Source organism: Brevibacillus sp. NPDC058079 (assembly GCF_042885155.1).
Classification (GTDB): domain Bacteria; phylum Bacillota; class Bacilli; order Brevibacillales; family Brevibacillaceae; genus Brevibacillus.
The window spans coordinates 110876-341561 of the sequence record NZ_JBHVSO010000006.1 but is presented as its reverse complement, the minus strand read 5'-3'; the positions used below and the strand labels follow the sequence as shown (position 1 = coordinate 341561).

Sequence of the window (230686 nt, the reverse complement as noted above, 5' to 3'; positions counted from 1 at the left end):
ATAGGTGGAGAACAATCATTCGATTTAGATCGCAAGCTGAATGATGTTTTTTCGGGCAGAGTCGTTCGAAAAGACCTGACAAAGCTGATGAAAGAAGGAGCAAATGTCCCTGTTTATGTTCTTGAATATCTGCTTGGGATGTATGCGGCAACAGACGATGAGGATAACATCCGTGAAGGGATCGAACGTGTAAAGAAGATCCTATCCGAGAACTTTGTAAGACCTGATGAAGCAGAGAAGGTCAAGTCGAGAATTCGGGAACTGGGTCAGTATTCCGTTATCGATAAGATTTCTGTAACACTCAATGAAAAAATAGACTCCTATGTGTCAGAGTTCTCGAATTTGGGTCTAAAAGGAGTTCCTATTTCTCCAACCTATGTTAAAGAGTACGACAAGCTCTTGGCAGGTGGTATCTGGTGTATGCTCAAGATGGACTATTTCTTCGATGAAGAGGTGAAGAACAGTAATCCGTTTAGTATCAGTAGCCTAAAGCCTATTCAAATGCCGAATATGGATCTTAACGAGGTATTCGAAGGCAGAAGAAGCTTTACGAAAGAGGAATGGATCGATGTACTCATTCGCTCGACAGGTATGGAACCGACACAGCTTGAGAATAGAGTAAAATGGCATCTACTTCTCAGGCTCGTACCACTTGTCGAGAATAACTATAACATGTGTGAATTGGGTCCAAGAGGAACAGGAAAATCCCATGTATATAAAGAGATCTCACCTAACTCTATCCTGGTGTCAGGCGGACAATCGACTGTAGCCAATCTGTTCTATAATATGTCCACGAAAAAGGTCGGGCTTGTAGGGTTATGGGACACAGTGGCCTTCGATGAGGTGGCTGGAATAACGTTTAAGGATAAAGATGGCGTGCAGATCATGAAGGATTACATGGCATCAGGGTCTTTTGCGAGGGGAAGGGAAGAGAAGGCGGCTTCCGCGTCCATGGTTTTCGTTGGTAACATAAATCAAAGCCTCGATTCGTTGATTAAGACTTCCCACCTGTTTGCACCATTCCCTGAAGCAATGGCGAACGATTCGGCATTCTTTGATCGGATGCACTACTACCTACCAGGCTGGGAAGTACCGAAAATGCGTCCAGACTTCTTTACCGATAAGTATGGCTTCATTGTGGATTACATGGCCGAATACTTCAGGGAGATGAGGAAGCGTTCGTTTGCTGATGCTCTTGATCGGTATTTTAAACTGGGTAATAATTTGAATCAGCGTGACGTGATATCTGTACGCAAAACGGTGTCAGGGTTGGTAAAGCTCCTGTATCCAAATGGTGAGTATACTCGAGAAGATATTGAGGAAATTCTGAAATACGCTCTTGAGGGAAGAAGACGGGTAAAAGAGCAACTCAAGAAAATCGGGGGCATGGAATTTTACGATGTTCATTTCTCATACATCGACAAAGAAACGTTGAATGAAGAATATGTACCTGTTCCAGAGCAGGGCGGCGGCAAACTAATCCCAGAAGGACTTGGAAAGCCAGGGCATGTGTATACGGTAGGTCATGGTGACTCTGGTATGATCGGAGTATACAAGCTGGAAAACCAAGTTGTATCGGGAACGGGTAAGTTTGAGAAGTCGGGCGTTGGATCTCATCGAGGAGCAAAGGAGAGCTTAGACACGGCATTCCGATACTTTACTTCGAACAGTAAAAGCATCAGTGGCTCGATTAGCACCAAAACGAAGGACTATCTCATGCATATTAGTGATTTGCAGGGGATAGGATTGACAAACGAACTTGCCATTGCAGAGTTGATAGGATTATGTTCTGGAGCATTGGAAAGACCTGTACAAGAGAGCATGGTGGTACTTGGAAGTATGACTGTTGGCGGGACGATTGCCAAGATAGAGGAGTTCGCCAATACGCTCCAGGTTTGTGTGGACGCAGGGGCGAAGAAAGTGCTAATACCTGCAGCTTCCGTAGTAGACTTTCAGACAGTTCCTGCCGATTTGCTTATTAAGGTTCAGCCTGTATTTTATTCGGATCCGACTGATGCGGTATTTAAGGCATTGGGTGTCGGTTAATAAACGAAGTAACATAAATGAAACTCCGCCGCTGAACACAATTTGTTCAAATCAGGCGGAGTTGTTTTGGTTTGCTTTATTCGCATAGAACAGCTTTTTTATCAACTCCGCTCCTCCTGAGATATTTGCTCAGCTTGCGAGAATAAGGACGTACTTTTAACAAGAGAAAGATCTCCTTGACCCTACTTGATCTCCATCGCCATTTCCATTATTCGTCTATATTGAAATGTCTGGTTTTCCGCCACTTCTATATGTAGCGATAGCTTTAGCGAAGTAGTCGCTTTTGTTTGGCATGCCTTGTAAAATGCTCGTAAACATAATTGATTGAGCATGAAATCTCTGAGTAGGATGCTTTCGCCGCGAGCAAAAACAACTATTGCGTTGTTGGAAGTAAGCTTTCTGCTATTAAGCGAAGATGAATATCTCTTTCACATGACTTTGAATAACTTCCTCGATGATCTCCTTGTTTTCTTTTTGCTTTACTCCGTCTATGATCAAGTATTTGTCAGTCAAATGTCATTTAGTATTGCTAGTGTGACAGAGATGTTGTATTTGGTGGTTAGACTGTCAGCAATTTTTGAGCGAAAAATATAGGTACCAAGATCGGAGGTCAACATTTTGATTGACACTCACACGGCCATTCGGCACTCACTACGAAACGGCCGCCGATTTTCTCTTCGAGGGCTCGACAAAGTGCATGTTGAGTTTGGGATTGTGGCATTAGTACATAACCTGTTGAAAGTGGCGGGTATCCGTCTACCCACTTTCCTCAAAACCAAAAAGGAAGGTGAGGAAAACGAAACGCTTTTCCCCACCTTCTTTACTTTTTTAGGGACTTTTTAGACAGCCCCTTTTTTTCTTACTCTTCCTCCTCAATAGGTCGATCCCAAAACTCAATTCCCTCATGCTCAATAAGTTGTTCCAGCAACTCTGTGAACGTGAGGTCTATGTCGATAGTATCGTCTGGTAGTATCGATCCAACCCATGTGAGGTAACCTTTGCCACTATGTATTCTGTCTTGATCCACACATATACAGCTATTTGAGATATCACTCCAAACGATAGGATAGTAAGGATGGTCGATGCTGTAGCCTTTCCAGTACCCAATGACGAGTTCGGTACTTAGCACATCATAACCCCCAGAGTTATGCTTGGCGCTCTTAAATAGTGTTGCACTTTTGTAGTGGCTTAAAAAACTGACGTAATCCTTTGGTAACTCAAACGATTTTAATTTCTCCTTTGTGCCTGTGATAGACTCGTTCGAGAAATAGAATGTAAATTGATATTCCTCGTTTTTGATATGCACGTTCCCGTCTACACTTGTCTTACTTCCCCTGATCTTACTAATGAGGGCTTCAAAAGGATTACTCACAGGATCACATCCTTCAATGAGAATAGGCACTTTCAATTGAATGACAGCCCAATTTTACATTAATTTCTTCGATAACTTCTCCACCAGTCAGTGACATCATCATGATACAAGGTGTACTCTATATGGACAAATCATGCAGGACAATAGCTCTTCCTTCCAAATATTTACATACAAGCACTCCTTCTGTAAAATATAGGAAGCTTGATGTTTCTTTTGTTATTGCTAAGGAGGAGTAGGTTTAATATGCAGGAAGGCAAAATAGTTCAACGATCATTACGTTCGGAAATTGAACATCACCTAAAAGAACGTGGTTACACACTGACTAAACTTGGCGAGATAACGGGTATTAATCAGGGAGTACTGAGCGACATCTTGAATCGAACTCCTTCTCGGGCTATGACGATTGGTCATCTAGACGCGCTTGCGGTAGCTTTTAAACAGGCTCTTGGATGGTTGTATGAGCTGTATGTAACGGAATGCTTCGTCGAGGGAAGAGTGTCTCGTTCACGAGTTATTCCCTATCTGGTTCGATGCGCAGAAATTGGCAGACAAGATTGCATCGAGTTAATTGTCCCTAACCTCTTGGAAAATCAGAAAAACCTGTCCATTCTGTTTTCGGTGGCAGAGAAGCTTTTTACAACTGGGAAACGAGAGGAGTCAATCCCGTTTTACCAGCTTGTAATTGAAGCTGAAAAAGACAGCCATGGTGATCGTTTTGTAATGTCTCAGTATCGACTTTTTCGTGCGGCACAGGGAGGAACTGATTCAGAGAAAAAATGGGAAGCAGTCATCCGTTTTAATCCTTATCGAAAGAGGCTGCCAGAAAATCATCAATTAGACGCGCTGCTACAGTTAGCAAACGTCTGCTTTACACTCCACAATTGGAAGGAGGTAGAACGATATGCAGATGAGTTAAGAGAGTTAGCAACTATAATCTACAATGAGGAAGTACAAAGATGGGAAATTGATGGTGTGGGCGGAATACTTGAAACAGAACGCCATCTCGTTGTTTATTATGGACAAGGATTCTTACTAAAAGGACTCGCATTACAATTACAAGAGCGATATGAAGAAGCGATCAGTTGTGTTCAAGAATATGCGGAACTGGGATGGTTTAAATTCCGTGATGAACTTGCTGAAATGGAAATTGAAAAGTTTCGAGGGTGGGCAAAAGCGAATCACTACACGTTGAATCTATTAATGGGGCGTACAGAACTACTTTCTGAGTATGTAAATCATCTAGCCAATAACCCACCAGAAATTTTGGCGGGTATGTTTACCATTATGGAGACGGCCAATAGATTCGGACTATCTGTAGATGACGTTGTGGAGCGTTTTTCTAAGGATATCGCTTGCTTTCAAGACTATGAAGATCCTTTTAGTCTTACCCGTCATCTTCATTTTCGGTATCATATAGCGATATATCAGCTTCATAAGGGGCGAATTGCTGAAGGTATTGCAGAAACACTACGCTGCCTTGCTTTAGCGAGCAGGATGAAGGAGCAAGAAAAGTTCCAAAGCTGTGTTGCTATGTTCTGGAAATATCGACATAGTGCTTCTGATCAGCAGATAAATGATTTTCAAAACATTTTGGAAGGGAGAAAAAAGTAATGCGAAATATGTTACTGCTACTTACTGTCCTATTCGGACTATCTCACGGAATGGTTGTACCAGATCATCAAGAGGTACGAAACGGTCATCACGTAATTATTAAGTATACCCATGGTGCAGGAGGCTAAGCTGTAGAAAAACACCCGAAAGGGTGTTTTTTATCATTCAAAATTTTTCAAAGGTCCGTTTACTGAATGTTGGTATATAGTTATAAATGTACATAAATTAATGTGCAAAAATGTCAAAAAAGGAGGTGAATCCCATAGGAGCTACTGCATATGAAAAGGGCGTTCCTCCCCATTACCAGGTTAAAGGAACGCCCGCAGGAGGAGCAGTTAAAGCTCCTATAAGTAAATGTACCACGCTACTCTTAGATCGGGAAGGAGGAACTTATCAGGAAATAGATCATTTAAAGAACATTGTGGAACAATTGCGGGAACAACTTGTGCAAATGTTTTTAGCAAAGAATGATTTGTTGGATGATGAAGTCGTGGAATTAAGTCAGCAATTGGATCAATACATTCTAGCAATTCAATCAAAAATGATGCTAAAAATTAGAAACTAAGGTGTTACAGAAGAAACTACAAATCTATCTACGATCAATATATACAAAATAGGTATATTCTACCCATTTTGAAATTTGGTAAAATTAGTATAATATAGAAATGTATTTGGAGGTTAGTATGAAAAAAGCACTTGCTCGCATTACAGCTCTTTCAACAGCCCTATTCACTCTCGCTTTATCGACTTCAATAAGTTTTGCTGCGAATGGTGACAGTAACACTACATTAAGCGGCGATGACTACGGGATTGCTCTGTACAAATCCAATATTCATGATGTGACCGACACTTCTGCTTATTTATGGGCTTATACTGAGGGAGAAGGAAGTGACCTCGCTAAAGTAAGAGTCTACTCTTATTTCTACGTGAATGGAAATCTCAAGCATCAAGACTACGATAATGGTACAGATTATGCATCAATTGATTACGAAGCTAATGTTAAAGCATTAATGAAAGCCAAAATCACATCGTCCCATTATGCCTACAACAAGATAGGTGATAAAGTGACGGAAACGTCTGAGAGAGAATATCCAAATTAAAGCATGTAGGAGGTATTTGAGGTTATGAAAAAACGCAGTATAGCAATTTCGGGTCTTGTTTTAGCTGGTGCAATTTTCGCAGGGAGCAGTCTATACGCAAGTGAAGATGTTGAGCAGTACGAAAAAGGAAATCAAATGAAAACGCTTAATTCCTTAGGGATCGAAGCAAAGTCCGATGATTTGGTAGCCATGAAAACTTTGACTGACGAAAATGGAAAAGAGTGGATTTATAACGAATTCACCAAAAGAGCGCCGCTAATGGATAAAATAGAAAATGAACGTTCTGTAGACGTGAAGGATGCCTTCATTGAAGTTCAGGACGAGATCATGCAGAAGCACGCAAAAGTAGGGGATACCATTCCAGTTATTCTTCTGGATGAAGAGTTAAAAGAAGGTTCTTTTTCGTTTAACAGAGAAGACGGTGAGGCTCTGATCTTCAAACTAAAATATAATGAAAAGAATGGAAAATGGGATTACGAGCAGGAAAGATAATCTCGAATTTGATTCAGTATGAACGTTGTACTACATGAAGCGAAGGAAAAGGCGACTCTAAAATTGATCGCATAACGTAAAAAAGCCCTCCTCGAGTTATTCCGAAGGAGGGCGTCGCCTTTTAGAATGCAGTTAAGATTAACTCAAAAGCCTTTTGGAGCGTTTGGACTTGTTCATCTGACAGTAGCCCGTACCCTGCTCCTACAATTGCAAGAGCTCCCCCGACGATCATGAAAACTCCCTGTTTCTTCTTGTTTGTTTTATCCATGTATTGTTTGAATTCGAGTGAATAGCGTTTTTGGTGCATAAAAAATCCCCCTCTGTTCTTCTGATACTAGCTTAACAAGATAAGGGGTACTAACTAAGAGCCAAAAGCGGCGCTGGGATTACCCCCAACTTACAGAAAAAAAGCTGAGAGCTTAGTCCCAGCTTTTTGGCAGTCATGCATTAGTCGTCCGATTAATCCTGAGGACGCACTATAAAAGGCGTCCTTTTTTCTTACTCTTCCTCCTCATGGAACGGAATCCAGAATTCCTTGCCCTCGTGTTCGATGAGTTGATCTAACCACTCAGTAAACGTCAGGTCTATGTCTATCGAGTTGTCGGGGTCAATCGTTTGAATCCATGTGAGGTATCCGCGCCCGCTGTGGAGTCTGTCCTGATCAACGCATACACAGCCTACTGAGTGGCTGCTCCAAACGATAGGATAGTACGGATGGTCGATACTATATCCTTTCCAGTATTCAATGACGAGTTTGGTACTTAATACATCGTAGCCCCCAGCGTTGTACTTTGCATCTTTAAATAGGGCTGCACTGCTGTAGCAGCTTAAAAAGCTGATGTAATCCTCTGGCAGCTCAAACGATTTTAGTTGCGACTTTATGTCCGTGATAGATTCGTTCGATGGGTAAAGCACAAATTTATGTTCTTCGTTTGTAATGTGCACGTTTCCTTCTATAGATGTCCTACTCCCCTTGATCTTACTAATGAGGGCTTCAAAAGGATTACTCACACGATCACATCCTTCAATGAGAGTAAGGACTGTCAATTGACATGCAGCTATCTAACAAATGGAAGAAAGGCTTCATCCCCGAAGAGGATTGACTCCTTCTACACGAACGAGTCAAGGGGGGCGCTTCGCCTCACGCCCCTGACTCGATTGGTTGCCAATAAGAGGTCCTAAGTAGGGAATGAAACTTTTTCATATATATAATTGTTTGAGTTTACTCGAAAATTTTGACAGACCCTCTACATGCTACCCGATGAACCCTTCGCCCATCCTGCGACTCTTTCATATCGTCTCTTCCTTAATAGTACCATCCTCGAAAACATGTTTCACATTAATAACGTTACCCTCTCCTTTATAATAATAACTAAATGTACTAACCTTTTCGTTATTATCAAATTCTACAAATAGCTGACCATCGAGCATCCCATTTTTCAAACCCTCTAGATCAACAATGTCAACATTCATTTTTTGTAGTGTCGTACCTCTCGGAATGAATTTATATTCTGTATTATTAGTGAAATCAAACCTCCATATTACTATATTCCTTTCAGGACTATTTACTTGCTCGTATTTTTCTCCAAACACCTCTTTTACTTGATTAGCATCTTGCCCAATAGCTAGCTTTGTGTTTATTGAATCGATTTTTGGGGGGGTATCATTACTCTGTTTAACAGGGACATTAGTCTCTTCTTCTGGTTTTTCTTGCTCTTTAATTTGAACTGCTTTCTCTTCATAACTATTGTTATCTTGGGTCCTAGAATCGGTTTGAACACAACCAACGTTTAACAAGAACACACAAACTAGTAGAAGCATTAACAATAGGAATTCTCTGGATTTTAACACCATTATCCCTCCTTGCGTAATTTGTAAATAGTTTTTTTCTCATTCTCTAATTAATTCTTTAGTTTTTCATTCAACGTAAAATGAAGACATCCTTCTCCTTTAGTATATTATTTGAGCTTCTTTACCCAATAGCCCGACAAACAATTCCCCTTTTGAATCATGCCCAAAAGCACATCACAACCCGCATAAATCCGAAGTAATTTTCCTCAGAAAAAATGCCCAACGGGCGGAGGAAAATGTCTCTGATCTCTTCTAATGGCAGTATCCTTCGTTTTGTGATAAACAAATTGAAAATCTATAGTTTCAACGAAGTGAAAACTATAGAATTAGATCTATTGTATAAGAAATATGACAAAATATCCTTTTTTTCCTAAAACAATCGTTTATTTTCCAAAATATAGTGTATTATGAAAATGGTGTAGAATATTGGAAGTATTATACACTAATATTATTTCAAGGAGAGTAAACATGTTAAATCACAAAAAAACAGTAGTATCTCTTGTTGCCACTGCCGTATTAGCTATATCTATACCTCTGAGTGCATCAGCAGCATGGTCAAATGTGAAAGCGGTCCCAAAAATTGGATGGCAGGGATCTAAAACATATTATAAAGCAGTTGCAACTACAACTGCTAAAATTAAAGGAAGCAAAGGCAGTAACGAACAATTATACTTAGCTGCTGAGCTTGCCAAGGATGCACAGTGGTATGATAGTAATACTGGATTGTATGAATCAAGTAGTGGTGAAGTAGAAGTGAAAAGTTCAAGAGAAGTCGATGCAGCTGAATGGAGAAATATAGGATCAGCGGCAATTTGGGACAAGAAAAAACTGGATTACATTGAATTTCATGAAATGGTAGATTTGGTAGACCACCCAGGAATCAAAAATGACAATATGAAACATTTAGCTGCCTATCAAGAATATAAAGATAAGGAAATTTCCAACCATTTAACAACCATTTACGAAGAGATACAAAATTCATTAAATATAAATACGGACGAGTATGATCTCTTTCAACGTTTTGATTTTACAATGGAAAATTCCACATTATCAATGAATGAGTACGGTAAGTTTATCAAGGCATTGCATGAATCAATTTACCAACCTAAAAAAATCGAAAGTGGTGATTCTATTCCGGGCATTTACTTACACCATGATAAATCTGAGATTTTTGTAGTATTTAAGTCTCAAGATGGTAACAATCATATTTATCAGTTCTTAAAAGACTCAGAAGGTAATTGGGACTTAGCAGAGAGCGAGGAAAGCCAAGGGAAGAAATTAAAGCAACTTGAACTTAAATCACAAGAAGAATTTATAAATGAGATATCTGAAAATTAATAATAAAACTTAAAATACCATAATTACGTATTTGGAGACTGAAAATAGCCAGTCTACAAGCAGACGCCTCTTGAAAAAGAGGCGTCTGCTGTTTTGAGTGCGCCCAGCATGGGCGATAGCTCTAGGGTGTAAGTCCCGAACGGGGGTTGGCTGTACCAAGAAAGAGATGGATTATTTCGTAATAAACGATATCCAAAAAAATATATAATCAGCTTATAATATCCAGATAACTAGGAGGGGAAAGTGATGAACAGGCTTCTCTTGCATATATTTATGACGGTGTTCTTAGTTGCTGTGCCTCTAACTATTCAAGCAAATGAGGTACAAAACATTCTAAACCATTCTCAAGTAGTTTCCTATGGCACTGACCCAGGGTGGTAAAATCAGATGTTTTGTTCTTGTGTAACAAAAGCACTTTGACAACTATTGCCAAGGTGCTTTTATTCATCTTCTCTGCACAAATATCCACAATACCTACTGAGACGAAAAGGATGCATCTGTCGAGAGCTAATCTAGGATATTACTTAGCGAATACTGCCACATCGGAAGCTTGTCTATTTTGCTCACACCACACATGTGGAGTACTGTACACTGTTAGTACGGAAAAATTAAAGCAAGATGCATTGGTGTCTAGACCCTTCCTAAATGTGGAAGGGTTATTTCGTAATAAATTGGATTCATAATGGAAGCGATAAGACTCTTAAGATATAAAGGGTGGAGTAATGTGGGAGATTGGAAAAGCATTAAAATAAACGGAATCGCAAAAATAGAAAAATTGGTGGCAGATGAAAGCTACCATCGTAACACTGAAGGTGGGCAGTACTTAACACACAAGCAGTTTTCTGAGATAAGTATGCCCACAGTTAAGAATTTGAAAAAAGGATCTTTCAATGTTTAAGTAATATTGATACCAAAAAAAGAGATCTAATTATTGATGAAAACAAAATAGAATACTTCTCTAACCGTATTGAAGAGGGATTTGACTTATATTTTACTAACGAAATATTAAAAACTGTGTTGTTTTATATGGGGTGGGTGACGAATGAAATGATTTGTTTTTCTTAATCGGATATAACCCTCGTTTGCTCGGTGAGAAATTTTCTAGAGTCCTTTTTGCGACAAAATTTGCTTGAAAAATATAACCTAATTCCCCTACGCTCGCCTCGTAACAAAGGTTAAACATCCCCAGTTACCATAATTTTTAATCCTAATTTACCTACCCTAGTTTTCTTTTGTTTTTCCAAATATATTTTATTTTCAAAAAAATCAAAAGATTATTGACAGTCAGAAAATTACAAGCTATCATTACCAGTATATACCATACATTCGCGAATATGGTATAAATAACAATTTATCGGAGGCATTATTATGAAAAAAATTACTGTGCAAAAAACCGAGCCTGTAAAATTGACTTCAGTAGCTAACACAATGTACGACTGCACATGTGAGCAGGCATAAAGATTTGTCAGTAACATGGAAAAGTGGGGCATTTGCCCCTCTTTTTCAATTATGAAGATAGCATGACACATCCGGGAGGAAAGTCATGAACGAAAATCGCATGATCCAATTACACCCGTTAACATTTCTGGAGGATAAGCAAGGAGTCCTGATTGGGCGGTTTGGGACGGATACGTTTGCTGTTTTTCCTGAGGATGGAGCAGCACTTGTACGAAAACTGCAAGAGGGCATGGGGGTTGCCGAAGCGCATTCCTGGTATCAAGATACCTATCACGATGAAGTGGACATGGATGATTTTTTGCAGACATTACGTGACCTGACATTTATTTGTGATATTGAGGAAAAAGAAACGAAAGCGCAGAAAGTATCGGGGCAATGGTTGGGTAAGCTAGCTTTTTCTCCACTTGGTTGGCTGATTTATGGTGCCATCATAACCTGTGCCTTGTGGTTGTTATACCAATATCCACAGATTCGTCCGGGTCGATTAAGCATCTTATTTTCCGAATACGCCATGGTGGTTTTTCTTGGCATGACGATCGGTCAGATTCCAGGGATCTTGTTTCATGAATGGATGCACATGCTTGCCGGACGAAGACTGGGTATCCCGTCAGAACTAAGTATAGGCAGAAGAATGTACTTTTTGGTCTTCACTTCTTCCATGCCAGGTATTTGGGGATTCCCAAAACGAAAGCGTGTTCTTCCATTTTTAGTTGGAATGTTCGGTGATATTTTGTGGTATTCCTTATTAGTGATCGTTGCTGGTGCAATTTGGATAAATACAGGTGAGAAGACAATCATAGCTGCATATTGTATGGGACTAGCATTTACAACACTGTTGCGTTTCTTCTGGCAATTTTATTTTCATCTTCAAACAGATATCTATTATTTAATGATTACGATGTTGGGGTGTGTAAATCTCCAGGAGGCTACACGTTCCCATTTGAAAAATATATGGTATGGACTAATTGGAAAAAAGAACAAGATGGTCGATATGTCCAAGTATACGGAACGGGATCATCAGGTAGCGAGATGGTACAGTTTTTTTTACGCAACTGGCTGGATGATGATGACAGGAATGATGCTCTATATGATTCCGGTCGCTATTCAACTTTTAACGAATATTTTTCTCTCCATATTTACAGGAGAAGATATGAAATTCTGGGATTCCGTTGTTTTCTTGTCTATAACGGGAGTCCAGTATGGAATTGTATTTTATCTATACCTAAAAGAGCGTAGAAACAAAAGGGAAATTCGGAATTTATCAATGGAACAGAGGGGATGAGTCGAAATGAAACAATCGATTACACACCAATGGCTGATTGGATCTCGACGCAGCGACCGAGAAAAGAAGTACTTCGAAGAGCAATACTCCACATGTTATGTCAGCAATTGTCATTGCAATCTTAGAGGACCCTATACAGGTACTGGTGACCTTCTGCGCCAGATTATTCCAGAAGCTTATTCGAAATGGCCAGACCTAATTTTATCACACTGCATCGAGATCTTATCCATAGCACCAGAACTGAAAGCAGTCATTCCTGTTAGTGTAGAAACACTTACCTCTCTTGCTATTCCGAAAGAGAGAACACGCTATTATTCGAAATTGCGTACACTTCGCATGTCGAATGGTTTGATCGATCTTTTATTGGCATTAGCGAATCGGGAACGAATGGGAAAATTGACCCTGGTTTTTGAAAATGTGCAGGCCTGTGATCAACTTGATGCAGAATTTATAAGTACACTTCTGCGTCGTGCGAAGTCTGACCTGATTCAGGTGATCGTAAGTTCAAGTGAAATAGCGGAAAATGAAGCCCTGAAAAAGTCGTTACAAACGTATACGGAGCCTACTACTATTCTTTCTGACATCGAACAAGAAATGGGGATAGTAAATCTATCTGACGAACAGCGACTTGAGCTAACGAAACGATACATATTTTCTGACTGCACATCAGATTGTGAGCAGGAATTGCTGGCCTATGAAGCAACTCCTATTGAAATTCGTCAGAGCCTTCACGAAGAGCGGGCCGAATCTCTTATAAAAGAAGAGCAGTGGTCACTGCACTTAGGCGCCATTCCGTTTCATCTGGAGCGCGGTACTTCTGAGAAATCAGCAAGCGAAGCGTTGTTTAAAGCAGTTAGTTATAGCATTAACATGGGTTTTTACGATGCGACTATCGATATGAGCCTACGTGGCCGGAAACTGACGAATTGGAGCAGCGAATTTGATAATAGCCGGTATTTTACAATGAAAATGGCTACGTCTCTGGCTGCATTGGGTGAAACTGATGATATACCGACGCTTTTAGGAGAAGTGTACGCAAACACTGATGATTTTAGAGTTCATATGCAAATTTCATATGGATTTTCGATGTACTATACGAGGCATCACCGAGAACGAGAACACGAGAAGGCGAGAGAATGGATACAAAAAGCCATTGATTTGGCAGAATTGATTGAAGATGAAAAAGAACGTGCATTTCAACAAGTATTTAACCAAAATGGATTGGCTTTAGTAGAGTTACATATGGATAATCCTGAAGAAGCGCTTCGATTGGTTACGGAAGGATGGCAAAGGTTAAATCAGGCTCTTGCTCCTGATGAACATATGTTGCATCGCTCGGTGTTGCTTCATAATAAAGGGCTGATTTACGTAGCTTTAAAAAGGTTTGAAGAAGCAGCTGAAACATTTAGCCAAGTGATACAGATTGATTCCAATTATCCAGAATATTACTTTGATCGTGGAAACCTTTATAGCCGAATGGGGCGACTGGATGAAGCCATTGAAGATTATAACCAAGCGATAAAGCTTAGTCCTCCGTTTCCAGAGGTTTATTTCAATCGAGCTACTGCCTTCAATCGTCTTGGAGATGTGGAGAAAGCAATGGCGGACTATGACTACTTGCTTGATATAGACCCAGAAAATCTTGATGGATTACTTAACAGAGCTACATTATTGTATCAAGTGGAGAAATTCGAAATGGCCCGAAAAGATGCTGAATTCGGTTTAGAAATAGAGCCTGATCATGCGCGGCTCCTGTGTACACTAGGTTTAATTGAAATGTCGGATGGCAATAATGATCAAGCACTAAAAACGTTTACCGCTGCCCTAAACAAGGATAGGGAAATGATGGCCGCTTGGACAAATAGGGCTGTCCTGTACTATGAGATGGGGGAGTATGACAGGGCCATAGCTGATCTAACTGAAGCTATTGCACTAGAGAAAAATGCAACCGTCCTTTACAACCGTGCATGGGTCTATGAAGCACAGGAGGAGTGGCAATTATCCATTTCCGATTATACAGAGGCCTTAGCGTTTTCTGATGCAGACGAACAAGATATTTACTATCGGAGAGGTTTGTGTTTTATCAAAATGGGTGATAGGGAACTTGGCAGGGAAGATTGGAACAAGCATCTCATGTTTGGAGAATCACCGCATGTGAATGAAATGATGCAACTGTTACCCTCCCTGTTCGTTTCGAAATAATGAAATATTTTGTGGATAAGGGACTTCTTTTTAGGAGGAGTAGTGGGGGAAAAGGGCAGTAGCGCATATTGCCCCCCTCTCAAATTTTACTTCTTCTTGGCGGGTGACCATTTGAAGCCGCAATTCATACAGCCGTTTACGATTTCATTTCTACCGACAAAGCCAACAAGGATGCCGACAGGTATAGATAAACTGATTGAAATTTGACAAATTATCATAATAATAGCAAGAAGAATTTCAGTCAAATCATATGGTGATTTATTCATGAGTAATACCCATCCTATTAATGCCACTATTATAAGCAATAAGATAGGGAGCAACGCCATCCACCCAAGAGTTTTAAACAGGTTCACAAAGCTGTAGCCTTTCTTGTTGGCTACAATTTGCGGTGACTTACATTTGCGGCACAAAACAGTGTTAGGACTGTTCGTGCCGTTGTTTTGACTCCCAGCCGCTCCTTGGCTTGTTGCCCTATTTACCTGAGAGACAGCCGGCCTTGTTTGACCACCTACCGTCCTATTCGCTTGGTTGGTGGCTGACTTGTTGGGTTGATTAAGTGTTGTCCTAGAGGTACGTTGTTGCATTCTACGAACTCCTTTCTGACTGCAAATGCATGCAGGAATAAAGAACTATGACTAATTTCGACAAAGTTTTCCAAATCTCCTGTTTTTTAGCCGTATTTTGGAAAGAGAAACGGCTGAAGTCCTTGAAAAAAGGATTTCAGCCGTTTATTTTCCCAACTAATTAAATGTAATACCACCTGTTGGGTTTAATGTCGTTCCGCCAATTTCAACTTTAATTTCACTAGATAATGGAACATTGTATTCATCAATAACGGTTCTCCACCACTCCCAAGCAAGGCCGGTACATTCTTTCGCAAAAATCCTTATATTTTTTGCATTAGGTGGCAGAGGAATGACTGTATTGAAAGGAGCTGTTCTGTCTTGGTTGCTGCCTTCCCACGTTTTATGTGTTAGTATTTCTTCACCATTTTCATCATAGGAAACTTCATCCCAGGATACATCAAATTGAGCGACATACCAGCCATAGTGACCAAGCGATATTTTACCTTTCGAATATTCTGTAGCTGTAGTCTCAATATAATCTGTATTGTTATGAACGGCAGCAATTGCATTATCTTTTAAGAAAACACTTGTATAGGAGATTGGATAGGCTGGGTTCTTTAGGCTAAATTCCGCATTATCTTTAATGATATTACGGATTTCACTAAAGTCTTTTGTAACGACCTTGTTATGCTCTTGTGAATCTCCGCCTAATACTACAGCAGTAAAGGAACTGTCTTCATAGATATCCTTGTACTCGGCACTCGTTTCTACATTGGCAGTATTCTGAAGCAAGGCTTTAAATGCTGCTTTTACGTCTTTGCTCTTAGAGGTTGTTTCTAATTTCACATAAATGGTTCTACCATAAGCTACATTTGATACCATAACAGGTGGGGATTGATCATTTACCCCTTTGCGTTTTAAATCTTTAAAAGTAACACTATCATCAAAAAGATCTGATGGATCGTTAGGCAGTTCCGCACTTACCGTATAAAATATTTGTTTATATGCCGCCACCATCACTTTTTTCTCTCCACTAGAAATCGCATTAAAGTCAATTCCTAATGTAGAATCAAGATATTTAGCGTTAACATTCAGAGCACTTCCGATTTGAGATTTGCTATAAACCATTGATTCTGCATACTGCAATCGCGCAGGTAAAGTATGTGTTGCTGAATACTCATCGCTCCATTTAGATACAAGCTCATCTACTGCTCCAGACACATTACCGTATGTTGGATTATCCACAGTAATTGAATTTTCCTTTTTCAAACCTGGTAAATCAATACTAATAGTCAAAGGTTTTCTTGGTACCAGTAATACACTAGGTTTATTTTCTGTAAAAGCTTGATTGGCAAGTTGTAATGCTCCTGGGTAAGTGCGATTAGTCATAGAATCAATAATGGAAATATCGACTGGAGAAGTTGCAAGTGACTTCTTTTTACGTTCGATGACAATAAACTTACCTTTTGGATTGATTCCTTCTTTTGGAACAAAACTATCTATCTCATCACCACTTACTGCTAAAACTTCGTCATTATCATAGTCTAAGTCTGCTATACCGGTATTAATGTCATCGGCGTTGCTTGTTTCACTGACTAAACTAGAATCATCTGTTTCGGCAAAAGAGATAACTGGATAATTTACAGTAGCGAAAATAACAGATAGACTAGCGATTAATTTGAAAATTCTAGTATGATTTCGAATCTTCATAAGGTATCCTCCTTTGAGATGTAAGCATAACTTCAATCAGATATGCTCACAGTAAATATTTTCCGGAATACTAACTATATCGGTAGTTTCGGAAATAATCTTTAGATTTAACCAGAAAAAGTATATGGTGGGGCATATCTTACAGCTTGTTCATACGGTCTACTCCACACATGTGGACAGCGTTGCATGATTGGAAAATAAGGGTTTTTGATTAGATAGAAAGTGGATTGTTGACGAAAAAAGGAGTCGGCGAAAATGCCGACTCCTTACGTTTTCTTATCCCGTATCAAATTATGTACAAAGAAAAATAGCCGTTCGATTAGAACGGTAGATATCAATTACTGTACGCAGCTTAAATAGGCTGCACGTTAACGACAAAGATCGTGCAGCCCATGAAACCGCGCGACAAGTTGAATACATTCGGGGCCTGTGTTGCCAAATTCGAATCGTTGTAAAAGGGAAGGAAGCTGTGGCTTACAAGCATGTAAATGCAATAATTAACCGTAAATCAAATCCAGTTTGTCTCCAAGACCTACCCGTCCATCTAAAACCTGCAACTGACCTAGAACCTATAAAAACGGGGAAAAACCAGAATTGCTCTCCATTTACAAGCCAAAGATACGTAAAACGAAACAAACAACCTTCCATTGCTCTTGGATCAATTCTAAAGGGAGCGGGTTGTGGGGGGATGAACGATGGGGGAGGAGTTAACGGCTCTGGTACTTGCTGTGCTCCTGGCGGCTGACCCGGAGGTGGCCCTAGAGGTGGTCTAAATGCCATTAAAAATCTCTCCTTTTACAATGAATTCTCAACAGTGTATGTTCAATCGAAAAACAATGATTGGGCAGGCCACACCTATGGATGAGACTCGCGTATTACACTTAGCGAATCATGCATGATTACATTCCCGCGCGAGCTTATAAAAAAACTGCCCCTTCTTTTCGCTTGGGGCAGCCCATAAATTTAAAAAGTATTATATACATTTTCACATTCTTTCGCGGTCGGCTCATAAAAACAATGAAGCTTGTATCGTCCTACGTGCGGCTGATTATACCAGGTCGGCGGACAAGGCAGGGGATTTTGCGCCGTTCCCGGACGAAAATACCAAAGGGAGAATTTGCCCGGCCAATGCCGCTCCCCATTCACAGCCCGTCGTGCCAGACGGCGTTCTTTCTCTCTAGACCTTTGGTAGTACATACCATGTTGCAGAGCTTCAAACGCATGCGGCTGGTTGATCATTTGGGGAATGGTCCGTATTCCTTTAAAATCGGAGCAATTCGCTCTTATTCGGTTAATGCCAACGTTTCCAACAAGGAGCATGCCCATTTCGCCTTCACCCACAGCTTCGGCTCGAAGCAACCTTGCCAACATGTCAATATCACTACTCCTGGCTTTTACGACTGCCATCGGCTCACCTCTTTAGATTGTTCTAGGCACATCATATTGTAGACGGAACGGATATGTTACGCTTCAAGCTTGTTTTCAACCAATAGAAAAAGCCGCCCCCACGCAGATCAGCGAAAAGAGCGGCTACCAAACTAAGAACGTTCCTTAAAAATCCCAAACGGACGACCGACAGGAAGGAATACTTTGCCGAAGTGATTATTTAGCACCGCTGCCCCTGCACCGTAGAAGGAGAGAAGAGCGATACCCATCTCAGCATAAGCAGCAATTGGTTTGAATACGCCAGAAGCAATCCCGAAAGCATCAAAAGTCAGACCCACGAACAGGACGTCGATCAGTACGAAGATAAAGAACAATACTTTATGAGTCTCCATCGATCCAATCGTCATCAAAATGGAGAAGATGAGATATCCCGCGAAGGCAAAGCCGAGTTGTGCGCCGTCAGCATTTGTAGCGAGTGTCTCACCGAATACGCCGAGCTTGACAAGCCAGCTACTTGCGGTCGCGAACCAGAAGAACGCATATGCTCCAAAAGCGGTCGTCCCGAATGTGTTGTTGTGCTTCGCATCGAGGATAGATGCGTAGAGTTGGGCAAATGCACCGAGGAAGATTGCCCAAGGGATCACGAGTCCAAGACCCTCTGTCAGTCCAAGCTTTTGCGAAGAAGCTACGAACGTAACGATAGCCAGTCCGAACAAACCGATCGCGCTAGGATCGGCTGTGACGATTTTGACGTTAGTATGTTGTTGATTGTTCATGATAGTAGTAATAGCCTCCAATGAGATCAGGATATACCTGTAAAAGAATTTGACATTCTGCCGATAGCAGAACAGCACTGATATATTCTAATCGAAAATATACTCGACGCATAGATGGAGAATGAGCAAAAGTAAGAGGACTGTCTTAAGTAGAAATTGATCTTCTACCTAAGACAGTCCTCCTTGATTGCTTCAAAGTCATCAGTCCTTATTTCCAAATGAGCCATACGGCGTCAAGCGCAGGAGATCTTCCTGTCTTTTTGGCAATATCGATAACGGGATCCGGTATGCCATTTCGATAATTTTGCTTGCGACCTCAGCGCCGTTGGTAGGGATAAGACGAAAGCTTTTTTGAATAACCTCTTTATTTGCTAAAGCATGCTCAATCTTTGGTACAATCTCTTCTGGTTCCTGGATCGATACCGTATCACTGTTAGCTATTTCTCGCAGCATATCTATTTTTTGCTCGCGTTCCGCATCATCCGGCGGAAGGAAAAGCAAGGGGGTTCCTGTTGAGATGCAATCTCCTAAAATGCCCATGCCCGGTTTGCTAATGACCAGACTGGCCGCCTGTACAAGATTTTTGCCATTCGGGATGAGAGGGGCTTTGATGATCCTTTCATTGAATGGGTAATCTTCATCTGCCAATTGCCCAGCTACAACAAATCGATAACGGTCGGCAAGCGAGTTTATTTGATCATACCACTTCACGATCTGTTCATAACGGTTAGCGAGTCCTCCCCCCATGTGAACCAGAATAAACGACTCGTTCTGCTGAAGCCCTAATATGCGTCGCACCTCTTCCGGGGACTGGCTGATTTCCCTGGTGATTAAAGGAATAGGGATATAGATGCAGTTCATTTGCTGATGGGTCTCCTTAGGCGGAATTAGATTCATGTGCAGAAAGATATCGGATTGATTAGCGATTTCTACAATGCGATTTTTATATTCCTGCATCGGAGCTGAATCATTATTATCGATGATAAAGTCACTGTGATAGAGGGTCACGACCTTTGTGTTTCCACCGACTTTCCCCTCACTGCGAAATCGAGGCACATCGGAGCGCCAATCATTTATTAATAGTGTGGTTTGCTGACCATCCTCGAATTTTTTGGATTTAAAGGCTTTCAATTGGACGTCATTGTGCAGGTTTTTCGATAAATAGTCATGTGTTTCCCGAAAGGCAAACACGTGAATGGGAAGATGGTGTTGCTGCAATTTTTCCGTTATGCTAATGCATCTACCGAGATGGCCCATACCTCTGCCAACCACAAAGGAGATCATATTTCATCACCCTTTTAAATAGGTACTTTCTTGTTCCCTGTCTGGAGCTTGGACAAATTACCCCCATAGCGCTACTTGTGTGTTAAGGTCATTGCCGAATTCGAGTCGTTCTCTCAGCTTATATATTTTATGGGGATGGATGGAACATGCTCTAGTCGTATAACGGTTTTCTTACCGATCACAGAAAAAAGCGGCATCAGCGGAAGTCTGCAACTGTGAATTGTGCTCCCATCTAGAAATAATTAGGTATTTTCATCACACAAACCAACGCTGTCCATGAATAGTGTGTATATATAGCTCAATAAGGATATGGGGTGGGAGAATAGTGGGCACGATTCATATTGTAACAGCCGTTAATGATGGTTTTGCTATACATCTCGCAGTCATGTTATATTCCCTTTTTGAAAATAAGGTTTCTAAAAACCCAGTCATCGTTCACGTTATTGACAGTCAAGTCTCTGGGGAAAATAAATCCATCTTAACGAAAACTGTGAAACGATTCCATGCTCAAATCAAATATGTAACGATTGATCCGACCCTATATGATGGATTCCTCGTCCGTGATCATCTTACGCAGGAAACCTATCATCGAATTTCGATTCCAGACCTCTTGGACAAAGAGGTTGAAAAAGTGATTTATTTGGACAGTGATATCGTTATGAAAGAAGACATCACTCCATTATGGAACACCAATATTGATCATTACTTACTTGCAGCTGTGAAGGATTCTTGGCAAGGGGTAAACAAATTAAGACATGTCGACCTGTCTATTCCGGATGACTGTGATTACTTTAATGCGGGAGTATTAGTCATGAATTTGAAAAAATGGAGAGAGCATAACATCACGAATAAGATTTTGGATTACATGAAAAAGAACCAGAGTCTTATTCGTTATCCCAGTCAAGATCCGATGAATGCGATTCTTCATGATAATTGGCTTCAACTCGATACTAAGTGGAATTATCAGTCCAAGCATCTTTATAAAAGCAACCTGCGAATAGATCCGGCCATTATTCACTACACAGGGGAAGATAGTAAACCGTGGTTGAGTAAAAAGCATCCGCTTCGAGAGGAATATTTTAAATATCTCAAAAAAGTACAGAAGTTGAACTCCTTGTAGGCATCCGGCCTTCGGGGCTTCCAAATTAAATAAAACGGATGGAAATCCCTTCACATGGAGAAATGATGGCTGGAGGGATTTTTGTGTTTTTGAAACCCTTGGAATATAAGGGTTTACCCACAATGCTAAACATCTTTATATAAAATATTGAACAAATTATGAAATATTTGGATTTTAACTATTTTTACCAACCAACTAGCCTATAATGAAATGGAAACATTTTCTAATTGGATATTCTTTTGGAGGTGGAGGTAGTGGCACGCGTACTGTATGTTACGATTCCAGCAGATGGTCACGTCAATCCTACATTGGGATTAGTGAAGCAGCTAGTCGACAACGGAGAAGAAGTCGTCTATATGTGCTCAGAAGAATATCGGGATAGGCTTGCCCAGACTGGGGCGCAATTCCGCGCGTATCAATTGGATGAACAAGTATCTCGTGATTTAGGTTTTAACCCAACAGAATTCAAACACCCGCTTCATTTCACTGATTTTATGCTGCGAGGCATTATTGAACCCCGCATTCCCGAGATTCTCACGCAGATAGAAAACGAATCATTTGATTACCTGATTTTTGACTCCTTGTTTGGTTGGGGAGGGGCGATTTTAGGGGAGAAGTTAGGAATCCCGACGATCTGCTCCGTAACCAACCTGGCATTTGCTGAACCGCTCAGCCATATTGTTGAAGTGTTTGATGCAAGCGATACTGTAGATGTGGATGCACTTTATGAACGAGTGACGCAGACTGCACAGAGCATCGCTCGTGTATGCAACGTAGCCGTGCCTGCCATTGAAGATATTACCCGCCAGTATGGGGACATGAAGATTGTCTTTACCAGCCGTGAATTCCAACCAGATGCTGACAAACTGGACGATAGCTACATTTTTACAGGACCGTCGATTACTTCGCGCCCTGATTCTCCTTCGTTTCCGTTTAAAAAGCTTCGTACTCTATACGATAAGGTCGTATACATTTCCATGGGCAGTATTTTGACCAAGGATGTGGAATTGTACAAACTGTGCTTTGCAGCCTTTCAAGATATTCCGGCTCAATTCGTACTATCTTGCGGAAAAGATACGGAGCTGGAGTCGCTCGGAGACCATATTCCACCCAACTTCATCGTTGAGCCGTACGTTCCGCAACTGGAAGTGCTCCAGCAAGCCGATGCTTTTATTACGCATGCTGGCATGAACAGTACGAGTGAGGCTCTCTATTTTCATGTGCCACTCGTCATGATTCCATTAAGCTCCGATCAACCGATTGTGGCGAAGCGGGTGGAGGAGCTAGGAGCGGGTATTATGTTAGATAGAGGCCTGCTTACACCGACAGCTTTGAAGGATGCTTTGTTGCAAGTGTTGAACGAATCCACCTATAAAGAGCGTGCGATACAGGTAGGGGACTCCTTGCGTAACGCTGGCGGATACCAAGAAGCTGCAAGACGTATCATGTCTTTGTATTCCGTGCCGAAATAAAAATGAAAAGCTTCTTGCCTCATCATGAGCGGCAAGAAGCTTTTTTGACTATAATTTCTTCCAAATGTTGAAGTTGAGCCATTCCTCTTGAAACACGTCCTGCCCTTTCAGGTTGAGCAACGGACCAAACCACAGCTTGAAATCCTTGTTCTTCTCAAAATGCTCCGCTGGAACCAAAATGACCAGCATGCTCTCCACACTTTCACCTGCTTTTAACTCGTCCTTGACTGTGGGGGTCAATCCGTTCGCGGCTTTTACAGTAGCTTTGGAATCGGGCAAATCAAGCGTCGCTTGCAAGCTGCTGACTTTAACCGTTTGCGCCGAGGTATTATCGACTCGGTACTTGGCTGTCAGGGCGACAATTCCTTTATCGCTGAACCCTTGAAAAGACTTAACGTAAGCAGGCTCAATCGTCAGCTTTGCCCATTGATACCCTTGCAGTGTAATTTTGATGTTGTCATACTGATCGCTCTTGTTTGGCTTAAAGGTAAAGAGTACTTGTTTTTTTGCGATTTTTTTGGTGGTGAGAAAATCAGTATAAGGCGGTTCAGGAGGCAGAGGTTTAGCGGCGTTACCATCCGCGAGCAAAAAGTCGCGTCCGCCGATACGCAGCATCTTGGGACTTGGCTGTTCAGGTAGGAAAAATAGGAGCTTTTTTGTTTTGCCATCCTTATAAGTTAGAGAGAGAGTATAGTTTACGATCTGATAGGTTCCGGATGCTTTGGACTCCGATCCGACGCTAGTAGAAGCACCAGAATTATCTCCTGTACTGGAACCATCTGTGGTGACGCCCACGAAGCTACTGTCCACAAAGGTACCGTCTTTATTGAATACATAGGTGATCGAGCTTGCATAGCCAGTACCAAGAACGTTGGAGGAATAGCTGAAGGACTCGTACTTGCCCTGAAGCTTTAGCCCAGTGGAGGGTGTATACTTTATAAATTTTCCACCGTTGATCTCCAGCTCGGTTGCTGATTTGATTTTGAACGTATACGATTTTCCGTTACTGAGCGTGAGTTTGTTTCCTTTGATTTGATACGTTAGACATTTATCTTTACTGCAATTGAGTGCATCAATTCCGCCATCTGGGAATGTTGTTGCCACCTGCTTATCGTTGATGAAGTAAAAATACTCCCAGCACAACGAGGAGCATCCTCTTGCTCCGCCCACATCCATTTCCCATTTTGCATAAAAGCCTTTGGGGGCAATTTTGGCTGCGGCTACAACATTTGTGTTTGTGGATGCTTCAGTTCCCTTGCCCTGTGCCCCTTCTAGGGATGGCACAAAGAGCAACAGTATGGCAGAGAGCATCATTACGCTGATCACCCAAAGGAATATTTTCTTCTTCCTGACTGCTAACAATAGGCAACCCTCCATTTTCCTCTCGATGGATAGAAGACAGGTGAACTGGCGAAATTCCGTTCATTTTATTCATGGGATAACGGGAACAGACCTAGTTTCGAGGAATTTATATGTGATCAGGTGGTGTTATTCGTGTGACGTAGTGTCATAATAGAAGGATGATAGTCAGAAGGAGATAGATTCGATTGAATAATACTGAAATCAAAAACGAGTTTCCCCAAAACTTTGAGGAATTAAAGAAAGCTGCTAATCGAACATCGAATTGGAGAGAACGCTTAGAGGCTGTTGAAGAATTAGGGCAGTGGAAGCATGAGCAAACGATTCAATTACTGAAGCGTATCGTGGAAAATGATACGGTGTACAAAGTGCAAGAGACTGCTTTTCATAAACTGAAAGCCTTTGGGGAAGGGGTTCGATTACCTGCTCAGAAAAAAGGCGACTTGATCAAAGGAGCAACGAAAGCCTTGGTAAGAATTAAGAAAAGCTTGCCAAAAGGCCATACGATTGAGGAGTTCAAAGAGAAACTGCAAAAAATGAGAAGCGATATCTATGATACGTATGAGGGAGAAAAAGGTGCTGATTTTGAGCAGTGGCTGGAAAGCACTTGGGTCTCGTTATAGAAGAAGCAATAGAAGTAACATAGGGTTGAAATGGGCTGTTCCACTGTAGTGGGACAGCCTTTTTACGAGGTTAGCGGGCGTACAGAACAGCTTCAAGGTTAGATGTAACCCATAAATGTATGTCGCATAGATTATTTTCATAAAAAGGTACTGGAGTGTTCTCCTATGATAACGAGTATCCCGCAAAATTGTATGAATACGTGGGCAATAGCAACGACAACGTACGGAGTGAAACATAGTATCAAAATTACCGATGCGACACATTTAGGACAAAAAAAATTGTACGTATATATTAAAGCGAGTGAAATAAGATCTACCGAGTATGCGAAAACCGGTGAAACTCGGTTAACTACTTGCGGACCACAACTTTTTCCAACGCAATGTACCAATAGAGAGGTTTCTGTGACGTTTAAAAATGGTGGGGCCATCTGGTTTTGGCCAACAAGCATTTGACTATGTAGAATGTCCAAAACCATTAACCGGTACATGGAAAACAGATTTTGGCACACTGACCTTATCTCAGTCAGGGTACCTTGTTACAGGGACCTATACTTATCACAACGGCACACTCAAGGGCGTTCTTAGCCATAACACATTGATTGGAAGATGGAATGATTCTTCCGTGGAAGGAAAGTTTATATTTGAGTTTTCCCTTGATAGAAATTCATTTCAAGGAAGATACGGTAGAGGTGAAAGCGAACCAAGCAATAGCAATCCATGGAATGGTACTCGTATTAGTTAGTACAAATGCAGAGAATGTTGCCCTGTTGATGCGCATGACATCAGAATAGTAAGGAATAATAACAAGGATCAACCCTACGCATGTGGCAAGAGAAGTAGCCAGAGCTGAACACAGATCGAAATGGGGCAATAGAAGAAAATGAAATTAGTAGGATATAGTAACTTGATTCTTTATAGCCTTGCTGTGGGAGGCGTTACAGGGTTTCTAACATGGAGTTTTTTAGCGATTGTTTCGTTAACGACTCACTTTTTATGGATTGATTTACCCAATGTGATTGCTGCTGAAAATTGGACCTTAATCGTGTGTATGGTTGGCGGTGTTTTGGTAGGCATATGTCAAAAGTACTTTGGTAATTACCCACGTAAAATGGATGATGTCGTGGCAGAATTCAAGGAAACGAAAAGAATTGACTATCATTCAGGATATAAGAGCGCTATAACGGCAATTTGTGTTCTGTCCTTTGGTGCTAGTCTTGGTCCCGAGGCGGCTTTGGTTGGCATTGTGGGAGGGCTTGCCACATGGGCAGGAGATGTCATTAAATCCCTCGTCAAGAAAAAAACAGTCTTTAATGAACATGGCGATATTATGATTGAGTATAGTGTAGAGGCTACCATTGGCATGATCTTTAGGACACCGCTATATGGAGCGTCTACATTCTTTGAAGATAGAGAAGATTCCAGACGTATTAAGCTCATAAAGACACTGGTTTATTCAGTAACAACTGTTGCAGGGTTTTTCGTATTTATTCTTTTATCCAAAATCGATGACAGACAATTTTCGTTAGCGGATTTTGGTTCAGCAGAATTAGGCGGACATGAAATCATAGCTATCATTCCATTGATCCTTTTAGGAGTCTTGCTCGGAAAGGTATATGAGTTTTTTGGATATATTCTCCCTACGATACTTCAACCACTTGAAAAATATAAGATAATAAAAGCTGTTATCGGTGGGGGAGTACTCGGGGGAATCGGAACTGTTCTTCCGATTACTTTATTTTCGGGGGAGCATCAGCTGACAGATTTAGTTGCAGAGTGGACCGATATGTCCATTTATTTGTTAGTGGCAATCGGAATTGTTAAGCTGTTCTTAACAGAGGTTTGTTTAGCCACTGGCTGGCGTGGGGGGCATATCTTTCCTGTTATTTTTGCAGGAGTAAGTATCGGATACGCCATGTCATTGCTATTTCCAATCGATCCAGTAACATCGGTCGCTATCGTCACGACTTCCCTCACAAGTGCAGTACTCCAAAAGCCACTAGCCGTATTATTGATTTTAATCATGATCTTCCAGGTCAAGCTTTTTCTACCGATGATACTGGCAGCCTATTTGCCCATGTATTTACGAAAGATGATACGAAGATTGCTTCCAGTCACAAAAACAGATCCATAAAGTTTTGGATCTGTTTTTTATATTTATTGATTTAACTCAGGAACAACAGGTGTTTCAGCTGGTGTTTCAGCTAACATAATGGTCCTTGCCAGTGCGTTCGTCTCTAGCTGTAAGTCTACTTGGAGTCCTTCTAACTCTTCGCGTAATGTTCTGATTTGAGTGATGAGACTATTGAGGGCGAACGTGATGGCGATGAGATCATCTTCTTTTTCGCTTTGCGCTTTATTTGGATCAGTCAGTACATTGATTAGCGCAGCAAAACCGAATGTAGCTTGCGTTTCTAAATTGATAATCGCTCTTTGAGTGGCCCGAATGCTTGTTGCTGTAGCAAAAATGTCTACAAAAGGCTACTTTGAAAGTCAGTCAGTATGCAAATTTTCCTCCCTTCATGTCAGCAGCTGTCTAATGACGGCTAGTGTTTGTCGTAATTGATCGTTAATATCCTCGAAATCATAAGTATCAAGCTAGGTAGTCCAATTTTTGAGAGTCCTAGATTTGCGCCAAAAAGAAGCCCTGCCACTTTTTGAAAGTGCAGGACTTCTTCTTTTGCTTCTTATTTCAAATCCTTACCGACTTTAATCACATACATCTGCGTCGGATTGCTATTGATTTTAATCTTACCCTTCTCGTCATAGCCATCTACACCGAAATCATTATCATTCACAATGGCAATCGTGTTTTTATCCACAATCGCTAATCCTTCTAGCTTTTCATGCGGATAATTCAATTTGGCTACATCCACCAGCAATTCCTTGGAAACAGGCACAATTCCCTTCTCTTTCACTTGGGCAACGGTGAGTTTTTCGAAGTCCTGCTCACTTGTTGACGTACCGAGCAAATTGGTTGCTTTCGAAAAATCTGCTTTGTAAATACGCTTAAGCTGTGCGTTTGCACCGGCATTTTTGTCTCGCTCGTCAATGAGTAAAACATCCTGACTGAGTGCAGCCAAGTCGCTGATAACGACGTCTTTCTGTTTCACTTTCACGAAATCTTTCGCGTTCTCTGCGATGTACATGTACTCGCCTACGACTTTTTTGGTGGCGAGATCCATTTTTAAAATGCGCAAATTACGGGAAGCTTCGCCTGTCTTTTTATCAGGGAGTGCCATCGGACTTTGAATCGAAGTATACAAGAACTTACCATCTGGCGAGATCGTGACACCTTCGAAGCCACGGTTTGCAATGCGTTTGGAATAGACGGCTGGCAGCGTATCAAAAATCTCCATCTTTGCACCTGCGGCAACCAGGGCTTCTTTGGCGCCCTTTGGTACATAGCGGCCCAGGATTGTGCCGTCACGCTTTACTTGAATGATGGATGGACGGTATTCGTCGGATAACCAAAAAGTATCGTCGGTCGGATTGTAAGCGATACCTTCCAAATCCAAACCATCTGGATCGTAACTAATCTTCTTTGTTCCCGTTACATCGTAGGGAACTTCATCAGGGCCAGCGAGGTTCGGCAATCCACTAATATAGTTCGTTTTCGTAAAAGCGTTGATCTTGCCCTGTGGCAAATGCAGCTTGATGGTTTCCAAAACGTGAATGTTTCCATTCTCCACTTTTATTTTGTACAAGCGTGGTGTGTAGTTTTGGTCAGGGAAGGTACGCAGCTCGTCCTTGCCATATTGCCCATTTGGTCCACGGTCAGCCAATGTATAAAAAATAGAAGGAGGATCGTTAGGGAGATGCACCAGACCGGAGAAGCCGCCTTCTTTAATACCTTCAGTGAGCGCAGGAGGATTTTTCCATTCGTGAATTTCGGCTACAACGGGTGCTCCCGTTACATTTTGAGTGGCACCTGCTCCTTGTGTTCCGATCAAGGATAGAGCCGCAATTGTTGCGATCAGCAAGCTTTTCTTTTGAAAGTGAATCTTCATGATATCCCTCCGAATAAAAAGACGACGTAATGAACCGCTTTTGTTAGACTACCCGATCTATATTGGGAAAATATGAAGCTGAAATGTTGGTTTTGTAAAAAATGACAACAAACTAATAAATTCTGAATAATCGTAAAACTAAATTGACACACGCTCTTTTGATCTTATAAAATGCAAGGAAGGATTGAGGACTAGCTATAGCTGAGGAGAGATGAGCATGTCAATGACAGAACAGACAAAAAAGGGATATTTCGGTGAGTTCGGAGGAAGCTTTGTACCTCCACAATTACAGGAAGTATTGGATTATTTGGCCGAACAATTTGAAAGATATAAAGATGATGAGGAATTTATCGAAGAGTACAAGTATTATCTGAAAGAATATATAGGTCGGGAAAATCCGTTGACGTTTGCTCGTCATTTAACTGCAAAACTCGGCGGTGCCAAAATTTATCTAAAGCGAGAAGATTTAAACCATACTGGTGCCCATAAGATCAATAATGTCATCGGTCAAATCCTTCTGGCAAAGCGAATGGGTGCACAGCGTATTATTGCTGAGACGGGTGCAGGACAGCATGGAGTTGCTACTGCGACGGTTTGCGCGATGTTTGACATGGAATGCGTGATCTATATGGGCGCGGAGGATACGAAAAGACAAGCATTAAATGTATTTCGCATGGAGCTTTTAGGGGCAAAAGTGGTAGCGGTGTCCAAAGGGCAAGGAAGGCTGAAGGATGCGGTTGATGAAGCGCTGAATGATTTGGTTCAAAACTACCAGAACACGTTCTATCTATTAGGATCTGCGGTTGGTCCGCATCCGTTCCCTACGATGGTAAAGTATTTTCAATCGATTATCAGTGAAGAATCCAAGCGACAAATCTTAGAAAAAGAAGGTCGCTTGCCAGATGCGGTCATCGCTGCAGTTGGTGGGGGCAGTAACGCGATTGGAGCTTTTGCCCATTATATAGAGGAGCCATCCGTACGTCTGATTGGTGTTGAGCCTGATCAGGCACCTACCTTGACCAAAGGGGTTCCAGCCGTCATTCATGGTTTTAAATGCCTCGTATTGCTGGACGAAAATGGAGAACCTCAAAAAACGTATTCGATTGCTGCCGGGTTGGACTATCCTGGAATTGGCCCAGAGCATAGCCAGCTAAAAGTCAGTGGACGAGCGGAATATTACACGGTGACGAATGACGAAGTGTTGGCGGCTTTTCAAGAACTATCGAGAACAGAAGGGATCATTCCCGCCTTGGAAAGCGCACATGCCATTGCGTATGCCTTGCAGGTGGCTCCCACTCTTTCACCGGAACAGATCCTGATTGTTAATCTTTCAGGACGAGGTGACAAAGACGTAGAGCAAGTTTTCCATCTGTTAAACAAATAAAGTGATAGAGAGGCTATCGCCAAAGTAGATTTTCTACTGGAGGATAGTCTCTCTTTTTTGTCCTTCAGCTGTGTTGTTCATAATGGTTATATATTTTTTAGTGAAACTTTAGTATTATTTTTTGAAGGGTTCCAAATAATAGTGGTTTACTTGTACTTCTTACAAGTTCATGTATGAGATTGGAGATAATAATGATGAAGAAAAACATTTACTTTAACCATGATGGCGGCGTTGATGATTTAATTTCTTTATTCTTGCTGCTCCAAATGGACAATGTGAATCTGACGGGGGTATCCGTCATTCCAGCCGATTGCTACTTGGAACCAGCGATGTTTGCCAGCCGGAAAATCATTGATCGTTTCGGTAAAGGCGGTTTGGATGTAGCAGAGTCCAATTCCCGCGGGAAAAACCCTTTTCCAAAGGACTGGCGCATGCATGCATTTTATGTAGATGCACTGCCCTTGCTCAATGAATCAGGAGAAGTGATTACGCCAGTAGCGGACAAGCCTGCGCATCTTCACATTATTGAAACGCTGCGTGCAACAGAAGGAAAAACGACCTTGCTGTTTACGGGTCCTTTGACTGACCTTGCGCGTGCATTGGATATCGATCCAACTATCGAAGAAAAAGTAGAGCGCCTGGTGTGGATGGGCGGAACATTCCGTGAAGAAGGAAACGTGCATGAGCCTGAGCACGATGGAACAGCAGAGTGGAACGTATTCTGGGACCCGGAAGCAGCTGCTCGCGTATGGGAAAGCGGAATGGAGATTGATTTGGTCGCACTGGAGAGCACGAACCAAGTCCCACTGACACTGGATGTTCGTGAGCGCTGGGCAAAAGAGCGCAAGCATATCGGTGTAGATTTCTTGGGTCAATGCTATGCAATGGTGCCGCCACTCGTACACTTCTCGACCAACTCGACTTACTACCTGTGGGATGTATTAACCACAGCATTTGTTGGCAATAGTGATCTTGTAAAGGTGCAAACGGTTAACAGCATCGTCATTACAGAAGGGGCAAGCCAAGGCCGAACTGTTGAGACGGCTGACGGACGCCCTGTACAAGTGGTTTATGATGTAGATCGTGATGCATTCTTTGATTACATGACAGAATTAGCGAAAAAAGCGATCTAGAACAAAGCAAGTCATCTGAGATATCGACACAGCTGGCGATACAGAAAGGATACGTTCATGCAATACATTTGGGGAGTTCTCGGCATCCTGGGAATTTTTATAATAGCCATTGCGTTTTCGAAAAATCGGAGAGCGATTCATCCGAGGACGGTCATTGGTGCGTTTGCGATTCAGTTTATTTTTGCTTTGGTCGTACTGAAATGGGATTTTGGGAAAAAGCTTCTGGAGTACTTAGCGTCGATCGTTCAAAGCATCATTGATTCGACGAATGCCGGAATTCAGTTCTTGTTTGGTGGGATACTCGGTGCACAGAATGCAGGCTTTACATTTGCCCTGCAAGTATTGCCGATCATTATCTTCTTCTCTTCCTTAATTTCGGTCCTGTATTATCTCGGAATCATGCAGTGGGCTACGAAAATTATTGGTGGATTTTTGTCTCGGGTGCTCAAAACGAGCGAAACCGAATCCATGTCAGCCTCTGCAAATATTTTCTTGGGTCCGATTGAAGCGCCACTTGTCGTAAAGCCTTATATTGAGAAAATGACCAAGTCCGAGCTGTTTGCTGTAATGACAGGCGGACTGGCGTGCGTTTCGGGTTCGGTTATCGGTGGGTATGCGATGCTTGGTGTTCCGATTGAATATTTGCTGGCGGCAGCATTCATGGGAGCGCCGGGTGGTTTGTTGCTTGCGAAAATTATAATGCCGGAGACAGAACAGCCACACAGAGTGGAACATGTGGAAGTCATGAAAGATACGGAGTCCAGAAACGTCATCGATGCGGCTGCTCGGGGAGCTTCGGACGGCCTAAAAGTGGCTGCTGGTGTCGGTGCGCTGTTGCTCGCGTTTATCTCGTTGATTTTCTTGCTGAACTCGATTATTGGCTGGCTTGGCGGGTTAGTGGGAATAGAAGCGTTGACGCTTGAGCACATTTTAGGCTACCTGTTCGCACCGATTGCCTTTATGATCGGGGTTCCATGGGAGGAAGCGCTAAAAGCCGGTTCTTTCATCGGGCAAAAGATTGTCCTCAACGAATTTGTCGCGTACACGGCTTTTGCACCTGAGATTGCGAATTTGTCGCAAAAAAGCGTTGTGATCATCAGCTTCGCCCTTTGTGGCTTTGCCAATCTAGCTGCGCTGGCTATGGTCATTGGTGGCTTGGGCGGCTTTGCTCCGTCAAGAAGATCAGACCTTGCGGAGATGGGCTTGCGTGCAGTAGTTGCGGCAACCTTGGCGAATCTGTTGAGCGCAGCGATTGCGGGGATGCTCATTTAGATGAATTAGTAGAAATAAGTACGAGGGCTGGAGTGATCCATGCCCTCGTTTTTTGGTACTACGCGAAGTTAGTACTACTCGCTTTTTGATGCTGGTATGGAGGCAAGCTTCCATACCATTTTTCTATGGGGTGAATAAGGAGGAAAAAGAGTCATGTTGGAAAAATTAAGAAGTTAAATAATCTCAAAAGATGGAGCTGAAATCATGAACGTTGGCGTCCTTTTTAACCAGTTTCCCAATTTAAAATCAGAGCGTGTCACCTTGAAGAAAATCGAAGAGCAGCATGTGGATGAAGTATTTGAAATCTACAGCAATGACCATGTATTTGCATACTGCGGGATTATCCCCAAGCATAATAAAGCGACAGTGAAAAGTATGATCGGGCATTTTGAGAGAGACTATTTGAAAAAATCCAAGATCAAATGGGGGATATTCGCCAATGATAACCCCGATCACTTGCTTGGCATTATCGAAGCTTTCGACTTTCATCAAAAGGTAAACATGGTGACGATTGGCTACTTCTTGTCCGAAGCGCATTGGGGAAAAGGGATTGCGACGGAAGCGGTAAACATATTGCTCCACTTTTTGTTCATGGATGTCAACGTCAACAGAATACAGGCGGAAGTGATGCCTCCGAATGAGACCTCTAAGAAAGTATTGTTGAAGAATGGCTTCATGAAGGAAGGAACGCTTAGACAAGCAACGCTTTGGTCGGGCAAAGGAATCGTGGATGTAGAGATTTACGGAATGCTAAAAGAGGACTATGAAAAAAGCTAGGGGATGAATATAGCTCCTTCACCAGAATACACCGTTACCTGTAAAAGCCCTCCTATGTTACTATGATGGGTATGATCAATCATAGGCATCTGGAATGGGGAAAACATCTTGAAAACATTTAAGAAAGTCTATATAGAAATCACCAGCGTTTGCAATCTCGCCTGTACCTTTTGTCCGCCAACGGAGCGCAGTAAAAGTTTTATTAAAGTAGAAGACTTTGCGAAAAGGCTGGATGAGATCAAACCGCACACCGATTACATTTATTTGCACGTCAAAGGGGAACCGCTTCTCCATCCCAAAATCGATGAGCTGCTCGATATCAGTCATGAGAAAGGCTTCAAGGTCAATATCACCACAAATGGTACGCTGATTGCGAAAAATCGGCATAAATTGCTAGGCAAGCCTGCGCTCCGACAAATGAACTTCTCGCTTCACAGCTTTGACGGACATACCGGCTCAACCAACCGCGAAGGTTATTTGCGGGAGATTCTTTCATTTGTTCGGGAAGCTCAGGAGCATCAAGTGATTTTTTCTTTCCGTCTGTGGAATTTGACACAGGATAACGCCACGAACATTCAAAAGAGTAGAAACCGCCAGACGCTTGAAGTGATTGAGAAAGAATTTGGGCTGGACTATCGAATTGAAGAAAAAGTAGTGCCGGGCAGTGGGGTAAAAATCAATGATCGCGTCTATTTGAACCAAGATTACGAATTCCAGTGGCCGAGTCTAACAGCACCTGAGGATGATGGAAAAGGCTTTTGCCATGGATTGCGCACGCAGGCGGCGATTCTCGAAAATGGAACGGTTGTGCCGTGCTGTCTCGACGGGGAAGGGGTTATTAATCTAGGGAATATCAATCAGACCTCTTTCACTGATATTGTGGATGGCGAGCGGGCGAATAACCTGATAGATGGATTTTCTCGCAGGGAGGCTGTCGAGGAATTATGCAGAAGATGTGGGTACCGCCAGAGGTTTGGAGCATAGCAAAAGCAAAACGTCCGAGTCAAATGATTCGGACGTTTCTTCATTATTAGAAGGACACTACTATCAACGGCGGTGACGTCGACAGCGGAGGAAACAGAAACGACAGCGGCGACGACGGCGACGGAAGAAGGAACAAAAACGGCAGCGACGACGACGACGGCGGCGGCGACAACCACAACCACAACGATCATGATCGCGGTCAAAATCTTCGTCGAAGTCTCTATCGAAATCCCTTTCTATGTCTGTGTCACAATCTTTTTCAATCTCGTGTTTTTTTTCTCGATCATTACAACCACAAGACATACATCCACCTCCTTAGCGTTCATACAATATTTTATGAATGCCGCTTGGACATGACTGGACGAACTATAGGGGAAATAAGCTTGTTTTCAGACGCGGAAAAATGGCGAAAGCCGCTATCCTCCCACAATGTCATGGGCAAAAGTGATGGTAAAAACAAAAAAATAGCGGATCTCATAGCTAAAAGGAGCTAATGAGAACCACTATCTTTTTTTCTATGCCATATGAGCCAAGGTAGCCTGTATTACTTTGCAGATGTATCGTCGGAGTCTGTATCTTGGGCGGATTCGTTAGAGGCTTGAATGTCGTCAATGATAACGATTTTGCCTTCTTCTTGCCATTTTACTTCCGCGTTCAGTTGTTCACTGATGAAGCGCAGAGGCAGGAATACACGTCCATTTTTCAGTACAGGTGCAGTGTCCAGAGAAATGGTTTTCCCGTCTACAGTTGCTTCTTTTTTATCGAGGTACAGCGTGATAGATTTTTCGCCACGCGAAATTTCGACGGTACGAGTCTCTGGCTTCCAGTTTACTTCCGCTTTCAATGCGGAGCTGATAGCACGTACAGGCACCAAAGCTCTTCCACCTTGTACAAACGGTGCCACATCCGCTTTTACCTGATTTCCATCTACGAATGCTTTCACTTCTGTAGAGCCAGTATCCTCAAGGAGTTCTCCAAGCTTTTTGAATGGTGTGTAATCTCCTTTTTGGTACGTGCGCTGAAGAAGCTCAAGCTGTACATCCAAAGCTCCCTGTTTGTCAGTGGTTTTTTCCAGTTCAGCTACCAGCTGCTCGTATTTCGCTTTTTGATCTTCCGTGATTTCAGCAGCATGCTTGAGCTCTTGGCGAAGCTCGATCAGCTGTTTTTTCAATTTTACGTCTTTGATGTTGGTTTCTGTGCTTGCTTCGGTTGAGTCCTCATCGTCGCTATCAGTATCGGTATCAGATTCTTTGACAGAAGTTTCTTTCGATTTATCTTTTGCTTCTGCCTTTACTTCGGGCTTGCCGTTCCCATTTCCTTTGCTCTCCAGGTCAGCCGCCAGAGCAGCAGGTACACTTGTTGCGAGTAGAATAGCAACCAACGAAGTAGATATCGCTTTTTTCATTTGAATCTTCCTCCTTCTAGGTGTAAGTCTCATGAACTCGACATTCCAGACGGAGGAAAATATGAATATGTTGCATAGGTTTTGAGAAAATATTTTTATTTGTACGAGTGGATACCTTTCAGTGTCATTCCTTCCAAATCCCGTATCTTCCTTACACGTCCGATTACGATTCCCAGTAGCGCCACAAGTACGCCAGAGAGAACAAACAGAAAGCCAATTCCTCTGCCAGGCCCCGTTCCGATGATCTGCCCGACAGTTTGCCCAAGCAATTGATCTGGATAAAAAAGCGGGTTAAATACATGATCCGCTAAAAATCCTGCCGATCCAAATGCCAGTACGAACCCGATTTGCGAAATAGCCGTGATCATTGACCATACTCTGCCTTGCCGTTCATTCTCGACGTTCGTTCGGATGAGAACCTCAAGGCTCGTGTTCACAAAGGGAAGCGTGATGAAAAAGAGGAAGCCAAAAACCATAATCAGCCAAACGGAGGTGAACACACCCATCAGGGCATAAAATAAGCCAGCAACTACGAGAGAGAAGGACAGCATAAACACCTTTCTCTTTCCCATCCCGAAGAGTCCAATCAAAAGGCTGCTGACGAGCATGCCCGATGCAGATGCAGAGAGGGCAATACCGAGCGTCTTGGAATCAGTTAATGTCAGCATCATAGGCCCAAAAAGCGATTGCAGCAGCCCGATGTAAAAGCACACAACAGACATTAACAGAACTAACGAGAAAACCCCTTTCTTTGAAAGGAGATAGCGGAAGGCTTCAGACATTTCGCGAAAAAAGCTTTGTCTTTCATGTTTCTGGGGAGTGGCATCGTGTTTCATAATCATCAGCACGGCGCCGACAGCTAGAAGGAAGGTCATCATATCGATGAGTAAGACGAGCTGGATATTAAATGCACTGAGAAGAAACCCTGCAACGAGTGGAGAAATTAGATATTGAGCTGAACTTGCCAGTTGGATGAGCCCGCTTGCCTGTGAGTACATCTCTTCCGAAACCAGATCGGAGACGGCTGCTTTAAAGGCTGGGTTTAGAATAGCGGCAGAGATCGAGCTGATGCCGACCCCCAAATAGATGTGCCATAATTCCATACGTCCGGACAGCATGACAAGCCAGATGAACAAGATACCAGCTATGGAACCGAGATCGCCAATGATCATCATTTTCTTGCGGTCAAATCTGTCTGCCAGCACCCCGCTAAAGGGAAGTAAAAGGAAGGAGGGGAGAAAAGAAAAGAGAATGATTAACGAATAGCTCATGGTAGATTGGGTCTGTTGAAAAACAAAGACACCCAAGGCAAAAGCGGTAAGTCCACTTCCGATAGCTGAAAACAGCTGCCCTGACCAAATGATGAGGAATCTGCGAAAGGCTTTATCATGAGCGATCATTGTCTTTCCTCCTTTTCATCCATTATAGAAACGAGAAGGACCCCGGCGCAGCTCCTAGTGACCTTTCAATAATCACCTGCATGGCTTCTAATCGTTTTGTCTGCTCCTCGTGCTCCCAATGAAAAATGCCTGATTCCAACAAAAATTGTGAGCCAGCGAGGAGAAACTGAACAGTCTCCAAGGCATTCTCCACATGAAAGACGCCTTCTTGATTTCCTTGTTCAATGACTTGTGCAAGGGCAGGGGCAATTTTCAAGATAATGGCGATGTTCAGACGCTCGTGAAGCTCTCTGTTTTCAGGGCGATGCAAGCTTTCCATCCATTCTGCTTGCTTGTCGATGGGGTGGCTTTGGCTGCGCAGCATCTGGCGAACCTTCTCCATGACAGGTAAGGTAGCGTCATCTGCGATTTTTTTATATTCTTCGCAAAGTGTATCGACCATGGACTGGACAAATGCTTCGAGGATCTCTTCCTTCGATTTGAAGTAGTAATAAAAGGTTCCTTTCGCTACGCCCACCTTTTGAATGATCGCGTCCACGGTTGTATGGACATAACCCTGATTTCGAAATAGCTCCCCGGCAGCTTCCAATATTTCTGCTCGCCGTGTTGTGGGGTCTTTCACGATTCTTTTCATCGGCGCCTCCTTTGATTGTCAGTAAGTGGTTGGATACAGATTACCATATGACTGACCGTCAGTCTATAAGTACGTGAAAGAAAAGAGGAGCGAAAATCTCCTCTGTTCGGTATTAGGAATTTAGTAAGATGATGGCAAATATTCGTTATAATTTCTCGGCGATAATCGTGAAGGTTTTCGGGATCCCTTTATCAAAAACTTCCGAGGAAAGATTCGGGAGCTCTTCTAGCATTTTTAGGCACAGCCCTTTGCTTGCAATGGCCGTAACGATTTCCCCTAAGGTCCAATTGCGTAACATTACTTTTGATTCAGTGTCATTCATCCCGTTCGAAAGGAATTTGGAGAAAGCAATGTCCTTTTCCTCAAGTGAGGAGTCGAAATAATCGCCTGTTACTTTATGTTTGCGGATAGTAGCAGTCGTTCCGCGTGAGGAGATGAGTTTTGTGGATACCGGATGGAAATCTTGGAGGACGAGCACGCCGCCTTTTCGCAGGAGCGAGTTGACCACCTGGAATAATTCGGTTAAGTCCAAAAAGTAATGAAGAATACCGAATTCCATAAAAACGAGATCATACTCACCAGACAATGCATCTGGAGGTAGCTGCAATACATCCGAAACGATGTAAGTCAGGTCAACTTCGGCAGCTGCAGCCAGTTCTTTGGCGTACTGTTCATTCTCATAAGAGAAATCGGCGATGGTCACGTCGGCACCTAGCAAGGCAAGCGCAATGGCTTTGTTTCCATTTGAACCGAGTAAATTGATAATCTTCTTGCCGCGAATATCCCCCATGTGCTCATATACTTTACCGATTCGCTTTTGAGGGTCTTCTTTAATTTTGACCGCTGCCTCAACAGGTGTTCCAAAGCGTTTCAGCCACGCTTGATATGCCCCAGTGTTCCAAGCCGTTTTATTTAGTTGTGCTGTTTCCACAAATTCCCCTCCATAGAGTATTCCATTCAAAAATTGGCCCCGTATGTTGGTTACGAGGGCTTAGGTTATTTATCATACTGACACAGTGGATTCGTGTCTATATATTTTCGAAGTGTTAATTTTTCCATGTGTGATGTGAAAGTGAGAACAATTCGGGGCGAGATTCTACAATTGTGAAGCAAAGCAGGACAGTGGTAATATTGGGAAAAATATATACGTCCGCTTTTTATGCGGCCGAGGGTTTGTTCGACAGGAGGCAAGCTTCTTTGAAAATCAAAGTGTTGATCGCAGACGACAATTCGTTTATACGGGAAGGCATGAAAATCATCCTGACGAGCTTCGAGGAGTTTGAAGTAGTCGGGATTGTGGAGGATGGGTTCGAGGCGGTGACGTTTTGCAAACAGAACGAGGTAGACGTCGCGCTTTTGGACGTTCGGATGCCGAACATGAACGGAGTGGAAGCGACTCGTGTGCTGACTGCCGAGACTACGGTCAAACCGCTCATTTTGACCACATTCGACGATGACGAATTTGTCCTCGAAGCCATTCAAGCAGGGGCACGCGGCTATTTATTGAAAAACAATGATCCCAACCGCATTCGAGATGCCATCAAGAGTGTCTATAACAACCATCATGTGCTGCAGGATGTCGTCCTGGATAAGATCAAAATGAACCTGAATACAGGGAAGAACGCGACGGATACCGTGTCCACTACCGCTCCTCCCAAAGTGACAGGAGCCATCCCTACCGAAAGCAAAATCGATCAAAGCTTATTTACGGAACGGGAGCTCGATGTCATGAAGCAGATCGCCAAGGGACTATCGAACAAAGAAATCGCAAAGAAGCTGTATATTTCCGAGGGAACCGTTGCGAATTACATTACTTCCATCTTGAATAAAACAGCACTTGAACATCGTACGCAGATCGCCATCTATTATTTGACGGGCGAAACGAACATGTCTGATTGAAAGGAGGTCACAACCGATGGCGTTATGGACAATGGCGAATAAGACAGCGGTGCTTGGTTTTATCATCGTGACTTCTTTTCTTGCTCATCCCACTTCTGAAGTTGACCCGTGGCAAATTCTCGTGTACTTGTTGTATCTGGCTATCAATCTTACTATTCTCATTTTGAAACAGATGAATCATAAGCAATGGTTTGTTTGGCTATCCATCATGTTTGTGTTGGCGAGTGAATTCGTACTGGATCCGTTGTTTATGCTGCTCTTGCCAATCAACGTTTTAGAGCTAGCTTTTTTGGCAGGTAAGCACCGGGTGGTCGTATTTCTCTGTATGTTGTTGCCTTTGTTCATAGTGCCACCTGAATGGGTGCCCTTGTATTTATTAACGACCTTTCTTAGCTTTTTGCTGTATAGGAGTGGTAGCAGGCTAACTGACAAGCTCGGCAGGTTAGAAGCTGAACGGGAGAAGATGCGAGAGGATTTACAAAGCTTGACCCGCTCCTTAAACGAAAGCAGTGAATACTTCCGCCAGTCGACTTACACGATTCAACTGGAGGAGCGCAATCGCCTTTCTCAACAAATTCACGACGATGTGGGGCATGCGGTTGCAGGTGCGCTGATACAAATGGAAGCGTCGCGACTGCTGATGGCGACTGATCAAGACAAGGCATCCGAGCTGCTCCGCAATGCGATCACGATATCGAAGGAAGGACTGGAGCGAATCAGAGTGACTCTCAAGGAAGTAAAGCCTCGGTCGGAGGAGCTGGGAATCAATCGACTCCGGTCGTTTGTCGATGAGCTGTCTGCCAGAGAGACAGTGACAGCCACGCTTACTTTTGACGGAGACATTGACGTCATCTCACCGATTCAGTGGAAAATCATTCAGCAAAATGCGACGGAAGCGGTCACGAATGCACTCAAATATGCAAAGGCGACAGTGATTTCCCTAGAGGTACGGGTGCTGAATACATTCATAAAAGCAGTGGTCACAGACAATGGGGCCGGCGCAGAAAAGGTTGTAAAAGGGCTTGGCATTCTCGGGATGGAGGAGAGAGCTGCTTCCGCTGGTGGAACAGTGATTGTAGACGGTACGCGAGGCTTTAGCGTGACCACACTGCTGCCTTATCGCAACGAATGAAAAAGATCATGAGCAACAACATGAGAATTCTCATGTGCCGAGGGATGAACTTATGCACTGACATAGGGGCATCCTTTTTTATTACAATGCAGACATAACCACGAAGGGAGTGAGTTACGTGAGTCATGTATTGGAAATTCGTCAGTTAACGAAAAAATTCGGTGACTTCGTCGCCGTCGACAATATGTCTCTGAACGTACGTGAAGGAGAAATCTTTGGTTTCCTGGGGGCCAACGGAGCGGGAAAGAGCACGACCATCAACATGATCGCCTCCCTGTTGCGCGTAACAAAGGGTGAGATTACCCTGCTGGGAAAAAACATTGAGAAGCACAGCAAATTCGCCAAAATGAACATCGGTATCGTACCACAAGATATCGCCATCTACGAGGATATGACTGCCTATGAAAACGTGAGGTTTTTTGCTGGCTTGTACGGACTGCGTGGATCACTGCTTCGCGAACGGACGGAAGAGGCGCTTGAATTCGTAGGTCTCGGCGACAAAGCTAAAAGCTTTCCCAAAAACTTCTCTGGCGGGATGAAGCGTCGGTTAAACATCGCTTGCGCCATTGCCCATCGGCCGAAGCTGATCATCATGGACGAACCTACTGTCGGGATTGACCCTCATTCGCGCAATTATATCTTGAATTCGGTACGCAAGCTCAACGACATGGGCTGCACGATCATTTATACGAGCCATTACATGGAGGAAGTCGAAGAAATCTGCACCCGTATTGCCATCGTTGACCATGGAAAAGTCATCGCGGAAGGATCGAAGGAGGAGCTAAAAGCGATTATTACCGACGCGAAGGAAATTTGGATTGGCGTTCGGGCAGATGAACCGTTAAACCTCGAAGCTATTAAGGCGATTCCTGGTGTGAATGCGGTGCTTCAAGAAGAGAATACGATCAAAATCGTATCGAAAACGGAGATCAACAACCTGAACCGGATCATTCAACAATTCATTAAGGATCAGGTAGAAATCCGCTCCGTTGAAGAGCAAGCGCCGAATCTGGAGACTGTGTTCTTGACCTTAACTGGTCGAAACTTGCGAGACTAGAGGAGGGGCTTTGCCATGAATATATGGAGTATCGCTGTAAAAGAAATCAAGTCCAGCCTTCGCGAAAAGAGAACGTTCATGTTTATGCTAGCACTTCCCATCATCCTGATGCTGATATTAGGTTCCGCCCTTTCCAATGCATTCGACGATACGAGGACCGTAGGAGACATGCGCTTGCTGTATAAAAGCAACGGGACGGATGTGCAAATGTCTACGGCGTGGAACTTGTTTATAAAAGTATTGGGAGATAAAGGAGTGGAGGTCGCTCCAGTAAGTTCAGGCATGGACGGGCAGGAGGAAGTTCGCTCGGATCGCTATACGGGGTACGCAGTCGTCAGTGATGCGGGGATTGAGTTTTATGGAAGCAGTAAGAATGCGATAGGAAGCAATATCCTTGCGGGGATGCTAACCGTTTTTGCAGATCGGTACTCGCTCGCATCCGCAGCTTATCAGATAGATCCCGAATCTGCTTCGGCAATAGTCAAGGGTACTGGACAGCGTGATGATTTTATTCATGAAACGACCATGAATCCAAATAAAAAACCGGGGGCAATCGACTATTACGCGATTGCGATGACGACCATGATTGGGCTCTACTCGATGTTCTCTGCGAGTTATTTGTTCACCGGGGAGCGAACGAACAAAACGTCCACACGATTAATGGCAGCACCTGTCAGCAAAGGTGCCATTTTTACCGGAAAAATGATCGCCAGTACGTTCGTCAATTTGTTTTTCGTACTCGTCGTGTTCTTAGTCAGCAAGTTCGTGTTCCAAGCAGATTGGGGCAACCACTACGGAATGATTATCCTCGTACTTTTGACAGAGGTGTTGCTTGCAGTCAGCCTGGGTCTGGGGATTGGCTTTCTTTTCAAAGGGGAAGGAGTACGGGCAATCAACAATATTGTTACGCAAGTCGCCTCCTTTGTAGGCGGTGCCTATTTTCCCGTTGATCAATCAGCTGGTCTCTTCAGCCTCTTGTCCAAAGTCTCTCCCCTTCACTGGGCGAATACAGGTCTGATGCAAATCATCTACACAGACAATCCGAGAGGCGCATGGTTTGCGATTGCGATGAACGTGAGCATTGCCACGGCGTTCATCATCTTTTCTGTTATCACGATGCGCAGACGGGAGGGTGCTTTTGTATGAGTGAAATGCTATGGCTAATTCGGAAAACGCTGATGGAGACGTTTCGCAGTAAAAAAAGCTGGTTTACTTACTTGGGTTTGCCGATCTTAGGTGTTCTGCTGTCTCTTACCCTCTACAGCAATGCAGACAGCGGCACGATCCATGTCGGAATCATCAATCAAGATGGGGTCCAGACGATCACGCAGGACACGATTCGGTTTATCGAGAGATTGAATCATATTAAGGTCACAATCATCGACGAACAAACGATGCGTGAACAAATCGTTTCTGGTGAGCTGGATAGCGGAATTGTTTTCGAGTCAGGGTATGCTGCCAGTGTTCGGAAAGGGTCGCCAGCGCACTTGAATATGGTATCCGTAAAAGGTGAACAGGTTACTGCCTACGTGAAGGCCATGCTGCACAGTTATATCGGCAATCTTGCCGCGATTGGAAAAGCGGCACAAGCGGATGAGGCTAAGTTCACGAAGCTGTATACGGCATACCACGAGCAAAGCTACAAGCTCAATACGGTAACGCTGCAAGACACCTCGAACGTGACGCGTATGACGAATCAATCGATTGGGTTCCTCATTATGTTCATGATGTTTTCAGCGGTGAACATGTCGGAGATCATTTTAAAAGAAAAAGAGAATCGCACCTTTTTGCGACTCCTTTCTTCGCCGATGTCGGCTAGATCCTATGTATTTTCGAATATTATCGTCAGCATGTTTATTTTACTGCTGCAAATCATCGTGACCTTGCTCGTCATGAAAAACGTCTTCGGCATAGATGCAGGCGTCTCGTATGGTCAAATGATTCTGCCGTTGTTCGTGTTCGCGCTGGGGGCAATCGCACTTTCTCTGATGACCGTTGCCTTTGCGAAGAGTAGAGCAGGTGCCGGAGCGATTTCCAACCTGATCATTGTACCGACGTGCCTCCTGGCTGGCTGCTTCTTTCCAATGGAAATCATGCCGGACACCGTGCGCAAAATTTCAACATTCTTGCCCCAGCATTGGTTGCTCGATACGGTAAATAAGCTTCAACAAGGATACAGTCTGGGGAGCTTGTATTTGAACATGGCCATTTTGCTCGCATTCGCTACAGTTTTTGCCTTGATCGCCATCTATCGGTTTGGGCGGAATAACGATAGCAGACAGTTTGTGTGAGAAAAATAGGACTAAGTGAACTGTAATTTGACAAGGGATAATTCGAATCGTGTCGAAAGATGATCTTACTATGATAAAGCTAAGTACCCATAATCAGCGCAATTCAAAAGCACTCATAAGTAAGCATCTTGTCATTCTTCTCTTGTTTTTAGCATTTCTCCTAGGTCTTCGAACATTCTGGTTTTCGTTTCATGCGTTTCCAGAGCATCCGCGTGCGGTTCAAGGGGTTCTTGATATGCGCGGGTGGGACTTTGAAAATTCCCCGTCCATTTCACTGGATGGGGAATGGGAGTTTTTCCCTGAATCTTTGATCACGCATGAAGATTTCAAGCAATCATCGAATGACGAACGACAATTCCTTCAAGTGCCTGGCAATTGGAGCAGCGCTTTTTCCAGGGACTCTCCATCATCGTATGGTTATGGAACATACCGTTTACGGATCTTGGTCGATCAACCGCTAAATCAGCCATACACCTTATGGGTTCCGCAAGTGGAAGCATCTTCTACCGTAGAGGTTAACGGAGAGATATTAGCCAGAGGCGGAGTGCCTGCGACAACAGCGGAAGAGTACACGCCGCGGAAGTCATCCTTCACGGTTACGTACATTGCAGGTGATGCAAAGGTCATTGAAGTGCTTGTCCGAACGGCCAACTTTCATAATCCACTCGAAGGGGGCATCGTCAGATCGATTTACTTCGGGTCGCAGGCCGCTGTTGACACCGAACGTTGGTATTCTATCGGCTTCCAGATGACAACCTTCCTCATCTTGTTGCTACATGGCTTGTATGCCGGCATCCTGTACATATTGAATGCCCGTCACAAAGAGTTTCTGGTGTTTTTGCTGTTGCTTTCCTGTGTGGGGATAAAGACTGTGTCTGATTATGACAATCTGCTGTTACTTTGGCTCCCGATCGATTATACATGGGCGCTAAAGGTGGAAGTGCTCGCCTACATATGGCAGCCTTTGCTGATGATATTATTGATCAGAAGTCTATCTGCTCAGGGGGAGAAAGAAAACGCCAAACCGTTCAGGGCGTATTTTTCCGTGCTCAGTCTTTTTTCGGCAGTCATCATACTGGGAACGGCACAATGGGTGTATATTTTAGCTGGAACGCCATTTTTGGTCATTATTTATTTCGGCCCGTTGTTGCTGTTTATTTTCAGAATCAGCCGCATGCTCATGCAAAACAAGCATGACGCTGTGTTTTTGCTCATTGCTGCAATGAGTATTTTTTCCAATGTCATGTGGTCCGCAATGATGGAATATAAAATCATCGATATCAAGTATGTGTATTATCCGCTCGACCTGATTGCTGCACTTGTTAGTTTTTCTGCTTACTGGTTCAAGCGATTTTTTCGCAATTCAGAGGAAAAGGCAAAGCTAACGGAGCAATTGAAAGAAGCTGACAAGCTCAAAGACCAGTTTCTCGCCCATACCTCTCACGAACTGAGGACGCCATTGCACGGCATCATGAATATCGCTCAGACTGTCGTCAACAATGAAAAGCATGTCATGAGTAGTCGCAGCACGCAGGACATGGAGCTCTTAGTCACGATCAGCCGCAGAATGTCGCATTTACTAGACGATTTGCTAGATGTCGTACGATTGCAGGACAAGCATATCGTGTTGCAGAAGAAGCCGTTGCATATTCAATCGGTTGTTTCCGGAATCATCAGCATGCTCACCTACATGGTAGAAGGCAAGCCTGTTCAACTGAATATGGACATACCAGAGTCCATCCCGCCAATCTTGGCAGATGAGAAGCGGCTAGTCCAGATTCTGTTCAATCTTGTTCACAATGCACTCAAATTCACGGAAAAAGGATCTGTCGTCGTTTCTGCTGAGATCGTGGACGGACAGGTGGTGATCTATGTATCCGATACAGGAATCGGGATGGATGAGTATACCAAGGCACGTATATTTTTGCCGTATGAGCAGGGAGCTCAAGCAACGAACGATGGAGGAGGAATCGGCCTCGGTCTTGCTATTTGTACACAGCTGGTAGACCTGCATGATAGCGAGCTGAGAGTCGAGTCTGAACCGGGCAAAGGTTCCGTATTTAGCTTCTGGCTGCCTGTGGTTAGTACAGATGAGATGAGAGCAGCAGAGACCCAATATGTGGAGCAGATAGATAACAACAATCAAGTGACGGCTATCAACCAGATAAGGCATAGTGAAGCTCCAGATATCTTGGCTTTTCAGGAAACAGCTGCACATGCGTTTGTTGAAAGAAAGGCGAACATTTTGGCGATCGATGACGACCCGGTTAACCTAAGGGTGCTGGATCGAATGCTCTCATCCTCGCAATACCAAATCACTACTTGCACATCGCCAAGAGACGCGCTCGATCTGCTTTTTACAGAGCAGTGGGACTTGCTTATCATCGATGTCATGATGCCGCATATGTCGGGCTATGAGTTGACGCAAAAGGTCAGGGAGCATTTCTCTGTTTCCGAGCTTCCGATTTTGCTCTTAACTGCGCGAAGCCAGTCTGAGGATGTATACACCGGGTATTTGTCTGGTGCGAATGACTATGTTTGCAAACCAGTCGATGGCATGGAGCTGAAATATCGCGTCTGGTCGTTGACGACGCTCAAGCAAACAGTCGATGAACGATTGCGCATGGAGGCTGCCTACTTGCAGGCGCAGATTCACCCGCACTTCTTGTTCAACACACTTAGCTCGATTATGGCGTTGAGTGACATTGATACGGAGAAGATGCGTAAACTCGGGGATGCGTTTACCGCCTTCTTGCATATCAGCTTCGACTTTTTGAATACAGGAAAACAAGTTACACTCTCCCATGAGCTGGAGCTCGTCCAAGCCTATCTTTACATTGAAAAGGAACGATTTGGCGAGCGGATACAGATCGTGTGGGAGGTTGAGCCTGACATCGATCTGCTCATCCCGCCACTCACCATTCAGCCGTTGGTTGAGAATGCAATCAACCATGGTCTTTTTACCAGAATAGAGGGGGGAACTCTCCATATCCGCATCGTCCGGCAAAAGAACGCCACTCTTTTTGAGGTGAAGGATGATGGTATCGGGATGGAGGAAGCGACTGTGCGGCAAATTCTCGACTTGTCGAAGAAGGAAAGAGGCGGAATCGGAGTGTCCAACACGAATCGGAGACTGACGCAAATGTACGGGAAGGGCCTGCGCATCACGAGTAAGCCGGGTGAAGGAACAACGGTGTCGTTTGTCATACCGGATCGGACGCAATAGAGCAAGTTTTGCTATTTTAGCACCCTGGATCACTGTTACTGGTGACGCAGGGTGCTTTTTTCGCGTTTTTATACCTCAGAATGCCGTTTACCCGCCTCTACAATCAAAGGTATTACAAACGTGACAGTCATGGTCACCATAGAGATTACTGTAGATGCCACATTTAGTACAATGGTAACAACAAATAGCCCCAGTCGGATCATTTGGATTCAACTGCTTACATTCCTCTCTAAGACGATTGTCTAGGTCTCGGCGATAATCCTGATAAGTGCCATAGTGTACCAAGCGTCCGCTGACTTTCTTGAACCCCTTCGATTTTTTTCTTTTCAAGAATGTCCCATCCTTTCCTGACAATCTAACACAAGATATGCCATGGATTTTTCATTGATTGGATATGTGGCTATTCTCGTTGAAAGAAATCGTAAGAGGTTGAAAAACGACATTGGTGTCGTTTATAATGGTCTCACCAACAAAAACGACATCTGTGTATATTTTGTTTAAAGGAGGTAGGCCCAATCCTCATGGCGCCAAAAGTAAGCGACGAATACAAAACAAAAAAGAAAATCGAACTGCTACAAGCGGCAAAACGCGTGTTCATCACAAAAGGCTATACACGGGCCACTATGCAAGACGTCATGGACGAGGCTGGTGTATCGCGGGGAGCCTTGTACGCCTACTTTGATAACCTGGAGCACTTATATTTGGAGCTGCTGCAATTCGAGGATCAACAGGATGTACAGTTTTTCACACCAATTGCTGGCGAAACGTCTTGGAATCAAATCACCAAATGGGTCTACAAGCAGCAGGTCGAGATCGAGAAAATCGAACAAACACTTTCCCAAGCCAACTCAGAGTTTTTCCTGTCACTGAAAGATCAGCAAAAGCAACAGAGCTATCCATACATCACGACTCGCTATGAAAAAATGGTGGATGTGTTGACAGCTTTCTTCGCGCATGGGACAGCGACAGGTGAGTTCAAGCCACAGCTTCCACCCGAGGCGATCGCTCACTATCTCATCTCGGTTATCGATGGACTGATGCTGGATACCGCGCATTTGGGCGCAGAGAAAACGAAGGTGTCCGTGCAAATGGAAGCACTGTTGTTTTCATTGAGAGCGATGCTGGGACCGGTTCAATAAGGAGGGGGAAGAATGTTGTTTCAATCAGAGAGAATCTATCTGAGAAAAATGACGGGGGAGGATGTGGACATCTACCACACGTGGAGAAATGACGTGGAAGTCATGCGGACAACGAGTCCGTCCATGGACGTCTTTACCTGGGACGATACGAACGGGTTTGTGAATCAGGTCATCCTGCATGCAAGCTCCTCGAAGAGCTACATGATCGTAGACAGCCAAACCAATCGACCGATCGGGATTACCTCCCTCATTCAAATCGACCTGAAAAACCGCAATGCGGAGTGCATCATCGATATTGGGGAGAAGGAGTATTGGGGAAAGGGGTATGGACGAGAAGCGCTGAAACTGCTGCTGGATTATGCATTCCTGGAAATGAATCTGCATCGGGTATCGCTGCGTGTTTTTTCTTTTAACGAAAAAGCCATAAAGCTGTATGAGAGGCTCGGATTCAAGCAAGAAGGGATTTCGCGGCAGTTTTTGTTTCGCGAGGGAAAATGGCATGATCTCGTGCACATGGGGATTTTGCAGCAGGAATATATCACTTGAAAAAGAGGCTGGCGGTACGAAGGGTACCACCAGCCTTTTGCGTATGAAGGGCTCTTATTTTCCGGCGTAAATCGGTACTTCCCACTCTACATTTTTGTGTTCAACCATTCGTTTCTCGGTAGTAATGATCAATTGCTTTGGAAGGGTTGTGAGGTTTTTTAAGAAGATCGTTCCTTCAAAAATCGCCCGATCATTTTTATACTCAGTCTTATTGATTAAGTAGTCGATGTCTTCGTACTTTTTCCCTGTCTCGTCTGTAATGGTCCAGTATTGGTAGGGACCCATAGCGGCAGTATCTGGAGAGAGAGTTGCCTCGAATGCCAGATCGTAGCCTTCCAATTTTGTGGTAGTCCCATCGTCGTTCACGCGGTGATGGCCGTCATAGCCTTCAAAATCAACGACTGCGTTTGGATCCTTTTGATATTTTTTGAAAGTAAACTGATCTCCCTGGTCTTCCGCCGAGATGACTTCTTTCTTTTCGAGGAGATTGGCGTCCAACTTCGCGTTAAGCTTAGCGGATTCCTCTGTATATACAGACCCGAGCTTGAAGGTGAGATTTTGGCTTTCGTCAATTGGATAGAAGTAATGGAAGTCTCTTGCTCCACTTTCGGTGGATTGGGTATGGTCCCATTTCACATCACTGATCACATTGTTTCGTTTGCTGACTTCACGAATAACCGAAGTCGAATCCCAAGCAGCGACCACTTTGTCTTTCGCGTCTACCAGCTCATAGCTGTATGCGTTTTTCTCGTTAGCAGCAAGGGTTCGATCAATGACCATCTCCACTCCGCTTGGCGCAAACGTAATCTGTTTGACGTTCAGCTTGAGTCCTTGTGGGGTCGTGTAGGCTTTGTTAATTTCATGCGTCTTCATTGCTGCTTTTGCTTTTTTCATATCTACAGGTACGGACAACTTCCAGTTCCCCTTGATGTCTTCCAGTTGCTTGATGTTAAACTCTACGATCAGCTCGTCGGGCACCTTGCTTAGATCATCAAAATAGCTTCGCAGCTCGCGATCCAAGGTCATAACACTATGAGTGACATTCATGGAAACATCCCATGGTTTATTGGGGTAGCGAGCATCTTTTTCCTCAGAGGGTGCAAGGACGTTCCCTTGTTTGTCTTTAATGGTGATAAGTGGCTCTCTAATGGATCTGTCGATCATTTCCGACATGAAGCTATCTATTGCCTTGCCGTTCTTGTCTTTTAAAGAAGCTGCTATGCTAATACGCAGCGGGTCAGCCACCACTTCATGCACGGCAAAAGTGAGGCCTTGATCGGTCGCACTTACATTCACGGACTGAGCAAATCCATTCTTGGCCGCTTGTACAATTCCTTTGTCCGCTAGTTTTTCCAGGAGGCTATTGGTCACAGGCGCTACGGGATCAGCTTTGCCAATCGGGTTGTTCGTAAAAGCAGCATTGACATAACTAGCAAAGGTTGGAGAGACTAGCATTCCTCCCGATACGACGACGGTTAATGCAGCGGTGGCAAGTGCCATTCTTTTCATGATTGTGATACTCCTTTGTTTCCACGCAGGTGGTTGGTGTGAAGGGGTAACAGGGTTCAATACTCTCACGGGATGAGGGGAGAGCATCTGAATAATCTTTTGATCCATATTTGTTGAGAGGGAGTCTTCCCACATCGTTTCTTCCGTTTGGTGCAGTCCATCGATCCATTGCTCCAGTTGGTGTTGGCAGTGTGTACAATGATCGAGATGACTTTCGACATTTCGTTTGGTTACTGGCGATAAACGATCTTCCATGTAGGCGATCAGCTGTCTTTGCGTAAGGCAATTCAAAGCGGGGTACCCCCTTTTTTCTCCGGCTTGCTTAGCTGGTCTCGCAGCTTTTTCCTGGCATAGGAAAGGCGCATTCTCACGGTATCTACGGACAAAGATAGTTTGTTGCCGATCTCCCTGTAGCTTAAATGCTGGAGATAATGCAAATCGAGAATCGTCCTGTGGTTCTTGTCCAGTGCCATCATCTGCTGTCGCAAAGCATGACGCTGTTCCTTTTCCAGATAATCTTCCTCCGGGATCGGACATTCGTCTTTGACTTCGATATCCATCTCCGTTACGGAAGGCATCCGCTTTCGCTTTCTCAGCTCGTCAATCCCGCGATTGATCGCGATTCGATACAGCCAGGCAGAAAAGGAGTAGTTGGGTTTATAATCTGGCAGACTGTAGTACGCCTTGATAAAAACCTCCTGCACCATGTCTTCAGCATCATGAGAATGGTGGAGCGTGCGTCCAAGAATCGAAGCGATTTTTCCCTTGTATTTATTGACGATCAGAGCATAAGCCTCTTTATTTCCTTGAAGAACCTCCGCAATGACCTCTCGATCGTCCTGCATGTTTGTTACCTCCTTGCAAAAAGGTGCTGCGCAGCTTTCCTTTTTGTGAAAAACGTCTCGGCGTTTTTCATGAAATGTAATCTGACCGCTTGCGGTCAAACAAAACGGACGAAACCATTTTGTTGTTCACTACTATAGACGATGAGGAGAGGAAACCCCTCTCAAACTTTTTTCATGAAATTTGAAAATGGCATAGGAAGAGGATGCCTCTCTTCGTTTGATAGAAGGGCATCCTCTTGATCTGTCACGTATGCCGCCATCACTTAAATGGAGCAGGAAATCTACATAATTTTGCAGTAATACTATAAGCATAGATGCTTCGAATTTCGTAAAGGAGTATATGACCTTGAGCCAATCCAACCATTCCATCGCGGTGATCTCTGACATACACAGCAACGCCTATGCATTGGAAGCTGTGCTGCACGACATTGATTCCCGCGGTATTCAAACCATTGTGAACCTGGGCGATACGTTGTTTGGCCCGCTTGATCCGATCAAAACGGCAGAGCTCTTAATGGAGCGATCTACTATCACCCACATCATGGGTAATTGTGACAGATACTTACTGGAAGAGCAAATGGAGTCCATCACGTTCGAATACGTGAAGCCACTGCTGACACAAGAAATGCTCAGCTGGATCGGATCATTCCAAAAGCAGTGGACGTATGGCGATCTCTTGTTTTGCCACGGCACACCTTTTGCCGATGATGTGTATTTATTGGAGAATGTCGCTCCATATGGGATAGAAGACAAAAGCGCAAATGCCTTAATGATCGAGCTGACCGGCATTCAGCAGCAGGTCATTTTTTGCGGACACTCTCATGTGCCCAAATCCGTATGGCTGCCAGATGGCAAGCTCGTGGTAAACCCGGGGAGCGTTGGGTTGCCAGCGTATTTTGAGGAAGCGCCGTACCCGCATTCGATGGAATCGAAGACGCCCCATGCCAAGTACGTCACGGTAAAACAACAAGGCGGCTCGTGGCTGGTCGAGCACGTATTGGTTCCTTATGATTTCGAGCAGGCAGCTAGAAAAGCTGAGGAAAACGGTCGTAGAGACTATGCCCATGCGATCCGAACGGGAAGAGCGGAGCTGTAAGGACAAAGTGACGTTAGAGATCGTATCTGGCGTCATTTTTTTCGTTTCTACGAAGATTTGTCATACTGGTGTAACACACGACCTCTACGATATTCATGTCAGTCACATGAATGCTTCGGAGGTACAGCAGATGAAAAACAAAACCATTTTAATAACGGGTGGTACAGGTTCTTGGGGTTGGGAGCTCGTGAAGCAACTCCTGCCGCAGCAGCCAAAAGAAATCCGTATTTTTTCACGCAATGAAGCACTACAAGTAGAAATGAGCCATCATTTTCAAGATAAACGACTGCGTTTTATGAATGGAGACATTCGGGATCAGGAGGAATTGATGCAGGCGTGCCAGCAGGTCGATTATGTGTATCATCTTGCGGCATTGAAGCATGTCCCGATTTGCGAAAACCAACCGTATATTGCCTTCAAAACAAACGTGATCGGCACGCAAAATGTCATCGAGGCTGCCATTGCCAATCGTGTGCAAAAGGTCATCTACGTCTCCACAGACAAGGCTTCCAATCCTTCCAGTACGTATGGGATGACCAAGGCGATTGGGGAGCGGCTGATCATTCAGGCCAACACGCGGGATGTTAGTACCCGGTTTGTTTGTGTGCGAAGCGGCAATGTTTTGGGATCGACAGGCAGTGTGATTCCCCTTTTCAAAAGCCAATTGCAACAAGGTTTGGATCTTGGGGTGACAGATGGGCAAATGACGAGATTTTTCTTGAGTCTGGAAGAGGCGATCCACCTGCTCTTTACGGCTACGCATAACAGCCTGGGCGGGGAAACCTTTGTACTGAAGATGCCCTCTTGCCGGATCATGGATATAGCAGAGGTCCTCAGAGAAGAGGCAGGAGCACAGGGCAGCCGTATTGTCACCATCGGGATGCGCCCGGGTGAAAAGCGATATGAAATGCTGGTGTCCGAGATGGAAAGCGACAGAGCGATTGACTTAAACGACCAATACTTTGTCATCCTGCCTACTTTTCCACAAGAAGAGCTGCAAGCGTATTACGCTGCCTATCAGAGTGTCGACTTTTCCAGCTTCCATTCCGAGTCGATGGTCATGACCAAGGAAGAGACGAGAGCAATGCTGCGGGCAGGAGGTTTCCTGTCATGAAGACCACTTTGTTTACAGGCGGCGGTTCTGCCGGGCACGTAACAGGCAATCTCGTCATGATCCCTAAATGCTTACAAGAAGGCTGGAGCGTTCACTATATCGGCTCTGAGACAGGAATAGAAAAACAGCTTGTAGAAGCACAGAAAGCAGTACAGTATCACAGTATCTCGACTGGAAAGTTGCGGAGGTACTTCTCATGGAAAAACGTAACGGATGTTCTCCAGGTGCTCCGCGGTATCTTTCAAGCCTATTTCTTGATACGAAAAATAAAGCCGGATGTCGTGTACTCGCTGGGGGGCTTCGTCTCGGTTCCCGTCGTGCTCGGTGCCCGCATGAACAAGATCAGGACCATCATTCATGAACCAGATGTGCATATGGGGCTTGCCAATCGGCTTTGCCTACCTTTTGCAGATACAGTATGCACGACCTTTGCGGAAACAAAGAGAAAGCTAAACACCGAAAAAGCGATCCATGTCGGGCCGCTCATCAAGGAGTCGCTCAAGGCTGGCCAGCGTCTGCGCGGAATCACCGCCTGCGGGTTTCATGAAAAGCAGCCCGTGCTGTTGATCATGGGAGGAAGTCAAGGGGCCGAGACGATCAACCGTGTCGTTCGCGAGGCGCTGCCGAATCTGCTGTCCCAATTCCAAGTCATTCACATATGTGGGCAAGGAAAGGTCGATTACTCTGTTCATTACCCGGGCTATAAGCAGTACGATTTCGTAGGAGAGGAATTGGCTGATTTATTGGCAGCTGCCGATGTGGTTGTGTCTCGGTCTGGTTCCAATGCGATTTCTGAATTACTCGCCTTGCAAAAGCCGATGCTTCTCCTCCCGCATACGAACGGGGGAGCACGTACAGGTCAACTCGTGAACGCCCAAAACTTTCAAGCTGCGGGTTACGCAGATGTACTTTTGCATGAACAGATGACAGCACAGATGTTTGTGGCGAGAATCCTTGCCCTGTACAAAAATCGCGAGACTTATCTGGCGAAAATGAGGAAAAATAAGGATGAAAGAGCAGTCGACAAGGTGTGGGCATTGATAAAAGGAGCTGCGCATGAACATTTTGATCGCGGATGATGAAGAATACATGGTCAAAATCGTGAAAGCCTACTTCGAAAAAGAAGGCTTCACTACATATACCGCCAAAGATGGGCAAGAAGCGCTCAATATGGTGTACAACGAACAAATCGACCTGGCGATCCTGGACTGGATGATGCCTCAAGTAAGTGGCATCGAGGTATGCAAGGAAATCAAGGCAAACAGTACCGTAAAAGTCTTGATGCTGACTGCCAAAGGGGAAATCGATGACGAGCTTCACGCCTTGCAAGCGGGAGCCGACGATTACGTACGAAAGCCGTTTGACCCGAGAATCTTGTTAGTGCGTGCCAAAAAGATGCTGCATCTGGATGGGCAGTACACGTTTGGACAGATCAAGGTGGATTTGGAGGCGCAAAAAATATACCATGCTGGACGAGACCTACATGTGACCAACAAGGAATTCCAGCTCATGAAGTACTTTGTGCAGCATGAAGGGAAAGTATTGACGCGAAAAGCCTTACTCGATCATGTGTGGGGATTCGACTATTTCGGTGAGGAAAGAACCGTGGATACTCATATTCGCCGTTTGCGAGAGAAGATCGGCGATAACTGGATAAAAACACATCGAGGGATGGGGTACAGTTTTGAAAATCCGGATAAATAAGATGGGGCGGCGGCTGTTTGTGCAGATTGCCATTGTGGTCGCTGTCGTGTACGTCTTGTCTTTTCTCATTAACACGTTCTTTTTGCCGAAGTATTTTTTGTATGAGAAGAAAAATACGTTGTCCGCGATTAGTTCCCAGATAGAAGAATTCACAGCAGATGCTCTGCAAAAAGAGATCGAACGGCTTGAAAATGAATACCGCGTCACGATAGTGTATGCTTCGTATACGGGAAGCAACGATGATTTGAACGAAGCTCTGCGCGCTCTTTTTGCCCAAAAAGGATTGCCGCTCAGCAAGTTCTGGGTCACCGAGGAGAGTGTCGCTTCCTTACAGGATGGAGAATACGTAAACAAGCTGTATATGCAAGAAAAATTGAAATCGAATGTACTCGTCCGGTTCATGATGAAGGAGCAAGTGGTTTTCGCGATCAGTGAATCGGTTGCGTATTCCAGTGATACGATTCGCATTGTGAATCAGTTCAATACGTATATTTTTCTGGGGGCGTTGCTCTTGACCGTTGTCGTGGGCGGGATGTTTGCCAAACGGATGATTGACCCACTTGCACAACTGAAGGATACGGCGGAGGAGATTTCGAATCTGCGTTTTCAAAAGGCAGACATTCGGACGGGCGATGAGATGGAGGAATTGGCGCAGAGCATTAACCGGATGAGTGACAAGCTCCAACGCGCTCACGAAGAGCTGGAAGCGAGAAACCGGAATCTGCGTACGTTTATTTCGGATATTTCCCATGAGTTAAAAACACCACTAGCTCTAATTAAGGCGTATACAGCGGGTATCAAGGATGGCCTGGATGACGGGACCTTCCTGACCGTCATTGAAAAACAGACATACGGTATCGCGGAGTTGGTCAATAAGCTGTTGGAATTGTCCCGCTATCAAACGGATCAATATTCGTTTACGGCCGTCTCTCTTCATGCTGTGCTGGAACAAACCTTGGAGAAATATCAGTTGCTTATCCAACAGGAAGCAATCCAGCTGACGATCCAGAAGGAATCGGATGCGGATGATTGTGTGTGGGCTGATCGTGACAAGCTGGAAATGGTGCTCGGTAATCTGCTTGGCAATGCTGTCACGTACACGACAAATGGACGCATTGATATCTCGATCAGACAGGCAGGGGATACGGTCGTTTTTTCGATCAAAAATGGGGTCGGACGTATAGACGCCGCGCAATTGAAGCAAATCTGGGAGCCATTTTATGTGATCGAGCAGTCTCGCAGCAAACAGCTTAGCGGAACGGGACTAGGACTATCCATCGTCAAAGCCGTGCTGGACAAACATCAGGCTCAGTATGATGTGCAGATAGAAGGGGAGGAGATTGTGTTTGCTTTTACCTTACAGGGGTGTTCCGTGGGGGGAGAGAAGTAATTCGCGAGCAAATCGATACACCATGAAAAAAGGAAGAGGACAAGTGCCCTCTTCCTTTTCCTATTAAGCCTTTCCTGCTTCGCCCTCCTGCTTCTGTCCCATCTTCCCACTACGCAGTGGAACTTCCTTCAGGAACAGCGCGATAATGACAGCGATACCCGCTACGATCGCTCCAGTCAAAAACGTAGTCGTAATCCCATAACTCATCGCTTCCCGGATCATATCCAGCATGTGAGTAAACAGCGGTTGCAAATCCGGTGGAAGACTAGCCAACGTGGCTTCAATTTTCGGCTGATCCAACAAATTTTGCGGATTCGTAAAGAGCGCCAGCTTCTCTGCCAGAGCAGGGTCAGCTGCTGCGGGATTGTTCCCTTGACCCATGGCTCCCGACAGTTGCGTCATTTTCGCTGACATGCTGGCACTCATGACGGTTCCCATAACAGCAATTCCAATGGTCCCACCGAGGTTACGGAAGAGCTGCGACGTTGCCGTAGCGACACCCAGTTGCTGCGGTGCGACTGCATTTTGCACGGTTAAGGAGAAGACCGGCATAGCAATCCCGATCCCCAAACCGAGAATGATCATGTAGATCACGAGCAAGTAAATCGGTGTGGTTGGCGACATGAAATACATCAGCACCATGCCCAAGGTCATGACGAGAAGTCCACCCAGCGCCATCTTTTTATATTTTCCTGTCTTGGTCATGATTTGTCCGGCGATTGCGGAGGTTGCAAGCATGGCAATAGACATTGGCATCGCCACATAACCAGCCATAGTCGGAGAGATGCCTTTGACCCCTTGGACAAAGAACGGCACATAAATGATTGCGCCCATCATCCCCGCGTTGAGGAAGAATCCGACCAGATTGGAGACAGTAAAAATACTGTTTTTGAACAAGCCCAGCGGAAGTACAGGCGTTTTTATTTTCATTTCAATCATAATAAACACGATCAACGCAATGATTGTGGCGGCAAACAAACCAATAATTTGCCACGAGCCCCAAGCGTATTTGCCCGGACCATTTCCTGCCCATGAGAAGGCAAGCAACATTGGTACGATGGTAAGCGTCAGGAACAGCGAGCCGAAGTAGTCGACAGACTCTCCTTCTTGCTTCGGTACCTTCGGGAAATGAATCATGATCAATAGGAAGGCAATTACGCCAATCGGCAAGAAGATCCAGAACACCCAGTGCCAGTCGAGATGATCGACGATATAGCCGCCCATCAGAGGACCAAGCACACTGGACACGCCGAAGACGGCACTCATGACACCGCCCCATTTTGCACGCTCGCGAGGTTCGTACAGATCACCCATGGCGGTAAAAGCAGTGGACATGATGATCCCGGCACCCGCCCCTTGAATGCCACGATACGTAATCAGTTGAAAAATATCGGTGGAAAACCCGGATAACAAGGCTCCGATACTAAACAATCCGATACCCGTTAAAATAAATGGTTTTCTTCCATATATATCGGAGAGCTTCCCAACCAGCACAGAAGCGACAGTTGAGGTCAGCAAATAAATCGTAATCGCCCACGAATAGTAATCCATGCCACCCAGCTTCGAAATAATACGCGGCATGGCAACCCCGATAATGGTCTGGTTGATCGCGGCGAAAAACATGGCCGTAATAATCGCGATCATAATCGTCACTTTCTTTTTGTCTGTTAGCTGTTGCAATCTTGATGCTCCTCTCTTTGTTGCTCTATATTCTTCAGAACCTGATGATAGATGCGGACTAAGTGCTGCTTGTCTTCATCTGATACGCCTGCAAAAAACTGTTCAATGGTATTTCTCACGATGGTTTTATATTGCCGTAGGATTTCTCTTCCTTGATCGGTTATGTCCAGTTGCACGACGCGACGATCCGTACTGTCGCGATTTCTCGTGGCATAGCGGCAAGCAATCAATTTATCAGCGAGACTCGTAACGGCTCCGGGGGTAATATTCATACGTTCTGCAATAGAAGATGCCTTCTGCGGACCGTTCATATCTAGAATTCGCAAAAGCATGGCTTGTGATCCTGACACGAGTGGGTCCAGACGCTTGTGTGACTCAGCCGAAACTTTTCGTTGGAGTTGTATATAAAGTTCTTCAAAATTGACCTGGCTTTGCATGGTACCCTCTCCTGTTTTTACTATTTAATTATATATGGCGTTAAATGTTTACCCCCTAAAACATTTACGAGTATACAATGACTCATCTATCGTAGTCAAATTAACCTTTTACCAATTTGACCAATTCAGGTGGTCATTATGTGACTGATTTCGGCATAAATCGGGGAAAAATACTAATTTTCGACCGGATTTCATGGAATTTTCAGAGTTGCGATGCTACAATCGGTTTTGGCATTCTTTTCATCTTAGATAAATAGATAGGTGGGATTTTAACGTGTTTGGGAAAAAATTAACCTGCGCATTGCTCGCCACAGCGCTGATGAGCCCGATGTCGGCTTTTGCAGCGCAAGAGACAAAACAGCCAGCAGATGTCGTGCTAACCAACGGCGCGGTCTACACAGTGGACACGAAGAACAGCTGGGCAGAGGCCGTGGCCATTCGCGGTGACGAAATCGTCTTTGTCGGCGCAGATGAATATGCAAAAGCACACATCGGCAAGGATACGAAAGTAATCGATCTGAAAGGCCAAATGGTGCTGCCTGGCTTTATCGACAGTCATACGCATGCGAGCAAAACGACGGGACTCATTTTCTCCATCGATTTGTTTGACGGAGGCTCTGTCGAGGAATACGTTGCAACCATCGAGAAATTCGTAAAAGAGCGTCCAAACGAACCAACATTGCAAGGACGCGGCTGGAGCAATCCGGTAGTGCCTGGTATCGGTCCGCGCAAGGAAGTATTGGATAAGATCGTTCCAACGACTCCAATCGCGCTGACCTCGGATGATGGACATTCTTTGTGGGTGAACTCGGCGGCAATGAAGCTGGCCGGAATCAAGAAAGACACGCCAAATCCTGAGGGCGGCATTATCGAGCGCGATCCGAAAACAGGAGAACCATCTGGAACGTTGCGTGAAAGCGCAATGGATCTGGTACTGTCAAAAATGGGCGGATACACCGTACAACAATACAAGTCCGGAATTGAAGCTTACCAAGAAAAAGCGGTTGAACGCGGTGTAACGACCGTGCGCGACCCGGATATGCTGCGCTATCCGAACGTACTGGAAGCATACGAGGAGCTCGCGAAAGAGGACAAGCTGACCATCCGCTTCCGCAATGCTTTGACAGCGAATCCGGAAAAAGGACCTGAGCAGGTCGCAGAATTCGTGAAAATCCGTGAGCGCAATCAAAACCCGCTATTCCAAGTCAACGCCGTTAAGATCTTCTTGGATGGTGTCGTAGAAGGTGCTACAGCTTACTTAGAAAAACCATATGTCCATAAAGAAACAAACGGAGAATTAATCTGGAAGCAAGAGGTTTACAATCAAACAGCTGCCGCAGTAGACAAGGCAGGCTTCCAATTGCACGTCCATTCCATCGGGGACGCTTCTACCCGCATTGCACTGGACGGTATGGAGCTCGCTGAAAAACAAAATGGCAAGCACGATGCTCGCCACTCGCTCGTTCACTTGCAACTGGTCAATGATAAAGACATTGAGCGCTTCAAAAAGCTGGGTGCAGTCGGAATCGTGCAGCCGTTCTGGTTTATGCAGGAAGAGGGCTACTACGATGAGATCGAAGTACCGTACTTGGGTCGCGAACGCGCAGAAAAAGAATACCCGATGAAGAGCTTCCTGAATAAAGGGGTGCATGTAGCTTCTTCGTCTGACTACATTGTAACGCCAGAATTCAATCCACTGCACGGCATTCAACAAGGCATTACGCGGATCGAGGACGGTGTAACCGATCCGAGCAAAATTGCCAACCCAGACGAGCGTGCGACGCTTGCGGAAATGATCGCCAGCTTCACGATTGATGGTGCTTACGCCAACCACGTGGATGACATCACAGGCTCGATCGAAGTCGGCAAGAAGGCAGATCTCATCGTGCTCGATAAAAACTTGTTTAAAATTCCGGTCACTCAAATCAAGGATGCGAAAGTTGTGCTGACCTTGGTTGAAGGGAAGGAAGTCTATCGTCAAAAGGAAGCAAAGTAAGAGGGGAAAATGGTCGTCCGTTGCGATGACCATTTTTTTGTGCGTGAGGGCGGGAAGGATTCTTTTTGTACGTGAAGAATCAGGTAAACGCTAGGTGGTTTACAAATATTGTATATAAACGGGAGGGTCAAGATGAACATCCGCAGAGCAAAAGGATATGAAGCAAGCGAACTGAGCGAACTAGCCTATCGCTCCAAAGCTTATTGGGGATACAGCGATGAATTCATGGAGGCCTGTCGCGACGACCTGACGCTATCACCTGTCTATATCGAGAAACACGAAGTATATGTGCTAGAGGATGAGGGCAGCATCAAGGGCTTCATGAGTCTGGAAAAGGATGCAGAGCAAGAGCAGTGGCTATTAGGCTTTTTGTTCATGGAACCGGAGGCAGTAGGAAAAGGTTACGGAAAGGCTCTGTGGCAGCATATGGTGGAGGTGGCACAAAAGCTGGATATCCCAGTCATCACCATCCACAGTGACCCGTACGCAGAACCGTTTTACTTGTCGAGGGGAGCAAAGCGAGTAGGAGAAATCGCGTCTACCGTGTTCTCAGGAAGAGTATTGCCGTTGTTGGAAGTGGAGATCGGATAGGCACGGAGTATGGACTAGCTGCCGTCTATTTCAATCAGCATCAACGCTCAAGCATGGTTTATGTGCTTGGGTTTTTTTGCGTTTCCTTCCTTATTTCACGATTTTATACCGGATCGCCTTCGCAACTGCCTGTGTACGATCTTCTACGCCCATTTTCTGCAAAATCCGATGGATATGCGTCTTGACGGTTCCCTCGGCGATGAGCAAGTGCTGCGCAATTTGATCGTTCCGTTTGCCGTAGGATAGCTGCTCTAATACGTCCTGCTCTCGATCGGTCAACTGATCTAACATGACAAGAGGGGGAAGCACAGAGTCAGCAGCAGAGTCAAAATGAGGGGAAGACTTGTGATTATTTTGTTGAAACTGTAGAACCTCCGCTAGAGCCTTGGCAGCAGTAGCCGTGTAGAAAAGTGCCTCTCCCTGATGGGCTCTGCGAATGAGGTCCAACATATCCTGTGAATCGGAATCCTTTAGCATATAGCCGACAGCACCTGCGCGAATACCGTCTACGATGTAATCGTACGTGTCAAAGGTTGTGAGGATTAATACTTTTATCGAAGGATGGAGGCGAGTGATTTCTCGGGTTGCATCGATTCCTGACATGTTCGGCATCTGTACATCCATTAAGACTACATCAGGAATGATTTCTCCTACGAGCTTCACGGCTTCTTCTCCATTGGAAGCCTCCCCGCTTACTTCCATATCCTTCTGCATTTTTATGACATACCCCAATCCTTGACGGATCATCGTTTGGTCATCGACCAGGACCACACGAATGGTCTCTTTTTTGTTTTGATTTACCATGCTGGCATTCCTCCGTATATATCGCTATTTGCTTATCAAAGCGGAAAGCTGATGTCAATTTGAAAGCCGTGGGGCGCTCGAATGGAATAGGAAAGGTCTCCATTTAATTGCTTGGTTTGTTCTGCGATACCTGTTAAACCAGAGCCCAGTTTGATTTGATGATGATTCGTAATATTCCCATTGTCCCAAATAGCCAGGAATAGGAAGTTTTGCTTTTTTTCAATCGTGATGAAAATCTCTGTTGCATCCGAATGTCGAATGGAATTGGTAATCGCTTCTTGGAGAATCCGGTAAAGCGTAATGGTCATCTGCTGTGAGAGCGGAATATCTGGATTGGGACTGATCAACTGCATTTTGATGTCGGTATGCTGTTGGGCTCGTGATAAGAGTATACGCAGCGGTGTGATTCCCAGAGAGGATTTGTCTGCGGCTAATGTATGTACAGACGAGCGTATATCATCGAGGCTTTGCTTGGATACCGAAAGCATGTCTCGCACAGCCTCCTGTGCGTCACTGGGGCCGCCTTGTAGCATGTATTTCAAGGCATTCAATTGAACGATTAACGATGTGAGACTGTGTCCCAAGGCGTCGTGAACATCGCGGGCGATTCTGGTCCTCTCCTCCAGGACAGCGGCACGGAGTGTATTCACAGAGGCTGCTTGAAGTTCAGAATGAGCTTCCTGAAGTTCAACATGCGCCTCTTGCAATTGTTTAAGATGCTGCTGACTCGATTCCTTTGCTTGATTTTGAAGAGATAATCCTCGTGCACCTATATACCATCCGATATAGGCCACGACATAACCGATTACCTCCTCAAAAATATAGTCTTTATAAAAGAACATGTATGAAAAGGAGCATGTGCCAAAAAAAATCGCATAGTACAATCCGCGGCGTTCAAGAATGTGAAATCCAATAAAAGCTACCAATGGCAAGGATAGACCGATCTCTTGCCCTACATATAGAACCTTTATAAATGACACGGTACCAAGAACGATAATGGCGATGTCTTTTTGAAAAGGTCTCCAATTTTTTTTGGGTCTGAGAAACACCAGCAGGAAGCAGAAGATGATGATCAGAGAGATGATAAAGGGAATGGTGGGTTCATGCATGTAAGCAGTTGGAATGAGAAAAAATGAGATCAATACAAAAAAACAAATGAGCAGGAAACGGGAGCGTATAGATGCAGTTGAAGCGTTCAAGAAGACAACCTCCTTTCTTGGAATACGTAACCATTATAGTTTCATTTTAGCATGCACTGTCGTCTATCTCCGGGTGTACGGTCTTCTATCTCTGGATAGATAAAATCAAATTCCACAATTTGACTACTCGATAGACTTCGGGGACGAATCGTATAAGTACAATTTGATCTGTGGAGGGGAACACCCCAAACGATAGTCCGAAAAATAGAGAATGGGTAGGAGGCTTTTATGAACGAACTGTTTCAGTTAGCGAAGATTCTACGGGAAACGAGCACCGTGTTTTCCACGCTTTCCATGCAAGCATTGGATTCAAGTGATATTACCTGGCAACAAGTTCTCATTCTGGAGCAAATCGCGATCAGCCCGAAAACAATGGGAGAAATCAGCAAGGCGATTGATCTTTCGTATAGTACGACCTCAGGTTTAATCAATCGGTTGGAACAGATGAACTTGGTGCGCAGATTTCGTGATAAATCGGATCGGAGAATTGTGTGGGCAGCATTGACGGAGCGTGTGCCAGCGAATTGGACGGGACAAGAAGGGAGTGCTAGCACACCTGCATCGCTGCATTCCTTGCGCGCGCTTATTTTGGAGAAAGAAATACTGAGCTGAGATGCTGAGTTCCCTACAAATAAAGAGGTGAGAAAATTTTGAATATATCCGAACTGTCCATTAAACGTCCGGTCACGATGATTATGATATCCGTAGCCATCTTCATTTTTGGTTTGGTTACCTTTCCTCGATTAGCTATTGAATTGATGCCGTCGTTAAATGCTCCGGTCGCCGTAGTTGTTACCTCTGTTGAGGGGGCGGCTCCAGCTGAGGTAGAAAAGCTGGTTACCAAACCGATCGAAAATGCATTAGGTACGGTTCCGAATTTAGACAAGGTTACATCAACGTCAGTGAACGGCTCCTCCTCGGTCATCCTCCATTTCAAGTGGGGAACAGACATGGATCAAGCCACGCTGAATATGCGAGATAAAGTAGATTTGGTCCGAGGGAGCTTGCCTGAATCAGCTGGTTCACCAAGGGTGTTGAAATTTGATCCGACAAGCCAACCGATCATTGATCTGGCTGTAACTGGAGAACAAGATGTCAACAAACTGAAAAAAATCGCGGATGATGTAATTAAGACTCGCTTGGAACGAATTAACGGTGTTGCTTCGGTCACTGTCACTGGTGGGCAAGAGCGAATTGTCGACATCATCGTGGACCCAGCCAAACTCGCCGCCTACGGACTGACTTTGGATCAAATAAAGGCAGCATTAGAAAACAGCAATGTATCGGGATCAGCAGGTGCGATACGGGAAGGTGACGCAAAGACCAGTATTCGCGTGCAAGGTGAATTCACCAATGTGGACACCATTGCACTCACTCCGATCTCTGTCGGTGGGAGCTTCATCCGATTGAGTGATATTGCCGACGTAACAGACACCATCAAAGAAGTGACTAATTTGAGCTACATTGATGGAAAACCCAGCTTGGGAATTGCCGTGATGAAAGGCACCGGCGGCAATACGATCAAAATCGCAAAAGACGTAAAGGCTGAGCTGGAGCAGATTAATAGCACGCTTCCAGCAAATGTAGAAACACGTATCGTTCTCGATACCTCCACATACATTCAGAGCTCCGTTGACAACACGGTGGTACACGCTCTGGCAGGTGGTGCAATTGGTGTACTTATGCTGTTCTTCTTCTTGGGCAGCCTGTCGTCTATGCTCATTGCGGTCATTGTCTTGCCTGTATCGATCATATCAACTTTCCTCTTGATGTACATGACAGGTCAAACAATCAACCTGATTTCCCTAGCAGGTCTCACACTCGGATTGGGATCATTAGTAGACTTTGCTGTCGTTATGCTGGAGAACATTTTCCGTCAACGGGAGCAGGGCAAGAGCATGATGGAAGCGGCATTGATCGGTTCCAAAGAAGTAGGAACGGCAGTAATGGCTTCCGCATTGGCACAAATTTGCGTATTCTTACCGATTGCGCTTACAGAGGGTATTGTTGCTGAGCTTTTCGCACCGTTAGCATTGACGGTTGTTTTCTCGCACATCGCAGCACTCGTTTTCACCTTCTTGTTGGTTCCGATGATGAGTGCGCGCATGTTAAAAACAGTACCAGAGCATACGAATCACGAAAACTATCGCGGCTTCAATCCACTGATCTGGTTTAATATCGGGTTCCATAAAGTAGAAAAAGGCTATCAAAGAGTGCTCAAATGGGCATTGGGTCATCGGAAAACGGTGATTGGATCTGCTTTTGCCATGTTGATTGGCTCATTGTTGCTAGTTCCATCTCTCGGGGCAGGATTTTTCCCAGATATGGACCAAGGATTAATCCAGGTAGAGATCAAGCTGCCAAAGGGTACCATCTTGACGGAAACTGAAAAAGTAATGAAGCAGGTAGAAGAAGTGGTCAATCAAGTGCCAGAAACGAAATTGGTCAAGTCCTCGGTCGGGGGTGGCGACGGTATTTCAGAGAGCGGTGCATCTACTTCTCATAACGCAACGATCGAACTGCATGTAGGAGAGATTTCTACGAGACAGCGATCGACAGAGGAAATTGCTGTGGGCCTGCAAGAGCAAGTCAAGCATATTGCAGGAGCAGATATCAAGGTGAAATCCCTTTCCGGTGGTATGGGGGGCGGAGCAGCCATCTCGATTGAAATTCGCGGAGATGATCTGGACGTCTTAACAGAACTGAGCGAGATTGTGAAAGGGGAAATAGCCAAGGTACCGGGAACGATGAACGTATCTACCAGTGTTCAGGAAATGAGTCAGGAATTCGATGTGAAGGTCAATACAGAGAAGGCGAGCTTGTATGGATTGACAACAAATGAAATCCTTTCTGCTGTGCGAACTTCTTTCCAAGGTCAAACGGTTACCCAGTATCGTACAGGCGAAGATGAAATTGATATCAATCTCAAGCTGCCAGAAGACTATAAGGAAGATATCAATTACTTGAAGAACCTGCGTATTTCCACGCCGACGGGCGCTCAAATCAGCCTCACTTCCGTAGCGACTATCAGCAAAGTCGATGTACCGCCATCGATTGAGCGTAAAAACATGACACGTGAAGTGACGGTCACAAGCGATTTGATCGGGGATAACCTGCAAGCGGCCTCGACGGAAATTACGAGTCTCATCAATAAGCTGAATGTTCCGGACGGATACACCATCGAAATGGGTGGGCAAAGCGAGGATATGGGAAATTCTTTTGTGAATCTGGGTATTGCGATTGTCTTGTCCGTCGTGCTTGTGTACATGGTCATGGCTGCTCAGTTTGAATCCCTTTTCAGTCCATTTATCATCATGTTCTCGGTTCCCCCGAGCCTTACTGGGGTCATATTGGGGCTTTTGTTTACAGGCACGCCTATTACCGTATCTGTTTTGATCGGGTACATTTTGCTGATCGGTCTGGTCGTGAACAATGCGATTGTGTTAATCGATTTGATCAATCAGTTGCGTGAAAAGGGTTGGGAGTTACATGAAGCGATTTTACATGCAGGACCTGCTCGTCTGCGCCCGATTTTGATGACAACCCTCACGACGATTATGGCTATTGCTCCGCTCTCGGTTGCTGCTGGGTCTGGTTTAGAACTGCAAGCGCCAATGGCTACTACTGTCATGTATGGTCTGATCTTCTCCACCATGATCACACTGATACTCGTACCTGTGGTTACCGTATGGTTTGACGAGATGGGACAAAAGAGACGTAACAAACGCAAGCAAAAGCAGGAAAAGAAAAGCCTTACCACTTTGGAATCGACAAATGCATGAGAAAAGAGGAGGAACCATTCATGATCATAAATAAAAGAATCGCGATTGTGGCGCTACTTTCCCTTACTTTGATCACAGGCTGCGCAAGCCAGGAGGATGCGACGACGACTGCTGCCCAACCAGCAGAAACGGTTACCCCTGTACAGGTTGCAACAGTGGCACAAGGTGTGGTCACATCTGAGTCTGGACTGACAGCAAAATTGGCACCGAGTGAGGAAGTCCAAATGTCACCAAAAACTGGCGGGAAAATTGCATCACTCCCAGTAAAGCTGGGTCAGGCCGTAACAAAAGGACAATTATTGTTTACACTCGATACGAATGAGTTGTCTAACAGTGTAAGAGAACAAGAAGCATCTCTCCGTGTGGCAAAAGCGAACTTAAACCAAGCAGGCAGCACCTCTAACCAAGGCTTGGTCGAAGCACAAAATGATTTGACGGAAGCAGAACGAGGGCTTGCAGACGCAAAACTGAATCAACAACGTAATCAGCAGCTGTTTGCACAGGGAGCGATTGCTGCTGAGAAAATGGATGAGGCAAATACAACGCTCACAAAAGCACAGATTTCCTATGACAATGCAAAGCAGAAGCTGCAAGGCGCAAAACAAAAAACAGGTGTGCAAGTATCGGCAGCGAGTGTAACGGAGTCCGAGGTCAGACTGCAAAATGCTCGTGAGCAATTGGCGAATGCAACGGTTGTCTCCCCAATCGACGGATTTGTCGCAAGCGTGACCGGAGCAGTAGGGCAGATGGCAGGCCAGCAACCGATTGTGACCGTCGTCAAAACGAATCCACTTGTGGTCAAAGCGAATTTGTCCGAAGCAGATGTGACGAAAGTAAAGGTAGGAACAGTCGTCAAAGTAAACGTGCAATCTACAGGCAAAACGATTGATGCAAAAGTAACGGCGATTAGTCCGGTCATGGATTCGCAGCTCAAGGCCTATCCAGTAGAAATCACGATCCCGAATCCTTCCAATGAATTGAAGTCCGATATGGTCGTGAATGTTACCTTCCCGCAAGGCTCAGAAGGAGCGAAGTCACTGGTCATTCCTCGCAAGGCAGTATTTGATCGTGAAGGCAGACAATATGTGTTCAAGCTGGAAGGGGAAACAGCCAAGCAAGTAGAAGTGTCGACGGGTAACTCGACAAGCGAGCTGATTGAAGTAGTATCCGGCCTAGCGAACGGAGATAAAGTCGTGGTAAAAGGACAGACGCTGCTTACGGATGGCGGCAAGGTGAGTATTCAGGAGTAAGCAGAAATGGAACAAACATCCATACGATTGAGGCACTCCCGATTGTACTGGAAAGTCTGAAAAGCAAAGGCTTCACCTTTGTAAAGATGGACGATATGATCAAACAAAGCCGCTCCGGCAACTAATCCCTTTCTGAGAAAGGGATTTTTTTGCCTCTTTTCGCAAAGCTCGAGCGATTGACAGTAAAAATACTCTTTGTTATAGTTTTGACGATAATGATAATCAATATCGATAAAGGTATTTCTTACATCTATCTTACAAACGTACATAAGGGAGGCCCATCATGCTTACGAACAAAACAGTAAAAGCTGCCCTTGCTGTCATTTTTGTGTTCTCGCTTTTTTTGACAGCATGTGGTGGAGCAAATACGGCAACGCCAGCACCCGCGACGGATTCTGCTCCCAAGCCAGCTGACAAGTCAACAGAAGCCCCTACTGAGAACAAAATGCGCAGCATCGAAACACCAAAAGGAACGATTCAAATTCCTGACAAGCCACAACGTATTGTGACAGACTACTACGCAGGCGAGTTGATTGCAGTAGGCGGAAATGTAATCGGTGCAGAGACGGAAGCTTTCAAAAGCCCATTTACCGTGGAACAATTAAAAAATGCGCAGGACGTAGGTAGCCCGCGGATCAATGTGGAGAAAACGTTAGAACTCGCTCCTGACCTCATTGTCGTCATGTATGATGACAATTATGAAGCTTTGTCCAAAATCGCTCCAACCGTTTATCTCCCGTACGGTACGGCGACTAACATTTACGATACGGTCAAATTGTTCGGAGAAGTGGTTGGCGATAAAGAAAAGGCAGACAAGTTCATTGCAGACTTTGACAAGAAGGCTGCCGAGGGTCGAGAAAAATTAAAAGGCATCGTGGATGAGAATGCGACTGTCGGTCTCTACGAGCTGACCAACAAAGGAGATTTGTGGATCTTTGGCGACAACGCAGGGCGCGGTGGCCAAACAGTGTACAATGCATTGAAGCTGAAAATGCCGCACGCAGACAAATCCAAAGAGCAAACCGTGCAGCTGTCGATGGAAATCTTGCCAGAGTACGCTGCGGATTACATGTTCGTGACTTTCTACAATCCGGAAAAAAATAGCGAAGCCTTGAAAACCTTACAGGAGTCCGCTGTCTGGAAAGCGACCCCTGCCGCCAAAAACAATCAGATTTTCTACAACGACTACGATACATTCTATCGCTATGACCCAATCGCGATCACAGCACATATTGATATGATCGTAGATATGCTGATCAAAAGACACGAAGAGAACAAAAGTAAAAAATAGCTTACAACGGAAGCCATCCCTCGTCGGATGGCTTTTGTTCGTCTCACGTAATAAACCTTACAAAATGTAAAGGTAACTGTAAGGAACATCAATAGCTCCTATTCTGGAATTTGGTTACAGTTAATAGCGACGGAAACAACGAACGCTAGCCAATAGATAGAATGGAGGAACGTAGAATGAGTACTGCTGTACTAGAAGTGAAAGACGTTCAAAAAATATATGGGACAAAAGGTGAAAGCCAGTCGCATGCCTTAAAAGGCGTATCGCTGACCATAGATAAAGGAGAGTTCGTGGGAATCATGGGGCCATCTGGTTCGGGAAAGACGACTCTGCTTAACGTGATTTCCACACTGGATCGTCCAACGGAAGGCTTTATTGAAATTGCGGGAACGAACATTACACAGATGAAGCGTGACCAGCTCGCAGATTTTCGCTCGCAAAAGCTCGGCTTTATCTTTCAAGATTTCAATCTGCTAGAGAATTTGTCCGTGTATGAGAACATTGCACTGCCGCTGTCTCTGCAAGGTGTCCCTTCCAAAGAGATCAGCACCAAAGTAAGTAAAGTAGCACAAACACTCGGGATCGAAGAGATTTTGCAAAAATATCCGGTTCAAATTTCTGGAGGACAAAAACAACGCGCCGCAGCAGCACGCGCACTTGTGCATGATCCTGCGATTTTGCTGGCGGACGAACCGACAGGCGCCCTCGACTCGAAGAATGCGAAAAGCTTGCTGGAAACGATGACAGATTTGAACGAGAACCACCAAGTATCCATCATGATGGTTACGCATGATGCGTTTTCTGCGAGTTATTGCAAACGTATCTTGTTCATTCAGGACGGCAAGCTGTACACCGAGATTCAACGTACGGGGGATCGTCAGCAATTTTTCAAACAAATTCTGGATGTACTGGCCGAGCTAGGTGCATCACATGATGTACGCTAGGAGGTAACGTTTCATGCTTTTAAAGCTATCCTTGTCCAGTATGCGGAAGATGATGAAGGACTATCTGGTTCTGCTTGTGGGTCTGGTCATCTCCATTTCGATTTTTTACATGTTCCAGACGCTTGCCCTCAATTCTGATTACACGAAGAACAACTCGATGATCTCTTCGATTCAGATCGTTTTCAATGTAGGGGCGTTCCTGCTGGCGTTTATCACGATTTTCTATATCTTCTATGCCAACTCATTCCTACTCTCGCTGCGGCGCAAAGAGCTCGGAATGTACATGGTTTTAGGGGCGAAGAAGGGGAAAATCAGCCAGATTTTGTTCTTGGAGACTTTGACGATGGGAATCATTTCCTTAGTGATTGGAAGCCTGGTTGGTATTGCGCTTGCAAGCGGTATCGGCGTCTTGCTCATGAATGTGCTGGAGATTTCGACAGAGGGGTACTATCCTTTATATCTGCCAGCGGTTTGGGTGACATGGGGATTCTTCCTCATCCTGTTTATCATCACATCCACGATTAATGCGACTCGTTTGGCTCGTGCAACTGAGCTCGCTCTCATCCGTGCTGAGCAACAAAATGACAAAATCAAGTCAAAAGGAATCGGAGCGGTTTTAGTCGCTATCCTTGGAGTTATCCTGTTGGCTTTGGGCTACACATGCTTGCACTTGCTTATGTACCTGCAGGCACTCGGCTTTGTCGTAGGGGCAATTTCATGCACAATCGGGACGTATTTGATTTTCATCTCGTTGTTGCCAGTTCTTGTACAGGCTTTGAAGAAAAATAAAAAGCTGAATGATAGCAAGTTGAACGCATTTACCTTTGCCCAGCTGCGCTTTCGGGTGAACAACCTGACCAAAATCCTTGGTACAGTAGCAATGTTGATCGGGCTTGGTGTCGGGGCTATGGCAGGGGGCTTGGCCTTCCAGCAAAACGTCAATTTGTTTACTACGGTGTTCCATGTGTATGACATGAATCTGCATGATCCGGTTGAAGCGGATTATCAGGCATTGAAAAAAATGAACGTCCTGGAGCAAAATACGTATCGATACAAAGTCGACGACAAGGCGTATTACTACTTGAAGGAAGACTTGCTGGCAAATCCGCTGATGATTTCTACGAACAGCATGCAAAATTACTCTGCTGACAACAAGCCAAAACTTGTGGCAGATCCGCTTCCGAAAGAAACGTATATCGTAAGTGCGTCAAAAGAAGACAAAGGTAAATACGATGCCATTCCTGAGGATTGGGACAAAGCGTTATTCACCAATTTTATCAACTACCAGATGATTGAGAGCAAATCTGTTCTGGTTGTGGATCAGGCGACGTATGAGCAAACCACTGGAAGTGAACACAAGGTTCTCCTTGCTAAGGTAGACGACTATTTGAAATACACGCAGGAATTAAAAGCAATGGATGAACGTCAAAAGCAATTGATTGGGTCTATCACAAATGTGGAAGCGAAAGACGTATACACTTCTTCCAAATACAGCACGTATGCGAGCATGTATATTTTCACAAGCGGGACGATGTTCATGGGCTTCTTCCTCGGAATTGCCTTCCTGGCGATGATGGCGAGCTGCTTGATGTTCAAAATCTTGTCCGGTGCTTCTCGTGACAAAGACCGTTACAGCATGCTGCGAAAAATCGGCGTACGTCAATCGTTGCTCGTAGGTTCGATCTATAAAGAGCTGTTCATGGTATTCATTTTCCCGGCGATCATCGGTCTGATGCACGTATTGATCGGTATGGAGATGTTCTCGTTCATCCTCTTGGATCCGTATCTGAACATCTGGATTCCAACGCTGATTTTCGTTGTGATCTATGCGATTTACTATTACATCACGGTTCAGCTTTATCGTGGAATTGTGTTGCCAAAAGAAGCGTAATTTTAATAGAATCAATCCTCCTCATTTGAGGGGGATTTTTTCTTTTTTTAAGGGGAGTTGTGGGGGAAGAAGCGCAATTCCAGTCTGCGCTTCGGCCTACGTCCCTTGTTCCCGAGCTGGGTTGGGCTCCAGAGGCGCTTGGACTATAAATGGGCTTCTTCTGTTCTTTGGAAATAAAGTCTTAGACTACTGCTGTTGTTAAGGCACTCCTTAGCTCTTTATAGACACATCTTTTTCCAATGTTAATTCATGAAATGATTTCACACGTAGTTGTAAAAATGGGGTGAACAATAATGTACAAGCCGAAGCTAGCAATCCAATGCCACCCGCAAATAAAGCGAACCGTAAACCCATTGCCCCCCCTATCATCCCTCCAATTAACGAACCAAGCGGTAAAGAACCCCACGAGATAAATCGAAATGTAGCATTCACGCGACCTTGCAGGGCATCGGGTACAATTACTTGACGTAAACTGATGGTACTAATGCTAAACATTGAGACACCCATTCCGAAAAGAAGCTGTCCGAGCATCATAATCAACGCAATACTTATTTCTGATCCTACTGCTAATGGAGCAAGCAAGCCGCCACTTGCTGCGATCGTAGCGGAACCCACAATTGTTGGACCTACTCCAAAACGACGTACAGCCCTTTGGGCAAGCAGAGAGCCAAATAGGTACCCTACTCCTAACGTTCCATAAATGATGCCAATAATGCTCGCACTGATTTTGAGTTCTTGCGATGCATATAGAACATAAACACTAAAAATAACATTCCAGGAAAGGTTAAATACTGTTGAGCAGCGCACCACTCCCCACAGCAACGGTTTTGTGTAAACCGTATGCAGCCCTTCTTTAATTTCCAGCCACATGTTTTTTTGTTTTTTCGCATCTGTCACGACTGACTCCAACTTGCGAATCCGGGCTATGTACACAGCGGATACAAAAAAGGATACCGCCGTGAACAATATGGCAAAAGGAGCGGTGATTAACTGTTCCAGTCCACCTGATAAACCCGGCCCAGCAATTTGTGCGGTAGATTTACTTGTCTCTAGTTTGCTATTCCCATCAACAAGCTGCTCCTTGCTCACAATGGAAGGCAAAAAGGATGTATAGGCAACATCAAAAAAGACAGTACAGATACCCACTATGAAGGCTACCAAATATAGAACTGTCATATTCAGGAATCCAGTTAAGGCTGTCAGCGGCACAATGAGTAGTAATGCACCCCTTAAAAAGTTAGCGGCGACAAGAATTGGTCGCCGGGGAAATCTGTCTATCCATACACCAGCGAGCAAACCGAAAATGATAAATGGCGCATACTCGGCAAAACCAAGCAACCCCATTTGCATGGGACTGGCCCCTAAATAGAGAGCTGCCACTAATGGCATTCCTAATAATGCAACCTGAGTCCCAAACTGTGATGCAGTTTGCCCAATCCAGAGCCTGCGAAATTCTGTGTTAGTTAACAATCCTTCCACCTTGTTACTCATGCTCGTTCCCCCATTTTTCGCAACAACTAAGTGCTATTCAAATTTGCATTTTTAGTATAGGGGAATTTACGTTTCAAGATCTTGCGCTTTCATTATCGCAAATGCACAGATGCACATCCCACCGTTGACAAAGATAATGATAATCATTATCATATTCAATGATTGATTGGAAATCATGTCCATCATGCAACATCCTTTATCATTCGAAGTATCACCTAGAAAAGTAAGGGGGAAATTTTTCATGCGTCTTATGAAATTACCAGTGATTCTTGTATTTTTGTCTGCGATGCTGCTACTTGCTGCTTGCGGTAATGCAGGGTCAACTGCACAATCTGGTTCCAACCAAGCTACTACAGCTCAGCCTGACGCGGCGAAGCCGGCTGAAGAGCAAGTGCGCACAGTGAAGCACATGATGGGAGAGGCGACTATCAAAGGCACTCCTAAGCGTATCGTTGCATTGGAATGGAGCTCAGCAGAGCATTTGTTGGCTCTTGGTATTCAGCCTGTAGGGATTGCAGATATCCCTAATATGAAAAAATGGGTGAAGCTCCCTGTGGAGATTGCTCCTGAAGTAGTGGATGTAGGGAGTCGTACTTCACCAAACCTGGAATCGATCATGATGTTGAAGCCAGATTTGATTATCGGTATTAAACGAAATGTAGAAGCGAATTACGACGAAATGAGTAAAATTGCTCCAACGATTGCTTTTGATACGAATCCGGCTGAAGGTCAGGGATCACAGTATGATCGAATGATCGAGATCTTCAAGCAAATTGCGGATATCACGGGTAAAAATGCAGAAGCCGAAGTCGCTTTGAAAGACCTCGACAAGACTTATGCGGAAGCAAAAGAAAAGTTGACCAAAGCTGGTGCAGATAAAGTTCCATTCGTCCTCGCGATGGGCTACAGCAGTCAAAATGCGGTAGAATTCCGTTTGTCTACGGATAACTCTACAGCAGCAAGCATCTTGATTAATATTGGTCTGACAAATAAGTATAAGCCTAAGAAATTTGAGCAAACAGGAATGACACTGGCAGATGTGGAGGCACTTCCAGCGTTGCAGGATGCGAATTTCCTCCATATCATTCAAAATGATGACAACGTGATTGAGAATCAATTGAAGAACAACCCAGTTTGGAACGGTCTTACTTTTGTGAAAGAAAATCGCGTCTATGCTCTGGGCGGAGATCTGTGGCCGTATGGTGGTACCATGTCTGCAAAGATTCTCGCGAATAAAGCTGTAGATCTGTTGGTAAAATAATGAGTTTAGCCAAAAATAAAAAGTTTACACGAACTGACATCACTCCAGCCACTTCCTCACAAAGAGGGGGCTGGAGATTGTTCTTGATGTTAGGGGGTGGACTTGTCGCTCTGTTAGTGCTTACATTTGTCAGTTTGACACAGGGGATGGCAGACATTTCTCTGCGTTCTGTCGTACAGGCCATTATTGCTCCGCAAGACATTTCCGATCACCATATGATACAAGGTGTCAGGCTTCCAAGAACGGTCATGGGGCTTTTGTCTGGTGCAGCATTGGCTATTGCCGGAGCATTGATGCAGACGGTGACACGAAACCCACTCGCTTCGGAAACGACACTGGGCGTAAATGCGGGTGCCTATTTCTTCGTGGTGTTCGGGATGGTTTTTTGGCCATCATTCTTGCATGAACACCCGCTTCCCTTTGCGATGGCGGGCGGAATACTCGCAGCCGTTACCGTATATTTCATGTCTGGCGGGCGAAAAGGTTCGCCAGTGCGTGTGGCATTGTCCGGGATGATTGTCACCTTGGTGTACTCCTCCTTGACGAGTGCCATCATCTTGTTTAACGAAGAAACGACAAATGGCATTTTCCTCTGGGGCTCAGGCTCCTTGAAACAAAATGACTGGTCGGGTGTAGAATTTAGTTGGCCTTGGATTGTAGTTGGGATTTTGGTCAGCTTTTTCATGGCTAGGCAGCTGGATGTACTTAGCTTTAATGAAGAAACGGCGAAATCATTGGGGCAAAAGGTGGCAAAAACACGGCTTTTCACCATGTTTATTGCGATCTTGGTTACGTGCGTCAGTGTCAGTGTGGTCGGGCCAATCGGTTTCATCGGACTTGTGGCGCCGCATCTGGTACGATTGTCCGGCATCACGCAGCATAGATGGCTGTTACCGCTCTGTGCCATCTGGGGGGCAGCGCTGCTTGTAGCTTCTGATACGATTGCACGTATGTTCATCAATCATTATGGTGAACTTCCGGCAGGAGCCATCACGGCAGCTATTGGTGGACCATGGTTGATCTGGCTGGCTTTGCGTGTCTCGCGCAGTATGAGTGCTGGGACTGGTGGCTCGATGAGCGTCGGAGGAGCACAACGCAAAGTTTCGTATCCGTTGATTGTGTGTACGCTTGCTGTGCTGCTTGTGGTCGTTTGGATGCTCAGCTTGTCTAGCGGAAACTTGTACTTGCCGTGGACAGAGATCATCGCCATTTTTATGGGACAAGGAAACGAGATGTACAGTCAATTGGTACTTGAGCTTCGAATGCCGCGACTGTTAACAGCAATGTTGGCAGGTGTGGCACTCGCGATCAGCGGAAGTCTCATGCAGAGTGCAGTGCGTAATCCGCTGGCTGATCCGCAGATTGTCGGTGTCACGAGCGGTGCGGGTGTAGGGGCGATTATCGTGCTCCTTGTGTTTCCTCAACTCTCGGCTTGGATGCCGCTTGGGGCCGTTGTAGGGGGAATCATCTCTGCCGCGATTGTGTACGCGGTCTCTTGGAGAAGGGGACTCAATCCAATCATCTTGACGCTAGTAGGTATTGCGGTTTCTGCAGCAGGTGCCGCCTTTATCAATATCTTGATCGTACATTCCATGATCTTGGCAGCCCCTGCACTCACTTGGCTGGCAGGAAGTACATATGGGCGGGGATGGATGGAAGTAGGTCGCCTGTTGCCTGCGATCCTCGTCTTAGCACCGATCGCGTGGTGGTTAGGACGTCGGGTGGACCTCTTGTCATTTAACGACGAGAGCTCGACTGGATTGGGGTTAAAGGTGCGGATGACGAGATTGTCTGTGGCAGTCATTGCAGTGCTGCTCGCTTCAGCGGCAGTTGCCAGTGTCGGAGCCGTAGGATTTATCGGTCTTCTCGCTCCGCATGCGGCACGTATGCTGGTTGGACCTCATCATCGCCGTGCAGTTGTCGTCTCAGCCATGCTTGGAGCTGTATTGCTGGCTGCTTCTGATTTGCTGGGAAGGATCGTCATGATCCCGAAAGATATTCCGGCGGGGGTCGTGGTGGCGTTGTTAGGCGCTCCCTATCTGTTCTTGCTGATGTTCCGTTCGAATCGTTCCTTACAATAGACGTAGGCAAGTACTTGCCAAATACAAAGATCTCCAACATGATAAAAGTAGAACAGGCTGATTCTGGCAATCAGCTTGTCTACTTTTTCTTGTTATATCCGGTGATAGAAGGATGTGAATCTGTTGATGATTAATCAAGATTATCCTGGCTTTTTGATGACCGCCTTTCGCAAACAGCGATTGAAAAATTTTCACCTGCGTCAGGTGGAGGTAAACACCCATGTCCTTTGCTATGTGGCAGAAGGAAGTGCAGAGATTACGGTTGATGGTCAAAAGCAGGTGCTCGACGCCGGAAAGCTCTTGTTGTTGCGCCCGACGACGAAGATAGAAGAATTGCGGTGCCAATCAGGATCGTTGCACATATACAGGCTGCATTACGTGGAAGCGAGACGCGATCAGCATGAGAGCTCTCCCGAGAGGAAAGAAGTCAAGGTCTTGGCTGTCTCTACTCCCGCCTCATTTCTGACGGTATTGGATGAGCTCTCGCAATTGACAAGGAAGCGGGACTACTCTTCTTTTTTGCGGAGCCAAGCGCTACTCTACGAGCTGCTTGGTGTTGTTCATGATGAACAGAAAAAGAAAGAGGAAAAGGGCATTGGAGCGATTGAGGAGACTATCACCTACATGCAAAAGCACTACCGCGAGTCACTGGAATTGGGAAGCTTGCCGAAACTGGCGGGGTTGACCCCCAGCTCTTATTGCCGTGCTTTCAAACGTGCGACGGGAATGACACCCGGGGAGTATTTGACTGGGTTGCGGATGGAGCATGCCAAGGAGCTGCTTGCCCATTCTGGAGGAAGTGTGAAGGATGTGGCTCGTAACGTAGGTTATGCCGATGAGCTGTATTTTAGCAGGCTCTTTAAAAAACGAGAAGGATTGTCACCGCAAATTTATATGAAGCAAAGTGACCAGCGGGTAGTCGTGGTCAGCAAGCTGTTTTTACAGGATCATTTTCTTGCGATGGGAATTCAGCCGATTGCTGCCCCCTCCTTCCCGAACTACTTTGAAACGAGGACGGGCTTTCCTTCTTATTTGCAGCAAAAGCTGCGCGGGACAAAAGCACTGAATGCAGAGCAGTTGATCGATCCGAAAGAGATTTTGACTTTGTCGCCTGATGTGATTGTCAGGATGAATTTTTTCAACAATCGGGAGGCAGGAGACTGGGAGAAAATAAAAGGAACGGTCTCCTTTGACGGCTATCCAAACTGGATTGACTACCAAACCAAATTGGCGACGCTCTTCAAGAAAGAGAGTCAGGCAGAGAAAATCATCAAGCACATCGACAAAGTAGAAAAACAGGCAAGAGATGCACTATTGCCGGTTACACGCACGGGTGAATGGACGATGATTCGTGTGCTAAAGGATGAGGTGCGCTTGTACGGCGTAGAGGGACACGCCCTCACAGACTTGTTTTATTACAAGCTTGGCTTTGCGCCTGACCCGAATGTGACCCACGCGGCCTATAAACCAAATGCGCTCAACGATCTGATCGAATTGAACCCGGAGAGAATCATCGTGTTCTGGAGTGAGCGGGAGCATGTAGCAGCGCTATGGAACAACCCGCTGTGGAGAGACTTGCGTGCGGTGCGGGAAAACAAAGTGTACCATCCCGCCAATCATGAATGGGACCCATGGGGGCCGTTTGGCAGAGAGCATACGATTCAAAGGAGCACAGCGTACTTTCTCCAGGTCGGACAGGGGTAATCTGGTCCATGGCAATTAGACAATCACGTCCATAGAAAAGTAAGAGGAGTCTCTATATACTATCAATTGATAATTGTTATCACTAAGTTGATAAGCAGAAGTGGGGGCATTCTCGATATGAAAAGTAAGACCAGTTTACGTACCATGCGCCACATCATGACCAGCTTCTTCGCGATGTGCTTGCTGGTTGTCCTTGCCGGTTGCGGAGGCAATGCCAATCAAGCTCAACAGACGCCAGCTGCATCGGGAACGACGACTGAGGCTACGCCAGCGCAAACCACACCAGCCGATTCTAATGAAGTACGTGAAGTGAAGCACGCAATGGGTACCACTCCGATTAAGGGAACACCAGAACGCGTGGTTATTTTAACAAATGAAGGCACCGAAGCCTTGCTTGCACTTGGCGTTAAGCCAATCGCTGCTGTACAGTCCTGGGATGAAGATCCTTGGTATCCTCACATCAAAGATGAGATGACAGGCGTAGAAGTGTTGGGCTTCGAAGACCAGCCGAATCTCGAAGCGATTGTAAGCTTGAGCCCTGATTTGATCATCGGAAACAAAGTACGTCATGAAAAGATTTACGATCAACTGTCCAAAATCGCTCCAACCGTATTCTCTGAAGAGCTGTCCGGAAGATGGAAAAGCAACTTCACGCTATATGCAGAAGCACTGAACAAGAAGGCGGAAGGCGAGCAAGTCCTGAAAGAATTCGACGACCGTGTAGCTGCTGCGAAAGCAAAGCTGGGTCCTAAAGCTTCTACTAAAGTATCCGTAGCGAAGTTCTCCAAAAAAGGCGTACAAATCTATCAAAAAGATACCTTTAGCGGTGTGCTACTCGATCAGCTGGGACTCGCACGTCCAGCTTCCCAGGACGTAAACAACTTTGCAGAAATGATCAGTGAAGAAGGTATGTCCGCTATGGACGGGGACATCCTGTTCTACTGGGTAACCGAGCCAACGAAAGAATCTAAAGACATTGCGAACAACGCGAAAAAATGGATGGAAAGTCCAGTCTTCAAATCTCTGAATGTGGCGAAAACCAACCAAGTTTACCAAGTAGACGAAACGGTTTGGAACAAAGCAGGCGGCATCAAGGCAGCGAATTTGCTGCTCGATGACATCGTGAAGCGCCTCGATGTGAAGTAAATCAAAAAGCGTCAAAGCGAGAGACCTCATCCGAAGCAAGGATGGGGTCTCTTTGCACTCCTGCGGGTCTGTGAAAATCAACGAGACTACCCTTGAAGAGATCATAGAAGCTTTTCAAGATTTCCAAACGGGAAAAATGGGAATACTAATTTTTAAGGAGCGGAGTTCAGCAATCCTTCATGCGCTGGATTCTTCCTTTTTGCTGTAGTTTACTCTTCCCTCAATTTCCCAGATATATATTCAACCATGACATTTGTCATGTCCACGACTTGACGTTTATGACTACAGCGGCCAGCCGCTATTTCCTACAATAAAGATAGAATATTGCGTCCGGCGAATTCACATGTCCCTGTGCGCATCAATCGAGGAGGAAACAATTGATGCATCAAGCCAACATTGCCCAATTGAAAAAGAATGTTGCCCCCTTTGAAAAAGCAGACTTGAAAAAGAGTATCCGACAGCTAATCAATACACTAGTTCCGCTGATTCTACTCTGGTACGGTGCTTATCTCAGTCTATCTGTGTCTTATTGGCTCACGCTGCCTATCGTCATTGTCGCAGCCGGCTTTGTCATCCGTACATTCATCATTTGCCACGATTGCTGCCACCAATCCTTTTTCAAAAATCGTCTGGCGAATGACATCGTTGGTACGATTACCGGTGTGCTGACCCTCGTCCCTTATGAACAATGGAAAAACAGTCACAATATTCACCATGCAACGAGCAGCAACCTCGACAAACGTGGCGTAGGCGATTTGTGGATGATGACTGTCAATGAATATCTCGAGGCTTCTACTTGGCATAAAATCGCTTATCGGCTGTATCGCAATCCGATCGTGATGTTTGGTTTGGGACCTATTTTTGTCTTTTTGATTCAGTATCGTTTTAATGTGAAGCGAGCTCGCCGCAAAGAGCGGTTGAATACGTATTTGACGAATGTGCTGCTGGTCGGTCTTTATGCGCTTTTGATCTGGGCGGCTGGCTGGCAAGCATTCCTGTTGATTCAAGGTCCGATCTTTTTCGTCTCTGGCTTGTTTGGGATTTGGCTGTTTTATGTGCAGCATACGTATGAGGATTCTTACTTTGAGAACGATGAAGAGTGGAGCTACGTGAAAGCGGCAGTAGAAGGAAGCTCCTACTACAAGCTGCCGAAGGTTTTGCAATGGATCACAGGCAATATTGGCTTTCACCATGTCCATCACTTAAGCCCGCGCGTACCGAACTACAACCTGGAAAAAGCACATAACGACACACCGCCGCTTCAGATGGCGACGACGATTACACTGGCGTCCAGCGTGCAGTGCCTGCGTTTTCATTTGTGGGATGAGAGCAACAAGCGGTTTGTGAGCTTCAAAGGCTTCAAGCGGTTGGCTGCTGCTCAGTCGGAAGCAATCATAGATGCACTCCAAAGCTCCAAACCGAGTTTGGAAGGAAAATAAGCCTGCCATAAACCTTTGAATTCCGATACACTTGAGAGAGTGGCGAAGAAAAGGTGGGCAAGCATGCAGAAGCAGAAGTGGTATCACATTCTACAAAAAAATACGGGCTTGAGCCCTTATGTGTGGGTTGTCTTCTACATCCTGCCATTTTATTTCATCTTCCGGTCATCCTCGACGTACGAAGCGGTGATCGGAATCATCATGATCATTCTGTTTTTCATTTGCTATGTATTCTCCTTCCTGTCAAAGGGTTGGCTGATTTACTTTTGGACGAGTGTGCAGATTATCATATCCATCGCCATGACCTTGATGTTCGGCTATGTGTATTTCTCGCTCTTCCTGGCGTTTTTTATCGGGAATATCGAGAACAAGATCGGCTTTGTTACGCTGTACACGGTTCATTTGATTAGCACCACCATATCGGTCAACATCGGCTTTTTCACCAAAAACGCGCAATTGATTGGCCAGCTTCCGTTTGTTTTGGTTAGCATGATAGCTGTCATTCTCTTGCCGGTGACCACGTACAACTGGAATAAGCGAGAGAAGCTGCAGGGAGAGCTGGAGCATGCGAACAAGCGAATTTCAGAGCTGGTCAAGCTCGAGGAACGCCAACGCATTGCCCGCGACTTGCACGATACGTTGGGGCAGAAGCTCTCATTAATTGGGTTGAAAAGCGATTTGGCGAACAAGCTGATCAACAAAAATCCTACTTTGGCGAGAACGGAGCTGGAGGAAATCAGGCAAACGGCCCGAATCGCGTTGAAAGAAGTACGGGAAATGGTCACGCAAATGCGTGGGACGCGGCTAGAGGATGAGATGTTTCGGATCAAGCAAATTTTCAAAGCGGCCGAAATTGAATTCGTGTTGGAAGGCGATACGAATCTGACCAACACTTCGCTGATGACAGAAAACGTGTTGTGCATGTGCCTGAAAGAAGCGGTCAACAATATTGTGAAGCATAGCAATGCCAGCGCCTGCTCCATCGTCATCGAACCTACTCGTACCGATCTCGTCGTAAGCGTAACAGACAATGGGATTGGAATGGCGGAGGAATTGGTCTACCGAGGAAACGGTTTGCGTGGGATGAAGGAACGGCTGGAATTTGTCAACGGAAGTATGGAAATCCAGTCCTCGGTGTCTGGAACACAGCTAGTGATTCGGGTACCCAACGTCTTCAAACAACCGGAACAGGAGGCGGGAGGATGATTCGCATTGTCATTGCAGAGGATCAGCGGATGCTCTTGGGAGCCCTTGCTTCCCTGCTCGATTTGGAAGAGGATATGAAGGTCGTCGGAAGAGCAAGTAATGGTGAGGATGCCGTCAAGCTCGTGCATCAGCATCAACCCGACATTTGCATCATGGATATTGAAATGCCAGTCAAAAGCGGATTAGACGCTGCTGAGGAATTGAAAGGTAGCGGCTGCAAGGTGATGATTCTCACGACCTTTGCTCGCCCAGGTTACTTCGAACGAGCACTGAAGGCAGGTGCAAACGGCTACTTGCTCAAGGACAGTCCGAGCGAAGAACTGGCCAGCTCGATTCGCAGCATTATGGCAGGGCGGCGGATCTATGCGCCTGAGCTGGTCGATGAGGCATACGGGCAGGAGAATCCGCTGACGGAGCGGGAAAAGGAAGTCCTGGTCTTGATCGCAGACGGGAAGAACACCAAGGAGATTGCCAGCCAGCTGTACATTACGACAGGGACTGTGCGGAATTACATCTCCGTCATTCTCGACAAGCTCGGTGTGAGCAATCGGATCGAGGCAATTATGCATTCAAAGGAAAAAGGCTGGTTTAAGTAGCAGACCAGCTGGAGGAGGCCCTTTCTGTTTTGGCAGGAAGGGTTTTTTTATCACTCGTGCCGTAAAACCCCTTGCTTTAGCTATGGGGATATAAGGCACTTTGCTCTGCATCCCTTGTAGGGGGTACTAAGAGCAAACAAAAATAGCCCTTTTTTTTCCAACTCTGTTAGAGATGTCTTCTCTATCTAACAAAATGGTATAATTTACCATAGGTGATGGTTTTGAGTAGATCAGTGGAAAGTAACCACAATGTCGTATTTGACTGTAAATATCACGTTGTTTTTTGTCCGAAGTATCGTAAAAGGTTTTGAAAGTGCCAGTGGACATTCGATTAAAAGAGTTGTTTCTTGAAAAGGCAATGGAACTACGTGCGGAAGTTGTTGAAATGGAAATCATGCCTGATCATGTTCATTTGGTCATCAAATGCGATCCGCAATTCGGAATCCACCGAGTCGTAAAACATTTGAAGGGCTATACATCCAGAGTGTTGCGGATGGAATTTAAACATCTCAAAAGCAGACTTCCCTTGCTATGGACAAACTCCTACTTTGTTGCAACGGTTGGCACGGTGCAACTCGATGTGATTCAGAAATACATGGAGTCTCAAAAAGAAAGGAATGATTGAACTTGCATAGAGCCTACAAATTCCGTTTGTATCCAAACAAAGAACAAGCAACACTCATCAACAAGACAATTGGATGTACTCGCTTTGTATTCAATCACTTTCTTGCGAAACGAAAAGATGCTTACGAACAAGAAAACAAAACGCTGAATTACAACGACTGTTCTGCTTTGCTCACGCAACTAAAAAAAGAATTCGAATGGTTGAAAGAAGTGGACTCCACTGCCCTGCAATCAACCTTAAAAGATTTGGATTCGTCATACAAAAAGTTTTTCAAAGAGAAAAAAGGCTATCCCAAATTCAAGAGCAAGAAGAACCCAAAGCAATCCTATACATGCAAGATGGACATCAAAATAGAACGGAATCGCATCAAACTTCCTAAGCTGGGATGGGTATCGTTTGCTAAATCCAGAGAAGTCGAAGGGCGAATCCTATCGGCTACGATTAGATGTAATCCTTCAGGTAAATACTTTGTGTCAGTATTGTGTGAAACAGAGAGTCAATTACTCCCAAAAGTAGAACAAACAGTTGGGATTGACCTTGGGATCAAGGATTTCGCCATACTCTCTACTGGTGAGAAGGTGGCAAATCCCAAATACTATCGCAAGTATGAAAAACAACTGGCGAAATGGCAACGGATTCAATCTCGTAGACAAAAAGGCAGCAACAACCGGAACAAGGCGCGTACCAAAGTAGCTCGACTCCACGAAAAAATTGCAAATACCCGTAACGATTTTCTACATAAGCTGTCAACCAAGCTGATCCACGAAAGCCAAGTGATCTGTTTGGAGGACTTGCAAGTGGAAAACATGGTAAAAAATCACAAGTTAGCCAAATCCATTGCAGATGCTTCGTGGTCTATGTTTCGTACGATGCTGGAGTATAAGGCAGAATGGTATGGAAGAAGGATCTCCATTGTTGGAAAACAATTTCCTTCAAGCCAGCTCTGCTCAACTCCAAACTGTGGATACCGCAACAAAGCAGTGAAAAGTCTCAACTTGCGCAGTTGGATATGCCCGCACTGTGGCGTACAACATGATCGTGACCAAAACGCTGCTATCAATATTGAGCAAGAAGGACTTCGAGTGTTGGCGTAGTCAACTAAACTGTGGGACACACAGGGATAGCTTGGTAAAATTCACTCCGTTAGGAGTGACTACCCAAGAATCCCCCGCCTTTAGGCATGGGGAGTGTCAAGTGGTATATAATACACATAATGAATGTAATGATTGATGATCTGGTATATTTAGTATGATTTCATCCACTATCGTATATGAAATGCTAATCGCATATTTTTTTATAGTTTCCATCGATATGGCAAAGGGAGGCTTAAAGTGAATCTAGAAACCGATGATCCCAAACAAGTTGTTTTACAGGTTGGAGGGGTATTAAAAAAAATTCGTAAAGAGAAACATTTGAGCCTTGAAGATTTATCAGAATTATCGGGTGTGAGCAAGCTGACACTTGGAAATATTGAACGTGGAGAAACCAATCCCACAATCGGGGTATTGTGGAAAATTTCGAAATGCTTATCTATACCACTCTTGGCTTTATTCTCAACCGAAAACAGTGTGAATCTGTCCAGAGCTGGGCAGGGACTCAGAATTGCTGGGGATAATAAAGATTGGGTGATTGAGCCAATCTTTCAGAACGTAAGTAATGAAATTGAAACGTATAGAGCTTATTTACAACCGAATAGCTCATACTATCCAGAGAAGCATCACCACAATACAACCGAAATTGCGACGGTAATGTCAGGAACCCTTTCCATCCATGTAAATAATGAGTCATACACCTTGAATCAATATGATTCGATTAGTTTTTGTGCAGATGGCACGCATTCATATATAAATCACTCCGACGATCTTGTTGTGATCCATATTATATTGAAATACGGGGTCTAAAAATCGATCCCCTGTATTCTCATAGAGTACGACGACTATGACCCTTTATCGACCGAATGGTTGCTAGAGGGTTATTTTTTGTTGTGATTTATTAGAGATGATAGATATTGGACAATTTTCGCTTGTTATATTATAGTGTGTTTTGTGGATTTAAAAGTATATTATAATATACCGTTTTTCTTCGGTTACGAATTAACTCCTGTATCCACTCTAATAGACTAGGAGGGAAAATGATGAGCACTCAAGATATAAAATCAAATCCAAGTGTTACTAGATCAGCAGTTTGGGTAGTTATTGTAGGGATAATATTTATTGCAGCTAATTTACGGGCTCCTTTAACCTCGGTGGGGCCTCTAGTTGGTCTTATTAGGGACGATGTTCATATTTCGAATACGCTAGCAGGTATGATTACCACGTTGCCTCTACTAGCCTTTGCACTTTTTTCTCCTTTTGTTCCTAAATTAGGACGAAAGTTTGGAGTAGAAGTAATGATTCTAATTTCCATCATCCTTCTTAGTTTTGGGGTTTTTATGCGTTCCCTCTCAGGAATCGCTACTTTATATATCGGTACTGCTGTTCTTGGATTGGCGATTTCCGTTTCTAATGTATTGTTGCCTAGTCTTATTAAACGAGAGTTTCCTAGACGCATTGGTTTAATGACTGGTGTATATTCTGTTTCTATGAATTTATTGGGAGCAATAGCATCTGGTATTAGTGTTCCCATTGCAGTTGGAATAGGAATTGGATGGCAAGGGGCATTGGGTATATGGGGCATTCTTAGTTTGGCATCTGTATTATTTTGGTTACCTCAAATGAAACGCAGCAATAGGGAAACAGCTGCCGTTCAAAATCAATCGGCTGATAGCAGTGTGAATTTATGGCGTTCCGCACTAGCATGGCAGGTAACCTTGTTTATGGGACTCCAATCTATGGTTTTCTATGTACTTATCACATGGCTACCTGAAATCTTAAAACAGCAAGGAACAAGTTCAGATCAATCTGGTTGGTTACTTTCCATTATGCAGTTAGCCTTACTGCCATTTACTTTTGTCGTTCCGATTATCGCAGGGCGTATGTCCAGTCAACGTTCATTAGTTACGATTACGGCAATTTTGCTTTTAACTGGAACGCTTGGATTACTTTACGGAAGCTCGAATTTTATTGTTTGGTGGATCATCATGCTGGGAATTGGTGGAGGTTTTGCTTTTAGTTTATCGATGATGTTTTTTGGCTTACGAACAGAGCATGCTCAACAGGCTGCAGAGCTATCCGGTATGGCTCAATCAGTTGGATACCTGCTCGCTGCAATAGGCCCGACCCTTTTCGGATATCTGCATGATGTAACGGATAGCTGGACTGTTCCACTTCTACTTTTGGTTTGTGCGTCAATCTTGCTCTTTATATTTGGTCTAGGTGCAGCTAGAAATCGTTCTATTGGTTCAAAGCCAACGACTCCACCGAGTACAATACCGCCAAAAGCGATGTAAGTAAATCATTTCATAGGTACGGGCATGCTATGGAAATCAGCGGATTTGCTCGGGAGTCCATCTTAGATACGCTTACTTCTCCAACGAATAAATGCAGTCATTCACCATCTTACCTGCAATTTCAGTGCTTTCGGGCACGATTTTATCCAGCTTCATTCCAGCCTTCTCCAAAATGCGTCGTGAAGCCACATGTTCTTCGGAACAAACAGCCGTAAATTTTTTGAATCCAAAAGTATCCACAGCAAAATCAAATACGCGTCTGATTGCTTCCGTTGCATAGCCCTTGCCTTTGAATCCGTCCAGTATGATGAAGCCCACTTCCGCAGTGAGAGTTTCTCGGTTACGGGTGCAGATGCTAATCAAGCCAACATCGTTACCGGAGTCGGTTTCACGTATGATCCAGGTTAGCCAGTGGGTCGATTCTAGGCTCCACGGAGCGAGTTCTTTCTCAAAGTTACGGCGGATATCTTCATCGCTCATGGTCGCTCCGATATGCTCCATCAGTGTCGGGTTGGAATAGATGGAGCGGATCAGCTCCCAATCGGGTAATGCCACTTTGGTGAGAGTCAGGCGCGCACTGAGAATTTGATTATTCATAGCGATTCTCCTTTGGTAATTGTTAGGAATATTTATAATAGTATACGCAGATGAATGAGAAGGAAAGGAGTCAATCAGCAAGAGTGGGGCTGTTCATCAAAAAAGGCCGTCGACTTTCTCGACAGCCAAAAGAGGTCCTTTATCGACTATAGATGTTTCTAAGCTCATTGATGTCGTTTTGGGTAGGACCAGTGATTCTCGTTAACCAAGAGTTATTCATGATCGAGTGATCCGACCTATGATTTAGTCGCAACACATGTCCAATCTCATGAGTAGCTAAGGCTTCTAAATAAGCGGCGTTTCTGTTGCTCACTCTGTTCCATTGGATGACTGTGCCACCAGTTACTCTGGAACCATTCGATTGCCACCAGCCAAATCCATCATACCCCCTCGCATAACCTTCACCTAAGGTAATGGGGGCATTCTGTGTTGGTGTTAATGAAACAATGCCTGTGTTGTTCCAATTCCGTATGGCATTTTCATAGGCCTGTCTGAGAGCAGGGATATTCGTCGTAATGGTTACCTGATACGAAACGAAGGCCTTGTTTTGATCGGTTGCAGGTGGGTTTCCATTAATAAAAGCAGACGCAACATAGTATTTCACGCCGTTTTTCTCGTAGAAGAACCATCTATTATCAGGGGCACTTGTCCAATAGTCCGTTAACGAGGTGCCTCGGGTCCAACCAGAAAATTGTACACGGGTATTTGGTTGAAGCCTGTCGATGATAGCAGCAGAAGTAGTCGGTCCGGTACGGATATTGACAGGGATCGGAGCGGATACACCGCTAAAATCCACGCGATATTCGGATTGATCCTGTGCGTTTGTCGGCATAACAAAATATCCATTTACAAGAGTGACAAGAGTAATAGTGAACAATAAAAGTTTACTCAAAATTCTTTCTAACATCATGAGACTCCTTTCCAAGCAAGAGTTTTCGTGTTTCCCAGTACAGTTCTCTGTGGACCTCCTTCTCTTTTTTTTGATTACAAAAACAATTTCATTCCTACTAGTCCATCTCTTTTAAGTAGTTTAAAATTGTTTTTCTAATGGTAAAATACGAATCCAGTATTTTCAAGTTAATTACAAAAAATTTACAATAATAGAACTTATTTACCATGCTTTCTAATCGTTCATGCCATTTCAATAGTCGCTTTTTACCGAAATTTGTCGGGGGGTCTGATCAAAAAGGATGAATGGGGGAATAAAAAAACCTACCCTTTTACTAAAGGGTAGGAGTTGGATGCGGTTTTCCAATTATTCTGATTAGCCTATAGGCGCTTGATCAGGTTCATATTCCCCGAACTTCTGATCACAATCCATCCGTCAGGAATAGGCGAGCCTAGCATCACCCATACCTCCTGACCAGAAGAAACGTTGTTCAAATTTTTAATCAGGTTCATAGTCCCAGTACTTCTGATCACAACCCATCCGTCAGGCATAGGGGAGCCGAGCATTACCCAAACTTCCTCATTAGAAGAGGCGCTGTTCAAATTTTTAATCAGGTTCATAGTCCCAGTACTTCTGATCACGACCCATCCGTCAGGCATAGGGGAGCCGAGCATTACCCAAACCTCGTAACCAGCAGGAGCATTGTTGATATCCTTAATCAGGTTCATATTGCCAGAAGATCTGATTACGACCCAACCGCTTGGAATAGGGGAGCCGAGCATTACCCAGACTTCCTGACCAAATGCGGCATTTTTGATTATTGTTTTTTGGGAGGCTGGCGCCTTCTCCTGTAGAGGTAGAGATGCCCCTTGGGCTTGTGCGGCTACACTTGGTACAGCGACAACTGAGCTTAATGTCAGGATGATCAAGGCTTTTTTAAACATGAACATCAACCTTTCATGATAGTGGTAAAAGTAGCTCCGAAACGATCATCGAGTGGATGCCAGATGTTGCGGTACTCCATCACATATAGAAGATGGATATCATCGCCCCTCTCCAAGAATGCCTATATATACCATTTTATAGGATATCTATTCCTTTTACTTTAGGAGATATTGTCGAATGGTAGACAAAGTAGAAATATTTTTTGTGACGGGATTTATCACAACGCACGATTTGTGAAAAGAGCGAGAGATAATAGCTACGCCCCTATTTTTCTGAATAATCTGGACGAAAGAAAGGTAGTGTGCTACAAATAAAGCTAAGTTAAATTTATAAAGTCATTGGAGAAATTAACTTTAAAACAGCAAAGGTGAACGAAGGAGAGACGAGCATGGCAAAAGAAGAATATGCGATTGGGCTGGACCTGGGTGGGACCAAAATCTTGGCTGGTTTGGTTGATCGCACAGGCAGGCTAATTGCACAAAAGCAGCTGCCGACCTTAGCGGAAGAGGGAGAAAAAGCAGTGGTCGAAAGGGTATTGTCTGCTACTGATGATGTCCTATCAGCAAGCGGCATCGATCCCCAAAAAGTACGCGGCGTAGGAATTGCTTCAGCTGGGGTGATTAATAGCGCGAACGGTGAAGTAGTATTTGCGAGCAATCTAGGCTGGCGAAATGTACCGATTGGCGCCCTGATCCAGCAGAGGTTCGGACTGCCCGTCCGGCTGTTTAATGATGCGAATGCAGCGGCAATCGCGGAGTGGCTATGGGGCGCAGGAGCTGGCACCCAAAATATGATCTATGTCACCGTCAGTACAGGCGTAGGGGCAGGAGTGATCAGCGACGGTCGATTGGTTTGCGGGCGGGATGGGAGTGCGGGTGAGTTTGGCCATATCTCGATCGATTGGAACGGACCGCCATGCCGCTGTGGCAATCGAGGCTGCCTGGAAAACTACGCATCGGGTACTGCCATTGAAAACGCCGCTCGCCACAAGCTGGCAACCACAAATGGGCCAGTTACGGCCAAAGCAATCAGTGAGACTGCGCTAGCAGGAGATCCTTTCTCCAAGCAACTCATCAAGCAAGCAGGGTTTTACTTGGGAGTTGGAGCAGCCAATCTGATCTATTTGTTTAATCCGGAGGTAATCGTCTTCGGAGGTGGAGTGATGAACGCGTCTACCATACTTATGCCGGAAATTGAGAAGAGCATGAGGGAGAGATGCATCCCTGGATTGGCGCAGGAGGTACGTGTCGTCCTTAGCCAGATCGGGGTAGAAGCTGGAGTGATGGGAGCGGCAGGGGGAGTTTTTGCGCTAGATCAACCAGGAGAGAAAACATCAAATTTTTAATTGAAATCCGTATTGCAAAAATTAAAACAATTTTGTATCATCTTATTAATTACTCCACTGAAAAAACTAATTAACAGATGAGAAGCAAGGAGGAAGACAACATCATGGCAAAAGTGAGAGTTGCGGTGATTGGTGCAGGATCAATTTCAGACATGCACTTGCAATCGTACCAGCAAAACGAGCGTACAGAAATTCGTGCCGTCGTCGACTTCAACGAGGAGCGCGCACGGGAAAAAGCACAGAAGTACGGGGCCAAAACCTACTACAGCAAGCTTGAGGATGTTTTCACAGATGAACAGGTAGACGCTGTGAGTATTTGTACGTGGAACAACACGCACGCAGATATTGCCATCGCTGCCCTTAGAGCGGGTAAGCACGTGCTATTGGAAAAGCCTTTAAGTACAACAGTTGAAAGCGCTCTCCTGATAGAAGAGGCCGTAAAAGAGAGTGGCAAGCTGCTCCAAGTAGGTTTTGTGAGAAGGTACGATACGAATGCGCAATTGCTCAAGCAGTTCATCGATGCGGGCGAGCTGGGGGAGATTTATTACGCGAAGGCATCCTGTTTGCGTCGTTTGGGCAATCCGGGAGGCTGGTTCGCTGACAAGGACAGATCTGGCGGAGGTCCACTCATCGATCTCGGCGTGCATGTCATTGATCTGTGCTGGTACTTGATGGGCTGCCCAAAAGTAACGACCGTCAGCGGCAATACATACAACAAGCTGGGCAATCGCGCCAACGTCAAAAATCTCTCCTTTTACAAAGCAGCTGACTACGATCCTTCCCAAAACACTGTCGAGGATATGGCCAATGCACTCATTCGCTTTGAAAACGGAGCGTCCCTTTTCGTGGATGTGAGCTATACACTGCATGCGAAAAAAGACGAGTTGGCCGTCAAGCTGTACGGAGACAAGGGAGGCGCAGAGGTGGAGCCAGAGCTGTCCATCATTGCAGAAAAGCATAACACGATCCTGAATGTCAGCCCGCAGATGGATAAATTATCATTTGATTTCAAGCGAGGCTTCCAAAATGAGATCGATCACTTCATCGCATGCATTTTGGGTGAAAAAGAAACACTTAGCCCAGTACAGGACGGCGTGGAGATGATGAAGATTCTGTGCGGCATTTACGAATCAGCTGCGACCGGAAGAGAAATCGTATTTACTCGATAACTGGCAGGCTAGACCTATCCATGGACATCCAGATATCACCCATAGAGTAGATGAAGACAAGGGGGAAAAGAAATGAAAAAAGCATCGTTTTTGCGAACCGCATCCGTCTTACTTTTTTCAGTGGCTTTACTTTTCGGGTGTTCCAGTGGCGGTGGTAGTGGCAGTAATAGTGGAACTCCGGCAGCTTCCAATGGGGGGACAACGACGGGAGCGCCGCAAAAGGATCAGATGGTCATCGCCGTAAACGAAAACTTTATCACGATGGACCCGCAAAATACAGGGGATGCACTGTCATCAGGTGTCCAAAGCGCGATGTTTGAAGGGCTTCTGATTTATGACAAGGATTTGAAGCTCATGCCGGGTTTATCGACTGAATATTCGGTTAATGAAGATGCGACAGCGTACACCTTCAAGCTCCGGCAAAACGTGAAGTTCCATGACGGCACACCATTCAATGCCGAAGCGGTCAAAATCAATTTCGACCGGATGAGCAACAAAGACAACAACTTGAGAGCCTATCGGAACTACAAATACATCAAGTCCACAGAGGTTGTCGACGAGCACACAGTGAAAGTGACGCTGAACCAGCCGTTTTCCGCGATGATCAACAAATTCACGACCGGAATCATCAGCCCGGCGGCTCTGGAAAAGTACGGCAAAGACATTACCAAAAATCCAGTCGGTACAGGTCCATATAAATTCGTGGAATGGGTACAGGGTGACCATCTGACGGTAGAGCTGAATCCAGATCACTGGAACAAGGGAGCAGCCAAGGTCGGTAAAATCGTCTACAAGCCCGTTCCTGAAAACGGCTCCCGCGTAGCCATGCTGAAGACGGGTGAGGCCGATGTCATTTATCCGTTGCCGGAGCAGCAAGTAGAGACACTGAACGGAGCAGAGGGAGTAAAGGTAGAGCGCACACCATCTACGATCACACGCTATGTCTCGATTAATATGTTGAAAAAGCCATTCGATGATCCGCGTGTACGCCAAGCGATCAATCATGCAGTGGACAAGGACGCGTTCATTAAAGTCGTGAAATCCGGGTATGGCGCACAACTGGAATCCGTGATGTCCCCGACGATTGCCCACTATGCGAAGCAAGGCGCCTATGAATACAACATCGAAAAAGCGAAGCAGCTTTTGAAAGAAGCAGGCTACGAGAACGGCTTCACAACGGACATCTGGGGCAATACGAACTCGGATACGATGAAGGGCATGCAATTCATTCAGCAGCAATTGCAAAAGGTCGGCATCACCGTTGAAGTGAAATCGATGGAAGAAGCGACGCTGTCTGATGAAATCTACGGCATCAAGTCGCCAGAAGAAGCAAAAATGAACATGTGGTACGTAAGCTGGTCCTCTGCTGATCCAGACAATGCGATGCGTTCGTTGTTTAGTAGCGAGAACTTCCCGCCTGCGGGAGCGAACACGGCTTTCTACAAAAATGACCTTGTCGACCAAAGCATCAAGGAAGCGACACAATCGTCAGACCAAGACAAGCAAAAGCAGCTGTATGGCGTCGTGCAAGAAAATGTGTTTAAAGATGCACCATGGATTTTCCTCGCAGTCGATGAAATCTTGTACGGAAAACGCGCGAACGTGAACGGTGTTTATATCACACCGAGTGGCGGCATCTATGTAAGAGAAGCGGCGTTCCAATAATACTTGAAGCAGCGTTCGGGCATTGTCTGCCGCTGGGCGCTGCTTTTCTTTTAGGAGGAACCGTACCATGTTCCGTTATATCGTGAAGAGACTCATCGAGATCATCCCGATTATTTTTGTCGTGTCATTGCTCATTTTCTTCTTTATCCATCTAGTTCCGGGTGATCCTGTTCGCTTGGCGGCGGGAAAAGAAGCGACCTTGGAAGAGATCGAGCGGGTGCGTCAGGAGTTGGGCCTGGATAAGCCATTGCTTACCCAGTACGTCAACTACATGCAAAACCTGCTGACAGGAAATTTGGGACACTCCCTGAAGACAGGGCTTCCCATTAGCGATATGTTTGAAAACCGTTTTTCTGTAACGATGACGTTGACATTTATGAGCCTGGGCTGGGCCTTGGTGCTCGGACTGTTGATTGGGACGATCTCTGCTGTTTTCCGCAATAAATGGCCGGACTACGTAGGGATGCTGACGGCGATTTCTGGTATTTCCTTGCCTGGATTTTGGCTGGGGCTCATTCTCATACAGGTTTTTTCTGTCACGCTGGGCTGGTTTCCCACAGGTGGGGTCGAGAGCTGGAAAAGCTACGTGCTCCCCTCGTTAACCTTGGGAGCAGGAATCATGTCGATGCTGGCTCGTTTTACCCGTTCCTCCCTGCTCGAAACATTAAAGGAAGATTTTATCCGAACAGGTCGGGCAAAAGGGTTGAAGGAATCCGTAGTCGTTCGCAAGCACGCCCTGAAAAATTCGATGATTCCGGTCGTGACCATCGCCGGATTGCAATTCGGCTTTTTGCTAGGCGGATCGGTTGTCGTAGAGACGGTGTTTAGCATTCCAGGTATGGGGCGTCTGTTGATCGATTCCATTGCTTTTCGCGATTATCCGGTCGTACAGGCAGTCATCCTGTTGTTTTCACTGGAGTTCATTCTCGTGAATCTGCTGGTAGACATCTTGTACAAGGCACTGAATCCGAAAATCCGTTATGACAGCTAATGGCAAGGAGGTGACGTAAATGGAGGTAGTAAAAGAAATCGGGCATAACGTTGTAGTTCCCACGGAAAAGAAATCCCGAGCCCGCGAGTTTTGGAAGAAGTGGAAAAAGCAAAAGACAGCATTCTGGGCTGGGTTTTTTATCTTGTTTTTGTTTGTGATAGCACTGTTTGGCCCATGGATCGCACCGTATGATCCGTACGAGCCGAACTATGATGTGACGTTGCAGACTCCTTCCATGGAACATTGGGCAGGGACAGATGAATACGGACGGGATATTTTGAGCCGCATCATTGTAGGAACGGGTATCTCTCTTGGCGTCAGCTTTTCTTCTGTGGTGGTCGGCGCAGTGGTTGGAACGGTATTAGGCTTGATTAGCGGATATTACGGCGGGTGGCTGGATCGCCTCATCATGCGGTGGAGTGACGTCATGTTTGCTTTTCCCGACTTGCTGCTCGCAATCGCCATTGTTGCGATCCTCGGCCCGGGATTAACGAATGTCGTCGTAGCGGTCGCGGTGTTCAGTATCCCATCGTTTGCTCGTTTGATTCGCGGCAATACATTGGCTGCCAAGGAAGCGGTGTTTGTAGAAGCGGCGCGGTCTATGGGGGCAAAAAGCAGCCGGATTATTTTCCGGCACATCTTTCCAGAGACCGTCTCTAGTATGATCGTCTTTTTTTCCATGCGGATCGGTACCTCGATCTTGGCAGCATCCAGTCTCAGCTTTCTCGGTCTGGGGGCAAAGCCGGAGAGTCCCGACTGGGGGGCGATGCTCAGTATGGGGCGTGATTATCTCGCCACTTCTCCTCATGTGGTCATCATTCCCGGGATTGCGATCTTTTTGACCGTGCTGGCGTTCAACCTGGTTGGGGATGGCTTGCGCGATATTTTGGACCCGAAAACGAAGAACTAAGCGAGGGAGATGGGGCAGATGAGTGAGAACATCATGGAAGTAAAGCATCTGCAGACGCAATTTACGAGAGACAACCAGAAGACAGTCGTCCTCGATCATGTCAGCTTTCATATAAAAAAAGGCGAGGTGCTTGGACTGGTTGGCGAATCGGGCTGTGGCAAGAGTGTGACCTCCTTGTCGATCATGCGCCTGTTCAAGGACACGACTGGTGAGATTACCAATGGCGAGATTGTTTACAACGGTACGAATTTGCTCTCGATTTCGGAGAGTGATATGCGCCGTATTCGCGGAAAAGAAATCTCGATGATTTTTCAGGAGCCGATGACCTCGCTCAACCCGGTGATGAAAATCGGAGAGCAATTGATGGAAGCCATTCGTTTGCATCTCGGCTACTCCGACCAAAAGGCGCGAGAACAAGCAGTGAGCATGCTGACAAAGGTGGGCATTCCGCGACCAAGCGAAACTATGGGGGAGTATCCGCATCAGCTCTCTGGCGGTATGCGACAGCGCATCATGATTGCGATGGCGATGTCTTGCAATCCCAACCTGTTGATCGCCGATGAGCCAACGACGGCACTAGATGTTACGATACAAGCCCAAATCCTCGACGTAATGAAGCAGCTTCAGGCTGAAGAGCATATGTCGATGCTGTTGATCACGCATGATCTCGGCGTCGTGGCAGAGATGTGCAACCGTGTCGTGGTCATGTACGCAGGGCGTGTCGTGGAGGAAGCATCTGTTTACGACTTGTTCGATGAACCCAAGCATCCGTATACCAAAGGCTTGATCGGCTCTGTCCCCAAAATCGGGCAGAAGCGCGCGCGGCTGGATTCGGTTCCGGGCAACGTACCGACACCAAACAATATGCCGAAGGGCTGCAAATTCGCTCCGCGCTGCAAGGACGTCATGCCTGTTTGTTGGGAAAAGGAGCCCACCATTACGACGGTGGGAGTGGAACGTTCTTGCCGCTGCTGGCTCTATCAAGAGGAAGGTAGGGATGTTCATGTCTAAATCACTGGTCGTGGTAGACGGTATCAAAAAAACGTTCCCGATTGATAGCGGTCTATTAAGCAGCAAAAAAAGCGTAAAAGCCGTAAATCATGTTTCGTTTGAGATCAAGGAAGGCGAGACGTTCAGTCTGGTCGGAGAGAGTGGCTGCGGCAAGTCGACGACAGGGCGCTTGGTCACACGACTTTTGATGCCGGACGAGGGCAAGATTTGGATCAACGGAGAAGAAATCTCCAAGATGAACGAAACGAAGCTGCGGGAAGTGCGCAAGCAGGTACAGATGGTTTTTCAGGACCCGTACGCCTCGCTGAATCCGCGGATGAAAATTCGCGATGTGGTAGCAGAGCCTCTTCTCATTCATACGAAGCTGTCTACCCAAGAGCGGGATCGGATTGTCGCCGAAATGCTCGAGGTCGTCGGGCTCTCCAGCTATCATGCGGAGAAATTCGCCCATGAATTCAGCGGAGGGCAACGGCAGCGCATCGGAATCGCTCGCGCCTTGATTTTGAAGCCGAAGCTGATCGTCGCGGATGAGCCAGTCTCTGCCCTCGATGTGTCGATTCAATCGCAAATCTTGAATTTGCTAAAAGATTTGCAGGAAGAATTTCATTTGACCTATTTGTTTATTTCCCACGATTTGAGCGTGGTCGAGCATATTAGCGACAAGATCGGCGTGATGTATTTGGGGAGTCTCGTAGAATCCGGCCCGAAGGAAACGATTTTTGCCAATCCCGGGCATCCATATACAAAAGCGCTGCTCTCTTCAGTTCCGATTCCTGATCCACGGGCAAAGCGGGAGCGGATCATTTTGCAGGGAGATGTGCCGAGCCCGGTGAATCCGCCGTCAGGCTGTCTGTTTCATACGCGCTGTCCGTTCGTGATGGACATATGCAAGACGACACCACCTGCATTGCGGGAAGCGGCAAACCGAAATCATTTTGTCGCCTGCCATTTGTGATTTGAATAAAAGGGATGGTTACATGCGTAGGACGGGTGATTTAAAGCTGATCCAAGAACTGAATCGCTCCATCATATTAGATACGATCCGTCATTACGGCCCCATTTCCCGGAGTGAAATAGCGAAGCGGAACAAACTGAGTCCTACTACCGTGACCTCGGCTGTCAGTGAGCTGATTCGTGACTCGTTCGTATGCGAGGTGGGAACAGGAGAGTCAAATGGCGGACGAAAACCGATATTGGTCCAGTTTTCTCCTGATAGTCGCTTTCTGATCGGCATTTCGATCTCTGGCTCGAAGATTACCATTGCCGAAATGAATCTGGAAGCTGTGGTCAAACGAAAGGAAGTTCACTCGATCAAGCCGTACCAAGGGGAGAGCGTCCTCGCTTATTTGATGGACATCATTGAGCAATTTTTGCGTGGAGCCGCGAGTCTGGAGACATGCATGGGAATCTCGATTGTCACACAAGGCATCGTGGACTCGGTCCATGGAGTGATTCGCTACAATCCAAAGCTCCGCTTGCAGAACGCCCCTGTTAAAGAAATGATCGAGCAGCGTTTCCAGTTGAAAACCTGGCTGGATAACGACACGAATGCGTATTTGCTCGCCGAGAAGACTATCGGGGATTTCAGTCATTATCAAAACATGCTGTATGTCACGATTGGCGATGGATTGGGAGCCAGTATTTTGATGAACGGTGCCATCTACAGGGGCTTTAAAGGCGGGGCCGGTGAGTTCGGTCATACCACGATTGATCGGGCAGGTGTGCGGTGCGACTGCGGAAATGTAGGCTGTCTGGAAAATTACGTGAGCTGGCCAACGATTTACTCCAAGCTGGTCTCCTCGCTTGCGAAAGGAAAGACGAGCCGCATCTCGGATTTGGTGGAGCAGGATGTTGGCCGGATTACTCCTGCGGTATTTCGTCAGGCTTTGGAGGAGCAGGACCCGCTTGCGGTCAGCATTTTGGAGGAAACCGCTTCTTATTTGGCTTCGGGGCTGGTCAATCTGATTCATTTGTTCAATCCGGAGGTCATTATTCTGGGCGGTGAGATTGCCTTCGAAAATGAGCTATTGATTGCCAAAGTAAAAGACTACGTAGGGGAATACGCGCATGGAATCCTGACGGAGGAACTAGAGATTCGGCCGAATTCGTTGGGTGAAAATGTAGAGGTCGCAGGAGCTGCCGCTGTTTTATTGCAGGATACGTTTCAGTTTTCGCTATAAGAGGGTTGTGTCGAGCAGTCCACAAAGCTCGAGGAAAGGGGGAGCGGGATCATGGTAAAAGTTGTAGTCGCAGGGGAAACGGGAACAAGCGTCAAAGAGTCACAAGCTTGGCTTCGGATCAAAGAGGCAGAGATTGTAGGTGTGGCGGACACCTTGTCTTCTTTGCGCGAAATCTTGCAGGGAACAGAAGTGGATATCGTGGATATTGGCTCGATTACGAACAGCTCTGACCCATGGGTGACGCTTGCTGCCCAGGCGGGAAAGCATATTTTATGCGCAGAAGGTTCTGCTCTAGGGCGTGAAGGAATCAGTTTGTGCGATCAGCAGGATGTCGTGCTGCAATTCACAAATACGCTGCGTTTTGCTCCAGAATACGAGCAAGCCCACGAGCAATTAAAGAATGGGGCCATCGGAAAAGCAGGTGTCATTCGCTTGCGAAGAGGTGCTTCTGCATCGGCTGAAAATGTAGGAAAATGCATTTTTCAAGCGCTTGGAATGCGTGAATTTGATTGGCTACGCTGGACGTTCGGCGAGGTTGAGCGAGTGATGGCGCGTGAGGTCAAGCGCAAGAATGAGTCAGGACAGATCGTTCATTATGCGCTGGTCATGCTCCGAATGGCAGGCGGGGCAATTGCTCATGTAGAGCTATCTTGGGCGGAGGGGACAGAACATACTTCCTTTGAGCTTACTGGTGATCAAGGAATGATTGAGCATGATAGCCGGGAAAGCACCCCTATTCGCTGGAGTCGGGGAGAGCAGTTTCTATCGACAACATTCCAAGGGATGGACCTGATGCAGCGACAGCGGGAGCATTTCATTCGCTGTGTACAGAAAGAGGAAGGGCCACGTCTGCATTCTCGTGATCTGCTCGCTGCTCTCGATATCGCTTCAGCGGCGAGAAAATCGGTCAAGACGGGACAACCAGTGAAGCTCATGCACGGAGGTGACGAGGGATGAAGGTAGGAATCATCAGCTTCGCCCATATGCATGCGCATAGCTACGCTACTTATTTGCAAAAGCACCCGGATGCGCAGCTGATAGCAGTCTGGGATGATGACTCGCGCCGTGGAGAGGAAATGGCGACTGCCTACCAGCTTGATTTTTACGAAGATCTGCAAGCCTTTTTGCAATCCGGTATCGACGCGGTCATTATTTGCTCGGAAAATGCCAAGCACAAGGAGCACGTGATTGCGGTAGCGCGAGCGAAAAAGCACATTCTGTGCGAGAAACCAATTGCCACCGAGATTGCCGATGCACGCGAAATGATTCAGGCTTGCAAAGAGGAAGGTGTCATGCTTCAGGTTGCCTACCCTGTTCGTTTTGCACCTGTGATGGAAAGCGTCAAACAAATCGTTCAGTCAGGTGCTCTCGGAGACATTCTCGCCATCGATGGCACGAACCACGGACAAATGCCAGGTGGCTGGTTCATTGAAAAAGAGCTGTCTGGCGGTGGGGCAGCGACGGATCACATCGTCCATCTGATGGACCTCGTACGCTGGATGCTCCAAGAAGAAGTAAAAAGCGTCTATGCGGAGCTGGACACACGCTTTTACGAGATTGAGGTAGAGGATTGTGGCCTGGTTTCCGTGGAAATGGAGTCTGGCGTGATCGTTGGAATTGATCCGAGCTGGTCGCGGCCGAAGACGTTCCCGACGTGGGGAGATGTGACGATGCGGATTGTCGGCACCAAAGGCACGTTGGACGTCGATGTGTTCAAGCAACACGCGCTCTATTACAATGACCGCGATTCGAAGCTCCAATATTTACCTTGGGCTGTGGATATGGATGAGCGGCTTATCGCCGATTTTGTGCAAAATGTCATGGAAGGCCGACCTCCGTCTATTACAGGAGAGGATGGACTGCGGACACTCGAAGTGGTGAAGGCAGCCTATGAATCCCATTGTCTCAAGCAAGTCGTGACTATCAACAAGGTGCATTTCTCATCATGATGAGCAGCAGCCTTTCTATACAATAAATCGAATGAGGTGGAACTGATGAAAATTGGATTGAGCACTTACAGTCTGCTAACAGCAATACGAGCTGGGGAAATGGATGTACTGGATGTCGTGCAATGGATCGCGGATAACGGTGGCGAGCACATGGAAATCGTGCCGTACGGTTTTACACTGGTCGATAACTACGAATTGGCAGACGCTGTTCGGGATAAGGCAAAAGCGGTAGGGATTGAGCTGTCCAACTACTCGATGCCGACCAACTTTATTCAACCAGACGAAGAAGCCTTCGAAGCAGAAGTCGCACGTGTAAAAACACATGTCGATCTGCTGCACCGCATGGGTATCAAGCATATGCGCCACGATGTGTCCGCCTTTACTGTTCCCGTAGAGGAGACGACGATCGAGTACTTTGAAAAGCATTTGGCTGAGATGGTCGAGGGAAGCCGCCGAATCGCTGATTATGCCGCGCAATTCGGAATAACGACGACAATCGAGAATCACGGCTGGCTGGTGCAGGCAAGTGATCGCGTGCAGCGTGTCTTGCATGAGGTCAACCGCCCGAATTTCAAAACGACGCTGGATATCGGAAACTTCATGTGTGTAGACGAGGCTTCGTTGGTCGGTGTGCAAAAAAATCTGCCTTACGCTTCGCTCGTGCATTTCAAAGATTTCTACTTCCGTCCATCCTACCATGATCCAGGCGCAGGCAAATGGTTCAAGACCGTCAATGGCAACTTCCTGCGTGGAGCGATAGTCGGACAAGGCGACATTAACATCCGCGAGGTTGTCAAGCTGGTTAAGCAGTCCGGCTATGATGGCTATATCACGGTCGAGTTCGAAGGCATGGAGGATTGTCGAGAAGGGTCTAAGATCGGAATGGACAACTTGCGACGTTTTTGGGACGAGGCGTAAAAAGGTAATGGATCAAACGGCATTTGGGGAGTCCCGAACGGCCGTTTTTTCTTTGGACCAAAAATAAAAAAACCTCTCCCTTTGGGGAGAGGCGATGGAGACATTAGAAGGATTGCGAAGTTTTTGGATTCGCACCGTATTTGTTGTCTCCTTGGCTGTCTTGGCACAAGAATACGAGCAAAATAATGGCACCGATAAAAGGAATTAACGAGAGAAGGATCCACCAACCGCTTCTTCCAGTATCGTGCAATCGGCGTGCAGTTACGCTCAAACTAGGCAGTAAAACAGCCAATGAATAGATCATGCCCAAAATTGATCCTGTACCAATTAAATAGTCTACGAGAGCAATTACCATAGATACGATGATGTTGAACAAAGTGAACATCCAATATTCTTGACGTCTAGCTCTTCCTGTAAAAGCAACGTATTGCTTTAACACACTTGTATACCAATGCATGATAATTTCCCCCTTTCTTCTAAAATTTGACACACTTCGATATTTTATCACTAAACGCAGGGGATTAGAACCATATCCTGTAAAGTTTTCCTAATGCTATTGAATCATTTTTAAGTAGGACAAAAGTAATGGGTATTTATGAAGGAGATGGAGGAAAAAGTAAGAGCGAATGAGTTTTGGATGCTATCACAGGGGGAAATGACGCTTGGAACAAAAAACAGAACAAAACGTTACGCTGCATGGCTTCAACAATTTGACCAAGTCACTCAGCTTCAACATGTACGATATTTGCTACACGAAAACAAAAGCGGAACGGGAAGCGTATATCGAATACATAGATGAACAATACAATGCCGAGCGTTTGACGAATATCCTGAAAAACGTGTCGAATATTATCGGCGCACACGTACTGAATGTCGCGCAACAAGATTATGTACCACAAGGTGCGAGCGTCACTTTTCTTGTATCCGAGGGGCCAGTCGTAGAAGTCCCTACTGAATCTTATGAGGAATCCCCCGGACCTTTACCTGAAAATGTGGTGCTGCAATTGGACAAGAGTCATATTACGGTGCATACATACCCTGAGTACCATCCAACGGAGGGCATAAGTACGTTCCGGGCTGATATTGACGTCTCGACCTGTGGCGAGATTTCTCCGCTCAAAGCACTCAATTATTTAATTCGTTCGTTTGATACAGACTTGATGACGATCGATTACAGGGTGCGTGGATTTACCCGGGATATACATGGATACAAGCTGTTTATCGATCACGACATCAGTTCGATCCAAAATTATATTCCCGAGGAAATTAAGGAATTGTTCCACATGATTGATGTAAATGTGTACCAAGATAATATTTTCCACACAAAATGCAAGCGCAGGCAATTTGATCTGAACAATTATTTGTTCGGATACACGAAGGAAAAGCTGACACCGGAGGAGCAGGAGGATATTACGGAGCAATTGCAAATAGAGATGGACGAGATTTACTATGGGAAAAATATTGTGAATTAAGGAGGAAGCCTTCTCAGATTGAGGAGGCTTTTTTTTCGTAGCTGTAGTGAGAGAAAGAAGCGCATTTCCAGTCTACGCTTCGGCCTACGCCCCGCAAGGGGGATTGACTGTCCGCTCCAGAGGCGCTTGGACTGGAAATGCGCTTCTTTCCACGCAGCTTAAGAAGCTCTGAAATATGAATCGAGATGTCTAAAATCGAAATAACTCCTACAGATTACACAAGAAGATGAAGCAAAAGCAAAAAATTATCTACCTCAAAAGACTTCCAGACATAACTGCCAAAAAGGTCTAACCCCCGAAATAATCATCTCCTGTTCGAAAGTCATGTCACATGGCTTCTCCCGACCTCAACAGTTGGAGGTGAACCTTTCATTTGCAGTAGGGTTAAGGTAGAATGCCCGAATCTCCTCGAGCGTTTTTCTAGCAGGCTGCACGAATTCGCGGTCCCAATCTTCCGGAGGAGAGTCCAGCGAGATGCCCTTTTCCTGCAAGGTTCGAAACAGCTCCTTATCCGCTTGCGTAGGTATCCACCACGTGTAGACGGGATTCGTTTTGCCATTGAGAAACGATTCGAACATAAATTTCACATAGGTAGCTGTAGAGAGTTCGCCGTAATTGACGTCGAATTCAGGCTCGGGTGCCGGATAATCCTCTGGATAGCGGAACGGGCCAAAGTGAATAGAAATACCCAGAAAGCCGACAGGTGGAATGTTGTTTCCATACCCCGGAAGCGAGAACGGCAGATCGGCTGCGAAGTGCAGGCGAATCATGACAGAGTTGATGAATTGCCGTTCGAAGAAACTTTCATTTTGCCAAATGCCGAGTTCTCGTGAAAGAGTATCCCAGTGAATGATGGACGTATTGTGCGCGAGCCAGAAGGAGGACGACATCTGTTCAAACGTTTTGTAAAATTCCTCATCGTAATCATGGAACGGATCGAGCATGTCAAACAGGCTGAAGCACCCATGTTTTCTCCTCCATTTTTGCGCGATGAACAGAAAATCAATCAATCGTTGGATTCGCAGCTCCGGGCTGCTCTCATTATTGGCAAACAGATACGTAGCTTCTATCAAATCGGCAGTGAAGTTGCCGTTAACAAAATCCCAGTAATTGATTTCACCAGCTTCTACGCGTTCTTCATTAATCCGATTCGTATCCGTTTCCCATCGCGCAAAGGTGGTGACATCAATGCCGAAGTAAAGCTCAGGCAAGAGGTCGCCAAAAATATGGAAGCGATAAGGACTGGACTGCTGGAACCAAGATTTGATGAAGTCCAGGCGAGAAGAGGGAGACACGACTGCGGCCCGCTCCACATAGTTCGTTTTGGCAACGGTTGACTCGAATTCTTCAACGGATGAGGCGATCGCCACGAATGGGGCTGCTGATGTCAGGAAGTCCACGCCATCTTCGTCGTTGTCGTATTGCACAATGATGTGCTGGAAGGTTGCCTCAGCCAAGGGAGATAACACGAGCTGATTCCAACGGTGTGCGGTTGCATCGTCAATGGCGCCGATGACGACGATGGGTTTGTCTGATTCTCCGCGAAAAGAAATAGAGGCACCGTTTTGGACGACGATCTTGTTTTGGCAGCGTACGTTGATGGATGTACCTGCTTCAAAGCTGATTGAAGTCCCAGCAGCTATGATGACATCTGCTGGTCCGATCATGTACGGACCATTTTCTGCGGGAAATTCCTCCGATTGATTGATGATCCCCGATAGGCGCTTGTACTTATCCACGTGCAGTTGATAGGTGTGTTGCGGGTCTGGATCAGGCCCAATCGTCAGCTGCACGTAGTAAAGACCATCTTCCACCGGAAAAAAGGGAAGGATGATGGGGGCGTTCGGACTATATTCAGCTTCTGCGAGTTTTGTTCGATGGATGTCATAGATTCTGATGGTAGTCAAAGGATGCGTTAGGTTATTCATGTGAATTTCAATAGCGTCTGTAGAAGTAAGAAAGAGCTTGTACATTTCCACCTTGGGTTCAAGGTTAGGAGAAGCTTTTCGGATTCGTTTGTCCGTTTCCAGAATAGATGTATACGAGCTGACGGTCATGTAAAACAGGCTCCTATCAAAATGGTCTAGGTATATTGGAATAGTCCACTAGTAATTGACGCCTGAATATAGAAAAAGTTTTGAGTTTTGTAGGGTCTTTTGGTCTAGAAAATAAGAAAAAGGATAGGGGTCAGATGAGTTCTGACGATCCTATCCTTTGCTTCTTCAATTAGGTAGTTCAAAAAATCGACTTTCGGGTATTTTCTTATTTACCGCCAGCCTGTGTGAGCATTTCAATCATTTCTTTGTAGCCATGCTTCTTCGAATGCCCGAGAGGCGTCACGCCATCGTGATCAGCGAGATTGACATTGGCATTGTGCTCGATCAGGAGCTTCACGATTTCCTGATGCTTCTTGCCACCATCGCCCAAAATCACTGCTTCTAAGAGAGCGGTCCAGCCCAATCTGTTGACGTGATCAATGTTGACATCAGAGGTGGTGAGCAGTTCCTTGACGATCTCGACATGTCCACGATCAGCCGCAGGAATCAAGGCCGTTCCGCCAAAACCGTTCGTAATGGTAGTGTCGGCACCTGCTGCTATCGAGGCTTTTACGAATGCGAGCTGGCCTGCTGCGCTTGCGAAGAGCAGGGGATTGTCTAAGTTGTTGTCTCGGATGTTGATGTTGGCTCTGCGTTCAACCAACAAGTTGAAAATGTCGAGTTGAGCAGAGTGGACCGCGATCATAGCAGAAGTGCGACCTCTACTATCGGTAGCGTCAATATCCGCGCCTTCTGCAAGCAGCCTCTCAATCGCTGCTTTGTCTCCTTGACTAGTTGCTGTCAATAAGGCTTGATTCAGCTTATCCATTTCAACTTTCACCGCCTGGGTTGCTTGCTGCTCGCCACTCGTCAAGAGGGTATTCCAATTCATCTCACACCCAGTCAGTACGATGGCGATCGTCATAAGACCAATACGCAGTATAGCGAGCCCACACCTTTCTTTTGATTTGGATACCTGCATCATACAAAGACTACTCGACTGTCAGCTCGGCAGAAGATTTGCCAGCCCAATCGCCGACAGGTGTTACCGTGTATGTGGTACCTGCTTTCAGTTTACCATCTTGCTGGATGTCAAACACGCCTGTGGTACCTTTACGGCTGGAATATTTGTACGTCGCCAGCAGTTTTTCTCCGTCTGCACTAGTAAGTTCTACGCTGCGTCCGGAGAACAGCTCGTCTCCTGGGTCCTCTGTCAGGCTAACGGTGATAGAGGTTTCACTAGCTGCTTTGGCTTCGCTGATTTCGAGCGGAGCGATTTCTTTTGCGACGAAGGTTGGATTCGCGATATTCGCCCAGTCGGACGTAATGGTGTACGTAACGCCCGGAGTCAGGACTTGGCCTTCTGGGAGACGGAATTTAATTTCTTGCTTGCCGTCTGTTGATTGTGTGAAAGGCACGTATTTCGCAACGATTGGTTGTCCGCCTTCCGGTGTAATGGTCACTTGTCTTGCTTGCATGGAAGAAATGATTTGATACGTTTTGCCGTCTGCACTGTTGTTTTGATCCAGCACCAATGCATTTGCACCGCGCCCTCCGCTATAGGCAGAGATGACATATCCGTAATCGATGACACCATTTGCTCGCAGGGACTCAACTTCAAACGTGTCGTTTGTTACTTGGCGCACTTCTGTCATGTCGATCTTGGTTGCATTGCCTGCGAATGTGCCCGCCTTTTTCCCTTTGTATGTCAGGGTGTAGGTGGTTCCTGGCTTTTGAACCGATGTCGGCACGATGTAGGTATTGGTAGAACCTGTTTTCAGACGTGGCATATTGGTCAGTGTCAGTCCATCGCTAAAGACAAAGTCTTCTTTTGCTTTGGCAAATGCTTCGTTTTCTGCGGTCAACGGAGCGTCGAACTTCACAATCAATGTAATTTCGTTCAAGGATTGTACGTTCGTGATGGTCGCTTTATCAGAAGGGATTGCCTGGCGAGCCACATTCAACAGATAAGCGGCTTCACCGCGAGTAACGTTGCTGTCTGCGGAGAAGAAGCGTTCCGCCCAGTAGTTAACGGACTTCACATCACGCTTGAGCGCTTTTGCGACGATTTGCGCGAATTCAGCATCTGTCACGGTTCCACGTGGATCGAATTGGCCATCCTTTGCTTGCATGATATCGAGGGATACCAGATCAACCGCGTATTTATAGAACCAGTCATTTGCTTTCACATCCGTAAACGTTACGGATTTATCTGTTTTGCCACCTTGCAAGCCAAAGGTGTGTGCAACCATTTTTGCCAGCTCGGCACGCGTAACTTGATTGTGAATGTTACTGCCTTGCATGACTTTCAGCTTGGAGAGTTCAGTAACGGCTTGTTGAATTTCTTGAGCACTCAGAGGAGTGGAAGCTGCTTGCACGTTCAGTGCAGCGTAAGGAAGGGATGCTGTGCCCATAACAGTTGCGAGCATCATGATCGCGATTTTATTGGAAAACTTTTTCATCAGTTGGTCCTCCTTTAGATCAGTTGAGTGGGTGTTGCTTGACTACCTGTAGGATAGTCGAGAGACCTAAACTGCCAAGAAACAAGGGATTAATAGAATCTAAAAAAGTTCTTAAAAAAATATAAAATGACCTCTATCGAAGCCTGGACATGGAGGAGCGACCGCGCTTTAGCGGAAAGTCATTATGCGCTCCAGAAAGTTTAAGCAATGACGCTTCGAAACGGTGAAGTGATTAAACTTTCTTACACGTAAAAAAAAACCTCCAGCTTTGACGTGGAGCGGAAAATCCGTCCTCGTTTTCGCTGAAGGCTTTGTAATGGTCCTGGTATTCACGCTTAGACAGTAAATCGGTAACCGGCACCCCAGACTGTCTCGATATACTGCGGATTGGACGGATCGACTTCGATCTTTTCACGCAGCTTGCGAATGTGCACCGTAACGGTCGCGATATCTCCGCTGGAATCCATGCCCCAGATTCGTTCGAACAGCTCGTTTTTGTTAAAAACTCGATTCGGGTGCGTTGCTAAAAATTCAAGTAGATTGAATTCTCTTGTCGTGAAAATGACTTCCTGATTGCGTACGTAGACTCTTCGGGATACTTTGTCGATGACGAGACCACGAATATGAATCTCTGCGTTCGTTGGTTGAGGTTGTCGGGCTGTCAAACGCTCGTATCTTGTCAGATGGGCTTTGGCTCTGGCTACTAATTCGCTTGGGCTAAACGGCTTTGTAATATAGTCATCGGCACCGAGATTAAAGGCGCGGATTTTATCGATCTCTTCTTTTTTGGCGGAGACGATCAGGATCGGCACTTCCTTGACTTGTCTGATCTGGCTGCACAATTCGAAGCCGTCCATACCCGGAAGCTGCAAATCAACGATGATCAAACTGTAGTCGCCATTGATCGCAAGCGGCAAGCCTTCGCTGCCAGAGTGGCATAAATCGACCTGAAAGCCGTTCAGTTCAAAATAATCCCGCTCCAGCTGAGCGATAGTCGTCTCATCTTCAATGATGAGGATGCGTGAAGACATGGGAATGTGCACCTCCTATTGTTTGTGGGTACGTTTTAACGTAAAGAACAGACTCGTGCCTGCGCCTTGCTTGCTCTCCACCCAGATTCTGCCGCCGTGACCCTCGACGATCTGGCGCGCGATGGACAGTCCGAGACCGCTACCGCCCGTGGAAGAATTACGAGATTGCTCCACCCGATAAAAGCGTTCGAACAGGTGAGGAATGGCTTCTTGCGGGATACCGATGCCGTTGTCTGTTATTTCAATGGTGGCCCAATGAGCGTCCGCTTGAACCGAGACGCAGATGATTTTCTCAGGTTTATCCATGTATTTTTGCGAGTTGCCAATGATGTTTAAGACCGTACGCTTGATTTTTTCCAGATCGGCGATGACCAGGGTGCCTTCTGCTGTGCGTTGATTCCACTGAATCGTGATGCCCTTCTTTTCCAGATCGTAGTGCAGCTCATCGATGCAGTCATCCAAAAACTGCACGATATCTACATGTTCAAACGTAAAGGGCACTTGCTTCAGATCGAGCTTGGAGTAGAGAAACAGCTCATCGACGAGCAAGTCGAGGTCTACTGCTTTGGAGTAAATGATGTTCACGTACTTGTCCATTTTCTCCGGGGTATCAGCTACGCCATCGCGGATTCCCTCGATATAGCCTTTGATATTGGTAATCGGTGTACGCAAATCATGCGAGATGTTGGAGATCAACTCTTTGCGACTTTCTTCATCCTCAAGGCGAAGCCGCACTGATTCCTGCAATCGTTTGCGCATGTTTTCGAACGCTTCGTTCAGTTGTCCAATCTCGTCCTTCGTTTGTAGATGGAGCTCAAAGTCCAGATTGCCTTCCTTGATGTTCTCAGCTGAATTGCGCAGTAAATCGAGCGGCTTGACGACACTGCGGGTAATCCAGCGGTACAACAAGACGTTTGCGATGACAATGACGCCGAGGAGGAGGAACACGAGCATCGGCAGCAGTTTGCGGATAACCTCACCAAATGGACTGCGCTCGCGGATCACAAAGACACTGCCTTTTGCGCCATCCGAAAACTTGAAGTCAAACTTGGCATACGCATAAAATCTTTCGCCAATGTTGAACGTGTTGCGAATCTGGTTGTTGTTCAAGTCATAGGGCGGCAAGCTGTTTTCCAGCTCGGGCTGATTGATGGTTGGGGAGGTAAAGACTTGATTGCTCTCTCTGCGTACATACAGGCCGGCTCGTACCGTTTTGAGCTTGAAATCGTAATCGGCAAGTAGCTCCTGGTTTTGCAATTGATCCGGTTCATTCTTCGCGAGATATTTCAATTCAAGGAAAATATTCTCTTCTTGTTCAGTCAGCGGATTGAGCTGATAATGCACTTTATAAAAGTCGCGAAAGCTGTTGAAATCGCCTGTCGCTGCAATCGTAAATAGACTGGCGGCTACGAAAAACGTCAGCAAGCTGATTACTAGCATCCCTGTGTAAGAGAGCAGCAGCTTAATACGGATGGACATGGACTCACCTACTTTCGATAGGGTGAAAATTTATATGCAAGATGACAAGTCCATTATATACAAGACGTCCAGCTGGTAAAGCATAATTACTTGGAACTCGGTCAAAATCAGTTATACTAGCAAGTAAGAAACCGAGAGCTTTGTATGAATGGGAAGGACGGGGATATTCATGAAAGTAGCCATTGCACAACTTACAGCGACGATGGATAAGACGCAAAATTTGCAAAAAGCAGCCGATTACATCGCAAAAGCAAAGGCAGCAGGGGCAGATTTTGTCATCTTGCCTGAAATGTACAGCGCACCTGCCACGCCAAAGTCGGGAGTAACGCCAGCAGAGGTAGCGGAAAAACTGGATGGTCCATTTGTTTCCGGCTTGGCAGAGCTTGCTCGGGAGAATGGGGTTTATGTGGTTTGCGGTGTGTTTGAATCCATCGAGGGTGATGAAAACCGCGCCTACAATACGACTGTTTTTCTAGGCCGTGAAGGACAACTGCTGCATGCGTACCGTAAAACGCATTTGTATGATGCCTTTTCCTACACAGAATCGGACTTCATCGCGCCTGGAGATAATCCATATCAAGTGGTGGAAACAGAATTCGGCAAAATCGGGCTAATGGTTTGCTACGAGGTGCGCTTCCCGGAAATCGCGAGACAGTTTGCGCTCCAAGGTGCCGATATTTTGTTTGTGCCAGCTGGCTGGGTAGCCGGAGCGATGAAAGAGGATCACTGGGAGACACTGGTTCGTGCGCGTGCTATTGAAAACACGATGTTTGTATGTGCGGCTGATCAGGTCGGAAATATTTTTGCCGGACGCAGCATGTTCGTCGATCCGATGGGTGTCGTGATTGCAAGTGCAGGGGAAGAAGAAACGTTATTGATCACAGAACTGGATGTAAGTCGGATTGAACGAGTACGGGGCAAATTGCCAAGCGTAGCCAACCGCCGAGCGGAACTGTATACCAATTAAACGCCTATGCACACTTTCTTTTTTGTTCAATATGATGGTAACAGATAATTAGTCATTATTTTGGCCCTTATGTAAGCGTCATCATCATGAGAGAGGGAGTGTGTACGAATGTTCTGGTTCGTATGGGCTGTCGTCGGTGTGGTCGTTTGGTGGGCAATGAGCTTGATCTGTACAGGAAAAGCGGCAGGATCAGGCTGGTGGGCTTCGCTCATTGCTGCTCTTTTGGGTAGCTGGCTGGGCGATTTGGTACTGGGTGATTGGCTGTGGATGTGGGCCGGCTTCAACGTCATTGCCGGAGCCATTGGTGCGGTCGTCCTCACCTGGCTGTGGTGTTTGGTGGTGAAGCAACTGAAATAAGCGAAACGATATCGTATTACAAACTAACCAGGAATCGTCCAAATGGGCGGTTCCTGGTTTTTTCATTGGTCACTTTATATGTGGCTGCGGTGGGGAGAAGAATATTTCCAGTCTAGGCTTCAGTGCTCCGTCCCACTGTGGGAATAGACTGCCCGCTGCGAAGGGCTTAGCGGGGAAACGCAAAAGTGGTAGCCGCTACGTCGCGTGGGCACGGTTGCGTTTCTATTTCCCGCTAATCCCTTCTCCGCTCGGTAGGACTTCACAATTCGCTACGTCTGGAAATATTCTTCTCTAGCGTTGCTGAATGCATTTTTCAATCTTTTTAAGGCGTTAAAAAATCGGATTGCGCTGAAAGCTCGTAGAGGAAACAGGAGAAAAAAGCGAAGATCTTAGGGACACCGACCGAGACGCAATGCAAAAAGCGAAACACGCCTTAAGCGTCCACCTCTGATACACATCCTGAATGGACTACTTTGGACGCGGTTTCGCTTTTTGCATGGAGTCGTGCAGTCAATCCCCCAGGGGGTGGCCCTAGAAGCTGAGCGTTTTCTCCTGTTTCCTCCCCACGACTACAGCTGAATATTATGTACCTCTGTAAGACAGTTTGGAATAATACAAAAACAATTCATACTTGACCAGTAGGGATTGTTGGTAATATAACTATATCTATACCGAATACAATAATGAGAGGTACATAGAACGAAAGGGAGGGGAATATATGTCGACGTTACTGATCATCGTAAACATTGTTTTGTTGCTCTTATTCATTGCTGGATTGTACGCCATGCAAAAGAAGCATATTTCTTTTTCCAAGCGGGTATTTGTCGGTCTCGGACTCGGAATTTTATTTGGACTCATTTTGCAATACGTATACGGAGCCAAATCGGACGTACTCAAATCCACCATCGAATGGTACAACATTGTAGGGAAAGGCTATGTGAAGCTGCTTCAAATGATCGTAATGCCACTGGTATTCATCTCTATTTTATCGGCTTTCACCAAAATGAAATTAACCAATAACATTGGGAAAATCAGTACGCTGATTATCGGACTTTTGGTAGGGACGACTGCTGTCGCGGCAGCGATCGGGATTTCGACTACCTTGGCATTTAATCTCGACGGGGCACAATTCCAGCAGGGGGATGCGGAATCCGCTCGGATCGAACAGGTAGAGCAGCGCTTGGGTGATATCGAGAACTTGAGCACGCCAGCCAAAATTTTGGAACTGCTTCCTGCGAATCCTTTCCTCGATCTGACTGGAGATCGTGCGACTTCTACGATTGCCGTCGTGATTTTCTCTGCGATTATCGGTGTTGCGTATTTAGGGATAAAACGCAAAAATCCGGAGCAAGCTGAATTGTTTGCGAAAATTGTGGACGCATTCCATACGATCACGATGCGTGTCGTGACGTTGATCTTGCGCCTGACGCCATATGGCGTACTGGCAATCATGATCAGAGTCGCAGCTACCAGCGATTACAATGCCATCTGGCAGCTGGGCAAGTTCGTTGTCGCTTCGTATGTGGCGATGATTATCATGTTTATCATTCATCTGTTGCTGTTGACGTTTGCAGGATTGAATCCAATCACCTATGTGAAAAAAGCATTCCCTGTCCTGACGTTCGCCTTCACTTCGCGTACGAGTGCGGGCGCGTTGCCGCTGAATGTAAAAACGCAACAAAGCATGGGGGTTCCTGAGGGAATTGCCAACTTCGCAGGCTCCTTTGGACTCTCCATCGGACAAAACGGCTGCGCTGGTACTTATCCAGCCATGCTGGCCATCATGGTGGCTCCAGTCGCGGGGATTGATCCGCTGACACCATCGTTCATCCTGACGCTGATCGCAGTAGTGGCACTCAGCTCCTTCGGGGTTGCAGGTGTAGGGGGCGGAGCGACCTTTGCAGCACTGCTCGTCTTGTCCACGATGAATTTGCCGATTGCCATTGTCGGTCTGCTCATCTCCGTTGAGCCGTTGATTGACATGGGCCGCACAGCGCTAAACGTAAGCGGAAGCATGACGTCCGGACTCTTGACGAGCAGAGTGACAAAAGAGCTGGATACAAAAGTATACAACGGCACAGAGTACCAATCGTCTGTGACTGTATAAAAAAGGAACCCGGTTGTATTGCCTCTGTGGCAGATTGCATCCGGGTTTTTCTGTATGCAAAATGTCTCATGAATGTGTTCCGATACTCGGATGACCGTTTTGTACCCATTCAAAAATGTACTGTTGCATGGTGCTGGACAATTGAATCGCGCCCATGTCTTTTTCATTTTGCAGCGTCCAGTTTAAAAGCACCATGGCATTTGCAACGTAGAGCTTGGCCAGATAGTCAACCGAGACAGTTGGTGAAGACAGTGCCTTGTCCAAGTAAGAATAGCAGGCGTTGTATAAGATGAGCTCAACCTCTTTGCTCAAATCAGCGGAGGGAACATGCACGTTTAGCAGCGTGGCAATTTCCGTTTTATTCGCCGCGGTCAGATCGATGATCATTTCAATAACTTTTGCCACGTTGCCATGTTGGATGGACACGAAGCGACGCGCCATTTCTTTTTGAAAAAAGTCGGCCTGATACTTGACCATTTTTTCCAGCAGGTCGTACTTATCCGTATAGTGGCTGTAAAAAGTGGACTTGCTGGTGAGTGAGCGGGTACAAATATCCTTGATCGTAATTTGACTGAAATCTTTTTCCTTCAGCAGACTGACGAGCGCGCTGGCAATGCTTTTTTTGGTCTTATAGACGCGAACATCTTCATTCATCCAGTCAATCTCCTTTCAAAAGTTGCTTTTCGAACCATCAGTGTGCATATCGTCCGATTTCGTACGAATGAAGTGTTTTTGCTTATGGTTCGTTCAAGGTAATCCCGATACGATGGGCTTGTAACCGATCAGAGGAGGGATACCATGTTTAAAATGTACGTGGACAACGAACAGTTCAATTTGCAAATCAATCGTTTTATCCATGACTACTATGAGGAAGATGAACGGGCCAGCAGCGATTTGAAAACGATCGTTCCAAGATTGACAGATACAGAAAGCTGGTATGAGGCTTGGAGAGAACATGCTGTCATGCGGGAAGATAAGCAGGATTACGATCTGGCTTCCGCCTATTATCAAGCAGCGGAATTTTATTTGCTGCCATCAGATCCGAACAAAGAGATAATGTACCAGAAATACCGCGAGACGTTTTATAAGGGATTCCATGATTTTGACTATGAATCCTTTCAAATTCCTTATGAAAATTCTTATTTTCCAGCGATCAGATTGTTCACGCCTGGTGCCACCAAAACCTTGCTAGTATTCGGGGGCTATGATTCCTACATGGAAGAACTCGTGAAGATGATGAGATTTTTGAGAGGGATTGGTTACCATATTATTGTCTTTGATGGTCCTGGACAAGGAACCGCACTAAAAAATGGGCTGAAATTCATTCATAGCTGGGAGAAGCCGATTGCGGCAGTCATTGACTACTTTCAGTTAAAGAGAGTCAGCGTGCTGGGAGGCTCATGGGGCGGATATTTGGCAATGAGAGCGGCCGCTTTTGAAAAACGGATCGATAAAGTGATTGCCTTCAATATTTTCTATTGCGGCCTCGATGCGCTGAAAATACGGATGCCGGATGAACTGTGGAAGAAGCTGACTGCCCTGTTGGCTACGGATGAAGCCGAGCAGGTCAATGCGATGTTTGAAAAAATGATGGAGGCAAGTATTGACGTGAAGTGGAAAATCACAAAAGGCATGGAAAACACAGGGGAGACAACGCCATTTGGCCTCTTGAAAAACTTTGAGAAGCATACGATGGAAGGGATTGGTGCATTGATCAACCAGGATGTATTGCTCCTGGCAGGGGAGGAGGATCAGTACGTTCCCATCAGCCGTCTGCCGCAAATTCAGCAGGAACTGTGCAATGCAGCGTCGATTACAACGAAAGTCTTTACCAGGGAAACGGGCGGCGAGCAGCATTGTCAGGCTGGGGCTCGTCATCTGGCATTTGATGAAATGAAAAAGTTTTTGTAAGAAAATGTGTACCGAAACAGAGCAACAGGCTGTACCGTCTGCGAAGGACTGGTACAGCCTGTTGTTCATGTTGCGTCGTTCTTATTTATTGACGGATGTGTACTTGAAGTACGCCCCACCGAGCGGGAAGATGATGAAATCTTTCACTTTGTCGTTCTTCACATACGGGCTTCCCCGGAAGTTGATCGGAGCGAGCGGCATTTCGTCCATCAAAATCGTTTCTGCGTCCATCAAAATTTGCTTGCGCTTGTCGAGATCAGGCTCGTTGTAGCTTTTGTCGATCAGCTCTTTGAACTTGGCATTTTCCCAATCTGGGTGGTTGTTTCCGCCCGTTTTGTCGCGGAACATCTCCAGGAAGTTGATCGGGTCGTTGAAGTCTGCACCCCATTGGAAGCGGATCATGTCAAAGTTCGCTTGCGATCTCATGTCGCGGTACACCTTCAGCTCTGCCGTGTACAGCTTCACGTCGACGCCGAGTGCTTTTTTCCACTGATCTTGCAGGGCTTCGGCCAGTTTTTTGTTGGTATCATTCGAGTCAAAGGTATAGGTAATAGTCGGGAAGGTCGAGAGTCCGAGCTCCTTCATACCTTCTTCCAGCAATATTTTGGCTTTTGCCTGGTCTTCTTTAAAGTAGCCGTCTGGTTTTAATCCCATGGAAGTCGGTACCCAACCGTAGGCGGCTGGAACACCCGTCTGCAAAATATTATCGATGATTTCCTGACGGTTGATGGCATAAGCGAAGGCTTGGCGAATTTTTTTGTTGTTGAATGGTGGTTTGTTTGTATTAAAAACAACGGATTGTGTGCCCGGATTATCCGCGACCATCAGCTTGCCCGCATCTTTGAGTGTAGGGATTGCGTCAGTCGGAAGTGTTGAGGCAGGATAGCCGCCCCAGTCGATATCGCCATTTTCAAACATCGAGAAAGCTGTATTGTTGTCCTCGATCATAGCGATTTCAATCCGCTCGAGCTTGACGTTGTCTTTATCCCAGTAGTTCGGGTTTTTCGTAAAGACGATTCTGCTTTTGTGCTCCCACTTGTCCATGATGAATGGACCATTTCCCACGATTGTTTTCGCTTCATCCGCCCATTTTGGGTTTCCTTCCAGCGTTTTTTGATGCAACGGGAAGAGGGTCGGGAAGAAGGTTAGCTCACGGAAAAATGGAGTCGGTGACTTCAGGTTGAATTCGACGGTGTAGTCGTCTACAGCCTTGACGCCTACATCCTCTGCTTTGCCTTTCCCCGTATTGTACTCCTCTCCTCCTTTAATGTAGTAAAGCTGATAGGCGTACTCGGACGCTGTTTTCGGATCGAGGTTGCGCTTGATCGCATAGACGAAATCATGGGCGGTGACAGGGTCTCCGTTACTCCATTTGGCGTCCTTGCGAATTTTGAAGGTGTAGTTCATGTAATCCGGCGAGTTGGTGAAGCTCTCAGCCGTAGCATTGACGAGTTGACCATTCAGGTCATAGCTGGTCAAACCTTCAAAGGCAGCGTAAATCATGTCAAACGAATCCGCGTCGACGGCGATCCCAGGGTCCATCGAAGGCGGCTCGCTGTTGATGCTCCATTTTAACACCATCGGCTCTGTTTTTGTCGCTTCTGTAGGTGTAGTGGAGCCAGTGGGTTGAGCAGGTGCGGAAGAGTTCGAGCACCCCGCTAGTACCCCGAAAAGCAAGGTAAGACAGGTTGCAATTGCCAGTCCCTTTTTCATAAATACCCCCCTTAAAAATGATAGAAACGTATATTCAGAATATTTGCTTGCGTTTTCGATAGCAAAGGAATTTTTTTAGTTTCTCGATAAAAAATATTTACTTAGGTCATTGAAAGATAGGAATAGTGGTATAAAATTAATTGATTTTTCTCAAAGTTTTACTCGTTTTTAAAGATATGGTATATTTTGGTAGATATTAATGATAGGAGAGGTGGGAATCACTATGTTCAAGAAAATGGTTTTTTCAGCATTAAGTGTAGCCGTATTTTCTGCAGTGCTAACGTCTCCGATTCAAGCCACAAACACACCGTCTATGGTTAGTGGGCAGGAAGAGCAATCATTAGCTGCTGCCAAATGGAGTTCAGATGAGGAATGGATTAAAAAATCTTCTCCTGTTCCACCGGGGTGGGTCGTCATTCGTGAAGACTTAGGTTCAAAGCTAATTAAAAATACAGCAGGTGCTCCCTATGGTACGGAATTAAGAGTTAGCAAATATTCTCCCGTTCCACAAGGGTGGGTAGTTTTAAGAGATGAATTGGCTGGTAGGGTGATAAAATATACAACAGGAGCATCTTATCGTACGGAGTTCAATGTGACCAAGTTCTCTCCCATTCCAACTGGATGGGTTGTAACGCGTGAAAATTATGATAGCAAAACGATCATGAATGTAAATGGAGCTCCTTATGGAACCAGATTATTAGTAAGCAAATATTCACCTGTTCCACCAGGATGGATTTACGAGGGACAAGTGGCTAATGGTAAGTACATTAAAAACTTGAATCGCTAGTATTCAAAACATAGATCTTTGAACTCAACTTCATAATGGAATAATTTTTTCATAGAGAAAGAACTGATGGATAAGGTGTATATAACCATCAGTTCTTTTTATTTCTATTTCAGACGCTGTGCCCATTGACAAAAAAATACAGATGGATTACATTTCGAGTTGTTAAGCGCTTAACTAAATAAGGGGGGAAGAGCATGGCAGATGATCTCGAAACGTATGTAAACCAGCCCCCTTTACGGACAAAAGCATTCTTTTCCTTGGTAGACGCCACCGCAGATTTGGTGGGGCTCTCAGAAAAATATTGGCATGCAAAAGGCATGAACGGTGCAAGAATCCGACTATTGGTAGAGATCGCGAAGCATGGTGACAGTATCCTGCCTTCACGCTTGGCAGCGTGCATTGGAGTGACGAAGGCCAACATTAGTCTTTTGCTTGCACCACTGGAAACAGACGGTCTGATACACCGGGCTCCCCATCCCAAAGACGGCAGAAAATCCGTAATCTCACTGACGGAAGCAGGGAAACAACTTCTTTTCGTGCACCTTCCTGGGAATCGCCAGGTAATTGCAGAGGGGCTAAAAGGACTGGAGGAGCAGGAGCTGCATCAACTGATTTTTTTATTAGAGAAAATAAGGCAAAGTGTGAGATGAACTTTGAGCTGTAGGGAAAAAGGGGGCAAAAGCATGTCCATTCTCATCACAGGAGCAACGGGCAAGCTAGGGAGCTTGATTATCGAACAGCTTTTGAAAAGGGTGGAAAGAGAACGCCTCATTGCCTGTGTACGCCAACTGGACAAAGCCACACGGCTAAGAGAGTTGGGAATCGAGGTAAGACAGGCGGATTATGATGACCCTCTGTCTCTGGAACGTTCTTTTGCGGACGGCACGAAGCTTTTGTTTATTTCCAGCCCGCACACTGATGATACCGTTCGTGTACGACAGCATAGTCATGTCATAGAAGCGGCGAAAAAAGCTAATATCACTCACATGGTGTATACCAGCTTTGCCTTTTTGGAAAAGGCAAATATCTCGCTCACGCATCTCCATTTGGCAACGGAACACGCCATTCGCACGACAGGGATACCGTATACGTTTCTGCGGAATGGACTTTACAGTGATGTGATTGCGGCATTTGGTATTCAGCAGGCAATCGAAACAGGAGAGCTTATTACATACCCTGGCAAGTGGAGCTTTCACACAGTGACACGCGAGGATCTTTCATTGGCTGCTGTCACTGTCATCAGCACAGAGGGGCACGAAAATCAGACTTACGAGCTTACAGCTTCCCGAGCTTGGAATTTCGCAAAGCTGGCTGAAGTGTTGACGGCACAGACAGGCAAATCTATCAGGCATCGGGAGGACCCTGTTGCAGAAAGTTGGCTGTATCGCTTCTTGATGCAAATTGATGCGAGCAGCACGACGACGGATTTGGAGAGAATCATCGGCAAGCCCACTGCTTCACTCGAACAAATGGTTATGCAAATCATGGAGCAAGCGTAGTACAGCATGCTTGGCATCCAGTAGACAAAGAGAACGGCACATGATATGAATGAGGAAAAGGTGTCGATCATGACTAGGTAGGAGATAACGCCCTTATGTATAGAATCGGTGTTGTAGGACCACGGCCTTCGGTGGAGCGGATACTGGCGGTTGCCAATGAGTTTGAGCATGAGATCGAATTTGTTCCTTTTCGTTATGAGGACGTTCGTGACGTGAGCAAAATCGTTCTGGAGCATCATCCAGAATTAAACGGATGGTTTTTCTCTGGACCGATTCCGTTCACGATCGCGAAAAACGTACTCAGCCCGGATGCCAATATCGTGTATTGTCCACCGAACGGTTCGAATCTGTATCGCTGCTTCATTCAGATGTCGATTGATCAAAACGCAGCCGTGAACCGCGTTTCCATCGACATGATTGATTCGGAAGGGACACATTTGCGCGAGTCGATGTCGGAGCTGGACATACCCGACGAGGGGATTTACGTCACTATGTACGACGAGCAGTTTGACCTCGATGCCATCACGCAGTTTCATGTATCGCTGTGGCGAGAAGGGAAGACCCAAGGTGCATTTACCACGTTTTCTGTGGTCGAGCATGCCTTGCGCGAAGAAGGCATTCCCGTCTATCGTGTCCTGATGACGAAAATGGAGATTCGTCAGGCGATGAAAATCGTCATCGAAAAGGTGAAAAGCGCCTATTTCAAGGACACACAAATCGGGGTAGAGATCATTGAGCTGGAGCAGTTTGATAAGATTCCCGAGCGGACTAGCACGCGCTTTTACTTGCAGCATCTGGAGCTGAAGATCAGACAAATTCTGCTTGCGCTCTGTGATCGGCTGGACGGCTCTCTGCTGGCAAATGGCAACGGACGCTACCAGATTTTTAGCTCGCGTGGTGCGATTCAACGAGAGATTGAAATGCTACGACATACAGTGGAACAGCTCTCTTTGGAGGCAGAGGTACCGGTTGCAGTAGGTGTGGGCTTTGGAGATACAGCTTTTTCTGCGGAAAACAATGCGCGAAAAGCAATCCAGCACGCAAAAGAACGACCGGGGGCGGGCATTGTCGTCGTACAGGATAATGGCGTCATGATGGAATCGGTGGGAGAAACAGAGGAGCTCGCCTATTCGTTCCGCTCCAGTGATCGCGAGCTGCTGGAAAAGCTGAACCGGGCCAATGTAAGTGTCAAATCGTATCACAAGCTGCGTGCGCTGGTTCAGCGGATGGGCTGGAAGACGTTTTCGACGACGGATATCGCTTCGCATTTGTCGATGACGGTACGGAATGCCCAGCGCATCATGGGCAGCTTGTGCGAAGTGGATTTGGCTGAGTTCAGCGGGGAAGAGCAGCAAGCTGTCCGTGGACGACCAAAGAAGCTTTATCAACTTAAAAAATGAAGGCACCCGACGTGATGTTCGGGTGTTTTTTTATATCATGGGGCTGCGGTGGTGAGAAGAATATTTCCAGTCTAGGCTCCAGGCTCCGTCCTGCTGGGGGTTAGACTGCCCGCTCCGAAGGGATTTGCGGGGAAACGCAAAAGTGGTAGCCGCTTCGACGTAGGAGCACGCCTAAGTTTCTTTTGCCCGCAAATCCCTTCTCCGCTCGGTAGGACTCCACAAGTCGCTACGCCTGGAAATATTCTTCTCTGGCGTAACTGATTGCGTTCTTCATTAATTAAAAAGCTTTAAAAATCGGATAACAAGGAAAGCTCGTAGAGGAAACAGGAGAAAACAGCGAAGATCTTAGGGACACCGACCGAGACGCAATGCAAAAAGCGAAACACGCCTTTAAGCGTCCACCTCTGAGACACATCCTGAGTGGACCACTTTGGACGCGGTTTCGCTTTTTGCATGGAGTCGTGCAGTCAATCCCCCAGGGGGTGGCCCTAGAATCTGAGCGTTTTCTCCTGTTTCCTCCCCACCACAACAGCTGGACAAAGTTCGCTATTTTTCAAGAAGTCTAACAACTTCTATTGAAAAAACAGAGAGGCAGCTATATAATTCAATTAAGCGAAATTGTCTTTTAATATTCGTATATTGTAAGGGTTTACATTTGCCAGTCTTCTCATATTTCTAGAGCTTGCCTATCGGACCTGGGCATGGAAAAAGACATGCTCCAGAGTTAACAGGAGGAATTGAACGATGTTGGATCTGGTTTCGTTGCGAAGAGATTTTCATAGACACCCAGAGGTAGGTTTTACGGAGTTCCGTACCGCTTCCAAGGTAGTAGAGATTTTGACGTCCCTCGGCTATGAGGTCATATACGGACAAGAAGCAATCGATGGAGATTCCCGTCGTGGCTTGCCTTCCGAGGCGGTTCTCGAGGCAGCGTATGAAAGAGCTTTGCGTGACGGTGCAAACCCGGCAATCGTTGAAAAAATGCGCGGTGGCTATACAGCAGTGATCGGTGTGAAGAAAGGGAAGGCACCTGGACCAACGGTTGCTTTCCGTTTTGATATGGACGCACTGCCTGTATTGGAAAGTACGGAGCAAGACCATTTTCCACAAGCGAATGGCTTCCGCTCCCATTATGAAGGCAACATGCATGCCTGCGCTCACGACGGTCATACCACGATTGGCTTGGGATTGGCAGAAGCGCTTGCAGCAGGAGATTTTTCCGGTACGCTCAAACTGATCTTCCAACCAGCCGAAGAAGGTGTTCGCGGTGCATACGCGATCGTGGAAAAAGGCCATTTGGACGATGTTGACTATATTTTCTGCAACCATTTGGGTGTCAATGTGCCGCTCGGTGAGGTACATGGCGGTTCCTATGGATTTTTGGCTACCACGAAAATGATGGCGCATTTCTACGGTGTTTCTTCTCATGCTGGTGCGTCGCCAGAGCAAGGGAAAAATGCATTGCTCGGAGCGGCTACTGCCTTGTTGAACATTCATGCGATTCCGCGCTTCAGCACTGGTGATACGAGAATCAATGTGGGTGTGCTAGAAGGCGGGACAGCAGCGAATATCATTCCGGCCTATGCCAAGATGGTTGTGGAGACTCGCTCCATTACCGAAGAAGTAAATGCAGAAGTAGAAAACCGCGTACGCAACATCATCGCACACAGTGCCGCTATGCATGAGCTTGACTACAAAATAGAAGTTGTCGGGGGAGCCATCCCGATCAACTACGATGTGGAGATGGCAGAGCTGGCACTGGAAGAAGCCAAGCAGGTAGAAGGCTTCCATTCCTTTAAGCACGGCGATTACAACTCAATGGGCAGTGAAGATGCCAGCTTTATGATAAAACGCGTTCAGGATCGTGGCGGAAAAGGAACGTACATGGCAATCGGTACGGATATCCCGGCGCCTCATCATCATCCGAAATTCGATATACAAGAAGAGATTTTGCCACGCAGCGTAGCGCTTTTGAACCGAATTGCAAGACGATTGCTGACGTAAAACACGTTCCTAACTGAGCGGAAAAGCACGTGGACAACGAGGGCAGAGAGGATGTTTGCGAATGCATACCAAGCGAATTGCAGAAATGATTGAGAAAAAACGAGATGCCTTTATCAAGGTGAGCGACCAGATTTGGGATTTCGCGGAGACACGTTTTGAAGAGTACCAATCTGCTGAACTGCTGGCTCAAACACTCGAAGGAGAAGGCTTTCAGGTTGAGCGCGGAGTAGGCGGAATCAAAACGGCCTTTATCGGAAGCTTTGGCAGCGGCAATCCTGTCGTGGCGATTCTGGGAGAGTTCGACGCGCTGTCGGGCATGAGCCAGAAAAAAGGCCAAGCTACAGAAGAGCCTCTCGTAGCGGGTGCAAATGGCCATGGCTGCGGACACAACTTGCTCGGTACCGCTTCTCTTGCGGCAGCCGTTGCAGTGAAAGAGTACATGGAAGAGAACAACATGACGGGGACTGTTCGTTACTACGGCTGCCCAGGAGAAGAAGGTGGGTCCGGGAAAGCGTTCATGGCGCGAGCAGGATTGTTTGATGACGTGGACTTCGCACTTTGCTGGCACCCAATGGGCTACAACAGCATCATGTCCATCGATTCGCTCGCGAACTATCAAATCTACTTCAAGTTCAAAGGGAAGAGTGCCCATGCGGCAGCAAGTCCACATCTCGGTCGAAGCGCACTGGATGCAGTGGAATTGATGAACGTCGGCGTGAACTACTTGCGTGAGCACATCATCCCGGAAGCACGTGTGCACTATGCCATCACGAACTCCGGCGGCTTGTCGCCAAATGTGGTTCAACCAAAAGCAGAGGTATTGTACCTCGTACGTGCGCCAAAGGTTGATCAAGTACAGGAGATTTACGAGCGCGTATGCAAAATTGCGCAAGGCGCTGCGCTTATGACCGAAACGGAGGTAGAGATCGTATTCGACAAAGCGTGCTCAAACCTCGTACAAAACAAGCTACTCGAAGAGGTCATGTACAAAAACTTCCAGGATCTGGGCGTCCCTATGCATGATGAAATGGAGCTGCAATTGGCAAAAGAAATGCGTGCGACTCTATCCAAGCAGGAACTCGCTACTTCGGAAAAACAGTCACCGGACATGCCTGCCCCAGACATGGTGACATGGCTCAACCCATTCGACGGATCAAAAATCCCGCTGAACGGCTCCACGGATGTAGGGGATGTGAGCTGGATTACGCCGACCGCGCAATGCACAACGGCTTGCTATATGAACGGCTCCACGCTGCACTCCTGGCAATGGGTGTCTCTCGGGGCAACATCCATGGCACATAAAGGGATGCTGCATGCGGGGAAAGTCATGGCTTCTACAGCGATTGACATGCTAAATCATCCGGAGCTGATCGAACAGGCAAAAACCGAGCTGAAACAGCGTCTGGGCGGTCAAACGTATGTGTGTCCGATTCCAGAGGGTGTCATGCCTTCTGTGAAAAAATAAGAGACACTCGGAAATAACAAACGGACGACTTCTGAATGATCAGGGGTCGTCTTTTTTGTATTCATACAGTCAGCCACCATACCCCGGCACATTCCGGCAATGTCATTAGCTTTTCCCGAGCGACTCTGTCCGCAAGCTCCTCTCCAAAGAAAAACCGTGAAAGCTGTTCTGCTTCCTCTAGGTCTTTAAACTGATAGTCCAAGCGAATCCATTTGTGTGAGAAGCCGTATTTGTTTTCTAACAAGGAATAGTACTTGATAAGAAATTCGGGTGGGTGCGGTGTTTCATATCCGGTCCCCATCGTCTCCATGATGACGATCGTGCCACCAGGACGAAGCACGCGTTTCATCTCCTGAATGATCTTTTCAAGATGGAGCTCGTTGTTGGGAACTTCAGAACTAGTGAGGTAACAAACCGTCCACCCCGCTACGATGACATCCGTACTGTTATCGTCTGCGGGAAGTTCACGATGATCCGCTACGTTAGTTGTCCAATTGGAAAGACCGGCTTGCGTCAGCTGTTGAGCATTCACTTCTAGCATGGCAGCGGAAGCATCAAGAGCAAGAATGGACTTGGCATGAGGGGCGAGCACAGACGTAAGTCTTCCTGAGCCAGCTCCCAGATCGATGACGTCCTGTCCCTTGATGGGGGTGATTTCTTCGATGATAGCGAGCAGACTTGGTTGTCTGGAAATCATCAAATCGTACTGTTTTGCTTGATTTTTATAAATTTGTTCGTGGTTTGGCATCGTTCACCCTCCAATTACTTGATCGTTCTGGAAAATATCGTAAAGCTTCACGCCACGTGAAGGTCAAGAGATAGAAAAAAAGGATTCCGCCTCGCAGCCTTATGAGCTACAGGGGAATCCTTCTTTTTCATTTAGGAACGGACAGAAATTAAATCCTTCGCCAGCGCTACCATCTGATCATGAAGGGTAGGGTCCAGTTGATTGCTTCCGGTGTGGTACGCGAGATGATACAAGATTCCTTGATCATAGAACTCCATCTCATGGGCGTTTGTGACGATCAGATTTACTGCCTGATTTTTATCATCATACTTGTAAAAGTTATACACATAAGAGCTGTTTGTCGTGATGATATGATGATAGATAGTGATATCGTCAGTCAGTGGCTCAACGCGCATGATGTTCCCAAACGAATCAAGTCCAGAAGCAGACGGCTTCACATGTGCCAAGGGGTTTTCATCTGTCTCTGTCATACGTACGATGAAGAAGTTTTCCGTAATAGGGACTTCGTTACCCTGCGCGTATGTCAGTTGTAGCTGGTGTCGTGTTACTTTTTCCAAGCCTGAGGAGAATGAGACGAGATAGGCCATCTCTTTTTCGACAGGAAAAGGTAGCTTCGTTTTATCCACTGGCTTGATTCTGCTTTGGAGAGACGAAGGCAATAGCGGTGTCATTTCCTGAATACTCATCGGCCGGTAATGCCTCACGTTTTCAGGATCTTGTGTCAGTCTGTGAATTTCGCTCTGGGCAAAAACCTCTCCGCTAGCTTTTACAAGACCAGTGGAAGAGGAGCAACCGACAAGCAATAGAAACAGGCTCACTGCAAGGGAACACACAACTTTTGGTCGAAAATTTCTCAAGGCTTTCCTCCTCTTATGCCTCCGCCCCCTTCGTTTGATTGACGAGACGAAGCATCTTATTCCCGACGTTAATAGCTGCTTGAATAATGTAGCCAGTCGTAAAAGACAGCACGACTGTTCCGTAATAAATCGGGCCATCTAACAGGAAACTTGCGCTAAGAAACATGCACGCCAGCAAAATTTCTGTCCGTCTGAATGTCCACTTTAATCTTTTCGACATAACCAGTACAAATGCCTCTTGGGGAGCTGTGCACACTTGGGTACACACATACAACCCGATACCGCTGCCGATGCAAATGTTTCCGAGTGCCATGGTCAGAAGCGGTGGCAATGAACGGATAGCAGCCATGAGCGCATCGATGGACCCGATCAAATCGACAAAGATGGAGATCAGCACCATGACCAAAATGGCACCGACAGTAATATAACTGCGATCCATGAAAAGGACGATGACGACAAAGGTCAGGTTAATGGCAAACATCCAAAAGCCAATCGATATCCCAAAGTTTTGATACAAGGCAATAAAAAGAGAATCATACGGGCTAAGACCAAAAGATGTAATAGTCGTCATCATGTTGATCCCAAGCGCCAAAATCAATAAGCCTACGATAAACAAGAGATATTCAAATTTTAAGCGAATCACAAAACACGACTCCTTTCATTCTACATAAGGAGAGCATAATATGTGGAACGCTTTTCAGAGCAAGCGGAATGTGCTTTGATGTATGTAATAATCACTGATCCGACTTAGAGGAGTAATCTGAGTGGCTAACATAAGAGAAATCGCGAAATTGGCAGGTGTATCCGTTTCAACCGTTTCCCGTGTGCTAAATAACCATCCGTACGTGAACGAGAAAAAGCGCGCGGAGATTCTCAAGATTATTGAAGAAAAAAACTATGTTCAAAACAGTAATGCGGTCCACCTCTCTACGGGAAAAACGATGGTCATCGGTGTGACATTGCCTCTCGTCAACAACCAATACTACAGCTCCATTATCGAAGGCATTGCAGCAGAAGCAGTCCAGCATCATTACAAGCTGATGGTGTGCCAAACGAATAACAACCCCGAGCAAGAACGCAGCGTTTTACACTTGCTCAAAAATAAAAAAATCGACGGGCTAATCATGTGCTCCAGGTCCAGCTCTTGCGAAACGCTCAATGAATACGCAGGATACGGACCTATCATCACGTGTGAAGCAAATGATACCAACTCTGTTTCGAGTGTTCATATCGACCACTATCAAACGTTTCGGATCGGGATGGAGTATCTGATGAAGAAGGGGCATCGCCGGATCGGGTATTGCATCGGCAGGAAAAACAGCTTTAACAGTCAGCATCGCAAACGTGCCTATTACGAAAAGCTGCATTCGATTGACGTGACACCCTCTCCAGAATGGTCATTTGAAGAGTGTTTAACGATCCAAGACGGCAAGGATGTCGTGGGGAAATTGCTGCAAACAGAAGAGCGGCCGACAGCAATGATCGTATCGTGCAATCATATAGCGGCAGGGATCATCAAAGAAGCGAGTAGGTTGGGGATTCGCGTACCGGAAGACTTAGCCGTAGTCGGTTGCGATGATCAGCCCATCGGAGAACTGCTAGAGATCACCACCGTATCCAGCTCCAGTACGTTAATGGGAAAATATGCATTTGAGATGCTGCATGAGCGGATTTGGACACAGCAGCTGGATGGGAAAAAGGAAGAGAAGGAACTGTCGCCCGTATTGGTAGAGCGACTGACGACGTAAAGCTTGAAAGATAGCACAGTTGATCAAAAAAGCGCCAGTAATCTCCCGCATACTAAAGAAAAAATAGGTGAAGGAAGTAAAAGATGGACACGTACAAGCGGATTCAGGACGCGATTGATTTTGTGGAAGAGCATCTTCAGGAAGAAATGAACATCACAGAAATCGCTTCTCAAGCACATTTTTCTGCGTTTCATTTTCAGAGGCTGTTTCAGGCAATCTCAGGCTTCAGCGTACAGGAGTACATTCGCAAGCGCAGGCTGTCGGAAGCTGCACTTGCGCTAAAACAGACAAGTGACAATGTACTCGAAATTGCTGTGGCCTATCAATACCAGTCTCAGGAAGCATTGACTCGCGCTTTCGAGAAGCAATTCGGGATTACACCTGGAAGGTATCGCAAAGAAAATCATTCGCTGCCTTATCTAGCCAAGATGGACTTCTTGGCCTTTCGCCAAACGATCAAAGGAGAGATCACGATGAACAAACCAACCATCACAACATTGGATGACATTTGTATCATTGGGCGCAGGTTCCCGACGAGCTTACAGGATGAGCAGCATTTTAAAGACATTCCGGGATTCTATTATGAATTTGGACGTAATCAAGACTATTTGCGGATTCCGAATAAAGCGGCGGAAGATATGTCGTACGGAATCGCCTGCGAATTTGAAGATGACGGTGGATTTTCTTTTGTGATCGGGGAGGCTGTAAATCTTGTTCCTGATGAACTACCCGAAGGCTTTTTCTCGCTCGTCTTGCCTGGCGGAAAATACGCGGAATTCAAAGTGACGGGTGATGCCGATCTTGTGCAAAACACTCGTCGCTACATTTACGGAACATGGTTGCCTCAATCGAATTATGAGAGAGGCGAAGGACCGGATTTTGAAGTGACAGACGTGAGGGGTTCGAGCTTTCCTGAGGAGATGAAAATATCTATATACATTCCGCTTCTATAGACGTTTGTTCAGCCGGACGCAATGAATTTTACAGTACTTTCACACGCCATCCATTCCAGCTTTATACCCGTTTGCTACAGTGTAAATGTAAGAGCGAATGTACAGGAGGCGGGTAGGGTGGAAGTGCAGATTGAGCGCGTCGTAAGAGATGATTTTGCGGAAATGATCACGTTGGCGGATTTGACATTACCCGATCGAATGAACTTGCATGAGCTGAAAAAGTATATGGAGCTGTTTCCTGAGCTGATTTTCAAGGCGACCTATAACGGCCAGCTCATCGGTTTTAGCTGCGCCGGAATTGATATGTATCAGTCGACTGGCTGGCTTCTGTTCAGCAATGTGAGCAAGGAGTTTCAAGGTCAAGGCATCGGCAAGCGGCTAATCGAAGCCAGACTGCAAGCCCTGCGCCAGTTTCCAACACTTCGCACGGTGCAGGTTACGGTGAGTGAAACGAACGCATCTTCTATTCGCGCGCTGTCTGCCTATGGCTTCCGTCTGGCTCATGCAGAGCAGGATTACTACGGGCCGGGCAAGCATCGGAATTTGATGGAGCTGCCTATTTTGCCTATCATTCAACCAGAAAAAATAGAGTCGTCCATCGTAACTACCTAGGTGGATTCATGAAAAAAGCGGAGGAGCTAAAGCCTTGCCGCTTTTTTTATATGCTGTAGTGGAAGGAAGAAGTGCATTTCCAGTCTACGCTTCGGCCTACGCCCCGCAAGGGGATTGACTGGTCGCTCCTAAATGAATATCGGGAGCGCTTCAAACGTTGAAGTTTCGAGGAAGTATCTCATAAGTGAAGCTGAAATTCCCCGTTATTCATTTCTACGCTGGGTAGGGCTCCAGAGGCGCTTGGACTGGAAATGCACTTCTTCCTACGTAGCTTTGGTCAACCTTTTAAGAGTGATTCAAGAAGTGTAGCAAGTAAGCTTCTCTGCACTGACCTACAAAACGATTTAAAAAATGAATAATAACATTGCTGTAAAGAAGTACTGCCATATGTTTGGAAGGAGACCGCCCGAACGAAGAGAGGATACAGGCGACTGGAAAACATGTGGTAGGGCTTCGGGCTTCACGAATGTTAGAAGACAACTCAAATTATCCCTTTTCCTTAATCAGTAAAGCCTCCAACACCTGCTGCCCAAACGCAGTAATCTGTGTCCCTTGCTTCTTGACCCCAATCGAGACACATCCAGCACGGTCCAGCACGGTCAGCTTGTGCCTGATTTGGGCTTCAGTCAAGGAGAGACTCTCTATTCTCATGAGCAGGGCACTGCGTCCAATACGCTCCTGACGCTTGTAGCAATCGGACAGTACTTGCAGGATCGCTGCGTAATCTACCAAGGAGCCTTGCCTGGACAGATACCGGATTGTATCTTCCAGCGTATCATCCCGGTGAGAGAGAAGGGGCGGAGTAGAGACATGCCCCGCAAAAAAACGCTCCGGTAAATGAGCCAGCTCCACCTGATTCCCCTCTGCGATGACGACTGCATAGTGAATGAAATTTTCCAACTCGCGAATATTGCCTGGCCAATCGTAACGGAGTAGCTGTTCCGTCACTTCCCGTGAGAAGGACAGACGCTGCTTTTTTTTCTGCAAGAAATAATCAATCAGCACCAAAATATCATCGGGACGATCACGCAGGGGCTGAATGTGCAGTGGCAGGACGTTCAGCCTGTAGTATAAATCCTCGCGAAATGTCCCTTTTTTGACCATTTCCATCAGGTTGCAATTGGTAGCGGCGATGACGCGGACATTGACTGGAATGACGCGATAGCCTCCTACGCGCATGACCTGCTTTTCCTGGAGAACACGAAGCAGTGACGCCTGGATGCTAAGCGGGGCGTCCCCAATCTCGTCCAGAAAAATGGTCCCGTTGTGAGCCAGCTCGAATAGCCCCATCTTTCCGCCTTTTCGCGCTCCTGTAAAAGAACCTTCCTCGTACCCGAATAATTCGCTCTCTACCAAGCTCTCGGTCAGCCCTGCAAAATTGACGGGGACGAACGGACCGTCACGGCGCGTCGAGTGTTGATGGATGGCTTGGGCAAAAACTTCCTTCCCGGTTCCGTTTTCCCCTGTGATGAGAATCGTAAAATCGCTTTCGGCCAGCTTGGTCGCCACTCGTTTGTTGGCCTGAATGGACGGGCTTTTGCCGATGATACTGTCAAACGAATACTTGGTCATCAGTCCGAGATTGGCACTCTTCGTCCGTATTTCCTGTTCGATCTGCTGTACCTTTGTCACGTCCTGAAAAGTAATGACTGCGCCCAGAAACTGATCATCCAAGAACGTGGGAATCTTGGTCACCAAGAGGTACAAATCGCGGAATTCCAATACCTGCTTCGTTACTTCCATGTGTGATTCTACTACTTCCAGAATTAGAAATTCGGGAATGACCTCGGCTACATTTCGCCCGATGCAAGTGGTTTCAGTCATATGCAAAATTTTCTCGGCTTCTTTGTTCAGCACAGTGATACTCCCTGTGGCATCTGTGCCAATGATGCCTTCATGGACGGCATTTAAAATGGAGCTCAGCTTTTCATTCAGCTTCCGCTCATTGTGTACCGAGTTGGTCAGCTTGCGTCCGATATGGACGAAATCGCTAATGAAGTCAGCCGTGTACAGGTTTGCCTTATCCGGAGACAGATCAAGCAGACGCGAAATATCAAAGATCGTCGTCAAATCCAAAGGGCGGTGCCCCAACTCAATGACGTTTTCAAAAAGAGCAGGAATTAGCTCCCTGAGTCCATGACAGACAGCAACATCAATTTGATCTTTTTCAGGAAGCGGAGTCTCGGTATCGGGTACGTACGGCACAAATGTCAGATGAGAGAATCCGAGATGAAACAATAGCTCAATCGCGCCTTCTACCATTTCGATGGAGTTGGAAACAAATAGACAGCGCGTTCCTGGCGGCAAATCCATGAGTTGATCCAATTTGTTAATGTCAATCGTGCGCCTTGCTAGCACCACGGGGATGTCTGACGGAGGAACTGGCTGATCGTGCAAGAGACTCGTGTCCGAAACGAGGATGAGATCAACTTCATCGTACACACTCGGGTGAAGTCGTTCTTGCATATGGTTTCGAATGATGTCCAAGCGGTTGCCGAAAAAAGACGTGAGCGTGTTTGCAAACAACAGGCTGATCGTCTCTAGTCGGGTCATCAACAAGATGCATGGGTTCTGTTTGATCATGATGCGACTCCTTTTTATCTGCCGAATAGCTTTTTTATTTAGGTGGAAATATTGGATTAGATATCTGTAAAAAACAACCTATATTATAACCTAAAAATCCAAAATTGTTCAGAAATGCTTAACTTTTATAACAATATAGTTTTGGCACAATTCTTGCTATACATCCGGTAGAGCAAAGAGAGATACTAGAGAAGATATCAGGGAGGATGATGGATCGGATGAATCCGTTCTTATATATGGACGAGCATCGCGACGAAATAGTGCGAACATACAAAGATTTGCATCAATTGGCGGAGCCGAGCTGGCACGAGGAGAAAACAGCGAGATATTTGCGGGAACGCTTGGAGGCGGCCGGAATTGCCGTCACATGCTTCGAAGGGCATCACGGCTTTTATGCAGAGATTCCTGGAGAGAGTGCTGAAATCGTGGCTTTGCGCGCGGATATGGATGCACTCGTGCAGGAAGTGGACGGCGTAGTGAGACCGAATCACTCATGCGGACACGATGCTCACTCGACACTGGCTCTCTACAGCGCCCTTGCGATTCAAGCAAGCGGAGTGGTACCGCCGAAAACGATGCGCTTTCTGTTCCAGCCTGCTGAAGAGAAGATGGGCGGAGCCTTGCAGATGATGAAGGATGGCGCCCTGGAAGGCGTGACAAAGCTGATCGGCGTTCATCTGCGTCCGGAAATGGAAGTGCCGTATGGTAGCGCTGCTCCGGCGATTTTGCATGGATCATCCAGCTCCATCAAAGGGACGATTACAGGTCTGCAAGCACACGGAGCACGTCCGGCGCTCGGGAAAAATGTCATCGAAGCCGCGTCGTTTTTGGTTATTGCGTTGCAAAACATTCGTCTGGAGGACGGATGCTCTTTTTCCGTGAAGATGACCCAATTGCAAGCAGGGGGAGAAACGGTGAACGTCATTCCTGATCGAGCGACCTTTAGCCTCGATGTACGTGCACAGTCCAATGAAGGCATGGCAGAATTGCGGAGAAAAACCGAGCATGCCATGAGTCAGACTGGGGCTTTGATGGGCATGGATGTGGAGTGGGAATGGTCGGGAGTCACACCGGCTGCGGTCGCCAATGCGAACATGATCCAAGTAGCTAAAAAGGCAATTGGGCAAGTATTGGGTGAGGACAACATTGCCGATACATGTGTGACGCCAGGCGGAGAGGACTTCCATTTTTACGCGATTCACCGCCCAGAGCTGGCTACGACGATGATTGGTCTGGGATGTGGGCTCACGCCAGTCTTGCATCATCCACAGATGACTTTTCAGACGGATGCCTTGATTTATGGGGCAAAAATCATGACAGCTGCGATTTATGAAGCAGCCCAACATTCTTAGAGAAGCGCTACACACGCAGGGGGTTACCTTATGACAGAGAGCAAGCAACTAAAAAAGAAAAGCTTATTTCGGCTAGACGCCTATGTCCTTTTGTTTTGCATCTTACTTCTATGTGCGTTGGCTACCTATGTGGTCCCGACAGGAGAATTTGACCGTGTAAAAAACGGCAATGTGACGACGGTTGTCCCGGGCAGCTATCATGCGGTGGAACCAAATCCTACAGGCTTTATCGAGTTTTTTACCGCGATCCAGACAGGGATGGTCAAAGGCGCTCCAATCATCTTCCTCGTTTTGTTCACAGGCGGTGCTTTAGCTGTTTTGGATAAGACAGGTGCACTCAACGCAGCGATTCTGACCATGGTCCGAAAATTAGGAAATAGAGAGTGGCTGCTGGTTATTTTGATCACCTCCGTCTTTTCCGTATTGGGTACGTTGGGTGTCATCGTCAACTCCGTCATTGCTTTCGTTCCGCTCGGCATCATGATTGCGAGAGCGATGAAAATGGATGCGATCTTCGGTGTGGCTCTGATTTATTTGGGTGTGTATGCCGGATTCAATACGACAATTGCCTTTCCAGGAACGCTGGGCTTGTCCCAACAAATTGCGGAGCTGCCGCTGTTTTCAGGTATCGGCTACCGTACCATCATTTATGTTACGTTTGTGATCGTAACCATTCTGTACATCGGGCGTTACGCGCGGAAGGTTCGTCAAAACAAGAGTATCTTGGGGGACGAGCTCTTTCCTTCTGATAGTGGCTCAACCACGATGGAAGCAGACACGAAAAATGTTGATTTTACAACCCGTCACAAATTGATCTTGGCGTTTACGGGGATCGTTCTGATTGGTTTTATCGTCTGCACGATCTTGTTCAAATGGGACGTAAACGAGATGTCAGGAATCTTTATTTTCATTGCGATCGGAGTAGGCTTGCTCAACAAGATGAGTGGCAACGATATCGCCAAAACATTCTTAAAGGGCTGTCAGGGCCTGATTTATGGGGCTTTGATTGTCGGTATGGCACGTGCGATCACGGTCATTTTAGAAGATGGGAAGTTCCTTGATACCATCGTGTACGGGCTTGCTACCATTCTGGAGCCGCTGTCACCGATGGCAGGTGCAATTGGGATGTTCCTCGGAAGCGCCGGGCTGCACTTCTTGATTTCGTCCGGTTCAGGTGAAGCCGTTATGCTGATGCCGTTGTTGGCACCATTGGCTGACCTGATGGGCATTACGCGCCAAGTGGCAGTAGAGGCTCTGATGCTCGGAGAAGGTGTGGTCAACTGCATTAATCCGACCTCAGGTGTTCTGATGAGTATTTTGGCGATGAGTGGCATTTCCTACGGCAAGTGGCTGAAGTTCATGCTTCCGCTTACAGCGGTATGGACAGCTCTCTCTATCGTGTTTATCGTTATCGGGGTATTGATTAACTGGGGCCCGTATTAAGCCGACATTCGATGACAAAGAAGGGGCTGTCCAAAAAGTCCATTTTAGAGTAAATTGTACTGAAATTAAAAACCCCAGAATGTTGATTTTACGGCATTCTGGGATTTTGCTTTTTTTACATTTGGAATGACGAATTATTTATATTTCATGGAGGATAAATTGTAATGATAAAAAATAATTTTAAAATAGAAAACATCCCAGCGATTTTGTGGGGTGACAAATCAGATAAGTTATTTGTGGTGGTGCATGGTAACATGTCAAATAAGGCAGATGACTCGATTATTGTATTTGCAGAAGAAGCAACAGCAGTAGGTTATCAAGTGCTTAGTTTTGATTTACCTCAACATGGTGACCGTAAGGATGATACTTATCTTTGCAAAGTTCAAAACTGTGTTCAAGACCTTAATACAATTATGACCTATGCAAAATCGTTATCAAATAATATAAGCATTTTTGCTTGTAGCATGGGAGCATATTTTAGCCTATTAGAATATAGCCATGAGCCGTTGAAGCAGTGTTTGTTTCTCTCTCCTGTGGTAAATATGGAACGTATCATAAATAATATGATGACATGGTTTAACATAAGTGAGAGTAGACTAAAAATAGAGAAAGAAATTTCTACACCTATTGGACAAACTCTCTATTGGGATTACTACTGTTATGTGAAAGAACATCCTATTGTTGCTTGGAATAATCCAACTTCAATTCTCTATGGTTCAGAAGATAACTTATGTGAGTTTGACGTTGTATCTGAATTTAATAAACGTTTTCACTGTAATTTGCAAGTAATGGAGAATGGAGAACACTATTTCCATTCTGAGGAACAGTTGCAGTATTTCAGACAATGGCTAAAAAAACATATTTACGTTTAATGATAATATAATTTCAAACATTGTTTTAAAACATCGCCTTTCATTAAAATCATTCTCGCGCATAAACAGTGCAACGACACATCATTTTCGAAGGCAGAAAGTGGGGAAGTTCACCATGAGTACGGAAAATCAATCCGCTTTTGATTATCGGAAATACTGGGAGGATAATTACGCTTCGGGTGGAAATTCTGGACTTGGCTCCTATGAGACCTGTCCTCTGCCAGCTTTTTGATTCTAGAAAAAAATCCCCCAATGGCTACATAGCTCTGGGGGATTTCCTTTCCTCTATTGACCAATGATGATGCGTTCTTTCGGATAATGGTAGCGTACGATTCGGTCATTGCGCTTCAAGAAGAGGAGCAAATTGATAATCCCGATACGTCCGATCATCATTGTAATAATCAGGATGAGCTTGCCGCCGATGCCCATCTGAGCTGTAATCCCGCTAGACAATCCGGTCGTACCGAAAGCAGAGCAAACCTCGAACAAGACGTACTGGAAAGGTAAATCCTCCAGCCAGACGAGCAGCATGACCGCTGTGAACACCAGGATAATCGCGATGAAAAAGACGATGAAGGAGCGCTGAATGTCCTCATCAACCAGCTCTCTTCCGAACACCTTTACTTCCTTGTAGCCACGCATGTTGGCAAAAACAGAGGCAATCAGGACGAAGAACGTCGTCGTCCGTATCCCCCCGCCCACGCTGCTCGGGGAGGCGCCAATGAACATCATCCCGGAGAGCATGATGAGTGTTGTGGTCGACAAGAGGCTAATATCCATCGTAGCCAAGCCGCCGCTTCGAGAAGAAACGGAGTGGAACAACGAATAGAATAGCATTTCATGCCAGGACTTATCGGCCAAAAACTGATTTCGTTCAAAAACGAAAATGAGCAGGGCGCCAATGGCGATCAAGGAAAAGAACGTCAGTGTCGTAATCTTGGTGAAGAGCGAAAAGGTGAAACGCACTTTTGCACGGCGATAGGAAAAGTACGTTCTCAGCTCCACGAGTACAGGAAACCCAATCGCTCCACAAATAATCAAGATCATCACGATAGTCTGAAACACGTAATCGTGGGTAAAGTCGAGCATGGAATTTCCGTGCAGGTCAAACCCGGCATTCGTAAAAGCACTGACAGATGCAAAGTAGCCGTGGTAGAACGCGGTGTACCAATCGTCGTAGTAGCCGGCGTAAATAAAATGACTGCCTAACAGGATGGTTCCCACCAGCTCGATCAAGAGCGCAATCACGAGAATATTGCGCATTAGGTCGACCAGACCGGACAACGTGGAGCGGTTGTGGTCTGTCGCGATCCAGATGCGCTGTTCCAGACCGATTTTTTGACCCATGAGGATCCAGATGAACGTTCCGAGTGTCATGATTCCGACCCCGCCAACCTGGAAGAGCAACGTAAGAAAGAGAATCCCCCACTGGTTGAAAACCTCATGAATCGTAATGACAGTTAGCCCGGTAACGCTGATGGCACTCGCCGCGGTAAACAAAGAGTCAATAAAAGAAAGAGAGACTCCCGGCAAGTGAAAAAACGGCAATGACAGAAGAAACGCTGAGATCAGGATGAGCCCAACGTAGGCGAACACGATGATTTGAACAGATGTCAATCGACGCTTTTGATTGGATGATAACAAAATAAATAGCCTCCTGAATAAGCTTCATGAGGATAATCATACCAAATAAATGAAGGGAAGCAAAAGCGCGGAAAAGATCAGTTGACAATGTATCCGCAAGAATGGTAAAGTTCAGAATGTATTTATTGGAAATTCAAAATATTAATGGAAAGGTGGGCTAGTCATGAAAAGAATTGTACGCATGGGTCATCCAAACAAGGGCATACATGACGTAACCCCACCATTGATACGAGCGTAGTATCGTTTTTTTGATCTCGTTAACATGGCGTAGGTTACATTTTTCGTAACTTGCGCCTTTTCTATTTTTGTTGATGAAAAGGCATGTTGCTCACGGGCGATATGTCTTTTTTGTCCCTAAAAAAGGTCACCTAGCCAGCTAAAGAGAGGGGAGAAACACGGATGTTCTCGGTTTTGGCAAAGCTTGATTGGTTTTTCAAGGAGCATTGGAAACGTTATACGGTCGCTATTCTGCTATTGATTCTGGGCGGCCTACTGGAGATTATCCCTCCAAAAATCATTGGGGTGGCTATTGATGAGATTCACCTAGGGACGCTGACTGGCGAGCGGCTGGTATCCATTTTGCTGTTTTTCGGTGTATTGTCTGTCGCGATTTATTGGGTCAATTTTATCTGGATTCGCAAGCTGTTTGGGGGAGCATTTCTGGCGGAGCGGACTTTACGGTCGAAGCTCATGACGCATTTTTTGCAGATGACGCCAACGTTTTATCAGCGTAATCGGACGGGAGATTTGATGGCTCGAGCGACAAATGATCTCAAAGCTGTCTCGATGACGACAGGCTTCGGAATTTTGACGATGGTGGACTCGTTATCCTTTACAGGGGCGATTGTGCTGACGATGGGCTTCTTGATCAGTTGGAAGCTGACCTTAGCGGCGATCCTTCCATTACCGTTCATGGCCTACATCATCAAGCAATATGGGAAAAAAATTCACGAGCGTTTTTCTACCGCACAGACATCGTTCGGCGAGCTGAACGACCGCGTGCTGGAATCCGTCTCTGGGGTTCGCGTGATTCGAGCTTACGTACAGGAGATGGCGGATCAGGATCGCTTTCGCCAAAAAACGCATGAAGTGTATCAAAAAAATATCGATGTGGCGAGAATCGATTCGTTGATTGAGCCAACCGTCAAAATATTGGTTGGAATCAGTTATATGATCGGCTTGATCTACGGTGGCTACCTCGTTTTCCAAAGAGAACTGACCCTAGGAGAGCTGGTCTCGTTCAACGTCTATCTCGGGATGCTCATTTGGCCGATGTTTGCGATTGGCGAATTGATTAATGTGATGCAAAGAGGAAGTGCCTCGCTGGATCGGGTCAATGAAACCTTGGCTTACGAAGCCGATGTGAAGGATCACGACAGTCCGGTGCATGTGGCGGTACCAGAAGTCATTCGCTTTGATTCCGTGACATTCCGCTATCCATCTGCGCAGGTTGACCAGCTAGTGGATGTCTCCTTTGCTCTTGGTCGGGGTCAGACGCTAGGAATCGTCGGGCGTACGGGAAGCGGGAAATCCACACTGGTGCGACAGCTGCTTCGCGAATTTCCGGTAGGACGGGGAGCCATCAGTGTTTCGGGAGAGGCGCTAGAACAGATCAGTCTGGATAACATCAAGAGCTGGATCGGCTATGTACCACAAGAGCAGATTCTGTTCTCGAAGACAGTCCGCGAAAACGTCTTGTTCGGGAACAACGAGGCGACGGAAGAAGAATTACAGGAAGTGTTGAGGCAGGCCGCATTTGCTCGGGATGTGCAGCTATTGCCCGAAGGCTTGCAAACGCTCGTTGGTGAAAAAGGCGTAGCCCTTTCAGGAGGGCAAAAACAGCGGGTCTCGATTGCTCGGGCTCTTTTGGTCAATCCGGAAATCTTGATTCTCGATGATGCCATGTCAGCGGTGGATGGAAAAACCGAAGCGGAGATGATCACGAATATTCGCCGGGAGCGTGCAGGCAAAACAACACTGATCACCACACATCGCTTAACGGCCGTCCAGCATGCAGATTGGATTCTCGTCATAGACGAAGGACGAATCGTCGAGGAAGGTACACATGCACAGCTATTGGAGCTGGGCGGTTGGTATAAAGAACAATTCGAGAAACAACAGATTGAAGCGACGCTGACAGAAAGCGGGTGAATGAATGACGACGGGGAAAAGGCTAGTCCACTATGCAGCCATTTTTAAAAAGACGATCCTCTTGGCGGTATTGATGCTGTCCATCTCGGTTGGGGCAGAACTGACGGGGCCGTTTTTGGCGAAAAAAATGATCGATACGCACATCATGGGTATTGAATTCCCTTGGTATGAGACGGCACAGCGTGAGGATTCTGTGTTATACAAAGGGAAGTACTACACAAGACAGGACCACTTAGCAGCAGGTGAGAGCACAGGTGGGGAAGTTCGTGTTCTGCAGGTAGGCCGCGACTATTATTTCTTGAATCAGGCGATTTCATATGATGGGCAACGCTCTATTAAGGATGGGAAGCTCGCCATTGTCAAAGGTACGGATCGAGCTGAGTACCAGGCCACTCTCTTAAGCAATCAGGAGATATTCGAATTTTTCCGGCCAGAGACAAGGGGTTTGCTCACACTGGCTGCTCTCTATTTCGGATTATTAGTAGTTGCCTCGCTTTTCCATTATGGACAAAAGTTCTTATGGCAAAAATCAGCGAATCAGGTGATCGAGAGACTGCGTAATGATGTGTTCGCGCATACTCAACGATTACCCATTCAATACTTTGATCATCTCCCTGCCGGGAAGGTGGTTGCTCGTGTCACAAACGATACGGAGGCAATCCGTGAGCTGTTTACGAATGTACTCGGCAACTTCATTACGAGCGGGATTTATTTAATCGGTATTTTCGCAGCGCTGTTCTTGCTTGATGTACGACTCGCGCTCGTTTGTCTGGTTATTTTGCCAATCATGGTCGTGTGGATTTACTTGTACCGCAAATACGCTTCTGCATTCAACCATGTCATTCGGGCACGCATCAGTGACATCAATGGGATGATTAACGAGTCGATCCAAGGGATGCCGATCATTCAGGCGTTTCGCAGAGAAAAGGAGACGATGCGGGAATTTGGTGAACTAAACGAAGAGCTGTTCACCTACCAAAATAAAATGCTACGGCTCAATGCGACCGCTTCGTTTAACCTGGTTCAGTTCATCCGCAATATCGCGTTTGTTTTGTTCATCTGGTATTTCGGCGGTGCTTCCCTCGGAATAGGTACACTGCTCTCGCTTGGTGTCCTCTACGCATTCGTCGATTATCTCAATCGCTTGTTCCAGCCGATGACACAGATCGTCAACCAATTGGCGAACCTGGAGCAATCTCTCGTTGCGGCGTCGCGAGTGTTTGAACTGCTGGATGAAGAGGGCATTGACGTTGATCCTGCAAAAGTGCCTTGCTATCAAGGGAATGTTCGCTTTGACGATGTTTCTTTTGCCTACAAAGACGACCAATACGTACTGAAAAACATTTCATTCGAAGCATGGCCTGGAGAAACAGTGGCGCTGGTTGGTCACACGGGTTCGGGAAAAAGCTCGATTATCAATCTGTTACTCCGCTTCTATGATATAAACAGTGGAGCGATCATGATTGATGGGCGCAATGTGCAGTCGTTTTCCAAACAACAGCTTCGTCAGCATATGGCTATTGTTTTACAGGACCCGTTTTTGTTTACAGGAACGATTCGTTCCAATGTGAGTCTGGATGATCCGTCGATTTCGCCGGAAAAAGTGGAAAAAGCCTTGTGTGATGTGGGGGCAGACCAACTGTTCCGCAGTCTCCCGCAAGGATTCGATGAACCTGTGATCGAGAAGGGTAGCACGCTTTCACTCGGGCAGCGTCAGTTGATTTCGTTTGCGCGTGCTCTCGCGTTTGATCCGGCTATCCTCATTCTGGATGAAGCGACTGCCAGCATCGACACGGAAACAGAGGGCATTATTCAAAATGCACTTGAGGTGTTGAAAGAAGGAAGAACGACCTTCATCATTGCTCATCGCCTGTCTACGATCAAAAACGCAGATCAAATTCTCGTACTGGATCGAGGCAGAATTGTAGAGCGAGGAAAGCATGAAGACTTGATGGAGAAGCAAGGCAGGTACTATCAGATGTATCAATTGCAGCAAGGGAACAAAGAAGCGCGGGTGCAAGAGGCAGTTGGAAAGCAAGGAAGCGCCGCGGCTCTGACCTAGTTTTTTCTACTCTTTTTGCCTGCTGAACGGTAAGATAGAGCATATGGACAATCAGGAGGGATCATCATGCCACATCTTATCGTTCGAGGCATTCAAGCAGAACAAATGGCAACGATTAGCGAACCGCTTGCAGTGGAGCTTGCTGCATTATGCCAATGCGGCACGGACAATTTCACGATCGAATGCTTGCATACAACAGGCGTTTTTGGCGGGAAGATCGTGGAGTCGTTTCCTTTTATCGAAGTAGCATGGTTCGAGCGGGGACAAGAAGTTCGTGACCAGTTTGCCCAGATCGTGACCAAGCATGTCTTATCTCTTGGCATTCCAGAAGTGGAAATGGCATTTGTCGCTTATCAAAAAGAAAGCTATTATGCCAACGGAGAGCATTTCTAAAGGGAAGCCGACAGGTGCTGTCGATTTCCCGGGAAAGAATCAAGGCATTCGACAAGCGTACGGACAAATAAATGAATACAAGCATGGAATAAGGGTGTTCCTTCCGTAAGTACGAGGTTTTTCGTACGAGACGGGTGGAGCACTCTTTTTATTTAGAGCAGTTTTTGTTCCTATAACCAAAAATTTCTAAAATAGGTGTCACAAATGAAAGTTTCCAATTGTTATTCATAGTGAGAGGAGGGCAAACAGTGGAAAAAACAGAATTAGAGCGCCTGCTGATCGAAATAAAAGCCGGTTCTCTTGAGCAATACGAAATCATTATCGATCATTACCAACAACCGATCTTTACATACTGCTATCACATGCTCGGTCACCGTCAAGATGCAGAAGACGCTGTCCAGGAAGTCCTGTTTCGTGCCTACGAGCATCTTGACCAGTATACGTACTCGCTGTCATTTTCCGCATGGCTGTATCGGATCGCTTACAACCATTGTGCGAATGTGCTAAAGCGCAGGAAATTAAGCCGCGTTTTGCCTTTTTTGTACAACCGGGATCAGGATGGACGCAATTATGTGGAGGAGAGCATCGATAGCAATTATTTTGGGGAGCCGATCGAACGCGTCTGGAAACGACTGTCCGCCGAAGAACGTACACTTATTTTCCTGCGTGTGCTAGAGGAAAGAGAGTACGAGGAAATCGCAGAGCTTATGGACAAAAAGCCTGTAGCCTTGCGCAAGCGATTCGAACGCGTTTTGAAAAAGTGCAAACGTTATTTGCCAACGATGGAAGGGGTGGCCGCTAATGGACAAAATTCCGTTTAAAGGCATGCATGACATGCTGAGAGCGAAGCCAGTCCCGAAGGTCGATGTCAAACATAAAGTCATGGCAGCCATCCGTGCCAAGGAAAACAAGGAGGAAAGAGTCGTGAAAAAGAAAATTGGTTTGCTGGTTACTGTAGGTATGCTGGTCGGAGCGTCTTCTGTATGGGCAGGGGTAGAAATGATTCAATTGAAAAATGAGAAGGGCGAAGTGGTTTACGAGGTAACGCAGTATACTGATCAAGAACAACAGCGATTGATTGAGCAAATGCCCCCAGAGGAACAGGCGAAAATGGAGGCGAGGGGGAAAATGTATGAGCATCGGGATGAGGTCAATAATGAAATTATTAATGGCTTGAAGCCTGGGACCTCAGTCGCTATATACTGGAAGCCGACAAAAGAAGAGGAAGAAATCCAAAAGAACATAACCTGGTCAATATATAAACAACCGTATATCACAATGGTATCTAAGCCGATGACTTATAAAACATGGAAGGAAATGGAGCCGGTTGTAGGGAAGATGTTCACGCTTCCAGCCGAGCTTGCTGGAGGCTTCCGTTTCGATGAAGGTGATGTACACTTTGAAGAAAACTACGAGTACATGGTGGACCTCGAGGCACTAAAGGCAAAAGCCATCAAAGAAAACAAAGAATACGCCTTCACAGAAATTCCTTCAAGCAACAAGTACGATTTTACCAGTGTCGCTTATAAGTCAGAGAAAGGCCAAGTAAGGGTAGAGGTACGCATAGCGGACGGAGGCAGTGCGGGTACTAACGCTGACGGCTTGGAAAAGATCAAGGTTGGCAATAATGAAGCGGCTCTCATGACGTATACATCGGAAAAAGGTGAAAATTTTCATTGGATCGAATGGGTGAAAAATGGAACAAAACTGGAATACTCTGTGCGTGCTGATGAGAAAGCTGTATCCAAAGACGGGTTGATCAAAATCGCTGAGCAGATTAACGAAATGAAACAATAATAGATGGAATAGAGGAGTACCACAGAGCACTAGGCTTTCTTGTGGTACTCCTTTTCTATCATGAATGGCTTACGTCTCGTAGCTTGTTTGCCTTTTTGCCCATCAACTTCTTCAAGCCATCCCTATTAATCAGGATAATGCCGACAATAATCGTGATTCCCCCTGCTAACGACAGGAGATAAAGCGGCTCATTGTACAGGATGACGCCCAAGCTTAAGGCAATCAACGGAGAGATATAGAGCCACGTGGATGGAAACACAGGGTTGGTCTTGGCGACGAGCCAATAGAATATGGTGTGCCCCATCATGGAACCAACGACGATCAAGTACAGGAGCGAGAGGATCGCATTAGCCGTGAGCATCGATTCGATATGCACTTGCTCGGTGAACAGAGATAATACAAGCAGCATGGCTCCTCCATACATCATCTGTGCGGCGTTCAAAGCGATGGGGGAGGTGTCTTGAAACCGTTGAATGACGCTACGGGAGTAAACTGCACCAGCAGAATAAAAGATTTGCCCGAATATGATTACCATGCACCCTGTAAGCCAAAGGAGACTGAATGAGATGGTCACACCGGGTAAAATTAGCAAAAAGACACCGACAAAGGCAACCAAGCAACCCGCCCACGAAATACCGGGGAGCTTTTGCCGAGTAATACCTGTCTGAAGCAGCATCACCATGAGAGGGGCTGTTGCAGATAATATGGCTGCAATTCCTGAACTTACATGCTGCTCCGCCCAATACAAGGGGGCAAACGTCCCAAACGTCAAACCGACTCCAGTAAGGAACATTTCTTTATGAAGCAGCAGCGACAGTCGCGCCTGTTTTTTCCAGAGCATAAATGAAAACAAAATGACACCTGCCAGTAAGAACCGAAGTCCTCCTGAGAAAAACGGTGGGGCCCCCGCATCAATACCGACTTTGATTGCCAGAAAGGTCGTTCCGAATATCAAGCACATGACCACATAGTTGAGTAGTACCATTATGATTCCTCCCTTTTCCTCATCATAAAGGGAAGGAAACAGAACAGATGAAACGGAATAGAACAGATACGAAGATCCATCCATTATCATGGGGGAAAGGGGGGAAGCTTGCATGAAAAGGGAGGCTCTTTCAAACAGCCATTCTGATAAGCTGTTCGAGCAAGTATATGAATATCTTCTGGACCGGATCAGACGCGAAGAGTGGCGGGCACATGAGAAGCTTCCTTCTGTTCGAACATTGGCGCTGGAATTGAATGTGCATCGCCTGACGGTTTTTAAAGCATTTCAATTATTAAAACAAAACCGCCACGTGTATGTGAAGGATAAGTCGGGGTATTACGTACAACCGAGCAGCCTGTTGCCAGTGGAATCGATGGATGATCCAATCGTTTCTGCCTATGTGCACAAGAGCCACCTTTCTGAAATTCATCAGGTGCAGGCGACCTATCAATTTTCCAAAGCATTGATCGAACCGAATTTATTGCCAAATCATTACTTTTCCGAGTACGTGAAGAAAGTGTTTGATCTGTATCCAAAGGTACTGGGCACCTACTCAACCACACAGGGAGATCAGGAGCTGCGGGAAGCACTGTGCAGCTATTATGTCAGCCGTTATCATTTTCACCTGTCACCCGATGAGCTGATGATTACATCTGGTTCGCAGGAAGCGATTGATTTGGTTGCCAGAGTCCTTGTAAAGCCGCGTGATGTCGTGTTGCTGGAGAGACCCACTTACAGTCCTGCGATCGATGTATTCAGAAGACAGGGCGCCAATATGATTCCCATCGAAATTACGCCGAATGGATATGATTTGGAGCAGGTTGAACGCTTGATGCAGAAAGAAAAACCGCGCCTGTTTTATCTCAATCCGACCTTTCATAATCCAACGGGTTATACAGTTCCCGCGGAACAACGGAAGAGACTGGTGGAGCTGGCTGCGAAGTATCAGTGCCTGATCGTAGAGGATGATCCGTGCCGCGATCTTTACTTCGGCGATGCGCCTCCACTGCCGTTTTTTTCTTACGACACGGAGGGATATGTCATCTATCTGCGCAGCTTTAGCAAGTACATCGCGCCGGGGTTGAGTATTGCGACTGTGGCATGCCGTCCATCTATTATGAAGTATTTGATTCAAGCGAAATCATTATCCGACAGTGGAGCGCCCCTGTTGAATCAAAAGATTTTTTTGCATTATTTCTTCTCCGAAAGAATGCAGCAGCATTTGGCAAAGCTGCGGATTGCATTGGCCATTCGCCGGGATATCATGGAGGAAGAGCTGTCTGTGACTGACTGGGAGTGGTCCAGCCCACCAGGAGGCTTTAATTTATGGGTGAAGCTGCCTGATTCCGTCCCGATGGAAAGTCTTCTGGCCAAATGCATAGAGCAATCGATTACGTTTGTGCCCGGCGCGATCTGTGACCCACAGCGAGAGTTAAAATCTTGGATACGCATCAGTTATTCTTATTTGAATGAACAACAGCTGCGGGATGGATTGCAAAGGCTCGTACGTACGGTTCGCCAGTTGAACATAGAGGAATAGGAATGAAGCAAGGCTGCCGACATGATGGTCGACAGCCTTGTTTTTGGTTATTTTATGATTTGCTTACTTGATCGAGGTGATTTACCAGTTCTTCTGGTTTGGACAAGAAAGGCGCATGATCGGCTTCCAGTGTAATGACTTTGCTGCAAGGTGTTTCTGTGTTCATTCTGCGTTGGAAATCGATTGGGATCGCATTGTCTAAAGTTGTTTCAATATAGACGCGATCAACGCTTCCGAATTTCTCTTCAGTAATTTGCACTGGTTGTGTAAATGGAGCCAGCGCTTGCGGACGGCAACGTTTCATCGACGCCAGCCTTAGTGCCTCATCCTCAACTGCATTGAAAAATGTTTCTTCCACAGTCTCAAGCTTCGGAGCCAGCGTCATGTCGGCTTCATTCAATTCGAATTCCGGGCCTTTTTCTCCTTCATACTTGCTTATGAGACTTTCCCCGTTTTTCGGCAAGAATGCGCAAAGGTAGACGAGCTTATCAATTTTATCATGTACTTTTTCTGCCGTTTGCGTAATGACGACGCCACCCATGCTGTGTCCGACAAGGATTACTTTTTCGTTTTGTTGCTTGATCAGGTCAGATACTTTCTCTACGTAGAGATCCAGTGTCACTTGTTCTGGAGGTGTCATGTCTTGTCCACTTCCAGGCAAGTCCAATGTCGCGACCTTGTGTCCCAATGCTTCAAGCTCAGGTTTTACTTTTTCCCATACCCATTCACCTTGGCATGCTCCATGAACCAATACATACGTACTCATTTACAACATCTCCTTCGTTTCATGATGATCGTTCGTTAGTGTTAACGAAGCGATTTCTAATTAAACAGGTGTTCTTGTGTTCGTTCCTCTTGAGTGCAATAATAATAAAAATCTGTATCGGTAATCTGTGACTTTGTCACCAAGTTATTTTTTTCACAAGGAGGTTCTTCGTCCATATGCAAAAGGAGCAGATTGCTGAAGTCCTTGCACGTTTTCCAAGTCTGGCGGCACTTACTCCAGAAGAGTGGCAAGAGGAGGGAATTTCCATCACTACGGTTCCAGCCAACTTTACCATTGATGAAGGCGAGTTTTTGGAGAATGCGCCATTAATCTTGGATGGGCTGGTTCGCATTTTCAAACTGAGCAGCGATGGGAGAGAGGTTACGTTGTACAGGCTATCGGCTGGCGAGTGCTGCCCACTCATCGCGTCTAGTATATTGGGAGAAACGGTGTATGAAGCATCGGCTTGCGTGGAGAAGCCGAGTATGGTCTTGAACGTCCCAACGAAGATTTATAAGAAATGGATCGAGAAGCATCAAGGCTTTCGCCAGTATATTTTTCAATCATTTGCGCGTCGATTGATTATCATGTCGAACTTGATTGACGACATTAACTTTAAATCCATTCGGGTTCGGATTTCCGAATATTTGATCGAGCATACAGGTGAGGAGAATGATTCGCTCGCCATTACACATGATCAGTTGGCAATTGAGCTGGGGACTGCTCGTGAAGTGATTAGCCGGACATTGAAGAAAATGGAAAAAGAAGGGCTGCTGCGTGTAGCGCGGGGGCAAATTACAGATATTCTACGTTCCAAACTACCTACGGTTGAATAATCCGTATTTGAAAATACAAAAATTTTAGGAAGAGCTATTTACTGTGTTATACTGAGTCTACCATTTACTGTTCTGTAGCATTCCCTACTCCATTTCTGTGAGTAGGGTTTTTTATTTGTGTTTTAGACAACAAAAAAACAGACCCCTTACAGGAGTCTGTTTTTTTTTGTGTGGCTATTAAACTTTTTGAACGTTAGTAGCTTGTGGTCCGCGTTGGCCTTGTTCTACGTCAAAAGTAACTTTTTGACCTTCGTCAAGGGATTTGAAACCTTCGCTTTGGATAGCAGAGAAGTGTACGAATACGTCTTCTTTACCTTCGCGCTCAATAAAACCAAAACCTTTTTCTGCGTTAAACCATTTTACTGTACCTTGTTCCATTGTTATTGCCTCCTACGTGTGTAACACACATATATTACTATCCTTGCTCTCAGGATCATCTAGACGAAAATTTGCTATCTACGCTATCCGTTGTTCGAACAAAAATAATTCTCTACTAGCATAACAGGATATTGAAAGGATAGCAAATTATTCGCGCATATTTTTGATTAAAAAATTCTGATGAGCTGTTACGAAAGCATGGCGCCAATCTTTTTCAACGTAAGCTGTGCCGAAACAATTGTATTCGGATAGCTCGCTGACGCCGATTCCCCCAAATGATACTCTTGCAGTGCATCAGTGTCCTTCAGCATGTTTCCTGTCAAAATGCACACGGCTGTTTCGTACTTGTCGATCACTTGTCCTGCGATGAGCTTGCGCAATCCTGCGACTGTAGCAGCAGAGGCGGGCTCGCAGCCGATCCCACTCTTATCCACCCATGCTTTGGCGTCGAGAATCTCTTGATCAGTCACGGAGCAGGTAACGCCATTTGTTTCATCTAATGTACGTAGTGCCTTTTTCCAGCTGGGCGGATTGCCGATATTCAGCGCGGAGGCACGTGTATATGGATTGGGTTCGGGTGTCAACTCGGTGTGTCCGCCTGCGACCATGCGATGGAATGGACTAGCACCTTCCGCCTGTACGAGTGCCACACGAGGAACTTTCTCAATGAACCCGAGATTTTTCAAATCCTGCAAGCCTTTTCCGAGAGCTGTCACATTGCTTAGCGCTCCTCCAGGGATGACCACCCAATCGGGGAGGTTCCAATTGAGGTACTGGGCAATTTCGTACACGATACTCTTCTGCCCTTCAATGCGGAATGGATTGATCGAATTGCAGATGTAGAGGCCGAGCTCTTTGCTGTATTGCTCGTAAAAGCGGATGCCATCATCGTAAGTCCCATCAAAGCTGATGACCTTTGCTCCGTAGGCGAGTGTTTGCATGACTTTATTCAAAGAAATGTTTTTGTTCGGAACAAACACGTACGATTCGCCATGGGCGAGTGCAGCATACATGGCGAGAGAGGATGAGGTATTGCCAGTCGATGTGCAGGTGAAGCGTTGATAGCCTAGTGAACGCCCGTGTGATACGGCGACAGTCATCCCGTTGTCTTTGAATGAACCACTTGGATTCTCGCTTTGTGCCTTCAGCCATACCTTGCTGTTGCTTCCTACATACGATTGGATGAGTGTAGATGCGTACAGTCCTGTATTTCCTTCGTACTTGGTCGTGATGTACTCTTCAGGAAGCTCGGGGAAAATCAGCTCTTTGTAGCGCCATACCCCGCTCGCATAAGGTGTCATGCGTTCTGACAGCCGCTCGTGAAAGACGCGCTTGAGCTGTTCGGCATCGATGGCTGACGTATCGTGAATAATGTCAAACAATCCACCGCACGTGCATTGATAGTCAAATAAATGGGCAGGCACTTCCTTGCTGCAATCGACACAAACCAGTTTCATCCTCACAAGATTCACCCCAAATAGTGTGCGGGGAGAATCTCTCCACCTCTTTTCTCTCGTATGATTTTCTATATGGTAAACGGAGAAGGGGAGCCTGTAAACGAGAGTTTTCAGTAAAGATAAAATATTCACATGCAGATACGAAAGACGGGAAGGAGCCACTATACAGACTCCAACCCGTCCCTATTTCACAAGCTTTTATTCAGATCAGTCAATTCCTTGGCCGTCAGATTGCGCCATTGCCCCAATTTCAAATTTCCCAGGGCAATGTTCATGATGCGTACCCGTTCAAGCTTTCGCACCTGATAACCAAAAGCTTGGCACATCCGTCTGATTTGTCGATTCAACCCTTGCGTCAGCACGATATTGAAGACGCGGTCGCTGACTTTGGTTACTTCGCAAGGCTTTGTGGTCGTTCCGAGAATGCGTACGCCGTTTGCCATTCCGTGTAAGAAATTCGCCGTGATGGGCTTATCTACGGTGACGATGTACTCTTTGTCATGATTGTTCTCCGCACGCAAAATTTTGTTTACGATATCTCCGTCATTGGTTAACAGGATGAGTCCTTGCGAATCCTTATCCAGTCGCCCGATAGGAAAAACCCGCTCCGGGTGATTGACGAAATCGATGATGTTGCCTTTGACGTGTAGTTCAGTGGTACACGTAATTCCGACAGGCTTGTTCAAGGCGATGTAGACATCTTTCTTTTTGACGCCGAGCGGCTGCCCATCGATGCGCACGTCATCTCCTGACGCAACTGTACTTCCCAGTTCCGCGAGTTGGCCATTGATCGTCACGCGCTTGGCCTCGATTAATTTATCGGCTTCTCTTCGTGAGCAAATGCCAGTTTCACTGATGAACTTATTAATTCGCATGAGACGTTCCTTTCGCTATTGCTGCTGCTATTTCGATACGTGTTCAAAAGTCGACTTGTTGAACAACCTTTTCCAGTAGTTTTTTTCGCCAGGGTTGCGCCAATTCCTCTACCTCAAGCATACGCTGTACCGTCTCTTGGGATGGTGACTTGTCATGGAAGTATAAGTGGTGAATCGACGCTACCGTTACTTGTTTTGGATGTGCAGTGATGAGGGTAATCTTGGAGTCTGGCTTGATCGTTCCTTCCTGCAAGACGCGGAAGAAATAGCCCGTATAGCCCATTTCCACCACCGCTTTGAGCAGCTGGTTATTGTTGTTTCGCTTGTTGATGGTCGCGCAAGGAAATCTGCCTTGGGTCACTTGCAGGATGGCATCACCGAATTGATACACATCCCCGATGCAGACCTGCTCTTCGGTCATGCCAGCGAGCGTGAGATTTTCTCCGAATGCCGCATTGGTCAGAGGTTGGCCGAATGACTTCTCCCAATGGGCATAATGTTCAAAAGGATACGCACAGACGACGCGATCTGGGCCGCCGTGGTACTCTGGATTCGCGATATCGTCATCATCAATTTTCTCGGAACGGACAACGAGCTCGTCCGCTTCCTCCTTCCAAATGCCGGAGAGATATTCCTTGCCGTTGTACATATTACTTTTAGGCAATCCTTTACTAATCGTAACGATTTTTCTGCTCAACTTGCTCACTCCCAGCCTGTACGATTGCTTCTCTTTTTATCCCCATACTATACCACATTCCCTAATATCCTCCACAGCGGATGGGCACCAGCGAACGCTTCTGGTATGATGATAGAAAGGAATACACAGGAGGCCTCAGTGACATGCAATCATTTGGTGTGGCACTACACACAGATAAATATCAAATCAACATGATGTACGCCCATTGGGTGAACGGAACACACAATCAGAAGGTCGTTTTCGAAGCATTTTTCCGCAAGCTGCCTTTTGGAAACGGATACGCCGTATCTGCCGGATTGGAACGAATTGTTTCCTATATAAAAAATTTATGTTTTGAAGAAAGCGATCTCAAGTATTTGAGTGAGCAGGAGGAGAACTACGATCCGAAGTTTTTGGAAGAGCTGCGCCAGCTTCGTTTTAAGGGCTCGCTCTACTCCGTGAAGGAAGGAACCGTGGTTTTCCCGAACGAGCCGCTGATTCGTGTAGAGGGGCGTGTCATGGAGGCACAGCTGGTTGAGACGGCCCTGTTGAACTACATGAACTATCAGACGCTGATTGCGACCAAAGCTTCGCGGATTAAAAACGTGGCGGGCAATGATGTTCTTATGGAGTTCGGAACAAGAAGGGCACAGGAGGCAGATGCTGCGCTGTGGGGGACGCGGGCAGCGTATTTGGCTGGCTTCGACGCGACTTCGAATATGCTGGCAGGGAAAATGTTTGGCATTCCGACAAAAGGGACGCACGCTCACTCATGGGTACAGAGCTTTGAGAGTGAGGAGGAAGCATTTGAGCGCTTCGCAGCAGCTCTACCAGGACAGGTAACCTTGCTGGTCGACACTTACGATACGCTCAAAAGCGGCGTGCCTAATGCAATTAAGGTCGGAAAACGTCTGGAGAAACAAGGCAAAAAGCTGATGGCGGTGCGCTTGGACAGTGGCGACTTGACATATTTGTCCTGCAAGACGCGCGAAATGCTTGATAAGGCAGGCATGACCGATGTGCAAATTGTCGCTTCCAACGATCTCGATGAGCACACGATTATGAACCTGAAAGTACAAGGAGCACGCGTAAATAGCTGGGGAGTAGGAACGCAGCTCATCACGGCAGCGGATCAGCCCACACTTGGAGGCGTATACAAGCTGGTGGCGCGCGAAGGCGCGGACGGAGAATATCAGCCGACCATCAAAATCTCCGGAAATCCGGAAAAAGTCACAACGCCGGGCATCAAAGATATGTACCGATTGATTGATACGGAAACAGGGAAAGCGATTGCTGACTACATGTGCTTCCCACATGAAACAACAGTCGACGAGGGAGCACCTCTCCATTTGTTCCATCCGAGCCATACGTATTTGAGCAAGCATTTGGAGAACTACCAGGCAGAGTCGCTGCTCATTCCGGTATTTGTGGATGGGGAACTAGTCTATGAACTGCCGACCCTTCAAGAGATTCGCAACTACCATCGTGAGCAGCTCAAGCTGTTCTGGCCTGAATACTTGCGCATGCTGAATCCTGAGCATTACCGTCTGCACATCAGCGAAGAGATGTGGGAGACGAAAACAAAGCTGATGAAGGCGTATTTGAAAAAATAAGAGAAAAACGTCTGATGTGTCGCGAGGATGCATCGGGCGTTTTTTTTTGTTTACCAAAAATAACACAATAATGTGAAAACAAAGAAAATAAATTGTCTGAATTTACTTTCATCGTATATAATTACTCCATTCATCCTTTAGTTCTGCGCCAAGGTGATGTGGAAAACGCATGTGAAATGTATTGGGGAGGAAGAGAGATGCTAAATACTGTAGAGAAAGAAAACCTAAATCCATACGAAATTGTGCAGAAACAGATTGATGCTGCAGCGGCATTGTTGGGATTGCGGAGCGATGCTGTAGAAATTTTAAAGCGACCCAAACGAGTATTGGCTGTTAGTTTTCCTGTCAAGATGGATGATGGCAGCGTACGTGTCTTTGAAGGCTACCGATCTCAGCATAATGATGCGGTAGGACCGACCAAGGGAGGGATTCGCTTTCACCCGGATGTGACAATGGATGAAGTCAAGGCGCTCTCCATGTGGATGTCATTCAAATGTGGCGTGGTTGGTCTTCCTTATGGCGGCGGAAAAGGTGGCGTCATATGTGATCCCCACGAATTCAGTAAAAATGAGCTGGAACGAGTCAGTCGCGGCTTCATGGAAGCCATCGCTGATATTGTCGGACCGGAGACAGATATACCTGCACCCGATGTGTATACGACCCCACAAATCATGGGCTGGATGATGGATACGTATAGTCGATTAAAAGGCACCTATTCTCCGGGAGTCATCACGGGAAAACCGCTGAGTATCGGCGGCTCCAAAGGAAGAAACGAAGCGACTGCCCGCGGATGTGTCTTTACCATACTCGAGGCATTAAAAGATTCTGGACGCAAGCCGGAACAAACAACTGTCGCGATTCAAGGCTTTGGCAATGCTGGAAGAATAGCAGCGAGGCTTTTAACAGAGCTGGGCTTTAAAATCGTGGCGGTCAGTGACTCACGCGGAGGTATTTATGATGCTGCTGGCTTGGACATCGAAAAGGTCGGTCAGTTAAAAGACAACGCCACCATTTTGGAGTATGCAGGTGGTACGGTCATCTCCAATGAACAACTGTTGGAGCTGGAAGTGGATATTCTGATCCCGGCCGCGTTGGAAAATGTCATCACAGCAGCGAATGCCCACAGCATTCAGGCCAAGTGGATTGCAGAAGCAGCAAACGGACCAACTACACCGGATGCTGACGCCATTTTACGGGAAAAAGGAATTATCGTTATTCCTGATATTCTCGCCAATGCAGGTGGCGTAACGGTTTCTTATTTTGAATGGGTGCAAAATCTGATGAATTACTACTGGTCCGAGGTTGAGGTAAACGAAAAGCTGCAAACGACAATGATTAACGCCTATCGCGCCGTGAAAGAACTCTCTGATCAATACAAGGTGGACTTGCGCACGGGAGCCTATATGATCTCGCTTTTGCGAATTACGGAGGCGATGGAAGCGCGCGGCTGGATTTAAGGGAAGAGGCCTCTTGCAACTTGCTTGCAAGGGGATTTTTTCGTTTTCCCCTGTGGAATTGGCAGGAAGGCTAGTATTTTTGTCGAATTTGTCGGATTATTGTTTTTCTACCTGTGTTCAAAGGATGGAAAGGGGGATCTTTATGCCAATCAAATTGCCCGACGAATTACCTGCAACGGAAATACTCGCCCAAGAAAATATTTTTGTGATGAAGGATAGCCGTGCCTTCACACAGGACATACGACCGCTCAGGATCGTCATTCTCAACCTCATGCCAGTGAAGGAAACAGCGGAAACACAGTTGCTCCGCCTCCTGGGGAATACGCCGCTACAGGTGGAAATCGTGCTTTTGCACATGTCCAGTCATACGTCCAAAAATACGTCGGAAGAACATTTATCGATGTTTTATAAAACGTTTGAGGAGATCTGTGACCAGCGATTTGATGGCATGATCATCACCGGGGCGCCAGTGGAACAGCTCGAGTTCACAGACGTCACGTATTGGCAGGAGCTGACAAAAATCCTCGATTGGAAAATGGAGAACGTCACTTCGACCTTGCATATTTGTTGGGGAGCACAAGCGGGTCTTTACCATCACTTCGGCGTTCCGAAGCATCCTTTGCCAGAAAAAATGTTCGGAATCTTCCCTCATACACTCAATAAGCAAAAGGTGAAGCTGTTCCGCGGATTTGATAACTACTTCCACATTCCGCATTCCAGGCATACCGAAAATCGCAGGGAAGACATCGAGCAAGTGTCAGAGCTGGAGATTTTGTCCGAGTCTGATGAGGCAGGGGTTTACATCGTAGCGACGAGGGATGGCAGACAAATTTTCGTGACAGGACATTCCGAGTATGATCCGACCACCCTGCAAGATGAGTACCAGCGGGATGTGAACAAAGGCTTGGATATTGCTGTTCCGCGTCATTACTATCCAAAGGACGATCCAAGTCGAGAGCCAATCGTCACCTGGCGCGCACATGCGAATTTGATGTTTTCCAACTGGTTAAACTATTACGTTTACCAAGAGACACCGTATGATTTGAACAACAACAAGCGATAGCAACGTAGAAACCATCCGAGGTGATTCGGATGGTTTTTATTTGGCCCAGTTGACGTAATAAATGACGACAGGTAGTGTGAGAATAATCGCGCAGGAATGCTACCGGGAATTCAAGCAAGATAGGAGTTTTGTATGATGAAAAAAATCATGAAGCAAGATCAGGACGTGACTAAGCAGCATAACAAGCAAATGATCCTCGACATTATCAAAAAGCAGAGACCGATATCGCGTGCAGAAATCGCCAAAATTACGCGGATGAGCGCCACCTCGATTGGCAGATTTGTCAGTGAGCTGTGCGAAGAAGGACTGATTCGAGAGACAGAGCTAACCTCATCAGGTGTGGGCAGGAAGGCAATCATGCTCGACATTGAGCCGGGGGCCATTTATACAATCGGCGTGGACATGGCAAAAAAGCGCATCAGCTTTGGGATCATGGACTTTAGCGAAGCGATTATTGCACAGCACCGGATGGATCATAAAACACAGGATTCTACACCGGAAGAAACGGCTGAACTGATTTGTAATGAGATCGAAGGGATGCTCAACCAGACAGGTATTCCGCTAGAAAAAGTGGTCGGGATCGGCATTGGGATGCCAGGGGTGATCAATTATGAGCGAGGGATTGTTCAGCTATCCACTACGCTGGGCTGGAAGGACGTAGCGTTTGCCAGCCTGATTGAAAAAAGGCTGAAAATCAAAACCGTTATCGACAATGATTTGAAGGTGAAAATCCTCTCGGAGTACTTGTATGGATCTGCCAAGGGCTCGAACAAGACAGCCTTGATCGGCATTGGCACGGGTATCGGTTCTGCGTTGATTATCAATGGCGAAGTGTTTCGCGGGGGCTCCAATAGCGCAGGAGAGCTGGGGCATACGACGCTCGATCCGAATGGGAATCTGTGCGAATGTGGAAAGCGCGGATGCCTGCAAACATACATAGACGAAAATTCTTTGATCATAGAAGCGCGTCGGGTGAAGGATGTCAGTGATGTCCGTCAGGTGTTCGCGGCAGCGAGAAACGAAGAGCGCTGGGCGAAGGAAATCGTCTCTCGTACTGCGTTGTACCTCGGAATCACGATTAACAATATTGTATGCATGTACAATCCAGATACCGTGATTATAAGCGGTGATTTGGTGGAGAATTATCGCGAAATCATTGACTTGGTCGAGGAGCATAGCGATCAAGTGATCTGGGAGCCATTCAAGGGGAAATTTCGGGTCATTCCTTCCGAATTGAGGGGGGAGGCAATCGTGATGGGAGCAGGAGCTTTGGCGATGCAGCACTTTGCTCCTTTGGCAGGGACATGGGCAGAAGAATCATGACTTTCTTTGCCATTTTGTATTCAACAAATAAGGCTGTTTAGCCGATATAGAAAATGGTGGAAAAGTAGAGAGGAAAAGGAGAGGGATGTGAGCATGAGAAACTGGCAAAAAGGTATGCTCGCTACGGCTGTTACCGTTGGGCTGATCTTTTCCAGTGTCGGCCAAGTACCGGCATTGGCAAATTCTGCGACGACAAGTACGCAGAAGAAGATTTCCAAGCTTGTGGTTGATACAAAGACAGTAAAATTGAAAAAAGCGGGGACGCAGCAGTTGAACGTCCGCGTGCAATACACGGATAAAACAACGGAAGACGTCACACAGCAAGCAGAGTGGACTTCCTCTGACAGTGAAATCGCCAGCGTTGAAAAAGGCTTGGTAACCGCTGTTAGTTCCGGTAAAACAAGAGTGAAAGCAAGCTTCGGGGGCAAAAGTGTGAATGTCCCTGTTGAGATCGATGTGATTTCCAAGCTCACTGCTGATCAGAAGAAACTGGCTCTCAGCGTGGGAGGCACGAAGCAGGTAAACGCAACAGCAACCTTCTCTGACAAGTCTACCTCTGATGTAACTGCCAATGCAGAGTGGGAAAGCGATGATAAGGAAATCGTAACGGTAACGAATGGTTTGGTGACGGCAGTAGGCTCGGGCACAGCGAAACTCAAAGTGAAGTACGGTGGAAAAAGCGTATCCATTTCAGTAGAGGTGGATGTCGTCTCCAAGCTGGACAGTGATAAGAAAAAGCTGTATCTGCGTCCAGACACCACTCAGTCGGTTACGCTGCTGGCTACCTTGTCTACCAAAGAAAAAGTTGATGTAACAAGCAAAGCCAAGTGGACATCCGACGATGCAAAAGTCGCCACAGTTGAAAACGGAGTCGTGACAACTGTAGGCTCTGGCAAAACGAGAATCAAAGCCACTTACGGTGGAAAGACGATCTCGATCCCTGTAGAGTCTGCTGTCATCTCCAAGCTGGAATTTGACACGAAAAAGGTCGCTCTCAAAGTCGGCGAATCAAAAGACTTGAAGGTATCTGCTATCTATACCGACAAAACCAAGGTCGATGTCACAGTCGATGCAGACTGGATCTCCACGAACAGTTCCGTGGTGACTGTAGCGGATGGCAAGATCACGGCTGTGAAAGCAGGGCGTGCAACGATTGCGGCTACGTACAATGGAAAAGCCGTAAAAATACAAGTAACCGTGAAGTAACTCACGCTGGAGGAAAAGCCAGGGCGCGACTGCGTACCTGGCTTTTTCGCATACTCTCGCTTGTGGTAATCTGTAGCTAACGCTTTTGATTGGACGAAGACGGAGGGCATCATGGATATTCGACAGCTGCAATACTTTGTGGAAGTAGTCAAACATAAAAACTTTACGAAGGCCGCACAATCCCTCCACGTCTCCCAGCCTTCTATCAGCAAAATGATCAAGGCATTGGAAGAAGAGCTTGAGGTAGTTCTGCTGGATCGGACGGAGCGGAAAATGGATCTGACAGACGCAGGGGAAATGGTCTACAGCTATGCGACCAAAGTGTTGCAGCTGATGGAAGGCATGTCGTTATCGATTGCAGAATTGCGAAATGTCGAGCGTGGTCGGGTCAAACTGGGCATGATGCCGACGGTGGGTTCTTTTCTCTTGCCGAATGTGATCGCCTTGTTTAAAAAGCAGTATCCAGGCATCGATATCGAGATGAAGGAATTCAGCGCCAAGCTGCTTGAAATCCAAATGGAGCAAGGAAGCATCGATGTGGCATTAACCGTTCTTCCAGCGGATCAGGAAAAATTTGTGGCGGTTCCCTTGCTCGCAGAGGATCTGGTCGCGATCGTTCATCGGGAGCATTGGCTCGCGGGAGTCGATGAGGTGAGCTTGGAACAGCTCAAGGACGAGGCTTTCATTTTGTTTACCGAAGAGTACGCGCTGCATGATGTGGTGCGCCAAGCGTGTAAGCTGTCCGGCTTTGAACCGAAAGTCGCTTACATGAGCTCTTTATGGGATTTTGTCGGAGAGATGGTGGCTACCCAACTGGGAATATCACTCATTCCACGCTCCATTGTGAGACGCTTGAATAACGGACAATTGCACACCGTCAACATTTCCTACCCAGTGATTGACTGGCAGTATGCCTTGATTTATCGAAAAGAAGGGTATTTATCGCATGCGACAAAGGCTTTCATATCGTTTGTAGAGAAAATGTACAGCCATAACCAAATGGAATAGAAATGATGATTTTTATGTATTGTACGAATGGAATCGAGACGGCTTAGAATGAAGGTAACTCGTTCAAAAGGTGACTTTTTGAACAACCTTTGTAAAGCAACTGGGGTGGTCTCGATGAAAAGATGGTTTTCCATCATCGCACAAGTTTTGCTATTGTTCGGCTTCACCTGGCTTGGGAAATGGGTGAGCTCGTTTTTTCACCTTCCTGTTCCCGGTAGTTTGATCGGACTCGCGCTTTTGTTCATTTGTCTGTATACCGGCTTGATTCGTCTACAGTGGGTGGAAGCAGGAGCGACTCTGTTATTCTCGCAGATGATCCTGTTTTTCGTACCATCGTTGGTCGGGATGATGCAGTATCCATGGTTATTAGGTATAAAAGGATTGCTGGTGCTTGTGGTCGTCGTAAGTGGTTGTGCACTAGTGATGATTTCGACAGGTGTTGTTGCTGAGCGCATGTTCAATCGTGGAGAGGTGAAACAGCATGATCCTGTGGAAAACGTCTAGCGTGCTCCTGACACTCGTTTTCTTCTATGCAGCAAAACGGTTCAACAAGAAAAGACCGTCGCTGCTGTTTTCTCCGGCCTTATTGGCGCCAATCGGATTGATTGTGTTTTTGCTTATCGCAGGCATTCCTTATCAGGTGTACAGTGAAGCGACCTCGCTTATTAGTGAGATGATGAGCGTAGTCACAGTGGCGTTTGCGATTCCGCTGTACCGAAATTGGTCGGTGTTAATGGCGCATCGCCGGATGATTTTGACGAGTCTCGCCACGGGTTCCCTCATTGCCATCATTGCAGGTGTCTCCACGACGATGCTAGTCGGTCTGGGAAAAGATGCGGCAATTAGCGTCATTCCTCGCTCGATTACTCTGCCGATTGCGGTGAGCGTAACTGAGGCGATTGGTGGTTTGCCTACGATGACGGCGGTATTCGGCATGCTGACCAGCTTCGCAGGCGTTTTTTTGGCTCCCAAAATCATCAAGAGAATGAGGCTCCGTCATCCTGTTTCCATCGGCTTGATGTACGGAATGGGCGCACATGCGTTGGGGATGGTAAAAGCTTTTGAGCGTGGGGAAACAGAAGGAAGCAGTGCAACTTTGGCTGTGATCGCCGGAGCGATGATTACGGTGGTATGGGCGTTTACCTTGTTGCCGGTGATCATGTCGTGGCTGGCTGTGTGAGGGAAGGGGCTGTTAGATAGCCCCTTTTTTTATTTCACGAAAGTGCAACATGACCGCCCAAGTGCTGGCGAAAGGTGTATGATAGAGGACAAATAAAAGCTCCACACTCTTTCAACATGGCAGGAGGCATCATGAGACCGCTGTATATCGTCCTTTTACTCTGTACCAGCTTCCTTTGGGGAGGGAATTTTGTTGTCGGTAAATTTCTTGTCGGGCACGCGTCTTCCTTGACGCTGACCAATTTGCGCTGGCTGATTGCTGTTGTTTGCTTGTTGCCGGTTGTTTGGATACGCGAAAAGCGGATTTTTCCAACGCGAGAGGCACTTCTTCCTTTGATCGTGATGGGAGTGACCGGCGTAGCACTTTTTAATTTATTCATGTTCTGGGCGCTTGAGCGGACAGACGCGACCAATGTCGGTCTATTGTCCACGCTGAATCCGGTTTCGATCGCGATTTTTTCCTTTTTGCTGATGGGCGATAAAATTCGACCGTTGCAGATTGTCGCGATGCTCGTCTCGTTTGCAGGCGTGCTTGTGGTGATGACAAAAGGAGACTTCGCACACTTGTCCCAGTTGCACTTCAACACAGGGGATTTGTGGATGCTCGCCGCTGTCGCCATGTGGGGGATTTACTCTGTATGCGGGCGTTGGGCGATGAAGACGGTCTCGCCGATGATGTCCACACTGTACTCGGGGATTTTCGGTGTCGCGTTGATGCTGCCCTTTAATGTCACCACATTTACGATTAGCAACACAGATTGGACGTTCTGGCTGTCGCTGTTCTACGTTGGTGTAATGGCGACTGTTGTCAGTATGGTATTGTGGAATATCGGTGTACAAAAGGTTGGCGCAACCTCAGCCGGTATGTTCCTCAATTTCAATCCTATTTTTACGGCCATTCTCGCCTTTCTTTTGCTCGGGGAGCGTATGACCATCATCCAATTACTCGGCAGTGTGATCGTCATTGTCGGCTGCTATATGTTCTCACGCTTAAAGCACGTCTCGACCCCGACACCACATACAGTAAAACAAGCACAAGGATAAAAAGGGATCCCTCGTCAGCTCAAACAGGCGAGGGATTTTTTTATTAGAAGGTACCGATCAACGCACAAGGCTAGTGAGAAGAAAAAGCACAGGGCTCGTAGACCTTGACAACGCCTACCCAGTCGGAACTACAAAAAGGAGACCACGCTTGTCGAACACTTCTCCCCTGAGAATCTTCCGCCCGTAGGGTGGCTTTGGCTCGACGGTCCCCTTTTTGTAGTGGAGACGGCCAGTGATTCCTCCCTGCTGGCGTGTCAGAGTCGAAGAGAACGGTGCTTTTTCTTCTCCACCACTATGCTGACTCATGCTTTTTCTTAGTCGATCACGTGGACATGGGCTTTCGCATACAAATAAGAAGGACAGTGTGTGAAGGGGAGGTTGTATATGATCGTCATAGCGGGGAGACCAGCTAATCCCGCCTCGTTGGCAGCGGAATGGGGATTAAATCCGGTACAGCGTGAAACGGTAGCGATTATGGCACGTAGTGATGAAACATTTGAATATCCGACTCCTGAACTCCTGCAATTTGAACTGAAAATGCGCGATCATCTGGTGAGGTCTGCCTTGGCACTGAACGAAAGCGGCCTGGCCTTTTCTACTTTTGAAGAATCTCGTGCCAATCCAGCATACTGGATTCGAACAGACCAGGGCGGATTCCGCTTGCGACCGGGAGTGCTGCCATCCAGCGGGATTATCAATATTTTTCGTGAGGGACAAAAATACGCCACGGAATGCGCTACGGCGATGGTCATTATTATTTATCATGCAGTCCTACAGTCCATTCGTTTACCGGATTTTGAGAGAATGTTTTCGGACATCTTGCTATATGACTGGCGGTACGATCAGGATCTGGACTTGCAAACAATAAGGACAAATACCTTTTTGCCTGGTGATGTGATTTATTTTGCCAATCCTGATTACGACCGCGCGACACCGCAGTGGCAAGGGGAAAATGCAGTAGTGCTCGGCAATGGACTGTATTACGGGCATGGTGCGGGGATCAAACGAGCGAATGAGATGGTAGCGTTTTTGAATGAACAACGAAGAGAGGGAGCGATGAGGTCCGCCTATCTGGTCAATCAGGCGACTCGGCCTGGTTTCGCCTACCTGTTTCCCTACGACAATGGTCGTTCTGTCATGCGAGTTTTCGGCCATCCCATACAAGCGAGCAGTCGAATTACAGCGCAGATCGGTTCTTTGTCTTGGGAGTGGTAAAACGAACAAAAGCCTCCTGCCATAAATGCGGCGAGAGGCTTTTTTCAATCATGATGGACAGGAGAATCGCTTCCAAGAAAACATAGACAGGTCAAGGGAGGATGCTCCCTCTACCAGCAGTTGGCTGGTCGCTTCCCCGATGGCACTGGCGAATTTAAAACCGTGCCCGGAAAAGCCTGCTGCTAATACAAGCTGTGGATGTTCAGGATGACGGTCAATGACGAAATGCTCATCTGGTGTCATGGTGTAGATGCATACCTTGCCTTGTCGCAATGGTCCGGCTGCTCCAGGCATATACGCTTCCAAAAAAGAGCGAACATCGCCTTCGTCTGATAAATAGGTGCCAAAGGTACGTTCCAATTTGTCGGGATCGATGGCTTGACCTCCATCGTGACGTCCGATTTTTACACCAGTGCCATCAAAGCTGGGAAATCCGTAAAACATGGAGTCATGAAGGCGAAAGATGAAAGCGGGAAAGCCATCCGCACTGTACTGGCTCTCATCTGCACCAAACCAGGCGACCGTTTTGCGTGTAGGGGTGAGAGGGATGGACAAGCCCAATGAGTCAAGGAGAGAGCCATTCCAAGCACCAGCGGATAGAAGGACTTTATCGCTGTGGTAGCTGGCAGATTCCGTATGCACGATAAACCCATTTCCTGCTGGTTCCAACTGCGTGACTGGCGTGTTCGTCAACAGCCTAGCTCCTGAGGCAAGGGCGAGCTCTCGATAGGCGCGAATGCCGTTTTCAGAATAAAGCACACCTGAGGTAGGCTCCAGGCAACCATAGTAATCAGCAGGCAGATTGATTCCTGGCCAGCGTTGCATGACCTCATCGGCACTGAGTACTTCCAACGGCAGGGAGTTCTGCTCGGCGCTCTCCCGTATTTCATTCAGGAAAGGACAATTCAAGGGTCCAGCGTTCAAAACACCTGTTTTGGCGAAGATCGGCATGCCGGATGCTTGTTCCAATTCTGACCACAACTGTTGCGCTCGCAACGCAAGCGGGACGTACTGTTTTCCTTCTCCATACGCATGGCGAATGATACGGGTATCCCCATGATGGCTACCCATCGTGTGTGGGGGATCAAAGGCATCGATCATGAGTGTACGCACGCCCTGCTTCGCCAGATAGTAGCCAGCTGCCATTCCCATCGATCCTGCTCCAACAATAATGACGTCGTAGTTTTGCATCATCAGTCCTCCATTCCGCTTTATTTTCATCTATCTTACAGGAGTTTTCTGAATTGTGGATTTTAATTTTTTTGTAAATATCAATTTTTTTGTGCGCAACAAGGTTTATTCCATCAGTTGGGAGGGAAAAGGAGATTACGCTATCATCATAAGTTAAGAAAAGTGGTGTTTACGAAATGAAATGGACGATCGGAAAAAAATTGGGTAGTGCGTTCGCGCTGATCCTGGTCATCATGCTGATTATGGGGATCATGACCATTACCAAGATGGAACAGATGAATCAGAAGATGGTGGAAATGAATACGAATTGGCGCCCAGGTCTGGAAGATATTTTGAAGATCAACATGACACTGGAATCCGTTTACGGAGTTACGCAAACCATGCTTACGTCAGAGAACATGGATGACAAGAACAAGTATGCAAAGCAAGTCGATGACCAATTTGCCTATATGGACGGTTTATTGACCAGCTATGAAAAAACGATTTTCGGTGAAGAGGACCGTAACAATTTTGAAGGATTGAAGCAGGCGCTGAAAAAATTTGAGGAATTCAGTCCGCAATACGTGGCAATCGCCAAAAAGGTCGACATCAGAAGGCCAGCTACCGATGCAGATATGGCCGAGCTGGATCGCATCAAGAAAAAAGGCAGTGAATTGTTTTTAGAACGCAAAAAATATTTGGATGCCATGATGACGTATAACAGTGAGGGAGCACAGCGCGCTGGCACGGAAAGTGCGGAACTGTATGAGTCAGTCAAGCGGGACCTGAATATTATCTTGGTTATCTCTATCATTGCGTGTGTGACGCTAGCTGTCGTACTGACGTCAAGTATCCGTCGACCGATCTTGCGTTTGATGGAAGAGATGAAGAAAGTGGCTGATGGTGATTTACGTGTGGAGCCATTGGTTGTCAAAAGTCGTGACGAGATTTTGGATCTGGCGAATTCGTTCAATGAGATGACTAGCAGTTTAACTACTGTCATTCGTCAGGTAGGCGGAACTTCCGAGCAGGTAGCCGCATCGGCAGAGCAATTGACAGCAAGTGCAGATCAGACGAGCAGGGCCACCGAACAGATTGCTGTTACTGTTCAAGAAGTGGCAGCAGGCGTTGATCGCCAGGTAGCGAGTGTAGACAATGGGGCGAAATCCATTGATGATATGTCACGAGGAATTCGTCAAATCGCAAATAACGCACAGCAAACATCCAATATGGTGAGCGAAGTCGCAAACATGGCAGGAGAAGGGAACCAGTCGATACAGGCAGCGGTTCAACAAATGAATGCGATCCACACTTCCATGCGTGAGCTCTCGTCCGTGGTAGACGGTCTGGGTAATCATTCTCAAGCAATCGGAGAGATCATTGAGGTCATTACAGGCATTGCGGATCAGACCAATTTGCTCGCCCTCAATGCAGCGATCGAAGCAGCACGAGCAGGAGAGCACGGCCGTGGATTCGCGGTTGTTGCAGATGAAGTACGGAAGCTGGCAGAGCAATCGGCTCAGTCCGCCCAAAAAATTGCGCAGTTGATCAGTACGATTCAGACAGATACAAAAGTCGCGGTCGAATCGATGGAAACAGGCACCCGGGAAGTACAAGAAGGGATTCGCGTCGTTCATCGTGCGGGCGAAACTTTCGGTCAAATTCAGAGCTCGATTGGCACAGTAGCCGACCAGATTCACGACGTGTCTGCATCTGCCCAGGAAGTATCAGCCCATTCCGAACAAGTCGTACAAGCGATGGAGCTGGTCAGCGAAGTTTCCGACTTGACTGCTGATGGCACGCAAAACGTTTCCGCTGCTACACAGCAGCAGCTCGCTTCTATGGAGGAAATCGCTTCGTCAGCAACAGCTCTTTCCCATATGGCAGAAGAGCTACAGCACATGATTCGCCGATTTAAGGTGTAGGCATAACCGAATAAACGAATGCAAAAACGCCAAAGTGATTGGCGTTTTTGTTTTTTCTTCTGTCCATTGTCATTTTTTTAGAAAAAGTTAATCTTTACGAAATAGTTCATTAAGAACAGGTTTAGTAGGAGTTTATCTCTACCGACTACGATAGATTCAGAGGGTTGATCCCCCATCGTAGACAAGGAGATGATCGTATGAAGAAAACGAAAAAGCACCTCTCACTACTTATACTTGCGTCGATGCTTGGAACAGGGGTAGCGGTTCCTTTCAACGTTCTGAACATGGATACAGTCGCGAGAGCAGCCTCTCATGATAAGCAGGCCGAAAGCGAAGCTGTTGAGGTAACGAGCATCAAGTCTCTGAATTCCATTACACTAGAGATCACCTTTGCAGAGCCGCTCAGCTCAGAAGAAGTGGCACTCAACAACGCACAGAAAAACTTCGAATTTGATAACGACCTATCCGTTCGAAATGTTCCACAGCTAAAAACTGGATTCAAATCTACCTACATCGTACCTACTACCCCGCAAGAGGAAGGAACGACGTATACCTTTAGCTACAAAGGCGAGGAAGTAGGCACTTTCGCAGCCAACACAGAACAAATCAATATGAGAGAGGCACGTCAAGTAGACAATGATACCATTGAGCTAGAGTCGCGCCTGAGTGACCGCGTAACAGATTACGGGAATGTAATCGAAGCGTACGCAGGCAATCGAGGCGGTCTAGACTTTGAACTAGATGAGGACAACCGTTACAAAGGAAAGGAATACCAAATCATCTCTTCCTTGCGCGGTACACAAGTAACTCTGACACCAAGAAACGGTGAGCCGATCATTGCTACTTACGTTCCGTTCACCCAGAATACGGATGGTCGTCAAGAACCGAAATTCCGTCTGCCAGAGGGAGAGCAGCTTGAGCCGGGTGTCACTTACACGGTTTCCGCTGACTGGGCTGATTTCCGTGACGCTACCTTTACGGCGAAAGAATTTGATCCACTTACCATCCAGTCTGTAGAAGCTACAAGTGAAACAACACTCGATGTCACACTGCGACGCGATCCGCGCGAAGAGATTTTTCCACTCCGCCGCATCACGTTGACAGCTCCAGATGGAACAGAGCTGGTTGCCCAATACAAATTTACGACGCGCAAAGGAGCAACGGGAACGTTTGAAATCATGAACGGCGAAGAGCTGGCTTCAAATGTCATCTATCAGGTGAGACCAGTAGGAGAATGGGCTACAGCGCGAAACGTGTCTGTTACAACGGATGCCCAACCAGATGAAAATGCAGAAGTACGTAGCATCAAGTCGCTCAATCCGATCACATTGGAAGTTACCTTCTCAGCTCCACTCGTAACAGAAGATCTGGCGCTTGCGCAAGCACAGGAAAATTTCCAATTTGATAACGGTTTGACGATTCGCAATATCCCGCAATTAAAAACAGGGACAACCGCGACCTACTTGGTTCCAACGACTCCTCAGGCTTCCGACATGACTTACACGTTGACATACAAAGACGATGAGGCAGGCACTTTTGAAACAAACAGCGATAGGCTGGACATGGTCGAAGCCCGTCAGGTAGCGTACGATACGATTGAGATCGAATCAAGCCTGCGCGCTGGCGTAACGGACTATGAAAATGTGATTGCGTCTAATGTCGGGAAACGAAATGGTCTGGATTTTGTATTGGATGAAAACAATCGCTACCGTGGAAAGAGCTATGAGATCATTTCATCTCTGAGAATGGCACAAGTGTACATCACGCCAGAGGGTGGCGAGCCAATCGTAGCGACGTACGTTCCATTTACACAAGCCACAGATGGTCGACAGGAGCCAAAATTCCGTTTGCCAGCAGGGGAGACACTGATCCCAGGCGTAGAATACACCGTTACATCAGATTGGGCCGATATTAAGGATGCCAAGTTCACTGCAAAAGCGATCAACCCGCTGACGATTCGCTCTGTAAATGAAGTAAACGAGACTACGCTGGAGGTAAGACTCAGCACAGACCCGCGTGATGAACTGTTTGCTTTCCGCCAAATCACGCTTACAGCACCAGATGGGACAGAGCTTGTTGCCCAATACAAGGTAACAACACGCAAAGGCGCTACGGGAATCTTTGAGATCATGAACGGCGGCAAATTAGAACCAAACACCCTGTATTCCGTTACTCCTGTAGGGCAATGGGCAGGACTTACCTTCACGACAAAATAATCACGAACGAAACCCCTTAATAGGCACTCTAAGCTCGGTACGCAACCGGGCTTAGGCCTATATCTCAATAACATACCAAGGAGGAAGGTGCCAAATGTACAAACTCATTCTCACCGCAATCCCATTTGGAATGCTGTTGACTGGCTGCATGGATGAACCGTCCACAACAGCTCCGGCTGTAACGACCGCCCAGCAGCAGCAACAACAACAACCAGCAATACCACAGCCACCGCAGCCACCGCAGCAACAGTCTCAACCAGGGAAAAAACCAACTCTATCACAAGAAGAAGTGAAAGAACTGAACAAAAAACTACTCTCTGCAGCAGCCGAGGGCAAAACCGATGAAGTCAAGGCGAGCCTGGCAGCAGGGGCTGAGATAAACGCACAGGATGATCGTGGAAGAACAGCGGCGATGGCGGCTACACACGGCAACCATGTGGAAACCGTGAAGGTCCTCATTGAAGCAGGAGCTGACATCAATATTCAGGACGACCGGCAAGATAATCCGTTCTTGTATGCGGGAGCAGAAGGATACTTAGAAATCTTGAAGCTGGTTATCGATGCAGGCCCAGATACGAAGATTTACAACCGTTTCGGAGGAACACCTTTGATTCCAGCGGGAGAACATGGGTATGTGGAAGTAGCAAAGGAGCTTCTTACCCGAACCGATGTAGACGTCAACCATGTGAACAATCCAGGCTGGACAGCACTGATGGAAGCAATCGTATTGAACGATGGAGGAAAAAAACAACAAGAGATGGTCCAACTGTTAATCGACCATGGCGCTGATGTGAACATCCCGGATAGTGAAGGAAAAACACCTCTGTATCGTGCAAAAGAACGAGGTTATCACGAGATAGTACAAATCCTGCAAAAAGCAGGAGCACGCTAAGTTGCGGAGGTAAGCATACATTCATACTTCGAGCGCGATGGAAATAATCCTCGACTAGAATGAGTCATAGCAAGAGTGATTCTAGTCAAAGGAGGCTATGTTCATGACTAGCCATACGACCATTCAGCCGAAGATTTTGTATTACGGAACTCCCGTCGTCCTGTTGACGACTGAAAATGAAGATGGAACAACGAATATCAGTCCCATTTCATCGTCATGGGCGTTAGGAAATTATGTCATTCTAGGACTCGGGTTTGGCTCGCATGGATTGGAAAATTTGCGTCAGCGGCCGGAGTGTGTCATCAATTTGCCGGATGCCTCCATGTGGCAGCAAGTAGAAGCATTGGCTCCGCTAACAGGCAGCAATCCCGTACCCGCCTATAAAAAAGAACTGGGCTTCCGTTATGAAGCGGATAAGTTTCAGGCAGCCAAGCTGACTCCAGTTGACTCTGATAGCGTTCGTCCAAAGCGAGTGGGAGAATGCCCTCTTCAACTCGAAGCTGTCGTCCGCACAATCCGTTTTCCGGAATATGCCGACATGTTTGCGATTGTGGAGACAGAGGTGCGTCACGTCCATGCAGACAAACAGATTGTCCAAAGTGCTCATCACGTGAATCCTCAAGCATGGAATCCGCTGATTTACAACTTCCGCCATTATTTTGGTCTGAGTGATCAGTTGGGAAAAACATATCGATCGGAAACGTAGAACGTCAAAAACGCCAATTATTTGGCGTTTTTTTATTTCTGTATGCAAAATATGGTATATTAGGTGTTGCCTAATAAAATTAGTTGATGCCGAAATTTTTGAGGGGGTGAAAAGATGCTTGTCTGGATGTTGCGAAAAGTAATGGCAGAAAGAGGAGTTTGGACGGGAGCCGCTTTAGCAAGGCTGTTGAAAGAGAAAGCAAATTACAGTCTGTCTCCAGCCTCCATCAGTGCTTTACTAACCAGTCAACCCAAACAAATGAAAGCCGAGACACTTGATGCACTCTGTACAGCTCTGGAGTGTACACCAAATGACTTGTGGGCATATACACCGCCTAATAGAGTGAAGGGAGCATAAAAAGATGGCAGTGAAACAGATTTTGCCTTTTGGAGACCCAATCTTGCGCAAAGTAGCCAAGCCAGTGGATGAGCTGAATGCGAAAACGTTCAAGTTACTGGATGAGATGGCTGAAACCTTATATGCCACGGACGGCCGTGCTGGCCTTGCCGCACCTCAAGTAGGCATTCTTCGCAGAGTGATTGTCATGGATTGTGGAGATGGATTAATTGAGCTCATTAATCCGGAAATCATAGAAAAGAGTGGCGAACAAATCGGAATGGAAGCTTGCTTATCTTTTCCGGGTTACTATGGCAATGTAAAGAGAGCCGAGCATGTAAAGGTAAAGACGTTGAACAGACAAGGTGAGGAAATGATCCTTACGGGAGACGGATTCCTTGCTGTTTGTATGCAGCATGAAATCGACCATTTAGACGGAATTTTATTTGTGGATCATGTTCAGGAAAAGTGGCTGTATCATGAAAAAACAAGACAAAAAATCGATTTGCTGGATGTGATCCGTTTAACAAAAAAGGCCTAACAAAAAGGCGTACCGTTTCGATTCGGGAAATATGATAGTAGAAGGCCGTTTGTTCCGTATATCTTTACTGTGAACCTAGATGGTATCATCTGAAGAGCGGCATTATTACGTGGAGGAACACACATGGAACAACTACTGATAGGTAGCTTTCTTTCTGCCATGGCTACTGGAGTGGGCGCCTTGCCTATCCTTTTTTTCAAGTCGGTATCACATCGATGGCGGGATATATTGCTGGCGTTTACGGCTGGAATTATGGTGGCTGCCTCGACATTCAGTCTGATCCCACAGGCACTTCATAGCGCGCCATTTATTATCGTTTGTTTGGGAGTGCTTACCGGAACATTGATGCTTACGGTGTTGGAAAGCATCGTCCCGCATATCGATCTGGAGCATACGAGAATCAACATTTCGATGGATTCGCAATCGCTGCTGATTTTGTCCGCGATTACCTTGCACAATATTCCAGAGGGCTTATCCGTTGGCGTGAGCTATTCGAGTGAACAATCCGGCTTGGGTGGCCTGATTTCTTTTGCAATCGGTCTGCAAAATGCACCAGAAGGCTTCCTGGTCGCTCTCTTCCTGATTAATCAAAGGGTCAGTCGTCTCAAGGCGTTTATTTTGGCTACGATGACTGGAGCAGTCGAAATCGTCTCTGGAATCTGTGGCTATTACCTGACCTCTGTGGTTCAAGGGCTGGTGCCATATGGGCTTTCCTTTGCCGCAGGCGCGATGTTGTTTATCGTTTACAAGGAGCTCATCCCCGAAAGCCATGGAGATGGTCATGCTCGATCCGCGACTTTTTCGTTCATCCTAGGACTTTTGGTCATGATTGGACTAGTTCAGTCGTTTGGATGAGCGGTTTTTTTCAAAAAGCCTCACAAGTGAGAGCAAAAATTCCGAAACCATATATAGATAGATTTCGATTATGGAAGTAGGGAGTGTCACGATGGAAAAGTCTACCTTGATAGGTATAGTTTTGGGTATTATTGCAGTAGTGGTCGGGATGATCTTGAAGCATGCGAGTCCGATGGCATTACTGAATCCAGCAGCATTTATGATCATCATCGTAGGTACTGTTGCTGCTATCTGTAACGCATTTCCTATGTCGGAAATCAAACGTATTCCTGCTCTTTTCAAGATAATATTTAAAGAAGAAAAGCTCCCTGAAAAAAAAGAATTGATCGGTCAGTTTATGAACTGGGCTTCCATCGCTCGTCGCGAAGGATTGCTTGCACTGGAAAACACTTCTGATGAGATTGAAGATCCATTTCTGCGTAACGGCATGAAGATGATCATTGATGGTGGGGAACCGGATTTTGTTCGCGATGTTCTGAATGAAGAAATTCACGCCATTGAAGAGCGCCATCAGGCAGGGGCACTCGTCTTTAGCCAAGCGGGAAGCTACGCTCCGACTCTCGGGGTATTGGGTGCGGTTGTCGGTCTGATTGCCGCCTTGGGTAACTTGAGTGACATCGATGCATTGGGTATATCGATTGCGGCGGCGTTCGTAGCTACCTTGCTCGGTATTTTCACGGGTTACGTATTATGGCACCCGTTCGCGACCAAGCTCAAACGGAAATCAAAGGCAGAAATCGAAATCAAAAAAATCATGGTCGAAGGATTGCTTTCCATTCAAGCGGGTGTATCCCCGACTGCAATTGAACAAAAGCTGCTGGTTTACATTCCATACCAAGAGCGTGCAGAGATGAAAGAAGAAATGAAGGAAGAGAAGAGGGAGGAAGGAGCTGCGGTAAATGGCTAAGCGACCAAAGAGACATGCTCATCATGAAGAGCATATGGACGAGTCTTGGCTAATTCCATACGCGGACTTGCTCACCCTTCTGCTCGCTTTGTTTATCGTGTTGTTCGCCTCTAGCGAGATGGATGCGAAGAAGTTCGACCAAATGGTTCGGTCCTTCAACGTTGCAATCAACGGCGGTGTGGGAGTCATGAACTACCCAAGCCCGGTACCGCTAGACCCAGAACTTCAGCAACAAACCTTGCACAAAGGCGCGCAGGAAGCAGAAAAACAGAAGACAGAAGAAGAAAAGCGTCTGGAAGAAGCGGTCCGCAAAGAAACAGAGGACTTGAAAAAGCTGCAGACAAAGCTGGACGGATACATTCAGCAAAACAAGCTCCAGGACAAGCTCCAGACCAAGCTGACCGATGAAGGACTGCTGATCACCATTTTGGACAATGCGCTGTTTGACTCCGGTAAAGCTGATCTGAAACCGGAAGCGAGAAAGCTTGCGTCTGAAATGGCAGCGATGCTGGTGCCTCACCCGAAAAAAGTGACCGTAACTGGTCATACGGACAATGTGCCGATTCGCCGTGCAGAGTTCCCGTCCAACTGGGATCTCAGTGCCAAACGTTCGGTTAACTTCTTGAAGGTTCTTCTGGAAAACAAGAACCTAGACCCGACGAAATTCAGCGCGACAGGCTTGGGAGAATACCATCCGGTAGCGCCGAATACGACGGCAGAAGGCAGAGCGAAAAACAGACGGGTAGAGGTAGCAATCCTGCGTGATCTGGCTTCTCCTCCTAAAAATAGTGTGAATCCGTAAAAACAAAAAGGATAGCTTCCTCGGGAGGCTATCCTTTTTCATTTATAGTAGCTGTAGTGGAGGGGGAAGAAGCCCATTTCCAGTCTACGCTTCGGCCTACGCCCCGCACGGGGTTAGACTGTCCGCTCCGAGATAAATGTCGGGAGCGCTTCAAAAGTAGAGTTTCGAGGATGTATTCGCAGAGGTTGAAGCTGAAAACCCCCGCCATTCATTTCTCCGCTAAGTAGGGCTCCAGAGGCGCTAGGACTGGAAATGTGCTTCTTCCCAAGCAGCTAGTGTTTACATCTTGAAAGCAGCATTCATGTGGTCTATTTCTTTTTTATAAAAAGAAGGTGGAATCTCGAATAGTTAGCAGCAGAGGAAACAGGAGAAAAAAGCGAAGATCTTTGGACACACCTACCGAGGCGCAGTGAAAAAAAGAGAAACTGCCTTTAGCGTCCACCTCTGAGAGACATCCTGAACAGTCGACTTTGGACGCGGTTTCTCTTTTTTTCACGGAGCCGGGCACCCCAAGCTCCCGCGCAGGTGTTCCAAGAATCTGAGCGTTTTCTCCTGTTTCCTCCCCACCACAACAGCTACACAGACGACTCCCCCAATTCTAGCTTCAACTGCCCCATCCGCATTTCGCCCCACTCATACATCATTTCCACAATAGGCAACAGAGTCATCCCCAGCTCCGTCATGGAATACTCCACGCGCGGGGGAACCTCCGGGTATACTTCCCGGTGAACAATCCCGTCTTCGATTAGTTCTTTTAACTGATTCGTCAGCATTTTATGTGTGATTTTTGGAAACAGCCGTTGCAGCTCGCTAAAGCGATGCGGGCCTTCTACTCCTAAATGCCACAGGATCACGACTTTCCATTTTCCGCTAAACATAGACAAGGTCAGCTCCTTGGAACAGTTGAAATCACCGTTTTTTATTTTTTCCAAGGTTTCTTTCCGCAAGTCGGACATAGTTTTCTCCTCACAATCCTATCTTCGGTGCAACACCTTCAGCGATGCAAGCATTCTTATGTTGCGCCTCGTTCCCTCCATCATAAACGGTGCGGGATGATTTTTCATTGAGTTTTCTGGTTCATCTTGACAGCGTTCATGAAAATGAAGATAATAAGCATAATAACTAAGTAAACAACTCGGAATACTAAAAATAAAAGAGGTGAGTTCTTTTGGAACGGATTTTGCAAATACCTAGCGACACGATTTCGTTGACGGCTACCTTGCATGAACCTACATGCACAACAGGCAAGACCAGAGTGAAATACCCATTGGTTGTCATTTGCCACGGCTTTATCGGCAGTCGAGTTGGAGTGAATCGCTTGTTTGTAAAAGCTTCCAGAGAATTGGCTTCACACGGTTTTGGCGTATTGCGCTTCGATTACGGAGGCTGCGGGGAAAGTGACGGCGATTATGGTGCAGGTGGTTTGGATGTCCTGCTTACGCAAACACGTGATGTTCTCGACCATGTTTTCACGCATGAACAGGTAGATCAGGAGCGTGTGTGCCTGCTAGGACATAGTTTGGGTGGAGCTGTCAGTATCCTGACAGCGAGCCAGGATAAACGAATACACTCGCTCATCCTATGGGCACCGGTAGCACGACCCTTCGATGATATCGTTCGGATCGTGGGGGAGAAGGAATACAAGGAAGCACTTTCATACGGCAAAACGGATCATTTGGGTTATGGTTTGGAGAAGCGCTTTTTCCAGTCGCTGGGTACCGCTCTTCCGCTGCGTCAAGCCAAGCAGTTTGAGGGAGATGTGTTAATCCTGCATGGCAATCGGGATGACGTCATTGCGGTGGATGCCATGTTCCATTATGAGCGAGAGCTGCATCTGCGTAGACGGGGGAGCTGCGAAACAGAAGTAGTAGTAGGGGGAGATCATACCTTTTCCTCGTCGGACAGCTACAAACGCTTGATTGCAAGTACGAAGAGCTGGTTGAATCGACTGCTTGAGAAGGAGACGGTTGCCGTATAAGAAAAAGGGATGGCCCTGGTGACGGGCTATCCCTTTTTTGCGATATTGGCTTTGATTTCGTGCAGCAGCCCGCGGCAACCCGCATTCACCAGGTCATACACATAGGTGAATCGCCCCGTATAATAAGGGTCCTCCACATTTTGTTCCTGGGCAGAATCGGCAAAGTCGAGCAGGCGGTACACCTGTTTCCCTGACGGCGCCATCTGCTTAAGTGCAGACAAATTTTCCTCATCCATGCAGACGATATAGTCGTATTCCGAGAAGTCCTGTGTGACAATTTGGCGAGCACGCAGTGTGTCATGTGCGATCCCATTCTCGTTCAATACCTTTTGTGTACCTTTGTGTGGAGGTTCACCTGCGTGCCAGCCACCGATCCCTGCTGAATCGATGGAGATTTCCCCTGCCATTCCCTCCGCCTCTACGAGATGGCGAAATACGGCTTCGGCCATGGGCGAGCGACAAATATTGCCCAGACAAACGAACAACACTTTCGTCATACGTACGTTCCTCTCTTCCTTTGTATCATGCTTCTCTTTGTAGAATACCATGGTCCTTTGCCGAAGTGTCGCACGTTCATTGCCAAACACGGCGTTTTTTGATATGATAAGGACAGTTACCCCAAGAAAAGAACTGCATATGTACTGAGTTTTCTAGGGTTCCGCGGTTAGTCATCTGGCCGGTCAGGACCGAGAGAAAACCCACGACCACGGTCGTGTACACGGAGGGATAAAAGCCCGGGAGGAATATCTGTGATGGTATTCACCCGAGGCTTTTTTTGCATTCGGAAAAAGCCTGAGCCATCTTAGATGAGTATGTATTTTGGGGAACGATAAAAACGGATACGTCCGTTGCTATGAGCGTAAAAGAAAGAGGAGGGAGCCAGAACATGGGGAAGTATTGGTTGATGGTTGTCGTAGCAGCAGTATTTGAAGTCATGTGGGTAGCGGGCTTGAAGCACGCCGACAGCTTTTGGTCGTGGGCATTGACTGTCTTAGCGATTATTATCAGCTTTGGTGTTTTGATCTATTCAGGGAAAAAGCTGCCGACGAGTACGGTTTATGCGATCTTCGTCGGTTTGGGTACGGCTGGTACCGTTATTAGCGAAATGGTCCTGTTTGGAGAACCGTTCAGCTGGGCGAAAGTGGGCTTGATTGCGCTTCTTCTGGGGGGAATCCTTGGGTTGAAGCTGGTCACACCGGATCATGAAGAGAAGCCGAAGAGGGAGGGTGAAGTGGCATGACATGGTTATCCTTAATTTTTGCAGGGTTGTTTGAGGTCGTAGGCGTGATGGGGATTACACAGGTCAACCAAAAGCCTTCGTTCCGCTCCTTTGCGGTACTGATCGGTGGTTTTTCCCTCAGCTTCTTCCTCCTGTCCTTCGCCATGAGAGAAATCCCAATGGGAACGGCCTATGCGGTTTGGACAGGGATTGGTACGGTAGGTAGCGCTCTTGTCGGGATGATGTTTTATGGAGAAGCAAAAGACAAGCTGCGGATCTTGTGCATCGCCGTGGTGATTATAGCAGTAGCAGGATTGAAAGTAGTAGCATAAGGTAGCGGTAATAAGGAAAGGCAGATATTCCACTTCGGATGTCTGCCTTTTCTTTGTGTATATGTTCCATTTCGCATAAGGAACACTCCTTGCGAATAGGGAATAGTAAAGAAAATCGTCTCGTTCAAGGAGGGAATGGCAGCACCATGAGCTCTTTCTGGGCAACGCTAAAAAAGGGAAATACGTCCTCGGCGACAGCGGCATTGGGGAACACTGGGCTTGCTATCGCAAAAGGTTTTGCGGCTGTCTATAGTGGGAGTGGAGCCATGTTTGCGTCGGCGATGCACTCGGTAGCCGATGCGGTCAACCAGTTCTTCGTTTTCTTTGGCAGCGTACTCGCAGAGAAAAAACCGACACCGAGGTTCCCTACAGGCTTTGGTCGTGTCATTAACATTTTCTGTATGGTCGCGGTGATCGTCGTAACCATCATGGCCTACGAAACCATTATCAAAGGCGTCCACCTTATTTCCGAACCCGTAGAATCCAGCCATTTTTGGTTGAATTTCATCATTTTGTCTCTAGCGGTCATCGTGGATGGGTATGTGCTGGTAAAAGTGATGTTCGAAATCGTTCATGAAGCTCGGGTGGAAGCGAAGGGCTTTGCTGTCATCCCTGCAGCCTTTCGGAATGTAGGACGTGCGGCTCCACCGACACGACTTGTCTTTTACGAAGACATCGTGGCAACGCTCGGTGCGTTATTGGCGCTGATTGCGGTTATCGTCACTACGTTTACTTCCTTTGCCTTGCTGGACGGGATTGCCACCATTCTGATCGGGATTCTCATGGTGGGTGTGGCATTCAAGGTAGGGTACGACAACATGGTTGGTTTAATTGGTATCGCAGCTCCCAAAGAAATCGAGGATCGGGTAGCCAAAGTCATTTTTACTGACCCGGATGTGACGGACATCAACCGGATGAGGATTGTACAGGAAGGGCGTTTTTACCATGTGGAAAGCTACGTAGAGTTGCGGACAGGACTGAGTCTTGCTGTGGCAGACGATATTAAATACCGCATTCGCGACAGCTTGCTCACCGACCCGGATATTAGCGATGTGACGATGGGAATTTTGGAGGACAACGGCGTAGACGACTGGAAGCAGCTCACGGGCCAGGGAACCACGTAGACGAACGAGATTGAAGAAACTCACCTGCGAAATAGAAAAGCCCCGCACCAGCCATGTAAGCAGGTGTGGGGCTTTGGTTTGTACTGAGGTGTGATGATTAGGAGACAGTCAACAGTTCTTGTTGCTCCGATTCATCATTTTCCAAACGCGTAATCATGACGCGTGTGACACGGTGATGATCCATCTGCTTGACGGTGAACAGGTAGTTTTCCCATTCTACTGTCGCACCAACAGCGATGTCTTCTTCGAGCTGGCTGTACAACCAACCACCGATTGTGTCTACATCTTCGGATTCGAGTTCGAACGGAAGATGGTCATTCAGGTCAGCCAACACGAGCATACCGGATACGGAGAGGCCATTGTCCAGCTTCTCAATCTCTGGTCTTTCCTCGTCAAACTCGTCTTGGATATCCCCAACGATTTCTTCCAGAATATCCTCCATCGTCACGAGACCGGCTGTTCCGCCGTACTCGTCGATAACAATCGCAAGCTGCGAACGGTTTTTCTGCATCAGGCGCAATACCGTACTGATTTCCATGGTTTCCGGTACGGTCAGGACAGGGCGGACCAACGAATCTAGCTCCACGCTTCCATCTTGCAAGGCAGAAAGGTAGAAGTCTGTCGCATGGACAAAACCGATGATGTTGTCCTTGTCCTCAGCTGCAACCGGAAAACGCGTGTGGCGCTGCGAGCGGATAATCTCCAGGTTTTCTTCAAAGGTATTCGTCGTATATAAGCAAACCATATCAATGCGCGGGATCATCGTTTCCCGAGCAACGGTTTCGGAGAAGTCAAAAACTTGTTCCACAAGAGCCAATTCGGTTTGGTCGATATGGCCACTTTGGTGACTTTGGTTGACCAGAAGACGAATTTCTTCTTCTGTATGCGCTGCTTCATGTTCTGAGATGGCTTCGAGTCCAAGTCGTCTCATGAGAGCGTTGGCTGTTCCGTTCAAGAACCAGATAGCCGGGTAAAGCAATTTATAGAAAAACATCAATGGCGCGGCAACCCACAACGAGGTCATTTCTGCTTTTTGAATGGCCAATGATTTCGGAGCCAACTCACCCAAGACAATGTGGAGGAACGTAATAATCGCAAAGGCTACACCAAAAGAAATCGCGGAGATCGCATACTCAGGCAATCCTGAAGATCCAAGCAAAGGCTCCACAATCATATGGGCAATGGCCGGTTCCCCGACCCAACCCAGTCCCAGCGAGGCGAGAGTAATCCCGACCTGGCAGGCAGATAGGTAGGCGTCTAGCTTATGCGTTACTTTTTGGGCATAGACTGCGCGTCTGTTGCCTTCATTCACCATCTGTGTCAGGCGCGTTTGCCGCACCTTCACGAGTGAGAACTCTGCGGCTACGAAAAAGCCGTTGAGAAAAACAAGAAATATAACAAGCAGTAGGTTGAGCACTATCGGGACGGTGTCCAAGTAAAAAGTCATCCTCTCTGGAATTTTATGAATGTACTATTTTCTATTTTACTCTGATTGGGTGGAACGCACAAAAGCGATATACCACCGTAGGGGGCGTTTCTGCCCTTTTGGTCGGGAAGAGCGACCCTCAGATAACCGTAGCGCACGTTTTTGCGCTCGGAGAAGGCCGCAGATAGGCATCCGTTTCTGTCAAGCAACGCAAAGTGCAAGCGGTTACCTGTGCAGAATTTGTTGGGCGTAGACAAAAAACGCTGATAGTACAGCAGCTAGACCGAGATAGGCAACTAACACTTTCCACTTCGTAGAGGCAGGTGCATCGTAGTACGTAGTGAGCTGGTGCATTTGCTCATCCAGTTCGGCTAATCTCTCTTGCGCCGCACGTTCCCCATCACGAAGCGCATCTGATGGGATCGGTCGGTTCGGGTCCGAATCGTAATACAAAACAGGCTCTCGTTCCCACAGTCTGAACAGTTCCCATTTTCTGTTCAGATACACTTTATCGAGCCGCTTGAAATCACGCTGAAGGCGTTGTTTGTCCTGCAAAAATGGCAAGTAAAATTTCTTCAAATCTTCCTGATTGATCGCATTTACCTCGGCATTCATTTGCGTGCGAATATCCCATGTCGATTCCAATGCGGGCCATTTTGCTATGCTTTGCTGAAAGTCTGCAATCCTTTCGCGCTCGTATTGCAGGAGCTTTTGTTGATAGCTGCCACGTAGGCGGTTGTACCATGTAATCAACCCGATGATGAAAATGAACACAGTAATCGGACCTGGGTTGGCGAACAGCATAACACCCAGCCCAACTAACCCGATAAACCAAATTTTCGTCGACAATACCGAAACGATGCGGCCGCCATCCAGCGGGGAGATGGGCAGCAGGTTAAATAAATTGAGCATAGCACCCAAGTAGATAACCAACCCCCAAAAAGGGTCCTGCGTATACCAATACAGCGGGAGGGCAGGCAAGAAAGCAATCATCCCGGCCAAGGGCCCGCCGTAGGCTAAGTACGCCTCTGTTTTTGCATCACGCGGCATGTCTTTCATGGCGATGAAGGCTCCGGCAAAAGGAATAAAGACAGCAGGTGAAGTCGCGATTCCTTTTCGTTTGGCTGCGATCACATGGCCCATTTCGTGGACGAAGATCAGATAGACGAGGGCCACGGCGAATTTCCATCCATAGAAAACGGCATACGCCCACAAGGTAATCCCCATGGATATAATGGTAGTCCCGAATTTCGAAAACTTCAGTATGCTAAGTATCCATTTTAAATTGGCAAGTAAGAAAGCACCGATCGCCAAAAGGACTGAACGGCTTTTTTTCATCGTTTTTCCTCCCAGAAGATATAGGCAGATATTCCTTCTTACGAATCAAGCCAAAAGAAGTTTCTGTTCTAGTTGCCATCCAGACGAGGATTGGTGAAGTGAAAGCCATACTCGCCATAGAGCGGATTGTAGCTCAGATGTCCCCCGTCGAAATACCAGAAATCAGTTGGACGAATGACAAATCGCAACCCCTCTACTTCAAACACAGCATCGTCGGTGAGGGCCTCATCTTTTTCAATCGCATAAAACATACCACCGGTCCCGGGGCCGCTTGTTCGTACATACAATCGAAGCGTATCCCCCGGTACAAAGCCGGCATAACGTTGATAGGCAAGGGAAAACGCTGGCTCTATCGCAAGTGTGATACTCATGGACTAGCTCCTTTCTGCTACTTGTCTTCCATTGTAACACAAGTCAGAGTAGTGTCCCGAGGCTCTAGGTGCAAGCGCAATCCAAAAATACCCGTCCGGTCAGAAGTGAATCTGCCGAACGGGCTGCATGAAAAAGCTGGCATTAGTCCTTGCCTTTGCTCACATCAAAAGTCGGGTGCATAAAACGCGCTCCATCTTGTTCTTCTTGATCCTCGAGGAGCTCACGGTTTTCTATCGAGTTCCAGCCAATGTCATTGGTCGGATGTACCCACTGGTCCCCTGCCATGATGGAGGGATCGGTTTCTGTACTCCAGGTGTTTAAGGGAGATTCCTTGGACTCGTACAAGCTGTCACCGATGACGACTCCGAACTCATTGACGAATGGCTTTTGAATCGTACGGGACGAGCTTTTGAAGTCAGGAGCACTGATTTGATGCGGCAGCGTCCCATCGAGGGAAATATCCTTCGTCTTGTCGTTCTTTTGCTTATCGTTATCCATCATCTGGACCTCCTTTTATCCCATAGCATGCATCAGTCACTGACCCCTTATTCGGTTTCGGATGGGAGCTTGCGCCCAGCCCAAATGAGCCCCAGCCGCATATGCTAAAAAAAGGGGGAAGATCGGATGCTAACGAGTGTGATCATTCCCGTCAGAGATGCAGCTCATCAGCTACTGTATACCTTGTTTAGCCTGAACTTGCAGTTTGCCGATTTTGAAAAATATGAAGTGATCGTGCTGGATAACGGTTCCATGGATGGGCTGGCAGAAAAGCTGGCTGGCTTTACCGCTCATTATTCTTTGCAAGTGGTGCGTTTTCGCAGACGTGTATCGCTCTCCCGCCTGTTTAACACGGGAATCCAGCAGGCGAAAGGTGAACTGCTTGTATTTGTAGCGTGTAATATGATGGTTCCCCGCGAGTTTATCGGCGTACATCAGCAGGCGCACGAGCGGGTACAGGATATGATTTTGCTGGGGCTGGGTACGAGGAGGATTTACTCCGTGTACGAACCCCAGTTTAGCGCCAGTCAGCATATTGAATGTCAAAAATGGCTGGAACAAAATCCTCATATAAAGCGACCGCATACGTTGGTCAAAACGATATCGTTACTGGAAGAAAATCAAATTGCAAACGGACAGTTCACACCTATTGGCTTGCCCTGTCCCGTCTCCCAGAAGCGGATGAGTATCAGGGGAAAATACGGGGTAAAGCTCGAGCGATACCGTTCGCCCTGGACGATGTTTTCCACGCAGCATGTTTCCCTGCTGCGTGAGGATGCCAGGAGGGTAGAGCTTTTCGGGTGTTGCCGCGGATCGAAATGGAACGGGACTTTGCTAAACGATTGTTAAAAATCGGCTGTTCATTCCAATTTGACGAGAAGCTCACCTTGCTGAAGCAGGAACGCGCTATTCGAAAAGTAAGCCATAAAAACTCGCCACCCAGTAAAAATCGCCGAGCATAATGGCTGCCCGGCGGTTTTTTTGTTAGCGGTTTTCTTTTAGCCTTTCTTGTGGTTCACTATTAATGGAACCGTCAGAACGGACAGCCTCAGATTGGGATTTGGGTCCTCGGATTTCAGCGGTTTTTCCAAAATCTTTTTCTTTGTTGCGAACCATGTGAAGTCCTCCTCTTTGTGAAAGATGAAGATAGTATGACCCGGATGGGGCCAGAGAATGAGGACAGAATGAGGATAGGGAAAGGGTGGCAATTCAAATGGCGAAAAAACAACGAAAACCACAACATCAAGCAGCGACAACAACTATGACAGACGCGAAAAGCGGATTGAACAGTTTGAAGGATATGCTGAATGCAGATGCGCTCGGGGCACTCAAGCAGCTTGAAAAAGACATGAAGACAGAAGGCGAGCGCAAAGAGAAGGAAGCAGCCGAACAAAAGCGCCGGGAACAGGAAGAACGCGAGCGCAACAAGAGCTTTGGTGAGCTTTTGGACGATTACGAGAAAAAAGGCGGAGGCAAGTACAGCTAATGCGAGATGGACGGCAAACGGACCGACCGGATACTTCCAAAAACGGTTTGATGAAAAAGCGGCAACAAGATATCAAGGACGAGTCCATCAAGGAACGGGGCCGGATGGTCCTCGGCCGATTGGGCAAAAAGGACTCGAAGAAGTGATTTTTTACCTCTCATCCCCATATAGCTAGGAGTGAGGGGAGGGAGGTCATGGGGACAATCCTGCTCCTGTTTAGCCTCTTGTGTGTGGCAGTAGGAACCTGGAAGTTAATCGGGATCTACAAGGCAGAAAAGGCTGACAGCAAGCCGCTCTGGTGGACAGTCGCGAGCGTGGGGATTGCGCTTTTTTTTCTTTTGAAGCTGGTAACAGATACGTTGCCAACATAAACAAGCACCTGTAGCCAGAGAGCTTACAGGTGCTTGTTTTTTCTTCAAGGAAAGAAAAAATGGCTAGCCATTTTTCATTATTCGTAACGCAGTGCTTCGATTGGATCGAGCTTGGCTGCCTTGTTGGCCGGATAGAGGCCGAAGAAAATACCGATGGCACTGGAGAAGCCGAATGCGATAAACACGCTGTTCCAGGACATAAGCGGCGGCAACTGTGCAAAATAGGCGATGATCGAAGCAATACCAAGGCCGAACAACACCCCGATTAATCCACCGATCAAGCAGACGATGACCGATTCAATCAAAAACTGAATCAAAATATCTCGTCGGCGAGCCCCTAATGCTTTGCGAATCCCGATTTCGCGAGTACGCTCTGTCACGGATACGAGCATGATGTTCATAACACCGACTCCGCCAACCACGAGGGAGATACCTGCGATGATACTGAAGATCAGCGTCAAGGTACCCGTCATTTGATTAAACTGATCCATTGATTCTTGCATACTGCGAACTCTGTAATGGTCTTCCTTTTGATGCTTGCGGGTCAAGTACTGTTTGACCTGCTGCATGGCTGGTTCGACAGAGGCTTTGTCGATCGCTTTTCCCATGATCATTTGGACAGAAGGCTCTTCCTGCAGGCTCATTTCGTATCGGATCGGAATAATCGCTCCATAGCTCGTTGCCATATCGAACTTGAACTTCTCTTCCGTGTACGTCCCGATTACGACGAGAGATTGATTCCCCCAGCGAACACGCTGACCAATCGGGCTCATTTGACCGAACAGCTTTTGAGCAAGAGCTTCCTCCAGGACGATGACAGCACGTTGTTCTTTGTCATCGATTTCGTTGAAAAGTCGCCCTTTTGCCACCTTCAATGTTGATTGCATCGAAAAATAATCAGCAGTGGAGGCAGTGAGGTTGACGCGCTCTTCTTTTTTCGGACCCTTCAAATCAATCGTACTGGAGTTGGAAGGCACGATGTATTCGATGGCAGGACTAATCCTGCCGAGCACCTCGGTATCTTCCACGGTCATATCTTCTGAGGCTATCTCTTCTTTTGTCTCCCAATTGATGAAGACGTTAAACGTATTTTGCCCGAACTTTTCCATCTCTTCGTTGATGGCTCTCTGTCCACCTTCACCGAGTGCCGTGACGACAATGACGGAGGTAATCCCGATGATGATCCCGAGCATGGTCAAGATCGAGCGCATTTTATTCGCCCAGATACCCTCCACGGCGGTGTTAAAGCTTTCCATAAAATTCATGTGACAATCACCTCGTCAGACGGCTTGGAGAATATTCGCTCCGTAACCTTTTCATCGCGAATGATAACGCCATCCTTGAAAGTCACAATTCGCTCAGCGTGCTGGGCGATATCCAATTCGTGGGTGACGAGAATGATCGTAACGCCCTGCGCATGCAGCTCCTGAAACATGGCCATGATTTCTACTCCGGAGCGGCTGTCCAGATTCCCCGTCGGTTCGTCTGCCAACAGGATGGCAGGCTTATTGACCAGTGCTCTGGCAATCGCTACACGCTGTTTTTGACCACCGGATAGCTGGGTTGGTTTATGGTCCATGCGTTCAGCCAATCCCACTCGTTTGAGTGCTTCTGTTGCCCGTTTGCGCCGTTCTGAGCGGCTGACATTCGCGTACATCATCGGCAGCTCTACATTGTGCAAGGAGGAAGAGCGGGCGAGTAGATTAAACGATTGGAACACAAAGCCGATCTTTTGGTTGCGAACAACGGCGAGCTCCGTATCCTTCAAGCTGCTAACCTCAATGCCATCTAGCATGTACGAGCCCGAATCTGGACGATCCAGACAGCCCAGCATGTTCATAAACGTCGATTTCCCTGAGCCTGATGGCCCCATGATGGCAACGAATTCGCCTTGTTCCACCAGCAGGGAGACACCTTTTAAGATGGGCAGTACGGTATCACCCGTCTTGTATGCTTTCGTCAAGCCTTCTACATGAAGCATCGTCGGCTGACCTCCTTCTTTACGTGTTACATACCCATTGGTGCGCCGCCGCCACTCATCGGCATGATAGGTGCTCCTTCAGTCAGGGATTCGACAGGGCCTAAAATCACTTGCTCATCACCGTTAAGTCCAGACTTGACGTGAGTGAACAACTCATTTTCCATACCAGTTTCGACCTTCTGCTTTTTCGCAACACCATTAGCAGATACCCAGACAAAGGTACTGCCGTCAGCATCTTGCTGTATAGCTTCGATTGGCACTTGCATGGCATTATCGATTTTTTCGACGGAGATGTTGATGTCCACATGGAAGCCAGGCTTCAAAGCAGATAGATCTCCAGATGGCTTGAGGGTGACTTTGACGCGTGTTTTTTCACCTTGCCCCGACTTGGTGGCAGTAGTGGTCGCGGTTGGAGAGATGCGAGCTACTTTCGCATTCAGCTTTTTCTTTCCGAGTGTCACGCCTTCAATCGTGGCAGATTGACCGATTTTGAGCTTGTTGACATCGGATTCGTTAATATCTGCTTCAATCAACAGATTGTTGAGATTGGCAAGGGTCAAGATTTCTGTCCCCTTGTTGACGTATTGACCGTTATCGGAAGCAACGCCAATGACGGTTCCATCCATAGGTGCTACGACGACGCTCTGGACACGTTCTTTATTCAGCTGTGATTTATCTACATTCAGCTTGTTGATTTGGGCTTGCTGAGCGGCAATGTCTTCCTTGCGTGGCCCCTTTTGCTTGAGAGCGAGCTGTTGCTTGGCGACATTCAGCGTAGATAGAGCGCTATCCATTTGTGATTTCAACTTGTCCAGCTCTTGCTGGGTAGAAGCGCCAGAAGTGAATAATTGATTCATCCGATCATATTCTCGCTTTGCCGCATCGTATTCACGCTGGGCTTGAGAGACACGTTCTTGGTCCTGTGCGACTTCTTCCGGCTCGTTCCCGATTTGTGCCTTGGCGAGGTTGGCTTTGGCCAATTCCATTTGCGCTTCCAGCTCGAGAATTCGGCTATCGACATCGGACGTGTCGATTTTCGCGATCACTTGTCCCTTTTTCACCTTGTCGCCTTCTTTGACGACAAACTCGCGTAAGGTTCCGGTGACGTTGGCGTACTGTTTGAGCTTGTCTTCTACGGTGACGAGCCCTGATGTCAAAACCTTGCTTTCCAAAGCTGATTTCGTTGGTGCGCCGATGTTGACAGGCATTCCCATAGCTTGTTGCGATCCCATCATGGAAAACGCAACGCCCCCGATGCCTAGGAGGACTACGACGGAACCGATGATCCACCATCGTTTTTTCATGTTCATTCTCCTTGCTTTGGTAAGAACCATATTATTTCATTGCTCGAAAGGTTTTTACGGTAGTGCTGGAAAAAGGTAACATGAAATGACGAATGTTCACATTTTGGACATAATTAAGCGCATTTTGATTCGTTTTGTCGGAAAGTTCTTTGCTGCCAATTGCCGTGATATCATAGATAAAGATGAGATGACGTTCCTCGGAGGGGAGCTATGAACAAACCGATTCGCTTTGATTACGCCAACGCTCGAGCCTTTGTCAAACAGCATGAGTGGGAGCAGCTTTCTCCAGCGATCGAAATTGCGCATCAAATGCTTCATTCAAGGACTGGACCAGGCAAGGATTATCTTGGTTGGGTCGATTGGCCGGAACAATACGACCGGGACGAGTATGAACGAATTCGCCAAGCGTCAGCCCGGATTCAATCGGATTCGGATGTGCTTCTGGTGATTGGTATCGGAGGCTCGTATCTAGGGGCAAAAGCGGTGCTTGACATTTTGGGCCACAGCTTCTACAATTTGCTGCCGAAGTCCAAGCGACATTCTCCAGAGATTTATTTTGTGGGCAACAATATCAGTCCGATTTATATCTCTCATCTGATGGATGTATTAGAAGGAAAAAATGTGTCCATCAACGTCATCTCAAAATCGGGCACGACGACAGAGCCAGCTATCGCGTTTCGACTTTTTCGGGAATGGCTGGAAAAGAAATACGGACGTGAAGAGGCCAAAAAACGAATTTACATTACGACCGATAAACAGCGGGGAGCCCTGAAAAAGCTGGCGGATGACGAGGGCTATGAGTGCTTTGTCATTCCAGATGATATCGGTGGAAGATATTCAGTCCTGACCGCGGTTGGATTGTTGCCAATCGCTGTAAGCGGGGCGAACATGGATGCTCTCATGCAAGGGGCTAAGGATGCACGCGAACGCTACATGGTCATGGATTTGCGCGATAATCCGTGCTATCAGTATGCGGCCATTCGCAATGCACTCTATCGAAAAGGCAAGACAGTGGAGCTGTTGGTCAGCTATGAACCACAGTTTCGCTACTTTGCTGAGTGGTGGAAGCAGCTCTTCGGGGAATCGGAGGGCAAGGATGGCAAAGGAATTTTTCCGGCTTCTGCCGAGTTTTCAACGGACTTGCATTCGTTGGGCCAATACATACAGGACGGCATGAGGCATTTGTTTGAGACCGTTGTGTCTGTAACGAAGCCCGCTGTGGATTTGACTGTCCAGGAGGACCCCGCTGACGTCGATGGATTGAATTTTTTGACTGGCAAACGAATGGGGTATGTCAATAAAAAAGCTTTTGAGGGAACGGTGCTGGCCCATGTGGATGGCGGCGTACCGAATCTGCTTGTGGAAATACCGGAGGCAACAGCTTACTATCTCGGCGGACTGATTTACTTTTTTGAAAAGGCATGCGGAATCAGCGGCTATTTGCTAGGCGTCAATCCGTTTGATCAGCCAGGGGTGGAGGCGTACAAGGCCAATATGTTTGCCTTGCTGGGCAAGCCGGGCTACGAGCGGCAGAAAGCGGAACTGGAGGCTAGATTGCGCGAGAATAAGACGTATTTGACCGTTGAGGAGACAGCCGCTTACTTAGAGCTTCCCGAGACGTTTATTATGGAAAAAATTAAGCAGGGGCGCATCCGTGCTGTCCATGACGGCAATGAGTACATCATCAACAAAGAGCAATTCAATCATCATCTGGAGGAAATTCGCAAGCTCCGGGAGTTCGAGGATACCGCGCGTCATGACCCGATTCCGGAGAGCTACGATGTGAAGGATGAGGATTAACCAGCGGACGTGCTTGTCAGATGGTTGCAAACAGGACTATACTTACAAAGGAATATCATAATGAACAAGCAACTTGGGGAGTCCTTCATGCGGGGCTGAGAGGATGGAAGCAATCGACCATCGACCCATTGCACCTGATCCGGATCATGCCGGCGCAGGGATACGGTTGCCGGCAGACTGCGCTTTTTGTTTATTGTTACCTATGCGTATGTAGCCCACCTTTTCCTGCTCAGGAACGGGTGGGCTTTTTGTTATGGAGCGGACATGTGGCTGTAGTGGAGAGAAGAATATTTCCAGTCTAGGCTCCAGGCTCCGTCCCGCTGGGGGTCAAGACTGCCCGCTCCGAAGGGATTCGCGGGGAAACGCAAAAGTGGTAGCCGCTTCGTAGCACGGGCACGGTTGCGTTTCTATTTCCCGCTCATCCCTTCTCCGCTAGGTAGGACTCCACAAGTCGCTACGTCTGGAAATATTCTTCTCTGGCGTAACTGATTGCGTTCTTCATTAATTAAAAATCATTAAAAAATCGGATAACAAGAAAAGCTCGTAGAGGAAACAGGAGAAATAAGCGAAGATCTTAGGGACACCGACCGAGACGCAATGCCAAAAGCGAAACACGCTCTTAAGCGTCCACCTCTGAAACACATCCTGAAGATACCACTTTGGACGCGGTTTCGCTTTTGGCATGGAGTCGTGCAGTCAATCCCTCAGGGGGTGGCCCTAGAAGCTGAGCGTTTTCTCCTGTTTCCTCCACACCACAACAGCAACGTACAAATAGTTTTTTAAAAGACGTAATTGCAACTTAGTGAGGAGAGAAAAAAGATGAGTGATTGTCTGGTAGTGGGTGGAGGAATTATCGGATTGAGCTTGGCATACGAGCTGTCGCGGCGCGGCGTGAGCGTTACCTTGGTTGAGCAGGGCGAATGGGGAGGTCAGGCGTCTTCTGCTGCGGCCGGAATGCTTGCTCCTTTGAAGGAATTCACAGCACCTGGACCGATGCTCGATCTGGGTATGGAGTCACTTGCGCTATACCCGGAATGGGCAGCAGAGCTGGAGGAATTGACTGGTGGAGACGTACAGCTAAGCTTGGATGGGTTGCTGACCGTCGCGTTAAATGAGGAGGAAGTCCAACAGCTCGCGGACAAGTACCGTTGGCAAAAAGAAGCGGGACATGCTGTACACTGGCTCTCGAATACAGCGCAAGTGAAAGAGGTAGAGCCGCTTCTGACCGATCAAGTACAAGCGGCCATCTATTCGCCGTACGAAGGACACATCAACAATCGAATGCTTCTTCGCGCCTTGGCTACCGCTTGCCAATTGCAAGGAGTGAAGCTGTTATCTGGCTGCGTGGTGAGCGGTATTGCGGTAAAAGGCGGAAAAGTGATCGGGATCGAGACCTCTACAGGGTCACTGCGTGCCGCACAGACGGTGATTTCCTCGGGAGCGTGGGTTGGAATGATGCTTGCGATGCTTGGTGTTACCGTGCCGATTCGCCCTGTACGCGGACAGATTGCGGCCGTCTCGTCCGTAGGCATTCCATTGCGAACGGTGATTTTCGGAACGACTGGCTACATCACTCCGAAAAAGGATGGAAAAATTGTCATTGGGGCGACTGAGGATGAGAGTGGCTTCCAGCGGGACGTCACAATGGCGGGGTTAGCCAGTATCCTGCAAGGGACCATGCCGTATGTTCCAGCGCTACACTCCGCTACCTTTCTGGAGGCTTGGGGTGGACTTCGACCTGCCACCCAAGATGGCAAGCCGCTCATGGGCCCCGTTCCTGGCTGGGAAGGACTGTCGATCGCAGGTGGACATTTTCGCAATGGTATCCTGCTTTCCCCCGTCACGGCTAAATCGATGGCGGACTTTGTGGAAAAAGGAGAGACGGAGCGTCTTTTGCCATTTTTACCTGCCCGCTTTCTGTAAATTGGGCTAGTCTCGCCTAGATTCCGGTAACCTCCCCATGGGCACTTGTATATGGTAATAAAGAAACACCAGAAGGGGAGGAGTTTCCATGCAGTCTGATTCTGATAAAAACCTGTATCAGGCTGACATTCAGTTTGTCAGCCTGTTAAAGGATATGCGAGAAAATGTGCACAACATCTGCAAGGAGCACGTTGAGAAAAAGGTGCGCATCGAAGCAATTGACGGGCAAGTGTTTGAGGGTGTCATTGTCGATTATGATGACCAGAACGTATACGTAGAAGTCGTAGACCAGGATGCGGAGGAAGAAGAAGTTTTCGAAGAGTATGATTATGAGAACTATGAGGACTATGAGGACTACAATCCTTATCAAGTAATGGAAGTGGCCAATCGGCAGCCGTATGGAGGATGGGGGCAATATCCTGATTATTACTTTCAGTATGTAAGCTATAATCCGTATGCAGGTTATCCTCCCTATGGCGATCTCAGTCCTTATGGAGGTAATCCATACTATCCACAGGTAAGTCCCTACGGCGATGAGTTCAATCCATACAGTCAGGTCAGTCCTTTTGGCAGTTCCAACAACTCGCGAGTCAGCCCATTTAGCAGCAGCAATCGTCCCGCCCAAGTCAGCCCGTATAGCAGCAGTAATCGTCCCGCCCAAGTCAGTCCGTATAGCGAGCAGAAGCCGCAGGTAAGTCCTTGGGAGCAAAATATTTCGCCATTTCCACCATTCCCGCCGTATCCGCCATTTTTTTGTCCGCCGCCACCACCCCCACCGCCATATGTTTTGCCAAAAGTTCAAGGAAGAAGACGTAAAAGATGCCGGAACGGACGTAGAATCATTCCATTGGCGCTTTTTACGCTCCTAACAATCGTCTTGATTTAATGTGGGGAATTTACAAGCCTCTCAAGGCCATCACGGCTTAGGAGGCTTGCTGCTTTTTTTAGATGTGAGAGTACAACCTCTTCTTTTGTCACACACTACGAACAAAACGGTGGACGTTTCTCACAGAATAAATAAAGGCAGGGATGGACGATGAAGCAAATAAACAGCAGCTTGCCAGGCACGCGGGCGACATTTGGCTATTTTCGTGAAGCGCTTCAGCCGCATTTTACATTATCCAACTGGGATTATGAGCAAGGGTATTTCGACCGGGCGCTGGATGACAAAAACACGGTCTTTTTGCGTTTGCCTGTAAAAGTATTGCAAGGCGAGCTCGATAGCCCGGATGCATGGCTGGAACTCGGGCGGCCGTTTGTGATCCGGCATGTGTACCAGACTGGGGTAGAGGAAGATATCGGCTACATGGAGCCGCTCGCTTCGGGTTTGATGAATCAGTTTCAAGAGCCGGTAGACAAGGACGCGCAGATTGAATCGAGATGGATTCGAAAAGCAGAGGCGGTTGTCAAAGAGCTGGAGAATCGCCTCGCGTGAGACAGGCCGCCGATAGGCCTGTTTTTTCTTGTTCATGGCAGGGAAAATATAGGTGGCTAAAGAATGGTAGCACATGGAAAAAGTGAGGTGGAAATATGGCCTGGTACCATGCAGTGGCGAAATGGTATTGGAAAATCCGCAAGCCTCTCACCTTGGGTGTCCGTGTCATTGTAACGGATGAAGAAAAGGGAGTCTTGTTAATTCGGCATACGTATGTCCATGGCTGGTATTTGCCGGGAGGAGGGGTAGAGCGAGGAGAGTCGTTTGGAGAAGCTGCTAGCAGGGAGTTGTGGGAGGAGTGCGGAATACGAGCAGACGGACTTACCCTCTGCCATCTTTTTTACAGTGAGCGGGAAGGGAAACGAGACCACATTGCCTTGTATCATGTCGACCTCACACCTGGCCAAGAATTGCATAAGGATGACAAAGAAGTAGCGGAAATGCGCTTTTTTGCTTGGGATGAGCTTCCAGAGGAAATATCACCAGCTACAGAGAGGCGTTTATCTCAATTTCGCAAGCAGTCTTTTCAGAGTGACCGCTGGTGACAAGTGGGATTTTATGCAAGTCGATTTTTCCTATGGTATAGTGAAGACAAACAACAGAGCGTACATGACCGCTTGTAAGGATAAAAGTGAGGGCAGACCAGCATGAAGATTGCGACTGTACTGCGAAATGACGATTATACACGAGAAGTGGAACAAGCATTAAAAGAAAAGCTGCATGCAGCCAATAGCCCGTTTACCTTTGTAAAGGGACCAAGTGAGCAACCGGATATGGTGCTGTCCATCGGGGGAGACGGGACACTTTTGGAGGCCGTCCATCAATATGGGATCGAGCCGTCTTATGTGGGGATTCATACGGGACATCTTGGCTTCTATGCGGACTGGCGTCCCGAGGAGCTGGACGAATTCGTTGAGCGTCTGATGAACGATGAGCCTCTGATTGCGGAATACCCGACGGTCCAATGCAGGATCAGCACCAGAGATGGAAAGCAGTATGAAAAGTGGGCGTTGAATGAAATGGTTTTGCGTAACGCGAATCTGTCTACCTTGGTGTCATGCGTCTATATAAATGGCGATGAGCTGGAGACGTTTCGAGGTGACGGCTTGATCGTTTCATCACCGTCAGGAAGTACAGCCTACAACAAGGCGGTGGATGGAGCGATTGTTCATCCGTCCATTGAGGCAATTCAATTGTCCGAGATTGCTTCGATCAATAACCAAGCGTATCGGACGATCAACAGCTCGCTCGTATTGCCGAAGCATCATGAAGTAGAGCTGATCGTCATGAATCCTGAGATTATGATCGGCTTGGACCGTGAGCAGGCAGTATGGAAAGATGTGTGTTCCATTCGTTGCCGAGTGGGACCTGACAAAGTGAAATTCGCTCGTTACAAGCGACTGACGTTTTGGGGGCGGGTTCGCAATTCGTTTATATCCGGATAGAGAAAGCGTTGGGAGGGGAACCAAATGAAAAAAGTAGGAACACTGCAGACCATTTTCCGTCATCCTGTCAAAGGAATGCGAGGGGAAGAGCTATCATCAAGTACGGTCGATGAATTTGGCTTGTATGGAGACCGTGCCTATTATTTTTGGGATAATGCCCGTCAAGGTAAGTATCTCAGTGCGGATGTTGTGCCCGCTCTTATCGGGTATCATGCCAGCATGAGCGAAGGGACAGGAAAAGAAGCGTACCCGCCGATTCGGATTGAAGCCCGAGATGGCAGTGTACATACGTGGGATGATGCTTTATTTGCTCATGTCGCAGAGACGGCAAAGCGCTCTATTGCGCCTATGATTAGTAGTCCGCAAGAAGGCGGTGTGAACTGGGAAGACCACATTCTGCTGGTCACGGATGCATCTCTTAAAGAGATCGCGCGGCAGATTGACGCAGAACAGGTAGATCCACGACGCTTTCGGGGGAATTTGGTCGTTGTCCTGGAGGATGATGAGCCGTTCGCGGAAGACAAATGGCTGGGCAAACAGATCAAAATCAATGATGTGACCTTGCAAGTCAACAAACACTGCGAGCGCTGTGTATATGTCAATATCGATCCGGATACCTTGGCGATGACTCCTGCCGTATTGAAGGCATGCGTCAAGCGTCACAACAATCACTTCGGCGTTTATGCTTCGGTTGTCACGACAGGCAGTGTGTCGCAAGGCGATGACGTTTTTTTAGTGGAGATTGGGAGTGACGGGGAATGATCGCAAGCCCGTTGGAAAAGGTTCGCAGCTACGTGCAACGCTATGACACGAGCATCGAGCCGATTTTGTTTGAACAGCCGTTGCCTACGTCCGAAGTGGCTGCACAGGCATTGGGTGTCGAGATCGGCCAAATCGCAAAGTCGATCTTGTTTCGGGTAGATGAGCAGTTCGCCTTGTTTGTGGCAGCAGGCGATGTACGTGTCCATCCCAAGCAAGTGAAGGCAGCTTTTGGACAAGGAAAGCCGAAGATGGCTACGTCGGAAGAGGTAGAAAAAATGACAGGCTTCCGCGTTGGAGCTGTTTGTCCATTTGCATTGCAGGAAGAAGTGCCTGTATTTGTGGATCGCTCCTTGAAGCGATTTCCGGTGGTTTATACGGCTGCTGGTATAGCAGAATCACTTTTACCCGTCTCTTATGAAGCCTTGTTGGAGATGACGGGGGCGAAAGAAATCGATGCCGCTTCGGCAGAAGGGAACCCATTATGAAAAAATACGTAGTCTCCGTCTTAGTACTAGCTTTAGTCGCGGGTCTTGCTATGCTCGGAATGTCTAACCAAACGACTGCAATTGAAAACAGCATCTCCCATTCTGCTTCCTCATTTAAACAGATGACAACAGACACGTACCTGAGTCATTACAACAAAATCAAAGAAGATTTAGCTGTGAAGGGGATTCATACCCTGCCTTTTCAGCTTGAGCTAGACAAGCAAACGAATTACTACCGCTTTTATTACCCAAAACAAGAAAATGCGGCAAATGAAAAACCGATATGGGTAAGCGTTATGCTGAGCGGTGATCAAAAAACAATAGACGGTATCATGTATGAAGGGGTTCCTGACGTTCATACAGTGAAGGCGATGATCCAAGCTACTGGACTTACCTGGACTCCGGAGCTGGATCAGTTCATTGCGGTTACCAACGTCGCAAAAACGCCAAAAGAAATGGTTGTTTCCGATGTGAAAGTAACGATCGAAGGAACGTCAACACAAATAAAAGTAATGGTTGACCCCGTGAAATTAGAAGCTCCGAAAAAATTATAATTCTGAAAATGAAAAAGTGGTTGGCAGGAGGTTATCGCTGCGCAACCACTTTTCGTTTTCTGTTGTGGTTTAGCTGTAAGGAGAGGACTCGCGTTTCTGAACGATTTGGAATAGCTTCACGTAAAGAACGGCACTCAAAAGGGAGCAGAACAAGATAAACCCAAAAACGCCAATCGGCATGATCCACTCCGAAAGAATGACGGTCACGGGAGCGAGGAAGCGGCCGAGCGAGTACTGCAGGTTAGCGGCACCCATATACTGTCCTCGTGCATGTTCTGGTGCGTATTTGCTGACGAAGCTCTGCTCGACCGTAGTTCGCATCACTTCCCCTACTGTAAAAATGACCACGCATCCGAACAACAGCCATGCATTCGTCATGAATCCCACCAAAAACATGCCCACACCAAATAGCAAGGAGGACAAGAGGAAGACATCCCGGTCGCTCCAGTTCTCAAACCATTTGGTAACAGGCAGGGCGCACAGAACAAACAGAAGACCGCTTATACCCAGCATCCATCCGAAAATCTCCGTATTGCTAAGCGAGAGTGACCAGGCATTCCACGCGAGCAGCGTCTGTGCTGGGACGAATTCTTTTACATAGACCGCCAAAAATAAATCGAGTTGCACGATTGCGATTGTAATCAGCATGCCTGCGAAAATATAGATGGCAAAAGCTTTGTCGCGTAGAATGACGGTGTAGCTCTGCCATTGCTCCTTCATAACGGAAGGGAAATGGATAGAGGCGACAGAGCTTTTTACGGATTGTGGCAGTGTCTCTCGCACGTTGATCCAGATCGCAATCGAATACAAAAAAGTGACAAGCGCACAAGTCCACAGCAGCTCACTGCGGTATTGAAAGAAAAAGATGGCCCCCAGAGCGGGTCCCAATACGGCGCCAATGTTCATGGCTGTAACGAAGGTAGCGAAGACTCTGCGTCTGTCTTTTTCGGAGGTGAGATCAGCAACCATCGCAGAACTCGCCGGGCTGTATATCGCTTTGCCAAGTCCGATTCCAATAAACGCAAGATAATCGATCCAAGAAGAGAGGGAGAAGGCAAACAGGACAAACATGCCTGCCTGCAAAAACGCTCCTGACAACATGACATATCGACGACCAAATCGATCAGCCAAATAGCCGCCAAAAAGATTGCCGATCATACTCATAATCGGTGGCACTGTCATGAGTAACCCGGCAACATTTTTGCCAAAGGTATCACTAAAGTGGAGGGTAAGAAAGGGAAAGTACATCCAAAACAATAGGTTGAAAAGCGTCTCGCCGATCAATCTGGTCTTCAGGTTCAGATCCCATGACAGCCATTGCACAGCAGGTTTACCTCCTGTTTTTGATTCCCTGGCCAGGTACACCTACTTTAGTGCAAATTTTCAAAAAGATATAGACTTATAATCATCCGTCGGTTACACTAATATCATAAGGGCTAAGGGATTAGACCCTGGCTTAAGATGTGCCACTTTTAGGTATTCGCTTCCTACATAACTAATAAGCCGACACTTCCTTGTGTAAAGGGGTGTCGGCTTTTCGCATGTTGTTACTTGACCATCCATTGATAAAAATGAACGTCGTGCCATTCTCCGAACTTGAATCCCACCTCTTGAAACCTCCCTGCCAATGTAAAACCGACCTTCTCGTGCAGCTTCACGCTGGCGTCATTGCCCCCCACGATTCCGCTCACGATCGTGTGGTATTCGAGTTGTCTGGCACGCTCCAGAATCGCATTCATTAAGGTAGTGCCAACACCTTTCCCACTTTGATCAGGGGCGATATAAATAGACAGTTCCGTAGATTTTTGATAGGCGGGCTTCTCACGGAAAACGGACAGGCTGCAATATCCGATCACTTTCCCTTCGTATTCGGCGACGATGATGGGATGTCTGTCACCGTGTTTGTGAAACCAGACTTCGCGCTGGGCAAGCGTCTGTGGCTGTAAGTCAAATGTCGCAACCAGATTTTCTACCGCGTAGTTGTAAATAGCGAGCATAGCGGGCAGGTCGCCCAGAACTGCGTCTCTGATCTGTAGCATGATATTCTCTCCCTGTGTTGGTTGGTAGGGCTTGTTGAACGATTCGAACTAATTCTAGCGTACGGCCTCGTAAACCTGCTGTAGGTTTGTAAAGCCTTGGAATTGTGCTTTCACCAAATACCTAGCCCAGAGCGTACCAGCAGCAACAGCGTCACAGTAAGCGTGATGCCTGCGTGAGATCGGGATGTCGTGTGCCGCACAGAGGGCATCCAGCGAGCCGTTGCCAATCGGATTACTCAATAATCGGATGAGCAGCATCGTATCCAGCATACGATGGGTAAACGGACGCCGACTTGTTTTCCAAAGTCCAGATCGTAAAAATTCACGCTCATGGCGAGAGTGATGGGCAACGAGCGGACGATCTCCAACGAATTGAAAAAAACGGGACAAAGCCTCTAACAGCTCGGGAGCATCGGCAACCATATCATCGGTAATTCCGGTGAGAGAGCGGATGTGTGGAGGGATCGCCCGACCGGGATTGACCAGCGTATAAAAAGAATCGCCGAGGAGGAGGTGCTCTCCTCTCATGGCGACTGCTCCCATCGATATAATCGCGTCTCCATGGTCGGGATAAAAACCGGTCGTTTCCAGATCGACGACGACAACCTCCAGATCGTGTAGAGGAATATCGGCACTGGAATCGACTGGTTTATTCGCTTTGGAGATGGAGCGCAGATAGGCGATGTGTTGTTTGTCATCTGCTATATCTGGTATAGCCCGGTTCATATGCCAGATGCGACCGAATAAGTCCCATTTTGCCACGCAATCTCCTCCTATCCCCCAAAAACGGACGGGAGCTTTTCTGTCATTTTTTGCAGGCGGATCGCCAGCTTCATCGACTGTCGTACCATCACTTGGGTGTCAGGAGAAAGCTCCCCTAGTTTGATATAGCTATTGCTCGTGTATTGCCCATCTTCCCAATGGAGGGGAGCGAGCAGTCGCAGACCTTGAATTTGCCGGAAGTATGCGGCTACCTCGTCACAAAAGCTTTTGCTCCAGACTCCTTTTTCACCGAGTAGATCCAATCGTTCCAAGGTAGAGCTGGCAAAGATGCCATGTGCCAAGGCGAAATGCCGTACGCAATTCACCAGTGGCAAATAAATGCCGTACTTCACATTGATGGCGCCGCGGAAGCGTCCATGGACCTCAGGTAAAACTCTGCCGAAGATTCCGAGCGGCACCCGATAATGCAACGTATTGCTCACCAGTCGATTCAGCAAGAAGACATTCCCTGCAAGCAATTGACGGAAGCGGTCATGGACGGGAGTAAAAATGGCCGATTCACCCCATAAGACACGCACATCACTTGCGAGCAGTAAATAACGGGCGTTCTCCCAGATGGGGTGAGAGACCCATCTGTCTATTTGGTCCAGCCATTGCTCGGTGCTGCCTCGCCATTTTGGGGAGAGGCAAGTGACATTCCCTTGGCAGGGAGGATAGCCGGCTACCTCCAGACCAGCAACGATCGTCGCCCCCAACAACTGAAAGTAGCCATGTATTTTTTCTGTTTCCTGTTCGCTCAGATGATCTGGTGGTTGATAGACAAGACCGTTATCCTGATCGCTGATGAGTGCTTGCTCTGATCTGCCGCCACTGCCGAATTGCAAAAAGGCAAAGGGGACGGGAGGGGTGCCCAAGCCCCTTTTGGCAAGGTCGTTCACTGCGAGGAGCACCCCTTGTCGGATGAGATTGTCGTGAATCAGATTGACGAAGATGGAAAAGGGAGCCAATTCCCCTGCGCGATTCAACGGGCGCAACGGAGAAGGGTCCAACAATTCTCGACGCAATAAGGCCAGCTCGCCAAAGGAGTCAACATTCCGAATTTTTTCCACTTGTTCAGGAAAGAGAGTGAGAGGTGCTGCTTTGGGTAGATGCAGCTGGTCGTACGCGTTCAGGCTGGAGTAGTTCGGGATAGCCGTATCCCCCGTGTTCGCTAAGGTCAAGTCCAACCACCTCTTCCTCTTCAGTGACTCGCAGGCCAATGGTTACTTTTAACACATACAAAATGATGAAGGCTACTATGAAAACGTAGAGCGCGGAGCCAGCCAAGCCCAACGCCTGAACCCCTAACTGATGCAGACCACCGCCATAAAACAGCCCAGGACCGCCTACGCCGACCTTTTCAGCCAACTCCGGGGTAGCGAATAAACCTGTGGACAACGTTCCCCAAATACCAGCCACCCCATGCACGGAAAATGCGAAGACAGGATCATCAATCCCCATGCGATCAAACCAAATGGATGTATAGAATGTAAGAATACCTGACATAGCGCCGATCACGACAGCCGCCCATGGATCGACGAAGGCGCAGGATGCTGTAATCGCGACGAGAGCTGCGAGGACGCCGTTGAGCATGCTTGGGATATCTGCTTTTCCCATGACGATCCAGGAGATAGCAAGAGCGGCGACAGCGCCTGCTGCGGTAGCGAGATTGGTAGTGACGGCGATATAGCCGAAAAATCCAGATGTGCTGCCGAGTGTGGAGCCGGCGTTAAAGCCGAACCAGCCGATCCAAAGAAACAGGACACCTAAGACAGAGTAGACCTGGTTGTGACCAGGAATCAGATTGGAGCTGCCGTCGCGATTGTATTTTCCAATGCGAGGCTTCAAAAGGATAGTGGCGACGAGTGCGACGATGGCACCTTGGAGATGGACAACCGTAGAACCAGCGAAGTCTTGCATTCCGAGCTGTGCCAACCAACCGCCGCCCCATACCCAGTGACCGACGACAGGATAGATGAGGACAGTAAACAGTACACTGAAAATAAAATAAATGGATAGCTTGGCACGTTCAGCAAAACCGCCCCAGGCAATCGCGAGTGAAACGGCTGCAAAAGCGAGCTGAAAGAGGAAGAGAATCGAGATAGGAACAGTTGCAGCGGAAAAAGCGGAGAAAGCGTCTTTTTGCATGCCATCAAAAAAGAATCCGGTAAGTCCGATGAAAGAGTTGCCGTCTCCAAACGTCAGACCAAAGCCAAACGCCCAAAAGGCAATCGAGCAGATGCCGAAGGTAAGGACCGTTTTGCCTGCGACGTGACCAGCGTTTTTCATGCGAGTAGAACCAGCTTCTAGCAGGGCGAATCCAACCTGCATGAGAATGACCAGAATGGCCGAGACCATGACCCATGTGGCGTCAATGGCAGACGAGAGACTTGCGACAGTAGGTTCCATCCATCCACCTCTTTTCCGTGTCACATAACCTGACACTGATTTATTTATGTCAGATTATATGACATGAAAATTGCGGTTGCAATTGTTTTTTTGCAACTAATGAAAAAACACTGATTGCAGGCATCGGCAGGGCTTCGATACGGAATGATATAATAGCTTCTGATATCATCACAGAAGGTAAGGGAGAAATATGTACACAATCAGCAGATTTTCTCAGCTTTGCAAAATGAGTGCACGCATGTTGCGACACTATGACAAGGAAGAACTTTTGAAGCCTGTACATGTAGATACCACAAATGGGTACAGATACTATGAAAAGAGTCAATTAGAAACAGCCTTATTGATCAAGAAGCTAAAAGAATACAGATTTTCCCTGCCAGAGATTAAATCGATCCTTCAGACATCAGACAGGAAATTATTTATCGGATTGATCCACTCGAAAATAAATGAATTATCCAATGAGATGAATCGATATAGACAAATCATTGCAGAAATGCAAGAGATGATTGAAAAAAAAGCGGATATCATTCGTGGGGAAAGAAGATCGTACGATATATTGCTGGGGATGAGAAACGAAGTAAGTGTCATCAGTCAAAGATTACAGATTCGTATTGCGGATATGGACAAGTACATTGATTCTATATACGCAAAGGCGGAAGAAAATCAAGTTCAGTTACTGGGTGCTCCGTCTGTTGTGTTTTTCGATGAAGAATTTACTCCTGACCAAAGCGATATTGAGTTGATGATCCCGATCGTTAATGGGGATAGCGTTGATTCATCAAGCGAATGGCAAATCAAACAACTTCCCGAACAGTTTGTTGCGACTACTTTGCATTTCGGAAGTTATGACGATATCGGATACGCCCATATGGCACTTGAAGATTGGACAGAAAGCAACGGATACTGCTTGGAAGGTCCACCTTACGAAACTTACTTGAAAGGCACAGAATGTGACTGTCCTGTCGAAGAATATGTGACACAGATCTCCTTTCCGGTCATGAAAAAAGCCAAATAGTAACAGCTTGACCTTGACACTATGTCAAAGCTTATTCTACTTCTGCAAGAAAGCTTTCAGGACATGAGGGGATGATGAAATGAATAAGGTAATGGTACTGTGCTCAGGGGTTGTATTAACGGCTGGGATTTTAATAGGGTGTATGCCAAGTAAAGCGGAGGAGAGTCAAAGTGTGGAAAAACAATTCGTAGGCAAGTACACCATGCCTGATGAAAAAAGCAAGCATGAAGGTACGTGGTTACTATGGCCGCATAACTTTACGTATGGGAAAGGTTATCAAGAAGAGGTTGAGTCCATTTGGATCGAGATGACAGCTGCCTTAAGTGAGGGGGAAAATGTCCATATTGTCGCCTATGATCAATACGAAAAGGAATATATATATGATCTCCTGTACGAGGAAGGTATCCATATGGATAAAATTGACTTCTATATTGCTCCTACTGACGATGTATGGGCAAGAGATACTGCCCCCATCTTTGTATACGACAAGGATAAGAACTTGAAAATGATGGACTGGGGATTTAATGGATGGGGGAAGAAAACGCCGTATAAAAAAGATGCATTACTTTCAAGCAAGCTAAGCAAGCAATCAGGAATGGAAAGAATTGATTTGAATGATCTTGTACTTGAAGGTGGAGCATTTGAACTGGATGGGAATGGTACATTTTTATCGACACGCAGTGCTGTTACGAATAAGAATAGAAATCCCCAATTTTCAGAAGCAGACATTGAGGAATATATAAAAGAGTATCTTGGTGCTACGAACTTTATTTGGTTAGATGGTGTGCCTGGCCAGGACATTACAGATTTTCACATTGATGGCTTTGCTAAATTTTATGATAAGTCAACCATCATTACGATGAATGAAAATGATTTGGAAGAATGGGGTGTCCCGAATAAGGATAGAAAAACATTACTGCATGCAAAGAATGCCTTTGGAAAGGCGTATCAATATGAGTATTTACCAATAACGAAACACAATGTCGTTTTAGAGAATGGAAAGGACCTGGGATACAAAGGTTCCTATATCAATTTTTATATTGGGAATACCGTTGTATTAGTTCCGAATTATGATGATCCGAATGACAAAGTCGCAAACGATATCATCCAAAAACTATACCCTGACCGTAAAGTGATTGGCATTGATGTAAGAGAGCTTTATAAACATGGCGGGATGATTCATTGTGTGACACAACAACAGCCAGTTGAAATGCCTTAAATCCTTACTGAAAAAGCCGGTGATTCCTTGAAGGAGGAAAAACCGGCTTTTTTGGTAGTAAAAAAGTTACTTAAACAGAGGAGGATTGATGTTGTGCGGTTGTTTTTCGTTTTTCTATCAGGAAGCCTGCGAAGCTCATGGCAGCGAGGAATAGTCCACTGACGAGGAAAAGCTGCTCGACAGGCCATTTGCCCATCCAGATTGCACCGAGGCTGCTGGACAATGTGCAAAAGAAAGTGAACATGAGCATATTGATCGCAAAAATTTTGCCTGTACTGTTGCTGGACGCTTTGATTTGAATGGCAGTCACGGTCGGGATACCAATGAGCGGCCCGCCGATCCCTGCCACGGCTGCTCCGAGGAAGGCAATCCAGTGAGTGGTACCTCCTGCCGTAAGCAACAGGAATCCGACTGCCTGAAACACCCATCCAACCATAATCACAAACAAATAGCGAGTATAGAACGATCGAGCCATGTACAGGCTTCCTAGTAAGTTCCCGATCCCGTAAAAGCCCAACAAGACAGCTAATGTACTTCCGTTTCCTTGCTGCATGCGTTCGGCCATAAACGGGAAGCCCACTGTGTAAGTGACCTGCCAGACGAGAAAGCCCATATTGCTAAAGAGAAGAATCAAGAACAGAGCACGATTTTGTTTTAGCTCCTGTAAACCTGAGGCAATATCCCGGACGTACTGACTGGGTGTCATTTTCGTAGTAGATACGCGTTGTTGATCGGTCAACGAAATACGAATGGCATAAAGAAACAAGACGGAAATGAAATAGCTGCCTGCATTCACAAAAAACAAAGTAGACAGCGGTATGATGGAAGCGACCAGTCCAATCGACATTGGCGCAATAATCCGAATCGTACGGAAAGTTGTGTCCAAGATGGCATTTGCTCGCGCTAGCTGCTCTTGGGGGACCACTGATTTGAGTGCAACGGTTCGCGCTGGCTGAAACAGACTGGAGAACAACCCCAACAAGAATTGGGCTGCCAGAAAAAAAGCAAACTCTCCTACGCCCATGTAGACCAGGATGCCAACCATGATTGCGACAAGAATTCGCGCAACATCGGCTCCTACCATGAGCGTTCGTGGGCTGTACCGGTCAGCCATGACTCCGCCGACGAGGTAAAACATGAGACCCGCCACCATTTCCGGGATTGCGAGCAGGCTGAGCGCTGCACCCGATTTGGTTGCTTGCAGCAAATACCAGAGTAATGCGAAGCTGTAGCATTGATCACCGATGCTTGCCGTCATTTGCGCAAGCCAAAGCTTGAGGAAAGAACTGTTTTTCCATAAAGATGGGGATGAATCCACGTTGACCCTCTCCGTCCTGCTGACTGCGATAAAATGAATTTGACCATAGCGTAGCAAGGCGAAGAGGGAAAGTAAAGGACTCATGCTCGTGCGGTTACATTTAATTTACCAGTCCTCAAAACAAAGAGAATATAGGCGATAAGAAAAGTGAAGGTGGCGAAGGTGCTGACACCTACGAAACCAAAAAGAGAATACAAACTGCCTGCGAAAGAAGAGGCAATGAAAGTCCCTATGTACATGCAAGCGTTGGCCAAGCTCGATATGGTACCGCGCGAGGTGTCGGACAATGATTGCAAGTAACCCATCAGGACAGGCACGAGTACACCGCCGAAGCAGTACATGAAGAAGAGGACAACCTGTAAAAATCCGACTCCCGGTATGTAAGGCAAAACAAGATAGAGCAGGGCGCTGCCCAGAAACCCAACGGTCAAAATCGTATTTCTCTTCCAACGCTCGAGTAACCAACCGCTGAGTAAGCTGCCAACGGTGTTGCCAAGCCCGATAACTAAAGTGATCAAGCCAATTTCGGTAACGGATTGCTGATATTGATCGGAAAGCCATACGCCATAGAATGAAAAGACCGCATAGACACCCGTCATGAAAACGAAATAGCCGATAAAGCTGCGTGAAGCTTGTGGCAGTCGCAACAGATCCTTGTAACGTGCAAAAATAGCCACTCGGGCGTTGTTTGTTCCAAGTCCGTCTATGGGGGTAGGAGGCAATAAATCAGGAAGTTTTCGGATTATGAGTACAAAAGCTCCAAGAGAAGCAATTCCAACAGCCAAAAAAGGAAACGACCAATGATAAGCTGACAGAAAACTGCCTATAGGTACACCGATCACTTGGGAAACCGAAAGACCTGCCATGACAATCCCCATAGCTTTTCCGATACGAGCCGGGGGAAACAAAACAGGAATGGCAGCCCACACTTGAGGACCGATAAAGGCAGAGCAGGTACCGGCAAGAAAACGAAAGAAGAGCATCGCCGTGAAACCAGGTGCAAAGGCGCATGCAAGTGTGGAAAGTGCAAATCCAAGCATACCGACTGCCATCACATGTTTCCTGTTTCGATTATCTGATAGCGGACCGGCGACTAAAGCGGCCAATGCAAATCCGAGAGCATAAGTTCCGATCAGCCAGGCTGCCTGGTTCGTGGATACGTGATATAACTCTCGCAAGGTTGGCAGCAGTGGGCTAATGATAAATGTATTCGTACCGATCAAAAACATGGTGAAGAAAAAGATCATCAAAAATAGGCGCTCCATAAAAAACTCTCCTCTTTGTTTTATAATTATATAGTTAAATAACTTTTGAACTAATGTGTAAAAAAAGGATACCAATCACAAGGTATCTAAAAAGCCAGGCAGTATTTGATTGAAGGTTTCTTTATATATGCTCATGTACCGTGCTTGTCCATCCTTTCTGACTTTGATCAGTCCTGCCTCTCGAAGTGTCTTGAAATGATAGGAGGCATTTGACTTGGAAGTGTCGCAGGTAAAGCCCACTTCTGTACAATTCAGCTCGTTGCCGGAATGATACAAGGTCTTTAAAATGGCTAGTCTTGTCTCATCTGCCAACGCTTTAAAAATCTTGATTCGCTTTTCGGTTAGTTCAAGTTGTTCAATATTCATAAAACTATCTTACTAAGGAAACTCTATCCAGGCAACCATTTCATTCCTTTTATTTTTGATTCTTCCTATTTTCGTTGTTGTGTTGATGCTGATAGGAAGATCCTTGGTTGTCTTCGGTATGTGTATCATCCGCAACCGTACTGCTGGTTAGTCCTGCTACGGCTAATCCTTTTTGGTTCAGGTTTTTGGCGCTTTTGAATTTGGACATGTTACTACCCCCTGTTTGGTAATGGATGCTTCCTTAAGATGTCTTGTTTTGAAGGGGAGTAGTCATCCTCATTTTCCTAGATGGCAGTTGAGGTATACTAAATAAAAATGGCGTGTCAAGAAGGAGGGGAGCGGATGGCAGGGTGTGTCATGATCGTTGAGGGGAAGACAGACAAAGAATGCTTGCTTCGGGTGCTGGCTGAGCCTGTCACCATTCTTTGTACATACGGTTCCTACAGCTTGGAAAAAGGGGAGAAGTTGCTCGCCCAAACGGAAGATGCAGAGGAGGTATATCTTTTTACCGATGAAGATGACAGCGGGAAAAAATTGCGAACGCATCTAAGTGAAGACTTTCCTGATGCGATCCATCTGCATACGCCGAAAATGTACAGAGAGGTTGCCGACACGCCTCTTTCGGTACTGGCAGAAATTTTGGAGCGAGCAGGCTTTGCGGTTATTGAGCCTCATCCTGATCTTGGAGAGCGGTAAGGGGATAAAACACCGTTTCATCGGCTATAACAGTAGTAAATGGAATGGTGGAGGTGCGAGGTAATTGCGTAGTTTGATGACGTTTTTTAATCGAATGAACATTATGGTGTGGCTGGTAGGTATCTTTGTTGCTCACGCCGCGCTCTATCTGGTGCTGGGGACGGCGACGTGGCTGGCTACCTCGTTTTTGGCAACAGCGTTCTACGGCATTATTTTATTGGTAGGCAAATTAATTGCCAGCCGTTATCCAGACAAGGAAGAAAGCAGATGAAAGCCGGCGAGCAAGCAGCCGGCTTTTTTCGCATTACCAGCCCAAGAGTTGCATGAGTAAAATTAACACACCCAATACCCAGACGTAGATAGCGAAGCCCTTCATCGAGCCTGTACTGATGATTGTAAGCATCCAGCGAATGGCTACATATCCAGCTAGTCCGGCAAACATGGTGCCCACGAGCATCGGGATCAATAAAGCTGTTTCAAGCGGTGTTTCTACGAGCTTGGCTGTTTGCAAGACACAAGCACCCAGAATCGCGGGCAAGGATATTAAAAACGAAAAGCGGGCAGCATCAGCACGGTCGATTCCGCGCATGAGAGCGCCAGCAATCGTCAGTCCTGAGCGGGAAATAGCAGGCAGGATCGCAGCACCTTGCAGTGTCCCGATGATGAGGGCGTCCGTGTAGTTGATTTCTTCGAATCTCCGATTTCCACGGCGCATGGACTCCACCGCCCAGAGGATTGCGCCTGTCGCAAGAAATTCCCACCCGATCGTAATGCCTGTCTGCGAGATTTCTTCAAAATAATCTTCAAAGGCGAGTCCGATTACTGCTGTAGGGATCGTCCCTACGACTAATAGCTTTGTCAGCTTGCTCATTGGATTCATGATGATAAAACGAACCTGTGGCCAAAAGACGATAACGACAGCGATCAGCGTACCGAAATGAAGCATCGTGTCAAATAAAAGGCCGACCTCCTGCATGCCAAACATTTTGCGAAACAGGACGAGATGACCCGTGCTTGATATCGGTAAAAATTCAGTCAAGCCTTGTACAATGCCGAGAAAAATATGTTCAAGCAACAACAGCATAGGCAAGAGTCACTCCAGTCTTGAAAAAGTAGGGCCAAGCCAGTCTTACTGTCATATGTATGTCTGTGAATGGAAGACTTGCCTATTTCGTTACGCATCGTTATTTTGTTAGAAAAAAGTTGTGGTATTTTCTTGCGGGGGATGGGTATAGTTAGTGTGCACAATGGTAGAGAGCGAGGAAAAAATACATATGTACAAAAGACAAATGCGTGAAAAGCGTGAGCCCCAAATCATTCAGAACGGAAATTTGGCGGCAGGGATGACGCTTACCATGACGGTAGCGCGAAAAACGGAAATCGGCTATTTTTTGAGCGATGGCAAAGATGAAGTGTTTCTTCATGCCAATGAAGCGCACGAACGTTTACATATCGATGATGAGGTCGAAGTGTTTTTGTACCATGATCACGAGAACCGACTGGCTGCGACCATGGACATGCCCCATGTCGGCATGGGTGAATACGGCTGGTTGGAAGTAGTGGACATTTCTTCGCGCATGGGTGTATTCCTGGATAACGGCATTAATAAGGATCTGCTCTTGTTCATCGATGACCTGCCTAAGCATAGCGATGAATGGCCGCGTCCTAAGGATCAAATGCTAGTAGCGCTGAAACAAGACAAGCTCGGTAGACTCTTGGCGAAGCCGGTCACTGAAAACGAAATCGTCAAGATCGCAGCAATGGCAGATGAGAGTATGAAAAACAAAGCTGTCGAGGGTACGGTCTACAAAGTGATTCAAGCAGGTGCATTCCTGTTGACGGAGGACGAGCACATCCTTTTCATTCATCGTGATGAAATGGTGGGGCGTCTGCGCCTCGGACAAACGGTGCGCTGCCGCATCAGCTTTGTGCGTGAGGATGGCCGTCTGAACGGTTCCATGAAAGAACGCAAGGAAGTACAGTATGGCGAAGATGCGGACAAGCTGATGCGCTATTTGATCAATCGTGATGGGGCAATGCCTTATACCGATTCGACAGAAGCGGATGTCATCCGAGAAAAATTCCAAATGAGTAAGTCCAGCTTCAAGCGGGCACTCGGCAAGCTGATGAAGGAACGCCGCGTGGAGCAAGTAGACGGCTGGACCAAAATCATTCGAGACGGACAAGAAGAATAAACGAAGAAAACCCTCCTAGGCAAGAGAGCTTCCTGGCAACAGGAAACGAATGCTTGGGAGGGTTTTTGCTTGTTTTCTTACATCGTCGTTTGTACAGATTGTTTTTGCTTACGTGCTTTGTAATACGATAATGCGAATACGAGCGCGAGCAAAATAAAGCCGGGAATGTCTGTTGTAATTCCAGGGATGACTGCGAGCACACCGCCTACACAAGCGAGGATACGCTCTAAAACGTTGAGTCTGGACATCCAGTAGCCGATCAACCCTGCCCCTACGCCGATCATTCCAATCGTAGAGGTAAACATCACCCAAATCGACTCCAAAAAGGTGGTATCAATCAAGAGCAAGGATGGTGAAACGACGAAGATATAGGGAGCCATAAAGGCGGCAATCGATAGCCGCGTGGATTCTACACCTGTTTTGATCGGCTTTGACTTGGCAATGCCTGATGCGGCGAAGGCAGCAAGCGCAACCGGCGGCGTGATGTCTGCAACGATTCCGAAGTAGAACGTAAACATGTGCGCAGCGATATCTGGTACCCCCAATTGAATAAGCGCCGGGGCAGCGATGGTAGAAGTGATAATGTAGTTCGCCGTCGTAGGTGTTCCCATGCCCAAGATAAGCGATGCGATCATCGTGAAGAACAGGGTAAGGAAAAGCTGACCGCCAGCCAGATCAATCAAACCGTTTGCCAGCTTCAATCCGATCCCAGTCAACGTTATCGTACCAACGATGATTCCGGCACATGCAGTTGCGGCCACGACACCGAGAGCCATTCTTGCACCTGAGGCAAGTGCTTCTAAAATATCAGCAATAGACATGCGGGTTTCTTTGCGGAAGGCGCCCACGATAATAGTGGAGACGATGCCGATAATCGCGGAGCGCTCGGCTGATATGTTCATCATCAAGGCTGTAATAATGATCACGATGGGGAGGAGCAAGTACATTTTTTTCAAAACTTCTTTTTTGTTCGGCAATTCTTCCTTCGAGAGTCCGCGCAACCCGAGTCGTTTTGCTTCGAAGTGCGTCATAATCCAGATGCCCACGAAAAATAAAATCGCAGGAAGAATCGCAGATTTGGCGATTTCCAAGTAAGGAACGCCGATGAACTCCGCCATCAAAAAGGCAGCAGCCCCCATGACAGGCGGCATGATTTGTCCACCAGTAGAGGACGAGGCTTCCACCGCCGCGGCAAATTCGGAACGATAGCCGAGCCGTTTCATCATCGGGATGGTAAAGGCGCCGGAGGTAACTACATTGGCAACAGAGCTGCCGCTAATCGTCCCTTGCAGGGCGCTAGAAAAAACGGCCACCTTCGCAGGACCGCCGATTCGTCTGCCTGCAATGACCAGCGACAAATCGTTAAAATAATCACCGACCCCTGTTTTTTCGAGAAAGGCGCCAAACAGCACAAACAAAAAGATAAAGGTAGAGGAAACGGCGAGTGGAGTACCGAGAATACCCTCTAGTGTGTAGTAGCTGTGCCCGATAATCCGCTCGACATCACTGCCGCGATGCTCCAAAAAGCCTGGCATGTAAGGTCCGAAGTAGGTGTAGAAAAGAAAAATAGTGGCGATTAGAGCAATTGGGATTCCGACGACTCGTCGTGCAGCCTCTAGGACGAGCACGGTGGCAATACCGCCGACCACCATATCCATCGTCGTATAGTTACCTGTTCGGGTCACGAGTCCTTCGTAGTCAATGACCCAATAAAGTGATACGAAGACACCTAACAGGGCGAGAATCATGTTCACGATTCCGATTTTGTTATGGTTGCCTTTGGAAGTCCCCGCATATAACAGATAGACAAGTGCCAGTCCGAAGGCCAAGTGGATCGGACGATGAATCTGGGGAGGCAGCGTGAAGAAAAGCGTGCTGGATAACTGGTACAGGGAGAAGAGGACAAGTAGACCAAAAGAGATCCACTTCATGGGACCCGCGAGCTGACGTGTGGCTGATTCCTTGTCGTATTGCGCGATCATCTTATCCATCTCTTGCTGGTTCATATTCGTTGTTGTACTCATCTAGTAACCTCCTAACTCGCTCAGAATGGATCGCTTTTCTGCCTGAATCGTGATGGCTTCTCCTGGCTTATCGATCAAGCTCAACGGAATGTCCTGTCCAGCGAAAAGCAACGTATGATTAGCCCGTACTTGCCCGATAAATAGCCGTAGGACAGGAAAAGAGCGCTGCATATTGCGAATATGAAATCGTCCATCGGCCAGAACCAGCTCCTCGCCAGGAGCCAATTCATTTTCCATGCCGATACCGTAGTCGTGAAAGCTCATCTCTGACAAAATAATTTGACCGTCTACAATCCGGTATTGCTCCTCGATTGTGGAGCGATGAATGGAATGAGTCCAGCGGATGCCAAAGGCTGCTTTATCCTGGATATTGGCACTCCAAACTACCTGATTCGACCGTGTATCCCGGATAACCAGGGCGGGAATCAGCGGAGTGGAGATGCCCGCATAAATGACAATGACGAGAAGAGAGAAGGAGAAAAGGCGGAACAGCGTCCGCCCTCTTCCCTTTGTTACTGTCTGGATAAAAACCATCTGGCTCTACTTCACGCCTTTTTCGTCAAAGTACTTTTGGGCACCCGGATGAACAGGGATGCTGACGCCGTTCTTTACGTTCTCTAGCTTGATTTCCTTGGCTTTGGCGTGACCGAGCTTGTCGCTGTTCTCAAAGATCGCCTTTGTTACTTTGTACACGAGGTCTTCACTGAGATCGGAGCGAATCAAAAGCATTGATTTGACGGAGACGGTGGTCACTTCTTCCGGAACGGTTTGGTACGTATTGGCAGGGACTGTTGTTTTCACGTAGTAAGGGTATTTGGCGATGATTCCATCGATTTTGTCCGCGTCAATGGGAATGATTTTAACGCCAGTTGTCGCGGCTAGCTCCGTGATTGCTGCGGTAGGCGTACCGGCAGTTTGGAAGGCAGCATCCAATTGACCGTCCTGAATGGCTTTGGCGGAGTCAGCAAACGAGAGGCGCTGGAGCTTGGTATCTTCAAAGGTCATTCCATATGCTTCCAAAATTTGCTGAGCGTTCACTTCTGTGCCGCTTCCCGGAGCGCCTACGGATACGCGCTTATCTTTCAAATCGGCAACGCTTTTAATATTGCTGTCAGCAGAGACGACGATTTGGATGGTTTCATCGTAGAGAGCGCCCAATGCTTGGAAGGAATCAATGTTACCGTCTTGCTGGAACATGTTCGTTCCCTTTGACGCATACTCGGCAATGTCGTTTTGCGTGAAGGCGAGGTCCGCCTTTTTATCGCGAATGAGGCGAATGTTTTCAGCTGAAGCGCCTGTGGCTTGTGCTGTAGCAGTGATGCCAGCGTTTTTCGTGATATGGTCAGCCATGCCACCACCGAGTGGGAAATAGGTGCCGCCTGTACCGCCTGTTGCAATAATTAGTTGGGAGGGATCGGCGCTTCCTCCACCTGCACCTCCTTGTGTAGAGTTGCCGCCACCACATGCCGTCATGAGCGACATGGACAGAAGTAGTGTGAGCGAGAGAAGAAAATGACGCTTCTTCAAGATAATTCCCCCTTAGTCTAAAAATTCTGTTTATACAGCTTTCTTTGGCATTGTAAGGGGAGGTCTATAAAAAACTACAAAATTCTATAGAAAAATATAGTAAACTAAGAAATAAACGTTAACGATTTTTTGAACAATTTCATATGAGGAAGTGCGGGCAACATTTTATGAGAGAGAATTTTTCGATCCTGCTGCTTATGCTCATTGCTGTCCCGATTGCCGGGGAGCTCAAATTTCACCCGTTTCAAGATGATTTTCGCATTAGCTTTGGTACAACGGCTTTTTTCTTTTTTTTATTGTGGCTACGTCCTTCTTTCTTGGCAGGAATAGTTACAGGAATAATTGTTGTTCTATTTAGAATAGTCTTGGATTTCTTATATGAAGATGTCTTTTCGGTTCTGTCTTCTCTTCAGATGCACTTCCCCGCCTTTTGCTATTACGCTACCTTTGCTTGTCTTTTTTCGCTCTTTCGCGTTAATACACTACATCATCGACCGCTTTGGGTGGGGATGTTGGGGACAGGCGCAGAAATAGCAGCCAATTTGGTAGAGCTGTCCTTTCGTGCTGTGTCCTGGGAGGGAGTCTTTCAGCTGGAGGTCGTAGGGCCGATTGCTGTCATTGCATTGATACGTAGTTTTTTTGTCCTTAGTTTTTTCAATATGATTCAGCTGCGTCAGGCGAAATGGATGGAAAAGCAACAGCGTAATCGAAACGAACAGATGTTGATGCTCATCTCCAATTTGTACGAGGAATCTGTTCTTCTAAAAAAGACATTGCATCAGGTTGAGGATATCACGCGTAACTGCTATGAGCTGTATCGTGAGATGGACGAGGTGGAACATAAGGATGGGACGAGCAAGCGATACGCGAAGCGGCTGCTGTCCCTTGCCGGACAAGTGCATGAAGTGAAAAAGGACAATCAACGCATATATGCAGGCCTCTCCAAGCTGATTTCTGACGAGAAAGAACGAGACTATATGCCACTGGGCGAATTAATAGCGATCATTGTTCAGGGCCAACGAAAGTACGCGAGACTGTTGGAGAAGGACATTCAGTTTGAAACGAATGTGGAGGTGCCGTATCTCGCTTGCCACATTTACACGACACTCTCACTCATCAACAATCTAGTCGGCAACAGTGTCGAAGCCATCCGCGACCGGGGGATGGTATCGATCGTTGCTTCGATTGACGAGAGTCGGGAGTGGATTCATTTTGTTGTAACCGATGATGGGCCAGGTATTGTGGTGAAGGACAAGGAGCTCTTGTTCATGCCTGGATTCACTACCAAATACGACGTATCAGGCAGGCCTTCCACGGGGATTGGGCTATCATACGTTAAGGAAGTGACAGACAGTATCCAAGGAATGATTGATTTAGTCGAGGACTCATACGGACAAACAACACAATTTTGCATTCGCCTGCCAATCGCAACTCTGATTCAGAAAGGGTGACCTAATGCGCTACTTCATCGTGGACGACGATCCTGGGATTCGATTCATGCTCGGTCAAATGATTGAGGATGCTGATTTGGGAGAGGTATGTGGGGAAGCGGAGGATGGCTCACAAATTGACCACGATTTTTTGAATTGGAAGCAAGTAGACATCTTGTTGATTGATCTTTTGATGCCGAAACGAGATGGCATTGAAACAGTGCGCCAGTTAAGGCGTTTTACAGGCAAAATTGTCATGATCTCGCAAATCGAAACGAAGGAGATGATCGCTGAGGCGTATGCGACAGGGATCGAATACTACGTGACCAAACCGGTGAATCGACTGGAGGTCATCAGTGTTCTGCAAAAGGTACGGGAACGCATATTGCTGCAGCAATCCATCGAGGGTATTCAGCGGTCACTTTCTGTCTTGTCGGGCAGTATTAACATAACGGCAGCTCTTACCAAAGAAGCATCGTATCCTGAAAAGGGCATCTTGTCTTCCGCACGGTTTCTCTTAACTGAACTGGGGATGATTAGCCAAAAAGGCAGCAAAGATTTACTCGACATGATGGAGTGGCTGTATCGCTGGGAGAAGGAAATGGATGGGGAAGTGAATCTCCCACCTTTACGCGATATTTTTTGGGCAATTGCTGCCCGCAAGCTGGGAAAGGGAGTGACTGTCCTGATCCAAAAGGAAACAAAGGCCGCTGAGCAGCGGGTTCGCAGAGCCATCTATCAGGCATTAACTCATTTGGCTTCCCTTGGGCTGACCGACTACAGTAATCCCAAATTCGAGAGCTATGCGACCACGTTCTTCGATTTTACTGAGGTGCGAAAACGCATGCTGGAGCTTGAGAATCAGATGGAAATGACGATCTCTTCTACTCGTATCAATACCAAAAAGTTTATTTTTGTACTCTATATGGAGTCAAAAAGGCGAATTGGTGTATTTCAGGGCTGACTTTTGGAGTGGGCATCCAAATGTGATAAGATATTTCTATTGGTCATGAGCGAGGGCTTCGATGTAAGCTGGTAAAAGCTTTGGAATGCCTCCGTTTTACATTTGTTTTGGGAGGGAAATAAGTGAGCGAACTACGTAATCCATGGCAGCTACTTTACCGAGTCTATCGTCATGTGCAACCTGTTCTGGAGCGAGAGTTTGCGGCTTGGTACAAAAGAGCGCAGGCGATTCCCAATCCCGAGCTGAGAAAACAGGCACAAGACAGCATGAACTCCAAAAAGTTTCACTGCCAAGGGGGATGTGTTTATGCAGCACAGGTCATCCCGCATGTAGAGACAATTGTCCCGCTGATTGTCGCCTACCAAACAATTAGTGACTACTTGGATAATCTGTGTGATCGCAGCACGTCACTAGACCCGGAAGACTTCCGTCAGCTTCACGTGTCAATGCAGGATGCACTGACACCAGGCGCGCCCTTGCGAGATTATTATTTGTACCGTGAGGATAAGGATGACGGCGGCTTTTTGGCTGGGCTGGTTCAGACCTGTCAACAGCATCTCGCACAATTGCCAGCCTATGAAAAAATCCAGACAAAGATACTCGAGTTCTCTTGTTTGTATAGCGATTTACAAGTATACAAGCACATTGATCCCCAGTTGCGCGAGGATCACTTGTTGACGTGGTGGGATCAGTACAAAGAACGCTATCACGATTTGCACTGGCAAGAATTTGCGGCTGTCACAGGCTCGACCATCGGGATATTTGCCCTTTTTTGCTTGGCGACTGATCCAGATGTAAAGGAAGAGCAAATTCAAACGGTAAGCGAAGCTTACTTTCCGTGGCTGTGCGGGTTACATATTTTATTAGACTATTTAATTGACCTGGAAGAAGATAAAATGGGTGGAGATTTAAACTTCGTGAGCTATTACGATTCGGAACGAATAGCGACTGAACGCTTGAAGCTTTTCATAGAACAAGCAAAGGCAAGCGTTAAACGCTTGCCAAATCCTGCATTTCACCGTATGATCGTGGACGGGCTAGTCGCGTTTTATCTCGCGGATCGCAAGGTAAATCGGAGCCAGCCACACATTTATACTATCGCTAGACAACTGCTGAAGCAGGCTAAGGGCTTGCCCTCTGTCCTATTTTATGTGAACAGTTTGCTTGTACGGCGATAACGGAGAAGAGGTTAGCGCATATGCTTGCGCTTGTACGAAAAGCCAAATCCCATCAACGAGAAGGCAACAACGATACAGCCAAGGATACCGAGGGGGCTTTTTTCCCCAATGGCAATGCCAACTCCGATGAGACAGGCGGTTACCAAAAATGCCAAAGCCAGTGTTACCAATTGATAACGATTCATCGGTCTGTAACCTCCTATCTGTCAATGTTCCCATTATACCTTATTTTCCGCGAAAAGCATCCAGGTAAAGATTTCGGAAATCCCGGTAATATATTTGTGCGAAGTGGTGGAGAACGCAGATGGAAAGCATAATACAAATTAGAAAAGGGAATCGAGTGATAGAAGGTCATGTTACCTATGAAGAAGGGGACTTGATCGAAGCCGTATTTCCCAGCCCATTGGATGTCACTGTAGGGGATCAGATCCCTTGTCTATTGACGGCTGATTATGAAACGATCAATACGTTTGAAGCCGTGGTCGTGGCTAAAGACAAAAATCGCTTGTTTTTGTTCCACTCTCCAACAGCTACTGAGTTTCGGGAACAGCGCAGACGCTATCCCCGTTTCGACATGGAGGTTAAGGGATGGATCCAGTATCCGACGCAGGAACCAGACTCATTTTTTTCCGTTTATAGTCAAATGGTGTACTTGGTGAATTTGAGCCTGGGAGGCTTGGCATTCCGCTCAGACAAACAGATTCCTGCGGATCAGCAAATTGTCTTTTCTTTTGAATTGTATGGTCGCAATCGCCCGGATGGGGTAGTGAAAACTGACCTGGTTATCATTCATGAACGAATAGAGGGACCGAACTGTTTTTACGGCTGTACGATCAAAGGAATCAATGCACGTCATTTTCACAATTTGCGAAAGTACATTTTGCATCGGCAAATCGAGGAACGAAGACAAGTGAATATCGAGTAGGTCTTTTCGTGAATTGGTTCAATGGGGACCAATTTTTTTTTTGCTTTTTTTGGCTGGTGAGATTGGAGTAGCTGTAGGGGAGGGAAGAAGCGGATTTCCAGTCTACGCTTCGGCCTACGCCCTGCGGGGAGGCGGGGACTGTCCGCTACGGAATGAATGTCGGGAGCGCCTCAAAAGTAGATGTTCGAGGATGAGTTTTCAGAGGGTGAGGCTGAAAACCCCCGACATACATTCCTTCGCTGAGATGGGCTCCAGAGGCGCTTGGACTGGAAATCCGCTTCTTCCCACGCGGCTTCATTCGCATTTGAAAAGGCATCAAAGAGATGCTTGCAAAGAAAAACTGGAAAAGACTTCATGGCTAACCAAGCAAACGATCTAAAAACTGGACGTCCACCTCAGCTGTGGGAACACGGTGATATGTTTGGAACGAGACCGCCCGAACGAAGAGAGGATACAGGCGACTGGAAAACATGTCACCGGGCTTCGGCCCCGGCACAACTGCTGGAGGATATCCAGATAGATTTTTTGCGAAGCGAAGAGGAACATAAGCTTACATTAGCGAAACTTTGTCTAAAATGCTTCCTGATTCCTACTGGACAAATCGCACAGGGAGGAAACGTGAGATGTGGAAAAAATGGATGGTGTGTGTGCTTACCTTGATCCTGAGTATGCCGGTTGTGGCTTGCGAAGCGAATCCTACAACAGTATCGCAGCCAACTCAACAGTCTCTTCCATATCGGATGGAGGTAGTGGCTGATCAATTAGATGTACCTTGGGCCATGGATATAGCCGCGGATGGTCGGATCTTTTTCACAGAGCGACCAGGAAAAGTGCGAGTGATTCAGTCAGGCGAGCTGCTTCGGGAACCGCTCATCTCATTCCCTGCGCCGTTCATAAGCGAGGGAGAAGGCGGGCTGTTGGGCCTTGTGCTCGATCCCGATTTTGTGAATAACCACTACTTGTACGTTTACCATACATACAAAGAGGGAGAGGCTACTTTCAATCGTGTCCTGCGACTACGAGAAGTAAACCATGCAGCACAGATTGATAAGGTACTCCTCGACAAAATCCCGGGAAGCTCGATCCACAACGGAGGACGGATCAAAATTGGTCCGGATCAGCGTCTATATATTACGACAGGCGATGCGCATGAGCCAATGCTTGCGCAAGATCGGGCAAGTCTCGCCGGAAAAATTTTGCGCATCAATCTGGATGGAACCATTCCTGCCGACAATCCTTTTTCCGGCTCACCTGTATACAGCTATGGACATCGCAACCCGCAAGGCATCGCATGGTATCCGGATACCGGGATACTCTACAGCTCAGAGCACGGCCAGATTGCACATGATGAGATCAATCGGATCGAGCCGGGCGCAAATTACGGCTGGCCGGTCATTTCCGGTGAACAGCAAAAAGAGGGGATGAAAACCCCCCTCCTGCAAAGCGGTGATACGACATGGGCTCCTTCTGGCATGACGTTTGTATCCAAAGGGCCGTGGAAAGGACAACTGCTCGTAGCGAACCTCAGGGGTAAGCAGCTTCAAAAAATTAGCTTTGACGCTACTCGACCTGATACGGTATTGGAGACTGCTACTTTGTTCCAAGACGAGTTTGGACGATTGCGCGATGTGGTCGAAGGAAAAGGCGGCACACTTTATTTGTTGACCAACAACCGTGATGGTCGTGGAGATCCGAGAGAAGGGGACGATAAAATTATCCGACTCGTTCCGATCCAGCCGTAGAGGTAGCAACAGCCACGTCTTTTGTTCGTTTCCCCCAAATCCATTGTTGTAAGAGGACAGCGCCTCCGCCAATCGCAGCGATTAACATTCCGACCCATAAAAAAGCAGTGTTTGGACCCCAGATGGTCATAATGACGCCACCGAGCAACGGAGCAATAATGAAAGTGGCGCTCGTCAATGAATCGATAATTCCCCTCACGCGGCCCAGTGCTTGCGGGGGGCTTTCTTTTTGTACTAGATAATTGGCGCCGACCGAAGTCAGACCTGTTCCGACTCCAGCCAATATTGCGGGAATCAACAGCCAATACATGCCATTACCCGGCTGGAAAAGTCCAATCCACGAAAAACTAATTCCAATGAGCAAAACGCCACCGCCCAGCACCCACCCGTAGGAACGAATCTCTTTTAAGCGATGTAGCAAGGTGACGGTGACAAGTGCGCCTAATCCAATGACACTGACCGTAAACCCGAGCATTTCCGGATTGTCGGGCAGCTTCTCGCGGAAGATCACGGGAAACTGTGTATCCGCCAACTGAATAGCCAACGAGGTAACGGTTGCGAAGATCGTGCTGAACAACAGGACACGGTTTTGTAAAAAGATCCGCCAGCCCTCTTGCCATGCTTGACGGTAAGGGAGAGGCTGCTCTTCTACGAATGTACGAGTCAATGTATTCTCCACTTTACGAATCGTGAACAGAAATCCAGTAGAGAGAAGGAAGGTCGAAGCATTAATCATTAGACAAATGGCGGGTGCAAAAACGGCCGCTACCAATCCTCCGACAAGTGGTCCGATCAATTTCCCCATCTGGTATACGGCTCCATTCAAAGCAGAGGCTTGTAACAATTGATTCTCAGGTACGATTTGACGCGTCAAGGTCTGTTGCGCTGGATCATTGAAAACAGAGGCACTTGAACGCAGGGCAATGACCACCAGGAACCAGAACGGAGTAGGCATGGCAAGCAGGAGTAGAGTGAGGGCAGCCTGAATGATATTCATCGTCATGATCATACGTACCTTGTTCACGCGGTCTGCAAGCACCCCGGCAAGCTGCCCGAGCAAAATGCTTGGAGCTGCATAGGCAACGGGCAGGAGAGCCATCGTCATCGGATCAACCTTCCACACAAAACCCAATAGGATGGATACCGCAATAAAATCAAACCAATCGCCAAGCGTAGACAGTCCGTAAGAGATGAACAGCGTGCGAAACGTTCCATTTTCTTTTAACAAAAAAATCCCTCCATCGATCTGTTAACTCGATGATAAAAGGGATTTGTCAGAGGAATATCAGATAGTTGATGAGATGATGGCACGAATCTTTTTCTGCAAGTAATCAAACTGGTACTCTTCGGATAATTCCGTCCAGATTTTCTGGTATTTGCGCTCCCATTCTGCATCGTAGCCGAAGTTCCTGAAGAACAACAAAATACTTTGTATGGCATAAATCAGGTGAGGGACGAACTTGGTGGCACGGACGACTTCAATGCCTTCGTCGACCACGCGGCGCGCTTTGGTAATCTCCTGTCGATGGTACAAGCAAAGCCCGCGAGCAATGGTAAAGCTGCCGAGCTCACGCTGCATGGGGAGTGTCTGCAAGATGTCATTTGAGCGTTGAATCACTTCCTCCGCTTCATTCACCTGACCCATCAGTAGATACAGGAAGGCTTCTTCCGATTGAAGAAAGAGTTGGAAGCCGGGTGAATTGACTCGTTCGACAACCTCTCTTGCGGGTAACAGCTGTTTTTGGGCTCGCTCCCATTGCTTTGCATGAGTGTATACACCGACTGCATTGATTTTCATCTCATCCTGAAAAGTAGCAGGCATGCTTTCCAGATTTCTCATTGCCCATTCAAAAACTTCTATTGTCTTTTGTGAGTCCAATTGTGTCATATGGTACAAATGGAACCAATAAAACAGTTTGTCTGACTTAGGTGAAGCTTGATCCTCGATAAACCAGCTGAAGTCACCGACAACAAACCGCAAATAGGTAGCGTAAAAAGGTTCCATCTGGAAGCCAAGCACTTGCTGATTCGCATAGAGCGTCTGCAAAGCGGCCCCCATACCCATGCCGTGGTAGGTGGTTAGCATCTTCTGGATGTTCTCGGAGAAATCGCTGTTTAATGCCGATGGACTAGGCGATTGCTGCTCTTTTAGCGTAAGCCGATAACCAACTCCTCGAACCGTATCAATCGTGAGCAGATGCGACCACTTTTGCAGTTTTTTCCGCAAGCGGTAAATGTGATCGTCGACAGTGCGGTCTGTCGGTTCTTCCAGCGACCAGACGCGATCCAGCAGATCACTTCGTGAAAAGGCACGGTTTTTCCATGTGTACAGAAATTGAAACAAGGCGTATTCCTTAGGCAAAAGGACAATCGTTTCCCCAGCATAATGGATTTGATACGTATCATCGGACCATGTGATCAATCCCATTTGAAAGACTCCTCATTTATATTGAACTTCTTCATTTTATTGTAAAGGGTGCCGCGAGATACGCCGAGCAGCTCGGCTGCTGCTTTTTTGTTTCCGTACGTGCGCTCCAACGCTGCTAGAATGCGCTCTTTTTCGTTTGCAGGTTGAGAAGGGTACGCAATCGATGGACGTATGATGGACGGCGGTGTCGGAATCGGCGGCGCATACGTTCCCCCAATCGGCGTGTGCACAGAGACGTGTGTGGGTTCTGTGTGACTGCGAATGACAGACGGCAGATGCTCAGGCAAAATAACGCCGTTTTCTTGCAGGATCGACAGACGTTCGATGACGTTGCGAAGCTGTCGAATGTTCCCCGGCCAATTGTACTCGAACAACGCTTGCATGACCTCGGGAGAGATGCGTGGTACGGAATGGTCATGGGCCACGGAATACTCATGAATGAAAATTTGCACAAGCTCTGGCAAATCCTCACGTCGTTCGCGCAGCGGTGGGATTTCCAGAGAAAAGACGTTCAGCCGATAATACAAGTCCTCGCGAAAACGACCGTCTGCAACCATTTGCTCCAGCTGTCTGTTTGTCGCCGCTACAATTCGCGTGTTGACGGTGATCGGCTCCGTTCCGCCTACGCGGTAAAACTGTCGTTCCTGTAAGGCGCGAAGCAGCTTGACCTGCAACTCTAGCGGCAGCTCCCCAATTTCATCGAGGAAAAGTGTCCCGCCATGCGCCAGCTCTAGCTTGCCAGGCTTGCCTTTTTTCTCAGCTCCAGTAAAAGCACCGCCCTGATAACCAAACAGCTCACTTTCGAACAGAGCAGCAGGAATGGCACCGCAGTTAATCGCGATAAAAGGCTTCTCATGTCGGCGACTTGCCTGATGAATTGCTTTGGCAAACAGCTCTTTCCCGACGCCGCTTTCTCCATAAATCAGCACAGTCGCATCCGTCTGCGCCACTTTTTTTGCGGAACCAATAGCGGATTGTATCGAGGTAGAATGCCCCTTGATCGCATAAAAAGGATCGTCTGCTGCCTGAAACCGACTCATCTCTTGCTGCAAATTGTGGAGATGGGCCGTCGTATGTGCTAATTCTTCATTGAGACGAACCAACTCGGTAATATCCTGTTCAATAGAAATCGCGCCGATAATTTCACCCTCGCGGCGAATCGGTGCCGCATTAATGAGTACATGACTATCAGGACGAGGAATATGATAGACACGTTGTACAGATGTCCCTTGACGCAGGGCATCGAGCAGGCGGATTGATTCACTTTCGAAGTGCTCATCGAGAGAAGTTCCGACGACTTGGGCGCGATCGATTTCATAAATAGTTTCTGCTGCCCGATTCCAGTGTTGGACAACGTTGCGGGAGTCCACGATAGTGACGGCCTCGCTCATTGTATCCATCAAGGTACTGAGCAAGGCAGACTGATTTTGGGTCAACACGACAAAGGCATTCATGAGCTGGTATGGCTCGACCATTCCCGTCGGAGTCCCTTGTTCATCCACAATGACGAGTGTCGGCAGATCGGAAACACCTGGGCCAGCGAGAATGTGGCTGATAGATTGTTCGAGCGTGGTTGTAGAAGAGACGATGACGACTCTGCCCTTTCGTTCTTTATCAACCCATTCACCCACAGTTTCACCTGTGAGTATTTTGACAATATTAGGTGGAAGCGGAATCGCAAAGGAAGAGAGCGTACTGTCCAACGAAAATAACGGTTTCAAATCGTCACCTCTTATCCAAACTAACAGGAAAAGGGATCGTCCCTGTTGTACATCTAATCAGAAGTGTACAAGAATAAACACACAATGTACATATGTGTTGAAAACGTCGTAATGACATCACGATAGCGCTTACGAGAATAACTTGGCACGATTCATGCTAGTAGAAGTGGACAGAGTACGTTGAGGAGGAGACAGTCAACGATGGAACAAGCTATGAAGGATTTCTTTCTATTTTTATCCAAAAACAAAACCTTAAATTCTGCCGCGAAAAAGTGGGGTCTGCGCTTTGGAGCGAGTCGCTTTGTATCCGGTCAAACCATTGCGGAGGCAATTAATGCCGTACGCAAGCTGAACCAGCAAGGTCTCGTGTGCACGCTGGATCATCTGGGCGAATTCGTGTTCAGCGTAGAGGAAGCAAACGAGTCTGCTGACTATTGCATCAAAACGCTGGAAGCGATCCACCAATCCGGTGTCGATTGCAATCTTTCGTTGAAAATGACTTCGCTCGGTCTGGATATCAGCCGTGAGCTCTGCATGGACAACATGAGACGCATTTTGGATTCGGCTAAGAAAAACGGAAACATTTTCGTTCGTATCGACATGGAGGACTATGCACACAACCATGTGACCATGGAGATTTTGAACGAGTTGCTGCAAGAGTACGACAATGTCGGAACCGTTATTCAGGCATATCTCTACAAAGCATCGGACGATATCGACAGCCTGAAGGACAAAAAAGTGAACTTCCGTCTCGTAAAAGGAGCTTACAAGGAGTCTCCTGAAGTCGCTTACCCGAACAAGCCAGATGTAGATGAGAACTACAAAAAAATCATCAAACAGCATTTGTTGAACGGCGGGTACGCTGCTGTGGCAACTCATGATGACAACATCATTGATTTTGTGAAAAAGCTGGAAAAGGAACACAGCATCCCGCGCACACAGTTTGAATTCCAAATGTTGTATGGTATTCGCACGCAGTCCCAAATTGACTTGGCTCGCGAAGGCTTTAAAATGCGTGTTTATGTACCGTACGGAAACGACTGGTATGGATATTTCATGCGCCGTTTGGCAGAAAGTCCGGCAAACGTAAAATTTGTTCTCAAAGGAATGTTTACGAAATAAGTTTTGCGAAGTATACTTGACACCTTCGGAGGTTTCTCCGGAGGTTTTTATTTTATCTGGAAAGGTGAGAGTCTTGTGAATTATTCGATTATTTCGCTTACTCCTCCATATTCTTTTGACCGGTTGCTTCGGCGTCTTGAGACACATCCAGATACGCAGATACGTGTGAATAAAGAAAAAAATAGCCTACAGCGCGTCTTTCGTATCGGCTTACGGCCTGTTCTAGTCCATATGCAATTTGTGGGCAGCTTGGAAGAACCCACATTGCGCTACGAGACACAGGCGATTTTGTCCACGACAGACCAACAGCTGCTAGAAAAAATGATCCGCCGTACTTTTAGTGCCGATTTGGATCTATCTGTTATTTACGAGCAGATGAGGGAGGAAAAGGAACTTGCCATCCTGACCGAGCGGTTTCGCGGTCTTCGTCTTATGCTAGATGCCGATTTGTTTCAATGCATGGTCAAAACGATTATCGGACAGCAGATCAATCTGACCTTTGCAGCCAATTTGAGCGAGAGGCTGGTTACACTGGCTGGCGACCCAGTAGAAAACCCAAACGGCGAGGGCATCATCGCTTTTCCGACTCCTGACGCGGTAGCGAGATTGACTGTGGAGGATTTGCGTACTCTGCAATTTAGTCAGCGAAAAGCAGAGTATATTATCGATTTCGCCCGTGCCATTGTGAATGAAACGGTAGATTTGGAAAGACTATGGACAATGGGTGACGAGGAAATCATTACGTACCTCACTACGCTTAGAGGAATTGGACGGTGGACAGTAGAGTGCCTGCTCATGTTTGGGATGGGGCGTCCAGACTTGTTGCCAGCTGCTGACATCGGTTTGCGAAATGGAATTGTTCACCTCTATGGAATGAATTCGAAGCCAAATGAAAACGATATTCGCAAGCTAGGAGAAAAGTGGGCTCCATGGCGTAGTATCTATTGTCTGTACGTATGGGAAGCAGTGGGGGCGATTAAGAGAAAAGAGGTATTTGAGCTATAAAAACTTTCATTTTTAACAAAAGTTCAATAATTTTAAAAAATTAAAGGTTGAATAGTGAGTAAATTTTAAGTTATACTAATGAAAATTTTATTTAACTAAATAATATTGAGAGGATTCATATGAAAGAACTTTCAACGAAAGAAACAATTACAATTGGTTTGATGCTGTTTGCCCTATTCTTTGGAGCAGGGAACATGATTTTTCCGCCAGCTCTAGGACAAGCTGCGGGAGATAATGTTTGGATCGCGATGGTCGGCTTTTTGATTACTGGTGTAGGTCTGCCTTTACTGGGAATCATTGCGGTCGGCTTGGCTGGTGGTAATTTGCAAACGATGGCTTCAAGAGTCCATCCGATGTTTGCAGTCGTATTCACCTTTATTGTTTATCTGTCGATCGGTCCATTCATGGCGATTCCGCGGACAGGTACAGTAACCTTTGAAATGGGCGTGTTGCCGTTTTTACCTGAATCCATGAAAGGCAGCTGGGTACCGCTTTTTGTGACCACGATCGTCTATTTTGCCATCACCTTCTGGTTGAGTCTGAACCCGAGCAAGCTGGTGGATCGAATCGGTAAAATCTTAACACCTGCTCTTTTGATCATCATTGGCCTGATGTTTGTCAAATCACTCATTTCTCCTTTGGGTGAGGTGGGACAACCGACAGGCGCCTATCAAGATACAGCATTCTTCAAAGGCTTTATCGAAGGCTATCTGACGCTGGATGCACTAGCTGCGATGGTATTTGGTCTGGTAGTAACAACGGCTGTTCAGGAAAGAGGCATCATCGATCGCAAAAAAGTGATGTGGTCTACGATCAAAGCCGCTGTCCTCGCTGCAACTGGACTCGGGCTCGTATACCTGGCCCTCAGTTATTTGGGAGCGACCAGTGTTTCGATTGCGAAATCGGGAAATGGTGGACAAATTTTGACCGGGGTTGTGCTGCAACTGTTCGGTCCGTTAGGCTCGCTCCTGCTGGGAGCAGCTGTAACGCTTGCTTGCCTCACCACTTCTGTTGGGCTCGTCACAGCGTGCAGTCAATTTTTCTCGAGTCGTATTCCTAGCATCTCCTACAAGAAAATGGCTGTGATCCTGTGTGCGTTCAGTGCTGCGGTAGCAAACGTAGGCTTGACGCAGCTGATTACCTTCTCTGTGCCTGTCTTGATGGCGATTTATCCACTGGCGATTGTGCTGATGCTGCTGACGTTTTGTGATCGGATGTTCAATGGACATCGTGCCGTATACGTAGGCGCGATTACGGCAACGGCTGTCATCAGTCTGTTGGATGGAGCTTCCCAGCTTGGATTGTCTATTGACTCGCTAACACCAATTCTGGAACAATTACCACTGTACAAAGTAGGAATTGGTTGGCTGGTGCCAGCTTTTGCAGGCGCACTGTTAGGGTTGTTGTGGGCTAGCCTCACACGCAGTGTCCCGATTGTAAGAGAAACGAAGTAAAGAATAAGAGCGAGTGGGCTTTAGGTCCACTCGCTTTTTTATTGTCGCAAACAACTTTTATCCTTCTTTTACCAGCTGGGTAGGACTTCTATCCGTCCACAACACGGGTGATGTATGTTACCATGGAAAAACGTAAATTGTCTGAACGGCATGTTTCATTCTATGTCGTTTTGAAAGAAGGGAGGTTATTGGCTATGTCCACGATGAAAGTCTTGGTTGCCGATGACGATCCAAACGTACGCGAAATTATTCGCCTTTATTTTGAAAAACAACAAATCGAGCTCATCGCAGCAACAGATGGACGAGAAGCTCTTGAGATGATGGAAAAGGAACAGCCGGATGTGGTCATTCTCGATGTCATGATGCCGCAGTTGGACGGCTTTGAAGCATGCCGGGAAATCCGCAAGAAGTGGGATACACCGATTATTATGCTGACGGCAAAGGATGAGGAGTTTGATCGTGTGCTCGGCTTGGAGCTTGGAGCCGATGATTACGTAACGAAGCCGTTTAGTCCACGTGAGATCGTTGCTCGTATCCGCGCGATTATGCGCAGATTGCAGCCAAAGCCAAAAGTAGAAGATGAGGCAGTGCTTCGGACCTTTGCTTTTGATCAATTGACGATCGATCAGGATAAACGGGAAGTGATCGTTGCCGGGGAAAAGGTGAGCTTTCGCCCGAAGGAGTTTGATCTGCTTGTTCAACTCGTCAAATCGCCGGGAAGTGTATGGTCGCGGGAGCAATTGCTGGAACAAGTGTGGGGCTTTGATTATTTTGGCGATGTTCGAACGATCGATGTTCATATTAAAAAGATCAGACAGCGTTTAGATAAGCTCCCTTATGAATGCATTCAAACGGTTTGGGGGATCGGCTACAAGTTTGGGGTGGATAACTGATGCTAGGCATGTCGAAAAGTATCTACCGCAGACTGCTGGTCAGCTTTTTGGCTACCGTTTTGGTGGGGCTAGGGATTACAGGGATCGTTCTCTCCTTTTTTACGAAAGAGTATATTTACAATGCTAAAGAAGAAGAGCTTTTGCGGATGGCCAAAAAAGTGAATGCCGCTATCCATAACAGCAATGAAGTAAACAAAAGGCTTTTGGACAAGCTGGCGATGCTGGATGAGTCATTTGATACCCGCATCTGGTTATTTGATACGGAAGGAAAAATTGTCGCGACTTCGATGAAGGATGAGATGCTTACGGGCAAGTCCGTGGCAGTTTCCATCGCGGGTAACGTGCTAAACGGAAAAAGCGCGGTAACCGAGCTGCAAATCGAAGGTCTGGATGACCCGATGTTGTCGGTCTCCGTCCCGTGGGGCGAGGGCGAAAACGTCTATGGCGGAATTATTTTGCATGCGCCGATTGAAGGAATTGAGAAAACCTTTGGCCAAATGCGCGAGTCGATTCTGTGGGCGACCTTGTTTGGGGTGCTTCTTTCTACGATCATGGTTTCGTATTTGTCATGGTCAATCTCCCGCCCATTGCGAACCATTGAGAGAACAGCGGCTGAAATTGGTCGAGGGAATTACGCAGAGCGCGTCCAGGTCGATACGTCTGACGAGATCAACGACTTGGCGCAAACGATCAATACGATGGCACAGAAGCTGGAGAAGGTAGAGCAGGAGCGTCATCATCTGGAGCAAGTGCGCAATGATTTTTTGGCGAATGTCTCCCATGAATTGCGTACGCCTCTCACCGCGATCCAAGGTTTTCTCGAGGCGTTGCAAGACGGCTTGGTAGAGGAAGAAGAGGCGCGACAGAAGTATTACGCTGTGATGTACACCGAAACGATGCAAGTGAACCGCTTGGTGGATGACCTGATGGACTTGATGAAGCTGGAGAACAACGAAGTAAATCTGGCCAAGTTCCCTGTCGATGTGGCAGATGTCATGAATCGGGTTGCTTTTTCCTTCCATCAAGAAGCAGAGGAAAAAGGGCTTCGCATGGGAGTAGAGGTAGAGGACGAGCTGCCGAGAATTTATGCCGATAAGGATCGGATCGCGCAAATTCTGAAAAATCTGGTGAAGAATGCGCTCAAGTTTACGGCTGCAGGTGAAATTCGCATGCGTGCTTCGCTGGAAGAGGAATACGTACAGATTCAAGTGATCGATACAGGGATGGGAATTGCAGCAGATGACCTGGATCGCATCTGGGAACGTTTTTTCAAAGTGGATCGGGGACGTTCCAAGAACAATAAAGGGACAGGGCTTGGACTCGCCATTGTAAAAGAGCTGGTAGAGCTGCATGATGGCAAATGCAGAGTGGAGAGCACGCCTGGGAAGGGCAGTACTTTTACGATTTGGCTTCCAAGGATTAAGCCGGAGAACTAGATCATGATCCGACAAAATGATCATGGTCATACTTTTTTCATATTTTGATCATCGTTTTTTCCCACTTTTCTTACAGAATGGTTATCTTTGCCCGTTACGATATAGGTGTGACAGCGAGAAGGTCACGAAGCCAAGGAATGAAAGGGGAATGAACATGAACAAAAAATGGTTCTCCATTGCTACTGTCGCATTACTCCTGTCTGGCAGCTTGGTTGCCTGCTCTGACACAACAGGAACTCCTGAACCGGCGACACAACCAGAGGGCACGACAAGCGAAACCGCTCCGGGGTCCTCCACTACTGATAGCGGACAATCGACCGATAGCTCGGTTTCGCAAGATCAGTCTACAACGGATGCGTCTGCGGACAGCTCTGATGCATCGACGGGTACAGGTTCGTCTACGGAAGCACCTGCGACAGATGCCAATTCTGATGCAGGTACCAGCACTGGATCGCCTAGTGCTGCGGGAACCGAAAGCAGCGGTTCCACTGGACAGTCTACAACGACTGACGCCAGCAAGAAGTAATCATTCACGAACTGGAAACACGTTTGTTTGAACTCCTCTACTTCCCTCCCGTTTTATATACCTTGATGACGGCTATAGGCCGTCTTTTTTTTTGTCTAAGAAAAGTAGCCGTAGTGATGAGAAGTGCATTTCCAGTCTACGCTTCGGCCTACGCCCTACTGAGGGTGTGGACTGTCCGCTCCGAAATAAATGGCGGGAGTGCTTCAAAACGTAGAAGTTTCATGAAGGGTTTCATAAGTGAAGCTGAAATTCCCCGCCATTTATTTCAGAGCTGGGTGGGCTCCAGAGTCGCTAGGACTGGAAATGCACTTCTCCATTCGCAGCTTTTTAAAACCAGTATGTTCTTAATCAATAGTGATACAGAAAGCTTGAAAAATGCCTTGGTGGTATGTGGTATGATTATCCAAAATCATACATAGCGAGCGGGAGGGAGAAGCATGATCACGTATCCATCGTTGAAAAAGGGCGCTACTATAGGGGTAACTGCGCCATCATCAGGTGTACCAGAGTATTTGCATGAACTAATCAGGCTGGCATGCAGTCGTATGGAGAGCAGGGGGTATTCCATCGTTTGCAAAAATACAGTCTGGACACAGGAAAAAGCCAAGTCAGCTCCTGCCACAAATCGCGCAGCCGAATTCAACTCCTTGATGCAAGATGTAGACGTCGATATCATCATTCCTCCCTGGGGTGGCGAGCTGCTGATTGAGATTTTAGACAAGCTTGATTTTCAGTCCATGCAACCCAAATGGGTGTTAGGCTATTCAGATGTGAGTGTACTGTTGCTCGCGATTACATTAAAAACGGGGATGGCTACGGCCCATGGGACGAATCTGATGGATTTGCGTGGAGCAGAAATGGATGAGACGACCGCCATGTGGGAAACGGTTCTGTCAACGCAAAAGGGCGAGTCGATCATGCAGTACTCTTCCCCGATGTATCAAAAGGAATGGCAGCATACGAATCCTTCGCCGCATATCTTTCACCTAACGGAACCGACTGTATGGAAAACCACAGAGACTACTTCCCACGTAAACATACAGGGACGGCTACTTGGCGGCTGTATCGATAGCATTCGGCATGTGATCGGCACACCGTATGGGGACGTACAAACGTTTCAAAAAGAGCAGATCGGGAATGAAGCGATCATCTGGTATTTGGAAAACTGTGAACTTTCTACGACTGATCTGCGCAGATCTTTGGTACAAATGAAGCTGGCCGGATGGTTCGATCATTGTGCGGGGATCATGTTTGGGCGCAGTCCAGCGAATCAGGCGGTCGAAGGTTATACGGTGGAAGACGTCTATCAGGAGCTGGCTGCTGAGCTGCAAGTCCCTGTTCTTTACGATGTAGATTGTGGGCATATGCCGCCGCAAATCACGTTTATTAATGGAGCATTTGCTGAAGTGGAGCTGACTTTCGAAAAAGGAAGCGTACGGCAATATTTTCGTCCATAAGCATAAGAGAACGAGGGCTTCCCAACGAATGGGAAGCCCTCGTAGCATGTACGCAAACATGATTTTTAGCCTTGCTTCTCGTTGTACTGGGGGAGAGGATGTTCCACCGTCGTTTCTCGCTTATTTTTGGCCGATTCACGTGTACGCAGAGTGGACAAGGCGACACCGAGGAAAATAAATGCGCCGCCAGCGAAAAAGCTGACACTCAAATGCTCATGCAGCAACAGCCAGCCTAAAAATGCACCGACAATGGGCTGAACAAAAAAGAATCCGGCCCCACTCCCTGCGGGCATCAGCTCGAAGCCTTTGTTCCACAAATAAAAAGCACCTGCGGTAGAAATCATCCCGATATAGAGGACACCTGCCCAGATCTCCCAACCAAATTGCCAGGAGATAGGCGTGACAGCCAGCTCCCAAAACATAAGCGGACTCGTAAAGATGATGCCAAACAATGCTACGTAGGTAGTGACGAGCAGAGACGAATAGCGCTGCGTTGCC

General features: G+C 46.7%; 214 protein-coding genes, 2 pseudogenes and 2 riboswitches (2 of these 218 cut by a window edge). Of the genes and pseudogenes, 142 read left to right on the top strand and 74 right to left on the bottom strand.

Annotated elements, in window-relative coordinates; genetic code table 11:
• Positions 1–2046, top strand: the 3' portion of a protein-coding gene (gene brxL, locus ACFVS2_RS19800) for a protease Lon-related BREX system protein BrxL (RefSeq protein WP_390236816.1). Its footprint begins 9 nt before the window's first position; 2046 of the gene's 2055 nt are visible here — the last part of the coding sequence; its start codon lies off the left edge, out of view; its stop codon occupies positions 2044–2046.
• Between the two features lie 859 nt (positions 2047–2905).
• Here brxL and ACFVS2_RS19795 read toward each other — a convergent pair.
• On the bottom strand, positions 2906–3418 hold the full coding sequence (locus tag ACFVS2_RS19795) for an SMI1/KNR4 family protein (protein WP_390236814.1): 513 nt from the start codon (positions 3416–3418) through the stop codon (positions 2906–2908).
• 243 nt (positions 3419–3661) lie between these two features.
• Between ACFVS2_RS19795 and ACFVS2_RS19790 the strand changes: the two genes are divergently transcribed.
• The 5 genes from ACFVS2_RS19790 to ACFVS2_RS19770 all read left to right on the top strand — a co-directional run bounded on the left by ACFVS2_RS19790 (position 3662) and on the right by ACFVS2_RS19770 (position 6621).
• Positions 3662–5029, top strand: a complete 1368-nt coding sequence (locus tag ACFVS2_RS19790) for a helix-turn-helix domain-containing protein (RefSeq protein ID WP_390236813.1) — start codon at positions 3662–3664, stop codon at positions 5027–5029.
• Entirely contained in the window at positions 5029–5157 is a 129-nt protein-coding gene (locus tag ACFVS2_RS19785) for a hypothetical protein (RefSeq protein WP_390236811.1), read from the top strand. The genes ACFVS2_RS19790 and ACFVS2_RS19785 overlap by 1 nt, the downstream gene beginning before the upstream one ends.
• A gap of 110 nt (positions 5158–5267) precedes the next feature.
• The gene (locus ACFVS2_RS19780) at positions 5268–5594 is read left to right on the top strand and encodes a Spo0E family sporulation regulatory protein-aspartic acid phosphatase (RefSeq protein WP_390236809.1); all 327 of its coding nucleotides are present in this window, start codon (positions 5268–5270) and stop codon (positions 5592–5594) included.
• A 118-nt stretch (positions 5595–5712) separates the two neighbouring features.
• Positions 5713–6129, top strand: coding sequence for a hypothetical protein (locus ACFVS2_RS19775; RefSeq protein ID WP_390236808.1), 417 nt, complete (start codon positions 5713–5715; stop codon positions 6127–6129).
• A 24-nt stretch (positions 6130–6153) separates the two neighbouring features.
• Entirely contained in the window at positions 6154–6621 is a 468-nt protein-coding gene (locus tag ACFVS2_RS19770; RefSeq protein WP_390236807.1) for a hypothetical protein, read from the top strand.
• 121 nt (positions 6622–6742) lie between these two features.
• On the opposite strand, the gene ACFVS2_RS19765 is transcribed toward ACFVS2_RS19770, so the two are convergent.
• From ACFVS2_RS19765 to ACFVS2_RS19755, 3 genes are all read right to left on the bottom strand, one after another.
• Positions 6743–6928 carry a hypothetical protein gene (locus ACFVS2_RS19765; protein WP_390236806.1) on the bottom strand — a complete coding sequence of 62 codons (186 nt, stop codon included), beginning with the start codon at positions 6926–6928 and terminating at the stop codon, positions 6743–6745.
• 191 nt (positions 6929–7119) lie between these two features.
• Positions 7120–7632, bottom strand: a complete 513-nt coding sequence (locus tag ACFVS2_RS19760; RefSeq protein WP_390236805.1) for an SMI1/KNR4 family protein — start codon at positions 7630–7632, stop codon at positions 7120–7122.
• A 279-nt stretch (positions 7633–7911) separates the two neighbouring features.
• Positions 7912–8472, bottom strand: coding sequence for a hypothetical protein (locus tag ACFVS2_RS19755; RefSeq protein WP_390236803.1), 561 nt, complete (start codon positions 8470–8472; stop codon positions 7912–7914).
• A gap of 468 nt (positions 8473–8940) precedes the next feature.
• Here ACFVS2_RS19755 and ACFVS2_RS19750 point away from each other — a divergent pair, with 468 nt between their 5' ends.
• The 4 genes from ACFVS2_RS19750 to ACFVS2_RS19735 all read left to right on the top strand — a co-directional run bounded on the left by ACFVS2_RS19750 (position 8941) and on the right by ACFVS2_RS19735 (position 14752).
• Complete coding sequence (locus ACFVS2_RS19750) at positions 8941–9810, top strand: hypothetical protein (protein WP_390236801.1); 870 nt, start codon at positions 8941–8943, stop codon at positions 9808–9810.
• 724 nt (positions 9811–10534) lie between these two features.
• Positions 10535–10708 carry a hypothetical protein gene (locus ACFVS2_RS19745; RefSeq protein ID WP_173622640.1) on the top strand — a complete coding sequence of 58 codons (174 nt, stop codon included), beginning with the start codon at positions 10535–10537 and terminating at the stop codon, positions 10706–10708.
• 645 nt (positions 10709–11353) lie between these two features.
• On the top strand, positions 11354–12550 hold the full coding sequence (locus tag ACFVS2_RS19740) for a hypothetical protein (RefSeq protein WP_390236799.1): 1197 nt from the start codon (positions 11354–11356) through the stop codon (positions 12548–12550).
• A gap of 6 nt (positions 12551–12556) precedes the next feature.
• Positions 12557–14752 carry a tetratricopeptide repeat protein gene (locus tag ACFVS2_RS19735; RefSeq protein ID WP_390236797.1) on the top strand — a complete coding sequence of 732 codons (2196 nt, stop codon included), beginning with the start codon at positions 12557–12559 and terminating at the stop codon, positions 14750–14752.
• A gap of 86 nt (positions 14753–14838) precedes the next feature.
• Here ACFVS2_RS19735 and ACFVS2_RS19730 read toward each other — a convergent pair whose 3' ends face one another.
• The 6 genes from ACFVS2_RS19730 to ACFVS2_RS19705 form a co-directional block, all read right to left on the bottom strand.
• Positions 14839–15336, bottom strand: coding sequence for a hypothetical protein (locus tag ACFVS2_RS19730; RefSeq protein WP_390236795.1), 498 nt, complete (start codon positions 15334–15336; stop codon positions 14839–14841).
• 156 nt (positions 15337–15492) lie between these two features.
• On the bottom strand, positions 15493–17028 hold the full coding sequence (locus tag ACFVS2_RS19725) for a thiol-activated cytolysin family protein (RefSeq protein ID WP_390236793.1): 1536 nt from the start codon (positions 17026–17028) through the stop codon (positions 15493–15495).
• A gap of 474 nt (positions 17029–17502) precedes the next feature.
• Positions 17503–17808 carry a transporter gene (locus ACFVS2_RS19720; protein ID WP_228088372.1) on the bottom strand — a complete coding sequence of 102 codons (306 nt, stop codon included), beginning with the start codon at positions 17806–17808 and terminating at the stop codon, positions 17503–17505.
• Positions 17809–17991: 183 nt separating this feature from the next.
• Positions 17992–18435, bottom strand: coding sequence for a cell wall hydrolase (locus ACFVS2_RS19715; protein WP_106842073.1), 444 nt, complete (start codon positions 18433–18435; stop codon positions 17992–17994).
• Positions 18436–18566: 131 nt separating this feature from the next.
• On the bottom strand, positions 18567–19190 hold the full coding sequence (locus ACFVS2_RS19710) for an acetate uptake transporter (protein ID WP_390236791.1): 624 nt from the start codon (positions 19188–19190) through the stop codon (positions 18567–18569).
• Between the two features lie 201 nt (positions 19191–19391).
• Complete coding sequence (locus ACFVS2_RS19705) at positions 19392–20474, bottom strand: hypothetical protein (protein ID WP_390236789.1); 1083 nt, start codon at positions 20472–20474, stop codon at positions 19392–19394.
• A 325-nt stretch (positions 20475–20799) separates the two neighbouring features.
• Here ACFVS2_RS19705 and ACFVS2_RS19700 point away from each other — a divergent pair, with 325 nt between their 5' ends.
• Both ACFVS2_RS19700 and ACFVS2_RS19695 read left to right on the top strand, forming a co-directional pair.
• On the top strand, positions 20800–21594 hold the full coding sequence (locus tag ACFVS2_RS19700) for a glycosyltransferase family 8 protein (protein WP_390236787.1): 795 nt from the start codon (positions 20800–20802) through the stop codon (positions 21592–21594).
• A gap of 254 nt (positions 21595–21848) precedes the next feature.
• The gene (locus ACFVS2_RS19695) at positions 21849–23066 is read left to right on the top strand and encodes a macrolide family glycosyltransferase (protein WP_390236785.1); all 1218 of its coding nucleotides are present in this window, start codon (positions 21849–21851) and stop codon (positions 23064–23066) included.
• A gap of 48 nt (positions 23067–23114) precedes the next feature.
• Here the strand turns inward: ACFVS2_RS19695 and ACFVS2_RS19690 are convergent, their stop codons facing one another.
• Entirely contained in the window at positions 23115–24428 is a 1314-nt protein-coding gene (locus ACFVS2_RS19690) for a hypothetical protein (RefSeq protein WP_390236783.1), read from the bottom strand.
• A 185-nt stretch (positions 24429–24613) separates the two neighbouring features.
• On the opposite strand from ACFVS2_RS19690, the gene ACFVS2_RS19685 reads away from it, so the two are divergent.
• From ACFVS2_RS19685 to ACFVS2_RS19675, 3 genes are all read left to right on the top strand, one after another.
• Complete coding sequence (locus ACFVS2_RS19685) at positions 24614–25048, top strand: HEAT repeat domain-containing protein (RefSeq protein WP_390236781.1); 435 nt, start codon at positions 24614–24616, stop codon at positions 25046–25048.
• A gap of 641 nt (positions 25049–25689) precedes the next feature.
• Positions 25690–25839: a hypothetical protein gene (locus tag ACFVS2_RS19680; protein ID WP_390236779.1), complete on the top strand. Its 150-nt coding sequence runs from the start codon at positions 25690–25692 to the stop codon at positions 25837–25839.
• 89 nt (positions 25840–25928) lie between these two features.
• Positions 25929–27179, top strand: coding sequence for a chloride channel protein (locus tag ACFVS2_RS19675; protein WP_390236777.1), 1251 nt, complete (start codon positions 25929–25931; stop codon positions 27177–27179).
• Positions 27180–27732: 553 nt separating this feature from the next.
• Here ACFVS2_RS19675 and ACFVS2_RS19670 read toward each other — a convergent pair.
• Entirely contained in the window at positions 27733–29055 is a 1323-nt protein-coding gene (locus ACFVS2_RS19670; protein WP_390236775.1) for an esterase-like activity of phytase family protein, read from the bottom strand.
• Between the two features lie 217 nt (positions 29056–29272).
• On the opposite strand from ACFVS2_RS19670, the gene trpB reads away from it, so the two are divergent.
• The 6 genes from trpB to ACFVS2_RS19640 all read left to right on the top strand — a co-directional run bounded on the left by trpB (position 29273) and on the right by ACFVS2_RS19640 (position 34962).
• Positions 29273–30439, top strand: coding sequence for a tryptophan synthase subunit beta (gene trpB, locus ACFVS2_RS19665; protein ID WP_390236773.1), 1167 nt, complete (start codon positions 29273–29275; stop codon positions 30437–30439).
• A 194-nt stretch (positions 30440–30633) separates the two neighbouring features.
• Positions 30634–31572 carry a nucleoside hydrolase gene (locus ACFVS2_RS19660; protein ID WP_390236771.1) on the top strand — a complete coding sequence of 313 codons (939 nt, stop codon included), beginning with the start codon at positions 30634–30636 and terminating at the stop codon, positions 31570–31572.
• A gap of 57 nt (positions 31573–31629) precedes the next feature.
• Positions 31630–32844 carry a NupC/NupG family nucleoside CNT transporter gene (locus ACFVS2_RS19655; RefSeq protein WP_173618260.1) on the top strand — a complete coding sequence of 405 codons (1215 nt, stop codon included), beginning with the start codon at positions 31630–31632 and terminating at the stop codon, positions 32842–32844.
• Positions 32845–33048: 204 nt separating this feature from the next.
• On the top strand, positions 33049–33621 hold the full coding sequence (locus ACFVS2_RS19650) for a GNAT family N-acetyltransferase (protein WP_390236769.1): 573 nt from the start codon (positions 33049–33051) through the stop codon (positions 33619–33621).
• 108 nt (positions 33622–33729) lie between these two features.
• A complete protein-coding gene (locus ACFVS2_RS19645; protein ID WP_390236767.1) occupies positions 33730–34605 on the top strand; it encodes a radical SAM/SPASM domain-containing protein in 876 nt (291 codons plus the stop codon).
• Positions 34606–34677: 72 nt separating this feature from the next.
• The gene (locus tag ACFVS2_RS19640; RefSeq protein WP_390236765.1) at positions 34678–34962 is read left to right on the top strand and encodes a hypothetical protein; all 285 of its coding nucleotides are present in this window, start codon (positions 34678–34680) and stop codon (positions 34960–34962) included.
• A 187-nt stretch (positions 34963–35149) separates the two neighbouring features.
• Here ACFVS2_RS19640 and ACFVS2_RS19635 read toward each other — a convergent pair whose 3' ends face one another.
• The 4 genes from ACFVS2_RS19635 to ACFVS2_RS19620 form a co-directional block, all read right to left on the bottom strand.
• Positions 35150–36010: a copper amine oxidase N-terminal domain-containing protein gene (locus ACFVS2_RS19635; RefSeq protein WP_173618257.1), complete on the bottom strand. Its 861-nt coding sequence runs from the start codon at positions 36008–36010 to the stop codon at positions 35150–35152.
• 95 nt (positions 36011–36105) lie between these two features.
• On the bottom strand, positions 36106–37410 hold the full coding sequence (locus tag ACFVS2_RS19630) for an MFS transporter (protein ID WP_390236763.1): 1305 nt from the start codon (positions 37408–37410) through the stop codon (positions 36106–36108).
• A gap of 22 nt (positions 37411–37432) precedes the next feature.
• A complete protein-coding gene (locus ACFVS2_RS19625) occupies positions 37433–38044 on the bottom strand; it encodes a TetR/AcrR family transcriptional regulator (RefSeq protein ID WP_390236761.1) in 612 nt (203 codons plus the stop codon).
• A gap of 145 nt (positions 38045–38189) precedes the next feature.
• Positions 38190–38975, bottom strand: coding sequence for a class I SAM-dependent methyltransferase (locus ACFVS2_RS19620; protein ID WP_390236759.1), 786 nt, complete (start codon positions 38973–38975; stop codon positions 38190–38192).
• Positions 38976–39292: 317 nt separating this feature from the next.
• Here ACFVS2_RS19620 and ACFVS2_RS19615 point away from each other — a divergent pair, with 317 nt between their 5' ends.
• The 8 genes from ACFVS2_RS19615 to ACFVS2_RS19580 all read left to right on the top strand — a co-directional run bounded on the left by ACFVS2_RS19615 (position 39293) and on the right by ACFVS2_RS19580 (position 49334).
• Positions 39293–39943, top strand: a complete 651-nt coding sequence (locus ACFVS2_RS19615; protein ID WP_390236906.1) for a response regulator — start codon at positions 39293–39295, stop codon at positions 39941–39943.
• A gap of 16 nt (positions 39944–39959) precedes the next feature.
• The gene (locus tag ACFVS2_RS19610) at positions 39960–41075 is read left to right on the top strand and encodes a sensor histidine kinase (protein WP_390236757.1); all 1116 of its coding nucleotides are present in this window, start codon (positions 39960–39962) and stop codon (positions 41073–41075) included.
• Between the two features lie 118 nt (positions 41076–41193).
• Positions 41194–42132: an ABC transporter ATP-binding protein gene (locus tag ACFVS2_RS19605; RefSeq protein WP_390236755.1), complete on the top strand. Its 939-nt coding sequence runs from the start codon at positions 41194–41196 to the stop codon at positions 42130–42132.
• Positions 42133–42147: 15 nt separating this feature from the next.
• Complete coding sequence (locus tag ACFVS2_RS19600) at positions 42148–43278, top strand: ABC transporter permease (RefSeq protein WP_390236753.1); 1131 nt, start codon at positions 42148–42150, stop codon at positions 43276–43278.
• Positions 43275–44423: an ABC transporter permease gene (locus ACFVS2_RS19595; RefSeq protein WP_390236751.1), complete on the top strand. Its 1149-nt coding sequence runs from the start codon at positions 43275–43277 to the stop codon at positions 44421–44423. Before ACFVS2_RS19600 ends, ACFVS2_RS19595 begins: the two co-directional genes overlap by 4 nt.
• 70 nt (positions 44424–44493) lie before the next feature.
• Positions 44494–47649 carry a hybrid sensor histidine kinase/response regulator gene (locus tag ACFVS2_RS19590; protein ID WP_390236749.1) on the top strand — a complete coding sequence of 1052 codons (3156 nt, stop codon included), beginning with the start codon at positions 44494–44496 and terminating at the stop codon, positions 47647–47649.
• 521 nt (positions 47650–48170) lie between these two features.
• Complete coding sequence (locus tag ACFVS2_RS19585) at positions 48171–48788, top strand: TetR/AcrR family transcriptional regulator (protein WP_390236747.1); 618 nt, start codon at positions 48171–48173, stop codon at positions 48786–48788.
• Positions 48789–48800: 12 nt separating this feature from the next.
• Positions 48801–49334, top strand: a complete 534-nt coding sequence (locus tag ACFVS2_RS19580; protein WP_390236746.1) for a GNAT family N-acetyltransferase — start codon at positions 48801–48803, stop codon at positions 49332–49334.
• Positions 49335–49388: 54 nt separating this feature from the next.
• On the opposite strand, the gene ACFVS2_RS19575 is transcribed toward ACFVS2_RS19580, so the two are convergent.
• Positions 49389–51134: a DUF4179 domain-containing protein gene (locus tag ACFVS2_RS19575; RefSeq protein ID WP_390236744.1), complete on the bottom strand. Its 1746-nt coding sequence runs from the start codon at positions 51132–51134 to the stop codon at positions 49389–49391.
• Positions 51131–51688 carry an RNA polymerase sigma factor gene (locus tag ACFVS2_RS19570; RefSeq protein WP_390236742.1) on the bottom strand — a complete coding sequence of 186 codons (558 nt, stop codon included), beginning with the start codon at positions 51686–51688 and terminating at the stop codon, positions 51131–51133. The genes ACFVS2_RS19575 and ACFVS2_RS19570 overlap by 4 nt, the downstream gene beginning before the upstream one ends.
• A 340-nt stretch (positions 51689–52028) precedes the next feature.
• Between ACFVS2_RS19570 and ACFVS2_RS19565 the strand changes: the two genes are divergently transcribed.
• The 5 genes from ACFVS2_RS19565 (at position 52029) to ACFVS2_RS19545 (ending at position 56992) form a co-directional block, all read left to right on the top strand.
• Positions 52029–52784: a metallophosphoesterase family protein gene (locus ACFVS2_RS19565; RefSeq protein WP_390236740.1), complete on the top strand. Its 756-nt coding sequence runs from the start codon at positions 52029–52031 to the stop codon at positions 52782–52784.
• 130 nt (positions 52785–52914) lie between these two features.
• Positions 52915–53898 (top strand): polysaccharide biosynthesis protein, encoded by a 984-nt coding sequence (locus ACFVS2_RS19560; RefSeq protein ID WP_390236904.1) that lies wholly within the window; start codon positions 52915–52917, stop codon positions 53896–53898.
• A complete protein-coding gene (locus ACFVS2_RS19555; RefSeq protein WP_390236738.1) occupies positions 53895–54977 on the top strand; it encodes an undecaprenyldiphospho-muramoylpentapeptide beta-N-acetylglucosaminyltransferase in 1083 nt (360 codons plus the stop codon). The genes ACFVS2_RS19560 and ACFVS2_RS19555 overlap by 4 nt, the downstream gene beginning before the upstream one ends.
• Complete coding sequence (locus ACFVS2_RS19550) at positions 54955–55602, top strand: response regulator transcription factor (protein ID WP_069847091.1); 648 nt, start codon at positions 54955–54957, stop codon at positions 55600–55602. Before ACFVS2_RS19555 ends, ACFVS2_RS19550 begins: the two co-directional genes overlap by 23 nt.
• The gene (locus ACFVS2_RS19545; protein WP_390236736.1) at positions 55583–56992 is read left to right on the top strand and encodes a sensor histidine kinase; all 1410 of its coding nucleotides are present in this window, start codon (positions 55583–55585) and stop codon (positions 56990–56992) included. Before ACFVS2_RS19550 ends, ACFVS2_RS19545 begins: the two co-directional genes overlap by 20 nt.
• Positions 56993–57055: 63 nt before the next feature.
• Here the strand turns inward: ACFVS2_RS19545 and ACFVS2_RS19540 are convergent, their stop codons facing one another.
• Positions 57056–58672, bottom strand: a complete 1617-nt coding sequence (locus ACFVS2_RS19540; protein ID WP_390236734.1) for a DHA2 family efflux MFS transporter permease subunit — start codon at positions 58670–58672, stop codon at positions 57056–57058.
• Positions 58660–59109 carry a MarR family winged helix-turn-helix transcriptional regulator gene (locus ACFVS2_RS19535; protein ID WP_217367603.1) on the bottom strand — a complete coding sequence of 150 codons (450 nt, stop codon included), beginning with the start codon at positions 59107–59109 and terminating at the stop codon, positions 58660–58662. Before ACFVS2_RS19535 ends, ACFVS2_RS19540 begins: the two co-directional genes overlap by 13 nt.
• 274 nt (positions 59110–59383) lie before the next feature.
• On the opposite strand from ACFVS2_RS19535, the gene ACFVS2_RS19530 reads away from it, so the two are divergent.
• Together ACFVS2_RS19530 and ACFVS2_RS19525 are read left to right on the top strand one after the other, a co-directional pair.
• Positions 59384–61105 carry an amidohydrolase gene (locus ACFVS2_RS19530; protein ID WP_390236731.1) on the top strand — a complete coding sequence of 574 codons (1722 nt, stop codon included), beginning with the start codon at positions 59384–59386 and terminating at the stop codon, positions 61103–61105.
• Between the two features lie 132 nt (positions 61106–61237).
• On the top strand, positions 61238–61696 hold the full coding sequence (locus tag ACFVS2_RS19525) for a GNAT family N-acetyltransferase (RefSeq protein WP_390236730.1): 459 nt from the start codon (positions 61238–61240) through the stop codon (positions 61694–61696).
• A gap of 90 nt (positions 61697–61786) precedes the next feature.
• Here the strand turns inward: ACFVS2_RS19525 and ACFVS2_RS19520 are convergent, their stop codons facing one another.
• Positions 61787–62500 carry a response regulator transcription factor gene (locus ACFVS2_RS19520; RefSeq protein WP_390236728.1) on the bottom strand — a complete coding sequence of 238 codons (714 nt, stop codon included), beginning with the start codon at positions 62498–62500 and terminating at the stop codon, positions 61787–61789.
• 35 nt (positions 62501–62535) lie between these two features.
• A complete protein-coding gene (locus tag ACFVS2_RS19515) occupies positions 62536–63699 on the bottom strand; it encodes a sensor histidine kinase (RefSeq protein WP_390236726.1) in 1164 nt (387 codons plus the stop codon).
• A gap of 228 nt (positions 63700–63927) precedes the next feature.
• Here ACFVS2_RS19515 and ACFVS2_RS19510 point away from each other — a divergent pair, with 228 nt between their 5' ends.
• From ACFVS2_RS19510 to ACFVS2_RS19485, 6 genes are all read left to right on the top strand, one after another.
• Complete coding sequence (locus ACFVS2_RS19510) at positions 63928–64311, top strand: MarR family winged helix-turn-helix transcriptional regulator (protein ID WP_173618233.1); 384 nt, start codon at positions 63928–63930, stop codon at positions 64309–64311.
• A gap of 38 nt (positions 64312–64349) precedes the next feature.
• The gene (locus ACFVS2_RS19505) at positions 64350–67481 is read left to right on the top strand and encodes an efflux RND transporter permease subunit (RefSeq protein ID WP_390236724.1); all 3132 of its coding nucleotides are present in this window, start codon (positions 64350–64352) and stop codon (positions 67479–67481) included.
• A 20-nt stretch (positions 67482–67501) separates the two neighbouring features.
• Positions 67502–68731 carry an efflux RND transporter periplasmic adaptor subunit gene (locus tag ACFVS2_RS19500; protein WP_390236722.1) on the top strand — a complete coding sequence of 410 codons (1230 nt, stop codon included), beginning with the start codon at positions 67502–67504 and terminating at the stop codon, positions 68729–68731.
• Between the two features lie 283 nt (positions 68732–69014).
• The gene (locus ACFVS2_RS19495) at positions 69015–70022 is read left to right on the top strand and encodes an ABC transporter substrate-binding protein (RefSeq protein WP_390236720.1); all 1008 of its coding nucleotides are present in this window, start codon (positions 69015–69017) and stop codon (positions 70020–70022) included.
• A 176-nt stretch (positions 70023–70198) separates the two neighbouring features.
• On the top strand, positions 70199–70966 hold the full coding sequence (locus tag ACFVS2_RS19490; protein ID WP_007718717.1) for an ABC transporter ATP-binding protein: 768 nt from the start codon (positions 70199–70201) through the stop codon (positions 70964–70966).
• 13 nt (positions 70967–70979) lie between these two features.
• Positions 70980–72857 carry an FtsX-like permease family protein gene (locus ACFVS2_RS19485; RefSeq protein WP_390236718.1) on the top strand — a complete coding sequence of 626 codons (1878 nt, stop codon included), beginning with the start codon at positions 70980–70982 and terminating at the stop codon, positions 72855–72857.
• 210 nt (positions 72858–73067) lie between these two features.
• Here the strand turns inward: ACFVS2_RS19485 and ACFVS2_RS19480 are convergent, their stop codons facing one another.
• Positions 73068–74348 (bottom strand): MFS transporter, encoded by a 1281-nt coding sequence (locus tag ACFVS2_RS19480; RefSeq protein ID WP_390236716.1) that lies wholly within the window; start codon positions 74346–74348, stop codon positions 73068–73070.
• A 241-nt stretch (positions 74349–74589) separates the two neighbouring features.
• On the opposite strand from ACFVS2_RS19480, the gene ACFVS2_RS19475 reads away from it, so the two are divergent.
• From ACFVS2_RS19475 to ACFVS2_RS19425, 11 genes and pseudogenes are all read left to right on the top strand, one after another.
• Complete coding sequence (locus ACFVS2_RS19475; protein WP_390236714.1) at positions 74590–75609, top strand: ABC transporter substrate-binding protein; 1020 nt, start codon at positions 74590–74592, stop codon at positions 75607–75609.
• Positions 75609–77690, top strand: coding sequence for a Fe(3+)-hydroxamate ABC transporter permease FhuB (fhuB, locus tag ACFVS2_RS19470; protein ID WP_173618224.1), 2082 nt, complete (start codon positions 75609–75611; stop codon positions 77688–77690). Before ACFVS2_RS19475 ends, fhuB begins: the two co-directional genes overlap by 1 nt.
• Positions 77691–77816: 126 nt before the next feature.
• On the top strand, positions 77817–79394 hold the full coding sequence (locus ACFVS2_RS19465; protein WP_390236902.1) for a helix-turn-helix domain-containing protein: 1578 nt from the start codon (positions 77817–77819) through the stop codon (positions 79392–79394).
• 117 nt (positions 79395–79511) lie between these two features.
• Complete coding sequence (locus ACFVS2_RS19460; RefSeq protein WP_390236712.1) at positions 79512–80540, top strand: ABC transporter substrate-binding protein; 1029 nt, start codon at positions 79512–79514, stop codon at positions 80538–80540.
• A gap of 380 nt (positions 80541–80920) precedes the next feature.
• Positions 80921–81979 carry a Delta(5) desaturase DesA gene (gene desA, locus ACFVS2_RS19455; RefSeq protein ID WP_173618222.1) on the top strand — a complete coding sequence of 353 codons (1059 nt, stop codon included), beginning with the start codon at positions 80921–80923 and terminating at the stop codon, positions 81977–81979.
• A 63-nt stretch (positions 81980–82042) separates the two neighbouring features.
• The gene (locus tag ACFVS2_RS19450) at positions 82043–83185 is read left to right on the top strand and encodes a sensor histidine kinase (protein ID WP_390236710.1); all 1143 of its coding nucleotides are present in this window, start codon (positions 82043–82045) and stop codon (positions 83183–83185) included.
• Complete coding sequence (locus tag ACFVS2_RS19445; protein ID WP_007722595.1) at positions 83182–83781, top strand: response regulator transcription factor; 600 nt, start codon at positions 83182–83184, stop codon at positions 83779–83781. Before ACFVS2_RS19450 ends, ACFVS2_RS19445 begins: the two co-directional genes overlap by 4 nt.
• A 221-nt stretch (positions 83782–84002) precedes the next feature.
• A pseudogene (gene tnpA, locus ACFVS2_RS19440) lies at positions 84003–84406 on the top strand (IS200/IS605 family transposase).
• 2 nt (positions 84407–84408) lie between these two features.
• The gene (gene tnpB / locus ACFVS2_RS19435; RefSeq protein ID WP_390236708.1) at positions 84409–85500 is read left to right on the top strand and encodes an IS200/IS605 family element RNA-guided endonuclease TnpB; all 1092 of its coding nucleotides are present in this window, start codon (positions 84409–84411) and stop codon (positions 85498–85500) included.
• A 237-nt stretch (positions 85501–85737) separates the two neighbouring features.
• Positions 85738–86307, top strand: coding sequence for a helix-turn-helix domain-containing protein (locus tag ACFVS2_RS19430; RefSeq protein WP_173618219.1), 570 nt, complete (start codon positions 85738–85740; stop codon positions 86305–86307).
• Positions 86308–86540: 233 nt separating this feature from the next.
• The gene (locus ACFVS2_RS19425) at positions 86541–87794 is read left to right on the top strand and encodes a CynX/NimT family MFS transporter (protein WP_390236706.1); all 1254 of its coding nucleotides are present in this window, start codon (positions 86541–86543) and stop codon (positions 87792–87794) included.
• 72 nt (positions 87795–87866) lie between these two features.
• On the opposite strand, the gene ACFVS2_RS19420 is transcribed toward ACFVS2_RS19425, so the two are convergent.
• From ACFVS2_RS19420 to ACFVS2_RS19410, 3 genes are all read right to left on the bottom strand, one after another.
• Positions 87867–88391, bottom strand: a complete 525-nt coding sequence (locus ACFVS2_RS19420) for a GNAT family N-acetyltransferase (protein WP_390236704.1) — start codon at positions 88389–88391, stop codon at positions 87867–87869.
• A 139-nt stretch (positions 88392–88530) separates the two neighbouring features.
• Positions 88531–89298 (bottom strand): matrixin family metalloprotease, encoded by a 768-nt coding sequence (locus tag ACFVS2_RS19415; RefSeq protein ID WP_390236703.1) that lies wholly within the window; start codon positions 89296–89298, stop codon positions 88531–88533.
• 362 nt (positions 89299–89660) lie between these two features.
• On the bottom strand, positions 89661–90224 hold the full coding sequence (locus ACFVS2_RS19410) for a hypothetical protein (RefSeq protein WP_173618217.1): 564 nt from the start codon (positions 90222–90224) through the stop codon (positions 89661–89663).
• Positions 90225–90613: 389 nt separating this feature from the next.
• On the opposite strand from ACFVS2_RS19410, the gene ACFVS2_RS19405 reads away from it, so the two are divergent.
• From ACFVS2_RS19405 to ACFVS2_RS19355, 11 genes are all read left to right on the top strand, one after another.
• Positions 90614–91570 carry an ROK family protein gene (locus ACFVS2_RS19405; protein WP_390236701.1) on the top strand — a complete coding sequence of 319 codons (957 nt, stop codon included), beginning with the start codon at positions 90614–90616 and terminating at the stop codon, positions 91568–91570.
• A gap of 104 nt (positions 91571–91674) precedes the next feature.
• Positions 91675–92739, top strand: coding sequence for a Gfo/Idh/MocA family protein (locus tag ACFVS2_RS19400; protein WP_390236699.1), 1065 nt, complete (start codon positions 91675–91677; stop codon positions 92737–92739).
• Between the two features lie 72 nt (positions 92740–92811).
• On the top strand, positions 92812–94404 hold the full coding sequence (locus ACFVS2_RS19395; protein ID WP_390236697.1) for a glutathione ABC transporter substrate-binding protein: 1593 nt from the start codon (positions 92812–92814) through the stop codon (positions 94402–94404).
• A 67-nt stretch (positions 94405–94471) separates the two neighbouring features.
• Entirely contained in the window at positions 94472–95395 is a 924-nt protein-coding gene (gene nikB / locus ACFVS2_RS19390) for a nickel ABC transporter permease (protein WP_173610526.1), read from the top strand.
• 19 nt (positions 95396–95414) lie between these two features.
• Positions 95415–96305 (top strand): ABC transporter permease subunit, encoded by an 891-nt coding sequence (locus tag ACFVS2_RS19385; RefSeq protein WP_173618213.1) that lies wholly within the window; start codon positions 95415–95417, stop codon positions 96303–96305.
• Between the two features lie 18 nt (positions 96306–96323).
• On the top strand, positions 96324–97316 hold the full coding sequence (locus ACFVS2_RS19380; protein WP_390236695.1) for an ABC transporter ATP-binding protein: 993 nt from the start codon (positions 96324–96326) through the stop codon (positions 97314–97316).
• Positions 97309–98271, top strand: a complete 963-nt coding sequence (locus ACFVS2_RS19375; protein ID WP_390236693.1) for an ABC transporter ATP-binding protein — start codon at positions 97309–97311, stop codon at positions 98269–98271. The genes ACFVS2_RS19380 and ACFVS2_RS19375 overlap by 8 nt, the downstream gene beginning before the upstream one ends.
• A 22-nt stretch (positions 98272–98293) precedes the next feature.
• Complete coding sequence (locus tag ACFVS2_RS19370) at positions 98294–99496, top strand: ROK family transcriptional regulator (RefSeq protein WP_390236691.1); 1203 nt, start codon at positions 98294–98296, stop codon at positions 99494–99496.
• A gap of 51 nt (positions 99497–99547) precedes the next feature.
• Positions 99548–100453 (top strand): Gfo/Idh/MocA family protein, encoded by a 906-nt coding sequence (locus ACFVS2_RS19365; protein ID WP_390236689.1) that lies wholly within the window; start codon positions 99548–99550, stop codon positions 100451–100453.
• Positions 100450–101445: a Gfo/Idh/MocA family protein gene (locus ACFVS2_RS19360; protein WP_390236687.1), complete on the top strand. Its 996-nt coding sequence runs from the start codon at positions 100450–100452 to the stop codon at positions 101443–101445. Before ACFVS2_RS19365 ends, ACFVS2_RS19360 begins: the two co-directional genes overlap by 4 nt.
• A gap of 45 nt (positions 101446–101490) precedes the next feature.
• A complete protein-coding gene (locus ACFVS2_RS19355) occupies positions 101491–102363 on the top strand; it encodes a sugar phosphate isomerase/epimerase family protein (protein WP_048031233.1) in 873 nt (290 codons plus the stop codon).
• A 103-nt stretch (positions 102364–102466) separates the two neighbouring features.
• Here ACFVS2_RS19355 and ACFVS2_RS19350 read toward each other — a convergent pair whose 3' ends face one another.
• Positions 102467–102820: a DUF805 domain-containing protein gene (locus ACFVS2_RS19350; protein WP_390236685.1), complete on the bottom strand. Its 354-nt coding sequence runs from the start codon at positions 102818–102820 to the stop codon at positions 102467–102469.
• A gap of 205 nt (positions 102821–103025) precedes the next feature.
• On the opposite strand from ACFVS2_RS19350, the gene speD reads away from it, so the two are divergent.
• Complete coding sequence (speD, locus tag ACFVS2_RS19345) at positions 103026–103835, top strand: adenosylmethionine decarboxylase (protein WP_144617709.1); 810 nt, start codon at positions 103026–103028, stop codon at positions 103833–103835.
• Between the two features lie 347 nt (positions 103836–104182).
• Here the strand turns inward: speD and ACFVS2_RS19340 are convergent, their stop codons facing one another.
• The 5 genes from ACFVS2_RS19340 to ACFVS2_RS19320 form a co-directional block, all read right to left on the bottom strand.
• Positions 104183–105892, bottom strand: coding sequence for a hypothetical protein (locus tag ACFVS2_RS19340; protein WP_173618205.1), 1710 nt, complete (start codon positions 105890–105892; stop codon positions 104183–104185).
• Positions 105893–106097: 205 nt separating this feature from the next.
• Entirely contained in the window at positions 106098–106763 is a 666-nt protein-coding gene (locus ACFVS2_RS19335; protein ID WP_390236900.1) for an ankyrin repeat domain-containing protein, read from the bottom strand.
• Positions 106764–106863: 100 nt separating this feature from the next.
• Complete coding sequence (locus ACFVS2_RS19330; protein WP_390236683.1) at positions 106864–108333, bottom strand: S-layer homology domain-containing protein; 1470 nt, start codon at positions 108331–108333, stop codon at positions 106864–106866.
• 335 nt (positions 108334–108668) lie between these two features.
• The gene (locus ACFVS2_RS19325; protein ID WP_048031238.1) at positions 108669–109364 is read right to left on the bottom strand and encodes a response regulator transcription factor; all 696 of its coding nucleotides are present in this window, start codon (positions 109362–109364) and stop codon (positions 108669–108671) included.
• Between the two features lie 15 nt (positions 109365–109379).
• Positions 109380–110843: a sensor histidine kinase gene (locus tag ACFVS2_RS19320; RefSeq protein WP_390236680.1), complete on the bottom strand. Its 1464-nt coding sequence runs from the start codon at positions 110841–110843 to the stop codon at positions 109380–109382.
• Between the two features lie 169 nt (positions 110844–111012).
• On the opposite strand from ACFVS2_RS19320, the gene ACFVS2_RS19315 reads away from it, so the two are divergent.
• The 3 genes from ACFVS2_RS19315 (at position 111013) to ACFVS2_RS19305 (ending at position 114274) form a co-directional block, all read left to right on the top strand.
• Positions 111013–111810: a carbon-nitrogen hydrolase family protein gene (locus ACFVS2_RS19315; RefSeq protein WP_390236678.1), complete on the top strand. Its 798-nt coding sequence runs from the start codon at positions 111013–111015 to the stop codon at positions 111808–111810.
• A 108-nt stretch (positions 111811–111918) separates the two neighbouring features.
• Entirely contained in the window at positions 111919–112167 is a 249-nt protein-coding gene (locus tag ACFVS2_RS19310) for a hypothetical protein (protein ID WP_007722655.1), read from the top strand.
• A 718-nt stretch (positions 112168–112885) separates the two neighbouring features.
• Entirely contained in the window at positions 112886–114274 is a 1389-nt protein-coding gene (locus tag ACFVS2_RS19305; RefSeq protein WP_390236676.1) for an L-cystine transporter, read from the top strand.
• 66 nt (positions 114275–114340) lie between these two features.
• Here the strand turns inward: ACFVS2_RS19305 and ACFVS2_RS19300 are convergent, their stop codons facing one another.
• Positions 114341–114928, bottom strand: a complete 588-nt coding sequence (locus ACFVS2_RS19300) for a TetR/AcrR family transcriptional regulator (RefSeq protein ID WP_390236674.1) — start codon at positions 114926–114928, stop codon at positions 114341–114343.
• Between the two features lie 144 nt (positions 114929–115072).
• On the opposite strand from ACFVS2_RS19300, the gene ACFVS2_RS19295 reads away from it, so the two are divergent.
• Positions 115073–116185, top strand: a complete 1113-nt coding sequence (locus ACFVS2_RS19295) for an alpha/beta fold hydrolase (RefSeq protein WP_390236672.1) — start codon at positions 115073–115075, stop codon at positions 116183–116185.
• A gap of 81 nt (positions 116186–116266) precedes the next feature.
• Here the strand turns inward: ACFVS2_RS19295 and ACFVS2_RS19290 are convergent, their stop codons facing one another.
• On the bottom strand, positions 116267–117898 hold the full coding sequence (locus ACFVS2_RS19290; protein WP_390236670.1) for a peptide ABC transporter substrate-binding protein: 1632 nt from the start codon (positions 117896–117898) through the stop codon (positions 116267–116269).
• A gap of 223 nt (positions 117899–118121) precedes the next feature.
• Here ACFVS2_RS19290 and ACFVS2_RS19285 point away from each other — a divergent pair, with 223 nt between their 5' ends.
• The 6 genes from ACFVS2_RS19285 to ACFVS2_RS19260 all read left to right on the top strand — a co-directional run bounded on the left by ACFVS2_RS19285 (position 118122) and on the right by ACFVS2_RS19260 (position 125053).
• Positions 118122–118685, top strand: coding sequence for a hypothetical protein (locus ACFVS2_RS19285; RefSeq protein ID WP_173618196.1), 564 nt, complete (start codon positions 118122–118124; stop codon positions 118683–118685).
• Between the two features lie 194 nt (positions 118686–118879).
• Positions 118880–119335 (top strand): MarR family winged helix-turn-helix transcriptional regulator, encoded by a 456-nt coding sequence (locus ACFVS2_RS19280; RefSeq protein WP_390236668.1) that lies wholly within the window; start codon positions 118880–118882, stop codon positions 119333–119335.
• A 33-nt stretch (positions 119336–119368) separates the two neighbouring features.
• Positions 119369–120184, top strand: a complete 816-nt coding sequence (locus tag ACFVS2_RS19275; RefSeq protein ID WP_390236667.1) for an SDR family oxidoreductase — start codon at positions 119369–119371, stop codon at positions 120182–120184.
• Positions 120185–120279: 95 nt separating this feature from the next.
• Positions 120280–121584 (top strand): hypothetical protein, encoded by a 1305-nt coding sequence (locus tag ACFVS2_RS19270; RefSeq protein ID WP_390236665.1) that lies wholly within the window; start codon positions 120280–120282, stop codon positions 121582–121584.
• Positions 121585–122328: 744 nt separating this feature from the next.
• Positions 122329–123588 carry an amidohydrolase gene (locus tag ACFVS2_RS19265; RefSeq protein WP_048031245.1) on the top strand — a complete coding sequence of 420 codons (1260 nt, stop codon included), beginning with the start codon at positions 122329–122331 and terminating at the stop codon, positions 123586–123588.
• A gap of 61 nt (positions 123589–123649) precedes the next feature.
• Positions 123650–125053, top strand: coding sequence for a M20 family metallopeptidase (locus tag ACFVS2_RS19260; protein WP_390236663.1), 1404 nt, complete (start codon positions 123650–123652; stop codon positions 125051–125053).
• A gap of 61 nt (positions 125054–125114) precedes the next feature.
• On the opposite strand, the gene ACFVS2_RS19255 is transcribed toward ACFVS2_RS19260, so the two are convergent.
• The 3 genes from ACFVS2_RS19255 to ACFVS2_RS19245 form a co-directional block, all read right to left on the bottom strand.
• A complete protein-coding gene (locus ACFVS2_RS19255; RefSeq protein ID WP_390236661.1) occupies positions 125115–125801 on the bottom strand; it encodes a class I SAM-dependent methyltransferase in 687 nt (228 codons plus the stop codon).
• 131 nt (positions 125802–125932) lie between these two features.
• On the bottom strand, positions 125933–126658 hold the full coding sequence (locus tag ACFVS2_RS19250) for a hypothetical protein (protein ID WP_390236659.1): 726 nt from the start codon (positions 126656–126658) through the stop codon (positions 125933–125935).
• Positions 126659–126671: 13 nt separating this feature from the next.
• On the bottom strand, positions 126672–127301 hold the full coding sequence (locus tag ACFVS2_RS19245) for a YczE/YyaS/YitT family protein (RefSeq protein ID WP_390236657.1): 630 nt from the start codon (positions 127299–127301) through the stop codon (positions 126672–126674).
• A gap of 121 nt (positions 127302–127422) precedes the next feature.
• Here ACFVS2_RS19245 and ACFVS2_RS19240 point away from each other — a divergent pair, with 121 nt between their 5' ends.
• From ACFVS2_RS19240 to ACFVS2_RS19230, 3 genes are all read left to right on the top strand, one after another.
• A complete protein-coding gene (locus tag ACFVS2_RS19240; RefSeq protein ID WP_390236656.1) occupies positions 127423–128406 on the top strand; it encodes a LacI family DNA-binding transcriptional regulator in 984 nt (327 codons plus the stop codon).
• Between the two features lie 83 nt (positions 128407–128489).
• The gene (locus ACFVS2_RS19235) at positions 128490–129359 is read left to right on the top strand and encodes an AraC family transcriptional regulator (RefSeq protein ID WP_390236654.1); all 870 of its coding nucleotides are present in this window, start codon (positions 128490–128492) and stop codon (positions 129357–129359) included.
• Between the two features lie 117 nt (positions 129360–129476).
• Entirely contained in the window at positions 129477–129971 is a 495-nt protein-coding gene (locus ACFVS2_RS19230; RefSeq protein ID WP_390236652.1) for a GNAT family N-acetyltransferase, read from the top strand.
• Positions 129972–130457: 486 nt separating this feature from the next.
• On the opposite strand, the gene ACFVS2_RS19225 is transcribed toward ACFVS2_RS19230, so the two are convergent.
• The gene (locus ACFVS2_RS19225; RefSeq protein ID WP_390236650.1) at positions 130458–132554 is read right to left on the bottom strand and encodes a sigma-54 interaction domain-containing protein; all 2097 of its coding nucleotides are present in this window, start codon (positions 132552–132554) and stop codon (positions 130458–130460) included.
• A gap of 218 nt (positions 132555–132772) precedes the next feature.
• On the opposite strand from ACFVS2_RS19225, the gene ACFVS2_RS19220 reads away from it, so the two are divergent.
• From ACFVS2_RS19220 to ACFVS2_RS19210, 3 genes are all read left to right on the top strand, one after another.
• Positions 132773–133906: a M20 peptidase aminoacylase family protein gene (locus tag ACFVS2_RS19220; protein WP_390236648.1), complete on the top strand. Its 1134-nt coding sequence runs from the start codon at positions 132773–132775 to the stop codon at positions 133904–133906.
• Between the two features lie 30 nt (positions 133907–133936).
• A complete protein-coding gene (locus tag ACFVS2_RS19215) occupies positions 133937–135349 on the top strand; it encodes a YfcC family protein (protein ID WP_173618183.1) in 1413 nt (470 codons plus the stop codon).
• A 164-nt stretch (positions 135350–135513) separates the two neighbouring features.
• Complete coding sequence (locus ACFVS2_RS19210; RefSeq protein ID WP_390236646.1) at positions 135514–136221, top strand: alpha/beta hydrolase; 708 nt, start codon at positions 135514–135516, stop codon at positions 136219–136221.
• 285 nt (positions 136222–136506) lie between these two features.
• On the opposite strand, the gene ACFVS2_RS19205 is transcribed toward ACFVS2_RS19210, so the two are convergent.
• Positions 136507–137865 carry a TrkH family potassium uptake protein gene (locus ACFVS2_RS19205; protein ID WP_390236644.1) on the bottom strand — a complete coding sequence of 453 codons (1359 nt, stop codon included), beginning with the start codon at positions 137863–137865 and terminating at the stop codon, positions 136507–136509.
• A gap of 399 nt (positions 137866–138264) precedes the next feature.
• On the opposite strand from ACFVS2_RS19205, the gene ACFVS2_RS19200 reads away from it, so the two are divergent.
• The 5 genes from ACFVS2_RS19200 to ACFVS2_RS19180 all read left to right on the top strand — a co-directional run bounded on the left by ACFVS2_RS19200 (position 138265) and on the right by ACFVS2_RS19180 (position 144268).
• Positions 138265–140016: an ABC transporter ATP-binding protein gene (locus ACFVS2_RS19200; protein ID WP_390236642.1), complete on the top strand. Its 1752-nt coding sequence runs from the start codon at positions 138265–138267 to the stop codon at positions 140014–140016.
• Positions 140017–140020: 4 nt separating this feature from the next.
• Complete coding sequence (locus ACFVS2_RS19195; RefSeq protein ID WP_390236640.1) at positions 140021–142078, top strand: ABC transporter ATP-binding protein; 2058 nt, start codon at positions 140021–140023, stop codon at positions 142076–142078.
• Between the two features lie 66 nt (positions 142079–142144).
• Positions 142145–142471: a DUF1904 family protein gene (locus ACFVS2_RS19190; protein ID WP_012684582.1), complete on the top strand. Its 327-nt coding sequence runs from the start codon at positions 142145–142147 to the stop codon at positions 142469–142471.
• Positions 142472–142719: 248 nt separating this feature from the next.
• A complete protein-coding gene (locus ACFVS2_RS19185; RefSeq protein WP_390236636.1) occupies positions 142720–143292 on the top strand; it encodes an RNA polymerase sigma factor in 573 nt (190 codons plus the stop codon).
• Complete coding sequence (locus tag ACFVS2_RS19180; RefSeq protein WP_390236633.1) at positions 143273–144268, top strand: hypothetical protein; 996 nt, start codon at positions 143273–143275, stop codon at positions 144266–144268. Before ACFVS2_RS19185 ends, ACFVS2_RS19180 begins: the two co-directional genes overlap by 20 nt.
• Before the next feature lie 58 nt (positions 144269–144326).
• On the opposite strand, the gene ACFVS2_RS19175 is transcribed toward ACFVS2_RS19180, so the two are convergent.
• Positions 144327–145253 carry a DMT family transporter gene (locus tag ACFVS2_RS19175; protein ID WP_390236629.1) on the bottom strand — a complete coding sequence of 309 codons (927 nt, stop codon included), beginning with the start codon at positions 145251–145253 and terminating at the stop codon, positions 144327–144329.
• A 112-nt stretch (positions 145254–145365) separates the two neighbouring features.
• Between ACFVS2_RS19175 and ACFVS2_RS19170 the strand changes: the two genes are divergently transcribed.
• Complete coding sequence (locus tag ACFVS2_RS19170) at positions 145366–146793, top strand: aminotransferase-like domain-containing protein (RefSeq protein WP_390236626.1); 1428 nt, start codon at positions 145366–145368, stop codon at positions 146791–146793.
• A 52-nt stretch (positions 146794–146845) separates the two neighbouring features.
• Here the strand turns inward: ACFVS2_RS19170 and ACFVS2_RS19165 are convergent, their stop codons facing one another.
• Positions 146846–147559 (bottom strand): alpha/beta fold hydrolase, encoded by a 714-nt coding sequence (locus tag ACFVS2_RS19165; protein WP_390236623.1) that lies wholly within the window; start codon positions 147557–147559, stop codon positions 146846–146848.
• A 176-nt stretch (positions 147560–147735) separates the two neighbouring features.
• On the opposite strand from ACFVS2_RS19165, the gene ACFVS2_RS19160 reads away from it, so the two are divergent.
• Complete coding sequence (locus ACFVS2_RS19160; protein WP_390236620.1) at positions 147736–148395, top strand: Crp/Fnr family transcriptional regulator; 660 nt, start codon at positions 147736–147738, stop codon at positions 148393–148395.
• A 177-nt stretch (positions 148396–148572) separates the two neighbouring features.
• On the opposite strand, the gene ACFVS2_RS19155 is transcribed toward ACFVS2_RS19160, so the two are convergent.
• The 4 genes from ACFVS2_RS19155 to ACFVS2_RS19140 all read right to left on the bottom strand — a co-directional run bounded on the left by ACFVS2_RS19155 (position 148573) and on the right by ACFVS2_RS19140 (position 151802).
• Complete coding sequence (locus tag ACFVS2_RS19155; protein WP_106840543.1) at positions 148573–148773, bottom strand: cold-shock protein; 201 nt, start codon at positions 148771–148773, stop codon at positions 148573–148575.
• Between the two features lie 188 nt (positions 148774–148961).
• Complete coding sequence (gene thrC / locus ACFVS2_RS19150; protein WP_390236898.1) at positions 148962–150230, bottom strand: threonine synthase; 1269 nt, start codon at positions 150228–150230, stop codon at positions 148962–148964.
• Positions 150231–150418: 188 nt separating this feature from the next.
• On the bottom strand, positions 150419–151105 hold the full coding sequence (gene rluF, locus ACFVS2_RS19145; protein WP_173618169.1) for a 23S rRNA pseudouridine(2604) synthase RluF: 687 nt from the start codon (positions 151103–151105) through the stop codon (positions 150419–150421).
• A 43-nt stretch (positions 151106–151148) separates the two neighbouring features.
• Positions 151149–151802 carry an MOSC domain-containing protein gene (locus ACFVS2_RS19140; protein WP_390236616.1) on the bottom strand — a complete coding sequence of 218 codons (654 nt, stop codon included), beginning with the start codon at positions 151800–151802 and terminating at the stop codon, positions 151149–151151.
• 143 nt (positions 151803–151945) lie between these two features.
• Here ACFVS2_RS19140 and ACFVS2_RS19135 point away from each other — a divergent pair, with 143 nt between their 5' ends.
• From ACFVS2_RS19135 to ACFVS2_RS19090, 10 genes are all read left to right on the top strand, one after another.
• A complete protein-coding gene (locus tag ACFVS2_RS19135) occupies positions 151946–153394 on the top strand; it encodes a nicotinate phosphoribosyltransferase (RefSeq protein ID WP_173618167.1) in 1449 nt (482 codons plus the stop codon).
• Positions 153395–153591: 197 nt separating this feature from the next.
• Positions 153592–154851 carry a Glu/Leu/Phe/Val family dehydrogenase gene (locus ACFVS2_RS19130; RefSeq protein ID WP_390236613.1) on the top strand — a complete coding sequence of 420 codons (1260 nt, stop codon included), beginning with the start codon at positions 153592–153594 and terminating at the stop codon, positions 154849–154851.
• Between the two features lie 142 nt (positions 154852–154993).
• Entirely contained in the window at positions 154994–155914 is a 921-nt protein-coding gene (gene metA, locus ACFVS2_RS19125; protein ID WP_390236610.1) for a homoserine O-acetyltransferase MetA, read from the top strand.
• A 135-nt stretch (positions 155915–156049) separates the two neighbouring features.
• Entirely contained in the window at positions 156050–157237 is a 1188-nt protein-coding gene (locus ACFVS2_RS19120) for an ROK family transcriptional regulator (protein WP_390236607.1), read from the top strand.
• A 93-nt stretch (positions 157238–157330) separates the two neighbouring features.
• Positions 157331–158443, top strand: coding sequence for an Ig-like domain-containing protein (locus ACFVS2_RS19115; protein ID WP_390236604.1), 1113 nt, complete (start codon positions 157331–157333; stop codon positions 158441–158443).
• Between the two features lie 111 nt (positions 158444–158554).
• Positions 158555–159451 carry a LysR family transcriptional regulator gene (locus ACFVS2_RS19110; RefSeq protein WP_390236601.1) on the top strand — a complete coding sequence of 299 codons (897 nt, stop codon included), beginning with the start codon at positions 158555–158557 and terminating at the stop codon, positions 159449–159451.
• Between the two features lie 114 nt (positions 159452–159565).
• Positions 159566–159955 carry a CidA/LrgA family protein gene (locus ACFVS2_RS19105; RefSeq protein ID WP_007721979.1) on the top strand — a complete coding sequence of 130 codons (390 nt, stop codon included), beginning with the start codon at positions 159566–159568 and terminating at the stop codon, positions 159953–159955.
• The gene (locus ACFVS2_RS19100; protein WP_390236598.1) at positions 159933–160631 is read left to right on the top strand and encodes an LrgB family protein; all 699 of its coding nucleotides are present in this window, start codon (positions 159933–159935) and stop codon (positions 160629–160631) included. Before ACFVS2_RS19105 ends, ACFVS2_RS19100 begins: the two co-directional genes overlap by 23 nt.
• Before the next feature lie 131 nt (positions 160632–160762).
• On the top strand, positions 160763–161674 hold the full coding sequence (locus tag ACFVS2_RS19095) for a DMT family transporter (protein ID WP_390236595.1): 912 nt from the start codon (positions 160763–160765) through the stop codon (positions 161672–161674).
• A 384-nt stretch (positions 161675–162058) separates the two neighbouring features.
• Positions 162059–162889, top strand: coding sequence for a protein-glutamine gamma-glutamyltransferase (locus ACFVS2_RS19090; protein ID WP_390236592.1), 831 nt, complete (start codon positions 162059–162061; stop codon positions 162887–162889).
• A gap of 48 nt (positions 162890–162937) precedes the next feature.
• Here ACFVS2_RS19090 and solA read toward each other — a convergent pair whose 3' ends face one another.
• Positions 162938–164080, bottom strand: a complete 1143-nt coding sequence (gene solA / locus ACFVS2_RS19085) for an N-methyl-L-tryptophan oxidase (RefSeq protein ID WP_390236589.1) — start codon at positions 164078–164080, stop codon at positions 162938–162940.
• A gap of 176 nt (positions 164081–164256) precedes the next feature.
• On the opposite strand from solA, the gene ACFVS2_RS19080 reads away from it, so the two are divergent.
• The 9 genes from ACFVS2_RS19080 to motB all read left to right on the top strand — a co-directional run bounded on the left by ACFVS2_RS19080 (position 164257) and on the right by motB (position 173239).
• Positions 164257–165984: a methyl-accepting chemotaxis protein gene (locus tag ACFVS2_RS19080; protein WP_390236586.1), complete on the top strand. Its 1728-nt coding sequence runs from the start codon at positions 164257–164259 to the stop codon at positions 165982–165984.
• A 197-nt stretch (positions 165985–166181) separates the two neighbouring features.
• The gene (locus ACFVS2_RS19075; protein WP_390236583.1) at positions 166182–168200 is read left to right on the top strand and encodes a hypothetical protein; all 2019 of its coding nucleotides are present in this window, start codon (positions 166182–166184) and stop codon (positions 168198–168200) included.
• Positions 168201–168294: 94 nt separating this feature from the next.
• Positions 168295–169092 (top strand): ankyrin repeat domain-containing protein, encoded by a 798-nt coding sequence (locus tag ACFVS2_RS19070; RefSeq protein ID WP_390236581.1) that lies wholly within the window; start codon positions 168295–168297, stop codon positions 169090–169092.
• Between the two features lie 103 nt (positions 169093–169195).
• Positions 169196–169798, top strand: coding sequence for a flavin reductase family protein (locus ACFVS2_RS19065; protein WP_390236578.1), 603 nt, complete (start codon positions 169196–169198; stop codon positions 169796–169798).
• Between the two features lie 114 nt (positions 169799–169912).
• Complete coding sequence (locus ACFVS2_RS19060; protein ID WP_007722000.1) at positions 169913–170155, top strand: helix-turn-helix domain-containing protein; 243 nt, start codon at positions 169913–169915, stop codon at positions 170153–170155.
• A gap of 4 nt (positions 170156–170159) precedes the next feature.
• Complete coding sequence (gene def, locus ACFVS2_RS19055) at positions 170160–170675, top strand: peptide deformylase (protein WP_048031285.1); 516 nt, start codon at positions 170160–170162, stop codon at positions 170673–170675.
• 123 nt (positions 170676–170798) lie between these two features.
• Positions 170799–171530, top strand: a complete 732-nt coding sequence (locus ACFVS2_RS19050; RefSeq protein WP_007722004.1) for a ZIP family metal transporter — start codon at positions 170799–170801, stop codon at positions 171528–171530.
• 91 nt (positions 171531–171621) lie between these two features.
• Positions 171622–172437 (top strand): flagellar motor stator protein MotA, encoded by an 816-nt coding sequence (gene motA, locus ACFVS2_RS19045; protein WP_017249989.1) that lies wholly within the window; start codon positions 171622–171624, stop codon positions 172435–172437.
• Positions 172430–173239 (top strand): flagellar motor protein MotB, encoded by an 810-nt coding sequence (gene motB / locus ACFVS2_RS19040; RefSeq protein ID WP_173618154.1) that lies wholly within the window; start codon positions 172430–172432, stop codon positions 173237–173239. The genes motA and motB overlap by 8 nt, the downstream gene beginning before the upstream one ends.
• 575 nt (positions 173240–173814) lie before the next feature.
• Here motB and ACFVS2_RS19035 read toward each other — a convergent pair.
• Entirely contained in the window at positions 173815–174195 is a 381-nt protein-coding gene (locus tag ACFVS2_RS19035) for a winged helix-turn-helix transcriptional regulator (protein ID WP_173618153.1), read from the bottom strand.
• A gap of 212 nt (positions 174196–174407) precedes the next feature.
• On the opposite strand from ACFVS2_RS19035, the gene ACFVS2_RS19030 reads away from it, so the two are divergent.
• A complete protein-coding gene (locus tag ACFVS2_RS19030) occupies positions 174408–175217 on the top strand; it encodes an alpha/beta hydrolase family protein (RefSeq protein WP_390236573.1) in 810 nt (269 codons plus the stop codon).
• A 26-nt stretch (positions 175218–175243) separates the two neighbouring features.
• On the opposite strand, the gene ACFVS2_RS19025 is transcribed toward ACFVS2_RS19030, so the two are convergent.
• Positions 175244–175714: a low molecular weight protein-tyrosine-phosphatase gene (locus tag ACFVS2_RS19025; RefSeq protein WP_390236572.1), complete on the bottom strand. Its 471-nt coding sequence runs from the start codon at positions 175712–175714 to the stop codon at positions 175244–175246.
• 142 nt (positions 175715–175856) lie between these two features.
• Positions 175857–175960, top strand: a riboswitch (guanidine-I (ykkC/yxkD leader).
• Positions 175961–176103: 143 nt separating this feature from the next.
• Here ACFVS2_RS19025 and ACFVS2_RS19020 point away from each other — a divergent pair.
• The 3 genes from ACFVS2_RS19020 (at position 176104) to ACFVS2_RS19010 (ending at position 177892) form a co-directional block, all read left to right on the top strand.
• Entirely contained in the window at positions 176104–176457 is a 354-nt protein-coding gene (locus tag ACFVS2_RS19020) for a DMT family transporter (RefSeq protein WP_173618150.1), read from the top strand.
• Complete coding sequence (locus ACFVS2_RS19015; RefSeq protein ID WP_173618149.1) at positions 176454–176768, top strand: DMT family transporter; 315 nt, start codon at positions 176454–176456, stop codon at positions 176766–176768. Before ACFVS2_RS19020 ends, ACFVS2_RS19015 begins: the two co-directional genes overlap by 4 nt.
• Positions 176769–176914: 146 nt before the next feature.
• The gene (locus ACFVS2_RS19010) at positions 176915–177892 is read left to right on the top strand and encodes a cation diffusion facilitator family transporter (RefSeq protein WP_390236569.1); all 978 of its coding nucleotides are present in this window, start codon (positions 176915–176917) and stop codon (positions 177890–177892) included.
• Positions 177893–177989: 97 nt separating this feature from the next.
• On the opposite strand, the gene ACFVS2_RS19005 is transcribed toward ACFVS2_RS19010, so the two are convergent.
• The 4 genes from ACFVS2_RS19005 to ACFVS2_RS18990 form a co-directional block, all read right to left on the bottom strand.
• Positions 177990–179327, bottom strand: coding sequence for a hemolysin family protein (locus ACFVS2_RS19005; RefSeq protein ID WP_173618147.1), 1338 nt, complete (start codon positions 179325–179327; stop codon positions 177990–177992).
• 216 nt (positions 179328–179543) lie between these two features.
• Positions 179544–180656 (bottom strand): site-2 protease family protein, encoded by a 1113-nt coding sequence (locus tag ACFVS2_RS19000; RefSeq protein WP_390236567.1) that lies wholly within the window; start codon positions 180654–180656, stop codon positions 179544–179546.
• Between the two features lie 68 nt (positions 180657–180724).
• The gene (locus ACFVS2_RS18995) at positions 180725–181027 is read right to left on the bottom strand and encodes an iron-sulfur cluster biosynthesis family protein (RefSeq protein ID WP_007724750.1); all 303 of its coding nucleotides are present in this window, start codon (positions 181025–181027) and stop codon (positions 180725–180727) included.
• A gap of 142 nt (positions 181028–181169) precedes the next feature.
• Positions 181170–181526, bottom strand: a complete 357-nt coding sequence (locus ACFVS2_RS18990) for a DUF3905 domain-containing protein (protein WP_173618432.1) — start codon at positions 181524–181526, stop codon at positions 181170–181172.
• Between the two features lie 126 nt (positions 181527–181652).
• Between ACFVS2_RS18990 and ACFVS2_RS18985 the strand changes: the two genes are divergently transcribed.
• Entirely contained in the window at positions 181653–182375 is a 723-nt protein-coding gene (locus ACFVS2_RS18985) for a glycosyltransferase family 2 protein (RefSeq protein WP_390236565.1), read from the top strand.
• Between the two features lie 135 nt (positions 182376–182510).
• Here the strand turns inward: ACFVS2_RS18985 and sspK are convergent, their stop codons facing one another.
• Positions 182511–182642, bottom strand: coding sequence for a small acid-soluble spore protein K (gene sspK, locus ACFVS2_RS18980; protein ID WP_390236563.1), 132 nt, complete (start codon positions 182640–182642; stop codon positions 182511–182513).
• 97 nt (positions 182643–182739) lie between these two features.
• Between sspK and ACFVS2_RS18975 the strand changes: the two genes are divergently transcribed.
• The 3 genes from ACFVS2_RS18975 to ACFVS2_RS18965 are packed head-to-tail and all read left to right on the top strand — an operon-like array spanning position 182740 to position 183383.
• Entirely contained in the window at positions 182740–183012 is a 273-nt protein-coding gene (locus ACFVS2_RS18975; protein ID WP_173618144.1) for a DUF3886 domain-containing protein, read from the top strand.
• Positions 183012–183158, top strand: coding sequence for a hypothetical protein (locus tag ACFVS2_RS18970; protein WP_173611268.1), 147 nt, complete (start codon positions 183012–183014; stop codon positions 183156–183158). The genes ACFVS2_RS18975 and ACFVS2_RS18970 overlap by 1 nt, the downstream gene beginning before the upstream one ends.
• A 48-nt stretch (positions 183159–183206) precedes the next feature.
• Positions 183207–183383 (top strand): hypothetical protein, encoded by a 177-nt coding sequence (locus ACFVS2_RS18965; protein ID WP_007724726.1) that lies wholly within the window; start codon positions 183207–183209, stop codon positions 183381–183383.
• Positions 183384–183460: 77 nt separating this feature from the next.
• On the opposite strand, the gene ACFVS2_RS18960 is transcribed toward ACFVS2_RS18965, so the two are convergent.
• The 3 genes from ACFVS2_RS18960 to ACFVS2_RS18950 are packed head-to-tail and all read right to left on the bottom strand — an operon-like array spanning position 183461 to position 186668.
• On the bottom strand, positions 183461–184648 hold the full coding sequence (locus ACFVS2_RS18960) for an ABC transporter permease (protein ID WP_390236560.1): 1188 nt from the start codon (positions 184646–184648) through the stop codon (positions 183461–183463).
• Complete coding sequence (locus ACFVS2_RS18955; protein ID WP_007724719.1) at positions 184645–185364, bottom strand: ABC transporter ATP-binding protein; 720 nt, start codon at positions 185362–185364, stop codon at positions 184645–184647. Before ACFVS2_RS18955 ends, ACFVS2_RS18960 begins: the two co-directional genes overlap by 4 nt.
• Positions 185365–185390: 26 nt before the next feature.
• A complete protein-coding gene (locus tag ACFVS2_RS18950) occupies positions 185391–186668 on the bottom strand; it encodes an efflux RND transporter periplasmic adaptor subunit (protein ID WP_390236558.1) in 1278 nt (425 codons plus the stop codon).
• A 210-nt stretch (positions 186669–186878) separates the two neighbouring features.
• On the opposite strand from ACFVS2_RS18950, the pseudogene ACFVS2_RS18945 reads away from it, so the two are divergent.
• The 10 genes and pseudogenes from ACFVS2_RS18945 to ACFVS2_RS18900 form a co-directional block, all read left to right on the top strand.
• Positions 186879–188228 (top strand): annotated as a pseudogene (locus tag ACFVS2_RS18945) (glucose-6-phosphate isomerase); the annotation flags it as partial.
• Complete coding sequence (locus tag ACFVS2_RS18940) at positions 188223–188468, top strand: excisionase family DNA-binding protein (protein ID WP_370642749.1); 246 nt, start codon at positions 188223–188225, stop codon at positions 188466–188468. The pseudogene ACFVS2_RS18945 and the gene ACFVS2_RS18940, both read left to right, overlap by 6 nt.
• A 64-nt stretch (positions 188469–188532) precedes the next feature.
• A riboswitch (TPP riboswitch) is annotated at positions 188533–188649 on the top strand.
• Between the two features lie 638 nt (positions 188650–189287).
• Positions 189288–190391: a glycine oxidase ThiO gene (gene thiO, locus ACFVS2_RS18935; RefSeq protein ID WP_390236556.1), complete on the top strand. Its 1104-nt coding sequence runs from the start codon at positions 189288–189290 to the stop codon at positions 190389–190391.
• An 88-nt stretch (positions 190392–190479) separates the two neighbouring features.
• The gene (locus ACFVS2_RS18930; RefSeq protein WP_390236553.1) at positions 190480–191277 is read left to right on the top strand and encodes an LSm family protein; all 798 of its coding nucleotides are present in this window, start codon (positions 190480–190482) and stop codon (positions 191275–191277) included.
• A gap of 150 nt (positions 191278–191427) precedes the next feature.
• The gene (locus tag ACFVS2_RS18925; protein WP_173618138.1) at positions 191428–191826 is read left to right on the top strand and encodes a YugN-like family protein; all 399 of its coding nucleotides are present in this window, start codon (positions 191428–191430) and stop codon (positions 191824–191826) included.
• Positions 191827–191921: 95 nt separating this feature from the next.
• Positions 191922–192371 (top strand): NUDIX domain-containing protein, encoded by a 450-nt coding sequence (locus ACFVS2_RS18920; RefSeq protein WP_173618137.1) that lies wholly within the window; start codon positions 191922–191924, stop codon positions 192369–192371.
• Positions 192372–192473: 102 nt separating this feature from the next.
• Entirely contained in the window at positions 192474–193271 is a 798-nt protein-coding gene (locus ACFVS2_RS18915) for an NAD kinase (RefSeq protein WP_390236550.1), read from the top strand.
• Between the two features lie 24 nt (positions 193272–193295).
• Positions 193296–194033, top strand: a complete 738-nt coding sequence (locus ACFVS2_RS18910; protein ID WP_390236547.1) for an MOSC domain-containing protein — start codon at positions 193296–193298, stop codon at positions 194031–194033.
• Positions 194030–194518 (top strand): YbaK/EbsC family protein, encoded by a 489-nt coding sequence (locus tag ACFVS2_RS18905; protein ID WP_390236545.1) that lies wholly within the window; start codon positions 194030–194032, stop codon positions 194516–194518. Before ACFVS2_RS18910 ends, ACFVS2_RS18905 begins: the two co-directional genes overlap by 4 nt.
• Positions 194515–195072, top strand: coding sequence for a hypothetical protein (locus tag ACFVS2_RS18900; protein WP_390236542.1), 558 nt, complete (start codon positions 194515–194517; stop codon positions 195070–195072). The genes ACFVS2_RS18905 and ACFVS2_RS18900 overlap by 4 nt, the downstream gene beginning before the upstream one ends.
• A 69-nt stretch (positions 195073–195141) precedes the next feature.
• Here ACFVS2_RS18900 and ACFVS2_RS18895 read toward each other — a convergent pair whose 3' ends face one another.
• The 5 genes from ACFVS2_RS18895 to ACFVS2_RS18875 form a co-directional block, all read right to left on the bottom strand.
• Positions 195142–196395 carry an MDR family MFS transporter gene (locus tag ACFVS2_RS18895; RefSeq protein WP_390236539.1) on the bottom strand — a complete coding sequence of 418 codons (1254 nt, stop codon included), beginning with the start codon at positions 196393–196395 and terminating at the stop codon, positions 195142–195144.
• A gap of 224 nt (positions 196396–196619) precedes the next feature.
• Entirely contained in the window at positions 196620–197111 is a 492-nt protein-coding gene (locus ACFVS2_RS18890) for a GNAT family N-acetyltransferase (RefSeq protein ID WP_390236536.1), read from the bottom strand.
• Positions 197112–197165: 54 nt separating this feature from the next.
• Entirely contained in the window at positions 197166–197873 is a 708-nt protein-coding gene (locus ACFVS2_RS18885) for an exonuclease domain-containing protein (protein ID WP_390236533.1), read from the bottom strand.
• Between the two features lie 11 nt (positions 197874–197884).
• Positions 197885–198898 (bottom strand): DUF294 nucleotidyltransferase-like domain-containing protein, encoded by a 1014-nt coding sequence (locus ACFVS2_RS18880; RefSeq protein WP_390236896.1) that lies wholly within the window; start codon positions 198896–198898, stop codon positions 197885–197887.
• A gap of 49 nt (positions 198899–198947) precedes the next feature.
• Complete coding sequence (locus tag ACFVS2_RS18875; RefSeq protein WP_390236530.1) at positions 198948–200282, bottom strand: ammonium transporter; 1335 nt, start codon at positions 200280–200282, stop codon at positions 198948–198950.
• A 190-nt stretch (positions 200283–200472) separates the two neighbouring features.
• Here ACFVS2_RS18875 and ACFVS2_RS18870 point away from each other — a divergent pair, with 190 nt between their 5' ends.
• Both ACFVS2_RS18870 and ACFVS2_RS18865 read left to right on the top strand, forming a co-directional pair.
• Positions 200473–201297 (top strand): MerR family transcriptional regulator, encoded by an 825-nt coding sequence (locus ACFVS2_RS18870; protein WP_390236527.1) that lies wholly within the window; start codon positions 200473–200475, stop codon positions 201295–201297.
• 79 nt (positions 201298–201376) lie between these two features.
• On the top strand, positions 201377–202516 hold the full coding sequence (locus ACFVS2_RS18865) for an agmatine deiminase family protein (protein ID WP_390236524.1): 1140 nt from the start codon (positions 201377–201379) through the stop codon (positions 202514–202516).
• A 70-nt stretch (positions 202517–202586) separates the two neighbouring features.
• On the opposite strand, the gene ACFVS2_RS18860 is transcribed toward ACFVS2_RS18865, so the two are convergent.
• The 4 genes from ACFVS2_RS18860 to ACFVS2_RS18845 all read right to left on the bottom strand — a co-directional run bounded on the left by ACFVS2_RS18860 (position 202587) and on the right by ACFVS2_RS18845 (position 205673).
• Positions 202587–203834 (bottom strand): MFS transporter, encoded by a 1248-nt coding sequence (locus tag ACFVS2_RS18860; protein WP_390236521.1) that lies wholly within the window; start codon positions 203832–203834, stop codon positions 202587–202589.
• An 80-nt stretch (positions 203835–203914) separates the two neighbouring features.
• Positions 203915–205099: an MFS transporter gene (locus tag ACFVS2_RS18855; RefSeq protein ID WP_390236518.1), complete on the bottom strand. Its 1185-nt coding sequence runs from the start codon at positions 205097–205099 to the stop codon at positions 203915–203917.
• A gap of 75 nt (positions 205100–205174) precedes the next feature.
• A complete protein-coding gene (locus tag ACFVS2_RS18850) occupies positions 205175–205465 on the bottom strand; it encodes an ArsR/SmtB family transcription factor (protein ID WP_173618124.1) in 291 nt (96 codons plus the stop codon).
• Positions 205466–205514: 49 nt separating this feature from the next.
• Positions 205515–205673: a hypothetical protein gene (locus tag ACFVS2_RS18845; RefSeq protein WP_017250025.1), complete on the bottom strand. Its 159-nt coding sequence runs from the start codon at positions 205671–205673 to the stop codon at positions 205515–205517.
• A 134-nt stretch (positions 205674–205807) separates the two neighbouring features.
• On the opposite strand from ACFVS2_RS18845, the gene ACFVS2_RS18840 reads away from it, so the two are divergent.
• Both ACFVS2_RS18840 and ACFVS2_RS18835 read left to right on the top strand, forming a co-directional pair.
• Positions 205808–206161: a toprim domain-containing protein gene (locus ACFVS2_RS18840; RefSeq protein WP_390236515.1), complete on the top strand. Its 354-nt coding sequence runs from the start codon at positions 205808–205810 to the stop codon at positions 206159–206161.
• 64 nt (positions 206162–206225) lie between these two features.
• A complete protein-coding gene (locus tag ACFVS2_RS18835) occupies positions 206226–206432 on the top strand; it encodes a hypothetical protein (protein ID WP_390236512.1) in 207 nt (68 codons plus the stop codon).
• Positions 206433–206465: 33 nt separating this feature from the next.
• Here the strand turns inward: ACFVS2_RS18835 and ACFVS2_RS18830 are convergent, their stop codons facing one another.
• The gene (locus ACFVS2_RS18830) at positions 206466–207245 is read right to left on the bottom strand and encodes an undecaprenyl-diphosphate phosphatase (protein WP_390236509.1); all 780 of its coding nucleotides are present in this window, start codon (positions 207243–207245) and stop codon (positions 206466–206468) included.
• Between the two features lie 190 nt (positions 207246–207435).
• On the opposite strand from ACFVS2_RS18830, the gene ACFVS2_RS18825 reads away from it, so the two are divergent.
• On the top strand, positions 207436–208356 hold the full coding sequence (locus tag ACFVS2_RS18825; protein WP_390236506.1) for a CvfB family protein: 921 nt from the start codon (positions 207436–207438) through the stop codon (positions 208354–208356).
• Between the two features lie 77 nt (positions 208357–208433).
• Here ACFVS2_RS18825 and ACFVS2_RS18820 read toward each other — a convergent pair whose 3' ends face one another.
• From ACFVS2_RS18820 to ACFVS2_RS18810, 3 genes are read right to left on the bottom strand one after another with little or no spacing between them, the layout of a single operon-like run.
• Positions 208434–210380 carry a TRAP transporter permease gene (locus tag ACFVS2_RS18820; protein WP_390236503.1) on the bottom strand — a complete coding sequence of 649 codons (1947 nt, stop codon included), beginning with the start codon at positions 210378–210380 and terminating at the stop codon, positions 208434–208436.
• Entirely contained in the window at positions 210381–210914 is a 534-nt protein-coding gene (locus ACFVS2_RS18815) for a DUF1850 domain-containing protein (RefSeq protein WP_390236500.1), read from the bottom strand.
• Between the two features lie 6 nt (positions 210915–210920).
• Complete coding sequence (locus ACFVS2_RS18810) at positions 210921–211907, bottom strand: TAXI family TRAP transporter solute-binding subunit (RefSeq protein ID WP_390236498.1); 987 nt, start codon at positions 211905–211907, stop codon at positions 210921–210923.
• A gap of 512 nt (positions 211908–212419) precedes the next feature.
• On the opposite strand from ACFVS2_RS18810, the gene ACFVS2_RS18805 reads away from it, so the two are divergent.
• From ACFVS2_RS18805 to ACFVS2_RS18795, 3 genes are all read left to right on the top strand, one after another.
• Complete coding sequence (locus ACFVS2_RS18805) at positions 212420–213358, top strand: ATP-binding protein (RefSeq protein WP_390236495.1); 939 nt, start codon at positions 212420–212422, stop codon at positions 213356–213358.
• Between the two features lie 4 nt (positions 213359–213362).
• A complete protein-coding gene (locus tag ACFVS2_RS18800; protein WP_173618116.1) occupies positions 213363–214301 on the top strand; it encodes a response regulator in 939 nt (312 codons plus the stop codon).
• A 122-nt stretch (positions 214302–214423) separates the two neighbouring features.
• Entirely contained in the window at positions 214424–215479 is a 1056-nt protein-coding gene (locus ACFVS2_RS18795; protein ID WP_390236492.1) for a tetraprenyl-beta-curcumene synthase family protein, read from the top strand.
• Positions 215480–215490: 11 nt separating this feature from the next.
• On the opposite strand, the gene ACFVS2_RS18790 is transcribed toward ACFVS2_RS18795, so the two are convergent.
• A complete protein-coding gene (locus ACFVS2_RS18790; RefSeq protein WP_007722723.1) occupies positions 215491–215664 on the bottom strand; it encodes a YlaF family protein in 174 nt (57 codons plus the stop codon).
• 119 nt (positions 215665–215783) lie between these two features.
• On the opposite strand from ACFVS2_RS18790, the gene ACFVS2_RS18785 reads away from it, so the two are divergent.
• Positions 215784–216404 (top strand): PilZ domain-containing protein, encoded by a 621-nt coding sequence (locus ACFVS2_RS18785; RefSeq protein ID WP_173618114.1) that lies wholly within the window; start codon positions 215784–215786, stop codon positions 216402–216404.
• A 623-nt stretch (positions 216405–217027) separates the two neighbouring features.
• Complete coding sequence (locus ACFVS2_RS18780; RefSeq protein WP_390236489.1) at positions 217028–218146, top strand: PQQ-dependent sugar dehydrogenase; 1119 nt, start codon at positions 217028–217030, stop codon at positions 218144–218146.
• Here the strand turns inward: ACFVS2_RS18780 and ACFVS2_RS18775 are convergent.
• Genes ACFVS2_RS18775 through ACFVS2_RS18765 form a run of 3 tightly spaced genes read right to left on the bottom strand, consistent with a single transcriptional unit; the run spans position 218118 to position 222295 of the window.
• On the bottom strand, positions 218118–219374 hold the full coding sequence (locus ACFVS2_RS18775; protein ID WP_390236486.1) for an MFS transporter: 1257 nt from the start codon (positions 219372–219374) through the stop codon (positions 218118–218120). The genes ACFVS2_RS18780 and ACFVS2_RS18775 overlap by 29 nt on opposite strands.
• 57 nt (positions 219375–219431) lie before the next feature.
• Positions 219432–220574, bottom strand: a complete 1143-nt coding sequence (locus ACFVS2_RS18770) for a winged helix-turn-helix domain-containing protein (protein WP_390236483.1) — start codon at positions 220572–220574, stop codon at positions 219432–219434.
• A complete protein-coding gene (locus tag ACFVS2_RS18765) occupies positions 220565–222295 on the bottom strand; it encodes a sigma-54 interaction domain-containing protein (RefSeq protein WP_390236481.1) in 1731 nt (576 codons plus the stop codon). The genes ACFVS2_RS18770 and ACFVS2_RS18765 overlap by 10 nt, the downstream gene beginning before the upstream one ends.
• Positions 222296–222496: 201 nt before the next feature.
• Here ACFVS2_RS18765 and ACFVS2_RS18760 point away from each other — a divergent pair, with 201 nt between their 5' ends.
• The 7 genes from ACFVS2_RS18760 (at position 222497) to ACFVS2_RS18730 (ending at position 230188) form a co-directional block, all read left to right on the top strand.
• The gene (locus ACFVS2_RS18760; RefSeq protein ID WP_173618109.1) at positions 222497–223417 is read left to right on the top strand and encodes a proline dehydrogenase family protein; all 921 of its coding nucleotides are present in this window, start codon (positions 222497–222499) and stop codon (positions 223415–223417) included.
• A 75-nt stretch (positions 223418–223492) separates the two neighbouring features.
• Positions 223493–224422 carry a DNA-3-methyladenine glycosylase family protein gene (locus ACFVS2_RS18755; RefSeq protein WP_390236478.1) on the top strand — a complete coding sequence of 310 codons (930 nt, stop codon included), beginning with the start codon at positions 223493–223495 and terminating at the stop codon, positions 224420–224422.
• Positions 224423–224541: 119 nt separating this feature from the next.
• The gene (brnQ, locus tag ACFVS2_RS18750) at positions 224542–225876 is read left to right on the top strand and encodes a branched-chain amino acid transport system II carrier protein (RefSeq protein ID WP_390236475.1); all 1335 of its coding nucleotides are present in this window, start codon (positions 224542–224544) and stop codon (positions 225874–225876) included.
• Between the two features lie 194 nt (positions 225877–226070).
• Positions 226071–226769 (top strand): response regulator transcription factor, encoded by a 699-nt coding sequence (locus ACFVS2_RS18745; RefSeq protein WP_390236473.1) that lies wholly within the window; start codon positions 226071–226073, stop codon positions 226767–226769.
• Positions 226769–228205, top strand: a complete 1437-nt coding sequence (locus ACFVS2_RS18740; protein WP_390236471.1) for a sensor histidine kinase — start codon at positions 226769–226771, stop codon at positions 228203–228205. The genes ACFVS2_RS18745 and ACFVS2_RS18740 overlap by 1 nt, the downstream gene beginning before the upstream one ends.
• 154 nt (positions 228206–228359) lie before the next feature.
• Complete coding sequence (locus tag ACFVS2_RS18735; RefSeq protein ID WP_173618105.1) at positions 228360–228731, top strand: hypothetical protein; 372 nt, start codon at positions 228360–228362, stop codon at positions 228729–228731.
• A 437-nt stretch (positions 228732–229168) separates the two neighbouring features.
• Entirely contained in the window at positions 229169–230188 is a 1020-nt protein-coding gene (locus ACFVS2_RS18730) for a S66 family peptidase (RefSeq protein ID WP_390236469.1), read from the top strand.
• Between the two features lie 65 nt (positions 230189–230253).
• On the opposite strand, the gene ACFVS2_RS18725 is transcribed toward ACFVS2_RS18730, so the two are convergent.
• Positions 230254–230686, bottom strand: the end of a protein-coding gene (locus ACFVS2_RS18725; RefSeq protein ID WP_390236467.1) for a DMT family transporter. 527 nt of this gene lie beyond the right edge of the window; 433 of the gene's 960 nt are visible here — the last part of the coding sequence; its start codon lies beyond the right edge, outside the window — the gene reads right to left on this strand; its stop codon occupies positions 230254–230256.

Coding starts and splice junctions, on each gene's coding strand:
- ACFVS2_RS19790 (WP_390236813.1), top strand. CDS start 3,662: ATGCAGGAAGGCAAAATAGTTCAACGATCATTACGTTCGGAAATTGAA.
- ACFVS2_RS19785 (WP_390236811.1), top strand. CDS start 5,029: ATGCGAAATATGTTACTGCTACTTACTGTCCTATTCGGACTATCTCAC.
- ACFVS2_RS19780 (WP_390236809.1), top strand. CDS start 5,268: ATGTCAAAAAAGGAGGTGAATCCCATAGGAGCTACTGCATATGAAAAG.
- ACFVS2_RS19775 (WP_390236808.1), top strand. CDS start 5,713: ATGAAAAAAGCACTTGCTCGCATTACAGCTCTTTCAACAGCCCTATTC.
- ACFVS2_RS19770 (WP_390236807.1), top strand. CDS start 6,154: ATGAAAAAACGCAGTATAGCAATTTCGGGTCTTGTTTTAGCTGGTGCA.
- ACFVS2_RS19765 (WP_390236806.1), bottom strand. CDS start 6,928: ATGCACCAAAAACGCTATTCACTCGAATTCAAACAATACATGGATAAA.
- ACFVS2_RS19750 (WP_390236801.1), top strand. CDS start 8,941: ATGTTAAATCACAAAAAAACAGTAGTATCTCTTGTTGCCACTGCCGTA.
- ACFVS2_RS19740 (WP_390236799.1), top strand. CDS start 11,354: ATGAACGAAAATCGCATGATCCAATTACACCCGTTAACATTTCTGGAG.
- ACFVS2_RS19735 (WP_390236797.1), top strand. CDS start 12,557: ATGAAACAATCGATTACACACCAATGGCTGATTGGATCTCGACGCAGC.
- ACFVS2_RS19730 (WP_390236795.1), bottom strand. CDS start 15,336: ATGCAACAACGTACCTCTAGGACAACACTTAATCAACCCAACAAGTCA.
- ACFVS2_RS19725 (WP_390236793.1), bottom strand. CDS start 17,028: ATGAAGATTCGAAATCATACTAGAATTTTCAAATTAATCGCTAGTCTA.
- ACFVS2_RS19720 (WP_228088372.1), bottom strand. CDS start 17,808: ATGGCATTTAGACCACCTCTAGGGCCACCTCCGGGTCAGCCGCCAGGA.
- ACFVS2_RS19715 (WP_106842073.1), bottom strand. CDS start 18,435: ATGGCAGTCGTAAAAGCCAGGAGTAGTGATATTGACATGTTGGCAAGG.
- ACFVS2_RS19710 (WP_390236791.1), bottom strand. CDS start 19,190: ATGAACAATCAACAACATACTAACGTCAAAATCGTCACAGCCGATCCT.
- ACFVS2_RS19705 (WP_390236789.1), bottom strand. CDS start 20,474: ATGATCTCCTTTGTGGTTGGCAGAGGTATGGGCCATCTCGGTAGATGC.
- ACFVS2_RS19675 (WP_390236777.1), top strand. CDS start 25,929: ATGAAATTAGTAGGATATAGTAACTTGATTCTTTATAGCCTTGCTGTG.
- ACFVS2_RS19670 (WP_390236775.1), bottom strand. CDS start 29,055: ATGAAGATTCACTTTCAAAAGAAAAGCTTGCTGATCGCAACAATTGCG.
- trpB (WP_390236773.1), top strand. CDS start 29,273: ATGTCAATGACAGAACAGACAAAAAAGGGATATTTCGGTGAGTTCGGA.
- ACFVS2_RS19660 (WP_390236771.1), top strand. CDS start 30,634: ATGAAGAAAAACATTTACTTTAACCATGATGGCGGCGTTGATGATTTA.
- ACFVS2_RS19655 (WP_173618260.1), top strand. CDS start 31,630: ATGCAATACATTTGGGGAGTTCTCGGCATCCTGGGAATTTTTATAATA.
- ACFVS2_RS19650 (WP_390236769.1), top strand. CDS start 33,049: ATGAACGTTGGCGTCCTTTTTAACCAGTTTCCCAATTTAAAATCAGAG.
- ACFVS2_RS19635 (WP_173618257.1), bottom strand. CDS start 36,010: ATGAAAAAAGCGATATCTACTTCGTTGGTTGCTATTCTACTCGCAACA.
- ACFVS2_RS19630 (WP_390236763.1), bottom strand. CDS start 37,410: ATGATCGCTCATGATAAAGCCTTTCGCAGATTCCTCATCATTTGGTCA.
- ACFVS2_RS19625 (WP_390236761.1), bottom strand. CDS start 38,044: ATGAAAAGAATCGTGAAAGACCCCACAACACGGCGAGCAGAAATATTG.
- ACFVS2_RS19615 (WP_390236906.1), top strand. CDS start 39,293: ATGAAAATCATCCTGACGAGCTTCGAGGAGTTTGAAGTAGTCGGGATT.
- ACFVS2_RS19610 (WP_390236757.1), top strand. CDS start 39,960: ATGGCGTTATGGACAATGGCGAATAAGACAGCGGTGCTTGGTTTTATC.
- ACFVS2_RS19600 (WP_390236753.1), top strand. CDS start 42,148: ATGAATATATGGAGTATCGCTGTAAAAGAAATCAAGTCCAGCCTTCGC.
- ACFVS2_RS19595 (WP_390236751.1), top strand. CDS start 43,275: ATGAGTGAAATGCTATGGCTAATTCGGAAAACGCTGATGGAGACGTTT.
- ACFVS2_RS19590 (WP_390236749.1), top strand. CDS start 44,494: ATGATAAAGCTAAGTACCCATAATCAGCGCAATTCAAAAGCACTCATA.
- ACFVS2_RS19585 (WP_390236747.1), top strand. CDS start 48,171: ATGGCGCCAAAAGTAAGCGACGAATACAAAACAAAAAAGAAAATCGAA.
- ACFVS2_RS19580 (WP_390236746.1), top strand. CDS start 48,801: ATGTTGTTTCAATCAGAGAGAATCTATCTGAGAAAAATGACGGGGGAG.
- ACFVS2_RS19570 (WP_390236742.1), bottom strand. CDS start 51,688: ATGCAGGACGATCGAGAGGTCATTGCGGAGGTTCTTCAAGGAAATAAA.
- ACFVS2_RS19565 (WP_390236740.1), top strand. CDS start 52,029: ATGACCTTGAGCCAATCCAACCATTCCATCGCGGTGATCTCTGACATA.
- ACFVS2_RS19560 (WP_390236904.1), top strand. CDS start 52,915: ATGAAAAACAAAACCATTTTAATAACGGGTGGTACAGGTTCTTGGGGT.
- ACFVS2_RS19555 (WP_390236738.1), top strand. CDS start 53,895: ATGAAGACCACTTTGTTTACAGGCGGCGGTTCTGCCGGGCACGTAACA.
- ACFVS2_RS19550 (WP_069847091.1), top strand. CDS start 54,955: ATGAACATTTTGATCGCGGATGATGAAGAATACATGGTCAAAATCGTG.
- ACFVS2_RS19535 (WP_217367603.1), bottom strand. CDS start 59,109: ATGCAAAGCCAGGTCAATTTTGAAGAACTTTATATACAACTCCAACGA.
- ACFVS2_RS19525 (WP_390236730.1), top strand. CDS start 61,238: ATGAACATCCGCAGAGCAAAAGGATATGAAGCAAGCGAACTGAGCGAA.
- ACFVS2_RS19520 (WP_390236728.1), bottom strand. CDS start 62,500: ATGGTAAATCAAAACAAAAAAGAGACCATTCGTGTGGTCCTGGTCGAT.
- ACFVS2_RS19510 (WP_173618233.1), top strand. CDS start 63,928: ATGAACGAACTGTTTCAGTTAGCGAAGATTCTACGGGAAACGAGCACC.
- ACFVS2_RS19500 (WP_390236722.1), top strand. CDS start 67,502: ATGATCATAAATAAAAGAATCGCGATTGTGGCGCTACTTTCCCTTACT.
- ACFVS2_RS19495 (WP_390236720.1), top strand. CDS start 69,015: ATGCTTACGAACAAAACAGTAAAAGCTGCCCTTGCTGTCATTTTTGTG.
- ACFVS2_RS19490 (WP_007718717.1), top strand. CDS start 70,199: ATGAGTACTGCTGTACTAGAAGTGAAAGACGTTCAAAAAATATATGGG.
- ACFVS2_RS19485 (WP_390236718.1), top strand. CDS start 70,980: ATGCTTTTAAAGCTATCCTTGTCCAGTATGCGGAAGATGATGAAGGAC.
- ACFVS2_RS19480 (WP_390236716.1), bottom strand. CDS start 74,348: ATGAGTAACAAGGTGGAAGGATTGTTAACTAACACAGAATTTCGCAGG.
- ACFVS2_RS19475 (WP_390236714.1), top strand. CDS start 74,590: ATGCGTCTTATGAAATTACCAGTGATTCTTGTATTTTTGTCTGCGATG.
- fhuB (WP_173618224.1), top strand. CDS start 75,609: ATGAGTTTAGCCAAAAATAAAAAGTTTACACGAACTGACATCACTCCA.
- ACFVS2_RS19465 (WP_390236902.1), top strand. CDS start 77,817: ATGATTAATCAAGATTATCCTGGCTTTTTGATGACCGCCTTTCGCAAA.
- ACFVS2_RS19460 (WP_390236712.1), top strand. CDS start 79,512: ATGAAAAGTAAGACCAGTTTACGTACCATGCGCCACATCATGACCAGC.
- desA (WP_173618222.1), top strand. CDS start 80,921: ATGCATCAAGCCAACATTGCCCAATTGAAAAAGAATGTTGCCCCCTTT.
- ACFVS2_RS19450 (WP_390236710.1), top strand. CDS start 82,043: ATGCAGAAGCAGAAGTGGTATCACATTCTACAAAAAAATACGGGCTTG.
- ACFVS2_RS19445 (WP_007722595.1), top strand. CDS start 83,182: ATGATTCGCATTGTCATTGCAGAGGATCAGCGGATGCTCTTGGGAGCC.
- ACFVS2_RS19425 (WP_390236706.1), top strand. CDS start 86,541: ATGAGCACTCAAGATATAAAATCAAATCCAAGTGTTACTAGATCAGCA.
- ACFVS2_RS19420 (WP_390236704.1), bottom strand. CDS start 88,391: ATGAATAATCAAATTCTCAGTGCGCGCCTGACTCTCACCAAAGTGGCA.
- ACFVS2_RS19415 (WP_390236703.1), bottom strand. CDS start 89,298: ATGTTAGAAAGAATTTTGAGTAAACTTTTATTGTTCACTATTACTCTT.
- ACFVS2_RS19410 (WP_173618217.1), bottom strand. CDS start 90,224: ATGTTTAAAAAAGCCTTGATCATCCTGACATTAAGCTCAGTTGTCGCT.
- ACFVS2_RS19405 (WP_390236701.1), top strand. CDS start 90,614: ATGGCAAAAGAAGAATATGCGATTGGGCTGGACCTGGGTGGGACCAAA.
- ACFVS2_RS19400 (WP_390236699.1), top strand. CDS start 91,675: ATGGCAAAAGTGAGAGTTGCGGTGATTGGTGCAGGATCAATTTCAGAC.
- ACFVS2_RS19395 (WP_390236697.1), top strand. CDS start 92,812: ATGAAAAAAGCATCGTTTTTGCGAACCGCATCCGTCTTACTTTTTTCA.
- nikB (WP_173610526.1), top strand. CDS start 94,472: ATGTTCCGTTATATCGTGAAGAGACTCATCGAGATCATCCCGATTATT.
- ACFVS2_RS19385 (WP_173618213.1), top strand. CDS start 95,415: ATGGAGGTAGTAAAAGAAATCGGGCATAACGTTGTAGTTCCCACGGAA.
- ACFVS2_RS19380 (WP_390236695.1), top strand. CDS start 96,324: ATGAGTGAGAACATCATGGAAGTAAAGCATCTGCAGACGCAATTTACG.
- ACFVS2_RS19375 (WP_390236693.1), top strand. CDS start 97,309: ATGTCTAAATCACTGGTCGTGGTAGACGGTATCAAAAAAACGTTCCCG.
- ACFVS2_RS19370 (WP_390236691.1), top strand. CDS start 98,294: ATGCGTAGGACGGGTGATTTAAAGCTGATCCAAGAACTGAATCGCTCC.
- ACFVS2_RS19365 (WP_390236689.1), top strand. CDS start 99,548: ATGGTAAAAGTTGTAGTCGCAGGGGAAACGGGAACAAGCGTCAAAGAG.
- ACFVS2_RS19360 (WP_390236687.1), top strand. CDS start 100,450: ATGAAGGTAGGAATCATCAGCTTCGCCCATATGCATGCGCATAGCTAC.
- ACFVS2_RS19355 (WP_048031233.1), top strand. CDS start 101,491: ATGAAAATTGGATTGAGCACTTACAGTCTGCTAACAGCAATACGAGCT.
- ACFVS2_RS19350 (WP_390236685.1), bottom strand. CDS start 102,820: ATGCATTGGTATACAAGTGTGTTAAAGCAATACGTTGCTTTTACAGGA.
- ACFVS2_RS19340 (WP_173618205.1), bottom strand. CDS start 105,892: ATGACCGTCAGCTCGTATACATCTATTCTGGAAACGGACAAACGAATC.
- ACFVS2_RS19335 (WP_390236900.1), bottom strand. CDS start 106,763: ATGAATTGGAATACCCTCTTGACGAGTGGCGAGCAGCAAGCAACCCAG.
- ACFVS2_RS19330 (WP_390236683.1), bottom strand. CDS start 108,333: ATGAAAAAGTTTTCCAATAAAATCGCGATCATGATGCTCGCAACTGTT.
- ACFVS2_RS19325 (WP_048031238.1), bottom strand. CDS start 109,364: ATGTCTTCACGCATCCTCATCATTGAAGATGAGACGACTATCGCTCAG.
- ACFVS2_RS19320 (WP_390236680.1), bottom strand. CDS start 110,843: ATGTCCATCCGTATTAAGCTGCTGCTCTCTTACACAGGGATGCTAGTA.
- ACFVS2_RS19315 (WP_390236678.1), top strand. CDS start 111,013: ATGAAAGTAGCCATTGCACAACTTACAGCGACGATGGATAAGACGCAA.
- ACFVS2_RS19310 (WP_007722655.1), top strand. CDS start 111,919: ATGTTCTGGTTCGTATGGGCTGTCGTCGGTGTGGTCGTTTGGTGGGCA.
- ACFVS2_RS19305 (WP_390236676.1), top strand. CDS start 112,886: ATGTCGACGTTACTGATCATCGTAAACATTGTTTTGTTGCTCTTATTC.
- ACFVS2_RS19300 (WP_390236674.1), bottom strand. CDS start 114,928: ATGAATGAAGATGTTCGCGTCTATAAGACCAAAAAAAGCATTGCCAGC.
- ACFVS2_RS19295 (WP_390236672.1), top strand. CDS start 115,073: ATGTTTAAAATGTACGTGGACAACGAACAGTTCAATTTGCAAATCAAT.
- ACFVS2_RS19290 (WP_390236670.1), bottom strand. CDS start 117,898: ATGAAAAAGGGACTGGCAATTGCAACCTGTCTTACCTTGCTTTTCGGG.
- ACFVS2_RS19285 (WP_173618196.1), top strand. CDS start 118,122: ATGTTCAAGAAAATGGTTTTTTCAGCATTAAGTGTAGCCGTATTTTCT.
- ACFVS2_RS19280 (WP_390236668.1), top strand. CDS start 118,880: ATGGCAGATGATCTCGAAACGTATGTAAACCAGCCCCCTTTACGGACA.
- ACFVS2_RS19275 (WP_390236667.1), top strand. CDS start 119,369: ATGTCCATTCTCATCACAGGAGCAACGGGCAAGCTAGGGAGCTTGATT.
- ACFVS2_RS19270 (WP_390236665.1), top strand. CDS start 120,280: ATGTATAGAATCGGTGTTGTAGGACCACGGCCTTCGGTGGAGCGGATA.
- ACFVS2_RS19265 (WP_048031245.1), top strand. CDS start 122,329: ATGTTGGATCTGGTTTCGTTGCGAAGAGATTTTCATAGACACCCAGAG.
- ACFVS2_RS19260 (WP_390236663.1), top strand. CDS start 123,650: ATGCATACCAAGCGAATTGCAGAAATGATTGAGAAAAAACGAGATGCC.
- ACFVS2_RS19255 (WP_390236661.1), bottom strand. CDS start 125,801: ATGCCAAACCACGAACAAATTTATAAAAATCAAGCAAAACAGTACGAT.
- ACFVS2_RS19235 (WP_390236654.1), top strand. CDS start 128,490: ATGGACACGTACAAGCGGATTCAGGACGCGATTGATTTTGTGGAAGAG.
- ACFVS2_RS19225 (WP_390236650.1), bottom strand. CDS start 132,554: ATGATCAAACAGAACCCATGCATCTTGTTGATGACCCGACTAGAGACG.
- ACFVS2_RS19220 (WP_390236648.1), top strand. CDS start 132,773: ATGAATCCGTTCTTATATATGGACGAGCATCGCGACGAAATAGTGCGA.
- ACFVS2_RS19215 (WP_173618183.1), top strand. CDS start 133,937: ATGACAGAGAGCAAGCAACTAAAAAAGAAAAGCTTATTTCGGCTAGAC.
- ACFVS2_RS19210 (WP_390236646.1), top strand. CDS start 135,514: ATGATAAAAAATAATTTTAAAATAGAAAACATCCCAGCGATTTTGTGG.
- ACFVS2_RS19200 (WP_390236642.1), top strand. CDS start 138,265: ATGTTCTCGGTTTTGGCAAAGCTTGATTGGTTTTTCAAGGAGCATTGG.
- ACFVS2_RS19195 (WP_390236640.1), top strand. CDS start 140,021: ATGACGACGGGGAAAAGGCTAGTCCACTATGCAGCCATTTTTAAAAAG.
- ACFVS2_RS19190 (WP_012684582.1), top strand. CDS start 142,145: ATGCCACATCTTATCGTTCGAGGCATTCAAGCAGAACAAATGGCAACG.
- ACFVS2_RS19180 (WP_390236633.1), top strand. CDS start 143,273: ATGGACAAAATTCCGTTTAAAGGCATGCATGACATGCTGAGAGCGAAG.
- ACFVS2_RS19175 (WP_390236629.1), bottom strand. CDS start 145,253: ATGGTACTACTCAACTATGTGGTCATGTGCTTGATATTCGGAACGACC.
- ACFVS2_RS19170 (WP_390236626.1), top strand. CDS start 145,366: ATGAAAAGGGAGGCTCTTTCAAACAGCCATTCTGATAAGCTGTTCGAG.
- ACFVS2_RS19165 (WP_390236623.1), bottom strand. CDS start 147,559: ATGAGTACGTATGTATTGGTTCATGGAGCATGCCAAGGTGAATGGGTA.
- ACFVS2_RS19160 (WP_390236620.1), top strand. CDS start 147,736: ATGCAAAAGGAGCAGATTGCTGAAGTCCTTGCACGTTTTCCAAGTCTG.
- ACFVS2_RS19155 (WP_106840543.1), bottom strand. CDS start 148,773: ATGGAACAAGGTACAGTAAAATGGTTTAACGCAGAAAAAGGTTTTGGT.
- thrC (WP_390236898.1), bottom strand. CDS start 150,230: ATGAAACTGGTTTGTGTCGATTGCAGCAAGGAAGTGCCTGCCCATTTA.
- rluF (WP_173618169.1), bottom strand. CDS start 151,105: ATGCGAATTAATAAGTTCATCAGTGAAACTGGCATTTGCTCACGAAGA.
- ACFVS2_RS19135 (WP_173618167.1), top strand. CDS start 151,946: ATGCAATCATTTGGTGTGGCACTACACACAGATAAATATCAAATCAAC.
- ACFVS2_RS19130 (WP_390236613.1), top strand. CDS start 153,592: ATGCTAAATACTGTAGAGAAAGAAAACCTAAATCCATACGAAATTGTG.
- metA (WP_390236610.1), top strand. CDS start 154,994: ATGCCAATCAAATTGCCCGACGAATTACCTGCAACGGAAATACTCGCC.
- ACFVS2_RS19120 (WP_390236607.1), top strand. CDS start 156,050: ATGAAAAAAATCATGAAGCAAGATCAGGACGTGACTAAGCAGCATAAC.
- ACFVS2_RS19115 (WP_390236604.1), top strand. CDS start 157,331: ATGAGAAACTGGCAAAAAGGTATGCTCGCTACGGCTGTTACCGTTGGG.
- ACFVS2_RS19110 (WP_390236601.1), top strand. CDS start 158,555: ATGGATATTCGACAGCTGCAATACTTTGTGGAAGTAGTCAAACATAAA.
- ACFVS2_RS19105 (WP_007721979.1), top strand. CDS start 159,566: ATGAAAAGATGGTTTTCCATCATCGCACAAGTTTTGCTATTGTTCGGC.
- ACFVS2_RS19100 (WP_390236598.1), top strand. CDS start 159,933: ATGATCCTGTGGAAAACGTCTAGCGTGCTCCTGACACTCGTTTTCTTC.
- ACFVS2_RS19095 (WP_390236595.1), top strand. CDS start 160,763: ATGAGACCGCTGTATATCGTCCTTTTACTCTGTACCAGCTTCCTTTGG.
- ACFVS2_RS19090 (WP_390236592.1), top strand. CDS start 162,059: ATGATCGTCATAGCGGGGAGACCAGCTAATCCCGCCTCGTTGGCAGCG.
- solA (WP_390236589.1), bottom strand. CDS start 164,080: ATGCAAAACTACGACGTCATTATTGTTGGAGCAGGATCGATGGGAATG.
- ACFVS2_RS19080 (WP_390236586.1), top strand. CDS start 164,257: ATGAAATGGACGATCGGAAAAAAATTGGGTAGTGCGTTCGCGCTGATC.
- ACFVS2_RS19075 (WP_390236583.1), top strand. CDS start 166,182: ATGAAGAAAACGAAAAAGCACCTCTCACTACTTATACTTGCGTCGATG.
- ACFVS2_RS19070 (WP_390236581.1), top strand. CDS start 168,295: ATGTACAAACTCATTCTCACCGCAATCCCATTTGGAATGCTGTTGACT.
- ACFVS2_RS19065 (WP_390236578.1), top strand. CDS start 169,196: ATGACTAGCCATACGACCATTCAGCCGAAGATTTTGTATTACGGAACT.
- ACFVS2_RS19060 (WP_007722000.1), top strand. CDS start 169,913: ATGCTTGTCTGGATGTTGCGAAAAGTAATGGCAGAAAGAGGAGTTTGG.
- def (WP_048031285.1), top strand. CDS start 170,160: ATGGCAGTGAAACAGATTTTGCCTTTTGGAGACCCAATCTTGCGCAAA.
- ACFVS2_RS19050 (WP_007722004.1), top strand. CDS start 170,799: ATGGAACAACTACTGATAGGTAGCTTTCTTTCTGCCATGGCTACTGGA.
- motA (WP_017249989.1), top strand. CDS start 171,622: ATGGAAAAGTCTACCTTGATAGGTATAGTTTTGGGTATTATTGCAGTA.
- motB (WP_173618154.1), top strand. CDS start 172,430: ATGGCTAAGCGACCAAAGAGACATGCTCATCATGAAGAGCATATGGAC.
- ACFVS2_RS19035 (WP_173618153.1), bottom strand. CDS start 174,195: ATGTCCGACTTGCGGAAAGAAACCTTGGAAAAAATAAAAAACGGTGAT.
- ACFVS2_RS19025 (WP_390236572.1), bottom strand. CDS start 175,714: ATGACGAAAGTGTTGTTCGTTTGTCTGGGCAATATTTGTCGCTCGCCC.
- ACFVS2_RS19020 (WP_173618150.1), top strand. CDS start 176,104: ATGGGGAAGTATTGGTTGATGGTTGTCGTAGCAGCAGTATTTGAAGTC.
- ACFVS2_RS19015 (WP_173618149.1), top strand. CDS start 176,454: ATGACATGGTTATCCTTAATTTTTGCAGGGTTGTTTGAGGTCGTAGGC.
- ACFVS2_RS19010 (WP_390236569.1), top strand. CDS start 176,915: ATGAGCTCTTTCTGGGCAACGCTAAAAAAGGGAAATACGTCCTCGGCG.
- ACFVS2_RS19000 (WP_390236567.1), bottom strand. CDS start 180,656: ATGAAAAAAAGCCGTTCAGTCCTTTTGGCGATCGGTGCTTTCTTACTT.
- ACFVS2_RS18995 (WP_007724750.1), bottom strand. CDS start 181,027: ATGAGTATCACACTTGCGATAGAGCCAGCGTTTTCCCTTGCCTATCAA.
- ACFVS2_RS18990 (WP_173618432.1), bottom strand. CDS start 181,526: ATGGATAACGATAAGCAAAAGAACGACAAGACGAAGGATATTTCCCTC.
- ACFVS2_RS18985 (WP_390236565.1), top strand. CDS start 181,653: ATGCTAACGAGTGTGATCATTCCCGTCAGAGATGCAGCTCATCAGCTA.
- sspK (WP_390236563.1), bottom strand. CDS start 182,642: ATGGTTCGCAACAAAGAAAAAGATTTTGGAAAAACCGCTGAAATCCGA.
- ACFVS2_RS18975 (WP_173618144.1), top strand. CDS start 182,740: ATGGCGAAAAAACAACGAAAACCACAACATCAAGCAGCGACAACAACT.
- ACFVS2_RS18970 (WP_173611268.1), top strand. CDS start 183,012: ATGCGAGATGGACGGCAAACGGACCGACCGGATACTTCCAAAAACGGT.
- ACFVS2_RS18965 (WP_007724726.1), top strand. CDS start 183,207: ATGGGGACAATCCTGCTCCTGTTTAGCCTCTTGTGTGTGGCAGTAGGA.
- ACFVS2_RS18960 (WP_390236560.1), bottom strand. CDS start 184,648: ATGAATTTTATGGAAAGCTTTAACACCGCCGTGGAGGGTATCTGGGCG.
- ACFVS2_RS18955 (WP_007724719.1), bottom strand. CDS start 185,364: ATGCTTCATGTAGAAGGCTTGACGAAAGCATACAAGACGGGTGATACC.
- ACFVS2_RS18950 (WP_390236558.1), bottom strand. CDS start 186,668: ATGAAAAAACGATGGTGGATCATCGGTTCCGTCGTAGTCCTCCTAGGC.
- thiO (WP_390236556.1), top strand. CDS start 189,288: ATGAGTGATTGTCTGGTAGTGGGTGGAGGAATTATCGGATTGAGCTTG.
- ACFVS2_RS18930 (WP_390236553.1), top strand. CDS start 190,480: ATGCAGTCTGATTCTGATAAAAACCTGTATCAGGCTGACATTCAGTTT.
- ACFVS2_RS18925 (WP_173618138.1), top strand. CDS start 191,428: ATGAAGCAAATAAACAGCAGCTTGCCAGGCACGCGGGCGACATTTGGC.
- ACFVS2_RS18920 (WP_173618137.1), top strand. CDS start 191,922: ATGGCCTGGTACCATGCAGTGGCGAAATGGTATTGGAAAATCCGCAAG.
- ACFVS2_RS18915 (WP_390236550.1), top strand. CDS start 192,474: ATGAAGATTGCGACTGTACTGCGAAATGACGATTATACACGAGAAGTG.
- ACFVS2_RS18910 (WP_390236547.1), top strand. CDS start 193,296: ATGAAAAAAGTAGGAACACTGCAGACCATTTTCCGTCATCCTGTCAAA.
- ACFVS2_RS18905 (WP_390236545.1), top strand. CDS start 194,030: ATGATCGCAAGCCCGTTGGAAAAGGTTCGCAGCTACGTGCAACGCTAT.
- ACFVS2_RS18900 (WP_390236542.1), top strand. CDS start 194,515: ATGAAAAAATACGTAGTCTCCGTCTTAGTACTAGCTTTAGTCGCGGGT.
- ACFVS2_RS18890 (WP_390236536.1), bottom strand. CDS start 197,111: ATGCTACAGATCAGAGACGCAGTTCTGGGCGACCTGCCCGCTATGCTC.
- ACFVS2_RS18875 (WP_390236530.1), bottom strand. CDS start 200,282: ATGGAACCTACTGTCGCAAGTCTCTCGTCTGCCATTGACGCCACATGG.
- ACFVS2_RS18870 (WP_390236527.1), top strand. CDS start 200,473: ATGTACACAATCAGCAGATTTTCTCAGCTTTGCAAAATGAGTGCACGC.
- ACFVS2_RS18865 (WP_390236524.1), top strand. CDS start 201,377: ATGAATAAGGTAATGGTACTGTGCTCAGGGGTTGTATTAACGGCTGGG.
- ACFVS2_RS18855 (WP_390236518.1), bottom strand. CDS start 205,099: ATGGAGCGCCTATTTTTGATGATCTTTTTCTTCACCATGTTTTTGATC.
- ACFVS2_RS18850 (WP_173618124.1), bottom strand. CDS start 205,465: ATGAATATTGAACAACTTGAACTAACCGAAAAGCGAATCAAGATTTTT.
- ACFVS2_RS18845 (WP_017250025.1), bottom strand. CDS start 205,673: ATGTCCAAATTCAAAAGCGCCAAAAACCTGAACCAAAAAGGATTAGCC.
- ACFVS2_RS18840 (WP_390236515.1), top strand. CDS start 205,808: ATGGCAGGGTGTGTCATGATCGTTGAGGGGAAGACAGACAAAGAATGC.
- ACFVS2_RS18830 (WP_390236509.1), bottom strand. CDS start 207,245: ATGCTGTTGTTGCTTGAACATATTTTTCTCGGCATTGTACAAGGCTTG.
- ACFVS2_RS18825 (WP_390236506.1), top strand. CDS start 207,436: ATGTACAAAAGACAAATGCGTGAAAAGCGTGAGCCCCAAATCATTCAG.
- ACFVS2_RS18820 (WP_390236503.1), bottom strand. CDS start 210,380: ATGAGTACAACAACGAATATGAACCAGCAAGAGATGGATAAGATGATC.
- ACFVS2_RS18815 (WP_390236500.1), bottom strand. CDS start 210,914: ATGGTTTTTATCCAGACAGTAACAAAGGGAAGAGGGCGGACGCTGTTC.
- ACFVS2_RS18800 (WP_173618116.1), top strand. CDS start 213,363: ATGCGCTACTTCATCGTGGACGACGATCCTGGGATTCGATTCATGCTC.
- ACFVS2_RS18790 (WP_007722723.1), bottom strand. CDS start 215,664: ATGAATCGTTATCAATTGGTAACACTGGCTTTGGCATTTTTGGTAACC.
- ACFVS2_RS18785 (WP_173618114.1), top strand. CDS start 215,784: ATGGAAAGCATAATACAAATTAGAAAAGGGAATCGAGTGATAGAAGGT.
- ACFVS2_RS18780 (WP_390236489.1), top strand. CDS start 217,028: ATGTGGAAAAAATGGATGGTGTGTGTGCTTACCTTGATCCTGAGTATG.
- ACFVS2_RS18770 (WP_390236483.1), bottom strand. CDS start 220,574: ATGGGATTGATCACATGGTCCGATGATACGTATCAAATCCATTATGCT.
- ACFVS2_RS18760 (WP_173618109.1), top strand. CDS start 222,497: ATGGAACAAGCTATGAAGGATTTCTTTCTATTTTTATCCAAAAACAAA.
- brnQ (WP_390236475.1), top strand. CDS start 224,542: ATGAAAGAACTTTCAACGAAAGAAACAATTACAATTGGTTTGATGCTG.
- ACFVS2_RS18745 (WP_390236473.1), top strand. CDS start 226,071: ATGTCCACGATGAAAGTCTTGGTTGCCGATGACGATCCAAACGTACGC.
- ACFVS2_RS18740 (WP_390236471.1), top strand. CDS start 226,769: ATGCTAGGCATGTCGAAAAGTATCTACCGCAGACTGCTGGTCAGCTTT.
- ACFVS2_RS18735 (WP_173618105.1), top strand. CDS start 228,360: ATGAACAAAAAATGGTTCTCCATTGCTACTGTCGCATTACTCCTGTCT.
- ACFVS2_RS18730 (WP_390236469.1), top strand. CDS start 229,169: ATGATCACGTATCCATCGTTGAAAAAGGGCGCTACTATAGGGGTAACT.